Origin of the sequence: Pseudomonas sp. AM8 (assembly GCF_036346475.1) — a bacterium.
Lineage (GTDB): Bacteria > Pseudomonadota > Gammaproteobacteria > Pseudomonadales > Pseudomonadaceae > Aquipseudomonas > Aquipseudomonas marginalis.
In genome coordinates this window covers 57,672-288,357 of record NZ_JAOTNX010000012.1, presented here as the reverse complement: position 1 = coordinate 288,357, position 230,686 = coordinate 57,672, and the positions used below count along the sequence as shown (strand labels likewise).

The 230,686-nt window shown below is 59.2% G+C and carries 188 protein-coding genes and 8 pseudogenes (2 of these 196 only partly in view); 89 read left to right on the top strand and 107 right to left on the bottom strand.

What is annotated here, in order from left to right; genetic code table 11:
* Both V3W40_RS34905 and V3W40_RS26430 read right to left on the bottom strand, forming a co-directional pair.
* Positions 1 to 5, bottom strand: a pseudogene (locus V3W40_RS34905) (PAS domain-containing protein); its annotated part reaches 763 nt to the left of the window's first position; the annotation flags it as partial.
* Positions 6 to 129: 124 nt separating this feature from the next.
* Positions 130 to 618, bottom strand: a complete 489-nt coding sequence (locus V3W40_RS26430) for a winged helix-turn-helix transcriptional regulator (protein WP_065927563.1) — start codon at positions 616 to 618, stop codon at positions 130 to 132.
* Positions 619 to 725: 107 nt separating this feature from the next.
* On the opposite strand from V3W40_RS26430, the gene fabF reads away from it, so the two are divergent.
* The 3 genes from fabF to V3W40_RS26415 all read left to right on the top strand — a co-directional run bounded on the left by fabF (position 726) and on the right by V3W40_RS26415 (position 4,496).
* The gene (gene fabF, locus V3W40_RS26425) at positions 726 to 1,994 is read left to right on the top strand and encodes a beta-ketoacyl-ACP synthase II (RefSeq protein ID WP_330215932.1); all 1,269 of its coding nucleotides are present in this window, start codon (positions 726 to 728) and stop codon (positions 1,992 to 1,994) included.
* 71 nt (positions 1,995 to 2,065) lie between these two features.
* Entirely contained in the window at positions 2,066 to 2,446 is a 381-nt protein-coding gene (locus tag V3W40_RS26420) for a RidA family protein (protein WP_027605818.1), read from the top strand.
* A gap of 70 nt (positions 2,447 to 2,516) precedes the next feature.
* On the top strand, positions 2,517 to 4,496 hold the full coding sequence (locus V3W40_RS26415) for a peptidase U32 family protein (protein WP_330215931.1): 1,980 nt from the start codon (positions 2,517 to 2,519) through the stop codon (positions 4,494 to 4,496).
* Here V3W40_RS26415 and V3W40_RS26410 read toward each other — a convergent pair.
* Entirely contained in the window at positions 4,474 to 5,376 is a 903-nt protein-coding gene (locus V3W40_RS26410) for a DMT family transporter (protein WP_330215930.1), read from the bottom strand. The two genes, V3W40_RS26415 and V3W40_RS26410, sit on opposite strands and share 23 nt — an antisense overlap.
* A gap of 109 nt (positions 5,377 to 5,485) precedes the next feature.
* Between V3W40_RS26410 and V3W40_RS26405 the strand changes: the two genes are divergently transcribed.
* Positions 5,486 to 5,929, top strand: coding sequence for an Lrp/AsnC family transcriptional regulator (locus V3W40_RS26405; RefSeq protein ID WP_027605815.1), 444 nt, complete (start codon positions 5,486 to 5,488; stop codon positions 5,927 to 5,929).
* 312 nt (positions 5,930 to 6,241) lie between these two features.
* Here V3W40_RS26405 and xylB read toward each other — a convergent pair whose 3' ends face one another.
* The 6 genes from xylB to V3W40_RS26375 all read right to left on the bottom strand — a co-directional run bounded on the left by xylB (position 6,242) and on the right by V3W40_RS26375 (position 13,487).
* Entirely contained in the window at positions 6,242 to 7,702 is a 1,461-nt protein-coding gene (gene xylB, locus V3W40_RS26400; protein ID WP_330215929.1) for a xylulokinase, read from the bottom strand.
* A gap of 16 nt (positions 7,703 to 7,718) precedes the next feature.
* The gene (locus V3W40_RS26395; protein WP_330215928.1) at positions 7,719 to 8,711 is read right to left on the bottom strand and encodes a LacI family DNA-binding transcriptional regulator; all 993 of its coding nucleotides are present in this window, start codon (positions 8,709 to 8,711) and stop codon (positions 7,719 to 7,721) included.
* A gap of 21 nt (positions 8,712 to 8,732) precedes the next feature.
* Positions 8,733 to 9,665 (bottom strand): ABC transporter substrate-binding protein, encoded by a 933-nt coding sequence (locus tag V3W40_RS26390; protein ID WP_330215927.1) that lies wholly within the window; start codon positions 9,663 to 9,665, stop codon positions 8,733 to 8,735.
* A 34-nt stretch (positions 9,666 to 9,699) separates the two neighbouring features.
* Positions 9,700 to 10,677 (bottom strand): ABC transporter permease subunit, encoded by a 978-nt coding sequence (locus V3W40_RS26385; protein WP_027605811.1) that lies wholly within the window; start codon positions 10,675 to 10,677, stop codon positions 9,700 to 9,702.
* Positions 10,670 to 12,202, bottom strand: coding sequence for a sugar ABC transporter ATP-binding protein (locus V3W40_RS26380; protein ID WP_137211932.1), 1,533 nt, complete (start codon positions 12,200 to 12,202; stop codon positions 10,670 to 10,672). Before V3W40_RS26380 ends, V3W40_RS26385 begins: the two co-directional genes overlap by 8 nt.
* Positions 12,203 to 12,413: 211 nt before the next feature.
* Positions 12,414 to 13,487, bottom strand: coding sequence for an NAD(P)-dependent alcohol dehydrogenase (locus V3W40_RS26375; protein WP_145338115.1), 1,074 nt, complete (start codon positions 13,485 to 13,487; stop codon positions 12,414 to 12,416).
* Positions 13,488 to 13,707: 220 nt separating this feature from the next.
* Here V3W40_RS26375 and V3W40_RS26370 point away from each other — a divergent pair, with 220 nt between their 5' ends.
* The 5 genes from V3W40_RS26370 (at position 13,708) to V3W40_RS26350 (ending at position 18,883) form a co-directional block, all read left to right on the top strand.
* Positions 13,708 to 14,268 carry a GNAT family N-acetyltransferase gene (locus tag V3W40_RS26370; protein WP_330215926.1) on the top strand — a complete coding sequence of 187 codons (561 nt, stop codon included), beginning with the start codon at positions 13,708 to 13,710 and terminating at the stop codon, positions 14,266 to 14,268.
* A 203-nt stretch (positions 14,269 to 14,471) separates the two neighbouring features.
* Complete coding sequence (locus V3W40_RS26365) at positions 14,472 to 15,821, top strand: sensor histidine kinase (RefSeq protein WP_330215948.1); 1,350 nt, start codon at positions 14,472 to 14,474, stop codon at positions 15,819 to 15,821.
* Positions 15,806 to 16,192, top strand: a complete 387-nt coding sequence (locus V3W40_RS26360; RefSeq protein ID WP_330215925.1) for a response regulator — start codon at positions 15,806 to 15,808, stop codon at positions 16,190 to 16,192. The genes V3W40_RS26365 and V3W40_RS26360 overlap by 16 nt, the downstream gene beginning before the upstream one ends.
* A 9-nt stretch (positions 16,193 to 16,201) precedes the next feature.
* Positions 16,202 to 17,446, top strand: coding sequence for an EAL domain-containing response regulator (locus V3W40_RS26355; protein ID WP_330215924.1), 1,245 nt, complete (start codon positions 16,202 to 16,204; stop codon positions 17,444 to 17,446).
* Between the two features lie 84 nt (positions 17,447 to 17,530).
* Complete coding sequence (locus tag V3W40_RS26350; RefSeq protein ID WP_065946713.1) at positions 17,531 to 18,883, top strand: cation:proton antiporter; 1,353 nt, start codon at positions 17,531 to 17,533, stop codon at positions 18,881 to 18,883.
* Here the strand turns inward: V3W40_RS26350 and V3W40_RS26345 are convergent.
* The 3 genes from V3W40_RS26345 to V3W40_RS26335 all read right to left on the bottom strand — a co-directional run bounded on the left by V3W40_RS26345 (position 18,874) and on the right by V3W40_RS26335 (position 19,851).
* Positions 18,874 to 19,008: a hypothetical protein gene (locus V3W40_RS26345; protein ID WP_330215923.1), complete on the bottom strand. Its 135-nt coding sequence runs from the start codon at positions 19,006 to 19,008 to the stop codon at positions 18,874 to 18,876. The genes V3W40_RS26350 and V3W40_RS26345 overlap by 10 nt on opposite strands.
* Positions 19,009 to 19,019: 11 nt before the next feature.
* Positions 19,020 to 19,232: a hypothetical protein gene (locus tag V3W40_RS26340; RefSeq protein ID WP_065927576.1), complete on the bottom strand. Its 213-nt coding sequence runs from the start codon at positions 19,230 to 19,232 to the stop codon at positions 19,020 to 19,022.
* A gap of 73 nt (positions 19,233 to 19,305) precedes the next feature.
* Positions 19,306 to 19,851, bottom strand: a complete 546-nt coding sequence (locus V3W40_RS26335; RefSeq protein ID WP_027605795.1) for a hypothetical protein — start codon at positions 19,849 to 19,851, stop codon at positions 19,306 to 19,308.
* Positions 19,852 to 20,479: 628 nt separating this feature from the next.
* Here V3W40_RS26335 and V3W40_RS26330 point away from each other — a divergent pair.
* Together V3W40_RS26330 and V3W40_RS26325 are read left to right on the top strand one after the other, a co-directional pair.
* Positions 20,480 to 21,889, top strand: coding sequence for a circularly permuted type 2 ATP-grasp protein (locus V3W40_RS26330; protein WP_027605794.1), 1,410 nt, complete (start codon positions 20,480 to 20,482; stop codon positions 21,887 to 21,889).
* Positions 21,890 to 21,891: 2 nt separating this feature from the next.
* The gene (locus tag V3W40_RS26325; protein WP_027605793.1) at positions 21,892 to 22,842 is read left to right on the top strand and encodes an alpha-E domain-containing protein; all 951 of its coding nucleotides are present in this window, start codon (positions 21,892 to 21,894) and stop codon (positions 22,840 to 22,842) included.
* Positions 22,843 to 22,944: 102 nt separating this feature from the next.
* Here V3W40_RS26325 and V3W40_RS26320 read toward each other — a convergent pair whose 3' ends face one another.
* Entirely contained in the window at positions 22,945 to 25,647 is a 2,703-nt protein-coding gene (locus tag V3W40_RS26320) for a hypothetical protein (RefSeq protein WP_330215922.1), read from the bottom strand.
* A gap of 287 nt (positions 25,648 to 25,934) precedes the next feature.
* On the opposite strand from V3W40_RS26320, the gene V3W40_RS26315 reads away from it, so the two are divergent.
* From V3W40_RS26315 to V3W40_RS26305, 3 genes are all read left to right on the top strand, one after another.
* Positions 25,935 to 27,389 (top strand): hypothetical protein, encoded by a 1,455-nt coding sequence (locus V3W40_RS26315; RefSeq protein ID WP_330215921.1) that lies wholly within the window; start codon positions 25,935 to 25,937, stop codon positions 27,387 to 27,389.
* 138 nt (positions 27,390 to 27,527) lie between these two features.
* Positions 27,528 to 29,015, top strand: coding sequence for a hypothetical protein (locus V3W40_RS26310; protein WP_330215920.1), 1,488 nt, complete (start codon positions 27,528 to 27,530; stop codon positions 29,013 to 29,015).
* A gap of 49 nt (positions 29,016 to 29,064) precedes the next feature.
* Positions 29,065 to 31,284 (top strand): hypothetical protein, encoded by a 2,220-nt coding sequence (locus V3W40_RS26305; RefSeq protein WP_330215919.1) that lies wholly within the window; start codon positions 29,065 to 29,067, stop codon positions 31,282 to 31,284.
* Between the two features lie 102 nt (positions 31,285 to 31,386).
* On the opposite strand, the gene V3W40_RS26300 is transcribed toward V3W40_RS26305, so the two are convergent.
* From V3W40_RS26300 to V3W40_RS26290, 3 genes are all read right to left on the bottom strand, one after another.
* Positions 31,387 to 32,340 (bottom strand): alpha/beta fold hydrolase, encoded by a 954-nt coding sequence (locus tag V3W40_RS26300; protein ID WP_330215918.1) that lies wholly within the window; start codon positions 32,338 to 32,340, stop codon positions 31,387 to 31,389.
* An 81-nt stretch (positions 32,341 to 32,421) separates the two neighbouring features.
* Positions 32,422 to 34,674 (bottom strand): ATP-dependent DNA helicase, encoded by a 2,253-nt coding sequence (locus V3W40_RS26295; RefSeq protein ID WP_330215917.1) that lies wholly within the window; start codon positions 34,672 to 34,674, stop codon positions 32,422 to 32,424.
* Complete coding sequence (locus tag V3W40_RS26290) at positions 34,671 to 36,320, bottom strand: VRR-NUC domain-containing protein (protein ID WP_315872013.1); 1,650 nt, start codon at positions 36,318 to 36,320, stop codon at positions 34,671 to 34,673. Before V3W40_RS26290 ends, V3W40_RS26295 begins: the two co-directional genes overlap by 4 nt.
* Positions 36,321 to 36,505: 185 nt before the next feature.
* Here V3W40_RS26290 and V3W40_RS26285 point away from each other — a divergent pair, with 185 nt between their 5' ends.
* Positions 36,506 to 36,730, top strand: coding sequence for a YgdI/YgdR family lipoprotein (locus V3W40_RS26285; RefSeq protein ID WP_027605784.1), 225 nt, complete (start codon positions 36,506 to 36,508; stop codon positions 36,728 to 36,730).
* Between the two features lie 56 nt (positions 36,731 to 36,786).
* On the opposite strand, the gene V3W40_RS26280 is transcribed toward V3W40_RS26285, so the two are convergent.
* The 8 genes from V3W40_RS26280 to V3W40_RS26245 all read right to left on the bottom strand — a co-directional run bounded on the left by V3W40_RS26280 (position 36,787) and on the right by V3W40_RS26245 (position 47,509).
* Positions 36,787 to 38,211, bottom strand: a complete 1,425-nt coding sequence (locus tag V3W40_RS26280; protein ID WP_330215916.1) for a polyurethane esterase — start codon at positions 38,209 to 38,211, stop codon at positions 36,787 to 36,789.
* Between the two features lie 40 nt (positions 38,212 to 38,251).
* Complete coding sequence (locus V3W40_RS26275) at positions 38,252 to 39,589, bottom strand: TolC family outer membrane protein (protein ID WP_065927585.1); 1,338 nt, start codon at positions 39,587 to 39,589, stop codon at positions 38,252 to 38,254.
* 2 nt (positions 39,590 to 39,591) lie between these two features.
* Positions 39,592 to 40,884, bottom strand: coding sequence for an HlyD family type I secretion periplasmic adaptor subunit (locus V3W40_RS26270; protein ID WP_315872010.1), 1,293 nt, complete (start codon positions 40,882 to 40,884; stop codon positions 39,592 to 39,594).
* A gap of 97 nt (positions 40,885 to 40,981) precedes the next feature.
* Complete coding sequence (locus tag V3W40_RS26265) at positions 40,982 to 42,709, bottom strand: type I secretion system permease/ATPase (RefSeq protein WP_330215915.1); 1,728 nt, start codon at positions 42,707 to 42,709, stop codon at positions 40,982 to 40,984.
* A 103-nt stretch (positions 42,710 to 42,812) separates the two neighbouring features.
* Positions 42,813 to 43,181: an AprI/Inh family metalloprotease inhibitor gene (locus V3W40_RS26260; RefSeq protein WP_027605779.1), complete on the bottom strand. Its 369-nt coding sequence runs from the start codon at positions 43,179 to 43,181 to the stop codon at positions 42,813 to 42,815.
* A gap of 49 nt (positions 43,182 to 43,230) precedes the next feature.
* Entirely contained in the window at positions 43,231 to 44,664 is a 1,434-nt protein-coding gene (locus tag V3W40_RS26255) for a serralysin family metalloprotease (RefSeq protein ID WP_065927588.1), read from the bottom strand.
* Positions 44,665 to 45,031: 367 nt separating this feature from the next.
* Positions 45,032 to 46,135 (bottom strand): DmpA family aminopeptidase, encoded by a 1,104-nt coding sequence (locus tag V3W40_RS26250; protein ID WP_065946724.1) that lies wholly within the window; start codon positions 46,133 to 46,135, stop codon positions 45,032 to 45,034.
* A 9-nt stretch (positions 46,136 to 46,144) separates the two neighbouring features.
* Positions 46,145 to 47,509, bottom strand: a complete 1,365-nt coding sequence (locus V3W40_RS26245) for an APC family permease (RefSeq protein ID WP_137211915.1) — start codon at positions 47,507 to 47,509, stop codon at positions 46,145 to 46,147.
* 200 nt (positions 47,510 to 47,709) lie between these two features.
* Here V3W40_RS26245 and V3W40_RS26240 point away from each other — a divergent pair, with 200 nt between their 5' ends.
* Positions 47,710 to 48,495, top strand: a complete 786-nt coding sequence (locus V3W40_RS26240; RefSeq protein WP_065927591.1) for a helix-turn-helix transcriptional regulator — start codon at positions 47,710 to 47,712, stop codon at positions 48,493 to 48,495.
* A gap of 505 nt (positions 48,496 to 49,000) precedes the next feature.
* Here the strand turns inward: V3W40_RS26240 and V3W40_RS26235 are convergent.
* From V3W40_RS26235 to V3W40_RS26215, 5 genes are all read right to left on the bottom strand, one after another.
* Positions 49,001 to 49,459 carry an REP-associated tyrosine transposase gene (locus V3W40_RS26235; protein WP_092484123.1) on the bottom strand — a complete coding sequence of 153 codons (459 nt, stop codon included), beginning with the start codon at positions 49,457 to 49,459 and terminating at the stop codon, positions 49,001 to 49,003.
* 90 nt (positions 49,460 to 49,549) lie between these two features.
* Positions 49,550 to 50,629 carry a polyamine ABC transporter substrate-binding protein gene (locus V3W40_RS26230; RefSeq protein ID WP_065927592.1) on the bottom strand — a complete coding sequence of 360 codons (1,080 nt, stop codon included), beginning with the start codon at positions 50,627 to 50,629 and terminating at the stop codon, positions 49,550 to 49,552.
* A 60-nt stretch (positions 50,630 to 50,689) separates the two neighbouring features.
* Positions 50,690 to 51,031: a cupin domain-containing protein gene (locus tag V3W40_RS26225; protein ID WP_065927593.1), complete on the bottom strand. Its 342-nt coding sequence runs from the start codon at positions 51,029 to 51,031 to the stop codon at positions 50,690 to 50,692.
* Positions 51,032 to 51,058: 27 nt separating this feature from the next.
* On the bottom strand, positions 51,059 to 52,465 hold the full coding sequence (locus V3W40_RS26220) for an NAD(P)/FAD-dependent oxidoreductase (RefSeq protein ID WP_137211912.1): 1,407 nt from the start codon (positions 52,463 to 52,465) through the stop codon (positions 51,059 to 51,061).
* Positions 52,466 to 52,513: 48 nt separating this feature from the next.
* Entirely contained in the window at positions 52,514 to 53,323 is an 810-nt protein-coding gene (locus V3W40_RS26215; protein WP_065927595.1) for a helix-turn-helix transcriptional regulator, read from the bottom strand.
* A gap of 257 nt (positions 53,324 to 53,580) precedes the next feature.
* Between V3W40_RS26215 and V3W40_RS26210 the strand changes: the two genes are divergently transcribed.
* On the top strand, positions 53,581 to 53,853 hold the full coding sequence (locus tag V3W40_RS26210; protein WP_027605770.1) for a DUF1652 domain-containing protein: 273 nt from the start codon (positions 53,581 to 53,583) through the stop codon (positions 53,851 to 53,853).
* An 81-nt stretch (positions 53,854 to 53,934) separates the two neighbouring features.
* Here V3W40_RS26210 and V3W40_RS26205 read toward each other — a convergent pair whose 3' ends face one another.
* Positions 53,935 to 56,382, bottom strand: coding sequence for a UvrD-helicase domain-containing protein (locus tag V3W40_RS26205; RefSeq protein WP_330215914.1), 2,448 nt, complete (start codon positions 56,380 to 56,382; stop codon positions 53,935 to 53,937).
* A 219-nt stretch (positions 56,383 to 56,601) separates the two neighbouring features.
* Here V3W40_RS26205 and V3W40_RS26200 point away from each other — a divergent pair, with 219 nt between their 5' ends.
* Positions 56,602 to 57,297, top strand: a complete 696-nt coding sequence (locus V3W40_RS26200; RefSeq protein WP_330215913.1) for a pirin family protein — start codon at positions 56,602 to 56,604, stop codon at positions 57,295 to 57,297.
* A gap of 222 nt (positions 57,298 to 57,519) precedes the next feature.
* Here the strand turns inward: V3W40_RS26200 and pgm are convergent, their stop codons facing one another.
* From pgm to V3W40_RS26180, 4 genes are all read right to left on the bottom strand, one after another.
* Positions 57,520 to 59,163 (bottom strand): phosphoglucomutase (alpha-D-glucose-1,6-bisphosphate-dependent), encoded by a 1,644-nt coding sequence (gene pgm / locus V3W40_RS26195; RefSeq protein WP_330215912.1) that lies wholly within the window; start codon positions 59,161 to 59,163, stop codon positions 57,520 to 57,522.
* Positions 59,164 to 59,260: 97 nt separating this feature from the next.
* Positions 59,261 to 60,667, bottom strand: coding sequence for an aminotransferase-like domain-containing protein (locus V3W40_RS26190; protein ID WP_065927599.1), 1,407 nt, complete (start codon positions 60,665 to 60,667; stop codon positions 59,261 to 59,263).
* A complete protein-coding gene (locus V3W40_RS26185; RefSeq protein WP_330215911.1) occupies positions 60,664 to 62,082 on the bottom strand; it encodes a hypothetical protein in 1,419 nt (472 codons plus the stop codon). Before V3W40_RS26185 ends, V3W40_RS26190 begins: the two co-directional genes overlap by 4 nt.
* Before the next feature lie 704 nt (positions 62,083 to 62,786).
* Positions 62,787 to 63,809 (bottom strand): zinc-dependent alcohol dehydrogenase family protein, encoded by a 1,023-nt coding sequence (locus tag V3W40_RS26180; protein WP_330215910.1) that lies wholly within the window; start codon positions 63,807 to 63,809, stop codon positions 62,787 to 62,789.
* Between the two features lie 268 nt (positions 63,810 to 64,077).
* On the opposite strand from V3W40_RS26180, the gene V3W40_RS26175 reads away from it, so the two are divergent.
* From V3W40_RS26175 to V3W40_RS26165, 3 genes and pseudogenes are all read left to right on the top strand, one after another.
* Positions 64,078 to 64,992, top strand: a complete 915-nt coding sequence (locus tag V3W40_RS26175) for a LysR substrate-binding domain-containing protein (RefSeq protein WP_323146388.1) — start codon at positions 64,078 to 64,080, stop codon at positions 64,990 to 64,992.
* Between the two features lie 481 nt (positions 64,993 to 65,473).
* A pseudogene (locus V3W40_RS26170) lies at positions 65,474 to 65,838 on the top strand (transposase); the annotation flags it as partial.
* A gap of 217 nt (positions 65,839 to 66,055) precedes the next feature.
* Positions 66,056 to 66,274, top strand: a complete 219-nt coding sequence (locus V3W40_RS26165) for a hypothetical protein (RefSeq protein WP_330215909.1) — start codon at positions 66,056 to 66,058, stop codon at positions 66,272 to 66,274.
* Between the two features lie 31 nt (positions 66,275 to 66,305).
* Here V3W40_RS26165 and V3W40_RS26160 read toward each other — a convergent pair whose 3' ends face one another.
* Positions 66,306 to 67,223 (bottom strand): LysR family transcriptional regulator, encoded by a 918-nt coding sequence (locus V3W40_RS26160; protein WP_330215908.1) that lies wholly within the window; start codon positions 67,221 to 67,223, stop codon positions 66,306 to 66,308.
* A gap of 237 nt (positions 67,224 to 67,460) precedes the next feature.
* Here V3W40_RS26160 and V3W40_RS26155 point away from each other — a divergent pair, with 237 nt between their 5' ends.
* From V3W40_RS26155 to V3W40_RS26140, 4 genes are all read left to right on the top strand, one after another.
* A complete protein-coding gene (locus V3W40_RS26155) occupies positions 67,461 to 68,300 on the top strand; it encodes a pirin family protein (protein ID WP_330215907.1) in 840 nt (279 codons plus the stop codon).
* Between the two features lie 72 nt (positions 68,301 to 68,372).
* Positions 68,373 to 69,452, top strand: a complete 1,080-nt coding sequence (locus V3W40_RS26150) for an alkene reductase (protein ID WP_330215906.1) — start codon at positions 68,373 to 68,375, stop codon at positions 69,450 to 69,452.
* A gap of 245 nt (positions 69,453 to 69,697) precedes the next feature.
* Positions 69,698 to 70,486, top strand: coding sequence for an SDR family oxidoreductase (locus tag V3W40_RS26145; protein WP_330215905.1), 789 nt, complete (start codon positions 69,698 to 69,700; stop codon positions 70,484 to 70,486).
* A 198-nt stretch (positions 70,487 to 70,684) separates the two neighbouring features.
* Complete coding sequence (locus V3W40_RS26140) at positions 70,685 to 71,377, top strand: GntR family transcriptional regulator (RefSeq protein ID WP_330215904.1); 693 nt, start codon at positions 70,685 to 70,687, stop codon at positions 71,375 to 71,377.
* 65 nt (positions 71,378 to 71,442) lie between these two features.
* On the opposite strand, the gene V3W40_RS26135 is transcribed toward V3W40_RS26140, so the two are convergent.
* The 8 genes from V3W40_RS26135 to V3W40_RS26100 all read right to left on the bottom strand — a co-directional run bounded on the left by V3W40_RS26135 (position 71,443) and on the right by V3W40_RS26100 (position 81,321).
* A complete protein-coding gene (locus V3W40_RS26135) occupies positions 71,443 to 72,969 on the bottom strand; it encodes a UxaA family hydrolase (RefSeq protein WP_330215903.1) in 1,527 nt (508 codons plus the stop codon).
* The gene (locus V3W40_RS26130) at positions 72,966 to 74,336 is read right to left on the bottom strand and encodes an MFS transporter (protein ID WP_330215902.1); all 1,371 of its coding nucleotides are present in this window, start codon (positions 74,334 to 74,336) and stop codon (positions 72,966 to 72,968) included. Before V3W40_RS26130 ends, V3W40_RS26135 begins: the two co-directional genes overlap by 4 nt.
* A 111-nt stretch (positions 74,337 to 74,447) precedes the next feature.
* Entirely contained in the window at positions 74,448 to 75,374 is a 927-nt protein-coding gene (locus V3W40_RS26125) for a 3-keto-5-aminohexanoate cleavage protein (protein WP_007913166.1), read from the bottom strand.
* 50 nt (positions 75,375 to 75,424) lie between these two features.
* Positions 75,425 to 76,387 carry a 3-hydroxyacyl-CoA dehydrogenase gene (locus tag V3W40_RS26120; RefSeq protein ID WP_330215901.1) on the bottom strand — a complete coding sequence of 321 codons (963 nt, stop codon included), beginning with the start codon at positions 76,385 to 76,387 and terminating at the stop codon, positions 75,425 to 75,427.
* A 322-nt stretch (positions 76,388 to 76,709) separates the two neighbouring features.
* Positions 76,710 to 77,930 (bottom strand): alpha/beta fold hydrolase, encoded by a 1,221-nt coding sequence (locus tag V3W40_RS26115; RefSeq protein ID WP_330215900.1) that lies wholly within the window; start codon positions 77,928 to 77,930, stop codon positions 76,710 to 76,712.
* Positions 77,931 to 77,995: 65 nt separating this feature from the next.
* Entirely contained in the window at positions 77,996 to 79,384 is a 1,389-nt protein-coding gene (locus V3W40_RS26110; RefSeq protein ID WP_330215899.1) for an MFS transporter, read from the bottom strand.
* 390 nt (positions 79,385 to 79,774) lie between these two features.
* Positions 79,775 to 80,701, bottom strand: a complete 927-nt coding sequence (locus V3W40_RS26105; protein ID WP_007913178.1) for a LysR family transcriptional regulator — start codon at positions 80,699 to 80,701, stop codon at positions 79,775 to 79,777.
* Positions 80,702 to 80,784: 83 nt separating this feature from the next.
* Complete coding sequence (locus V3W40_RS26100; protein WP_007913179.1) at positions 80,785 to 81,321, bottom strand: 2,4'-dihydroxyacetophenone dioxygenase family protein; 537 nt, start codon at positions 81,319 to 81,321, stop codon at positions 80,785 to 80,787.
* Positions 81,322 to 81,673: 352 nt separating this feature from the next.
* Between V3W40_RS26100 and V3W40_RS26095 the strand changes: the two genes are divergently transcribed.
* Together V3W40_RS26095 and V3W40_RS26090 are read left to right on the top strand one after the other, a co-directional pair.
* On the top strand, positions 81,674 to 82,678 hold the full coding sequence (locus V3W40_RS26095; RefSeq protein ID WP_330215898.1) for an LLM class oxidoreductase: 1,005 nt from the start codon (positions 81,674 to 81,676) through the stop codon (positions 82,676 to 82,678).
* Positions 82,675 to 83,622, top strand: coding sequence for a nuclear transport factor 2 family protein (locus tag V3W40_RS26090; RefSeq protein ID WP_330215897.1), 948 nt, complete (start codon positions 82,675 to 82,677; stop codon positions 83,620 to 83,622). Before V3W40_RS26095 ends, V3W40_RS26090 begins: the two co-directional genes overlap by 4 nt.
* An 18-nt stretch (positions 83,623 to 83,640) precedes the next feature.
* Here V3W40_RS26090 and V3W40_RS26085 read toward each other — a convergent pair whose 3' ends face one another.
* From V3W40_RS26085 to V3W40_RS26065, 5 genes are all read right to left on the bottom strand, one after another.
* A complete protein-coding gene (locus V3W40_RS26085; RefSeq protein WP_330215896.1) occupies positions 83,641 to 84,657 on the bottom strand; it encodes a LacI family DNA-binding transcriptional regulator in 1,017 nt (338 codons plus the stop codon).
* A gap of 161 nt (positions 84,658 to 84,818) precedes the next feature.
* Positions 84,819 to 85,781 carry a cyclase family protein gene (locus V3W40_RS26080; RefSeq protein ID WP_027620510.1) on the bottom strand — a complete coding sequence of 321 codons (963 nt, stop codon included), beginning with the start codon at positions 85,779 to 85,781 and terminating at the stop codon, positions 84,819 to 84,821.
* 47 nt (positions 85,782 to 85,828) lie between these two features.
* On the bottom strand, positions 85,829 to 86,932 hold the full coding sequence (locus V3W40_RS26075; protein WP_330215895.1) for a glycerol dehydrogenase: 1,104 nt from the start codon (positions 86,930 to 86,932) through the stop codon (positions 85,829 to 85,831).
* Positions 86,933 to 86,995: 63 nt separating this feature from the next.
* Complete coding sequence (locus tag V3W40_RS26070; protein WP_330215894.1) at positions 86,996 to 87,766, bottom strand: SDR family oxidoreductase; 771 nt, start codon at positions 87,764 to 87,766, stop codon at positions 86,996 to 86,998.
* Positions 87,767 to 88,421: 655 nt separating this feature from the next.
* The gene (locus tag V3W40_RS26065; RefSeq protein ID WP_330215893.1) at positions 88,422 to 89,360 is read right to left on the bottom strand and encodes a LysR family transcriptional regulator; all 939 of its coding nucleotides are present in this window, start codon (positions 89,358 to 89,360) and stop codon (positions 88,422 to 88,424) included.
* Between the two features lie 121 nt (positions 89,361 to 89,481).
* On the opposite strand from V3W40_RS26065, the gene V3W40_RS26060 reads away from it, so the two are divergent.
* The 3 genes and pseudogenes from V3W40_RS26060 to V3W40_RS26050 all read left to right on the top strand — a co-directional run.
* Positions 89,482 to 90,408 carry an alpha/beta hydrolase gene (locus V3W40_RS26060; protein WP_330215892.1) on the top strand — a complete coding sequence of 309 codons (927 nt, stop codon included), beginning with the start codon at positions 89,482 to 89,484 and terminating at the stop codon, positions 90,406 to 90,408.
* 179 nt (positions 90,409 to 90,587) lie between these two features.
* A complete protein-coding gene (locus V3W40_RS26055; protein WP_330215891.1) occupies positions 90,588 to 91,760 on the top strand; it encodes an MFS transporter in 1,173 nt (390 codons plus the stop codon).
* 467 nt (positions 91,761 to 92,227) lie between these two features.
* A pseudogene (locus V3W40_RS26050) lies at positions 92,228 to 92,686 on the top strand (tyrosine-type recombinase/integrase); the annotation flags it as partial.
* 178 nt (positions 92,687 to 92,864) lie between these two features.
* On the opposite strand, the gene V3W40_RS26045 reads toward V3W40_RS26050, so the two are convergent.
* From V3W40_RS26045 to V3W40_RS26035, 3 genes are read right to left on the bottom strand one after another with little or no spacing between them, the layout of a single operon-like run.
* On the bottom strand, positions 92,865 to 94,100 hold the full coding sequence (locus V3W40_RS26045) for a nucleoside permease (protein WP_068933239.1): 1,236 nt from the start codon (positions 94,098 to 94,100) through the stop codon (positions 92,865 to 92,867).
* A 42-nt stretch (positions 94,101 to 94,142) separates the two neighbouring features.
* Positions 94,143 to 95,219 carry a sugar phosphate isomerase/epimerase family protein gene (locus V3W40_RS26040; RefSeq protein WP_177120897.1) on the bottom strand — a complete coding sequence of 359 codons (1,077 nt, stop codon included), beginning with the start codon at positions 95,217 to 95,219 and terminating at the stop codon, positions 94,143 to 94,145.
* The gene (locus V3W40_RS26035) at positions 95,216 to 96,382 is read right to left on the bottom strand and encodes a Gfo/Idh/MocA family protein (protein ID WP_068933242.1); all 1,167 of its coding nucleotides are present in this window, start codon (positions 96,380 to 96,382) and stop codon (positions 95,216 to 95,218) included. Before V3W40_RS26035 ends, V3W40_RS26040 begins: the two co-directional genes overlap by 4 nt.
* A 186-nt stretch (positions 96,383 to 96,568) precedes the next feature.
* On the opposite strand from V3W40_RS26035, the gene V3W40_RS26030 reads away from it, so the two are divergent.
* Entirely contained in the window at positions 96,569 to 97,567 is a 999-nt protein-coding gene (locus tag V3W40_RS26030; protein ID WP_068933389.1) for a LacI family DNA-binding transcriptional regulator, read from the top strand.
* Positions 97,568 to 97,796: 229 nt separating this feature from the next.
* Here V3W40_RS26030 and V3W40_RS26020 read toward each other — a convergent pair whose 3' ends face one another.
* Positions 97,797 to 98,723, bottom strand: a complete 927-nt coding sequence (locus V3W40_RS26020; RefSeq protein WP_177120895.1) for an AraC family transcriptional regulator — start codon at positions 98,721 to 98,723, stop codon at positions 97,797 to 97,799.
* 159 nt (positions 98,724 to 98,882) lie between these two features.
* On the opposite strand from V3W40_RS26020, the gene V3W40_RS26015 reads away from it, so the two are divergent.
* Both V3W40_RS26015 and V3W40_RS26010 read left to right on the top strand, forming a co-directional pair.
* Complete coding sequence (locus V3W40_RS26015; protein WP_068933244.1) at positions 98,883 to 99,932, top strand: NAD(P)-dependent alcohol dehydrogenase; 1,050 nt, start codon at positions 98,883 to 98,885, stop codon at positions 99,930 to 99,932.
* A gap of 157 nt (positions 99,933 to 100,089) precedes the next feature.
* Positions 100,090 to 100,910 (top strand): annotated as a pseudogene (locus V3W40_RS26010) (MFS transporter).
* A gap of 72 nt (positions 100,911 to 100,982) precedes the next feature.
* Here V3W40_RS26010 and V3W40_RS26005 read toward each other — a convergent pair.
* Both V3W40_RS26005 and V3W40_RS26000 read right to left on the bottom strand, forming a co-directional pair.
* Positions 100,983 to 101,726, bottom strand: coding sequence for an SDR family NAD(P)-dependent oxidoreductase (locus V3W40_RS26005; protein ID WP_330215890.1), 744 nt, complete (start codon positions 101,724 to 101,726; stop codon positions 100,983 to 100,985).
* 12 nt (positions 101,727 to 101,738) lie between these two features.
* Positions 101,739 to 102,146 (bottom strand): DoxX family protein, encoded by a 408-nt coding sequence (locus V3W40_RS26000; RefSeq protein WP_068933248.1) that lies wholly within the window; start codon positions 102,144 to 102,146, stop codon positions 101,739 to 101,741.
* A gap of 95 nt (positions 102,147 to 102,241) precedes the next feature.
* Between V3W40_RS26000 and V3W40_RS25995 the strand changes: the two genes are divergently transcribed.
* Positions 102,242 to 102,622, top strand: coding sequence for a winged helix-turn-helix transcriptional regulator (locus tag V3W40_RS25995; protein ID WP_177120893.1), 381 nt, complete (start codon positions 102,242 to 102,244; stop codon positions 102,620 to 102,622).
* A 229-nt stretch (positions 102,623 to 102,851) separates the two neighbouring features.
* Here V3W40_RS25995 and V3W40_RS25990 read toward each other — a convergent pair whose 3' ends face one another.
* Both V3W40_RS25990 and V3W40_RS25985 read right to left on the bottom strand, forming a co-directional pair.
* Positions 102,852 to 103,013 (bottom strand): SDR family NAD(P)-dependent oxidoreductase, encoded by a 162-nt coding sequence (locus V3W40_RS25990; protein ID WP_177120892.1) that lies wholly within the window; start codon positions 103,011 to 103,013, stop codon positions 102,852 to 102,854.
* A 99-nt stretch (positions 103,014 to 103,112) separates the two neighbouring features.
* Positions 103,113 to 104,111, bottom strand: a complete 999-nt coding sequence (locus V3W40_RS25985) for a zinc-dependent alcohol dehydrogenase family protein (RefSeq protein ID WP_068933249.1) — start codon at positions 104,109 to 104,111, stop codon at positions 103,113 to 103,115.
* A gap of 27 nt (positions 104,112 to 104,138) precedes the next feature.
* Between V3W40_RS25985 and V3W40_RS25980 the strand changes: the two genes are divergently transcribed.
* Entirely contained in the window at positions 104,139 to 105,143 is a 1,005-nt protein-coding gene (locus V3W40_RS25980; protein ID WP_177120890.1) for an AraC family transcriptional regulator, read from the top strand.
* Positions 105,144 to 105,973: 830 nt separating this feature from the next.
* Here the strand turns inward: V3W40_RS25980 and V3W40_RS25975 are convergent.
* Positions 105,974 to 106,453 (bottom strand): hypothetical protein, encoded by a 480-nt coding sequence (locus V3W40_RS25975; protein ID WP_330215889.1) that lies wholly within the window; start codon positions 106,451 to 106,453, stop codon positions 105,974 to 105,976.
* 251 nt (positions 106,454 to 106,704) lie between these two features.
* On the opposite strand from V3W40_RS25975, the gene V3W40_RS25970 reads away from it, so the two are divergent.
* Both V3W40_RS25970 and V3W40_RS25965 read left to right on the top strand, forming a co-directional pair.
* Positions 106,705 to 107,256, top strand: coding sequence for a restriction endonuclease (locus tag V3W40_RS25970; RefSeq protein WP_112196231.1), 552 nt, complete (start codon positions 106,705 to 106,707; stop codon positions 107,254 to 107,256).
* 491 nt (positions 107,257 to 107,747) lie between these two features.
* Positions 107,748 to 107,957, top strand: coding sequence for a hypothetical protein (locus V3W40_RS25965; protein ID WP_442962867.1), 210 nt, complete (start codon positions 107,748 to 107,750; stop codon positions 107,955 to 107,957).
* Between the two features lie 45 nt (positions 107,958 to 108,002).
* Here the strand turns inward: V3W40_RS25965 and V3W40_RS25960 are convergent, their stop codons facing one another.
* Entirely contained in the window at positions 108,003 to 108,620 is a 618-nt protein-coding gene (locus V3W40_RS25960) for a TetR/AcrR family transcriptional regulator (protein WP_122555235.1), read from the bottom strand.
* 132 nt (positions 108,621 to 108,752) lie between these two features.
* Here V3W40_RS25960 and V3W40_RS25955 point away from each other — a divergent pair, with 132 nt between their 5' ends.
* From V3W40_RS25955 to V3W40_RS25940, 4 genes are all read left to right on the top strand, one after another.
* On the top strand, positions 108,753 to 109,193 hold the full coding sequence (locus V3W40_RS25955; protein WP_122555234.1) for a hotdog fold domain-containing protein: 441 nt from the start codon (positions 108,753 to 108,755) through the stop codon (positions 109,191 to 109,193).
* Positions 109,194 to 109,431: 238 nt separating this feature from the next.
* Positions 109,432 to 109,734, top strand: a complete 303-nt coding sequence (locus tag V3W40_RS25950) for a hypothetical protein (protein WP_330215888.1) — start codon at positions 109,432 to 109,434, stop codon at positions 109,732 to 109,734.
* A 217-nt stretch (positions 109,735 to 109,951) separates the two neighbouring features.
* Complete coding sequence (locus tag V3W40_RS25945; RefSeq protein ID WP_330215887.1) at positions 109,952 to 110,242, top strand: type II toxin-antitoxin system ParD family antitoxin; 291 nt, start codon at positions 109,952 to 109,954, stop codon at positions 110,240 to 110,242.
* Between the two features lie 2 nt (positions 110,243 to 110,244).
* Positions 110,245 to 110,601: a type II toxin-antitoxin system RelE/ParE family toxin gene (locus tag V3W40_RS25940; RefSeq protein WP_330215886.1), complete on the top strand. Its 357-nt coding sequence runs from the start codon at positions 110,245 to 110,247 to the stop codon at positions 110,599 to 110,601.
* Between the two features lie 926 nt (positions 110,602 to 111,527).
* Here V3W40_RS25940 and V3W40_RS25935 read toward each other — a convergent pair.
* The 5 genes from V3W40_RS25935 to V3W40_RS25915 form a co-directional block, all read right to left on the bottom strand.
* Complete coding sequence (locus V3W40_RS25935; RefSeq protein ID WP_330215885.1) at positions 111,528 to 112,310, bottom strand: hypothetical protein; 783 nt, start codon at positions 112,308 to 112,310, stop codon at positions 111,528 to 111,530.
* An 80-nt stretch (positions 112,311 to 112,390) separates the two neighbouring features.
* On the bottom strand, positions 112,391 to 112,690 hold the full coding sequence (locus tag V3W40_RS25930) for a hypothetical protein (RefSeq protein WP_330215884.1): 300 nt from the start codon (positions 112,688 to 112,690) through the stop codon (positions 112,391 to 112,393).
* A 124-nt stretch (positions 112,691 to 112,814) separates the two neighbouring features.
* A complete protein-coding gene (locus V3W40_RS25925) occupies positions 112,815 to 114,467 on the bottom strand; it encodes a N,N-dimethylformamidase beta subunit family domain-containing protein (protein ID WP_330215883.1) in 1,653 nt (550 codons plus the stop codon).
* The gene (locus tag V3W40_RS25920) at positions 114,464 to 115,813 is read right to left on the bottom strand and encodes an MFS transporter (RefSeq protein WP_065927671.1); all 1,350 of its coding nucleotides are present in this window, start codon (positions 115,811 to 115,813) and stop codon (positions 114,464 to 114,466) included. The genes V3W40_RS25925 and V3W40_RS25920 overlap by 4 nt, the downstream gene beginning before the upstream one ends.
* 49 nt (positions 115,814 to 115,862) lie before the next feature.
* The gene (locus V3W40_RS25915) at positions 115,863 to 117,113 is read right to left on the bottom strand and encodes an MFS transporter (protein WP_330215882.1); all 1,251 of its coding nucleotides are present in this window, start codon (positions 117,111 to 117,113) and stop codon (positions 115,863 to 115,865) included.
* 102 nt (positions 117,114 to 117,215) lie between these two features.
* Between V3W40_RS25915 and V3W40_RS25910 the strand changes: the two genes are divergently transcribed.
* Positions 117,216 to 118,184, top strand: a complete 969-nt coding sequence (locus V3W40_RS25910; RefSeq protein ID WP_065927673.1) for an AraC family transcriptional regulator — start codon at positions 117,216 to 117,218, stop codon at positions 118,182 to 118,184.
* Between the two features lie 37 nt (positions 118,185 to 118,221).
* On the opposite strand, the gene V3W40_RS25905 is transcribed toward V3W40_RS25910, so the two are convergent.
* The 5 genes from V3W40_RS25905 to V3W40_RS25885 all read right to left on the bottom strand — a co-directional run bounded on the left by V3W40_RS25905 (position 118,222) and on the right by V3W40_RS25885 (position 125,197).
* The gene (locus V3W40_RS25905; protein WP_065948722.1) at positions 118,222 to 118,983 is read right to left on the bottom strand and encodes an SDR family oxidoreductase; all 762 of its coding nucleotides are present in this window, start codon (positions 118,981 to 118,983) and stop codon (positions 118,222 to 118,224) included.
* Positions 118,984 to 119,012: 29 nt separating this feature from the next.
* Positions 119,013 to 119,840 (bottom strand): DMT family transporter, encoded by an 828-nt coding sequence (locus V3W40_RS25900; protein ID WP_065927675.1) that lies wholly within the window; start codon positions 119,838 to 119,840, stop codon positions 119,013 to 119,015.
* Positions 119,841 to 119,914: 74 nt separating this feature from the next.
* Complete coding sequence (gcvA, locus tag V3W40_RS25895) at positions 119,915 to 120,820, bottom strand: transcriptional regulator GcvA (RefSeq protein ID WP_092485540.1); 906 nt, start codon at positions 120,818 to 120,820, stop codon at positions 119,915 to 119,917.
* A gap of 181 nt (positions 120,821 to 121,001) precedes the next feature.
* A complete protein-coding gene (locus tag V3W40_RS25890; RefSeq protein ID WP_330215881.1) occupies positions 121,002 to 124,091 on the bottom strand; it encodes an efflux RND transporter permease subunit in 3,090 nt (1,029 codons plus the stop codon).
* Positions 124,088 to 125,197 (bottom strand): efflux RND transporter periplasmic adaptor subunit, encoded by a 1,110-nt coding sequence (locus V3W40_RS25885; RefSeq protein WP_330215880.1) that lies wholly within the window; start codon positions 125,195 to 125,197, stop codon positions 124,088 to 124,090. Before V3W40_RS25885 ends, V3W40_RS25890 begins: the two co-directional genes overlap by 4 nt.
* Positions 125,198 to 125,497: 300 nt before the next feature.
* Between V3W40_RS25885 and V3W40_RS25880 the strand changes: the two genes are divergently transcribed.
* Together V3W40_RS25880 and V3W40_RS25875 are read left to right on the top strand one after the other, a co-directional pair.
* A complete protein-coding gene (locus tag V3W40_RS25880) occupies positions 125,498 to 126,955 on the top strand; it encodes an efflux transporter outer membrane subunit (protein ID WP_330215879.1) in 1,458 nt (485 codons plus the stop codon).
* Positions 126,956 to 126,994: 39 nt separating this feature from the next.
* Positions 126,995 to 127,780, top strand: a complete 786-nt coding sequence (locus V3W40_RS25875; RefSeq protein WP_330215878.1) for an SDR family NAD(P)-dependent oxidoreductase — start codon at positions 126,995 to 126,997, stop codon at positions 127,778 to 127,780.
* A 71-nt stretch (positions 127,781 to 127,851) separates the two neighbouring features.
* Here V3W40_RS25875 and V3W40_RS25870 read toward each other — a convergent pair whose 3' ends face one another.
* The 9 genes from V3W40_RS25870 to V3W40_RS25830 form a co-directional block, all read right to left on the bottom strand.
* On the bottom strand, positions 127,852 to 129,123 hold the full coding sequence (locus V3W40_RS25870; protein WP_137211798.1) for an OmpP1/FadL family transporter: 1,272 nt from the start codon (positions 129,121 to 129,123) through the stop codon (positions 127,852 to 127,854).
* Between the two features lie 387 nt (positions 129,124 to 129,510).
* Positions 129,511 to 130,131 carry a TetR/AcrR family transcriptional regulator gene (locus V3W40_RS25865; protein WP_137211797.1) on the bottom strand — a complete coding sequence of 207 codons (621 nt, stop codon included), beginning with the start codon at positions 130,129 to 130,131 and terminating at the stop codon, positions 129,511 to 129,513.
* A 417-nt stretch (positions 130,132 to 130,548) separates the two neighbouring features.
* Positions 130,549 to 131,322: a phosphate/phosphite/phosphonate ABC transporter substrate-binding protein gene (locus V3W40_RS25860; RefSeq protein ID WP_137211796.1), complete on the bottom strand. Its 774-nt coding sequence runs from the start codon at positions 131,320 to 131,322 to the stop codon at positions 130,549 to 130,551.
* 34 nt (positions 131,323 to 131,356) lie between these two features.
* Positions 131,357 to 132,685, bottom strand: a complete 1,329-nt coding sequence (locus V3W40_RS25855) for an LLM class flavin-dependent oxidoreductase (protein WP_330215877.1) — start codon at positions 132,683 to 132,685, stop codon at positions 131,357 to 131,359.
* A gap of 36 nt (positions 132,686 to 132,721) precedes the next feature.
* Positions 132,722 to 133,627 carry an ABC transporter substrate-binding protein gene (locus tag V3W40_RS25850; protein WP_290024039.1) on the bottom strand — a complete coding sequence of 302 codons (906 nt, stop codon included), beginning with the start codon at positions 133,625 to 133,627 and terminating at the stop codon, positions 132,722 to 132,724.
* A gap of 49 nt (positions 133,628 to 133,676) precedes the next feature.
* Positions 133,677 to 134,360 carry an ABC transporter permease gene (locus V3W40_RS25845; protein WP_330215876.1) on the bottom strand — a complete coding sequence of 228 codons (684 nt, stop codon included), beginning with the start codon at positions 134,358 to 134,360 and terminating at the stop codon, positions 133,677 to 133,679.
* Entirely contained in the window at positions 134,360 to 134,989 is a 630-nt protein-coding gene (locus tag V3W40_RS25840) for an ABC transporter permease (protein WP_330215875.1), read from the bottom strand. Before V3W40_RS25840 ends, V3W40_RS25845 begins: the two co-directional genes overlap by 1 nt.
* Positions 134,986 to 136,017: an ABC transporter ATP-binding protein gene (locus tag V3W40_RS25835; protein ID WP_330215874.1), complete on the bottom strand. Its 1,032-nt coding sequence runs from the start codon at positions 136,015 to 136,017 to the stop codon at positions 134,986 to 134,988. Before V3W40_RS25835 ends, V3W40_RS25840 begins: the two co-directional genes overlap by 4 nt.
* A 30-nt stretch (positions 136,018 to 136,047) precedes the next feature.
* Complete coding sequence (locus tag V3W40_RS25830) at positions 136,048 to 136,992, bottom strand: fatty acid desaturase (protein ID WP_330215873.1); 945 nt, start codon at positions 136,990 to 136,992, stop codon at positions 136,048 to 136,050.
* A gap of 109 nt (positions 136,993 to 137,101) precedes the next feature.
* Between V3W40_RS25830 and V3W40_RS25825 the strand changes: the two genes are divergently transcribed.
* The 4 genes from V3W40_RS25825 to glcF all read left to right on the top strand — a co-directional run bounded on the left by V3W40_RS25825 (position 137,102) and on the right by glcF (position 141,371).
* Positions 137,102 to 137,296, top strand: a complete 195-nt coding sequence (locus V3W40_RS25825) for a hypothetical protein (RefSeq protein ID WP_065948712.1) — start codon at positions 137,102 to 137,104, stop codon at positions 137,294 to 137,296.
* A gap of 236 nt (positions 137,297 to 137,532) precedes the next feature.
* Positions 137,533 to 139,032 (top strand): glycolate oxidase subunit GlcD, encoded by a 1,500-nt coding sequence (glcD, locus tag V3W40_RS25820; protein ID WP_330215872.1) that lies wholly within the window; start codon positions 137,533 to 137,535, stop codon positions 139,030 to 139,032.
* Positions 139,032 to 140,096, top strand: a complete 1,065-nt coding sequence (glcE, locus tag V3W40_RS25815; protein WP_330215871.1) for a glycolate oxidase subunit GlcE — start codon at positions 139,032 to 139,034, stop codon at positions 140,094 to 140,096. The genes glcD and glcE overlap by 1 nt, the downstream gene beginning before the upstream one ends.
* Positions 140,097 to 140,099: 3 nt before the next feature.
* Complete coding sequence (gene glcF / locus V3W40_RS25810) at positions 140,100 to 141,371, top strand: glycolate oxidase subunit GlcF (RefSeq protein ID WP_330215870.1); 1,272 nt, start codon at positions 140,100 to 140,102, stop codon at positions 141,369 to 141,371.
* 229 nt (positions 141,372 to 141,600) lie between these two features.
* Here the strand turns inward: glcF and V3W40_RS25805 are convergent, their stop codons facing one another.
* The 4 genes from V3W40_RS25805 to V3W40_RS25790 all read right to left on the bottom strand — a co-directional run bounded on the left by V3W40_RS25805 (position 141,601) and on the right by V3W40_RS25790 (position 146,635).
* A complete protein-coding gene (locus V3W40_RS25805; RefSeq protein ID WP_330215869.1) occupies positions 141,601 to 143,973 on the bottom strand; it encodes a hypothetical protein in 2,373 nt (790 codons plus the stop codon).
* Positions 143,974 to 144,034: 61 nt separating this feature from the next.
* Positions 144,035 to 144,784: an ABC transporter permease gene (locus tag V3W40_RS25800; RefSeq protein WP_065927692.1), complete on the bottom strand. Its 750-nt coding sequence runs from the start codon at positions 144,782 to 144,784 to the stop codon at positions 144,035 to 144,037.
* Between the two features lie 13 nt (positions 144,785 to 144,797).
* Entirely contained in the window at positions 144,798 to 145,799 is a 1,002-nt protein-coding gene (locus tag V3W40_RS25795) for an ABC transporter substrate-binding protein (RefSeq protein WP_065927693.1), read from the bottom strand.
* Positions 145,796 to 146,635, bottom strand: coding sequence for an ABC transporter ATP-binding protein (locus tag V3W40_RS25790; RefSeq protein ID WP_065927694.1), 840 nt, complete (start codon positions 146,633 to 146,635; stop codon positions 145,796 to 145,798). Before V3W40_RS25790 ends, V3W40_RS25795 begins: the two co-directional genes overlap by 4 nt.
* A gap of 136 nt (positions 146,636 to 146,771) precedes the next feature.
* Between V3W40_RS25790 and V3W40_RS25785 the strand changes: the two genes are divergently transcribed.
* A complete protein-coding gene (locus tag V3W40_RS25785; RefSeq protein WP_092484002.1) occupies positions 146,772 to 147,509 on the top strand; it encodes a GntR family transcriptional regulator in 738 nt (245 codons plus the stop codon).
* Between the two features lie 52 nt (positions 147,510 to 147,561).
* On the opposite strand, the gene V3W40_RS25780 is transcribed toward V3W40_RS25785, so the two are convergent.
* Both V3W40_RS25780 and V3W40_RS25775 read right to left on the bottom strand, forming a co-directional pair.
* The gene (locus V3W40_RS25780; protein ID WP_330215868.1) at positions 147,562 to 149,370 is read right to left on the bottom strand and encodes an ABC transporter ATP-binding protein; all 1,809 of its coding nucleotides are present in this window, start codon (positions 149,368 to 149,370) and stop codon (positions 147,562 to 147,564) included.
* Between the two features lie 223 nt (positions 149,371 to 149,593).
* A complete protein-coding gene (locus V3W40_RS25775) occupies positions 149,594 to 150,487 on the bottom strand; it encodes a DMT family transporter (protein ID WP_330215867.1) in 894 nt (297 codons plus the stop codon).
* Here V3W40_RS25775 and V3W40_RS25770 point away from each other — a divergent pair.
* The gene (locus V3W40_RS25770; protein WP_065927698.1) at positions 150,444 to 150,638 is read left to right on the top strand and encodes a hypothetical protein; all 195 of its coding nucleotides are present in this window, start codon (positions 150,444 to 150,446) and stop codon (positions 150,636 to 150,638) included. The genes V3W40_RS25775 and V3W40_RS25770 overlap by 44 nt on opposite strands.
* A 5-nt stretch (positions 150,639 to 150,643) precedes the next feature.
* Entirely contained in the window at positions 150,644 to 151,225 is a 582-nt protein-coding gene (locus V3W40_RS25765) for a helix-turn-helix domain-containing protein (protein ID WP_330215866.1), read from the top strand.
* A gap of 537 nt (positions 151,226 to 151,762) precedes the next feature.
* Here V3W40_RS25765 and V3W40_RS25760 read toward each other — a convergent pair.
* On the bottom strand, positions 151,763 to 152,698 hold the full coding sequence (locus V3W40_RS25760) for a helix-turn-helix domain-containing protein (protein WP_065941368.1): 936 nt from the start codon (positions 152,696 to 152,698) through the stop codon (positions 151,763 to 151,765).
* A gap of 241 nt (positions 152,699 to 152,939) precedes the next feature.
* On the opposite strand from V3W40_RS25760, the gene oxdA reads away from it, so the two are divergent.
* The 9 genes and pseudogenes from oxdA to V3W40_RS25720 all read left to right on the top strand — a co-directional run bounded on the left by oxdA (position 152,940) and on the right by V3W40_RS25720 (position 162,064).
* Positions 152,940 to 153,998 carry an aliphatic aldoxime dehydratase gene (oxdA, locus tag V3W40_RS25755; RefSeq protein WP_330215865.1) on the top strand — a complete coding sequence of 353 codons (1,059 nt, stop codon included), beginning with the start codon at positions 152,940 to 152,942 and terminating at the stop codon, positions 153,996 to 153,998.
* A gap of 277 nt (positions 153,999 to 154,275) precedes the next feature.
* Positions 154,276 to 155,790: an amidase gene (locus V3W40_RS25750; protein WP_065927702.1), complete on the top strand. Its 1,515-nt coding sequence runs from the start codon at positions 154,276 to 154,278 to the stop codon at positions 155,788 to 155,790.
* A gap of 84 nt (positions 155,791 to 155,874) precedes the next feature.
* A complete protein-coding gene (nthA, locus tag V3W40_RS25745) occupies positions 155,875 to 156,459 on the top strand; it encodes a nitrile hydratase subunit alpha (RefSeq protein WP_330215864.1) in 585 nt (194 codons plus the stop codon).
* Positions 156,460 to 156,499: 40 nt separating this feature from the next.
* Positions 156,500 to 157,162, top strand: coding sequence for a nitrile hydratase subunit beta (nthB, locus tag V3W40_RS25740; protein WP_330215863.1), 663 nt, complete (start codon positions 156,500 to 156,502; stop codon positions 157,160 to 157,162).
* Positions 157,159 to 158,418 (top strand): GTP-binding protein, encoded by a 1,260-nt coding sequence (locus tag V3W40_RS25735; RefSeq protein WP_330215862.1) that lies wholly within the window; start codon positions 157,159 to 157,161, stop codon positions 158,416 to 158,418. The genes nthB and V3W40_RS25735 overlap by 4 nt, the downstream gene beginning before the upstream one ends.
* Positions 158,419 to 158,437: 19 nt before the next feature.
* Positions 158,438 to 159,436 (top strand): annotated as a pseudogene (locus V3W40_RS25730) (PAS domain-containing protein); the annotation flags it as partial.
* Positions 159,437 to 159,706 (top strand): annotated as a pseudogene (locus V3W40_RS34900) (methyl-accepting chemotaxis protein); the annotation flags it as partial. It lies immediately after the preceding pseudogene.
* Between the two features lie 95 nt (positions 159,707 to 159,801).
* Positions 159,802 to 161,442, top strand: coding sequence for an AMP-binding protein (locus V3W40_RS25725; RefSeq protein WP_330215860.1), 1,641 nt, complete (start codon positions 159,802 to 159,804; stop codon positions 161,440 to 161,442).
* 58 nt (positions 161,443 to 161,500) lie between these two features.
* Positions 161,501 to 162,064, top strand: a complete 564-nt coding sequence (locus V3W40_RS25720) for a TetR/AcrR family transcriptional regulator (protein WP_065927797.1) — start codon at positions 161,501 to 161,503, stop codon at positions 162,062 to 162,064.
* An 86-nt stretch (positions 162,065 to 162,150) separates the two neighbouring features.
* On the opposite strand, the gene V3W40_RS25715 is transcribed toward V3W40_RS25720, so the two are convergent.
* From V3W40_RS25715 to V3W40_RS25655, 13 genes and pseudogenes are all read right to left on the bottom strand, one after another.
* The gene (locus V3W40_RS25715) at positions 162,151 to 163,221 is read right to left on the bottom strand and encodes a protein-glutamate methylesterase/protein-glutamine glutaminase (protein ID WP_065948701.1); all 1,071 of its coding nucleotides are present in this window, start codon (positions 163,219 to 163,221) and stop codon (positions 162,151 to 162,153) included.
* Between the two features lie 32 nt (positions 163,222 to 163,253).
* The gene (locus V3W40_RS25710) at positions 163,254 to 163,739 is read right to left on the bottom strand and encodes a chemotaxis protein CheD (RefSeq protein ID WP_330215859.1); all 486 of its coding nucleotides are present in this window, start codon (positions 163,737 to 163,739) and stop codon (positions 163,254 to 163,256) included.
* Positions 163,732 to 164,535, bottom strand: coding sequence for a CheR family methyltransferase (locus tag V3W40_RS25705; protein WP_027605691.1), 804 nt, complete (start codon positions 164,533 to 164,535; stop codon positions 163,732 to 163,734). Before V3W40_RS25705 ends, V3W40_RS25710 begins: the two co-directional genes overlap by 8 nt.
* A 21-nt stretch (positions 164,536 to 164,556) precedes the next feature.
* Positions 164,557 to 165,081, bottom strand: a complete 525-nt coding sequence (locus V3W40_RS25700; protein ID WP_141606344.1) for a chemotaxis protein CheW — start codon at positions 165,079 to 165,081, stop codon at positions 164,557 to 164,559.
* Positions 165,082 to 165,197: 116 nt separating this feature from the next.
* Positions 165,198 to 165,710, bottom strand: coding sequence for a chemotaxis protein CheW (locus tag V3W40_RS25695; protein ID WP_371856024.1), 513 nt, complete (start codon positions 165,708 to 165,710; stop codon positions 165,198 to 165,200).
* Positions 165,711 to 165,833: 123 nt separating this feature from the next.
* Positions 165,834 to 166,550 (bottom strand): annotated as a pseudogene (locus tag V3W40_RS25690) (methyl-accepting chemotaxis protein); the annotation flags it as partial.
* Between the two features lie 63 nt (positions 166,551 to 166,613).
* Positions 166,614 to 168,131: pseudogene (locus tag V3W40_RS25685) on the bottom strand (MCP four helix bundle domain-containing protein); the annotation flags it as partial.
* A gap of 23 nt (positions 168,132 to 168,154) precedes the next feature.
* Entirely contained in the window at positions 168,155 to 170,287 is a 2,133-nt protein-coding gene (locus tag V3W40_RS25680; protein ID WP_330215858.1) for a chemotaxis protein CheA, read from the bottom strand.
* A gap of 4 nt (positions 170,288 to 170,291) precedes the next feature.
* Positions 170,292 to 170,609 (bottom strand): STAS domain-containing protein, encoded by a 318-nt coding sequence (locus V3W40_RS25675; protein ID WP_065927713.1) that lies wholly within the window; start codon positions 170,607 to 170,609, stop codon positions 170,292 to 170,294.
* Between the two features lie 33 nt (positions 170,610 to 170,642).
* Positions 170,643 to 171,011: a response regulator gene (locus V3W40_RS25670; RefSeq protein WP_027605685.1), complete on the bottom strand. Its 369-nt coding sequence runs from the start codon at positions 171,009 to 171,011 to the stop codon at positions 170,643 to 170,645.
* A gap of 13 nt (positions 171,012 to 171,024) precedes the next feature.
* Positions 171,025 to 172,056, bottom strand: coding sequence for a methyl-accepting chemotaxis protein (locus V3W40_RS25665; protein ID WP_256098235.1), 1,032 nt, complete (start codon positions 172,054 to 172,056; stop codon positions 171,025 to 171,027).
* 316 nt (positions 172,057 to 172,372) lie between these two features.
* The gene (locus tag V3W40_RS25660; protein ID WP_065927714.1) at positions 172,373 to 173,002 is read right to left on the bottom strand and encodes a response regulator; all 630 of its coding nucleotides are present in this window, start codon (positions 173,000 to 173,002) and stop codon (positions 172,373 to 172,375) included.
* Entirely contained in the window at positions 173,002 to 175,875 is a 2,874-nt protein-coding gene (locus tag V3W40_RS25655; RefSeq protein ID WP_330215857.1) for a PAS domain-containing sensor histidine kinase, read from the bottom strand. The genes V3W40_RS25660 and V3W40_RS25655 overlap by 1 nt, the downstream gene beginning before the upstream one ends.
* A 527-nt stretch (positions 175,876 to 176,402) precedes the next feature.
* On the opposite strand from V3W40_RS25655, the gene V3W40_RS25650 reads away from it, so the two are divergent.
* From V3W40_RS25650 to V3W40_RS25630, 5 genes are read left to right on the top strand one after another with little or no spacing between them, the layout of a single operon-like run.
* The gene (locus V3W40_RS25650) at positions 176,403 to 178,835 is read left to right on the top strand and encodes a TonB-dependent receptor plug domain-containing protein (protein WP_065927716.1); all 2,433 of its coding nucleotides are present in this window, start codon (positions 176,403 to 176,405) and stop codon (positions 178,833 to 178,835) included.
* Positions 178,836 to 178,879: 44 nt separating this feature from the next.
* Positions 178,880 to 180,493, top strand: a complete 1,614-nt coding sequence (locus V3W40_RS25645) for an ABC transporter substrate-binding protein (RefSeq protein ID WP_330215947.1) — start codon at positions 178,880 to 178,882, stop codon at positions 180,491 to 180,493.
* The gene (locus V3W40_RS25640; protein WP_330215856.1) at positions 180,490 to 181,440 is read left to right on the top strand and encodes an ABC transporter permease; all 951 of its coding nucleotides are present in this window, start codon (positions 180,490 to 180,492) and stop codon (positions 181,438 to 181,440) included. The genes V3W40_RS25645 and V3W40_RS25640 overlap by 4 nt, the downstream gene beginning before the upstream one ends.
* A gap of 3 nt (positions 181,441 to 181,443) precedes the next feature.
* Positions 181,444 to 182,328, top strand: a complete 885-nt coding sequence (locus tag V3W40_RS25635) for an ABC transporter permease (RefSeq protein ID WP_330215855.1) — start codon at positions 181,444 to 181,446, stop codon at positions 182,326 to 182,328.
* Positions 182,325 to 183,956 (top strand): dipeptide ABC transporter ATP-binding protein, encoded by a 1,632-nt coding sequence (locus V3W40_RS25630; RefSeq protein ID WP_065927720.1) that lies wholly within the window; start codon positions 182,325 to 182,327, stop codon positions 183,954 to 183,956. The genes V3W40_RS25635 and V3W40_RS25630 overlap by 4 nt, the downstream gene beginning before the upstream one ends.
* Positions 183,957 to 183,959: 3 nt before the next feature.
* Here V3W40_RS25630 and V3W40_RS25625 read toward each other — a convergent pair whose 3' ends face one another.
* Positions 183,960 to 185,291, bottom strand: a complete 1,332-nt coding sequence (locus V3W40_RS25625; RefSeq protein WP_065927721.1) for an ABC transporter substrate-binding protein — start codon at positions 185,289 to 185,291, stop codon at positions 183,960 to 183,962.
* Between the two features lie 1,274 nt (positions 185,292 to 186,565).
* Positions 186,566 to 187,084 (bottom strand): SgcJ/EcaC family oxidoreductase, encoded by a 519-nt coding sequence (locus V3W40_RS25620; RefSeq protein WP_065927722.1) that lies wholly within the window; start codon positions 187,082 to 187,084, stop codon positions 186,566 to 186,568.
* A 164-nt stretch (positions 187,085 to 187,248) separates the two neighbouring features.
* Here V3W40_RS25620 and V3W40_RS25615 point away from each other — a divergent pair, with 164 nt between their 5' ends.
* Genes V3W40_RS25615 through V3W40_RS25600 form a run of 4 tightly spaced genes read left to right on the top strand, consistent with a single transcriptional unit; the run spans position 187,249 to position 191,909 of the window.
* Positions 187,249 to 188,427, top strand: a complete 1,179-nt coding sequence (locus V3W40_RS25615) for a sensor histidine kinase (RefSeq protein ID WP_330215854.1) — start codon at positions 187,249 to 187,251, stop codon at positions 188,425 to 188,427.
* Positions 188,424 to 189,077, top strand: a complete 654-nt coding sequence (locus V3W40_RS25610; RefSeq protein ID WP_092489094.1) for a response regulator — start codon at positions 188,424 to 188,426, stop codon at positions 189,075 to 189,077. The genes V3W40_RS25615 and V3W40_RS25610 overlap by 4 nt, the downstream gene beginning before the upstream one ends.
* Before the next feature lie 10 nt (positions 189,078 to 189,087).
* A complete protein-coding gene (locus V3W40_RS25605) occupies positions 189,088 to 191,403 on the top strand; it encodes an ATP-binding protein (RefSeq protein ID WP_137213043.1) in 2,316 nt (771 codons plus the stop codon).
* Entirely contained in the window at positions 191,400 to 191,909 is a 510-nt protein-coding gene (locus V3W40_RS25600; RefSeq protein ID WP_330215853.1) for a response regulator, read from the top strand. Before V3W40_RS25605 ends, V3W40_RS25600 begins: the two co-directional genes overlap by 4 nt.
* A gap of 18 nt (positions 191,910 to 191,927) precedes the next feature.
* Here V3W40_RS25600 and V3W40_RS25595 read toward each other — a convergent pair whose 3' ends face one another.
* From V3W40_RS25595 to V3W40_RS25585, 3 genes are all read right to left on the bottom strand, one after another.
* Entirely contained in the window at positions 191,928 to 192,491 is a 564-nt protein-coding gene (locus tag V3W40_RS25595; RefSeq protein WP_330215852.1) for a carboxymuconolactone decarboxylase family protein, read from the bottom strand.
* Between the two features lie 163 nt (positions 192,492 to 192,654).
* Positions 192,655 to 193,623, bottom strand: a complete 969-nt coding sequence (locus tag V3W40_RS25590) for an ABC transporter substrate-binding protein (protein ID WP_330215851.1) — start codon at positions 193,621 to 193,623, stop codon at positions 192,655 to 192,657.
* A 79-nt stretch (positions 193,624 to 193,702) separates the two neighbouring features.
* Positions 193,703 to 194,515, bottom strand: coding sequence for a phytanoyl-CoA dioxygenase family protein (locus tag V3W40_RS25585; protein ID WP_330215850.1), 813 nt, complete (start codon positions 194,513 to 194,515; stop codon positions 193,703 to 193,705).
* A 105-nt stretch (positions 194,516 to 194,620) separates the two neighbouring features.
* Here V3W40_RS25585 and V3W40_RS25580 point away from each other — a divergent pair, with 105 nt between their 5' ends.
* Together V3W40_RS25580 and V3W40_RS25575 are read left to right on the top strand one after the other, a co-directional pair.
* Positions 194,621 to 195,535, top strand: coding sequence for a LysR family transcriptional regulator (locus tag V3W40_RS25580; protein WP_330215849.1), 915 nt, complete (start codon positions 194,621 to 194,623; stop codon positions 195,533 to 195,535).
* Between the two features lie 119 nt (positions 195,536 to 195,654).
* Positions 195,655 to 196,182, top strand: a complete 528-nt coding sequence (locus tag V3W40_RS25575) for a sterol desaturase family protein (protein WP_330215848.1) — start codon at positions 195,655 to 195,657, stop codon at positions 196,180 to 196,182.
* Here the strand turns inward: V3W40_RS25575 and V3W40_RS25570 are convergent.
* Positions 196,146 to 197,477 carry an McrC family protein gene (locus V3W40_RS25570; RefSeq protein WP_074846622.1) on the bottom strand — a complete coding sequence of 444 codons (1,332 nt, stop codon included), beginning with the start codon at positions 197,475 to 197,477 and terminating at the stop codon, positions 196,146 to 196,148. The two genes, V3W40_RS25575 and V3W40_RS25570, sit on opposite strands and share 37 nt — an antisense overlap.
* A complete protein-coding gene (locus V3W40_RS25565; RefSeq protein ID WP_330215847.1) occupies positions 197,474 to 199,486 on the bottom strand; it encodes an McrB family protein in 2,013 nt (670 codons plus the stop codon). Before V3W40_RS25565 ends, V3W40_RS25570 begins: the two co-directional genes overlap by 4 nt.
* Before the next feature lie 262 nt (positions 199,487 to 199,748).
* Here V3W40_RS25565 and V3W40_RS25560 point away from each other — a divergent pair, with 262 nt between their 5' ends.
* The 14 genes from V3W40_RS25560 to V3W40_RS25495 all read left to right on the top strand — a co-directional run bounded on the left by V3W40_RS25560 (position 199,749) and on the right by V3W40_RS25495 (position 219,973).
* Entirely contained in the window at positions 199,749 to 201,116 is a 1,368-nt protein-coding gene (locus tag V3W40_RS25560) for a cytochrome C (protein WP_330215846.1), read from the top strand.
* A complete protein-coding gene (locus V3W40_RS25555; RefSeq protein WP_065927731.1) occupies positions 201,113 to 201,625 on the top strand; it encodes a sorbitol dehydrogenase in 513 nt (170 codons plus the stop codon). Before V3W40_RS25560 ends, V3W40_RS25555 begins: the two co-directional genes overlap by 4 nt.
* Positions 201,622 to 203,832 carry a GMC family oxidoreductase gene (locus V3W40_RS25550; RefSeq protein ID WP_330215845.1) on the top strand — a complete coding sequence of 737 codons (2,211 nt, stop codon included), beginning with the start codon at positions 201,622 to 201,624 and terminating at the stop codon, positions 203,830 to 203,832. Before V3W40_RS25555 ends, V3W40_RS25550 begins: the two co-directional genes overlap by 4 nt.
* 164 nt (positions 203,833 to 203,996) lie before the next feature.
* A complete protein-coding gene (locus tag V3W40_RS25545) occupies positions 203,997 to 206,294 on the top strand; it encodes an AAA family ATPase (RefSeq protein WP_074846607.1) in 2,298 nt (765 codons plus the stop codon).
* Positions 206,291 to 207,139 (top strand): HNH endonuclease, encoded by an 849-nt coding sequence (locus V3W40_RS25540; RefSeq protein ID WP_065927734.1) that lies wholly within the window; start codon positions 206,291 to 206,293, stop codon positions 207,137 to 207,139. The genes V3W40_RS25545 and V3W40_RS25540 overlap by 4 nt, the downstream gene beginning before the upstream one ends.
* Positions 207,140 to 207,396: 257 nt before the next feature.
* Positions 207,397 to 208,638: a multidrug efflux RND transporter periplasmic adaptor subunit MexE gene (gene mexE / locus V3W40_RS25535; RefSeq protein WP_065927800.1), complete on the top strand. Its 1,242-nt coding sequence runs from the start codon at positions 207,397 to 207,399 to the stop codon at positions 208,636 to 208,638.
* Between the two features lie 15 nt (positions 208,639 to 208,653).
* Positions 208,654 to 211,833: an efflux RND transporter permease subunit gene (locus V3W40_RS25530; RefSeq protein ID WP_330215844.1), complete on the top strand. Its 3,180-nt coding sequence runs from the start codon at positions 208,654 to 208,656 to the stop codon at positions 211,831 to 211,833.
* Complete coding sequence (locus tag V3W40_RS25525; protein WP_330215843.1) at positions 211,830 to 213,245, top strand: TolC family protein; 1,416 nt, start codon at positions 211,830 to 211,832, stop codon at positions 213,243 to 213,245. The genes V3W40_RS25530 and V3W40_RS25525 overlap by 4 nt, the downstream gene beginning before the upstream one ends.
* A gap of 427 nt (positions 213,246 to 213,672) precedes the next feature.
* The gene (locus V3W40_RS25520; RefSeq protein WP_330215842.1) at positions 213,673 to 213,813 is read left to right on the top strand and encodes a hypothetical protein; all 141 of its coding nucleotides are present in this window, start codon (positions 213,673 to 213,675) and stop codon (positions 213,811 to 213,813) included.
* A gap of 41 nt (positions 213,814 to 213,854) precedes the next feature.
* Entirely contained in the window at positions 213,855 to 214,796 is a 942-nt protein-coding gene (locus V3W40_RS25515; protein ID WP_330215841.1) for a cupin-like domain-containing protein, read from the top strand.
* Between the two features lie 251 nt (positions 214,797 to 215,047).
* Positions 215,048 to 216,277, top strand: coding sequence for a hypothetical protein (locus V3W40_RS25510; RefSeq protein ID WP_330215840.1), 1,230 nt, complete (start codon positions 215,048 to 215,050; stop codon positions 216,275 to 216,277).
* Positions 216,278 to 216,316: 39 nt separating this feature from the next.
* Positions 216,317 to 217,750 (top strand): hypothetical protein, encoded by a 1,434-nt coding sequence (locus V3W40_RS25505; RefSeq protein ID WP_330215839.1) that lies wholly within the window; start codon positions 216,317 to 216,319, stop codon positions 217,748 to 217,750.
* Positions 217,743 to 218,723 carry a HesA/MoeB/ThiF family protein gene (locus tag V3W40_RS25500; protein WP_330215838.1) on the top strand — a complete coding sequence of 327 codons (981 nt, stop codon included), beginning with the start codon at positions 217,743 to 217,745 and terminating at the stop codon, positions 218,721 to 218,723. Before V3W40_RS25505 ends, V3W40_RS25500 begins: the two co-directional genes overlap by 8 nt.
* Before the next feature lie 2 nt (positions 218,724 to 218,725).
* Positions 218,726 to 219,973, top strand: coding sequence for an MFS transporter (locus V3W40_RS25495; protein WP_330215837.1), 1,248 nt, complete (start codon positions 218,726 to 218,728; stop codon positions 219,971 to 219,973).
* 107 nt (positions 219,974 to 220,080) lie between these two features.
* On the opposite strand, the gene V3W40_RS25490 is transcribed toward V3W40_RS25495, so the two are convergent.
* Together V3W40_RS25490 and V3W40_RS25485 are read right to left on the bottom strand one after the other, a co-directional pair.
* The gene (locus V3W40_RS25490; RefSeq protein ID WP_330215836.1) at positions 220,081 to 223,905 is read right to left on the bottom strand and encodes a hypothetical protein; all 3,825 of its coding nucleotides are present in this window, start codon (positions 223,903 to 223,905) and stop codon (positions 220,081 to 220,083) included.
* 100 nt (positions 223,906 to 224,005) lie between these two features.
* Positions 224,006 to 225,022, bottom strand: coding sequence for an AraC family transcriptional regulator (locus V3W40_RS25485; protein ID WP_330215835.1), 1,017 nt, complete (start codon positions 225,020 to 225,022; stop codon positions 224,006 to 224,008).
* A gap of 168 nt (positions 225,023 to 225,190) precedes the next feature.
* On the opposite strand from V3W40_RS25485, the gene efeU reads away from it, so the two are divergent.
* The 4 genes from efeU to efeO (V3W40_RS25465) are packed head-to-tail and all read left to right on the top strand — an operon-like array spanning position 225,191 to position 229,412.
* Positions 225,191 to 226,036, top strand: coding sequence for an iron uptake transporter permease EfeU (gene efeU, locus V3W40_RS25480; protein WP_027607884.1), 846 nt, complete (start codon positions 225,191 to 225,193; stop codon positions 226,034 to 226,036).
* Positions 226,037 to 226,046: 10 nt separating this feature from the next.
* Entirely contained in the window at positions 226,047 to 227,249 is a 1,203-nt protein-coding gene (efeO, locus tag V3W40_RS25475) for an iron uptake system protein EfeO (RefSeq protein WP_027607885.1), read from the top strand.
* Positions 227,250 to 227,263: 14 nt separating this feature from the next.
* A complete protein-coding gene (efeB, locus tag V3W40_RS25470) occupies positions 227,264 to 228,568 on the top strand; it encodes an iron uptake transporter deferrochelatase/peroxidase subunit (protein ID WP_027607886.1) in 1,305 nt (434 codons plus the stop codon).
* Between the two features lie 25 nt (positions 228,569 to 228,593).
* Positions 228,594 to 229,412 carry an iron uptake system protein EfeO gene (gene efeO / locus V3W40_RS25465; protein WP_027607887.1) on the top strand — a complete coding sequence of 273 codons (819 nt, stop codon included), beginning with the start codon at positions 228,594 to 228,596 and terminating at the stop codon, positions 229,410 to 229,412.
* A 36-nt stretch (positions 229,413 to 229,448) separates the two neighbouring features.
* Here the strand turns inward: efeO (V3W40_RS25465) and V3W40_RS25460 are convergent, their stop codons facing one another.
* A protein-coding gene (locus V3W40_RS25460) for a hypothetical protein (protein WP_330215834.1) crosses the window boundary here: on the bottom strand, positions 229,449 to 230,686 show its final stretch. The gene runs 2,161 nt beyond the window's last position; only the last 1,238 of its 3,399 coding nucleotides appear in the window; its start codon lies beyond the right edge, outside the window; its stop codon occupies positions 229,449 to 229,451.

The following is a 230,686-nucleotide window of genomic DNA, read 5'->3' as shown; positions in this document are numbered from 1 at the left end:
AACATGACGAGCCCTCAGCCGTGCGGAAAAACCTGTGTCTTGACTCGCTATCGGCTGGGAAATACGCGACTTTAAGGGGCGCAGCAGGATTATTTTCTGGCGTCAAATTATTGCTTGAGCCCGCAGGATTCAAGGCTTTGCGGCAAGCGAAGCCAAGCGCTCCCGCATACCGGTACTGGCCGCCGGGCCGGCCTGCAACACACAGTCCTCCAACGGCACGATGTGTCCCTCTGCACTCGCCAACATCGGCTGCACCGGCCGCCCCGTGTCCCGCTCGACCAACTCGACACTGGTGCCTTCTTCGGCGTAATGCCGGTTGCCCCACGCCACCAGCGACATCAGCACCATGCGGAAATCCTCGCCCTTGGCGGTCGGCACATATTCATAGCGCGGCGGCCGCTCACTGTAGGCCCTGCGCTCCAGCATCCCCGCCTCCACCAACGCTGTCAGGCGGCGCGTGAGCATGTTCGGCGCGATGCCCAGGCTGCGCGAAAACTCATCGAAGCGGCGCAACCCCTGCAACGCGTCGCGCATGATCAGGATGCTCCACCACTCCCCTACCCGTTCGAGGCTGCGGGCGATGGGGCATTCGTCGCGGGTCAGGGACTTGCGTTGCATAAAGGTTCCTAGGGGCCGGTGCAAAGTTGTGTGACGCCATGTTACTTTCATCATGATAGTGACGTCCATAGAGTCTGAACCCTCAATGCAACCGGAGTCGATTGATCATGAGTAAACGTATCGTTGTGACAGGCATGGGTGCGCTGACACCGTTGGGCGCTGACGTGGAGTCAACCTGGAAACGCCTGTTGAACGGGCAGTCGGGCATTCGTCGCCTGCCTGAAGAACTGATCGGCGACCTGGCTATCAGCATCGGCGGCCAAGTGCAGAGCGTGCTGCAGGACCCTGAAGCCGGGTTCGATCCTGATCGCCTGCTGGCCGCAAAAGAGCAGCGCAAGATGGACCGTTTTATCCTGTTCGCACTGGCTGCGGCCGACGAAGCCCTGAAGCAGGCCGGCTGGGCACCGAACACCGTGGAGCAGCAGGAACGCACCGCCACCATCATCGCCTCGGGCGTCGGCGGTTTTCCGGCCATCGCCGAGGCGGTACGTACCACCGACAGCAAGGGGCCGCGACGCTTGTCGCCGTTCACCATTCCATCGTTCCTGAGCAACATGGCCGCCGGGCATGTGTCGATCAACTATGGCTTGAAAGGCCCGCTGGGAGCGCCGGTCACGGCCTGTGCGGCGGGGGTGCAGGCGATTGGCGACGCTGCGCGGATGATCCGTGCCGGTGAAGTGGACGTGGCGGTGTGCGGTGGCGCCGAAGCGGCGATCCACCGCGTCAGCCTGGGCGGCTTTGCGGCGGCGCGGGCGTTGTCCAGCGACTTCAACGACGCCCCCGAGCGCGCCTCGCGCCCGTTCGATCAGGCGCGTGACGGCTTTGTCATGGGCGAAGGCGCCGGCATCCTGGTCATCGAGGAACTGCAACACGCCCTGGCACGCGGTGCCCAGCCGATTGCCGAGCTGGTGGGCTATGGCACCAGTGCCGATGCCTACCACATGACCGCCGGCCCGGAAGACGGCGACGGTGCACGCCGGGCGATGACGCAGGCGTTGCGTCAGGCCGGGATCGAGGCGTCCGCGGTGCAGTACCTGAATGCCCACGCCACCTCGACGCCGGTGGGCGACAAGGGCGAATTGGCAGCCATCAGGACCGTATTCGGTGTCGGTGGCCACCTGGCGATCAGCTCGACCAAGTCCGCCACCGGCCATTTGCTGGGCGCCGCGGGCGGCATCGAGGCGATCTTCACCGTACTTGCCCTGCGCGATCAGGTCGCACCGGTGACCCTCAACCTGGAACACCCGGATGACCTGGCCGAGGGCCTGGACATGGTGCGTGGTGACGCGCGGCCGATGGCGATTGAATACGCGCTGTCTAACGGCTTCGGGTTTGGTGGCGTGAATGCCAGCGTGTTGTTCCGCCGCTGGGTATAAGCCAGCGGTTTGCCCCTGGGATTGTTTTCGGGGACCATGGCGCCTTCCGTTATTGCCAACAAGAGGCGCCCATGGCCAACCACGACCTGTCCTACACCCCCGATCCGGATGCCGACTCGATTTCTTCCGACGTTGTCGGTTTCAACGGCATCCTGGTCTCCACCCAGATCCCGACCCGCGCCGACGGCAGCCTGGAACTGGGTGACATCACCCTGCAAAGCGAATGCACCCTGCAAGCACTGAAAGTGGCCCTGGAAAAAGCCGGCAGCTCCATGGACCGGGTCATGCACCTAACCATTTATCTGACCGATATGGCCGACCGCGCCGCCTTCAATGAGGTCTACAAACGCTTCTTTGCCAAGCCCTGGCCCGTGCGCGCGGCGGTTGGCGTGGCTGCACTGGCGGTAGACGGCATGCGCGTGGAAGTCACCGCGATGGCCGCTCAAGCCTGAAGTAATGCCGGTCAGGCATTTCACAGCTACAATGCGCGCCTCAACCGTGACAAGCCTGACTAAAAAAACTATGTCCTTGCCCAAGCATCACCTGGAATTGCTCAGCCCTGCCCGCGATGTCGCCATCGCGCGCGAGGCCATCCTGCATGGCGCCGACGCCATCTACATTGGCGGCCCAAGCTTCGGCGCGCGCCATAACGCGTGCAACGAGGTGAGCGATATCGCCCAACTGGTGGAATTCGCCCGTCGTTACCACGCCCGCGTGTTCACGACTATCAACACCATCCTGCATGACAACGAACTCGAAGCCGCGCGCAAGCTGATCCATCAGCTCTACGACGCAGGTGTCGACGCGCTGATCGTGCAGGACCTGGGCGTGATGGAGCTGGATATCCCGCCCATCGAGCTGCACGCCAGTACCCAGACCGACATCCGCACCCTGGGCCGCGCCAAGTTCCTCGACCAGGCCGGGTTCTCGCAGTTGGTGTTGGCCCGCGAGCTGAACCTGCAGGAAATCCGCGCCATCGCCGACGAGACCGATGCCGCCATCGAGTTCTTTATCCACGGCGCCCTGTGCGTGGCGTTCTCCGGGCAGTGCAATATCTCCCACGCGCAAAATGGCCGCAGCGCCAACCGTGGCGACTGCTCCCAGGCGTGCCGCCTGCCGTATACCTTGAAAGACGACCAGGGCCGCGTCGTGGCCTTTGAAAAGCACCTGCTGTCGATGAAAGACAACAACCAGAGCGCCAACCTGCGCGCGCTGGTGGAAGCCGGCGTGCGTTCGTTCAAGATCGAAGGCCGCTACAAGGACATGGGCTATGTGAAGAACATCACCGCCTATTACCGCCAGCGCCTCGACGAAATCCTCGAAGACCGTCCGGACCTGGCCCGCGCGTCCAGCGGCCGTACCGCGCATTTCTTCCTGCCCGACCCGGAGAAAACCTTCCACCGTGGCAGCACCGACTACTTTGTCAGCGACCGCAAGATCGACATCGGCGCCTTCGACACCCCGACCTTCACCGGTTTGCCGGTGGGTATGGTGGAAAAAGCCGGCAAGCGTGACCTGCAAGTGATCACCCATGAGCCGCTGTCCAACGGCGACGGCCTCAATGTGCTGGTCAAGCGCGAAGTGGTGGGTTTCCGCGCCAACATCGCCGAGCCCAAGGGCGAGTTCGAGGAAGACGGTGAGAAGCGCTACCGCTACCGCGTCGAGCCGAATGAAATGCCGGCCGGCCTGCATCTGTTGCGCCCGAACCACCCGCTGAACCGCAACCTCGACCACAACTGGCAGCAGGCGTTGCTCAAGACCTCGGCCGAACGCCGTATCGGCCTGTCATGGGTCGCGCGTTTGCGTGAAGAGCAGTTGGACGTCACCGCGACCAGCGAAGAAGGCATCTGCGCCAGCGTCACCCTGCCCGGCCCGTTCGGCGTGGCCAACAAGCCGGAACAGGCGCTGGACACCCTGCGCGACCTGCTTGGCCAACTCGGTACCACCGAGTATCACGCCACCCGTATCGAACTGGATGCACCGCAGGCGCTCTTCATTCCCAACTCGCAGCTCAAGGCATTGCGCCGCGAAGTGATCGAAGCGTTGACCGCCGCCCGTGTTGCCGCCCACCCCCGTGGCGGGCGCAAGGCCGAGACCACGCCGCCGCCGGTGTACCCGGAAGCGCACCTGTCGTTCCTGGCCAATGTCTACAACCAGAAAGCCCGCGACTTCTACCACCGTCACGGGGTGAAGCTGATCGACGCAGCCTTTGAAGCCCATGAAGAGAAAGGCGAAGTGCCGGTGATGATCACCAAGCACTGCCTGCGTTTCTCCTTCAACCTGTGCCCTAAACAAGCCAAGGGTGTGACAGGGGTGAAGACCAAGGTCGCGCCGATGCAGTTGATTCATGGCGACGAAGTGCTGACGTTGAAGTTCGACTGCAAACCCTGCGAAATGCACGTGGTGGGCAAGATCAAGGGGCATATCCTTGGGTTGCCACAGCCGGGCAGTGTGGTGGAGCATTTCAACCCGGAAAATATCATCTTTCAGGGCACGCACTGACCCTGTGGGAGCGGGGCCACCACCAGCCCCGCTGCAACCCCGCCGCCGCCAGCAGGATCGCCGCCACACCCAGCCATTGCAGCCAACCCAGGCGATGCCCGAAGGCAATCCAATCGACGAAGATCGCCGCAATCGGGTAGATAAACGACAGTGCGCCGGTGATGGCGGTGGGCAGTTTCTGGATCGCGCCATACAGCAACACGTACATCAAGCCGGTGTGCACCACGCCGAGCGTGACCAATGCCGCCCAGGCGTTGGTGGTGGCAGGCAAGCTGTTCCAAGGCACCAAGGGCGCCAGTAACACTGCGCCGGTGGTCACCTGGATCAACGCCATCAAATGCGGTGGTACGTCCTTCAAACGCTTGATGATCAGTGCGGCAATCGCGTACAGCAATGCCGCGCCCAGTGCCAGGGCAATGCCTGCAAGGTAATCGTCGCCGGTTGGCTGATCGCCATGGGCCGTGACAATCGCCAGCATTCCCAGGAACGCCAGGCTCAGCCACGCCAGTTTCTGCACGGTGATCTTTTCCCCGAGGAGCAGCGCCGCCAGCATCACCAACATGAACGGCTGCACGTTGTACACCGCCGTACTGATGGCGATCGACGCACGGGAATAGGATTCGAACAGCAGCAACCAGTTGCCGACGATCGCTACGCCACTGAGCATTGCCAGGCCGGACGTGGCCCAACTGAGCAGGTCCAGGCGAAGGTAGCCGAGCAACGCGCACACCAGCAACAGGGTCAGGCCGCCGATCACGCAGCGCCAGAACACCACTTCGAGCACCGACACGCCGGACACCAGCACAAACCAGCCGATGGTGCCCGAGATCAGCATGGCGGCGATCATTTCCCACGAACCGCGACGGAGGGATGAACCCATGATTGATGCTCCTCAAGTGAGGCTCAATTATGGCAATCTGCTTGTGCGCGGCTCCAGTGACTAAAAAAGGCAAAATCCCGCAATCACCTTTTCTTATTAGGCGAACACCATGATTGACACGATCGACCAGCAACTGATCGCCGCTTTGATGGATGACTCGCGGTTATCCCTCAAGGCCCTGGCGGGCATCACCGGGCTGTCCTCGCCCAGTGTGGGCGAACGCCTGCGCCGCCTGGAAGAACGCGGCGTGCTGACCCACTACACCGTCGACATCGACCCCAGGCACTTCGGCTACCTGCTGCAAGCCATCGTGCGCATCCGCCCCCTGCCCGGCAAATTGCAGGAGGTGGAGCGGCAGATCCAGGCGATCCCGGAGTTCACCGAATGCGACAAGGTCACCGGCGAAGACTGCTTTATCGCACGCCTGCACGTGCGCACCATGGACCATCTCGACAGCCTGCTGGATCGGATCAATGCCTATGCCGAAACCAACACCGCCATCGTCAAGAAAACCCCGGTGAAGCGACGTTTGCCGCCGCTGACCAACGACTGAACCGTAACACACCGATTCCTGTGGAAAGTGGGCCTGGTGTGGTGAGCAGGCTTCCTGTGGCAGGCGGGCTTGTTGTGGTGAGGTGGCAAGCAGGCTTGTTGTGGTGAGCGGGCTTGCCCCGCGCTGGGGCGCGAAGCGGCCCCTAAACCTGACTACTCACTATGCCTGGATAAACGCGGTGCCTTTATTGGGGCTGCTTCGCAGCCCAGCGCGGGGCAAGCCCGCTCACCACAACAAGCTCACTCACCACAGCAAGCCCGTTCCCCACACAACAGGCCCGCTCACCATAACGGGCCCGCTCGCCACAGGAGCCTAGTCGTGAAGGGCCTTGGCGGCGGGCAGCAAACTTTGAAACTTGCGATAACGCGCCGCCAACACCGGCTGCTGCGTCAGGTCAGGTGTGTACCGGGCTTTGACCGGCATCCCCGCCGCGAGCAGCTCCGCCCCCTGCCCCATCGCCACAAACCCGAGCTTTGCCGCGCCAATACACGCGCTCAATTCACTGCCCTGCAAGGTGAAGATTTCCCGCTGCAGGATATTCGCCAGCAGCTGCGCCCAGTACTCACTGCGCGCACCGCCACCCACCAGGGCGCAGGCTCCCACGTCGGCGCCGGTCGATTGCACCGCGCGCAACGCATCGAGCAAACCGAAACCCACCCCTTCCATCACCGCGTAACCGAGCATCGCCGGTGTGCAGTCGTGGCCCAGGTTCATGAAGCCGCCGCGCAGCAAAGGATCGTTGTGGGGTGTGCGTTCGCCGGCCAGGTACGGCAGGAACAACGGCGTCTCCAAAGGCACGTGCTGCTCAATCGGCAATTGTGCCTGCACCTGCTCCAGCAACGTTTGCTCATCGGCCATACCCGTCAGCCGTGTGACCCAGCGCAGGCAACTGGCGCCGGCGAGCATGGCGCCCATGGTGTACCAGCGGTTGGGCAGCGCGTGGCAGAAGCTGTGCACTGCACTGGCCGGGTTGCCTGCAGCGTGATCGGTGATCGCAACAATGGCCGCGCTGGTGCCAAGGGTAATAAAGCCATCACCGGCATTGACCGCGCCGATGCCGACCGCCGCCACAGGGTTGTCACCGCCACCGCCGGCAATCACCACCTCAGCTGACAGGCCCAGTCCCGTGGCCGTCAACAACGCGCTCGCCGCACCACCCTCCACCAGCCTGGGCAATTGCCCGGGCGTAAGGCCTGTAGCGCGAACCATCGGGGTAAACCATGCCCGCCGCGCCACATCCAGCCACAACGTACCCGCCGCGTCGGACATCTCGCTGATGCGCTCGCCACTCAAACGCAAGCGCAGGTAATCCTTCGGCGACAGCACGCAATCAATCGCCTGGAACACCTCGGGCTCATGCCGTTGCAGCCACAGCAGTTTCGGCGCGGTCAGCCCGGCCATGGGCAGGCTGCCGGTGACGTCGGCGAAGCCGGGCCCCAGCTGTTCGGCTTCGGCCATTGCACGGGAGTCGTCCCACAGGATCGCCGAGTACAACACGCGGTTGTCCGCCCCCAGCAACACCGCGCCGTGCATCTGCCCCGACAGGCCGATACAGGCCACGCGGGTAAACGCCTCGTGTCCGCGCAGTTGCGCCAACGCCTGCAAGCAGGCTTGCCACCAATCTTCCGGCGCCTGTTCAGACCAGCCGCTGTGCCGGCGCGACACGCTCAAGCGCACGCCGGCATGGGCCAGCACCGCGCCCGTGGCGTCCATGAGGATGGCTTTGAGTTCCGACGTGCCCAGGTCAATGCCCAGGGAAACAGGACTGTTCATGCGTGTGTTATTCCCATCAATGACAGCCACAGGAGTTACGTAACTGCAGGGTCGGTGCCAGGCGCACGCTCTGGGGCGCTGCGTCAGGCGACGCCATGCGTTGCAGCAACAGGTCGACCGCGCGGGCGCCAAGGGCCTTGACCGGCTGTGCGATCAGGCTCAAGCGCGGCACGAAAAAATCCGCCCAGTCAAAATCATCAAACCCCACCAGGGCCATTTGTCTCGGCACTTCAAGCTGCGCGTCACGCAAGGCGTGCATCGCGCCGAGGGTCATCAGGTTATTGCCGGCCATGATCGCCGTGGGTGGCGAAGCCAGGCCCAGCAACTGCGCCGTGACCTGGCGCGCCGGTTCGGTGTTGGAGCCACCGTTGACCAGCAACTGCGGATCGAAGGCCAGCCCCGCCGCGTGCAACGCCGCGCAGTAACCCGCCACCCGCTCATCCGTAGTACTGAAACCCGTGCGCCCGGCGATAAAACCGATGCGGCGGTGCCCGTGCCCGATCAGGTGTTCAATCAGGGCCTGGGTGGCCTGGGCATTCTCCACCCCGACCTGGTCAAACTGCTCGCTCATCATGCGGTCCACCAGCACCGCCGGAATCTCGTTGGCGCGCATGTATTCCAGGGCCATCGAGCCGTTCGACGGCGCCAGCACAATACCGTCGACCCGCCGGTGATGCAGCGCCGTGACGACCCGCAGCTCCTGCTCCGGGTCGTCGTGGGTGTCGACAAACAGCATCATGTAGCCGTGCTTGGCGCACTCGGTTTCAATCGCGTGCACCGTCTCGCTGAAGTAATGGTTGGACAGCGCCGAGATCGCCACGCCAATCGTGTTGGTACTCGACCGCGCCAGCGAGCGTGCCAGGGTGTTGGGGATATACCCCAGCGCCTGGATCGCCCGCTGCACCGCCAGCACCGTGGCCGGGCTGACCTTGCGGGTGCCGTTCAACACGTGTGACACGGTCGACGTCGACACCCCCGCCCTGCTTGCCACGTCATCCATGGTCACCACGACGCTGTTCCTCTCACGCTATCAATGTTTACTCGACCAGCCGCTGTACGTACCGACGTTGTCGCGGGTGATCAGTTTTGGCGTGAGCAGGGTCACCGCTTCGGCCGGGGCCTTGTCGTTGAGCAGGTCATTGCCGACATTCACCGCCGTCTGCGCCATGGCCCACGGGTCCTGGCTGGCTGACGCCTGAATCTGGGTATCGGTCTTCAGCGCGTTCTCGATATCCGGCGCGCCATCCACCGAGGTAATGATAATGCCGCTGCGCTTGAGCTGCTTGGCCGCCAGGTCGCTGCCGATGGCTTGCGGGTCGTTGATCGCAAACAGGCCGTCGATTTTCGGGAAGCGCGTGAGGTAGCCCTGCATCACGTTCAGGCCGCCTTCGCGGGAGCCTTTGCCGTCCTGGTCGTCGGACAGCACCTTGATGTCCGGCGCGCCGGCCAATGCGGCTTTACAGCCTTTGACGCGGTCGGTCACGGCGGTGACTTGCGGGCCGTTCTGGATAATCACGTTGCCCTTGCCGGCAAGCTTGTCCACCAGGTATTGGCAGGCCAGCTTGCCGGCTTCGACGTTGTCGGTCTGCACGGTGGCATTCACGCCCTTGGCGTCCACATCCACCGCCACCACGACGATGCCGGCATCCCGGGCTTTCTTGATCGCCGAGGCCATGGCCGAAGGGTCGACGGCGTTGATCAGAATCAGGTCGACCTTGGACGAGATAAAGTTGTCGATCTGCGAGAACTGCTTGCTCAAGTCATAGTCGGCCGACACCGAGGTGACCTTGACGTTGGGGTTCAGCTCTTTGGCCCGGGCCGTGGCGCCATCGGCCAGGGTCACGAAATACGGGTTGCCGAGCGAGCCCATGCTGATGCCCAGGGCCTTGAGTTCGCGGGCCTCTACGGCTTGGGACATCAGGGCAGCCAAGGCGACGACGGGAAAGATGCGTTTAAGGTTCATGCGGGTCTCTCTTGTGATTGTTATGGGAGTGAAATCAGGTCCGCGCACCGGACTGGCGATAGCGATCCAGCGCGACCGCGCCGATGATCACAATGCCCTTGATGATGTATTGCCAGATGTCCGACACCCCCAGCAGCACCAGGCCGTTGGTGAGCACCGCGATAATCAGCGCGCCGATCAGCGTGCCGCCGATGGTGCCGACGCCGCCGGTAAAACTGGTACCGCCGAGGATCACCGCGGCAATCGCATCCAGCTCGTAGGATTGCCCCAGTTGCAGGCCGTTGGCGGCGAACAGGCGCGAGGCGCTCATCACCGCACCCAGACCGGCCAAGGCGCCGGACATGGCGTAGACGAACAGCAGCACCTTCCACACCTTGATCCCGGAGAGTCGCGCCGCTTCGGGGTTGCCGCCCACCGAATAGATCTGTACGCCCATCACCGTGCGGCGCAGGATGAACCACGACAGCGCCACCACCGCCACGGCGATCACCACCAGCCAGGGCACGCCGAGGATCGAGTCGTTGCCGATAAAGGCAAACGGCAGGTCGGGGTTGAACACGGTCTTGTCATCCGCCAGCAGACGCGCCAGGCCGCGCATGGCGGTGAGTGCGCCAAGGGTGACGATAAACGGCGGCAGGCGCATGAAGGCAATCAACCCACCGTTGACCAGGCCCAGCAGCAGGCCGAAGCCGATACCGGCCGCAATCCCGAACATGCCGAACTGCGGCGACATCGACGCCTGCAGCGCCACCACGGCCGACGCCGCCAGGATCGCGCCCACCGACAGGTCGATCCCCGCCGTGAGGATCACAAAGGTCATGCCCGCCGCCAGCACCACGTTGACCGAGGCCTGCTGGGTGATGATCGACAGGTTTTGCATGGTCAGGAAGTTCTCGCTGGCCAGGGCGAAGCCCACCAGCAACAAAATCAGCACCGGCAACATACCGACCGTGCGCATCAGTTCGCGGGCACGTTCGGCCTTGCCTGTTGTTGCAATCATCGAATCAGCCATGGGCAACCACCTGATCGCCACCAGTGGCGAGGTCAATAATACGTTCCTGGGAGATGACGTGACCGGAGGCCCCGCCGACTTCGGCCACCAACTGGCCTTCGCGCATGATCAGCACCCGGTCGCAGGTACCGATGATTTCCGGCAGCTCGCTGGAGATCACCACGATGCCCACGCCGGCCTGCGCCAGTTGATTGATGATGCGGTAGATCTCGGATTTGGAGCCGATGTCCACGCCGCGTGTGGGTTCGTCGAGGATCAGCACGTGCGGCTTGACCTCCAGCAGCCGCGCCAGCAAGACCTTCTGCTGGTTGCCGCCGGACAGCGTGCCGACATTGACCTTGCCCGACGCCACGCGAATCGACAGCGACTTGATCGCGTCATTCGAGCGTTGCGCGGCGTGAGCCCGGTCAAGTACGCCACCGGCACGGGCATCCGGCACACAGGCGCAGACGTTGATGTTGTCGGCCACGCTCATGTCCAGGAACAGGCCCTGGGCCTTGCGGTCTTCGGTGAGGTACACCACGCCGGCACGAATCGCATCCGCCGGGTTGCGCAGTTGGGTCACGGTCTTGCCCACCACTTCCAGGGTGCCGCTGGTGCGCGGATCGGCGGCGAAGATCAGCCGCGCCAACTCGGTGCGCCCTGCCCCGACCAGCCCCGCGATACCCAGCACTTCACCGGCATGCAGGTCGAAACTGCAATTACGCACGCGCTTGCCATCGGCCATGTCACGCACACGCATCACCACCGCACCGGGGTCGTAGGCGGCGTGTTCCTTCTTGTAGAAACCGGACAGATCGCGGCCCACCATCATCTTCACGAGGACTTCGGCCGACAGCGCGTCGCGGCTCAGTTCGCCGATGTATTGGCCGTCGCGCAGCACCGAGACACGGTCCGACAGTTCATAGATCTCGGCCATGCGATGACTGATGTAGATGATCGCCAGGCCCTGGCTGCGCAATTGCTTGATCAGCGCAAACAGGCGGTCGGTCTCGCGCGACGACAGCGGCGTGGTCGGTTCGTCCATCACCAGGATCCTGGCATGGGCGTGCAAGGCCCGGGCGATTTCCACCAGCTGACGCTCGGCAATCGACAGGCTGCTGACCTTAGTGGCCGGGGTGAATTCGGCGCCCAGACGCTGCAGCACTTCGACGCAACCGGCTTGCATGCCCTTGCGGTCGATGGTCCAGCCACGGCGCAGTTCGCGGCCCAGGTAGATGTTCTCGGCCACGCTCAGGTTCGGGCACAGGCTCAATTCCTGGTAGATCACGGCGATGCCGAGGGCTTTGGCGGTGGCGGGGGTAAAGGTGGCGACGGCCTGGCCGGCCATGCGGATTTCACCGCCGGGATCGGCCTGGTAAGCGCCGGAGAGGATTTTCATCAGGGTCGATTTGCCGGCGCCGTTCTCCCCCATCAAGGCGTGGATTTCGCCGGGGTAGACCTTCAGGCCGACATTCTTGAGCACGCGCAAACCGTTGAAGGTTTTGCTGATGCCCTGCATCTCGAGCAAGGGTTCAAGGCTCATCAATGAGCTCCTGGTTTTATTATTTTTGTCGTTCAGCCCCCTTTGATCAGAGCCGATTGCCACCGACTCTAATCAGATACATTTACTTACGCAAGCGCTTGCGCAGCCCGTTTGTCGCTAGAAGAAACGTTTCACCAAGCGCATAAAGTGCAATTTTTGCATTTTTAACGTTTTGGCAGCCTGCGCACCAGGGTGTTCTGCGCGCAGGCTTTCAAGGCGTAATCGCGACTTTCATCACCCCATCGCGCTGATGGGCAAACAGTTCGTAGGCCGCCTCGATGTCGTCGAGCTTGAAGCGGTGGGTCACCAGCGGCGACAGGTCCACCCCGCCGCTGGCGACCACCGCCATCAAGCGACGCATGCGTTCCTTGCCGCCGGGGCACAGGGTCGAGACGATGCTGTAATCCCCCAGGCCTGCGCCAAACGCGTCATAGGGGATGCGCAGGTCGCTGGAGTACACCCCAAGGCTGGACAAGCGGCCACCGGGACGCAGCACGCGCAAGGCCGATTCGAAGGTGCCTTGGGTGCCCAACGCCTCGATCGCCACATCCACGCCACGCCCGTCGGTCAGGGCCATGATCTGCTCGACCACGTTGCCTTGCTTGAAGTCGACGATATGGGTCGCGCCCAGGCCACGGGCGACGCCCATGCGTTCGCTGACGCCATCGACCCCAATGATCATCGACGCACCTTTGAGCCGTGCCCCCGCCACCGCGCACAAGCCGATCGGCCCGAGGGCAAACACCGCCACCGTGTCGCCAATGTTGACCTCACCACGCTCGGCACCGGAAAAGCCGGTGGACATGATGTCCGGGCACATCAGCACCTGCTCGTCACTCAGGCCATCGGGGATCGGGCACAAGTTGGCCAGCGCATCGGGCACCAGGACGTATTCGGCCTGGCAGCCGTCGAGGGTGTTGCCGAATTTCCAGCCGCCGGCGGCACGGAAACCATGGCGGGTGTCGGGGCCGTCCTGGGCGCCGCAGCCGCACAGGCAGGCATAGCTCTGCCCGCTGGGCGTGATCGCGCCGGCGATCACCCGTTGCCCTTCGACGAAGCCGCGCACCTGGGAGCCCAGCCGCTCGATGACGCCCACCGGCTCATGGCCCACCGTCAGCCCTTTGGCCACCGGGTACTCACCGCGCAGGATATGCACGTCGGTGCCGCAGATGGTCGTGGTGGTGATCCGCACCAGGGCGTCCAGCGGGCCGACTTCGGGGATCGGTTTGTCCTCGAGGACGATGCGGTTTTTCTCAACGAAGACAGCGGCTCTCATGGTTGCCATGGTGTGACCTCCTGCTGGGCATGTGGGGTGGGACCAGACTGCGCCGCGACGGCGGGCCGAACGTTGATCATGGTCAACCCTTTGCCGCTGCGCATGACCGAACGTCGCCTGCCCTGCCCGGCAGCCAGGCATCTTGATGCAGATCAATGGCGCCCCTGCTCCCAGGGGCATGATCGAACAAGGCACCGCTGCCCGATGCTGACCGCCAGGAGCCCACACCATGCCTATCGAAGCACGTAACCAGCAGGCCGCCCTCGCCTACGCAGCACTGCCGAAACCGTACTGGATCGATCAGCTCGACGATGGCCGCCATGTACTGGTGCGCCCTCTCGGCGCCGACGACCGTGAACGGGAATACAGCTTCATCAAGGGCCTGTCCCGTGAATCGCGGCACGCGCGCTTCCTGGGCGAAATCAACGAGCCCGGCAAGACCCTGATGGACCAATTGATGGATGTCGATAACCAGCAACGCCTGGCCTTTATCGCCCTGGTGCACGACAACGGCCAGTTGATCGAAATCGGCGTGGCCCGCTATGCAGAGGCCAGGACGGATGAATGCGAATGCGCGGTCACCGTGGCCGATGCCTGGCAGCACCTGGGCCTGGGGCGCCTTTTGATGCAGCACCTGATGACGGCGGCCCGCGCCAATGGCTTCAAACGCATGTACACGGTCGACGCGGCAACCAATGCGCCGTTGCGCGAGTTGAACCAGGCCTTGGGATTCCACAGCGTCATCGACCCGGATGACAGCACCCAGGTCATCAGCAGCGTGATGCTCTAAGCCGCGCCGCCCGGTAACAGGGCGGCCCGCCGCCCTGTGTCGGCGTACACTCGTTTGAGTGTATCCATACCGTAGTGCGGGCGGTATCTGCTATTGTCCGGGGACCTCATCTCCTCCTCATCGCGTCCACGCGATTTTCTGTGAGCATGCTCTGCGGCCCTGTCATCGACACGGCCGGGCCGATCTGCCTGGAAAACACCGCCATGGACAAACCCGTCACTGGACCACCGCTTGAAGCCCAATCACGGGCTGAAAAAATCGTCGAATTCAAACGCCAGAAAAACCTGCTGAAAACCGGTGCCCTGCAAGACGCAATCTTCAACAGCGCCTACTTCTCCAGCATCGCCACCGATGAAAAGGGCGTGATCCAGATCTTCAATGTCGGCGCCGAACGCATGCTCGGCTATGCCGCCGACGATGTCCTCAACCGCATTACCCCCGCCGACATCTCCGACCCCGCCGAACTGATCACCCGCGCCGCCGCCCTCAGCCTGGAGCTGGACACGCCGATCACGCCGGGCTTCGAAGCGCTGGTGTTCAAGGCGTCCCGCGGCATCGAGGATATTTACGAGCTGACCTATATTCGCAAGGACGGCAGCCGCCTGTCGGCCATGGTCTCGGTGACGGCGCTGCGCAACCGGCATGACACCATCATCGGTTACCTGCTGATCGGCACCGACAACACCGCACGCAAACAGGAAGAAGCCGAGCGTAAAGGCTTTGAGCGCGCGCTGGAGGAAAAGAACCTGGAGCTGGAACATGCCAGCCATATGAAGTCCGAGTTCCTCGCCACCATGTCCCACGAATTGCGCACACCATTGAATGCGGTGATCGGTTTTTCCGAGGCGTTGAAGGACGGGCTGGTGGGCGACATGAGTGAGACCCAGCGCGAATACATCGGCGACATCTTCACCAGCGGCCAGCACCTGTTGTCGCTGATCAACGACATTCTCGACCTGTCCAAGGTCGAAGCCGGGATGATGGACCTGGAGCTGGAAGCCGTGGAGCTGGAGGGCCTGCTGTCCAACAGCCTGTTGATCGTGCGCGAAAAAGCCGCCCTGCAACGCATCCAGTTGAAGCTCGAAAGCCAGGGCGACTTCGGCACACTGGCCCTGGACCTGCGCAAGACCAAGCAGATCATCTACAACCTGCTGGCCAATGCGGTGAAATTCAGCGCCCACGGCAGTACCGTGACCCTGGCGGTGCGCCAAGTGGCCCGCGCACAGGTCGGGCGAGTGCCCGGCGATTGGCCGATGCACGGGTTTGCCCTGCAACCCAGCGCCCACCAGCAGTTCCTCGAATTGAGCGTCAGTGACACCGGCATCGGTATTGCCGAGGACGATATGGGCAAGCTGTTCAAGGCCTTCAGCCAGATCGACAGCAGCCTGGCGCGCAAATTCGAAGGCACTGGCCTGGGGTTGGCAATGGTCAAGCAACTCACTGACCTGCATGGCGGCAGTGTTGCGGTGGCCAGCCGTGAAGGCCAGGGCGCTCGGTTTGTGGTGTGGCTGCCACTCCACCGGGGCACGGAGGCTGAATGGCCCATATCCTGATCGTCGAAGACAACCAGGCCAATATGCGCCTGGCCCGGCTGCTGCTGGTCAACGCCGGCCACACGGTGGTGTGGGCCGCCGACGCCGAGAGCGGCCTGACCCTGGCCCGCGAAGCCCAACCGGCGTTGATCCTGATGGACATCCAGCTGCCTGGCATGGATGGCCTGGCCGCTACCGCGCTGCTCAAGCAGGACCCGCACACCGCCCATATCCCGGTGATTGCCCTCACCGCCATGGCCATGAAGGAAGACCGTGAAAAGACCCGGTTGGCCGGTTGCGATGCCTACATCAGTAAGCCGCTGCGCTACAAAGAGCTGTACCAGGTGATCGACACGCTGTTGCAACACACCACCCTCGCCCCCCTCAGATGAGTCCTCTCCATGGCCAGCCAACCCGCAACGCTGTTGATCGTTGATGACGAACCCCAGGTTCGCAAGCTGCTGGAAACCCTGTTGCAACATGAGGGCTACCAGACCCTCACGGCGGCCAGCGGCGAGGAAGCCTTGCGACTGGTGGCCAAACAGCCACCTGACCTGATCCTGCTGGACATCATGATGCCAGGCATGGACGGCTACGAAGTGGCCAGCCAGCTCAAGGGCGACGCAGCCACGGCGAGTATTCCGATCATCATGCTGTCGGCCCTCAGCGAGTCAAGTGCACGGGTCAGTGGCCTGGAAACCGGTGCCGAAGAGTTCATCAGCAAGCCGGTGGAACGGGTCGAACTGTGGCTGCGGGTGCGCAACCTGCTGCGGCTCAAGAGCCATGGCGATCAACTCAAGCGCCATAGTCAGTTGCTTGAGCAGCAACTGCGCCAACATGCCGGTGACAGCACGCGCATGAACGTGCACGACCTGGCCCGCCAGGACCTGGAAAACGCCCTGCGCCAGGCCGTGGAGCACGATGAGTTCACCCTGCACTACCAGCCAAAAGTCGCTTTGGCCGACGGGCAGATCTGCGCCCTGGAGGCACTGCTGCGTTGGGAGCGCCCAGGCTACGGTGCGGTATCGCCGGCGGTGTTCGTGCCCGTCCTGGAAAGCCTGGGTTTGATCGTGGAGGTAGGGCGCTGGGTGATCCGCAGCGTGTGCCAGCAGATTGCGACGTGGCAGCGCAGCGCGATTGGCGCCGTCGAGGTGTCGGTGAACGTCTCCGGCCATCAGTTGATCGAGGGCGACCTGATTGCCGATATCGCGCGTATTCTCACTGAGACCGGCGTCGAACCCCATTGGCTGGAAGTGGAACTGACCGAAGGCTCGCTGATGGAGAATACCCAGCACACCATCGCCAGCCTGCAACGCCTGCACGCCATGGGCGTGAAGATCTCCATTGACGACTTCGGCACCGGCTATTCGAGCCTGGCCTACCTGCGACGCTTCCCCATCGACACGCTGAAGATCGACATTGCGTTTATCCGCGAGGTCACCAGCAACCCCCAGGATGCCGCGATCACCCGTACCATTATCGAGTTGGCCCATAGCCTGAACCTGCGGGTGGTGGCCGAAGGTGTGGAAACCCAGGCGCAATTGGCGTTCCTCAAGGAGGCCGGCTGCGATCAGATCCAGGGCTACCTGTTCAGCCGGCCGCTGCCTACTGAAGACTTGGAGCGCCTGCTGATCAATCGCCAATGAATTCAAGGCGACGCAATCACATTGAACCTGCAGTCAGCGACACGCCTCGAACGTGAATAGACCACGGCCCTGGACACCCTCCCGATGACTTTTATTCTATGGATGGCCGTCCTCGGTGCAGTGCTGCTGACCCTTGCCCTCACCTCCTCTTACCTGCGCTGGATGCCGGTGACCACCTCGGCGGTGTGCCTGTTGCTGGGCGTGGGCATCGGCCCCCTCGGCGTGGACCTGCTGCACCTGGACATCAAGCAATCTGCGCGCTGGATGGAGCACCTCACGGAAGTCGCGGTGCTGTTTTCACTGTTCGTCAGCGGGCTCAAACTGCGCCTGCCCCTGGGCCATCGCACCTGGCGCATCGCGTTCGGCATGGCCGGGCCGGTCATGCTGTTGACCATCCTCGGCAGCTGCCTGGCGCTGCATTACGTGTTTGAACTGTCGTGGGGGGTGTCGCTGCTGGTGGGTGCCATTCTCGCGCCGACCGACCCGGTGCTGGCGGGCCTAGTACAGGTCAATAATGCACAGGATTACGATGCGCTGCGCTTCGGTTTGTCCGGAGAAGCCGGGTTGAACGATGGTACGGCCTTTCCCTTTGTGATTTTTGCCTTGGTCTTCATGCAGCACGGCGGCTTTGACGGTGACTGGCTAGGCGGTTGGGCGTTGAAGAACCTGCTGTGGGCGGTGCCGGCAGGGCTGTTGATCGGTTACTGGATGGGCCGGGGCATTGGCCGCACAACCCTGTGGCTACGCGTCAACAACAGTGATAGTACGCTCTCCCCCAATGACTACCTGACCCTCGCCCTGATCGCCCTGGCCTACGTGGTGGCCGAAGCGGTGGGGGGTTACGGCTTTCTGTCCGTATTCGCCGCCGGGCTCGGGCTGCGTCAGGCAGAGTTCAGGTCAACCGGCAACTCCCACACGCCCTCGGAGCATTTGGCGCTGCCGGTGGTGGGTCATCTTGAGGTGGAACCGGAGCACGCTCTGCAAGGGGATGTGAGCGAGCTGGCCGAGACCCAGATCGCCGCCGGCGTAATGATGGGCGACATGCTCTCGTTCGGCAGCCTGGTGGAGCGCTCGATGGAAGTGTTCCTGGTCACGGTGCTCGGCATCGTGCTGGCCAGTCATTGGGATTGGCGGGCATTGCCGTTGGCGGCGTTGCTGTTCTGCGTGATTCGACCGGTCAGTGTGTTTGCAATGCCCTGGGGTCGCCTGGTCGATCGCCAGCAGCGCGGGCTGATGGGCTGGTTCGGGATTCGCGGAATCGGCAGCATCTACTACCTGTTCTACGCGCTCAACCATGGCCTTGTCGGCACCAGCAGCGCGGTGGCGGTGAACCTGACGTTGTCAGTGATCGCCTTGAGCATCGTCGTTCATGGCTTGAGTACCCAGCCGATGCTCGCGTGGTATGAACGACGTGCCCAGGCGAAAACTCAGTCCTGACGCTCGGTATTGCCCACATCCGTCGCGTCATCCAGATCATTGAGCGGTACTTCTGCATCATCCATCAGGGAACCCGGGTCTTCATTGCCCGGATCGTTGAGCTCTTCTTCCAGTTCTTTGGACATGACCGTCTCCTCTAACCGCCTTGGGTGTCGATATCGGCATCGGTTTCAGGCTTGGGCTCGCGCTCAGGCTTGAAGTCTGGACTGTAGTCGTTTTCCCTGGCCTTGGGGTCGGCGGCGGGTTTCGGGTCTTTCGGGGCATCGGCCGCCGTGCCTGGGGCCGGTTCGCCGCCGTCGATTGCCGGGTCGTTACGGTTGCTGGTCTGGGGGTCTTTGTCTGTGCTCATGGGTCACCTCTTTGGAAAAAACGCAGACTGCGTAAAGGTAAGGTCCCGTGCCGGCCGCTGAAGTTCCAACTGCTTAAGAGCCCGGGTTATCCACCTGGATATAAAACGCGTACGCCCCCAGCAACACCCAGAACACCATGAACAGCCACGGCGCACGCATGGAGAACAGCAGCGACTTGCGATAGCCCTTATGGGAGGACTCCATTTCGGAAAACAGCGGCGACTCATCGTAGGCCATGCCCATCACCGGCTCGCTGCGCAGCAGTTCGCTCTGCTTGTAGTGCCAGTGATCGATGATTTCGTACGCGGCGCGGATCCCCGGCCAGGCATTCAGGGAACTGAGTATGCCGAGCAGCGTCAGGAACACCGGCACCACCAGGGTGAACAACTTGCCCCACTCGGGGTTGAGGTTGCCCATGCCGGAGACAAAGGCAATCACCAGAAACGACTGCGCCGTCAGGTAGGCATCGGTGCGGTTGGCGAGGATGGTGGTTTCGTATTGGATTTCGCGACGGTAGAAGTCCAGGCGGTCCTTGGGCGAGCCAAAGATCTTGGCGTTGTGCTCGCTGTGGTCGGCCAGGTTCGCTTCCGGGGTGTCGGGTGAAATGATTCTGGGCACATCCGTGCTCCCTGCTGGGCTCAAACCCCTTAGAAGAATCGGGCTATGGCGAAGTTCAAGTTTGTTGTTGCACCATCGCGGTGCGCAAACCGCTCCCTTATGGTGAGCAGCCTTGTCATGGCCTGCTTTTTTTGTGGTGAGCGGGCTTGTTGTAGTGAGTGGGCTTACTGTGGTGAGTGGGCTTACTGTGGTGAGCGGGCTTGCCCCGCGTTGGAGTGCGAAGCGCTCCCAAGTTTTTTGGGGCCGCTGCGCAGCCCAACGCGGGGCAAGCCCGCTCACCACAGCGGTCCGGCTCCCCCCAGCAGTCCAGCTCACCACAACAGTCCCTCTCCCCCCAGCAGTCCAGCTCACCACAACAGTCCCACTCACCCCAGAAGCCTGGTAACCACAGAAGGCCCGCTCACCACAATGGGAAATCAGCGCGGGATGCCCATTCCGGCACACGCATTGCTTTATCCATTCATCTGCCCGAATACAGGAACATTCGTTACCCCCCGACCCAGAGCCGACCCCATAAGAAAGTAAGGACCAGGCCCGGTGGCACCATCAGCCACGGGCTCATAAAAAATGCGTTTTTTAAAGCGGCAGTGCCACCCCATGCGTCCCTCGGCACTGACAAGGTACTGGAATGGCTCGATCTTTCTTCGATGAAATGAATGACGCAAACGGCGTGTGCCGTGCGCACTATCAGGACTTCTCCCGCTGGCTGGCCAACACGCCGCCGGAATTGCTGGCCCAGCGTCGCCGCGAAGCCGATTTGCTGTTCCATCGCGCGGGAATCACCTTCACCCTTTATGGCGACGAGCAGGACACCGAGCGCCTGATCCCCTTCGACATCATCCCCCGCAGCATCCCCGCCAGCGAATGGAGCGTGATCGAACGCGGCTGTATCCAGCGGGTCAATGCGCTGAACATGTTCCTCGCCGACATCTACCACGACCAGCGCATCATCAAGGCCGGGATCATTCCGGCCGACCAGGTGCTGGGCAATGAGGGTTACCAGAAGGCAATGGTCGGCCTGGACCTGCACCGCGATATTTATTCCCACATCTCGGGGGTGGACCTGGTACGCGACGGCGATGGCACCTACTACGTCCTCGAAGACAACCTGCGCACCCCCAGCGGCGTGAGCTACATGCTCGAAGACCGCAAGATGATGATGCGCCTGTTCCCGGAAGTGTTCGCCAAGCAGCGTATCGCGCCGGTGGACCACTACCCCAACCTGCTGCTCAAGACCCTGAAAAGCGCCAGCCGCCTGGACAACCCCAACGTCGTGGTGCTGACGCCCGGGCGCTTCAACAGCGCGTTCTTCGAACATGCGTTCCTGGCCCGGGAAATGGGCGTGGAGCTGGTGGAAGGCGCCGACCTGTTCGTGCACGACCTCAAGGTGTTCATGCGCACCACCGACGGGCCCAAGGCGGTGGACGTGATCTACCGGCGTATCGACGACGCGTTCCTCGACCCGCAGGCGTTCAATCCCGAATCGATGCTCGGCGTGCCAGGGCTGGTCGCGGCCTACTGCGCCGGCAATGTGGTGCTGGCCAATGCCATCGGCACCGGCGTGGCGGACGACAAATCGATCTATCCCTATGTGCCGGCGATGATCAAGTTTTACCTGGATGAAGAGCCGATCCTGCAAAACGTGCCGACCTTCCAATGCCGCAAGCCCGATGAACTGTCCCACGTACTGGCCAACCTGGCCGAACTGGTGGTCAAGGAAACCCAGGGCTCCGGCGGCTACGGCATGCTGGTCGGCCCAGCGGCCACGGCGGCCGAGATCGAAGATTTCCGCCAACGCATCAAAGCCCGCCCCCATGCGTATATCGCCCAACCGACCCTGAGCCTGTCCACCTGCCCGACCTTTGTCGAAAACGGCATCGCGCCCCGGCATATCGACCTGCGGCCCTTTGTGCTCTCGGGCAAGGAAACCCGCCTGGTGCCGGGAGGCCTGACGCGGGTGGCATTGCGTGAGGGCTCGTTGATCGTCAACTCGTCGCAAGGCGGTGGAACCAAGGACACCTGGGTGGTGGAGGGCTGAGTATGTTGAGTAGAACCGCCGCAGATCTGTATTGGATGTCCCGTTACCTGGAACGCGCCGAGAACCTGGCGCGCATGCTCGAAGTCAGTTATTCGCTGTCGCTGATGCCCCAGGCCGGGCGTAGCGATGGCCTGGACGAACTGGCGATGTCGTTGCTCAGCAGCGGCACCCTGGACAGTTACCTGGAGCGCCATCAAACCCTGGATGCCGAGCGCATGCTGCACTTCTTCGCCCTCGACGAAGAAAACCCCGCCAGCATCTACAATTGCCTGCGCGCCGCGCGGGGCAATGCCCATGCGGTACGCGGGCGCATCACCGCCGACATGTGGGAAAACCTCAACGCCACCTGGCTGGAAATGCGCAGCATCGCCGCCGGCGGCCTGGCACGCCATGGCATCAGCCACTTCTGTGACTGGGTCAAGCAGCGTTCGCACCTGTTCCGCGGCGCGACCTCGGGGACCATCATGCGCAACGACGCCTATCGGTTCATTCGCCTGGGCACTTTTGTCGAACGCGCGGACAATACCCTGCGCCTGCTGGACGCGCGCTACGAGATGTTCGGCGAAGAGTCGGAAGAAGTCAGCGACCTGTCGGCACGCGGGTATTACCAGTGGAGCGCCCTGCTCCGCGCGTTGTCGTCGTTCGAGGCGTATACGGAGCTGTATCCGAATGCGCTGAATGCGCGGTCGGTGTCCGAGTTGCTGTTATTACGCAGTGACGTGCCGCGTTCGTTGCATGCGTGCATTGAAGAGTTGAGCCATATCCTTGCGGACCTGCCTGGCAGTTACGGGCGCACGGCGCAGCGGTTGGCAGCTGAGTTTGAGGCTCGGCTGCGGTATACGGGGATTGATGAGATTCTGGAGGATGGGTTGCATAGCCGTCTCACGGAATTCATCGAAACGGTGCGGGGGGTGGCGCGGGCGATCCACAGTTCTTACTTGGAGGTTGTTTGAGTGCGCTTGCTGACTGTATGTCGTACTTAGGATTCAGAGAAGGTGAAGCAGATTGATTCAACGTAACCTGCTTCGCCCTTCAACTGTATTACCTCGTAGACGTTATACCTTTACTCCAACGGCAGCCCCTCTGAAGCGACCGTCTTCAGTGCTTTGGCTGCCATCGGAAAATCTCAAGCAATAATAGCTGTTATCGCCAGACGCTCTATCACTAGACCAGTGAGCATCACTATCCAATGGCCATCTTGCCCCATAAGTATTATAAATTTCGCGTAACTGAGCCATGCTCGGCATACTTGCGCCTTCCCTTGCAAGCGCATTACGAACCTCCGCAAGAAAATCTCGAGCAAGTGGAATAACCGCAATAGCGTTGGTCACGGTCAATGTATAGCTTGCAGTTTGTTGCTTTTGATCTCGGACCGTTATCGTCGTAACACCTCTTCCGCTCACCTGGACAACACCTGTGGTGGAGTTCACAAACGCGGCGGCTGGATTGGAAGATGAATAGGAGTAACCCGGCTGTCCTCCTGTTGCCTGCCGTTGCATGGTCGTTCCGGCAGGCCAGGATGGAAGCGCATGTGAGTACCCTCGAATCACATACACCTTGCCAGCCAGCGTTGCTGGAGAAGTATCAAATACCAACGGGGGCGGAGCACTTTTGACGGTGTAAACCGTCCTCGGAAAACTTACCGCTCCAGCCTCATCCGCATTCGGGTCATACGCTACTTTAAAATCAATCCAGACCTGATGCCCATGTGGGCAGGTTCCCAACCAAGCTATCGGAGCTCCATATTCAAGCCCGTCAGCAGTGTGATGCTGTTGTCCCGTCCAGTAGACATAGGGGTTAGGATTTGCCCCGCCACAATGGTAAGTCAGCCAGATTTTCATTCCCGAGTACTGCAACGGCCAAGGCGCGATAGTGAGCTTGGCACCAGACGGTAACTGACTGACATCCAGCGTACCATCGTGAGCGATGCCATTGATCAATGGCCTTGGCAAGTTGGCCTGAAGAATTGGTGTCACCGTTACCGTTAACTTTGTTGATCCCCGCTTAACGCCCGCGCGCGTCAACTCGTATTCAATGGTGAAGGTCTTGTTGGCATTGCCAATGTTGGCCGCAATCGCCGTCTTGGGAATATCAAACGTCACCACACCACTGGTCAAACCGTTCTTCGCCGCAATAACCGGTGACCCCGCACCGGCAGTCCCTTCCATCGTGACCTTGATGCTGTCAGTGGTGTACATCGGCAAAAAACTGACTTTCAGCGTTGCACCATTTTGCGCATTCATCGGCGCAAGGGTCACCGAAACACCTGAGCCTGTGGCTTGGATCAATTCGGGAACAGGCATCTCATTCGGCAGGTGCACCTGATATAGCTGGCGCAGGGATTCCTGAGGCAGTTCATTGCCCCGTGTCACGCTGTAGAACACGTCGATAAAACGCCCGTCAAAACGCTTGAGCTCAGTGCCCGGCACATCGAACGTCATATCATCGCCGGGGGCAACCTGGCCCACGAGCCGTCCTGCCGTGTAATCGACGGTGCTGCCGGCGTCGCTGGCCAGGATGGTCACTTGTACCCTGTCTGTGCTAACCCAACTCGCCTGCACAGGGAAGCGGATCGTAATCAACGGCAAGCCTGGGTCCAGATCCTCTCCCAGGGCTTGGTCTACGGTCGGTGCCGGCCATCTGACAATCTCGCCGATCACCGTGAGATAACGGTTATGCGAGCGTTTGTCAGGCAAGCCAGCGCCTTTCAACTCGTAGTACACCACCGCACTGCCTTGGGCGATCGCACTGACCAAAGCGTTGCCGATATTGAAAAAGTAACCCTTGGCGCCTGACAGTGGCCGATCCTCAAAGTAATGCACCGAACTGCCCTGGGCACTTACCCCGTTCCAGTACAGAAAAACATGACTGTAGACACGAGCATCGGCCCCGCCGACGGTCAGGCCGATTTGTGCGTCCCGAGTGCCGAGTATTTCCAGATCGATTTCTCGGTCGGTCTCGGGTACTTGCACCCAGGGTGCGTCCAGGCGGTCGGTTGCCAGGTACACCGAAACCAGTGCCGTGCTCGACCAGGGCGCCCAGGGATCGGGGTAGTTGCCGGTCGGTCCGCGAACCTGGAACGCCACCGGCAGCAAGTCGCTGTCCCCGGCTTCCTTGATTGCATCCTCGTCGAGCATGCAGGTGATATCCCGCCCGACTTCGGCGGGCAGGATCAACCGCTCGATTCGCACCGAGCCCCAGACCAGGATAAGCAGGTCATAGGCGGCCATGTTCAGCCAATGCCTGACGATCACCTCCACACCCTGCCTGGCCCGATCCGCACTGACCCCACCAAGCCTTACATCATCCGGCAACTCAAATACCAGGCCTTGATTTCCGGGGGCGGGATTGGGGTCTTGTCCGCCCGGATGTTGCAGGTTGACCCTCAAACGCAAAGGCTGGGTTCGGGATTCGTTTCCGCTGCTGCGAATAACCCGGACGTACACCGGATCTGCCCACGGCTCGCGAATACTGTCATAGGGCACGGTGAAGGGAATGCGCGTCAGGTTCTGGTCGCCCTCACGGATCAGGTTGTACGCGACCGGATCACCGCCGCCCCAGAACAATTCGAAGAACGTTCCTTCAGGCGTACTGCTTGGTCGGTCGATATGCACGACCAGGGGTCTCAGGGTATGCGACACACCAATCCCCCCGTCGGCCTCCTCCAAATCTCCTGCAATCGGCGGTTGCATCAGCGGAATATCCACCGGGGGCAGCTCGGAGATTAGACTGGGAGGTTGAGCGCGATACTTGGCCATGCTGGTTTCCTCGGCATTCCCCTGCGCACTGGGCATGGGTTTGAGAGAAATCAGACCTCCAGCAGCAAGGTGTTGACTACTGTCAGAGTTAACAGGTGGCGACCAGTGGTCGTGCGATGAACTGAACGTCGAGCTCGGCACCGCGAATGTTTGATCCCCCAACACCACCTGTGAATTCTGACAGTAGCCAGCGCGAAACCAAGGGTATTTGATACCACCTGAGGCACGTAAACCGTTAACAACGCTACGCCTCCACCTTCAGGGACTTGTTCAGGAGAATAAAGAGCATGAGCACTGAAAGCGCCAATACTTCCCCTGGACAGCCCAGGCAGCTTCCTCGTCTGTCGATCCCAGGTATGACCCATAATGTAGACGGTTACGACGGAGGGATTCCCGACTGGCTGATGGTCTCCGGGCTGACTGTCCGAGTGGATAACAGTTGGGTTGCCAGTCCTGGCGACATCATCAATATCGTCATGATGCCAAGTATGACGTCCTTGGCGATGAAGCCGGTACGGGCGGGAGAGGAACAACACCACAGTTACTTTTTTTCCATTCCACGGGAAAAGCTGCCCGACGGAGAACTACGCCTGGGTTACGTGGTGAATTACAGAGGCAGCGACGACGACGAGGCATCCTATCCCCTGAGTATCTTGGTAAAAACCGACCTGCCGGCGGGCGAAGACCTGGATCAGCTTGAGCCGGGTCACTCGCAGCTCAAATACACACTCTCGGCCCTGGAAGTCTATCCGCCCGAGGCAGCCAAAGGCGTCAGCGTAATCGTTCAGCCTTATCCGAATATGCATCCAAGCGATCGCATCCACTTCCAATGGGGCAGCCTGAACGTCGTGCAGAAAGTTGCAGGCGTCGGCCAGGCGACCCTTATTGTGATTAATCACGCCCAGATGATTAAAGCCGGTGACAGTGATGGCCTGCTGGTGGGGTTTTACATAGTCGACCTCGTCGGCAACGCCTCAACACCAAGATCCAAGTACACCCGCGTAGTGGTGGCGCTCGACAATGCGCAACGGGAAGGCCCATTCATTCAGTCTGACGATCAGCCGGGTTATATCGACCTCGAAAGGCTAAATGGCGCCGACTTGAAGGTTGGCATGTACACCCCTGCGACCATCGGCAGGACGGGTGATTGGTATGTGATCACCTTCAAGGCCTACCCTCCGCTTGGAGGTGAGGTGGTGCACCGACGCATCGAAGTGATCACCAGGGCTGGCACCGCGACCTATCATGAAGTGCCCTACAGCAAAGTCCGTGCTGCGGCCGGAGGATGGGTGGCGATCAGCTATGAATTGATCCGGGCAGACGACTTGACCCCTTACGTTTCCAAGCAGACCTGCGCTGAAGTTGTGGGGTCGGTCATTCGATTGGAGGCGCCCTATTTCGAAAAATACCCTGAAGATACGGTGTTCATAGAAAACTCCCTCGTTGTGAATATCCCCTGGTACGCCTGGCGCAAACCGACAGATACCCTCACGTTGATCCTGCGTTACGTGAAGTCACTCAACGAAATCATCCTCTTCAGCGTGACGAAGCCGGTGGGATCGTTCTGGTCGGATGGACAGCCGGTTCAGTGGGCGCTCACCGGTACGGATCTTCACCCCTTCGCGGGCTACGCCCCCGATCTGTATTTCGTCTACGAGTCCGCGTCCGCCTCCATCAGGGCCCGCTCGGTGGATTTGAACGAGTCGCTGCGCCGTCAAGTGCAAATCCTGCAAGGTTCCTGACCGGGCGTGTTGCGCGCCGTCCGCCCGTCGCCACCTGTTAATTATGACAGTAGCCAAATCCTTCTTTAACGGCGTTTGATAGGTCCAAGCGCAGGAGCATTTCCTGTCAAGCGTGACAACTTTCTATTGGAGAAAGCCATGCCTACCAAGAACAGCAAGCCCGCCACGACCAAACCCAAGAAGGCCTCGCCGGTCAAACCCAAGTTTCTTGACACGCTGCGAGTCCCTGGGATGTCCCCTGCATTTGCGGGCTATGACGGTGGTATTCCGCTCTGGTTGCTGGCCAGAGGCCTGACCGTGTCGGTGGACAAGAATTGGCCCGCGAAACCCGGAGACAAGATTGAGGTGCTTTCTATAGTGGGGATGAAGGTACTTGCAGAGAAAACCCTGGAACCTGGAGAAGAAGCCCGCAGCAGCTTCTCCTTTGCCATTTCGGACAGCGACCTCCCCAATGGGGATCTGATACTGGGGTACAGGGTGTGGTACACCGGCGGCCCATCCAATGACCTCTCTTATCCGCTGACCCTGATGGTCAAGCGAACCCTCCCCGCCGGCGAGGATCAGAACCACATCACTCCCGGCCATTCCGAACTCAATTTCAAAATATCCGATACAGAGATCAGGGAAATTCAGGCCGGGCGAGGCGTGACCATAACCTTCGAGCCTTATCCAGATATGCATCCACTGGATCGCATTGAATGCCAGATTGGTAGTTATTTAGCCCCCTCTCAGCAGGTAACCGGTGTCGGTCAGCAGACCGAGATAAAACTCAACCGCGATCAGATTATCCAGATCGGTAACGGCACCAATCGATTGGTGAGTTTCCAGGTTGTCGACGCCGTTCGCAACGTATCCACCCCCCGCTCGCACAACATCCCGGTGCTCGTGGACGTGGGCAGCGCCAACTATGCCGCGCCTATCTTCGCAACCCAGAACTATCCAGGCTTGATCGACCTTGAGTCACTTAACGGCGGGCCTTTGCATATGCAGTTGTTCACTTATCCGTGGGAGGGCCCTGTTGGCTACACGTATTTTGTGTCTTACCAGGGCTACCCAAAGCTGGGAGGCAGGGTACTGCACGATCAATACATCCCCATCGTAGCGGCCGGCCGGCCTCATGATTTTTTCGTACCTCATGACAAAGTGCGTGCCGTGGCCGGTGGCAAAGTGGAGATCAGCTTTATCCTGTTCCAAGGGCTCAATATCGTGGGTTACTCAAAAATCGCCTCCGCCGCCGTGCAGGACGCGATCATCCGATTGCAGGCGCCTATTTTTTTGCGATACCCCTCCCATGTCGTCAACCCCATCCCCACCGGTGGCGCCGCCGTCGAAATTCCTTGGTACGCATGGCGCAGGCCCACTGACAAGATCATGTTGCTTATGCGTTACGTGATACCGGGCAGCCATGACCTGATCCTCTACGACGACCTATTTACCGTGGGGCAGGTGCCTGAAGGCGTGCCGATAAGACGCCTGATTCCCTATGAAGATCTCTTGAGGTTCGACGGCACCACCCCTGAACTCTATTACGTGTATGAGCCCGAAAATATTCTGGCGCGCAGCACATCGCTAAACGAATCGTTACGCCAGGAAGTACGGATTGGTGCGCCGGGCCGTGGGAGATGAAGCTGCTGCGGTTTCTATCAGCCACACCGCCCCTCTTGGAGGCCTGACCATGTCCCGTAAAACCAGAACCCCGGCCCGCCGTCCCCGCAATGACTATGACCTGGGCCCAGTGCTGATCAGCGGTATCGAACCCCCTCCCGAAGGGGATACCCAGTCTGACGGCGCACTGGGCGCACGACATGTGGAACATAATCTGGAGGTGCTGCTCCTGGCGTTCCCGGGGGTAGTGCTGGACACGGAGATCTACCTGATTTGGAACAACCCTGAAGCCCCGGTGGATTACCTCATCATCCAACCGGACAACCTGGGGAACCGGTTTTTCAGCCTGATGGTGAATAAAGAACAAATCCTGCCGGAGTGGGCCGAAGTCTATTGCCTGATCAAGCGCCCCAGCGGCAACCGGTCTAAAACCAAACCGTTGAAGCTCAGGGTGAAACGCAGTCGCCCGGGGTACCCTGATCCGAACCCGGACGCCGACGGTAACCAGGGCCTGGTGTTTTTTCTGCCTGCCGACCTGGAAGCCGGCAGCCACGTGGATATGGCCAGGGCAGATCGCGGTGTAGTGCTCGAGATCCAGCCCTGGGAAAATATGGCCGAGTGGGACACCTGCCGTATCGCCTGGGGCTCCACGCTCATCGAACACGTGGTGACGGCCAGTGAGGTGCGACGCCCATTTGAAATGTTAATTACCCCCGAGCAGATCAAAGAAAACCCTCACTACGTGAATATGCCGGTGGCCATGCAAATCAAGGATGTGGGCGGTAACTACCCCGCTGATCCCGACTCCAAATCGAACTGGTCGGAGATACAACGAGTAGAAGTCAACCTCGGGCTCCTGCGGCCACGGCCACCGTTCCTTATGCAAGCCGAAGAAACCGTTGAACTTGATGAGTTGGGTGATGCCGCACAAATCGTCCAGATATTCATCGATAACGACTTTTTCGAGCGCAACGACACAATTGCATTTGAATGGGAGGGCCGAGACACTTACAACTTGCCTTTTTTCCATGGCGAGGAGAGAGACGTCAACCGTGTCAACGCTATCGAAGACTTCAACGTGCCCAATGAAATCGTCAGAGCAATAACCGGCGGCACTGCAATTATGTACTACAACCTTTATAAGGCCAGAGATGATGTATGGTTGCCGTCAAGAAAAGTACGGGTAACGGTTAAGGGCGACGTCATCGAGTGGCCCGCACCAAGTATCGTAGAAGCACCAGACGGAGAATTGAATCCAAATTCAGATGCCACAATGAAGTATCGTGCACAACCTGGCTGGACCTCGGCCACAAAAATTCGAATTGTATGGGCCGCACACTCGGTTAATTTTTCTGAAGAGTTTGTCCTGGGACCTATTCCGGAAGACCGTGAGCTTTCATTTACCGTTCCGAATGCACAGGTCAGGCGCTTTAATACATTGCCTGTCGAAGTGTATTACGAACGCATCGATCAGTCGCCCCATCGGCAATCCCAACGTCTTCAGCTTCAAGTGGGCGAGCCCACAAGAACACTGCCAGCGGTGAGGGTTGACAGCGCTTCGGGTAACTATCTGGACCCCGATAATTTTGGCAGCCATTTGATGGTTACGCTGCCGCTGACCGACAGTCTGGGCGGCGATGCGATTAAGTTGGATTTGGATGGAGATGTCATTAGTACCTCCGTTCAGGTGACGTTAAATAATGACCAGGCAGGGGAAACACTGGAAATCCCTATCGCACGTAACTTCATCACTGGAAACCTGGATAGATCCATAAGGCTAAAATACAGTTTGGCCCGGGCCAATGTTCCCAGGCGATTTTCACCAATTCTCGCGTTGCGTATTCGTACGGGATTCGACCACATCACCGACTTTCACAATAGTAATTTAAACGGATGGGCGCCGGGACCAGCACTCAGCAACAGACAAGATATCGAGTTCAGAATATATGCAGAAAATACGGTTTTCCATAACTACACTTACCCCCCTGGCGACAAAGTCGGTGTTATTTTCAGTCAGACTTTTAATAATTTAAGACAGGGCGACCTGTACGAATTCAGTATAAAAGCCAGAAGATTTGACGGGCGCTTCGAACCCCCGTCACTCTCTCTAAGCACCTCTCAAGGATCACTTACAACTCCAGCAAAGCTTTTTGACCTGGTTAATTGGCTGACCTTATCAGGAACACTGACGGCCAATAGCGAAACACTGACGCTTTATATTAATAGCCATGTAATTACCAGCTATGGTAATGACTATGAAATTGACGATATTCGCTTCAGACGGGTCTAACAGACTTTATCTAATGTTGTTTTCTCTACTGGTGTGGAGACAAGACTAATGTCGTCGGCACCAGGGCTGAGAATGGCGAAAGCGATATGCGAGTCTTGACCATCAGTTAAGTGACCGGGCCTGCCCTAAAAACTCGAGCACCAGCGCATTGACCCGTTGCGCCTGCTCGTTCTGGATCCAGTGACCGCAGTTGGCCAGGCTATGCAGTTCAAGGTCAGGCACCCACTCAGGCATGCGCTTGAGCGTGTGGGCCTCAAACACCCCGACCGGATCGCGGTCGCCAATCAGGAACAAGGTCGGCTGCAACACCTGGCGGCCGGCGAGGAATTCGGTGCGCTGCCAGTTGCGTTCGAAATTGCGGTACCAGTTCAACGGGCCGCGAAAGCCCAGTTCAGCGAAGGTTTGCACGTACACGTCGAGGTCTTCCTGAGTACACCAGTGCGGCAATGCATCGGGCGTTGAAGTGCCCTCAAGCAACGTGGCGGTGGCCGGTTTCTGCTGTAGAAACACATCCTGGTCCTGCATGAACAGGCGCAAGGTGCGTTCGATATCGGCATCCAACTCCTGCTCGGCCACTCCCGGCTCCTGGAAATACAGGATGTAATTGAAACGGTCGGCATACAGCTCGCGCATGATGTCGATCACCGGCCGCCGAGCACGCCCGGCGAAAGGCACGGACATCGTGACCAACCGAGTGACGCGCTCCGGCTCGAGCAACGCCAGGTGCCAGGCCACCACGGCGCCCCAGTCATGGCCGACCATCACGACCTGTTCGTGCCCGAAATGGTCCATGGCCTGCTGGATATCGCCGCACAAGGTCATCACCTCGTAGTCGGCTATCTCGGCGGGTGCGCTGGATTGGCCGTAGCCGCGCATTTCAGGGGCAAATACCCGGTAGCCTGCGGCGGCCAGCGCGGGTATCTGTTCACGCCAGGAGTGCCAGCACTCGGGAAACCCATGGAGCAGCCAGATGGGGCGACCCTGTTCCGGCCCCGCGACATGCACCCATAGCTCAATACCGTTTACAGGGATCTTTTGCGTGGGCACTGGGCTCATGGGCGGGGCCTTTCCTGGAGGTTTTGCCTAGCCTGGGGGATCCGTTGTGCAAGAACCAGCATTATTGATGGCAGGAATAGCTCAATAAACCGTCCACCATTCCGGCAACAACTGGCGGACCCGCGCCTCCCCGAACCGATCATCCATCAACATCACCACGCCTCGGTCGTGCTGGCTGCGGATCACCCTCCCCGCCGCCTGCACGACCTTTTGGATGCCGGGGTACAGGTAGGTGTAGTCGTACCCTGCGCCAAAAATCGCCGCCATGCGCAGTTTTATCTGCTCGTTGACCGGGTTGAGTTGCGGCAATCCGAGGGTGGCGATAAATGCGCCGATCAAGCGTGTGCCCGGCAAGTCGATGCCTTCACCGAACGCGCCGCCCAGCACGGCAAAACCGACGCCTTGGCTGTGCTCGGTGAATTGATCGAGAAAGCCTTGGCGTTCAGCCTCGGCCATGCCCCGCGACTGTTGCCACAGCGGGATCCGCGGGTGTGTTTCGGCGAGCAGTTGCGCCACCTGTTGGAGGTAATCAAAGCTTGAGAAAAACGCCAGGTAGTTGCCCGGTTGCCGGGCGAACTGGCGGGCGATCAGCTCGACAATCGGCGCCAGCGAGGCTTGGCGATGCACGAAGCGGGTGGAAATGTCGCCGACGATGCGCACGTGCAGTTGTTCGGCCTTGAACGGCGACTCCACGTCGACCCAGGCCGTGTCCGCTGGCAGCCCCAGCAGGTCGGCGTAATAGTGGCGAGGGCTCAAGGTGGCGGAAAACAACACGCTGCTGCGGGCCGCCGTCAAGCGCGGCCGGATGAATTCGGCGGGTACCACGTTACGCAGGCACAGGGTCGAGCTGCTGCGTTTGCCGCCGAGCTGGCGCTTGCTGATGTCGAAGATGAAGTGCTCGTTGAACAGCTCGGCGACCTTGGTAAATTGTAGCGCTTCGAAGTAGAAGGCTTGCAGGTCACCGCTGAGGGCTTCGGGGTGGTCGTTGAAGTAATCACCCAGGGCGCTGGTGCACAGGTTCAGGGCCTGGAGCAGTTTGTCCGGCCTGGAGGCATAGGCTTGGTACGGCGCGACCTGGTCTTTGTGCAGGGCGTTCCATTCGCGGTTGAGGCGCTGCAGGGGTTTCTTCAGCGGCTCGGGCGCGGTGTCGCGCAGGATCTTCAGGCTGTACTGGTCGAGGCTCGCGCTGTACATCGAGCGCGCACGTTCCACCAGGTTGTGGGCTTCGTCCACCAGCACGGCAGCGCGCCATTGGTTGAGTTGGGCCAGGCCGAAGAGCATGGCGCCGAAGTCGAAATAGTAGTTGTAGTCGGCAACCACCAGGTCGGCCCAGCGTGCCATTTCCTGGCTCAGGTAATAGGGGCACACCCTGTGATCGAGGGCGACATTGCGCAGGTTGTGTTGGTCGAGCAGGCGGACCTTGGACGCGGCAAGGCGCGCGGCGGGCAAACGGTCGTAGAAGCCCTTGGCCAAGGGGCAGGCGTCGCCGTGACAGGCCTTGTCCAAGTGCTCGCAGGCCTTGTCCCGCGCCACCAGCTCGAGAACACGCAGGGGCAGGTCGCTGCTGGCATGCAGCACCTTGGCTGCATCGAGGGCGAGTTGGCGACCGGGGGTCTTGGCGGTGAGGAAAAACACCTTGTCCAGTTGCTGGGGCGCCAGGGCCTTGAGCAGCGGGAAGATCGTGCCGATGGTCTTGCCGATGCCCGTGGGGGCCTGGGCCATCAGGCAACGGCCGGTGCTGACGGCCTTGTACACCGACTCGGCCAGAGTGCGTTGGCCGGGGCGAAAATCGGCATGGGGGAAACCCAAGGTCTGCGCCGCAACGTCGCGCGCTTCACGGTGCTGCATTTCCTGGCGGGCCCAGCCGAGAAACAGTGCACATTGCTGATTGAAGAACGCTTGCAGCTCGTCCGCCTGGAAACGTTGATTGAGCAGGGTTTCGCCTTCGCCGACGATATCGAAATACACCAGCGCCACGTCGATATCCGTGAGGCCAAGCTTCTGGCACATCAACCAGCCGTACACCTTGGCCTGGGCCCAATGCAGTTGCCGGTGGTTGGCGGGCTGGGCAGCCAGGTCGCCTCGATAGGTCTTCACTTCTTCCAGGCGGTTGGCGTCCGGGTCATAGCCGTCTGCCCTGCCCCGCACCTTCAGTTGCTGGTAGTCGCCCTCGAGGGCCACTTCGTTCTGGTAGTGCGCGCTGCGTCGCGAAGCAACGGTGCGATGGCCCGCTATACCTTCCTGGGCGCTGGGCGACGGGGTAAAGCGCAGGTCCAGGTCGCCGACCTTGGCGGTGAACTCACACAGCGCCCGCACGGCTACGCTGTAGCTCAAGCGGGTTGCTCCGCCCAGCGTACGTAGCAGACGGTGACGGGCATCTGGTATTCACCGCAGAACTCCAGCCAACGCAGCTGGTTGTCCTGCAGGCGGTCGCCAGGGCCCTTGACCTCGATCATGCGATAGGTCTTCTGCGCCGGCCAGAACTGGATCAGGTCCGGCATGCCGGCGCGGTTGGCGCGGATATCCAGCAGCAACCGTTCGAACCAGTAGCGCAGGTGTTCGGCGGGCAGGCAGGCCAAGGCTTGTTCCAGCAGGTCTTCACTGAGCAGGTTCCAGAACACAAAGGGCGACTGGATCCCCCACTTATCGAGGTAGCGTTGGCGGATGGTGGTTGTGTAGCGCCCGTCCTGTAGTTGCGCAAAACACGCGTCAAACAGGGGGACGCGGCGCGCGTGGAAGTCTTCGCTGTGCAGGTCCGCCGGCCCACGCTGGAACGGGTGGAAAAACGCACCCGGCAGTGGTGCGAAGATCGCATCCCAGCACAGCAGGCCGAACAGCGAATTGATCAGGCCGTTCTCGACGTAGTGCACCGGTGCATCAGGTGCGCTCAGGTGGGCCTGGACACAGGATTCCACCGACATCAACGGCTCCGGCAGCGCAAGTTCCAGGTCCAGGCGCGTGACTTCACGGGATTTGAGCGTCGGCAGCCGGGGTTCGCCGAGCTTGCGGCGCAGGCGGGGCATGACGCGCAACAGGTGTTGCTGTTCGGCGGCACTTTCCGGTGCCTGTTGCGCGATGCTTGCCAGGGCCATGGCCTGGGCGTAATCCTCCTGGCGCTCCAGCACGCGAATCAGCCGCGCGCGGGCGCCGGGATAAGCGCAGGTGCGGTAGACCTGCTGCGCCAGGTCCAACTCGGCACTGCGCTCGCAATACTGGCCGAGCTGGAACAACAGCTTGGCCCGGCGCTTTTCCAGCCAGGGATTGTCGGTGTTCAGCGTGGCCACTTCAGCCAGCACCTGCGCCAGCGCCTCACCGCGTTCAAACGCCTGCTGGCATTGGTGCAGGAACAGAAAACCGTGCACGTCGGCGCGGCTGCGCAACCCCCGCGATTCGGCGCAGAACTCGACTTTTTCATAGGTGTAGATGCCCAGGTCCGCGAGGACAAACTCGGACCAGTCCTGGTGCAGGTTGCCGAAGAACATCAGCCGCAGGCGGTCGCATAACTCCATCACGGTGAGGCTGTACAGCGTGTCGGCCAGGTCCGGGCACCAGTCGGCGAAACGGCGCGTGTCGGTGAACTGCGCCGCCAACCCTTCCAGCCAATCGGCCTTCTTGCCCTTGGGCTGGTCGATCCAGGGTGCGAAGGTGCTGAGAATCTCGCCTTTTTGCAGCAAGGCGAATAATGCTTCAAATGCCAGAAGGTGGTTGTCGTCCACCCATCCCAATTCCCGCAGGGGCGCGGCAGCGGCATGGGGGCAACCGATCTCCACGTAGTGCAGCTTGCCCGCACGAAAATGCACGCCCTTGCGCATCACCATGCGCACCAAAAGCGCCTGGGAGGCTTGCGGCAACCTGTCGAATTGCTGAATGAAATGCTCTTCGTCAGGGTCGAGCAGATCGGCATAGCGTTGCCCCAGCCAATGCAGGACCTGGCGGAAGTTATGCAGGTAATAGAGCGGGTTTTCGAGGGGATTGGCCATGGTACGCATTGGTCGAATACTGGTTATGCATACAGAGTGCCGTCGTAAATGCGGTGTTGCAATCGGTAATAGATAAATGGCACACGCAACTTTTTGCATAAAAATGATCAGATGGGGAGTCGATGGCGTAACATTTGTCGCCCGCGTCCCTGGCGTGGGATTTTTCAGGGTTAAAGGTAAGGGTTATGAACATGAAGAATTTGGGGCTGCCACTGGTTGCACTCACTTTTCTGGTATTGGCCGGTTGCGCGACGCAAACCGTAGTGACACTGCAAAATGGCACGCAGTATTTGACCAAGGACTCTCCAAAAACCAAGACGGCCGACGGGTTTTATGAATTCACCGATATCGCCGGCAAGCGCATCCGCGTCAAAGCCGACGATGTGGCCACGGTGCGCAAGGAAGACTGATTTCCAGCGGCCCGCACTGATCAAATGTGGGAGAGGGCTTGCCCCCTCCCACCGTTTTAACCGATCACAATCCCCTCCCCCGACAAGCCAACCACCCCCACCAACGTCACCGAATCCGCGCCAAAACTGATCACCGTATCCCCGCCCACGACCTTGGCGTGATCACGGTAATCCGCACTCCCCTCAACGTCCCTGAACACCAGCTTGTCCGTCGCTTGATAGCCGATAATCCGGTCCTGGCCAAACTGCCCGCTGAACAAAAAGGTGTTATGCCCGCTGCTGTCGCGGATCGTGTCATTGCCCTTGCCGCCCTCCATAAAGTCCGCGCCCTTGCCGCCCTGGATCAGGTCATTGCCGTCACTGCCAATGATGTAGGTATCGCCCTTGTGCGGTTCGGCATTGCGGTTGAGGTCCTGCACCCAGGTGGTGGCGCGTGCCGGGTCGGACAGGTTGGCGACGATAATCGTCGAGTCGCGGCTCATCTGCCCATAGAATCCGGACTCGAGGATGCGCGTCATCCCATCGCCATAACCCGTAGGCAAATGGGAGATCCAGGTCGGCAGGTTGGTGATGGAAAACGGCAGCACATTCCACAGCGTCGAAGCGTAGTGGTCGTTAAAGCTGACGATATTGTCGGTGGTCGATTCATGGGGTTTGTCATGCACGCCCAACGATGACCAATTGAAGGATGATCCGTCCAGCGCACGGAATACCGGGTCGTTTTCGTAGCCGATATTAAGCACCTTGTCGCCAGCGCTCTGGGTCGGCGAGGCGTAGGCCAGGTAGTTGGCGTCCTGGAAGAAACCCGCCCATTTGCTGCTGCTCAAGTCGGCCATGCTGTTGACCGCCAGGCCGCCCAGGCTATGGCCGCTGACCACTACGTCGTGGCCGCTGAGGCCGTGGGCACTGGCGTAGTCGGCGACGTTCTTGAGCAGGCCGCCAAAGGCTTCACCGGCATAGTTCTTCGCGTAATCCTTGGGGCCCAACGCTGCGAGCAGATCGCTGACCAGATCGCCAATGGAGTCGCTGACCAGCGTTTCCCGAGGGCCCGACGTACCGCGAAAACCGATACCGATTTCCAGCAGCTTGCCGGCTTCATCGTACTTGCCCAGCACCTCGACCTGGGCTGTGGTGTAGCCGGCTTTTTCGCCGAAGAACGTGCCTCGGGCGTCGACCTTGCCGGTATAGCCCAGGGTGCTTGCGCTGATGGGCGTCCAACCGGCTTGTTGCACGGCCTCCAAGGCGGCTTTCTCCGAATCCGGGTTCCAGGGAATGCCGGGAATCACGCCCTGGGAATCCGTACTGCCCATCAGTGCACCGACCAGCGTGGCCGGCAAACCGAGCCCCAGGCCGTTGTGCTGGTAGCCCACGGCAAAGCCGTTATCCAGGTTGTGATAGGCGTACAGCGTGATCGCCATGGCATCGGCGAACAACGCTTTGGAGCCCTCGGCTCCGAGGTTTTTATAGTCGAACACACCCATGGTATTGCCTCTCTGTTGTTGGAATTGTCGAGAAAGCCAATTAATGCGGTGCCGGCCCGAACGCCTCATCCACCTTGGCCAGGTCGGTGTCGCGCAGGTTGCCGGCGTAGTAGTGCAATTTGGTCCAGGCCATCAGGTAGTCGTAACGCGCCTGGGCCAGGTCGCGCCGCGTGCTGTAGAGCTGTTGTTCGGCGTTCAGCGCATCGAGGTTGACCCGCTCGCCACCGAGGATGCTCTGCTGGGTCGACAGCACCAGTGCTTCTGCGGAGGTCAGGGCCTTTTGGTAAGCGCGCAGTTTGCTCACGCCAGACAGGCACGCGCTGAACTGCCGACGCAGTTCGATCAGGGTCTCGCGGGTCTTGCCTTCCAGCTCGTACTCGGCCTGTTCCATGGCGCGGCTGGCCTGGCGGGTGGACGCGGAGATGCCGCCACCGGCATACAACGGCAGGCTCACTTCGACGCCGATGGTGTTGGTGTCGTAGCGCTGGTTGTAGGTGTTGCCGCTGTCGGACTCCTGCTGGCGCGAACTGGCGTACGCAGTGACCTTGGGCAGGTGTCCGGCGCGGTTACGCTCCACTTCATAACGCGCGACTTCCAGGGCCTGGCGCTGGGACGCCAGCGTGGGGTTGTTGCTGATCGCCAGTTCATGCCAGGTGTCGTAGTTGGCCGGGGTCAGGGTGAACGCGGCGAAACCTTCGTTCAACGGGGCGAGGTCGTCGATGTTGACGCTTTGCACACCGATCAGCGCACCCAGTTCTCTAAGCGAGGCGTCCTGCTCGTCCAGCGCCTGGATCTCTTCGGCGGTGGCCAGCTCATAGCGCGACTCGGCTTCGAGGATATCGGTGCGGGTGCCCTCGCCCTGCTGGAACAGGTGCCGGTTCTGCTGGAACTGCTGCTCGAAGGCCTTCTTCTTGGCCCGTGCGATGTCGATCTGGTCCTGGGCAAACAGCGCCTGGGTGTAATAGCTCAGCACCCGCACCAGCAGCGCCTGGCTCTTGTCGCGAAAGCTTTCATCGGCGAACAGCGCCTGGGCCACGCCCTTGCGGTAGTTGGCGTAGGCCTCATAGTCGAACAGCGGCTGTTGCAGGCTGAAGGTCGAGCCGTAGCTGTTGTAGTTGCGGTCGTCGTGATAATTGCCGCCGCGCCCGTCGGGCAGGGTGGCCTGGGAGTTGTTGCGGCCCTTGTTGTAGTTGTACGACAGCTTGGGCAGCAAGCCGGCGCGGCCGATGGTGCGGTTTTCCAGGCCGGCGTCGCGCTCCTTGATCGCACCGAGAAACACCGGATCGTTACGCAAGGCCTGTTCGTATACATCGAACGGGCCCATGGCGGCCTGGGCGTTAATGCAGGTAAACAGCAAGGCGATGAACACAGCTTTCATGCTCATTCCTCGGTCAACGCGGAGCCGGCGCGGTCGAGCAGCGGCTTGAACAGGTAATTGAGCAACGAACGCTCGCCGGTGCGCACAAACATCTCGGCGGGCATGCCCGGCTTGATGACCAGGCCGTGGAGTGTCTCCAGTGCTGCCTCGCTGACGGTGGTGCGCAATACGTAATACGGCGCGCCGGTTTTTTCGTCGAGCATCTGGTCGGCGGAAATCAGGCTGACCTCCCCCGGCACACGCGGGGTGCGGCTCTGGTTGAAGGCGGTGAACAGGATATCCACCGGCAGGTGCGTGCCGACCTTGTCCACCAGGTGCACCGGCAAATGCCCTTCCACTTCCAGGCGCGTGCCCTGGGGCACGATTTCCAACAGGGTTTCACCGGAACGCACCACGGCGCCTTCGGTGTGCACGCTGAGGTTGACCGCAATGCCGTCAGCCGGTGCGTTGATCTCGCTGTGTTGCAGATCGAAGCCGGCCGAGGTGAGTTGCTGCTCGAGGGTCAGGCTGCGCAATTGCGCGTCGGCCAATTGGCTGCGCACGTCCTTCTGGTATTCCTCGCTGTGCTGCTGCAATTTCAGGCGCGATTCAAGGATGCCCTGCTCCACCCGGCCGCTCTCTCCGGTGTTCTGCGCCAGGTCCTGTTGCACCTGGGACAGCTGGCGTTGGTACTCCATCAGCCGGTTGCGCGGGATATAGCCGTTGTCGGCCAGGGGTTGCAGGTTGCTCAGTTGGTCGCGCAGGGACTGGGCCTGGGCGGTCAGGTCGCTGCGGGCGCGGCGCATGCCGTTGAGCTGTGCGGTGGCGCCCTCGATATTCGCGCGGATGCCTGCCTGTTCACGGGCAAAGGCTTCGCGACGGCTGCTGAACAATTGGCGCTGGCCTTCCAGGACCAACGCCAGTGCGGGATCGGGGTTGCTGCTCAGCTCGGCGGGAAAGGTGATAGCGGATTGATTGTCGCGCTCGCTCTGCCACCGCGCGACGCTGGCCCAGGCCATGCGGTACTGGGCCTGCAGGGACTGCACGTCGGCCTGATTCTGGGTCTGGTCGAGACGGAACAGCGGCTGGCCTTGCTTCACCAGCTCACCCTCCTTGACCAGGATCCGACTGACCACGCCGGGGCTGAAGGTTTGCACCGCCTTGCGTTTGCCCGACACCACCACCGTGCCCTGCACCGGGATGCCCTGGTCCAGGGGCGCCAGGCTGGCCCAGAGGAAAAAGCCACCGGCACCGACCACGGTCAGCAGCCAGCCCATGCGTACGAAAAATCGGGCGTCGTGTTGTTCATGAATCATGCTGACATCCTTACTGCTTGACGCAAAACCTGTAGGAGCGAGCTTGCTCGCGAAAAACTCAGCGTCACCGCGTGTATCCAATCAGGGCGCATCATCGTTAACGCCCTTCGCGAGCAAGCTCGCTCCTACCTTGGGGCGCTTGGTCACGGTGGCCGGACAACGCCCGCAGCACGTCCTGGCTCGGCCCGAATGCCTGCAAACGCCCTTCGTTGAGCACCAGCAATTTATCGGCCTGGGCCAAGGCCGAAGAACGATGGGTCACCAGCACCACACTGCTGCCCTGGGCCTTCATCTGCACAATGGCGCTGGCCAGCGCGGCTTCGCCGACGGTGTCGAGGTTGGAGTTGGGCTCGTCCAGGACGATCAAGCGCGGCCCGCCGTACAGCGCACGCGCCAGAGCTACGCGTTGTTTCTGGCCGCCGGACAGACCACCCCCGTTATCGCCGAGGACCGTGTCATAACCGTGGGGCAGGCGCAGGATCAATTCATGCACGCCGGCTTGCTGCGCAGCCCGCACCACCCGCTCGGGGTCGGCCTCGCGAAAACGTGCGATGTTGTCGGCGATGCTGCCACTGAACAGTTCAATGTCCTGGGGCAGATAGCCGATGTACGGGCCGAGGTCGTCGCGGTCCCAGCGGTGAATGTCCGCACCGTCCAGGCGCACGGTGCCGGCCAGGGTCGGCCACACGCCCACCAACACACGGGCCAGGGTGGATTTGCCGGAGCCCGAGGCGCCAAGCACGCCGAGCACTTCGCCGGCGCCGAGGCTGAAGCTGACCTGATGCAGGGTGGGCATGCGCCGCCCGGGCGGCCCCGCGCTGACCTGTTCGAAGCTGACCTGGCCCTGGGGTGCGGGCAATTTCATCTGCTCCACCTCCGGCGGAAACTCGCGCAGCAGTTCATCCAGCCGCTGGTAGGCCAGCTTGGCCGAACTCCATTGCTTCCAGACCGCAATCAACTGGTCGATGGGGCTGAGTACACGGCCCATCAGGATCGAGCCCGCGATCATCATCCCGGCGGTCATGTCGCCCTTGATCACCAGCAGCGCGCCCAGACCCAGCACCAGGGATTGCAGGCACAGGCGCAGGGATTTGCTCAACGAGGTGATCACCGAGCCGGTATCACTGGCTTTGTTCTGCAAACCCAGGAACTGCGCATGCACAGCAAACCAGCGGTGGCGCAACGCGCCGAGCATGCCCATGGCCTGGATGGTTTCGGCGTTGTGCAAATGACTGGTGGCCAGCTGCGTCGATTGCTGGGAGAAACCACTGGCCTCGCCCAATGGCTTCTTCGTCAGGTATTCGTTGAGGCACGCGAGGCCGATCAACAGCAGCGCGCCGGCGGTGGCCAACACCCCGAGCCAGACGTTGAAGAGAAAAATCACAAACAGGTAGATGGGAAACCACGGCGCATCGAAGAACGCGAACAGCGCCGGCCCGGTGATGAATTGGCGGATATGGGTCAAGTCACCCAGGGATTGCCCGGCATGCCCCTGGCCGCGTTGCAGGTTGCGTTCGAACGCGGCCTTGTACACGCGCAAGTTGAAACGCCGCTCCAACTGGCTGCCGATGCGGATCACGATAAAACTGCGGATGACTTCCAGCAGGCCAATAAACGCAAAGAAGCCCACGACCATCAGGGTCAACATCACCAGGGTGGTTTCATTCTGCGAGGAGAGCACGCGGTCATACACTTGCAGCATGTAGATCGACGGCACCAGCATCAACAGGTTAATCAGCGCGGTAAAACAACCGACGCTGATCAAGATGCTCTTGTATTCACCCAGCGCCTTGAATAAAGGCGCAACCGCATGGGGCCTGGCCATAGGTTCTGATCTTCCTTGAATCAAATTACGCGCATAAGTTTGCCGTCCTCCGCGATAGAGGCCGCTCAACTAATGAAATCGAGTTATAGGCTTATAACAACAACTAAGGCACTCGTTTTAATTCAACCACGGTGCCGGACTTCGTCCGCGCCTGATACTCGCCGTCTTTCTGACGATTCAAATGGGTGATCCCGCTGCCTTCGGCATTGAACAGCCAGATACCGTCGGGTGTGGGCGACCAGGTCAGGGGCTTGTCCCCCAGCCACTGCGCCACGCAGGCCACATCGCCGCCCAAAGCATTGGCCTGCTCGAGCAGGTCCAGTGCACACACCTGATCCTGCTGGTGCAACTGCCAATGCCCGGCCAGCTGGGCGCTGGTGGGTAAAACAAGACTGCTCGCCATTGCGTGGGCTCCTGCCGACACGAACATCACCTGCAATACGCAGGCGATCACATTGTAAAAACGCTGCATCTGTACGCTCCAGCCTGGAGACGCGGCGCTTGCGCGCCGCGCCCGTGCATCATGCCACGATGTCGCTGACCGCTGCCTGGCCGACGGTGGTGACGAGGAAATCCGCCACGCCGTGCCCGGAGAAGTCGACGGCCAGGGTGCCCAGGTTGGTGCCTGCCGCGTAGGTCAATACCGCATCGCCGGCATGCCCGGTAAAGGCATTGACGAAGGTCAGGCCGGCCCCTTTGGTGATGCCGCTGAGGTCGATCTTGTCGGAGCCCGAGGTGAAGTCAAAGATCTTGTCCGCCGCCCCTGGCTTGGAATCGGAACTGGCGCCGAACACAAACGTGTCGTTGCCCGCGCCGCCCCACAGTTGATCCGCGCCGCCGCCACCGTAGATGAGGTCGTTGCCGGCCCCACCCTTGATCACGTTGGCCGCGTTGTTGCCGATGATCAGGTCGTTGCCCGCACCGCCGAACGCGTTCTCGACGGTCACGCCCTTGGCGATGGAGACGTTGCCGACCAGGCCGCCAACGTCGGAGAACGAGGCCTCATTGAGGTTGATCTTCTGGTTCTGGGTGAAGCCGGAGAAGTCCAGGGTGTCATTGCCGCCACCGTCCCAGACCGAGAACACCAGCTTGTCGGCGTTGGACGTGGCGCTGAGGAAATCACGCCCGGTGTTGGAGTTGAACCCGTAGGTGGTGTCGCCGGCGCGGGTGTTGTAGTTGGCACCGTAGAGCTTCTGGATCGCGGCGATGTCGTCGATCAGCGGGCCAGAGGCATAGGCTTCTACCCCGCCTTTACTGAAGTTCTGGTTGGTGTTGCTCTCGCTCCAGTAACTCATGAGGCTGTAGCCGCGCGTGTCCTGTCCATAGGTCGCGTCGTTGTAGGTCGGGGCGCCTTCGCCGGCGTTGTAGTCGCCAGGGTGAGCCAGGCCCAGGGTGTGCCCGATTTCGTGGGTCAGGGTCTGCCGGCCGTAGTTGTTCAGGTCCGGGGTCTTGTTCGGCGTGTAGCTGTTGTTGGTCAGGTACCACGAGGTGCCGTCGTAGCCTGCACCGGTGCCGGGCAGGTAGGCGAAGGCTGCCGCGCCGTCCTGGCCGCTGCTGTAGTTGCCGAATGTCATGTGGCCGTCACCGCCGGTGGCTTTCTCGGTGAAGGTGACGTTGGCCACGTCCGACCAGGATTGCATGGCCAGGGCGGCCTGTGCTTTCTGCTGGGCGTTGAACTGGCTGAAGCCCGAGATACCATGTTTGTTCATGGTGCTCGAGGACGCCGAGGTCAGGAAGGTGTAGGTCAGGTCGATCTTGCCGTTGCCGTCAAAGTCCCGGTACGCGGCGCCGTCGCGCAGCAGCTGGGTGGCCGCCTGGTCAACGGTGTAGGAGGGTTTGCCATTGATCGTGAGATTGCCGCCACGGTCATACAGATGGCTGAAGCTATCGATTTGCGAGTAAGCGGTGCTGGCTTGCGCCGCCGACACGATAGCCTTGTCTTTTGCTTTTGACATAAACGTACTTCCTTGTTTGCAAATGCATCAGTCTTGGGTCGATAGGAATCCCGTGGGCGAGATCGTCCTATCACTCGCCTCTTTTGAAGGCGTCACGAAACTGACACAACTTGAAATCTTTCGTCTACATCTTTTCCAGCATGAAAATCGGGCAACAAACATGCATTCCAAGTTAGGCGCCGTATCTGTTGGGCAACGTTGCTGTTGTCCGACAAAAGACAGCGGAGGGTTATTTAAATATTAAATAGCGCTAAAGCCGCTCAAGTTGAACGGCGCACTTGATAATTGGATCCATTGTATTGTCACGGTGTCATTGGCGACATTAAACAGCCACTGTTTATATTTATATATCGGCGCTGGCCCTCCCTTATCGGGACGCGCGCCAGCCCGTGTCGTGCAATGCCCGTATCAACGTTTCGCCTTTCAAGCCCGGCACCTGTACGCCGTCGTCGGTCACCATGTCTTCGCCCGCCAGGATTGCGTTGATGATCGCCTCCTCCACCGCCTCCGCCGCAGCGCTGAACAGCGGGGATATATGATCGTTATTCACCATCTGCAAGGTGCTGCTCAACGGCAGGCCCTTGCGCGCGTAGTCCGCTGGCGGCAGTTCCTGGTTGCCAGTGGCGAAGGCCAGGAACAGGTCGCCGCTGGAATCCTCGGTGCCACCGCCGGTGCGCGCGATGCCTATAGACGCGCGTTGTGCCAGGCGCTGGCATTGGTGCGGCAGCAGGGGCGCATCCGTGGCGATGATCACCACGATCGAGCCCATGCCCGGCGTGCCTCGTTCGGCAAAGGGTGACGGCAGGTCCATCAAGCGGCGGCCCACCGGATAGCCGTCGACCCGCAGTTCCTGGCGCTTGCCATGGTTGGCCTGGACCAGCACGCCGACAGTCCAACCGCCCTGCTCTGCCGGCAAACGGCGCGAGGCGCTGCCGATACCGCCCTTGAATTCATGGCAGATCATCCCCGTCCCACCGCCCACCGCGCCTTCTTGCACGGGGCCGCGTTCGGCGCTGTCCAGCGCCTGGCGCACATGCTCGGGGGTGACGTGCTGGCCCCAGATATCGTTGAGCAGGCCGTCGTAGGTTTCCATCACCACCGGCATGCACCAGTACACCGCCGGGTCCGCCAGGCGCTCGCGCTCCAGGGCAATCAAGGTGTCGCGCACGATGCCGATGCTGTGGGTGTTGGTGATGGCCAGCGGCGTAGTCAACAGGCCCGCCTCGCTGATCCATTCCAGGCCAGTGGCGTCGCCATTGCCGTTCAGCACGTGATACCCGGCAAAGCACGGCTGCAACCGCGCTTCCCCGGCGCGGGGCTGGACCACGCTGACGCCAGTGCGCACCTGTTTACCGTCGACGCGGGTCTTGAGCGTACAGTGACCGACCCGAACCCCGGGAACGTCGGTGATGGCATTCAACTCGCCGGGTGTGCCCAGCCCCAGCGTGATGCCCAATTGACGTGCACGCATAACCACTCCTTACAATTTTTGAAAGGCCGGACTCGACCGGCCACTGATGCAATACAGAATCACCGACAGGGCCAGCAAGCCGATGATGATCATGATGTCGCGTACTGACGCCGCGTAGATCAAGGTCACCAGCAAGTAACCCGCGCCCAGTGCAGCCAGCAACGCCGGCAGCGGCCACAGCGGCATGCGATAGGGATGCTCGCGGTCGCGCAGCAGCACGCGGCTCATCAGCGCGCTCAACGCCACCACCAGGTACACCAATATGATCAGCAATACGCTGAACGAGGTGAGGTCGGTCAGGTTGGAGCTGAAGCTCAGCAACGCCGACGGGATCGCCAGGAACAGCGTGGCCAGCCAGGGTGAATCCCAGCGCGGATGAATGCGGGTAAACAGCTTGTTGATGGTAGGCGTCCACAATGCATCGCGCCCGCTGCTGAACACCACGCGGCCAATCTGGATAACGATGGCGACGATGGCGTTGAACACCGACAGGAAGATGCCCGCGCTGACCAGGCGCGACAGGGTTTCATTGCCATGACTGGTGAGCAGGTAGCCGATGGGGTCCGGGCTGCTGATCATCGCACTCAGTGACGGCGCGCCGATCAGCAGCGCCGTGATCGGCACCAGCTCGATCACCACCACCAGGCCCAGGGACCACAGCACCGCCTTGTGTACGCCCTTGCCCCCGCATTTCATGTCTTCGGCCAGCAACACGGCGGGGCCGTAACCGTTGTAGGAAAACAGGCCAATGCCTACCGCGCCGATCACCAGGGCCCAGGGCGCCAGGTGCAACACACCGTTTTCGACAATCTGGGGTTGAAACAGCACGCTGGCCGGCTGCACCGGGTTACCGAAGCCGATGCACACGATCACCAGCAACGCCGCGACTTCCAGCAGCAGGCAGGTCCCGGTGATCCAGGCGTTAAGCTTGATATTGAGGATGCCCAGGGCGTAGCTGCACACCACGATCACCAGGGCCACGGTTTGCGCGTCGAATCTGGTACCCAGGGCATTGTTGAGGTAGGTTGCGGCACCGGTGGCCAATACCGGCGGGATAAACAGCAGCATCACCAATACGGTCAGGAACGTCGCGTAGCCGGCCATGCCGCCGAACACGCGCTTGGCATACACATACTCGCCACCGGCGCTGTTATGGGCGCGGCCCAGTTCGGCGTAGCAAAACGCGAACATCAGCGCGAGCAGCCCTGCCATCACGAACGCCAGGAACACGCCGCTGCCAGCCTGCTGGATGGCAAAGGGCGCGATCACGAAAACGGAACTGGCGGGGGTCACAGCCGAAACGGTAATGGCCACCACATCGAAGACGCTCAGGGTGGGTTTCAGCACGCCGTCGGGCGTGGGGGAAGTGCTCATATCGTTATCCTCTGTCGTTGTTCTTGGTGTGAGGCAGAAACGAAAGGTCTGAAAGTGGCGGGATATGTTTCCCGCTGAATGATGCCAAAGGTAACCGTGGGGTTTATGCCAGCCAATTCCCCTATTGGCGTACTCCCCTTGACGGCACCCAGCAAAAGCCGAACCCTTGGGGCGATCTTTTGTTGGCGGGAGCTTGCTACATGAGCCTGTTTCGTGAAGTCGGCATGCACGCCGGCCTGGGCCGCACTGTTGCGCACATCGGCACCGAGCGTTTCTGGAAACAGCTGGTGCTGTTGTTGCACCAATGCGTACCCTTCGATAACGCGCTGGCGATCTTCTATCCCGTGGATGGTGCGCCCCAGGCACTGGAAGAGTACGACGCCCAGCCGAGCAGCAAGCCGGCGTCGATGCTGGTGTACCTCAATGGCCTGTATTTGCTCGATCCGTTTTTCCAGGCGTGTCGCGAGGGGTATGCCAGCGGCGTGTACCGGCTTGAGGAAGTGGCGCCGGACCATTTTCGCCAGAGCGAGTATTTCCTCAGCTACTTCCACGACAACGTGCTGGAAGACGAGGTGCAATTGATCCTGCAGTTGCCGGGCGCGGGGACGTTGTCGCTGTCACTGGGCATGCAGCGGCGATTCAGCGTTGAGGAGACCGGGTTGCTGACGACGCTGGCCGCCTGGGTGCTGCCGTTGATGCAGCAGCACTGGCAACAAAGCACCCGGCGCGCGCCGGCCATGGACAGCCAGATCCGGGATGCACTGAGCCAATTCGGTTGCGGTGTGCTCTCGGACCGCGAACTGGAAATCGCCCGCCTGGTACTGCGCGGATTCTCGTCCAAGGCCATGGCCGAGCGCCTGCATATCTCGCCGGACACGGTGAAGGTGCACCGCCGGCATCTGTACGCGAAGCTGGACATCTCGTCACAGCCGGAACTGTTTTCATTGTTTATCCAGTCGTTGGGGCATGACCTGGAAAACCCCTGACATCGGCGGTGTGCCCGACGCAGCCTCGCTTGCGCTCGGCAGCTGCTACGGAGGCGTGGGATGGCGCGTAGCAGCTGTCGAGCCCTGGCGAGGCTGCGTGAGGCCCTCACAATCGCCGCGAGAACGTGGAGGGTCAGTGATGTCGGCGATGTGCCCGACGCAGTCTCGCTTGCGCTCGGCAGCTGCTACGGGGGGCGTGGGATGGCGCGTAGCAGCTGTCGAGCCCTGGCGAGGCTGCGTGAGGCCCTCACAATCGCCGCGAGAACGTGGAGGGTCAGTGATGTCGGCGGTGTGCCCGACGCAGCCTCGCTTGCGCTCGGCAACTGCTACGGGGGGCGTGGGACGGCGCGTAGCAGCTGTCGAGCCCTGGCGAGGCGGCGTGAGGCCCTCATAATCGCCGCGAGAACGTGGAGGGTCAGTGATGTCGGCGGTGTGCCCGACGCAGCCTCGCTTGCGCTCGGCAGCTGCTACGGGTTTGCGCTGTATCTACGGGATACATGGGCTTTTAAAGCCACCAGACGTCCCACAGCGGGTAGTCGTGAACACGACTGACCAGCCCTGCACGAATGGGGTTACACACCACGTAACGAGCAAAATCTTTCAAGTCCGCTTCGCGCCGTACACCACGGTCATGATAGCCCTTTTGCCATAAACGCCCTTTACGACCTAGAGCGCCGTTAACCGTTAAGCTGCTGCGCGATTTAATTCGGCACATCAGTTCCGCCAATGTCCGCTCATGGAGTTGAACCAGCCAATGCATATGATCTGGCATGACCACAAAGGCCAGAGAGTTAACCCAATCATCTTCGTGGGCTTCTCGAAACTGCTTCACAACCAGGCGCCCGAGCCGCCAATCGTCGAAGATTGGTTCACGCCGGTTCACCACGGCGGTCAGCAAGTAAACGTCCCCTGCTTGTGACACTCTACCGATTCGCAAACGGCCTGATTTGTTCGAAGTGAGCATTCCTTGCCCCCGTTCTATTGAAAGGAGGCAAGGACACTACAGAAAAAAACAGCTAAACAGCGAACCCAAAAGGCGACGAGATATTACCCGTCAGCGGCCCATTCGAATGGTGTTCCACACCCGCGTGCGAATCCGGTCGATGTTCAGCGGCATCGCCTCCAGCGCGAATAACTTGCCCATCATTTCGTCGCTGGGGTAGATCTTGGTGTCCGCCTTGATCTCAGGGTCTACCAGGCTATCCGCTGCACGGTTGCCGTTGGCGTAGTGCACGGAGTTGGTGATGTCTGCCATCACCTGGGGCTCCAGCAGGTAGTTCATGAACGCGTAGCCGGCCTTTTCATCGGGCGCATCGGCGGGCATGGCCACCATGTCGAACCAGATGGCGGCGCCTTCCTTGGGAATCTGATAGCCGATCTTCACCCCATTCTTGGCCTCCTTGGCGCGGCTTTCGGCTTGCAGTACGTCGCCGGAGAAACCGACCGCCACGCAGATGTCGCCATTGGCCAGGTCGCCGGTGTATTTCGAGGAGTGGAAGTACGCCACATAGGGGCGCACTTTCATCAGCAGCGCCTCGGCCTTTTTGTAGTCTTCGGGTTTTTTACTGTGGGACGGCAGCCCCAGGTAGTTGAGGGCGATGGGCAGCAATTCCGGGCCGTTGTCGAGGATCGCTACCCCGCACTTGCTGAGCTTTTCCATGTACTCGGGCTTGAAGATCAGGTCCCAGGAATCCACCGGTGCGTTTTCCCCCAGTACCGCCTTGACCTTGTCGATGTTATAGCCGATGCCGGTACTGCCCCACAGGTACGGGAAGCCATGGGCATTACCCGGGTCGTTGTTTTCCAGGGCCTTGAGCAGTACGGGGTTGAGGTTTTTCCAGTTGGGCAACTGACTCTTGTCGAGCTTCTTCAGGGCGCCGCCCTGGATCTGCCGTGCCATGAAGTGGTTGGACGGAAACACCACGTCGTAGCCGGAGTTACCCGTCATCAGCTTGCCGTCGAGGGTTTCGTTACTGTCATACACGTCGTAGCTGAAACCGATGCCGGTTTGTTTCTGGAAATTCTTCGTTGTGTCCGGCGCGATATAGCTGGACCAGTTGTAGATCTTCACCGTCTCAGCGGCTTGGCTGATAGCGGCCACCCACATCAAGGGCAACAGGGCAATGGCTTTCATGGTTCGATTTCCTGGCGATTTTAGGGCTGTTTTTATGGCAGGCGATCAAGGATCAAAGCGTTACAAAATCAGTACGTAGGTTTTGCGCACGGTTGCCTGGATGTCCCAGATACCGGTGCTGTTGGCCGGCAACATCAGTGCGTCACCGGCTTGTATGTGAACGATTTCACCGTTGTCAGGGGTGAAGGTGCAGCGACCCTGGATAAAGTGGCAGAACTCCTGGGATGTGATCTGCCGACGCCAGCGGCCCGGGGTGCATTCCCAGATACCGGTCTCGACGCCGTCGCTGCGTTCAACGCTCAAGGTCGAGGCCACGGCGATCGGCTCGCCCAGGGGCACGGCCACCGGTGATGAGTCCGGCAGTTGGGCATGCAGCGCGTCTTTGAATTGAGTGATGCTCATGGGGTTTTCTCGTGTAGGTGAAACGGCTCAATGCATGAAACCTTCCATGAACCCGGCTATGCCGATCGCCAGCTTGCGGCGCCAAGGTGCTGTGTTGGGGTTGGCCAGCACCTGGTCTTCATGGACAAAACTGCGAATGATCGCGTTGTAGCCAAGCCAGCGGCATGGCTCCGGCTCCCAGGCCTTGAGCGCGTGCAGGCCACGCTCACGGATCACCCAGGGTTGGTGGATCAGCGGTGTGTCGCGACTGAGGATCAGGTCGGCCAAGGTGCGGCCGCCCAGGTTGGTGGCACCGACGCCCTCCCCGCCGTAACCACCGGCCAGGGCGATGCCGGTCTTGTGATCGCAGAGCATGTGCGGGCGGAAACGGCGCGACATGCCGAGGTTGCCACCCCAGGAATGGGTAATCCGCACCTTTTTCAGCTGTGGGAAGAGTTCGCCGAACAGGTAGCGGCGCAGTGCCACTTCGCTGTCAGTCAAATCAAAGTTGTGGCGCAATTTGCCGGCGAACTGGTAACCACCGCGGGCGCCGAACACCAGGCGGTTATCCACCGTACGCTGGCCATAGGTGACCTGGCGGCTGCTTTCGCCAAAGGCCTGGCCATGGCTCAGGCCGATTTCATCCCAGGTGCCGGCGGGCAGCGGTTCGGTGGCAACGATCAGGCTTTGCACCGGCAACTGGTATCGGCCGAGGGGCGGCAAGGTATTCGCATAACCCTCGACAGCCGGCACCACCCAGGCAGCGCGCACACGGGCCTTGGCGGTGCGCACAGTACCGGACTGCCAGTGGGTCACCGGCGTGTTTTCATAGATCGTCACGCCCATGCTCTCCAACACCCGCGCAAGACCGCGCACTAGCTTGGCCGGGTTGATCGTGGCGACATGGGGGGCATGGATACCGCCATAGGGCTTGGCGATGCGGATCTGTTCAGCCAACTGTCGAGGGCTCAGCCAGCGATAGTCGGCTTCGGTCAGGCCTTGGGCGTAGAGCTTGTCCAGGTAAGCGCGCAGGCTGCCTTCCTGCTCGGGGTAGCGTGCGGCGCAGTACAGCGCGCCGCCCTTGCGGTAGTCGCAGTCGATGCCTTCCCGGGCCAGCACTTGGGCCACTTCGTCGGGAATGCCATGCAGCAGGTCGAAGGAGGCGCGGCGCTGTTCAGGCGCAAGGCCGGCCAGCAGGCGGTCTTCGCCCAGCAGATTGCCCATCAGCCAGCCGCCGTTACGGCCCGAGGCGCCGAAGCCAGCGGTTTGCGCCTCGATAATCGCGATCTTCAACTCAGGCGCCTGGCGTTTCAGGTAGTAGGCGGTCCACAGCCCGGTGTAGCCGGCACCGATAATGGCCACATCGACGTCCAGGTCATGCTCAAGGGCCGGCCGCGCCGACAGCGGGTCGTCCAGTTGGTCCATCCATAAACTGATAGTGCGCCATGCCGGCATGCCAAGTTCCCCAACCACATTTCGATGGAGGGATCCTAGAACTGCGGGTTATTCGCTGTCTTGCGCGCGTGCACGCAGGGAAATTTGTTTGACGTAGGCCTTGGGCGACTGGCCGGTGTGCTGGCGGAAGGCGCTGTAGAACGCCGACAACGAATTGAAACCGGCGGCGAAGGCAAGGTCGTCGACCTTGATCGGTGGTTGCGCGGTATCCAGTGCGGCCAGCAGGTGCTGGAGCCGAGCCTGGTTGACGTAGCGGTAGAAGCTTTGCCCCAGCACCTGGTTGAGCAGGTAGGAAATCTGATTGCGGCTGTAGCCACACTCCTTGGCGACACGCTGCAGGTCCAGTTCCGGGTCCAGATAAGGCTGCCTGCACTCGAAGTACTGCTGCAAGTCATTGGCCATATGCCCCAATTGCTGGGGTGACAGGCCCAGGCGGCTGACGCTGGGGCGCTGGGCCTGGGAGGGTTGTTCATGCACCAATGACGCGTACTCGTTGACGCGCCAGATCAACCCATCGCGGACGGTGATGGCCTCGCTGGTACGGAATGACACCAGCCCCTGACCGCCGCGCAAGGTGATGCGGTACTGGATGAATGCCGTGTCGCCATCGGCACGGATGCGGTCGGTATGTTCAATGGCTTCGTCGGCTTCGCGGGGCATGCTGGCTTGCAGGTACTCACGCAGTTCGGCGTAACCGACCACACGGTTCTGGAAAAAGTCGTGGTACTGGATGTCCGGGTGGTAGTAGGACATCACGCCGTCAAGGTCGCGATGACGCCAGCACAGGTGGTGGCGCAACACCAGCTCACGCGTGGCGTGGGTGTTATGGCAATCATCGTCTGGCGCGATGTCGGGCATGGAAGGCTCTGAGGCGGGTAAACCTCGGAGATTGCCGAATTTTGCCACTGCCGACAATGGCCAATTGGAACTTCGCATTAGTGGCATTGTGCCCAATCGTGAGTAAGAGATGACCCACATCAAGTGAATGGCTGACAACCGCCGAACGGGGCAGAAAAAGTCACCTTGTACTTGCGAACGAATGCTATTTTTAGCTTCTACGACGCCACGACCAGTGACGGTCCTGGCCCCCTGCCGCGAGCTAAAGGAAGCGCTCAATGAACAAGGTGGGCAACATGAACAAAGTGACATTCCCCAACGCCTGCCAGCTGATGCGCTGGCATTTTCATCCGATGGGCTTCGAGGGCAGCATGGATGCGCCCGGCAGTATGGTCGCCCGCCTGTTCGACCGGGCCAGCGGCGAGACGCTGATTGCCATCGCCGGCATCCCCTGCGCCACCGTGATGAATGCTGCCGATGTGGAGCGGATTATCGAGGCGGTGGAGGATGAGTTGGAGTCGTTTGTGCCGCCGTTGTCGCTGAGGGCCTGATTCCGGTCCAGCCAGCAGAAAGAAGCTCAACTGTGGGAGGGGGCAAGCCTCCTCCCACGTTGGAATCGCATTTGTCCCCTACTAATGGCGCTGATCGTCGAAAAACGCTTTCCTGCCGTCGACCCGCTCCGAGGCTTTGGGCACATTCACCGCCTGGCCCTCGGTTTTTTCCACATACCAGTAGCAATGGCTCACGGCCCGGGTAATCCCGACGTAGGCCAGGCGCAGCACTTCGTCCTTTTGCGCAGTGTCGTAGGGTTCGCTGTCCCCGTCCTTGCCCAGGCCCGCCATGCGGTAGACCTGGTTCTTGTAGGGCGAGCTGGTCACATGCTGGCAATCACCGAGCAGGAACACCGCATCCGCCTGCAGGCCCTTGGCGCTGTGGTACGTCAGCTGCTTCAACCTGCGCGTCACTGCGGGCAAGCTAGAATCAACATTAACAATCGACTGAATATGCTCTTGGATCAGTAACTTATCGCTACTTTTTCGATACAGCATTAATATCGAATCACCCCGTTGATAATGCTCCAGCAGTTGCCGCCCCAACGCCGCATCGTCCCGTTCCAGTACCGTGACCGGCACCAAGGCTTTTGGCGTGCCGCTGGCCTTGGCCTTTTTCCCCGGGATGGCCGGTGCGGCGCGCACGATATGTTCGGCGGCGTCGATGATGTGCTGATGGCTGCGGTAGTTCTCGCCGAGCATGACGCGGGTAGTGCTCGGCGCCGGGAATTGCTGGTTGAATTCCATGAAGTACTTGGGCGAACTGCCGCGCCAGCCGTAGATCGACTGCCAGTCATCGCCCACGCACAGCAAGGACGAACGTTGCGCACCACGGCCCACATGCATCGCCGGCCCACGACTGCGGATTTCCCGCAGGCTCGCGCGTATCCACGAAACGATCTGGGGCGATACGTCCTGGAATTCGTCGATCATCAGGTGCGACATTGGCCGCAGCAGCGGATCGCTGAGGAGCTTGAGATTTTCCGGGGTGTTCTCGCCGAACAGCGAGAACATGCGGTTATAGGTCATGATCGGCGGTGATTGGTCGAGAAGGTGGTCTTCCAGGGCCTTCCAGAAAATGCTCAGGGCTTCAAAGAAGAAGCGGTCCGGGTCGTCCTTGGCGAAGCTCATCTGGCCGACGGCGGTCGGCACGTCCAGCCCCAGGTTCTCGATAAAGCCGGCGGCCATCACGAAACTGTCCAGCAGCGGCGCCGACGCCAGCTCACCCTTGACCTTGTAATCAAAGCCGGGACCCGCGCTGGCATCCCCGGCGAGGCTGCTTAAAAGACGCTTTGATGCATCATAACTATCCAGCCATATCAATGGTTTATGACAGAAAGCTTGAAATAAGGTGCGTTTTACCGCCCACTCTGCACGGACCGACAGCTTCGAATTCGGCCGGCTGACCTGGGGGTTTTCCCTGGGATCAAAGCCCAGCACTACCCACGCATCCAGCGCCGGGATATAGCCGTGGCAATGGAACTGCGCGCCATTGATTTCGAAGCGCTGGCGACTGGGCTCAATCCCCTTGATCGGCCAGGCGCCGGCACGAAACCACAGGTCCTCGATCACATCGCAGAGTTCTTCATCGCGCTTGGCCGCCAGTTCGGTCACCGCTATGCGCTTTTGTACATCCGGATGATCGCGCTCCAGTTCGCGCAGTTGCAGGCCGTGGCGTGCCAGCGGTGCAATCAGTTCACGAAACCGTGCATGTCGCCCCTGCAACTGGTGGTAGCAGGCATTCATCTGCTGGCGCTGGGCGTCGCTGATGCGCAGGTCGAACGGGTTGCTGTCAGCGTCTTCGAAACCGGCACTGAGGTTTTCAAACGCCTGCAGGCGTTCAAAACCCGGCAGGCTGCGGACCATCGGCAGGATGCGCGAGTGAAAGGTGCGTACCACCGCCTGGGCTTCTTTCATATCAATGGGTTGGCCCCACAGGGTGAGAATGTCCATGAGCTTGTTGATGAAGTCTTTGCGCGACTCACGGGTGAAGGTCACCACGGTCATCGAGCTCAATTCGAACCCCAGGTAATGGGTGAGCAGCAAAATACGCAGCACCAGCGAGGTGGATTTACCCGCGCCGGCACCGGCGATCACCGAGGTTGACGGCGTATCGCTGAAGATCATCTTCCATTGCGCCGCGCTCGGCTGGGCATGGGCCGGCAGCAACCGGGCCACATCAGCCTTGATGCGTTTCTTCACGTCGGCGGTCAAGGGTAGCCGCCAATCGTCGAACAGGCTGTCATCGACGCCGGGCGCGCGGTGCTCATCGGGACGGAAGTCGCGGATCAACAGGACTTGTCGGCCTTCCTCGATGCCATCGGCCTTGCCCTCGCGATAGCCATACTCCACGCCGGCCTCGTGACCACTGCGAAAACCATCGGCCTGCCCGTGCAACCAGGAAAACCGATGCTGTGCGCGCAAACGCGTCAGGCCATGGCCAAACAGGCGTGCGGCAAGGCGTTTGAGCAGCGGCATTTCCGCCAATGGGCGCAGTTCGGGGGGCAGATCAGGCTTGTGTTGCGGCACGCGGACTCCTGCGATGAGCTGGGTTTTGACAAGGGCACCATGGTCGCCGGAATCGGCGCTCAGTTCCAGCCAATTGCTTTACCGTCATGCAGTTAGGCGATGAAGTGAAAGTCAAAACGCCAGCAATCAATCTAATTCACCGATAGGAATCAGGCATTTTTTACGCTTTTTTTCGATCATGGGCTCACGGATCATAGGCGCCATCAACAGGAGACGATCATGCTTGAACTTCGACCTTTCAACGCCCTGGGCGGCGCCCACCATGGCTGGCTTGACGCCCATCACCACTTTTCATTTGCCGAATACCACGACCCCGAGCGTATGCATTGGGGCAACCTGCGGGTCTGGAACGACGACATCATCGCCCCCGGCACCGGCTTCCCGCAGCACGCCCATCGCGACATGGAGATCATTACCTATGTGCGTGAAGGCGCCATCAGCCACGCCGACAACCTGGGCAACAAGGGCCGCACCGAGGCCGGTGATGTGCAGGTGATGAGCGCAGGCACGGGGATCGCCCACAGCGAGTACAACCTGGAAGCCACGCCGACCAAGATCTTCCAGATCTGGATCATCCCGAACGAGGCCGGCCTGCCACCCTCCTGGGGCGCCAAGCCGTTTCCGAAAGGTGATCGCGAAGGGTTTGTGACCCTGGCCAGTGGCAAGGCCGGTGACAGCGAGAGCCTGCGCATCCGCGCGGATGCACGCCTGGTAGCGGCGAACCTGAAAGCCGGGGAAAGCGCGGAATACCGCTTGGACATTGGGCGTCGGGCTTATCTGGTACCGGCGAGCGGCGTGATTGAGGTCAACGGCTTGCGTGCGCACGCTCGAGACGGTGTGGCGGTTGAGGATGAGCAAGTGTTGCGGATAACGGCGGTTGAAGACAGCGAGATCGTGCTGGTCGATCTGGCCTGATCCAACGCTTTGGCCCAATAAACTATGGGAGAGGCTTGCCCTAATGCCAGTCAGTTAAGCGTACATCGCCTCCTGTAGGAGCGAGCTTGCTCGCGAAAAACGTCAACGATAACGCGTGCTTCCTGAATGAAAGCGGCGCCTGTGAGTTTTTCGCGAGCAAGCTCGCTCCTACAAAAAGCCTTAACTGACTGGCATTAAGGCTTGCCCCCTCCCATATTGGGGTTATTCCGAGATAGCGCCGTCTACCAGCACCTGCGCCTCTTCCACCAGCTGCTTGAGGTGGTCCTCGCCAATGAAGCTCTCGGCGTAGATCTTGTAGATGTCCTCGGTACCCGACGGCCGCGCGGCGAACCAGCCGTTTTCGGTCATCACCTTCAACCCGCCGATCGCCTGGTTATTGCCTGGCGCATGGCTGAGGATCTGCTGGATGCTTTCGCCTGCAAGCTCGGTGGAAGTCACCTGTTGCGGCGACAGCTTGCCCAGCAAGGCTTTTTGCGCCGGGGTGGCCTTGGCGTCGACACGAATGGCGAACGGCTCCCCCAAGGCATCGGTGAGACCACGGTAGATCTGGCTCGGGTCCTGGCCTTTGCGCGAGGTCATTTCCGCCGCCAGCAAGGCCGGGATCAGGCCGTCCTTGTCGGTGCTCCACACCGTGCCATCCTTGCGCAGGAACGACGCCCCGGCGCTTTCTTCGCCGCCAAAGCCCAATGAACCCTCGAACAGGCCATCGGCAAACCACTTGAAGCCCACAGGCACTTCATAGAGACGACGACCGATGCGCGCGGCCACGCGATCGATCAGGCCGCTGCTGACCACGGTCTTGCCCACGGCCGCATCGGCGCGCCAGTCTGGACGGTTCTGGAACAGGTAGTCGATGGACACCGCCAGGTAGTTGTTCGGCGCCAACAGGCCGCCGGACGGGGTCACGATGCCATGACGGTCGTGGTCCGGGTCGCAGGCGAAGGCCACGTCGAAGCGTTCCTTGAGACCGATCAGGCCTTGCATGGCGTAGCTGGAGGACGGGTCCATGCGGATCTGGCCGTCCCAGTCGACGCTCATGAAGCGGAACGTGGCGTCGACTTCAGTGTTCACCACCTCCAGGTTCAGTCGATAGTGCTCGGTAATCGCCGACCAGTAGCGCACCCCTGCTCCGCCCAGCGGGTCCACGCCCAGGCGCAGGCCGGCGCTGCGGATGGCGTCCATGTCGATCACGTTGATCAGGTCGGCCACGTAGCTGTTGAGGTAGTCATGGCGATGGGTGGTGTCGGCCTTGAGCGCCTGCGCATGGGTGATGCGCTTGACCCCCGCCAGTTTATTGGCCAGCAGCTCGTTGGCCTTGGCTTCGATCCACTTGGTGACGTGGGTATCGGCCGGGCCGCCGTTGGGCGGGTTGTACTTGTAGCCACCACTTTGCGGCGGGTTGTGGGACGGCGTGATAACGATGCCGTCGGCCAGGCCGCTGGTACGGCCACGGTTGTAGCAGATGATGGCGTGGGAAATTGCCGGGGTTGGCGTGTATTCATCGCCTTCGGCGAGCATCACGTGCACACCATTGGCGGCCAACACTTCCAGCGCGCTTGCACCGGCCGGGGTCGACAGTGCATGGGTATCCAGGCCAACGAACAGCGGGCCGTTGATGCCTTGGGCTTCGCGATACAGGCAGATGGCCTGGCTGATGGCAAGCACATGCCATTCGTTGAAGCTCAGTTCGAACGAGCTGCCACGGTGCCCGGAGGTACCAAAGGCTACGCGCTGGGTAGAGATCGCTGCATCAGGCTGGCCGGTGTAATAGGCCGTGACCAGTCGCGGGATATCCACCAGCAACTGGGCCGGCGCCGGCTTGCCCGCAAAAGGACTGATTGTCATGCATAAACCTCGGATAGAAGGATTCGGAAAAAATGCCAGTTTACTGAGAGTTGGACTGCTGCGCGATGGTATCGATCCTACATCGTTAAGAGAAATTTCACCCAGTCTGCGCCTGGCGCAACGCGTCGCTCAATGCTTCCAGGGCAATATCCAGATTGGGCTGCCCGTGGAAGGTGTGACTCACGCGCAGGTGCTGCTGGTGCAAGCCACTGACACTGAACAGCTCCCCGGGGGCGATCACCACTTGCCGTGCCAGCAGGCGCTGAAATGCCTGGCGCATGTCTACGGCCCGGGTGGAGGCCAGCCAGAACGCGGCACCGGCGGCCGGCATCCGATAAGTCACCTGGTCGCCCAAGTGCTGTTCCAGGCGCTGGCTCATGTGCGCCGCCTGCTCGCTCAAGCGTTGGCGCAGCGTGTGCAGGTGCTGGTCAATCCGCCCGCTTTGGTACAAACGGGCAATCGCGCGCTGACGGATCGACGATAAACGGAATGAGCGCAGCAGGAACTGACGCTGCAACTCATTGCTCATGCGCCGGCACAGCAGGTAGCCGTAGGGGGCTTCCGAGCCGAGCACTTTCTCGAACGAAGAAAACACGATCAGCCGCTCAGGGTTCACCCGTTCACGCAATGCGGTGTGGGGGGCTTCAAAACCTAGCTCGCCAAAGGTGTCGTTTTCAAGCAACCAACAACCGGACTGCTCCAGCAGGTGTGCCACGTCGAGACGCTCGTCGATTGACATGGCCACCCCGCTGGGCAGGCTGACGGAAGACGAGAGCAACACCAGATGCACAGGCTCATCACGCAACAGCTTCCCCAGCACAGTTCGATCCAGGCGACCCTCCAGCGTCCAGGGCAACTCGATGATGCGCACCCCGGCGTCCTGCAACAGGCGCAGGATCAACCAGTCGCAGGGCGACTCGACAATCACGGTGGTGCCCCGCAGGCCCAGCACTTCGATCAGGATGTCCAACACGCCGCGCAGGTCGGCGCCGATGTACACGTCGTCGGCATGCCAGCAGCGCGTGGGCGACGAGGTATAGCGCGCGGCCAGGGCTGCGCGTAATTCCCATACACCGCAGGGCTGGGACCAGGGCTGCAAATGCGACGGGTACTGGCGCACCAGTTCCCGCTCGAGCCGCAGCAGTGTTTCATCCAGGGAGCCCAGCAATGCCGGCTCGTCACCACTGAGTACCAGCATACCGGGGCGCCGGGCCGCCGCGTAGAGGCGATCAAGCAGGCCCCCGCCGGCCCACGCCAGCGGGTTTGCCGACATCGGCCAGGCGTAATAGCCGGATTTGGCCACCGAATACACCCTGCCCTCCTTCTCCAGCAGCGCATAGGCGTACTGGATCGTCGAAATGGACACGTTCAGGCGTCCGGCCAACTGCCGTAACGACGGCAGTTTTACCCGGGTGTCGGTACTGACCTCGTTGATCAGGCTGATCATGTAGCGATAGACCGCCTGATACGCGAAATCCGCCTGACGCTCGCCGCGCAGCGTCATCGCCCGAACAATGGCACGGCCTGCGCGGCGCCCTGGGCCGCAGCGGCGCGACACATGCCGTTTTCTCTGGGCAGCGGCCGTTTGCGGTACAGGTGCTGCAACAAGGGCATCGGCAAACCGCTGGTGTCCGTTACCCACTGCTGCAGCATTTCGGCGGAACCGTTGCCCTGGAGGACTTTGTGCAACTCAGGCAACGCCACCAGCATGCCCGGGTGACATTGGCGCAGATAACCTTCCAGTCGCTCTCCGTGATGAACAAAGGGTGAAAACAGCAGGCAGGTCAGCTGGGTCTCATCCAAGCCGAAGAACTCCTGGGCGTAGGTACTCCAGAGCATGCGCCCTTCGCGGGTCCCGGCCTGAACGAGCAAGTCGTCGGGCATGCGCAGACGGCGCATGTACCCGGCGGCCTGCTGGACAAAACCTTCGACGCCTTCCTCATAATCCAGCGCACGCAGGCATTCGGCCTGCAACCCACGTAGATGAGCCATCAGCAACGGATTGGAATAGGCCGGATGGCTGAAGTGAAAGCCCAGTGGATCGGGAGCGTAGGCCATGAACTCGGTCAGCAGGGAGGTCGACGCGATGTCGACATCTTCCAGCAGGTCGGCGATGCCGATGTAGGCCAAGTGACGATGCCCCGCCGTGCTGGGGTTATCACTGGCCACGTAATGCTCACCGAACACATCCTGGTAATAACCGGTGCTCCACTCGTCCATGTGGGCGAACAACGCGTTGAGCGACAGCGGATGGCCCTTGGGAACATGGACGCCTGCGCCCTGGGCGGTTTTCTTGAGCCAGGCAAGAAACTGACTCTGCCTACGCGGGGAGTCACCACTGACCAGCGCATGGATGCCGCCATTGCACGTGGTGACACGCTGGTAAAAATCACCGACGGCCAGGTAAGTGTCGTTGCACAGGGTGGCGCGGCAGTCCCCGGCACTCACATGGCCCACCATCAACATATTGCGCTGGCTGATCTTTCGCCCGATCGCTGAGGCCGGACGCTGGTGATTGAAGGGTTGTACCTCCTGGTTTTCCACCATCAACAACTCGACACGCGGGTCATCGTGGAGAAACAGCCGGCCGTAGCCGCGATTCAGGGTATCGAGCTGCCCCTCGGTCATGCCCGCGTGACGTAGCGTCGCGACCCTCAGTTGAAAGGTACGTGGCGCGCGACCGGCAATGGTCAGTTGAGCCGCTCGGAGCAGCGCCAGGGTATAGCTGCTGACTTCACCGCCACCATGGGCCACCAGTACCTTGAAGTCCCCCACCTGTTCCATCCCGCCTGCCGCGACAATGATTCGCTGGACCAGTAACTGGAGAGCGGTACGTCCCGCGCGATTGAAGTGCCCGATCAGACGTTGCAGAACTTGCTGGTAAACATGATTCATAGCCTGTTCGTGAATAGTGCTCATAGTTCTACTACCCGAGTTGAAATATCAGTTTCAAGCAACTGCTGACAGTGTTTGCTTGACCTATTTTGCGTGTAGGAAAATCGCGCCTCGCATTGTGCGCCGATGATTAGACACTAGCACCACGCAACAAAACGACAGGGATTGCCGGGAAGCATTTTTTACCCGTACAAGCGCATAACCTAATGAAAAAACTGGTAAAAATTTCTAAAAGGTTAGCCTTAGGAGTCTTCCGACAAGGTCCTACGCGTTTTTAACCAGTCTTTTAAAGAAGTGTCCGACAATAGGCTCAACCAACTTTTCCATTTGCATGGCCGGTACGCTTTATGAAAGTACCTGTCTTGCTGAGTACACCTGTGGGCCGCGTCGATAGTTCGAGCAACTATCAGCAGCCGAGTCATGGATTCAATCATTGCTCAGTCCTTGAGATGAAAGTGAAGGCGCAATTATCAGTGTTGGAATAATGATTAATAGATACAGAAGCGGGCCGAAAACCAGCTCAGATGAGCAACCGATGTCGCGTAAATGGCGCACACACAACAACGCCGCGCTGGGATTCAGGGCGGCGTCAGGGAGGAAGGTCCGGATTTGCGGGCTAAAGTGCCAGGTCGGCACCTTCTGGGGCGGGCGGGTTAAGCCCTGTCAAATGGCGCATTTGCCCCATTCACTCAGGCGTCGGAGCACTCATTTACGAATACTCCTACAGCTCAAACAGCCGCAACCTGCAACGCAACCCGTTCGCGACATGGGCATTCGTCCATATAACGGTGGGCTTCGACAAACTGATTGAACGGAAACACCGTGGTTTTCAGGGGCACGAGCACACGATCGGCGGTCAGTTGGTTGATGTCACGCAACGCACGCTGCAACGCCACCTGATCCTGGATGATGCCCAGCTCCGGTTTGCCGGTGAAGTTGCCGATACAGTGCACGAAGAACTGAATGTTCTTCTGGAACGCCGCGCACGCTGGGAACGGTGTCTGGTTACCGCCCTGCAAGCCATACAGCACCAGGCTGCCACGTGGCGCCAGCACATCACCGAGCAACGACATCTGCGGGCCACCCAAGCCATCGAACACCACATCGACGCCGCGGTTCTCGGTGAACTTGTTGATTTGCATCAGCAGGTCCTGTTCTTCGGTGACGATGACTTTTTCTGCGCCAAGAGAGAGCAGGTACTCGCGCTCTGCGCTGTCCTTGGTGGCAGCAATCACCCGCACACCCAGGGCCTTGCCCAGTTGCACAAACGAAGGGCCGGCGCAGTGGCTGGCGTCGGTCACCAGGGCAAACTGCCCGGGTTTGACCCGTGCCAGGTCCACATACGCAAAGTAGGCGATCAGCAACGGCGTGTAGTGCACGCTGGCTTCGATGGGGCTCAGGACGTCCGGATAGCGGGTCAGGGCCGAACGGGGCAGGACGATCTGCTCGCCATACACCGGGTAATCATTGGGGCTCTCGGCCGGAAAACTGGCCACCTTATCGCCCACTGCCAAGTCATCCACGCCCTCGCCCAAGGCTACGACCACCCCGGCCATCTCATGGCCAAGGCCGGATGGAAGGCGTGCGTGGGAAGACGCCAGGTTCTGGCGCCACAAAATGTCATACCAGCTGATGCCAATCGCCTCGACACGGACCTGCACTTCGCCCGGTGCGGGCTGCGCGGCTGCATGCTCTTCGCACTTGAGCACCTCGGCCGGACCAAACTTGTGAAAACGGATCGTGCGGGACATCGCAAACCTCGTCAAAGTAACCTCTATTGCCATGAACTCTATCTGGGCTTTCCGGCTAAGACCACCGGTCGCCGTTAATAGTCGACATGTCTGTCATTGATTCCGCATCTGAGGAATAGACCTCAAGTATCGTAGGAAAACTCAATTAGCCGGTGCAGAGTACCAGCCTTTCCCCGTAAGATTCATACCGGTCACGCGTCTGAATGGACCTTCAGGGCTCTTATATGGCCGCTCTCGTCAAGTAAAGCTGACTCTTCCAGGACACAAGATGAACCGTAACGACCTGCGTCGTGTCGACCTTAACCTCTTGATCGTATTCGAAACCTTGATGCATGAGCGCAGTGTGACCCGCGCTGCCGAGAAATTGTTCCTTGGCCAGCCGGCCATCAGCGCAGCGTTATCGCGCTTGCGCGGGCTGTTCGATGACCCGTTGTTCGTACGCACCGGGCGCAGCATGGAACCCTCGGCCCGCGCCGTGGAAATCTTCGCCCTGCTCTCCCCGGCCCTGGACTCGATTTCCACCGCCGTCAGCCGCGCCGCCGAGTTCGACCCGGCCACCAGCACCGCGGTGTTCCGCATCGGCCTGTCCGACGATGTCGAATTCGCCCTGCTGCCCCAACTGCTCAAACGTCTGCGCGCCGAAGCCCCCGGCATCGTACTGGTGGTGCGCCGCGTCAACTACATCCTGATGCCCGGCCTGCTCGCCTCCGGCGAAATTTCCATCGGCGTCAGCTACACCGCCGACCTGCCGGCCAACGCCAAGCGCAAAGTACTGCGCCGCAGCCTGCCGAAACTGCTGCGCGCCGACAGCGTGCCGGGCGCCCTGAGCCTCGACGACTTCTGCGCCCGCCCCCACGCCCTGGTGTCGTTCGCCGGCGACTTGAGCGGGTTTATCGATGAAGAGTTGGAAAAGCTCGACCGCAAGCGCCATGTGGTGCTCGCAGTACCGCAGTTCAACGGCCTGGGGACGTTGCTGGCAGGCACCGACATTGTTGCCATCGTGCCGGACTACGCGGCCGAAGCACTGACGGCCGCGGGAGGCTTGCGTGCAGAAGAACCGCCATTGCCGGTGCGCACGTTCGAATTGCACATGGCGTGGCGTGGGTCCCAGGACAATGATCCGGGGGAGCGGTGGTTGAGGTCGCGGATTCAGATGTTTTTTGGCGACCCTGAGAGTCTTTAGGTTTCGTCAGGCAGGCAGTTCGGCTAATCATTTCTGCCTTTCCACAAACCATGGAGCTCCATTCAGTTCCATTGGATTGCTACATTGGGGGCACATCTGAGGGCATGCTTTGGATGGTTTGAAAAGGATGCCCCAGCCTAAGGCCAAGTGGGCTATTGATGAGGATAGCTCCGACCGGACACTCTGCGATTCGATAGACCGGCCTGAAGCTTTCAGCGGAACGGTGGACACTGGAATCGATGAGCGAACAACCCCACCTCCGTACAGACTCGTATTCCGCCTAAGGAATTAATTGTTAAAAATTAATTAGTTAATTAGCATTGTCGCGTTAACTCTGTCCGAACAACTCAAAATCGGAGGGGCTGACACTTCCCATGCAAACCAGGAATCGAACTTCAACGGCAACGATGTGTTGAAAAAGTAGCTCCTCTATCTTGCCTGCGGCAAAATATCTGCATTGGCCTGCAGGGAAGCACGCAGCATGATGGGACAGCTATCGAGTGGGCAGGCTCGGCTGTTTTACTCGTTCAACCTCCAAGATCACATTCCCGCCAATCACCTTCTGCGCAGCATTGATCGGTGTCTCGATCTGAGCGACCTGCGCCATTACCTCGCCGATTTCTATAGCCCGATCGGCGTCCGTCGATTGATCCTGAACTGATGATCCGCATGCTGATCGTGGGCTATTGCTACGGCATTCGCTCAGAGCGGCGGTTGTGCGCAGAGGCCCATTTGAACCTGGCGTATCGCTGGTTCTGCCGGTTAAGCCTTGAAGATGAAGTCCCCAGCCACTCGACCTTTTCCAAAAATAGACATGGCCGTTTTCGGGACAGCGATCTCTTTCGCTGACTGTTCAATGAAGTGCTGCGTCGTTGCATGGACGCTGGCTTGGTCGAGCGATCAGGCATTTTTCGCCGTGTTCGACAAACTACGCGAGATGCGGTTGATACCCTAGGTCGTGCCAGAACCGATGGGCCATCCCCTTGCGGGTAGATTCAGGAAGAGATCGGGCAGGCGAGAGATCAGCTACTACCTACGCACCAGATCATCAAGGAAGACACCGATGCCGGATAGCTCTCAAGTGAATGTAGCCACAGCAGACGCCCTCACGCTGCAGCTACACAACCAGTACGCAATACGCGCAGCCAATGAAGAGGTGACAAAGTGGCTGCTTGATAACGGAGCGGAGAATGTAGCCGCTAACGCAATCGGGGCGATGGAGACGCTGGACAAGAATGCTCAAGGCATCACAGATGCCATCATGCGCCTGCGTCATTCTTAGGCATATCCCATACTCTTTACGGATGCATGGATCAGGAGAGAGCCGTTGCAGGAAATTCTTCTCCCTCCAGTTTCTCCATCACCAACCCAATGAATGCAGACACAGCTAAGGGCAAATGTTGCCGGCTGGGGTAAAGCACATGCAGGCCGTATCCGGTTCTATGGTACTGCGGCAGCACAGACACAAGGCGCCCCATCTGAAGATCAGACTTAGTCATGGCGGGCGGCAGCAAGGCAATACCTAGCCCAGCCAACGTCGCCTTGCGCAAAGCTTGGGCGGTGTTTCCATTGAAACGGCTAGTGACCCGCACCTCTTCCGCCGCATCGTTTGGCCCATGAAGAACCCAGGTGGTGAAGCCGCTAGGATGGCCAAAGCTCACGCAATCGTGTTTGACCAGATCTCCAAGCTCAATAGGAACGCCTCTGTTTTTAAGGTAATTCGGGCTGGCCACCAAACCTTCGTTACCAGCTCCAAGGAGCTGGCGACCGACGTATCCTGAGTCCTGCAACGCCCCACCTCGAAACGCAATGTCGATACGATCAGCGATCAAATCGGCGCGTGCATCACTCAGCACAAAGTCGACGTGTACCCGTGGATGCGCCTCGAGAAAATCGGCTACCCACTCCATAGGAAAGAAGTCGAAAAAATCAGCCATTGCCGCAATGCGCACGGTGCCACTCGGCTCTTGGTTTCCTGTCATCAGCTGCTCACCAGCGTCAATCAGTCCATCCACGGCTCCACAGCATCGCTCGTGAAAAGCCTCGCCAGACTGGGTGAGTGTGAGCTTGCGCGTGGAGCGCTGCAGCAGCCTTGTACCGAGTTGGGCCTCAAGCTGTTGAACCCGCCGGCTTAAGGTGTTTGAGGGCATTCCAAGCTGACGTGCTGCCTCAGCGAAACTACCGCTGCGCACCACGTTTACAAACAATGCGACGTCATTCAGATCGATCATCTTGCTGCCACCCACACCATAAATGGATCAGTTCAATCCAATTATGCCATCTAATAAAGCAATCAATAGACGCATATCCTTCAGTCATTGCTGCAGCTGACCTTCAGTTGCCGGATTCTCCTACGGGCTGACCGTCAAGGCTTTTCGGCATCACGAGTTAATCCACATCCAGTCCAGCCAGCCGGAACTCCGCTCGACGACATCGTCTGTCGGCAAGGGAGAACAAAGAGAAAGCATATGACCGCCACCGTAGTAGTTCGACCACGGGCCATTGCCCATCTTACTGAAGGAACCACACACGGCCCTATAACGAGGCTTATGAGTCCAGGTGATCTAGGAGAGCTGTTGAAGCCGTTTATTTTCCTGGACATTTTCAGCCTGAACGCCAGTGGTGGTAAGTCGAGTTTCGGCATGCATCCGCACTCAGGAATCGCAACGATTACCTTCATGACAAAAGGGGATGTCTCTTATGAGGACACCACTGGGGCGACCGGTTTACTGCTCGCGGGGGGTGTTGAGTGGATGCAGGCCGGCAATGGGGTGTGGCACGACGCTACGCTAGCAAGCGAGTCCGCAATACAGGGATTCCAGCTCTGGGTGGCATTGCCGCCGCCGCTTGAAAACGCTCCCGCGATGAGTACCTACCTTGATCCGTTGCAAGTTCCACAAATGGGCCCAGCACGGGTACTACTGGGACGTTACGGGGCAGCTCAAAGCCTGATCGAAGTACCGAGTGAAATGAACTATCTCGCCGTGAGTTTAAAAGACGGTGAGCACTGGCGTTACACCCCACCGTCCGGTCACAACATTGCCTGGCTCGCGGTTAGTTCAGGAAGTCTGGATGCAGGAGGGTTGGTCAATGTCGGCGAATTAGCTGTGTTCGAAGAGTCAGAGCACCACATCAACTTCATCGCGAAAGGCGATTGCTCTTTCGTGATGGGCTCGGCGGTAAAGCATCCGTACGACCTGGTAACAGGTAACTACTCGGTTCACACGAGCAAGGCAGCTCTGGCGCAGGGCGAAACGGAAATACAGCGGATTGGCACACGGCTGCGGCAGCAAGGACGGCTCAACTAGCGCCGCTCAACCCGGCGTGAAAATCATCTCGACGATAACTTTCCAACACCCCAAATCATACTGAGGCACGTCATGACAGCGAGCAATCTCAACCTTCTTTTGTCCCCCACCCGAATCGCCAACCTCCCCCTGAAAAATCACATGGTGATGGCGCCGCTGACGCGAAGCCGGGCGGGCCAAGGCGATGTTCCAACTTCCACAGTGGTCGAGTATTACCGTCAACGTGCAAGCGCCGGCCTCATCATTACTGAGGGTTCTCAGGTATCGGCTCAAGGCAAAGGCTATATGAGAACACCGGGCATTTTCACCAACGAGCAAATCGCCGGCTGGAAACACGTGACCGACGCCGTGCATGCAGAAGGCGGACGGATATTTCTCCAGCTCTGGCACGTTGGGCGCCTGTCACACTCTCTAGTACAGATCGATAATCAGCTGCCGGTAGCCCCCTCAGCGATCAAGGCTGATGGCGAGATCTACACGCCTGAAGGATTGAAGCCTTACGAATCACCACGGGCTCTGAGCCTGCATGAAATTCCTGGCGTGATCGCGGATTTTCGCCAAGGTGCTGAAAACGCGAAGCGTGCAGGTTTTGACGGTGTGGAAATACATGGTGCGAACGGTTACTTGATCGATCAGTTCCTGCGCGATGGCACCAACACCCGAACCGATTCATACGGCGGCTCTGCAGAAAATCGCGCTCGGTTTCTTAAGGAGGTTGTGGAGTCGGTCATCGAAGTATTCGGGGCTAGCCACGTGGGCGTTCGCCTGTCGCCGATTTTTAATTACTTCTCCATGAGCGACAGCGATCCCCAAGCGACATTCAACTATGCAGCAAAAATGCTCAGTCGCTACGGGCTAGCCTACATTCACGTAGTAGAAGTCGGTGCGGGTTCATTCGACTTCAGAGAACTAAAGCGTCGTTTCGCAGGCACCTACATCGCCAATGGCGGCTATGACGCGGAACGCGCAGAAACGTCGCTCAGAGAAGGAAATACTGATCTGGTGTCCTTTGGCACTGCGTTCCTAGCCAACCCGGATCTGGTAGAGCGATTCGAACAGGGTGTCGCATTGAATGACGCAGACCCGACCACCTTCTATCAGGGTGAGGAGCGAGGTTATACGGATTACCCGACCATGGCCCAGATTCGATAACGATGAAGTGCTGCGGGAAGCGCAGTCGCTGCCAGCTGCCTCTCGCAGATCAATCGGGCCGGCAGGTAGCAATGCTGAGCCGGAGTAGGAGTCTGCGCCCTCTCCGGTAATCACCTGCAAATCTGCGGCAAGCCTGTCTTGACAAACAAACTGTGATCACATATCACTTAATGAGGTTTTCTTGTCTACGCACTCCGTAGCCACGAAAGAACTCATGAACAAAAATAAGACAGGACGCATTAGCTATGAACGTGATGAAGCGGCTGACACCCTATACCGGATTGAGAGTTTTGATTTCCGGTGGAGCTGCAGGCATTGGCGAATCGATCGCGGCTGCATATCTCGAAATTGGGGCAAGAGTCCATGTATGCGATGTAAGTGAGCAGGCGATCGCACAATTTCGTGAGCGCTATCCAGAGGCTTTGGCCACATTGGCTGACGTCTCCGACTCTGCTCAAATTAAGCGAGTCTTCGAGATACAACAGGATTGGGTGGATGGGCTGGATGTACTTATCAACAATGCAGGGATAGCAGGGCCGACCGGCGGAATCGACAAAATTAGCGATGCCGAATGGGAACAGACAATAGACATCAATCTCAATGCGCAGTATCGCTTCGCTCATCATGCTGTCCCCCTCCTAACGAAGTCAGAACACGCACACATCATTCATATTTCATCGGTCGCGGGGCGCTTAGGCTATGCTTGGCGGACTCCATACGCCGCGACCAAGTGGGCCATCATTGGTCTTATGAAGTCATTGGCAGCCGAGTTGGGCGAAAAAGACATTCGAGTCAACGCTCTGCTGCCGGGCATCGTCGAGGGCCCGCGCCAGGATCGCGTCATCAGTGATCGCGCCAAACAGTTAGGCATTTCAGAGCCGGAGATGCGCCAACAAACATTGAAGAAAATCTCATTGCGCCGGATGACTCCACCCGAAGACGTGGCAGCAATGGCCTTATTTCTATGCTCTCCTGCTGCTAACAATGTGACAGGACAAGCGATCAGCATCGATGGCAATGTCGAGTATCTTTGATTAGTCAGACCTATACGTCTCGCTACCGACCTTGGTAGCGAGACGCTAATTGTGCGTGTGCTAGAGAGCTCGTTTCTCCCGAATTCCGTCATTTTCTATACCGGCACATCCGTGATCACAGTTGTCTCATTTTCCTATGCTGGCTGATCGAACCTGCCTATAATTCTCGCCATGAACCTATCCACACTCGTATCGCCCATGATCCGCCAGACCCTCAGTGCGGACGTTTATGCCCAGCTGCGCGATCTGCTGATAAGCGGACGCGTTATGCCTGGGGAAAAGCTCTCGCTCAGATCTATAGCGGATGCTCTTGGTGTTAGCGTCATGCCAGTGCGAGAAGCGGTTCATAGGTTGGTCGCTGAGCAAGCGCTTGAAATGGCGGCTAATCGATATATTCGCGTTCCTGTACTGACGGTCAGCCAATTCCGGGAAATCACCAGTATCCGGTTGAATCTGGAGGGGCAAGCTGCAGCTCGTGCTGCGGAGCTTGTTGATTCGCAAGCGCTGGCTGAGATTGAAAAGATACACGAGGCATTTTGCGCAGAGTTTGCAAAAGGCGCTCCCGATGAGTCACGGCTGATTACGCTGAACAAAGAATTGCATTTCGCAATTTATAATCAGGCGGACATGCCCATCCTGCTCCAGATAGTTGAGTCCCTGTGGCTGAGAATAGGGCCTATCATCAACTATGACCTACGATCTGGCACTGAGCGTGTGATTCAGCGAGTGCAAGCCAGTCATCACGCAGCGATGGTTGATGCTTTAAAGAAGGGTGACTCCGTTGCCGCCTGTGAATCACTGCAAGATGACATCAAAAGTGCTGCCGAGTTTATCCTGAATACAGGGGCGCTGATCGTTGCCGATGCGCACAAGCCTGTCGAAGCTGATTAATTCCACCAACATGTTTTAAAAAGAGGCGCCTGGTATCAGGGCGCCTCTTTTTTTTCGCTCGCTTATTACATTTGAGCGCCGATCATCCAAGGCACTGTTTCTTCATTGCCGACGCCCAACGCCTCGCTTTTAGATTTTTCTCCAGAAGCCACTCGTATGAGCATGTCGAAAATCTCTTTACCCTTCGACTCAAGGGTGGCATCGCCATCCATGACATCCCCGCAGTTGATGTCCATATCATCCTTCATGCGAGTGTACATTTTGGTATTCGTCGCAAGCTTGATCGAAGGAGCAGGTTTGGCGCCAAAGCACGAGCCGCGTCCGGTGGTGAACGCAACGAGGTTTGCGCCGCTGGCGATTTGGCCAGTGGCCCCCATCGGGTCGTAGCCAGGTGCATCCATAAACACCAAGCCTCGGACCGTGATTGGCTCGGCGTAACGGTACACCCCCATGAGTGCGGAGGAGCCACTTTTGGCAACTGCGCCTAGAGACTTTTCGAGAATGGTCGTCAGGCCGCCGGCCTTGTTACCAGGCGTGGGGTTGTTATCAATACTGCCTTTTTCGCGGTCTGCGTAGCTCTCCCACCATTTGATAAGGTCGACGATACCCTGGCCGACTTCACGGGTTGCAGCGCGACGAGTCAGCAGGTGTTCAGCGCCGTAGATCTCCGGCGTTTCGCTAAGGATGGCAGTTCCACCTTGCGCTACGAGCATATCGACAGCCACACCGAGGGCGGGGTTGGCCGTGATGCCCGAGTATCCGTCTGAACCGCCGCACTGGAGCGCCACGGTCAGGTGCCGCGCCGAGACTGGCTCGCGTCGGCACTCGTTGGCAACCGGCAGCATCGATTCCACGGCGGCAATGGCGGCGTCCGCTGCGTTGCGGGTTCCGCCAACGTCTTGGATGACCACGGGAGCGATAAGCTTGCCGGTCTCGATGCCCTGGGCCATGAACAGCGCGCCCATCTGATTGGCTTCACAGCCTAGGCCGATGACAACCACGCCAGCGAAGTTGGCGTGCTTGATGAACCCGCCTAGCGTGCGCCGCAGTTGGTTCACCCCCTCGCCATTGTGCTCTATGCAGCAACCGAAGCTGTGAGTGATCGGCACCACACCGTCCACGTTTGGGTAAGCATCCAGCACACCGTTTCGCGAGAAGTGTTCAACCACCATTTTGGTAACAGTGGAGGAGCAGTTCACCGTGCTCACTACACCAATGTAGTTTCGAGTTGCTACTCGCCCGTCAGCGCGGACGAAACCTTGGAATGTCACAGCAGAGGCTGCAGGCGACGCGACTTTGGCATCCTCGCCGAACGCGTAGTCTCGCTCGAACGTCGCCATCTCCAGATTGTGCGTATGCACGTAATCGCCTGGCTCAATGGGTTTAGTAGCAAAGCCAATGATCTGGCCATAACGCAGAACAGGATCACCTGGGTTTACGTGTGCAAGGGCGATTTTGTGCGCTGCGGGCACATCGGCGAGCACCACGATATTACCGAACTCCGTAACCACGGTTCCTTGAGGTATCGAAGCGCGTGCGATTGCAACATTGTCGTCAGGATGTAGTTTAAGTGCCAGGGATGTGCTCTTCATTTTGTCCTCGCATTATCAGTAATACACGGAGCAGCCTGGGGCAATACGATGTTGTCCCGCGTTTTTGTAGTAATCGTTTCTTGTGCCTGACGTAATTTCAAACTCAGGAATGCTGCGAGTGTTAAAAGAGCCGCTACAATAATGAGTCCATTCTTCGTGCTACCAGTAGTTTGTTCAACGAAGCCCAGAAGTGAAGGGCCGAAGAAACCACCAGTAATACCAAAGGTATTCACTAACGCCAGACCCGCCGCCATACCTGCTCCCGCCAGTCTTGAACTGGCAAAGAGGAATATCACAGGCTGAACAACGAAAAACATCGATGCAGTAAGAGTGAATCCTATTAGAGCTATCAATGGAGTGGTAAAGGCCGCGAGGGTCAATCCAGCCGACATCAGGAGCAGCCCACCGAACATTATTTTGCGTGAAATTTTTGGAGTAGTTGCATACTTTGGAAGAAACGCTGCCCCGAGTGCTGCTGCTATCCATGGGACTGAGTTTAATAATCCTATTTGTAACGATGACAAGCCTCCATACGTGCCAATGATGCCCGGCAAGAAGAAAATTACCGAATACACACTAACTTGGTGGAGGAAGTACACCGCGATAGCAAGCCAAATTTGAGGGATTTTAAGAACGCCCTTAAAAGAATGACCTACATTGCCGGAGGCGATTTCTTCATCATGTTCTTTCTTCAGAACTTTCTCTACTTCAGTGACTTGTTCCTTTGACAGCCAACTTGCCGTAGATGGGCCGTCCGGAAGCTTTCGCCAAATCACGACGGAAAATAGAACAGCTGGAATTCCCTCCAAGAAGAACAGCCACTGCCAGCCGTGCCAACCCCAGATTCCATCCATCTCTAACAGCAGCCCGCCAACCGGCCCGCTGATGATATTCGCGAGACAGACCCCGATTAGAAAATAGCCACTGGCTCGCGCCCTTTGCTCACGACCAAACCAATAGGTTAAATAGAGCATTACACCTGGGAATAATCCTGCTTCAGCTGCGCCCAGTAGCGCGCGGGCAATGTAAAACGTAGTCTCATCGGTAATGAAGGCCATACCGGCAGACAACAAACCCCAGGTGATCATGATCCTGGTGATCCAGAGTCGGGCACCTACCCGGTGCATGATCAGGTTACTGGGTACCTCCATGAGTGCATAGGTAAGGAAGAAGAGCCCTGCACCAAAACCGTATGCGGCAGCGGAAATACCCAAGTCTACTGCCATGTGTGTTTTGGCAAGTGAAATGTTAGTTCTGTCTAGAAAGCTTATAACGTAAGCAAAGATTAACATCGGCATTAGTTTGCGAAACATTAAAGCGTTCAGCGACTGTCCCTTTTGTGTTTTTGTATGGGTCGTAGCCAACATGGTTCATTTTCTCCTCATAAGGATAAGTTGCTAAGGCGCGGGTGTTGTGCCACGCCCTTTAATTATCAAGATATCCTCTAGATAGACTTTATGGGGGGTGAGTGCCCGCGCTTAGAAATTGACGTTATCGCCACCTTTGAGCTTCAGGATTTCCCTCGCGTCAGCAGGTGTCGCCACTTCAAGTGAAAGCCCTTCGAGAATTTTGCGCATACGCGAGACTTGATCTGCGTTGCTTTTTGCCAATTGGCCCGGCCCGTCCCAAAGCGAGTCTTCAAGACCCACACGCACGTGTCCTCCAAGCGTGGCTGATTGAGCACCAATGCTCATCTGCTGCTTTCCTGCTGGAAGAACCGACCACTGATAGTCATCTCCGAAGAGACGATCAGCTGTGCGACGCATATGCAGGACATCCTCAGGGTGACCGCCGATACCGCCCAAAATGCCGAAAACGGATTGGATCAAAAATGGAGGTTTGATGAGGCCGCGATCAATGAAATGTGCAGCGGTGTAGAGGTGCCCAATGTCATAGCATTCGATTTCAAAACGGGTACCGTTCTCACTGCATGACTCGAGGATGTGGGCTATGTCGGTAAATGTATTTTTGAAAATGCGGTCATGGCTGCCGGCGAGGTATGGTTCCTCCCAGGCGTGTTTGAACTCCTTAAACCGATTGAGCATTGGGTAAAGTCCCATGTTCATCGTGCCCATGTTCAGTGAGGCCACTTCCGGTTTGAACTGATGTGCTGGACGAAGTCGATCTTCAAGCGACATTGTCGGTGCGCCACCTGTAGTCAGGTTGATCACCACATCGCTAGCCTCTTTGATAGCCGGCAGAAACTGCTTAAACAGTTCCGGATCCTGAGAGGGGCTGCCATCAATCGGGTTACGAGCATGTAGGTGAACAATTGAGGCGCCAGCCTCAGCGGCACCAATCGCCGCTTCGGCAATTTGACCTGGTGTTACCGGTAGGTAACGGGACATGGAAGGTGTATGAATTGCGCCGGTGACCGCGCAAGTGATGATGACTTTACGAGCCATGGTGACCTCCTGGTTACTTTTATTTTGGTGTTCAGGATGAGGTGATGCCGTCAGGAATTTGGTGCTTGACGCTTGTGCGCAGCGAGAGCCATAAGGCGGCGGTCACGCCAAGCGGATCGCAATGCAATGCCTTCAAGTTCAAGTTTTTGGCGGCGCTCGTCATGTACTCGGGCGACTGCTGATTCCGACCAGTCGAAAGCATTTTCGGAATTGATCGTTTCGCGATTTTGCTGACCGTAGCGTTTGGCATAGTCAGATACGCCGGCAGGGGCGTTGAGATCGATGGTTTCGAAGGGCCCCATAAATGACCAGCGGAGGGCAAGTCCATCTTTGAGCACCCGATCAATATCCTCCGAGCTGGCAAAGCCTTCCTCATGCAATTTGAAGCATTCGTTGAGGACTGCGGCTTGGACTCGGTTCAACAAGAAGCCGTGGATCTCTCGGGATAGAACGACAGGGCTCTGCCCTGCCGCGGTGTAGATCTCATGCGCTCGAATCATCACTTCAGATTCTGTCCACGGCGCAGGGCATAGCTCCACAAGAGGAACTAAGTAAGGTGGGTTGGTAGGGTGTGCAACTACGCAGCGCCCCCTACCAGGTAGATCTTCAGTGAACTCGGAGGCCGGTAACCATGAAGTTGAACTGGCAAGAATCGCGTTCTTGGGTGCCAACACATCCATTCGACTGAAAATGTCGATTTTCGCCTCCACCGTTTCCCGAACGTTTTCCTGTACGAGCACCACATCACGTAGCGCATCAGCCAAATCGGGAACACACGTAATACGTGCAAGTACGGTGAGGGGCGCGTCATTGAGGAGATCAAATTCTGCGAGCTCGTTAAGTCTCGCTTCGATGTAGGCATGGCTGTTCTGCATTGTCTGCAGATCCATGTCGTGTAGGCGTACCGGATGTCCTGCTCGAGCAAAAACAATCGCCCAAGCTCTCCCAATCAGGCCTGCGCCAACGATTGCAATGGGGCCACGCTCGGTCGCAGATGGAGTTGTGCTTCGCATGATGTTCTCCAAATTTTGTATTTATGTTTAGGAGTAATCGTTTGAGCGGTTGGTGAACAATGCTGACGCTCAGATGTTCGCTCTGAGACAGATGCTATCCACTGTGATCACAGATCACAAGAAAATAATTCTGATTGTCTGACGATCGGCTATGGAAGGGATTCGAGGGTCGAGATAGCTCCCGCAACGGCCTGAGCCTCAGTGGGTCGGCGCGCTATAGGTTTTTGTGCGGAAATAGAAAAGGCTTTTTTCGGAATTGAACCTTCGCGTTAAATAAACGCAGAAAAGCCCGCCTGACGAGCGGGCTCCTCAGTCAGATCTTTCAGCCTGCGTGGCCGTGACCCGCTTCACGAAGGAAAGCGCGTACCGTGTCACAGAACTCCAATGGGTTCTCAGTCATTGGATAGTGGCCAGTACCTGCGAGCACGGCGATCTTACTGCCGGGAATGCGAGATGCTGTCTCCTCAACCTTCTCTTGGTACACCAACCAATCCGCGTCACCGCGCAGAAGTAAAACAGGCGCTTTGATCTTTCCAACTTGTTGCCGCTGATCAAAGTTCGCATAGCCTGTGAGGTCACCTTTCATCACCTGCGGCGTGGTGCGCGAGATCTGCCACACCACCTCCCTCGCACGATCTGGTGGAGTGCGATTGCCCGTCATCGAACGAGACCAGGCACCGATGATCTCTGGCCCATTCATGAGCAACATATCGAGGAAGAACTCGGAAACCGTCGGGGTAAAATCTGCCCCTTCAGCTGAAATGATCGCGCTGTACGCATCGGGCCGACGTGCCCCCAATTCCAACACCAGATTGCCACCCATCGAGCATCCCATGATGGCGGGTTTCTCAAGTCCCAAAGCCTCCATAAGGTGCTCATTGAACTCCGCATGGCGAGTGAGGCTGTGGAATGGGCCTGATTCGGGTAGCTCTGATTTGCTATGCCCGGGGGCGTCAATTGCAATGACGCGGAACTCATCTGAGAGGCCGTCCAGTACGTGCCTGTACATCAGAGAATCTTGTGATGCTGCGTGGAAGCAAACGAGTGGACGCCCCTCCCCTGATTCTTCGTAATAAACGCGAATTCCATCAACGGTAATGTACCGTCCTACCGTCTCTTTCCCCGACGGCTTAGGCCCGGGAGAGTACGAGACTGGTGGGTTATCATTAGCTTTCCCTACACGCTTCATTGCGTCGAACGCGCGGGCCATCACATCTACGTACTGCCATGCAGCAACCACGTTGCCCTCAAGCTCAAGTTTTCCCAATCCAGGGGACAACGCTTCAAACCAGTCGATCTTTCCGTCAAGAACGCGCTGCCACTCATCATCAGCACCAGACACGATGATGTCAGCGCCCAACGGGCTTCCTTCCGGGTAAACCGCAACGACTTTACCGGCGAGAACCGCTAGCGTTGAGAAACCTGTGCTGTGCTTGAATTGAATGCGCCCATCAAAATAGCGAGCAGCGGCAGTCCAGTCAGCATCACCGTTTAACTCGTCGGCGAATTGGCTCAACCATTTGGCATCATTAATAAGGGTCATGACTTTCTCCTAGCTTTAGCTATCCCCAAGGGGATTTTCTTGTAAGTGCAGGTACGATCGGTTCGTTACAAACCCATGTTGCAAGAAGACTTCGATACCAGCGCCTTGTCGTATTTAAGGAACCAGCCGGTAGTTTCACGGGTGAAGAAAATGGTGATGATGGCCGCCAGTACCATGAGGCCGGAGATAAAGTAGAGCGCGTAGTTGTAGCCCGCAGCCTGCTCAAAGCCACCACCTGCGCCGATGAACATCCCGATCACGAATGGCCCAAAGCCACCGGCGTAAATACCGACGTTGACGATTGAGCCCGCCAAGCCAGTCGTGCCTTGCTTCGCAGAGTCAAACGCAATGGCATACAGCAACGTGTAGGGCGCGTTCATCGCGAATCCAGCAAACAACTGAATCGCGATTAGCCAAGTCAGGCTGACGGATGAGTATTTAAAGAGGTACATGCCCACCGCAAGCCACGCGAAAACAAGCGCTAGGCAAAGTTTTCGGCCTGCACGGTCTGAAATCCATCCCCAAACGATCTGGCCGATACCACCGGTGATCGTGAAGAGCACCGAGTAAGCAGCTGCCTCTGCGAAGTTGTAATGGGCAACAAAAGCCAGGTACTGAGGTAGCCAGAAGCTAATGCCGAAGTAGCCAACGATTGCGAACATCGAGATAAGAGCGATAGCGGAGATGTTCGGATTTTTCATTGCAGACTTGAACGCGCCTTTGGGCACCTCCACCACACCCTGTACCGCTTCCATTGATGGAGGGGTCTCACCCACGGCTTGAGCGTGCCCAACGAAGGACTCGTAACGCTTCTTCGTACTGAACCACCAGTAGACCGAAAAGATGATGATCATCGGTACAGGGAACAGCAGGAACGCCAAGCGCCAATTCTCCGGGCCGTAAGCGTGGAGTAGTGCACTGATCGCCAAGCCACCGATCAATGTGCCCCAAGGGTATCCGGTGTGATGAAGTCCTAGGGCGAAACCACGGCGCTCCTTCGACCACCACTCAGACAAGGAGGTGACTTCGATGGCTTCGCCAGCGCCGCCAAATGCGTGAGACATCACCTGCAGCGCGACAAGCACTCCAAGCGAGCCAGTCAAGAAATTGAGGCCGGTCAGAAAGGTGAATAGCGTGTAAGCAATCACGATTGGCAGATGGCGGTATTTACGCATCCATCCCTGACCGCCTTTATCAGCCCAAATCATGCAAGGCACGGCTATCAAAGATGTAGCGATCGTGATGAACGCGGCAAGCAGTCCAGTCAGCTCAGCGCTTGTCTTGAACTCGCTGGTGATGGAGGGCAATACCATAAAGAACATCTGGCGGGAGTTGGCATCCATGGCATACACGAGCCACAAAAGAGCCATCGCGCCCCACGAGGCTGCACCTGCTCCTTTTGGCACACGATTGACCGCAGGTAATGCTTGGATTTTGTCTTGAGCAAATCCCATGGGGATATCTCCGGGTATTTATTTTTATTCTCCGGCTGAGGATCGGTGTTTTTGCACACATACGCCTCAACATCCGAGATGATCCAGCACTTGTCGTACTGTTCACCATGGACAGAGGTTATGGCTCAATTTCAGGGCTGAATATAGCTGGCAAAGCACACCTGCTGTGACCGCCAGGAACAGGTCAGTGGCACAAATGAGAGAGGTGCCAGCGAAGCATTTGGCTAAGTAATTACTGGGAAATGGGTCTCAATTTTTTGGGAGCTCTGTTGGGCACAGAGCAGGAGGTAAAATTACAGAGAGGTGGAGTATTGGCTCTCTTGTGCAGGAGCCAAAGTTGCACGCTTGCGCGGAGGAAAAGTGAAAGTAAGCGCGGGGCCGTAGTGGCTATCAAGTCGCTTCGGGTAGTCCTCTCACGACCTTCCATGGATGTGCTATCCATTTTTTTTGGAAAAACTCGATGAAAACTCGGATGCGGGGACTTAGATGTTTTCTATCCGAGTAGAGCAGGTAAATAGGCTCTAAGATCTCCGCTTTGTACTCGTCAAGCAGGAGCACCAGCGATCCGTCCTGAATGTCTTTTCCAATGTGGAAATCCGCAAGACGGACTATACCCGCACCTGATTTGGCCATGTCTCTTAGCAGCTCGCCCTGCGTAAAAGATCCCCGGGGCTTCACAGGGGTCGTTACACCAAGGCCATCTTGGATAAAGGCCCATTTGTTCCAAGGGCTGGCAAAACTGAAGTTAAAGCATCGATGATTCATCAGGTCTTGTGGCTGCTGCGGTGTTCCATACTTTTCCAGGTAGTCAGGTGAAGCACACAGCAACCATTCACATTCGCCTATCTTCTTTGCGATTCTGGAAGAGCTCGGAAGAATCCCGCTATGGATGGCTATGTCCAATCCCTGCTCGAACTGGTCAACGAACTGAGCGCCTAACTGAATCTCGACATCAAGACCGGGATAAGTGTCGAGGAATTCCGGCAACCAAGGCACGATCTGCTGCTTCGCAAAAGAGGTCATCGTGTGGATGCGAAGCGTGCCACTGACCCTTGAAGGAAGCCCTTCTGCCAGAGAGTCAGCTTCACTCATCGCCTCAACCACAGCTTTCGCACTGCGCAGATAAGCAGCCCCCTCCTCCGTCAGAGTGAGGACTCGGGAACCCCTCTGGAACAGTCGAACCCGAAGCCGATCCTCTAGCCGCGCTATCAATTTACTGATGGCCGACGGAGTCATCTCATGCGCCCTGGCGGCAGCAGAAAAACTTCCGCACTCTGTTGACCAGATGAAGGCTAGCATTTGGGAGTATTGATCCATTTCGGTACGCTCCTTACGCGACTGAATCTACCTGTTTATCTACACAAAAAACGCGCCGTAGCGCGTTCTTTTTTGAACCAAAATCAGCGAATGAACTGCTCGATATAATCGTCCGGCAAGCCCAAATTTTTGTAATGGCTGCGGGCAGCTTCCAGCTTAGTGAAAACGTCTTCATAGCCAACCGCGACACCCTGTGGGTCGACGTAAGTGTAGCCACCCTGAACGTGGAACCAAGTAATCATTTCTTCGACATCTTCAGGGACGAACAGAGTGTGAGTCTCCCCTGGCGGCTCGAATGCAAAGGAGCCTTCATCAGCAACCCAATCGTGTTCGAGGTAGTACCAACGCCCCTTCAACACGATCGCATGCACTGCACCTGAGTGGCGGTGACGAGACAAAACCCCGCTCTGCCGCACTCGGAGCAAGTTGATGTAGTACCCACCGCTAACGCTCAGCAGCAGTGGTTTGAAAGATACTGACTTGGTGACAGGCACCCAGAGATTATCGTCTTCGAGCCAAGTGGTCATAACGCCTGGATGCACCATGTCTGGAGACATGAAAGGCACCTGCGGCAAAGCATAAGGAATGGCAAGTTCATCAGGTTTAACGGGCGTATTCATTATAATTTCTCTCAACGTGTGACTGGCGAGCGAGCCAGGATTTCAATCGCTGAGTGAGAGTAGGTGATGCTCTCGCACAGGAGAATACTCAGAAATTCACACCATCTGTGACCACTCGTCACAGCGCGCAAGACTCATCCCGTTGAAGGCCGCGACTCATCTAAGGCACCTACTGCGGACGAGTTCAAGCGATTGACCCAGCAGATTTTTCATTGAGTGGATAGCGCCCACCAGTGGATCGCGCCCCATCAGAGGGGACACATTTTCCCCAATACCTTCACTACCATGCAGACCTGTTCATCTGAAAGCCGCCTACACAGTAGTAATCGGCTTGAAATAATGAGGTTTAGCAATGACTTCTCTCAGCCCTTCCCTTGAGCTCAGTCCCGAGCTTGCAGCTCATCCGGCCTATTCGCGAGTGTTCCAGCCCGAAGGCCTCACCTTCGGATACATTATGCCCTTGGAGGGCTATCCGAATTCATCGTTTCCCACGCTGCAGGATCATCAACGCCTTGCTCGCATCGCGGACGAGGCTGGATTCGCAAGTCTGTGGATGAGAGATGTGCCCTTCTATGACCCGAGCTTTGGTGATACTGGTCAAATGATCGACCCGTTTGTATATCTGGGATATCTGGCTGCCGTTACCAAAAACATTGCCTTGGGCACAACGGGCATCGTTCTTCCGTTACGTGAACCACTGATCGTCGCTAAGCAGTCCGTTTCGGTCGACCAGCTAACCGGCGGTCGTTTCTTGCTAGGGCTATCCAGCGGAGATCGCCCGATTGAATATCCAGCATTCGGGATTGATTTCGAAGCGAGAGAAGAACGATACCGGGAAGGCTTCGAGCTGATTAAGACAGTCACTGAAAACAGCTTCCCAAGCGTCTCAACCAAACTTTTCGGCCAGCTGGAAGGCTTGCTAGACATGGTACCCAAGCCAGTTGGCCCTCGACTCCCCATGATTGTCGTGGGCCGGGCCCGTCAGACGCTTGAGTGGATAGCCAATAATGCCGATGCCTGGATTTGGCATCTGAGCGACTTCAATCGTTTGCCCGGCCTCATCCGCGAGTTCCGTTCTGCCAGCCAGACCGGCAATGCAAAACCATACGGCTACGCGACATTTTTCGATCTGGCAAAGGATCCGAACACACCGCTGGAACGCGGCTACAACGGAATAAGGATCGGGCGTAATGCTCTCGTGGAGCTCTGGAAACGGCAACAGGATGAAGGTGTTTCACACGTCGCACTGAATATCAAACCTCTGCAGCGACCAGCCGCTGATGTCCTGGAGGAGATGGCTGAGTATGTCCTGCCACACTTTCCCATAGGCCAACCTGCTTCGCAGGTGACCCAGTGACCGGCTCAAGTGATCGCACCGACATTAAGGGCGTTATAGCCACCTTTCTGGAAGCCTGGGAGAGCGGTAATTGGGAATCTGCTGGGGATATATTCACTGACAATTGCCAGTTGGTGACAAGCCACATGTCCGCTCATGAGGGTGGACGCAAGATTGTCAGAGCTTTCCAGCAAGATCGTGCTAAGGCTGATGGCTTTTCAGTGAAGGCAACCAATCACTATGTGGGAGGTGGAGAAACCGACGCCACTTTCAGTTTCTACGTCTATGGCCATATCAGCAAAGCCACAAAGTCGGCCAAGCTCGGATTTGGAATGACTGTCACGGGCTCTCTGAAAAAGACAGCAGGCACCTGGCACCTCGACAGCGTGCTGATTGCCTTGAATTGGGTAACCGGCGACTACTCGCTTGCAACTCACTGGCAGCTTCCACCAGGTGACGACGGATGGAGGATTGGCGATCCCGCTCCGACCATCGTGAGCGAACTGAACGCGCCATGGCTTGCTTTCCCAAGCTCAACGCCTTCGGTACCCAGCGAGGAGTGTATTGCTGAAACCTACGCTCGTTACTCATGGGCGCTGGATCAGGCTGACATGCAGCTACTTGCCCATTGCTTTGCCAACGACGCCGCTGGTGACTTCCAACCGATGGGCCTTATTGAAGGGCGCCACGCGATCATCGGCTCCTTCAAAGAGTTTCGCAGGCCTTGGCCGTGGATGCAGCATTTCGCGGACGTGCTGGAGATCAAGTCCGACGAGGAAAAGGGTGTAGCGCAAATGATTGTCGGCAGAGTCATTCCTGGAAACTCACACACGCAAGATGGCACGCCTCTCTATGGCGCGCATTACCGAATGCGGCTTCGTCGCAAGCATGAGGGCTTCTGGCAACTGACCTGGAGCGAGTACCGCCCAGGCTGGTTCAATGCCAATGAAGCACCAAGAGTTTAGTCCCTTCCTGGAAACGCTCTAGGGCCGTGGCGCCGTACTATCTCGGACGACGAGTTCGATTTGTATGCGCTCACGGCGTGCAAGTGGGCGCCCCTCGATCAGCGCAACGATGTTGTTGGCGCTGCTGATACCAATTTTAGAAGTCGGCACCCTGACGGTCGTCAGGGCTGGCACGTAGGCAGCCGCGAACTCGATATCATCGAACCCGCTGACTGATAGTTCTTTGGGGACGTCGATCCCATTGGAGCGCGCTTCCGCCAACGCTCCGATACAGGTGAGGTCAGTGCTGCAGACAATGGCCGTAGGCTTGGGGTTAAGCTCCATAGCAATCCGCAGCCCGGCGCGCCCTCCCTCAATCGTGAATGGCTGCTCAATAATCCGTTCACTTGAAAGCTCTATCCCTGACTCGAGTAGCTGAGCGGTGATTCCTTTCAGACGGTATTTTGCCCGTTCGTTGTTAGAAACAACTCCACTGATCATGGCGATACTTTGATGACCAAGGCTAAGCAGGTGCTTGGCTATCAATCGACCACCCTCCTCATTGCTGAATCCCACGCAATGATGGTCGTGAGCACCATCTAGCGACCACATGAGAATGAATGGGCATTGGGCGGCAGCTAGTACTTCATAAATTTCAGGACTATGTTCAGTACCCACTAACAGTAGGCCTTCAACGCCCCGCTCAATCATGTTCCTTACGTTTACCAGTTCCTGCGCCTGGTCGTATTCATGGGAAGAAATGATTAAGTGATACCCAAGCTCCGTTAGCCTTAACTGAAGGGCCTGGACGGCTTCAGCGAACGCAGGGTTGTTAAAAGTAGGAAAAACGGCTCCGATGCTGTGCGTGCGCCTGGATGCCAAAGCACGCGCGGCCCCGTCTCGCACGTACCCGAGCTCTTGAACAGCTGCTTGTACTTTGGCCAGCGTTGCAGGTTTCACTAAGTGCGGGACAGCCAATGCTCTTGAAGCACTCCCCATCGAGACGCCCGCTAATTCAGCCACATCCTTGAGCTTCGGTTTCTCGATTTTTTTCATTGGAGATTCAGCATCCTCGATCATAGCGCGGAGACAGGACGATCAGAAGAACGACCTCGATTTGCGCAGAGGATGATAAGCCAATAGCCTGCCGTTCGGGAGCCGTTAATTGGAGGGAAAAACCTGAGAACAGCGTTTCTGCTGCCCCCAGGCAAAGACACTTATTTAATGACGATCGGATTCACAGGAGCTCCGGTTCCGCCAACGACCTTTAGAGGGGCTGCGGTGTAGAGAAACGTCCACTGACCGTCCTCAGCACAGTCCTCAGCGAGAGGATCAAGCTGAGCGATCTCAGTGAGAGTGATGCCCAAGTTCCTCATGAGTGCGTTGTGCAACGGCAACGCAACCCCTGATACGGGATCGACGGTGACTTCGTTAGCAATGGTGTCAGTGACAATGTTCGGAATTTCCATCTCCTGAAACCACTTCACCAGCTCAGGGCTGTAGGTCAGGCCTGGCTCGATAAAGTCTTTGTAGAACTCTTCTGGGTCGCGTTTATAAAACGAACCAATCCATCCAGTGCGGATGATGAGAATGTCGCGCTTGTTGATAGAGACGCCTTGAGCCCGGGCCGCAGCCATTAGATCCTCATGGTTGAAAGTTTCACCTGCATCCAGCACGTCTTTACCACGGTGGCGCGCTATGTCGATCAGAATGCCTCGGCCAACGATGCCTTTTTCACCCAATGGAGCAACGCTCGCCTTGGCCAGGGAGCCGATAGTGGTATCGGCACTGTAGCCATTCCAAATCTGATCGTCGTACCAGACATGCCCAAGGGCGTCGTACTGAGTTGACCCTTGAAGATGAAAAAACATCACGTCGTCGGCGAACTCGTAAGAGCCCGGAAAATGTGGGCCTTTGCCACAGTTGTAGTGACCACGATCCATGATATTCATGCGTTTTGACTGGGAGCGACCAGGCCAGACCGGGTCACCAGCAGGATCTGCCATGCGTACCTGCAAAGTAAATGTCTTGCCTTGCTTGACCTCTTTGACCCCTTGGAGAACTTCGATACCTGTAAGGTAGTTGAGTGAGCCTACCTCATCATCCGGGCCCCACTTACCCCAGTTCTTAGGGGAGTCTTTGAGCAAGTCATGAATATGCGGAACGGTCTTGTCTGTCATTTTCTGAGCCTCTTTTATTCTTGGATTAGCTGTGCTGCATTTAGCGGTTAGTTGAAACGTTCAAATCGTTGTCCCAGCTCGTCGGCACGAGCGAGTCCTCGGATGAGTCGTTCAGCCGTAAGGGCTGGCGCCATATTTTTCGCGTACACCGCACCCAGTGTTGCCTGGACGACAATGTCCAATTCCTCAGAGGTAAACGGAGACGCCTGGCCAAGGCCGTCGAGGGTGACGGGAAGATTCACATCATTCAGAAGCTGAGCGACCTCTAGGATCTCTGAGTCTGGGCGCTCTTCGACGGACATCTGCACCAGCGTCCCGAATGCGACAAGCTCACCATGCAGCATGGAAGTAATCGCAGGAATCGACGTAAGACCTCGCACAAGCGCATGGGCTAATGACAATCCGCCACTCTCAAACCCAACGCCACTGATAAGGACGGTTCCTTCAACAACCCGCTCGACATCATCATTAACCTCGTGCCGGCCTACTGCTTGGTAAGCGCTGTACCCGAAGGTCATAAGCGTCTTAAACACAGCCTCTGTTAGCAGCAATGCAGTGTTCAACGCTGGAGTACCAAATGAGTTATTGCCTCCGGCAGACTGACATTGTTGCGCCTCAAACTTTTTACTGATGGCGTCGCCGATGCCTGCGGCGAAAAACCTTGCAGGCGCACGGACAATCACTTCGGTGTCCACGACTACTGCAGAGGGGTTCATGTTCAGGTATTCGACACCAACGACCTTGTGCGCTTCGTCGTAAAGCACAATCAAACGGCTGGTTGGGGCGTCGCTGGAAGCAATGGTCGGGCATACGACAATGGGGACGTTAAGCTGAGCAGCCATCCCTTTAGCCGTGTCAATTGTCTTACCCCCGCCCAAAGCGATGATGGTGTCTGGCCTGTAATCTGCTGATCGCTCACAGAGAGACGCAATTGCAGCTTTAGTGCATTCACCAGGAAAAACGATACTGTTCGCCTCGAAGCCATGCTCTGACAATGCATTCCCTACCTCAGGCCACAGATGCCTCGAGACGAACTCGTCGCACAAGACCAAAGGGCGCGATTGCCCCATATCGGAAAGGATTCTGCCAAGCTGCTTTAACGCGCCTGGCCCTTGCTCGTATCGGCCAGGAAAACCCATTGTTCGAACCATGCCATCACCCGCTGCTGAAAAACTGTGAGATAAATCGTTACGCTGAACACGAGCCCGGATGAATCAGCGCATCAACCAGCCACCCGCCACATCCACAACTTGGCCCGTGATGAAGTCGCTGTCGCTTGAAGTCAAAAAGCATGCTGCTTTAGCTACCTCAAGTGGCGTTCCAAGACGGCCCAGCGGAGTCTCATCAACGACTGCCTGGTTCGCCTGCACAGAAACGGTTTTAAGAAGCGGCGTTTCGATGCGTCCCGGAGCCAGTGCGTTTGCAGTAATGCCATAGGGCCCGAGCTCGCCTGCCAGGTGACGGGTAAAACCGATAATCGCGGCTTTAGTAGCGCTGTAATGCGCCGCGACAATAGGCAAATAGGCGCTGCCGGCGACGGAAGACATGTTCACGATTCTTCCAAAGCCGCGCTCAACCATTCCCGGCGCGATTGCCCTAACCAGGTTGAACGAGCCAGTGAGGTTGATGCCGACGACCCTTTCCCATTCCAGAGGATCCATTTCCCAAATCGGTGCGGGTGCGCCCTGATGTTTGGGTGACACGCCTGCATTGTTGATCAAGGTGTCGATCGGGCCGAGCTGCTCACTAAGCTCAAGACAGGCTCGACTGCATTGAGCGAAATCTGATACGTCAGCTTTAGCCCAAGCCACCAAATGTCCGGCAGCACTGAGTTGCCGGGAAAGCTCGGAAACTGACTGTTCATCGAAATCTACCAAGGCAACACGCGCGCCCTCCCCGCAGTACAGCCGGGCAATTGAGGCACCGATGCCCCCTCCTGCCCCGGTAATGAGAACTGTGCGTCCTGAATGTCGAAGATCCGTCATGCCAAATTCCCCGCGCTGAAAAAACAGAAACAAGAGGCGGTGATGCTCAAACGCGTCCGATGCCGCACTGGCTGACCGAAAATTTCGGACTCATTTAGGCGGGTGGTTTTAGGAGATTTGCGTGGCGAAGCCAGTGCCCCCGTGCCGGAGCGGTCTGTGACTTTAGGTAAGAGAGTGGCGAGGGCAGCCTGCGTCGTTGACCGAGCGAAGGCTAATGATGCAGTCATCATTATGATCTCCAGACTTGCCTAGGAAAACGGCAAATATGAATCGTTTCATTCTCATAGCCTGCGGCCTTAAGCCAACAAAATCTATGATCTTTTAACGACTATATTTTTTGTATTTATTCTCGAAAGAGATATTTATGAAGCGCTTCATTTTTATTCGGATATTTGACCGCTGTCAAGCTGTCTGCACGGTCACTTCCCCCGCAAGGAGCGCCAGTAGCTCCTACGAAACGCAGTCATGAGCATCTGCGCCAATCATATTGAGGATGTGAAAAACACCGACGCACTAAGCCTCTGAGACACTGGCTCCTTCGGCAGATGCACGGAACACGGGCGCAGTGCCCACGCCTGGGAGTCGATGCTCAAGTGAGATGAATACGCGATGCATATGCTAGGTATCGACTAGACGAGCGGGCCTCGCTCACGGGTCAGGCAGAGTGAATGCCATCCGCAGAATGCTGCTCCCATGGTGGGCATGGTGACCAAGCCTCAACGAGCTTATCGATGAAGAGTCGAATTTTTGGAGATAGGTGCCGCTTGCTAGGGTAGATCACCCGAATAGGCTCTGCGGCCTCTGCATAGCCAGCGAGCAATTGAACAAGTTTGCCGCTCCTCAAATCGTCGTTCACCACATAGGAAGGAAGAGTCGCGATACCCAAGCCAGCTACTGCTGACTGGTGTAATGACTCAGCACTGTCCATCTGTAGCCTTCCACCATGAGTAACGGACACAGAGCTACCATTCACGCGAAAATTCCAAGGAAGCAATCTCCCACCGCTCACGAAATGCAGGCACTGGTGCTCGGATAAATCCTCCGGCGTTTTAGGCTCGGCGTGCTCAGCCAAATATTTGGGGGAAGCGCAGGTAATCATTTGTTGGTAGGCCACAGTGCGCGTTAACAACCGAGAATCTTCCTTCGGTGGCCCGATGCGCATGGCCAAATCAAATCCCTCATCGATCAGATCGACCAGCCTGTCAGAAAAGGTGATATCCACGCTCAGGGAGGGCCAATCCTTAAGGCAGCACTCAATGTGCTGAAGTACATGAAGTCTACCCAGCGCAACCGGCAGACTCATCCGCAGTCGCCCACTGGGTGTCGAACGACGAAACGCAAGGGCATCCTCCACGTCGTCCAGATCCTGAAGAACGCCCACGCAGCGCTCATACAGAACCTGGCCGTCATCCGTCATGCTTAAACTGCGCGTAGTGCGATTCAGTAAACGTACCTGTAAACGAGCCTCGAGCCTGACTATCGACTTCCCCACTGCAGAGCGCGTAAGGCCAAGCTGTTTTGCCGCCGCAGTGAAGCTTCCAGCGTTTACCGAGCTCACAAACGCGGCAATATCATTCAGGTTATGGAGTTCCATACGGCCTCGGTGGTCTCAACGTTCGGGCGGCTCAGCACCTGTTATGGGGAACCCTATTCCCCAATACTAAGCATAGTATCTCAATTAGCTAATCCACTCCCAACGATCAATTGAGGTCATTATGAACACTAAAGTCCAAGCAGCCGTCCAAACCTGGGCCAATAGCCTTAGCGATCTGGTACCCGTTCTTAAGGGAATCGATACCACCACAAAAATGAGCGACATCCGCGACTCTTACGCAAAAATGCTCGCGCAAAATCCAGCGCCAGCTGGCGTTAAATTCGAAGCAGTCGACATGGGTGGCGTACCCGGCACACTGGTTACTCCGGACGAGATCAAAACCGACGCGGTCGTGATGTACATCCATGGCGGCGCCTACATTGTAGGTCGTCCAGACGGCTATCACGGCATCGGCGGCAACTACGCGAAGATGCTCGGTGCTCGTGTGTACATGCCGGACTATCGCCTTGCCCCTGAGCACAAGTTCCCAGCCTCTATTGATGACACACTGCGCGCTTACGAGTGGCTGCTTGAGCAGAAAATTCCGGCTAACAAAATTGCGTTCTCTGGCGAGTCGGCTGGTGGCGCGATGGTTGTCAGCGTCATGGTTTCGGCTAAATCGAAAGGGCTTCCATTGCCTGCGGTTGGCTCCTCCATCTCACCATGGGCGAACCTTGAACACACCGGTGCTTCCATGAGCAACCGTGAAGGTCTGGATCCTCTGAACTCCAAGCCTGTCTTGGATATCCTCGCCAGAGCATTCCTAGGCGACACATTGGCCAATCATCCTCTGGCCTCACCTGTGTTCGCGGACGTCACCGGTCTTCCACCAATCTTGGTGCAGATCGGCGAGAACGAGCTGATGTTGAGTGATGCAATGCGCCTTGCAACTCACCTGGCTGATAACCGAGTTCGCGTGAACCTGGAAGTATGGCCTGCGATGTTCCACGCCTGGCACTTCTACGCCACCATGCTGCCAGAAGGTCAGCAGGCTATGGAGAGTTCCGTTCGGTTCATCGAGGCTGGCTTGGCCGACGCTAACCGCTAAAACGCAGGACAACCGCGATAGCTTTGTGGCTGTCGCGGTTTTGCTCATTCCTGTTTCTATAAAAGCTTCATCAGGCTATTCAGAGAGCCTGAGCAAGCGCCCTGCCCAGCCCCATAAATTTCACCAAACGCCCCTTCTTGGCAGGCCGTGTCCACTGAACTCAGAAGATGGTTTTTCCGATGACACCAGACCGCAGCACGATCAACCCAAGGGTCTATGCGCTGACCTTCACTGCATTTGTAATGCTCTCTTCTGAATTTATCGTCGCAGGTTTACTACCTGAAATTGCAACATCGCTGGCCATCACTATTGGGGCGGCGAGTGGGCTGGTGACAGCTTTTGCTTTAGGCATGGGCATCAGCGCGCCAATCATTGGTGTTCTAGCACACCGGGCCTCGAAACGATCCCTTCTCATCGCCGCGTGCGTGGCACTTGTTCTCGGGAATGGGATTTCCGCAGTCTTTAGCGACTACTACATCATCCTCATTGGTCGCGTACTAGGAGGAATCGGTGTTGCTATTTTCTGGACAAACGCCGCTTTGGCCGCGAAGTCACTGTCGCAAGGCCGCAATGAAAGCATGGCGATTGGTAGAGTCTTGGTAGGAATCTCGATCGCATCGGTCGTAGGCGTCCCGGTCGGCAAGCTCATCGCAGACGCCACCAATTGGCGGATGGCAATGTGGATGATGACAGCGCTGAGCAGTGTGGCGTTGCTAACCGTGTGGATTTGGGTGAGGCCTACTGAAGAATCGCGGCAGAAAGAAAACCTGCGCGACACCCTGCGTGTAGCCTTCAAGCCTGACGTCTCAATGACCTTGGTCAGTTCATGCTTGATGTTTGCTGGCGTTGCCTCGGTATTCAACTTCTTGGCTACCTTCCTGGAAAAGGAGACCGGCTTCGGTGAGATGAACGTCACACTGATCCTATGTCTCTACGGCGTCGCAGACATTGTGAGCAATTTGATCCTATCCAAACGTGTGAAAGATGATCTTGAGCCACTGTTCAGACGGGTCTTGGTGAGCATGGCCGTGGGCATGTGCGTCTTGTCAGTGTTTGGCAATCTCACATGGGCTGTCCCACTCGCCGTCATCATCGTTGCCAGCAGCCACGCCGGTGTCAGCCTGCTTATCGGAATAGACGTGCTAAAAAGGGCTGGGAACGCTGGTCAGTTGATCAACGCCATAAACGTATCAATGATAAATCTAGGCATCGGCATTGGTGCAGTCATCACTGGGTTGCTGGTAGATCGCGTGGGAGTTAGCAGCATAGGCTGGGTTGGCGCATGCTTCATTTCTTTGGCGCTGTGTGTTCGATGGAAAATTGAACGTAGCCACGAACAGTATGGTAGCTGAGTTGTAGACCGTTGCTTAACATTACCCTGCGCCTTAAAGGAACGCCGGCTAGCGCGGGACATTCCAGTTCGATACCCAAGCGTCACGGGCTCAGCGGGATGACTGCTGGAACTAACACTGCGGTAACGCACAAATGAAAAGGGCTCCATAGGGCCCTTTTTGTACTCAAACCTTAGTCACTTGGTGAGCCAGGACTCAACGGTGGTGGAACCGTGTTTAGCTTTGCAATCCTTCTGAATCGCCCCGGCTTATCTAGACACCTTGCAAGCTCAACGAAAGCGATTAGCCGCTACTCATCCTCATAGTGGAGAGACACACTGAAAGCCATCAAGTCCCCCATTGCATCACCGCCAGGGCGCGCACTCGCAATTGTTCGTGGATCGCATGCGAATGGGGGCAAAACTGGGGGCATAGTTGGTTTTTCTAAGCCTAGAAGCACCGTCCTAGAGCCAAGTCAAAATGTTTTTTGGGTCGGCGCCGATTGGCGTTATGTGGTGAGCAAGACCAAGCATCTGGACAAGAGCAAACACATCGTGCCGTTGCCTGAACAAGCCTTGGTTCTGTTACGCGAGCTACATAAAACTCGCGTGGTGGATGAAGAAGGCAAAGGCTGGGTGTTCGTCTCGCCGGTCTATCCGGGTCGCCCCATCAATCCGACCTCCATGCTCAAGTCCTTTCAGCGCATCTGGCCAGAGTACGACATCACTGCTCACGGCTTTCGCGCCACCTACCGGACCATCGCTCACGAGCACCTGGGTATTGACCCAATCGTGCTCGAACTCTCGCTATCTCACCGTATGCCAGGTGCGCTAGGGGCTGTGTATGCACGCGCTCAACTGCTAGTGCAACGCAGGGAGGCGGCTCAGCAGTGGGCGAACTACTTAGACCAGTTGCGGCAAAATGCTACGCGAGTAACGACAGATTGATGATACGACGGCAGAATAGGAAGGCCGCAGGCCATCGGACGGCAAGCGCCTGTACTTGTAACGGCAGCTGAGCCCTGGGCAAGGCAGGCGGGTGTTCACCCGGCCTTAATCGCCGCCGGATGCCACCCGCTCTACTATGACTAGCTTCCTCCTGCGCTGCGGCGTGAACCATAGCAGCTCAAATATTGGCGGAGTTCGGTTCTACCGCACGCGCATCGCGGAAGGCAAACAGAAACACCAGCACCACGCCCACGGAGAAAAAGGCAGGAAACAACCAGATGCTCTGCCATTGATGGCCCGCAGGGGTGGCGTAGTAATCGGAGACATGGCCAGCGACCCAGAAACCGATCAGCATGCCAAAGCCGTAGGTCGCCAGAGTGATCAGACCTTGGGCCGAGCTTCTGAAGCGCTCCGGGGTTTTCGCATCGGTATAGATCTGCCCGGACACAAAGAAAAAGTCGTAGCAGATGCCGTGCAGGGCAATACCAGTGAAGAGCATGAAGGCCAGGTCCGCGTTATTGCCGTAGGCGAACAACACGTAACGCAAGGCCCAGGCCAGCATGCCCATCAGCAACGCGATTTTGATGCCGAAGCGGTGAATGAAAAGCGGCAGCAAAAGCATGAACAGCACTTCGGAGACCTGCCCGATGGCCATCTTCGCCGTGGGGTTGGTCACGCCGATTTCCGCGAGGAACGGATTGGCATTCTGGTAATAGAACGCCAGCGGGATACAGATCAGAATCGATGCAATGAAGAACACCAGGTAGCTGCGATCTTTCAGCAGCCCCAAGGCATCCAGGCCAAGCATCTGCTTGAGGCCGCTGCGGCGCGTCTCGGACTTCAGCGGTGCGGTATTGGGCAGGGTAAAGCTGTACAGCCCCAGCACCAGCGACGCCAATGCGGCCATCAGGAAGGTGTTGCGCAAGCCACCGGACGCAATCGCTTCTTTCGAATCCCAGGCGAAGACAAAACTGATGACCACCCCGGCGACGATCCAGCCCACGGTACCCCACACCCGAATGCGCGAGAACTCCAGCGCCGGGTCGCGCATCTGTCGAAAGGCCACGGAGTTGACCAGTGCCAGGGTCGGCATGTAGATCATCATGTAGGCCAGCACGTAGGGATAGAACGCGGCAAAGTCCGGCGCGCGGTAGAGCTGATAGAGCAACACCGCGCCTATCAGGTGCAGCACCGCCAGGATGCGCTCGGCGTTAAAGAAACGATCTGCGATCAATCCAATCACGAACGGGGCGATGATCGCGCCCCAGGACTGGGTCGAGAACGCCATGCCAATCTGGCCGCCGCTGGCGCCCAATTGGCTGGACAGGAAAGTGCCCAGGGTGACGAACCAGCCACCCCAGATAAAGAACTGCAGAAACATCATGGCGCTCAAGCGCGCAGTCATCCACGTCATAACAGTCACCGTCTTATTGTTATTCAAAGAAACTGGTGAAACTCAGGCATTGGGCAAGCCCAATAAACGCCGGTTGGAAGCCGCATCACTGGCCACGCTGACAAAATCGTCAAAGGCCTTTTCGCTTCGGGTAATCATATGGTCGCGGATGAACCCCGCGCCTTCGGCGGCACCCTGGGCGGAGTCTTTCAGGCAGCACTCCCACTCCAACACGGCCCAGCCTGTGAACCCGTATTGGGTCAGCTTGCTGAAGATTGACTTGAAGTCGACCTGTCCATCGCCTAACGAACGGAACCGTCCAGGACGATCGACCCAGCCCTGATACCCGCCATAGACACCGGATCGCGCATCCGGTCGGAACTCCGCGTCCTTGACGTGGAACATGCGGATACGTGGGTAATAACGGTCGATAAAGCCCAGGTAGTCCATCTGCTGCAGCAGCAGGTGACTGGGGTCATAGAGGATGGCGGCACGGGGGTGATGATCGACCGCCTCGAGGAAACGCTCAAACGAGGCGCCGTCGTGCAGGTCCTCACCGGGGTGAATTTCGTAGCACAGGTCGACACCGGCCTCGTCAAAGCAGTCGAGGATCGGCAGCCAGCGCTTGGCCAGTTCGGCAAAACCTTGCTCTACCAAACCGGCGGGGCGTTGTGGCCAGGGGTACATATAAGGCCACAGCAAGGCCCCGGAAAAAGTTGCGTGGGCTGTCAGGCCCAGACGCTGGCTGGCCCGCGCCGCCAGCTTCAATTGCTCAATGGCCCACTCGGTGCGCGCCTGAGGTTGGCCGCGCAGATGGGCCGGGGCAAAGTCATCAAACAGCGCATCGAACGCCGGGTGCACCGCCACCAACTGCCCTTGCAGGTGGGTGGACAGCTCGCTGATTTCAACTCCGGCGCTGGCGCACACGGCCTTCAATTCATCGCAATAACTCTGACTTTCGGCAGCGCGCTCAAGGTCGATATAGCGCGCGCCGGAGGTCGGCAGTTGGATCGCTTTGTAGCCCTGGGACGCTGCCCATTGTGCGATATTGGCCAGGGTGTCGAACGGTGCTTCATCAGAGATGAACTGTGCCAGGAATATCCCGGGGCCACGCAGGCCTTGAGTTGTCTGTTGGGTCATAGGCTGCACTCCAAAGGTGTCCACTTGTCGTTACTGTTGTGACTGGCGATGGCTGCCTCGATAAACGCCATGCCACGCAGGCCCACCTTGATCCCGGGCACACCCGGCGCGGTATGGCCTTCAACCTTGCCGCGAATGGCCAGGGCAAAGTCGCCATACAGATTGGCCATTGCTTCTAGGTAGCCTTCGGGATGGCCGGCGGGCAAGCGCATGCGCTGGGTCGCCGCCTCGCACAGCCACGGCTGCCCGATGCCGGAGCGCAGTACACGCATCGGTTGATCCAACGAACGGTGAATCAGGCTAGCGGGTTGTTCCTGGCGCCATTCAAGGCCGCCTTTGTCGCCATAGACACGAATGCTCAACGGGTTTTCTTCCCCGGCGCAGACCTGACTGGCGATCAGCGCGCCACTGGCGCCCTGCTCCATCTTTAGCAGCATGGCGGCGTCGTCATCCAGCTGACGGCCTTCGATGTGCACGCCCAGGGTGGCGCACAAGTGGGTGACGGCTTGATCGGCCACGAACTCCGCCAGGGAAAAGGCATGGGTGCCGATATCGCCGATACAACCGCCCGACCCGGACAATTCCGGCTGCCCCCGCCACTCGGCCTGCTTGTTGCCCTGCCCGGCCACATCCTGGCTGAGCCAGCCTTGGGGATACTCCACCAGCACCTTGCGCACTGCGCCGATTACGCCGCTGCGTACCATTTCCCGCGCTTGCCAGACCATGGGGTAACCGAGGTAGGTGTGGGCCAGGCCATAGAGCCCGGCGCTGCTGTGCAAGCGAGCTTTCAACGCGTGCAGCTCAGCCAGGTTCAATGCCGCAGGCTTCTCGCTGAACACATGAAAACCGGCGGCCAGCGCCTCACTCGCCACTGGTGCGTGAAGATGATTGGGGGTGACGATCACCAACAGCTCCATGCGCTGCTCAGCGGGCAGTGCCTGCTCGGCCTCCAGCATCAACTGCCATGTGCTGTAGCAACGCGATTGCGTCAGGCCAAGCTGGCTGCCGGTGCGCTGATTGTTCTGCGCGTCGCGACTGAACGCACCGCACAGCAGCTCAAAACGCCCATCAAGGCCCGCCGCCTGACGGTGAGCCTGGGCGATAAAAGAACCTTCCCCCCCACCGACAAAGCCCATTCTTATTTTGGGTATCACTGTGTTCATCACTGGCCTTCTATGTCTTGTCCGGTTGAGCAACGGCGTGAAGCCGAAATGTAACCGGTTACATTTAAACCAAAAGCTATGCTCTCTTGCGCAGGCTGTCAAATACTCGAGGGATCTTTTAAGGATTTCAGCGCAGACGCACCTGCTGTAAGCTCGCCCGACGCAACGTTTGAAGATGAGGTGTTTTTGTCCAATATTCGTGAGGTCGCCCGGCTCGCCGGCGTCTCGGTGGCGACCGTATCGCGCACCTTGAAAACCCCCGATTGCGTGCGCGAGGCTACTCGGGACAAGGTCAACGCGGCCGTTGAACAAACCGGTTATCGCCCCAATCTCATGGCCGTGCAATTCCGCTCACGGCGCACCGGGAATCTGGTGATTCTGGTGCCGAAAATCGCCAACACCTTTTTTGCCCGCGTGATCAGCGGTGCCCAGCTGGCTGCCCAGGCTGCCGGTTACCGGCTGTTGCTGTGCGACACCCAAGGGCGCGAGGACATCGAGCGCGAGTTTTCCGAGCTGGTCTATGCCCATCAGGCCGATGGCGTGATCCAACTGCGCGCCTACGACCCCTTCCCGGCTGACGGCCTTGAAACCCCGCCCATGGTCAATGCCTGCGAAGTGATCCAGGGTGGGCGCCACCCCACCATCAGTCTCGACAACCACGCAGCCGCCAAGGCAATGACTGAGCACCTGATCAATTTGGGGCATCGCCGCATCGGCCTGATCAAGGGCCCTAAAAACAGCCCTTTGACCCAGGATCGGGTAGCGGGATACCAAGCTGCCCTGGACCAGGCGGGCATCCCCCGCGACCCAGCGATGATATGCCACGGCGACTTCAGCTTGCGCGCCGGCTACGACGGCGCCGCCATCCTGCTGACGATGCCCCAACGCCCAACAGCGTTATTTTGTGAGAGCGATGAGATGGCCATTGGCGCGCTCAAGCGCATCAAGGAAGCCGGCTTGCGTGTTCCCGAAGACATTTCGCTGGTGGGGTTCGACGATATCCCGTTGGCGCAGTACTGCGATCCACCACTGACGACGGTCGCCCAGCCCGCGGAAGGCTTCGGGCGCCGGGCTGTGGAGATGCTGATCGAAATGATCGAGGGAAAAACCACCCCGCATCTGCAGCCAGTGATACTGCCATTTGAACTGACGATACGGGAAAGCTCTGCCCCACCGTCGGCATAGGAAAAGAGGGGCCACGCCATTGAAGTTCAGTTGAGAACGGGCGCCAGCGAGCTGCTGCAGACACAAGTGAACAAGCGCACGTTCGGAAACTGCTCACTCAAAGCCTCAGCCTTGGGCTTGGGATACATGGGCCTGAGGCATGGCGACCGCCCGGCGACGAACACGCAAGCTGCCGTTGCGTTGATCCTGGACGGTTGACCGAGCGTCACCTTATTCGGTACCCCGAGGTTTACGCCCCTTGCCCTCGCAACAGCGAAATATCCAGCTTGGGAGCAACGCCAAACAGACGGCTGTATTCGCGACTGAACTGAGACGGGCTTTCGTATCCGACCTTGAACGCTGCACTGGATACGTCCTGATGCTCATTGAGCATTAACCGCTTTGCTTCATTCAGTCGCAGCCATTTCTGATACTGCAGTGGGCTCATTGCAGTGAGTTGGCGGAAGTGGTGGTGAAAGGTCGGCGTGCTCATCTGCACTCGAGCTGCAAGGTCATCGACGCGAAGTGCCAGGGTGTAATTCAACTTCAACCAATCGATGGCTTTGGCGATCCGATAGCCTTGGCCATCGACAGACGTTATTTGTCGAAGCCGGCTCGCCTGATCACTCTGTAAGAGCCGGTAGTGAATCTCGCGTTGGATCAAGGGGGCAAGAACAGGGATGGACTCCGGTTCTTCGAACAGTCCCAATAAACGCTCGAATGAGGCCAGCATCGCAGGAGTCAGCGCACCAATTCCCACGCCCTTCGCAATGGATCGATCACGGGTGGGTGGCAGGTCACTTTGCGCTATCAACTCGGCCAACATACGCAGATCAAGTTTCAGCGTAAGCCCCAGGCATGGCAGTTCCGGGCTTGCAGCCAGCACTTCTGAATTGGCAGGTAAATCCAATGAGGTGATCAGAAACCGCGAGGTGTCGTAGGGGTAGCCCTCGCCCCCAACCCACAGCTGTTTCTCACCTTGCACAACGAGGATAACGCTTGGCTCGACCATGCAAACGATGGGCGGCGCTGGATGTTCCCGCTTGAAGACACCCAGGCCCGTAATGGCCGTTGCGTAGTCACCTGGTTTCGAGATCAGCGTGCCGATAATCCCCGCAAGCTTTTCTTGTGGCGATATGAGTTGAGAATGCGTGTTGGAGTTTTTCGTAATATTCATCTTTTACCTCTTCACGGCACTCTAACTCGGCAGCTCCCGACAGTCCTGCAGAAAAACAGATACTCATACAATCAGGCAAGTAATCCAGCGTAATGCACTACAGAGAGCCTTTGCAGACCGGAAAAATGGTCATTCGACAAATCCATTGAGGTCTCTCCTATGCTTGTACAAGCCTATGGCGCTCACGCTGGCGACAAACCCCTTGAACCGATGCAGGTCAATCGCCGCGCGCCGGCCGCCCATGATGTGCAGATTGATATCGCTTTCTGTGGCATCTGCCATTCGGATTTGCATCAAGTGCGCGCCGAGTGGGCAGGCACGCAATTTCCGTGTGTACCTGGGCACGAAATTGTCGGTCGCGTTTCGGCGGTGGGCGCGCACGTAGTGGGTTTTAAAGTCGGCGACCTGGTCGGTGTCGGCTGCGTTGTTGACAGCTGCAAACACTGTGACGACTGTGACACCGGCCTGGAAAACTACTGCGATGAGATGGTCGGCACCTATAACTTCCCGACACCTGATGCACCTGGCTGGACGTTGGGCGGTTACTCGCAAAACATCGTAGTGCATGAGCGTTACGTCTTACGCATCCGCCACCCCGAGTCGCAGCTGGCTGCCGTCGCCCCGCTGCTGTGCGCCGGTATCACCACTTACTCGCCACTGCGTCACTGGAAAGCCGGCCCAGGCAAGAAAATCGGCGTGGTCGGCATCGGCGGGCTGGGTCACATGGGCATCAAGTTGGCCCACGCGATGGGTGCCCACGTTGTGGCATTCACCACCTCTGAATCCAAGCGAGAAGCGGCAAAGGCGTTAGGCGCCGATGAGGTCGTGGTATCGCGCAACCCCGAAGAAATGGCGCTACATGCCAAGAGTTTCGACTTCATCCTCAACACCGTCGCAGCCCCGCACGATCTTGACGCGTTTCTGGTGCTGCTCAAGCGCGATGGGGCTCTGACGCTGGTTGGCGCGCCCGCCTCGCCGCACCCATCGCCGAACGTATTCAACCTGATCATGAAGCGCCGAACGATCGCCGGCTCGATGATCGGAGGCATCCCAGAAACACAGGAGATGCTGGATTTCTGTGCCGAGCACAGCATCGTCGCCGACATCGAACTGGTTCGCGCAGACCAGATAAATGAATCCTACGAGCGAATGCTCAAAGGTGAGGTCAAGTATCGCTTCGTGATCGACAATGCCACTTTGGTTGATTGACCTTTACGACCGGATGAACCTCATTCCATTCACCAAGTTGACCTCAATCTTCAAAAGCAACCTGAAGTAGCCTGAACGGTGCCCTGGCCGGGCATCCGTTATCACACGCTGCCTCGTTCCCGGGGCCGCGACGCTTCGCCATTACAGGATTCAATCAATGATCCAACACACGCTCTCAGCCCCGCGAAAACCTGAACAATCATGGGGCGCCGTGTTCGCCACGTCGCTTGCCGCCTTCGTTCTGGTGGCATCGGAGTTCATGCCCGTCAGCCTGCTGACGCCGATTGCGGCCGATCTACATATCACCGAAGGGCAAGCGGGACAGGGCATTTCAGTCTCTGGGCTTTTTGCGCTGTTCGCCAGCCTCCTGACCGCTTCGGTGGCGGCGCGGGTCGACCGCAAGCCACTGCTGCTGTCCCTGACGGTGCTGATGATCGTTTCGGGAACCGTGGTCGCGTTCGCGCTGAACTACTGGGTGTTCATGGTCGGTCGCGCGCTGATCGGCGTGGCCATTGGTGGCTTCTGGTCATTATAGGCGGCAACCGCCATACGCCTGGTGCGGGAACCTTCCTGATTGAAGCACTCTTGAAAAATGGCCTGCATCGCACCCTCATTGTCATTCCGATATTGACGGTGGTGATCGCACTGGCACTCGTTTCGTTGGGCAGCTCTGTGGCCACCACAACCGTCTTGTTGGGTCTATGGGGTCTGGTTGCGACCGCGGCACCGGTGGGGTGGTGGACATGGCTGGCCAGAACATTTCCAAAGGATGCTGAAGCCGGAGGTGGCTTGATGGTGGCGATCATCCAACTGGCCATTGCATCCGGCGCAACCGTTGGAGGGCTGGTATTTGACTCGAATGGCTATCGAGCGACTTTCGAGCTGAGCGCCACGCTACTAGGCGTGGCGGCAGTTCTTGCCTTCCTGGCCGCACGCGCTGCCTCGCGAGAGCCAGTTGCATCGGAGAACATCGCTTGAAAAAACGCAAGACGCGCCAAGGCGAGTCTTGTGGTCTCAGTGGGTCAATCGGTTGCAGACTGGACGGTAAAATCAGCGTGCGCTGTCGATGATTTGGCCACCGTCAGGCGTCAGGCTATACCCCGTCAAAAATTGCCCATCCTTGCTGGCGAGAAACAGCACCACCGGCGCAATGTCCTCTTCGGGCGATCCATAACGGCCAAGTACGTTAGTGGGTGCAGGCACCTCGGCCGCAGTACCCCAAGTGTCTGCGACCGGCATGACATTATTCACCGTTATGTTGTCAGCGCCCCATTCCCTCGCCGCTGAACGAGTCAAGGCACGCACCGCTTCCTTCGCCATGCTGTAGGGGGCATAGCCCTGCATTCCTAGGACGCCGGCCAATGACGCAAAGTTGATAACTCTTCCCTCACCACTAGCTTTGAGGTGGGGGTAGCACGCCTGCATGGTTCGTAGATAGGCGATCGGCCCCATTTCCAAATTGCGTTGCAATTGCTCGGCTGACAGATCGAGAACCGATGAGAAGACGGCGGAGGGGTCGAAGGCATTGTTCACCAGGATGTCGATCCGGCCATATTCAGCAACGACCTGTTCAACGGCGCCTTTGATTTGATCTGGATCGGCGATATCACAGACTACGCCGAGGGCGATGCCGCCCGCTGCCTGGATCTCAGCGACGACACCCGCGACATTTTTAGCCGTCCGTGAAACAACGGCTACTTTCGCGCCCTCTCCTGCAAACAGCTGGGCAGTAGCGCGGCCAATACCACGGCCGGCGCCAGTGACGATGGCTACTTTTCCATTGAGTCGGGACATGTTGATCTCCAGTTATGTGGGGGTTACCAGATGTGCCGTTGTTACTTGCCCGTAGGGTGACTGCACGTCACGAACAGCGTTTTGAGTTAAGAAAGAAGCGATCAGCAACACGAGGCAAATAACCGCCGGCAAGGCTCCACCAGGCTTGCGGACATTGATATGCGCAAACGCTGAGAGCAGCAGGTGATAAAGCATGCCGGCGTAGGCCAGGTCGCTAAGCGACACATTGATCCGCAGCAGAATGGTGACGACCGCCAGGATCTTCACTGCAATGAGCATCGGCATCAGATCGGCGGGGTAGCCGAGGTCGGCGAGTGCTTCACGAACCCATTCCCTTTTAACCAGGTACAGAGTCGCCGAGGCCAGATACAACAACGACAGCAGTGTCGTACTGATCCAATAAATGTAGATTTCAATCATGGGGTTTTCCTAAGCAAGTATTAATGCGTCGACTTAGGTCAAAGATGTCGCCTAATATGAAAAGCTACAAGTAGGATGAAAAAGTGGTGCTTAGTATGGAAAACCAGACTATTGATGACGATGAGATCAATATGCACGAGGAAATGCGCCGTGCATTTGCGCTGCTCTCAGGCAAGTGGAAGCTGGAAATCATGTGGTTGTTGAACCAGCGAATCTATCGCTTTGGAGAACTTCGCAAGGCGATCAGCGGCATCACCCAGCACATGTTGACGGCACAACTTCGTGAGCTCGAAAACGATGGTCTGGTGTCGCGAACAGTCTTCGCGGAGGTGCCCCCGCGCGTCGAATATGAGATGACGGCCAAGGCCCGTGCGCTCGGGCCGACAATGGAGGCACTCGCGTTATGGTGGAGCGAGTACGGGAAAAGCGTGCCGGTGAAGCCAAGCTCGCGCGGTCGAAAACCTAAAAGCGTTTAAGCAGATGAAGCACGATGTCAGCGCCCTACTCATCTCAATGTTCTCTCAGCCGGAACGCCCCCGATTCCCGAAGATCGGAGTCTCGACAGACCGGGGGCTGAGCGAGTTGACGCGGATGTTCCGGTCCTTGAGGGTCCGTCGTCCAGCTTCGGTCAAAAGAGCGTGTCGCCGCCTTGGTTGCGGCATAGACCGAATGCAGCGGGGAGCCTTAGTTGTACGTACTGAGGCGTTAAGGACCACCGACCCCGGCGGCTGCTTCATCAAAGGAAGATTTAGTGCGGCCGATGATGACGCCCCTTGCGCCTTCTTGGGCGAACAACTTCGCTGAGGTAAGGCCGATGCCACTACCACCGCCGGTGACTAAAGCTACTTTGCCAGTAAGTTTTCCCATTTGATGTACTCCTTGCGGACACGGTGCGATAAGCGCGTCGCACCGGCACCGTTACGATTGCCTTCTGGGTGACACCTAAGGCTCTGGAAAGTTGATCTCTCAGCCTTCGTTGGTGATGACGACCTTGCCAAAGACGTTGCGCTTGCCGAAATGTTCGAACGCGGCTTTGCCGTCGTCGAAGGTGAAGCAGCTGTCGATCACAGGACGGATGCCATTCTGTGCGACAGCAGCGATCACGTCCTCCAGGTCTTGGCGGTTACCAGTCGCGATCGTCTGGAACCGCGCGAAGGTGAGAAACATGTCGAGGTAACCCGGCATCTCGCCCTCCGCCAGCACGCCGACCATCGACACCTGGCCGCTGAGCGCGACTGCCTTCAGCGACTGGGCAAAGGTGCCGGGGCCGCCAACCTCAACCACACGATCGACGCCGCGCCCGCCGGTGAGTGCCTTCGCCTGCTCGCCCCAATTGGGGTTTTCGGCATAGTTGATGACATGGTCGGCACCCAAGGCAAGCAGCCGCTCCGCCTTCTCGGGCGACGAGGTTGTCGCGATCACCTCGGCACCGCGCGCCTTGGCAAACTGGAGCGCAAACAGCGACACGCCGCCGGTTCCCTGGGTGAGCACGCGATGTTGCGGTCCGACTCCGGCGACTGCATTCCAGGCGGTGACTGCAGCGCACGGCAGCGTCGCGGCATCCTCGAAGCTGATCGAATCGGGAATAGCAACTAACTCGTTTTGATCAATCGTGCGGTACTCGGCCATCCAGCCATCTATTTGGGTGCCATATTGCGATGCGAACTCGCGAAACGGTCCAGCATACCAGCCAGGCATGAAGTTGTTTGTAACTCGGTCGCCGACCGCGAAACGGGTGACTCCCGAGCCGATTGCCTCGACAACACCGGCAGCGTCGGACAGCTGCACGCGCCCGTCTTCGAGGGGAAAAGGCGACCAGCCGTAAACGATTGTAAGGTCGCGGAAGTTGAGCGAGGTCGCCTTGATTTTAACTAGGACTTCACCCGGTCCTGGCCGGGGCGTGAGCTCCTCGCACAACTCCAAGCCGTCGATTGAACCGATGGTCTGCAAACGATAGATCTTCATATGTATCCTCCAAATTGTGGCAGGAGTATGGCGAAGCTTGACCGGACCATCTATTGCCTGGAGTATGCGTTTTTTAACCCATCGTCCGAGATCGTCATGCACCCCTTTGATTCCGTCCTCAGCGCTATGCAGCTGGAGAGTTCGTTATTTGTCAGGATGCGCGCTCATGCGCCCTGGGCGATCTCGTTCGACAGCGGTGGTCAGGCACGACTTGTCGTCGTCGCCAAGGGCCGAGGCTGGTTCACCCACGTAGGCCATTCGCCGGTCGTCGTCCAGGAAGGCGACTGCCTGATCATCAAGCAGGGGGTCACCGGAATATTGGGCGATACGCCGGACCGTGTCGCAGTTCCCTGCTGGCAGATCGCCGATCATGTGACTGGCGAGACAGTTTCCTTCGGCGGGGACGGCGAAGCGTGTGAGTTCTTCTCGACCTTGTTCACGTTCAACCACGCCGCAGGCGAGCCCTTGTCGGCGTTGTTGCCCGATGCCGTCCATATCGCGATGCCCAAGTCCGACGCGGGGCGAATGGTCTCGATCCTCGAACAGATCGGGGCGGAGGAGGCGCAGACATCGCTTGGCGGCTCCTATGTCGTGGGACGCCTACTAGACGTGCTGTTCATTCAGGCGATCCGAACCTGGGCCAGTTCCGAGGGCACCATGCCAGAGGGTTGGCTCGCTGGAATGAGCCATCGCCAATTGGCACAAACACTGCGGCGAATCCATGCCGATCTGGCGCACCCGTGGACGCTGGACCAGCTTGCCCGCAACACCGGGATGTCGCGCTCCACCTTCGCGGCATTGTTCAAGTCGATCGTCGGAGTGCCGCCGCTGACCTACATTGCCACGTGGCGCATTTATCGCGCCAAACTCATTCTCGCTGCCGGCCACTCCATCGCGGCTGCGGCGGAGCAGACGGGATACGGCAGCGACATCGCACTCAGCCGCGCTTTCAAAGCCGCGACCGGCGTGTCACCTGGACAATGGCGGCGCGAGCGGCAGAATTCCGGTAGGAGCCATCCCCCGATCAGATAAATTGGCGGCGCCGGGCTTAACTCGAGTTAAAGTTGACCTGCCTATGGTCGTGAGATAGTCGGCGGCGGCACGCTGGGCTGCCGCTCTGCGTTCGTTTTTGATGATCCTGCTGTACGGCGCAAGCCTGTAGCCGTGAGGAAAAGGACGACCGACACGACGTCGTCTTCCGGCGATCCGTGCCGTCCAAGCCTGTTCGTTGCCAGAAGGCTCAACACATCCCCGTGCATGCTTAAACGATGTTCCCGGTCCGTACAAGCAATGGAAAAGTAGCCATCATTATCTGCACCGACGCGGCATCGGGCGTACCACCGCAAAGTTGCTTGTCGTAGCATCAGCGCACCGCTGCCTGCATATACAGCAACGGGAATGCGGGGGCAGATAGTATTCCGGGTGGCAGCTCGCCCCGGCGGTATTCGTTAATATTATCTTACGGCTTCACGCAATCGGGTCACATGGATATCCATTGAATAGGGGCCGTTGGACGTCAGCAGACGGAGGTGCGGTTCCCAAACCACCTGCGCAGCGGCCGGATTGATCGACAGCAGCACGTTGTAGCCCGACGTCCTCAGCTCTTCGTCGAGATATTACGGCAACCGGGGCTTCTTGCCAGGGATCTTTGGCTAGTTGGGGTGAGTGCTATTAGCCCCCCAAATTTCGATACCGTGGTCAGCTTTGCACCGCGGAACGGATAGTCCGGGACTGCGCATGGACTGCTGCACTCGTCAATGTGCAAAGCCGCCGAGGCGATAGCAATCGTGGCATGGCAGATCAGAGACAGTACGACCTTGTGTTCGTAGGCGAGATTGATGATCTCCCCCAGCCATGACGAATCACGGAAGTCCACCATCGGCGCATGACCACCATGGGAAATGGATAAAATCAAAATCCGCAAGCGAAAGAGCGTCGTCGGGATCCCGGTGACGGTCAACTGCGCTCTGCACCGATAGGTAGTTCGCCTTCGCAGAGCCGGCGAGCGCCCGCTCGACCTCGCTGCAAAATGTGGCCACCTCGGGATCGGTATTAGGCAGTACCCGAGATATCGGAAGGTCACCGAGATAACGGGCGGCGAGGCGGAGTTCGGCATCCCGCGAGCCACTAGATCGGGACGGCAGCCTGCGGACGACTTCGGCGCGATCATCTGAGACATCCTTGGCATCGAAAGTAGAGCAGGCTAGTAGCACAGACGACAACGTCGACTTCCCCCTAGCGTTATCGGCATAAATTAGACTGACTTTCTGAAGCTCGACAGGTCGCTGAGCTGCTTTTTTCAGAACCCCGACGTTGTCGATGCTTATGATTTTCTCGAGCATGAGCTCACTCCGCTAAGCTGTCCGTACGCTTCAGCGAACCCCAAGCGCTAAGAGCTCGCGGGGCACCACTGACCTTGCTAGGCGAATTTAACTCATCCTAGTGAGTTTGAATGGCATAGGGCTATATTTCTTTTATGGAGGGCATGGCTCTCCTGTCATGCCAACCCAACACCTCAAGTTGCGCGCCGTCGCACTAAATTTACCCACTAGCCGCAAGCTGGACGGGCAATCTCTCAGTTTAAGGACGACAAATGTTTCCACCAATGGCGAACTCCTATCTCGAAATCACAGCCACTGAATTTGAGCGGTTGGTCAGGGACTGGATCCTCAAGCAAGGTGGTGAGCTGACCTCGCTAGAGGTGACTCATGACGCGAAGGTGGAGAGCTACGATTCAACCTACCAGATCGACGTACTAGCGAAATTCCAAGCCTTTGGAGGCGCCGAATTCAAGGTTCTGATTGAGTGCAAAAAATACCGTAGCGCAGTCGAACGAGAGTTGGTTCAAGTGCTGCACGACAAGGTCAGATCTGTGGGCGCTCATAAAGGAATGCTGTTCACCACATCAGGATTTCAATCAGGAGCGATCAAATATGCCAAAGCTCACGGTATTGCGCTGGTTTCGATTATCGACGGTGCAGCTACCTATGAAACCCGCTCGGCGTTTCCAGTCGCGGCACAGCGTCCGGCCTGGCTCAACCTTCCGAAATTTTCGCTCTGGCACGTTGGTGAAAACGAAGCAGGCAACATCTCGATGAAATCCTTGGGCCGTGCTGATACGGAAATCAACGAGATGTTCAGCTGAAGAGATGAGGCGGATTAGCGAGTGCTCTTTATTGCGAGGGTACAGATTCTCCGTGGGAGTAAATGTGGGAGTAATTTAGTAGGCATGAAAAAGCCCAACCTTTTCGGGTTGGGCTAAGTCATTGAAATATATGGTCGGGACGGAGTGATTCGAACACTCGACCCCTAGCACCCCATACAAGGGGTAGTTGGATATTGGCGCTTACAACGGCAGTGGCCAACAGGACGGTAAAGGTCGCAGCCTAATTCTCATCGCCGATATGTCCATCCGCTCCTGGCGGCCCATCGACGAGGCGTCGAAGCCGAAAACCAGGTCGGTGCAGAAGCCTGACGCGCACGAAGACATCGTCGCCATCGAGCGCACTAGCGAGTCGTTGCCGGTCCTCCCGCTGATAGGTACCGGGTTCTCGACACTCGTGAAACTGCTGCGTGTCAAGCATGACATTGTAGCCTCCCCCCCGCCCGGGCGGGTCAAGGCTTTCTCGGCCGACCTTGCCCACCCTGGGCTTCGTCGCCGGCTGCACCTTCAGCGAAAGCAAGTCGCGGTCGGAGTTGAACCTGCGCAATCACTACAGCTCGACAGGCCTGGTGTCCAACATCCAGCTGTACCGCGTTGGTGTAGTCAGCGTTCTCAGCAACCAGGCAAGCGCCAACAGCCCCAAGGCCCAAGACACAAAACAAACTCGACGCTACCCACCATGAAACCGAAGTTTGCAAAGCCCGACTGAACAGGGCAATGGCTGCTGATTATAATGCGACCAGTGAATTCCAGGCAGCTTTTGCAAGCAACACGCGATGGTGCTTTGGGCTTTTTTTAACCCTGCCTGAAAGCCAGGCGCGGGAGTAATTTTCTGCTGCACCCACGATCAGGGACGGTATCAGCTCCACCGGCAAGTGGCCGAAACAGGCCTTTAGATCTTCCCTCTCCATCCATTCCAACAGTTGTTGATTGCGCTTTTTGTTGCGTGAAATCAGTTCACCCTTGAACGGACCGCTCATAACGGCAAATCGACTCTGGAAAACAAAGCGGGCCCACTCTGGTTGTTCGTCGACCCAGTCAACGAAGCTGAACACTAACGCCGTTACGCCAGACTCAGCAGTATCAGCGTCTTCCAGATAGGCGCTCCGCAGTGACGCTTGGTCTTCAAGAGCTGCAAAGAAGAGAGCCGCAATAAGGCCATCCTTATTACCAAAATGGTGATAGATCGCACCCACGCTTGTCTCGCACGCAACACGGACGTGCTCAATTGTCGTGGCCTCAATCCCTAATTCGTTAAAGCTAATGAGTGCTTTCCGGAGAATGGTGCGTTTGAGATCACTGCGCCTTCCAGGGTATGTACGCTCGATCAGATCTGGTGATTGCATGGGAAAAACGCCAAATGAGCAGATTTTTAAGTTAGTCAGCCAAGCTATCAAAAGCACGTCTTGACGCGGCGACATTTTACAGAATAGTGTTCTACAACAGAACATTATTCTGTTTAATTCTGAGGATTTTCCATGAGCCAAGCTCTGAGCATGTTCAATAGTGTAGGTCCAGCCGCGTTCAGCAATCTAGCGTGTCAGATGGCACCTTATTTCAGTACTATCTCTCCGGAGATTTCCGAATTGAAACCAGGTCGCTCTGTGGTGAACGTGCCGTTTCGCAAGGAAATCACGAATCATCTTTCATCTGTTCACGCGATTGCTCTGTGCAATGCAGCAGAGTTGGCGGGGGGGATGATGACCGATGCTTCAATCCCTCCGGGGGGCAAATGGATTCCTAAAGGTATGACTGTGGAATACCTGGCCAAGGCAAAGTCGAGTATTCGTGCTGTTGCTGACGGCAGTGAAATTGACTGGGCTACTGGTGGGGATAAGATCGTTCCGGTCGACGTGTACGATGAAGCCGGCGTGAAGGTCTTCACGGCAAAAATTACAATGAACGTAAAATTAGGCTGAGTCGTAGTCAGTTTTTGCGTGAATCTAAATTCGTGTGACATCGAATAGCGCCGCTTATGTTCAAAAGGCCCCTACACTTGAAGCCAGTGTGGGGGCTTTTTTGTGGGCCGGTGAAAACCAGTCCCCCCTGCGCTGGTAGACCAACCCCCACAGCGGTGGTTTTACGCAGTGACCGCTAATTCGATCAGGAAGCGCCTTCCTGGCGTTATCCCTCACCTCAACAATAATGGGTGAAAGAATGAGCGTCGTATTCTCGCGCAATGGTGTCATCATGCCCGATCTGGTCCGCACCAAACTCGCCAACCACCTGGCACGCCTCGGCCGCGCAGCAGATGTGCATACCTTGGCATTGGCCCAAGAGCGCGCAGAAGGGTTTGTGGAGGGGGTGGAAGCCGCACGTGCGCTAACCCCCGCTACGATTGAGGGGTTGTTTATCGCCGTTGAAGACGCCGCCGCACGCCGCCGGCGGGAGCTGGCGCCAATGTTCGTGGCGCGCTTCAAACGATCGGCGAGAACGCCGGACACATCAAACAGGGCTTAGCCAAGCTGAAGGCAGAAGGCCCACACTAATCAAGCGGCTCCCGACATCCCGCGAGCATCCCCCTTTTTGGACTCTGCGCGCGTCAATGTTTGGCGCAACGGATGACTCCGTACGACCCAGTCCGTCAGATACACATCACAGAAGATGTGCAAGCGGGTGAATTGGCATAATATGCCAATGCTCGAAAGAATTTGTTTGCCGAAAGCTGGAGCTCATTATGGCGACGCGAAACGTTGTGCTAACCCCTCACCAGGAACAGGTTATCCAGGACCTGGTCCAGTCAGGCCGTTATCAAAATGCCAGCGAAGTAATGCGAGAAGGTTTGCGTTTACTGGAGCAGCGCGTCGCCGAAGACACCGCCAAAATTGAGGCACTGCGTCAGGCAACTTCGATCGGCATCATGGATCTTGAGCGTGGGCGCTTTACTCAGGTGAATGAAGGGGATCTGGAGCACTACCTCGAGGGCTTGAGCCTTGAGGCCACCCTCCCCGCGAAAGAGAAACACTGAGCATGCCGCAGTACCGGATTTCCAACGCGGCGCGCGCCGACATTGTCGACATCCTCAGGCTCTCCCAGACGCAGTTCGGCGATCAAGCACGCCAGCGCTACCAGGCGCTGATCCTCGCGGCGCTGCAAGCGCTTGCCGACACGCCTTATCGCATTGGCAGCCACGACCGCGATGAGCTTGCACCGGGCCTTCGCAGCTATCACCTCATCTATTCACGCCAGCAGGCCAAACACACCCATGGAACGGTCAAAAGCCCACGCCATATCGTGTTCTATCGTGTGGCAAACGACGACGTGATCGAGGTCGTCAGACTCCTCCATGACGCCATGGAAGTGCAGTTGCACTTGTCTAATGACTGATCAGCGATTCAGGACACAGACATGACTGGCCAGGAACAACGAAGGTGAGACGCTCCCTCTATCCCCCACTCTGCCAGCCAACTTATTTCATGACAGGTGCTGAAAGATAGCCCGGGCAACTTCGAATAAGGATATCGACTCATCGAACCACCAAGGATTTGCCGGATTCGGATTGGTCATCCGGTATACGGGGGTGCACTGAATGCCAGACATGGCCACCGAGGTCCGCGTCAGAAATCGCAAATCGCGATCGCTTGCACACTCAGCGCAACTGGGGGCATGAATGGGGGCATAAATCGATTTTTTCAAGCTGAAAGTACTGTCCTAGAGCCAAGTCAAAATGTTTTTTGGGGACCCCGAGAGTTTGTAAAAAAACTCTACCAGGCTCTATAAACGGATATAAAACATTAGGAACCCGACAAGCACGCTGCGACGCGGCCAACCACATCCCCCCGCTCAAGGCCAAGACCGCCAACTTCGAGGCACAGTTGCTCAATGAAGAGCGCACCTTCGAGTATGTCGCCAAGCAATGGCTAGCATTTAAGTCTGCCGAACGGGTGACCAAATCCATTACAGGGTCTAGTGGTGCGCTGAGTAACCTCATCTTGCCTGCTATCGGCAATAAACTGCATCGACACCTTGAACTCGATATTTAATACCTGGCGCAGCAGCCCAAAACCCCTCCGGCCTGCGACCACATACGCTTTGGGCCAAAACTTGTCGATAGGCCCCCTGCATCACGCGGCTAGGCCGGGAAACATCTGACTAGCCAGTGCCCACGCAGCTGCTCCGGATCTGTCGACGTGCGCCCTGACTGATAAATTGAATCCCACGCAAGGGAGCAAGTTGGAAATACCAGTCAACTCGCCAGGCGTGGCCATTTTGCAGCAATGCAAACTAAGGCCAAGTACGTGCCACGATCGCGGTCATTCCACATAACGCAGCCAAAGATGGGTCCGACCGGAGATCGCCTGGGCGACTGCGAGGTGGCGTGCTTGTAGGTATTCATCGCTAGTGTTGTAGAGCGCACAAATGTCTTTGGCAACCAGATTAGCCAGGGCCAGGTCAGGCGGCTCAGCACGAATGAAGCCGATGTAAGAGGCACCTACTCCTATCAGTTCATAACCATGCGCCAGTAAAAAATGATGCGCCACCGCAAAGTTCTTTGCAGGATCAAGATCTGAAGTGAAATAGCCGTTCGGAAAAGCCGCCAGTGCCTCGCACGACTGCTGAACGGGTACCAAGAGCGCTGAAAGGGGCTGATCTAGAAGAGAGACAGGGTCGTTCTGGTAAGCGATCCACTCCTGTAGGGCCTGCTCATCAAGCGTCAAGCCATGGGCGCAAGCATCTTCGAAAGAGGTGAATGCAACCAGGTTCATGAAATTGCGAAAGCACATTGCAAATTCCGCTTTCGTTGTCGGATAGCCAATGTATTCACCATTCTCAAAGCATTCCGGCGGTAATGCCGCGATGTCCTGCTCCGATGCATCGTCCATTCCTGAATTATTGCGCGCATGCCCCGAGGTGTAGCGGGCTTGGTGCAAGTCATCGAGCGAGAACAGAGGTTTAAAGCCTGGGTGCAACTCAGCAATCCTACGATGGGCTTCGGCCAGATCGTCAAAGCGGGTAATCCCGCTTACGCCGTACTCATCGCATGTACCTACAGACGGGTTCTCACGCATGCCATTACCGCGAAATTCGATATCCATAAACAGTGGTCTGCTCCGTCTTGTTACTGAAATAAGTGGGTAATCCCAAGGACCTCTCTGCCTGCCCAATACTCCTTTTACTATTGATGAGAGTCCGCCTCCTCAGCGGGATAAAACTCGCCAGCCTTCCCACTCTTTTTCAGCCGTTCACGCACCACTATCTCAACCCGGGCCACTGCGGCTTGATCATCAGGATTGACCAACTGCACGCACAGGCGTCGGACATTCTGATCGTGGGTGCCCTCGCTCATCATCTCGTGAGTGAAGACCTGCTCGCCACGCCATAGGCACAGTTGGGCATGAGTTGCGCCGAGCCATATCTCGTTGATTGATCCAAGGTCGGTAGTATCCAATTGATCCACGGTGATGGTCTTATCCATGGCGCTATACCTTACCAAATGAGTAGGTATAGATAGACTGACAGGCATTGACGGTCGTTCCAAACATCGGCAGGTCAACGGCGCCAACGGTGGTTAAGCACGCGGCGGACCTAGCTCTCAATAGTTACGTATTGCGCAGGAAACGCTCGAGCACATTGTTGGTGATCATCACTGTGTAGAAGTCTGCCTGCATGAGCCCATGCACCCATTCGCACGTGGCGGCGGTAAACACCTCGCCTCGACCTTTGTGGAAGTGCACCACCATGCCGGCCCCGCGGCTATGCAAATCGATGCTGGCGTCGCTGAGGTCGGGCGCCAGGATGGAAGCACGAAACCGCGCATCGCCATCGCCGAGCATGAATGAATAGGCATCCTCGGACCGGCCATGCTCGGCATTGGTCGCCCAGCCCATGGCGAGGATTTGCAATCCGCAGGGCGCCCCGTCTGTGTAGAGCGGTTCCGGAAGGCCGTCGACGAAGGTGTATTCCAGACCATCCACCTCATAGCCGAAGATGTTGGCTTCGTCCGCGAACATATCCGCGTAACCCAGGCCCGTCCCCAGGAACGCCCAGTGCTTGGGCCTGAAGACTGTGTAGCCGCGCGGGCTGCGCGGCGCCATGCCTCCAAAGCTGGCGTAAATCCCTCGCAGAGCATTCACCCCGAACGTCGTTGCCCCAGGGTGATTCACCCTCGGATCTTCCCAGGCCCCCGTTAGCCGATGAGGCTCGGTAGCGGCCACAGGATCGAGCGCACCGGCGTCGTACTTGTAGGCCACCTGCCGCCGGCCTTCATCCTCCAGGCGAATCTGCCACATGAAATTGCCGGCGAAGCGCGCGACCTTGCCGCCCTCCTCGACAAAGGCGTCGACATGGTCGCGCATTTCCCGCGTCCAGTACTCGTCGTGCCCGATGAAGACGGCGCAGGCGTAGCCCTCAAGCGCGTGGGGGTCGTGATGCAAATCGTCCTGGGTCACGATATGCACCGTATAACCTTGCTGCTCGGCCCAGACTACAAAAGGTCTCTCGAAGGAAGCCCACCCCGCCAGCGCGTAGTACTTGGCGTAGCCGTTAAGGGAGGCCCATTCGATGAACTCATAGCGCGCCGGCCCTGGCGTGCGGGGCCGGCTCGCGTTGACGCAACGTGGCGCGTCGGCCGGCAGCCACACCTGCCCTCGCGCCCAGGGGCGCTGTGCCGACAGCAACGGTGAGCGGCCACGTGGCGTGCCGGGATGAACGCCAAAGTAATGATTGGCTCCGCCCCAGTCGTTATAAGCAGCCCACGTCGAGGTGGCCGCAACGAGCACCAAGGCATCGGCACGCTTGCGCAGCGCCTTGACGATAAACAGATGATGCCCGAGGACGCTGTCGTCGCCGTCCCGCACTTCCACTATGTAGCCACCCTGCTCGGCATCCGCCGGAATTGACCATTGCATGAAGACAGGCCATTGGCAGCCATGCTCATAGGCACGTTCGGGTATGGGGTGGAATCGAGCCTCAAGGCTGTCGGTGGTATGCAGCGTGCGGGCGATGGCGCCATCACGATAGATCCGCAGCCGCACGTGCGGGCGGTTCGACGACAGATACAGGCAAACCGAATCACCCGGGCTATAGGCGCGGCGGTCCGAATAGCACCAGGCGGCCGCCGGGCCCGACTCGCAAGGGACTTCGACCCAGGTCTCGCGTGCGGCCTGACGTGGGCCCGAAGTCTGGCTGACGGTCACGTTGGCACCCGGGCGTTCGCCTCGCGCAGCGGCGTTTTTGAGGTCTGTGGAATTCATTGAGTCGTACTCCTTTGATCGGCTGATTCTGCAGCTCGACCAGCCAATGTATTTACGCTGACTCGAGCGCCAGGCGCCTTGATGTGCGCAAGGTCGATGCCCGCTGTTTCGTCGATAAGAAACCCTGCCAGGACGGTGACAACGCCCAACCCGATCACATAGCTGACGTACAGATAGCCAAGGTCGGCGCCGCTGAGATAGTTGTGTAGATAAGGGGCGGTGCCGCCAAAGATCGCCACTGAAACCGACGAGACCAAACCGACGCCCTGGGCCCGTGCCTGGGTCGGCACCTGCTCGGACAGCACAGCAGGGAAAATCGCCGCGATCAGCGACCAGGCGCCCAGCCCCAGCACCTGGGCCAGGAACAGCGTCCAGGGTTCAGTGGTCACCATTATCGAAAGGGGATAGGTCAGCACGATCACGCCCAGGCCCCAGGCAATAACCATGGGCCGGCGCCCTACCCGATCGGACACCATCCCGCAGACCGGCAACCAGCACACACAGAGGAGCTGCGCGAGCAGACTGGCCACATAGGCACCCGTGGCGTCCATGCCCTGGGCAATCGCCGTCGAAGCGCCAAACGTGACCCACGCGTAGTAAGTGACATTGGCGGCCGCAGCAAGCATGACGATGTTGCGCGCCACCCGTAGCATCTCCCCCCTGGACAGCTTGCGCGGCGGCCGCGCTTGCCCTTGCTGCTCTACGAACACATGAGATTCCTGCGCACCGCGGCGCAAAAACAGCGCGTAAATACCGAGCACTCCACCAATGGCGAAGCCGACCCGCCAGCCGTAGTCACCCATGGCCTGGGCCCCCAGCAGCCAGGTCAGCGTCGCCGCCACGGCCGTTGCCGCCATCACCCCGAGCGTCACCCCCACGTAGACGGAACTTGACCATAGGCCACGGTGCTTGCTTGGGGCGATCTCGGCGACATAGGTGTAGGACACCCCTGTCTCGCCACCATGGGCGAGCCCCTGCATCAGCCGGAAAAACAGCAGCGCGCCCGACGCATACAGGCCAATGCTCTGGTAGTCAGGGATAAGCGCGATGCCCAGGCTGCTGATCGCAAGCAGCAGCATGGTGAGCACCATGATGGTCCGGCGCCCCAGTCGGTCGCTCAGCCGGCCAAACAACCAGCCGCCGACAGGGCGTGCGACAAAGCCAACCGCAAACACCGCAAGGGTCGCGAGCATCGCCGAGCGCGCATCGGTCTTGTCGAACAGGTTGCTTGCCAGGTACACCGAAAAGGTGGCGTACAGGGTCCAGTCGAACCATTCGAGCGCATTGCCGATACCGGCTGCGCGCAACGATTTGAGGCGTCCTTGGTGAGACGTCGTATTGTTCATGGGGTATCTCCTGGTGACGAACGGGATCGAAGCGGTTTGGCAAACCGGATCAAAGGTGCAACGCGGGCTTGGGCTGACGTACGCCCTGGGCAGAAGGGACGCGGACACGCAGCGCAATCAGCAACGCGGCCAGCAGCATCAGTACGGCCGCCGCTACGAATACGCCTGCGCTGCCACCGACGCTGAACACTGCACCGCCAGCGGCAGCGCCCGTGGCGATGGCCGACTGCACAGAGGCCACTACCATCCCTCCGGCACTTTCCGCCTGGTCAGGTACCGCGCTGGCGACCCAGTTCGACCACGCCACCGGCACACCACCAAAGGCCAAGCCCCAGACCGCCAGCAGTAGCGCCTGCCCCGGCAACGAGGCCGGCAACAGCACCAACGCCAGGGCTGCAACGCCGACCAGCGCCGGCATCAACACCAGCGTGGCCAGCGGGTGGCGCTCCAGCAGCCTGCCGGCCAACAGCGTGCCGGCGAAGTTCGCCACGCCAAAACCCAGCAACATCAACGACAGCCCCTGCGGGCCGATGCCAGTCGTTCCTTCAAGGAATGGCCGAACATAAGTGAACATCGCAAAGTGGCCGCTGTGCACCAGCACACAACCGAACATCCCCATGGCGATGCCCGGGCGCTGCAATACCTCGAGCACAGTGCGCAGGCGTGCCGGCCGGCGCGGCGCCAGGCGCGGCAGCGTGAACGACTGGAAAGCCAGGGTCACCATGCCTACCGCCGCTGCGGCAAAGAACGCGCTGCGCCAGCCGTACAGCCCGCCAAGATAGCTGCCCAGCGGCACAGCCACGACCGTGCCGACGGCAATGCCGCTGAAAATGATCGACAGCGCCCGGGGCAACAACGCACTCGGCACCAAGCGCATCGCCACCGCCGCCGCCATGCTCCAGAACCCGCCAAGGGCAATGCCCAGCAAGATGCGCATCACCAACAGCACCGCGAAGCTGGAGGAAACGGCGACCAACAGATTGGAGGCGACCATCAACGTGGAAAAACCCAGCAGCACCCAGCGTCGGTCGATGCCGCGGGTCAGGCCTGGCACCAGCAAGCCAGCGAACAGCGCAACCACCGCTGTCACCGTCACCGCCTGGCCAGCCAACGCTTCGGACACCCCCAGATCGTTAGCCATCAGCGTCAACAAACTGGCCGGAAGGTACTCAGCGGTCAGTAATCCGAATACGCCCATTGCCAACGAAAATACTGCCATCCACGCGGGCGTCGCAGGCTCTACGTCCGCACCGACGCCGGAATGGCGGTCGGATACGGTGTTACATACACAGTCAGTCATTGCACGGATCTCCCAATCTTCATGGCGAGCCGAAGTCTAGGCGCGGGAAGCTGGATGATCTATGATCAAAAATCTCTACTTTTTGACTAAAACACCTGAATAATGCCAGCAGATCAATTTGCTCTTTCCTCGGACCTCATCAACGAGCTGTTGCGCGGCATGCGCCTGCGTGGCGTCGAATACCGGCGTATCCAGGCAGGTCCAACCTTTGGTTTGAGCTTCGCGGAAAAACCTGGGCACGCCTGGTTCCACTTCATTGCCGTGGGCAACGCAGTGCTGCGAATGGAGGACGGCAGCACCTACGCTTTATCTGCCGGCAACGCCGTGTTCATTTCCCACGGCGCGGCCCACCAACTGTTTTCCGATCCGGACGCACCTGTTCAAGACATCGACCGCCTGGACGGCGCGCCCTTAGGTGACACCGTCAGCGCGGTGGATACCGGAACCGATGCCAGCCCCACGCCGAGCACTATTTTGTTCAGTGGTTGCATGGAGTTCGAACTAGGCAGTATCCATGGCCTTGGCCGGCTGATGCCGGGACTGATGCTGATTGATGCCGGCGGCCAGCGTTACCCCGGACTGGTGCCGATCCTGACCACCATGGAGCGCGAGGTCAGCGCCGCGCGTATCGGCTTCGCCGGTATCCTCGCGCGGTTGGCCGACGTGGTGGCCGCCATGGTCGTTCGCGGGTGGGTGGAGTGCGCCTGCGGGAATGCCTCTGGCCTGGTCGCCGCCTTGCGCGATCCACGCTTGGCCGGTGCCCTGCTGGCGCTCCATCAACAACCGGGCCGCGACTGGACCGTTGCGCAGCTGGCCGAGCACTGCAATACCTCGCGTTCGGCCTTCGCGGACCGCTTTCAAGTGACGATTGGCATGACCCCGCTGCGCTACGTCACCGAACTGCGAATGCGGCTGGCAAGCCAGTGGCTGACGCTCGAAAGGCTGCCGATTGAAGAGGTGGCGCAGCGCTTGGGCTATACCTCCCAGGCCGCTTTCAGCCGCGCATTCAAGCGCATTACGGGCAAGACACCGGGTTTGAGTCGCAAGGTGAGGCCGCACGCTGTTACGTGAGGCCGAGCGCAGGTAGCCGATGATCCGAGCCTTTGACTCATTTACCCCCCGTTACGTCGAGGAATGTACCGGTAACGAAGGATGCCTCCGCGCTCGCCAGCCATAGAATCGCGCGCGCCACTTCCTCCGGCTGACCGCCCCGCCCCATGGGGATCGAGTCCTTGACACGATCCACCCGCCCCGGCTCACCGCCGCTGGCGTGCATGTCGGTATAGATATGTCCGGGGCGAATACAGTTAACGCGTATGCCTTCCCGGGCCACCTCCTTGGCAAACCCGATGGTGAAAGTCTCCAGCGCGCCCTTTGACGCCGCATAGTCGACGTACTCATTGGGGCTGCCGAGGCGTGCCGACGCCGAAGAGACATTGATCACCACCCCGCCTGGGCCGTTGTAGCGGTAAGACATGCGCTTAACCGCCTGCTGGGCACAGAGTATTGGCCCGATGGCATTGACCGCAAAGATGCGCTGCATCCGCTCGAAGCCGAGGGCCTCCAGGCGTGACTGAGGTGCGAGCATCCCGGCGTTATTGACCAGTACGTCGATGCGACCGAACGTGCGGTCGATGGCCGCGAACATATCGGCCACCTGTTGCGGGTCCGCACTGTCGGCCCGCATCGCCAACGCCCGGCGCCCCAATGCTTCTACATCCGCAACCACCGCCAGCGCTGCGGACTGGTTGGCAACGTAGCTGATCGCGACGTCATAACCTCTTTCGGCGGCCAGCCGGGCGGTTGCCGCCCCCACTCCACGACTTCCACCCGTGATTAGAATCAGCGGTGCCTGCGAGACATTGACCATTAAACATTGCTCCTGAGCCGTTGGCTGTATCAGCCGATGATGAGGGTGCCGCTGGCGATCACTACGCATGCCAGTATCCGGCGTGCGGTAAGCGTCTCGCCGAGGAACACATAGCCGATCAACGCCGCAAACAGCACGCTGGTTTCGCGCAATGCGGATACCGCGCCCAGTGGCGCTTCGTTCATGGCGTAAATGACCATTCCATAGGCGAGCAAAGAGACCAGCCCGCCGACCAACGCGGTCACTGTTCCAGGCCGGACGCGGAACAAGCTGCGGGTGTCGCGCAGGCCGATGTAGACCACCGGCATCAGCACGCCCCACAGCGCGCACATCCACACCGTGTAGGCAAGCGGCGCACCGGAGAGCCTGGCGCCGATGCCGTCGACCACGCTGTAGGCCGCGATAAAGCCGCCCGTTCCCAGCGCATAGGGCAGGCTGGGAACCGACAGACTGCGCCCTCTGAAGGCCAGCGAAATAATCCCGCCGGACACCAGCGCAATACCGAGCAACTCGCCAGGCGTGATGCTTTCCCCGGCAAACACGGCGGCACCCAAGGTGATCAGCACCGGCGACGATCCACGTGAAATCGGATAGATCTGCCCCAGGTCGCCGACGCGGTAGCTGCGCACCAGAAACAGGTTGTAGCCCACATGCAGCAACCCCGACAGCACCGCGTAGCCCCAGCTTTCAATCGCGGGGGGCACCATGAACGCTGCGGCGACGACACTGGCGATGGCGATGGCAATGCACATCACCGTCATGGACCACAGCCGGTCGGCGCCGCTACGCAGCAGCGCATTCCAGCTGGCATGCAGCAGCGCGGCGAAAAGCACGAGGAGGATGAGATGAGTAGGCATGCCCCACTGTAGGCAATCCGGCGCCGGGGCTAAAGCGAAGTCTCCTCAGCGCAGCATGAGCGGAGACTCATGACTCACTCATCCGGTCGCTGGACTTTCAGTGCCTCGCTGACCAGCCATTGGCGAAAGCTGGCGATGTGCGGCTGGGATTCGATGCCCTTGGGGCAGACAAAGTAGTAAGCCAATGGCGATGGAAGCGGCACATCAAACAGCCGCACCAAACGGCCATCGCTGATTTCGTTCTCGACATGCCCGCTGCGCACCAATGCAACGCCCTGGCCGAGCAAAGCCGCCTCGACCGTCATGTTGGTATCGCCAAACCTGACGCTTTCCTGGAGCGGCAAATAGGCCAACCCGACGGCTTGAAACCACACCTCCCACTTTGGCACCAACTCGGCGCCATCCCGAGTCAGGAGCGGGAAATGCAACAAGTCTGCCGGGCTTTGCGGCGTGCCAACGCGCCGCAGCAATTCGGGACTGGCCACGGGAAATACCTGCTCCCCAAACAGGAACTCCGAATGCAGGCCTGGGTAATTGCCCTTGCCGAGCCTGATCGCAACATCAGCCTGGCCGTGAGAGAAGTGGATGATTTTATCCGTGGTGTCCAGCGAGACCAGCAGCTCGGGATGCTGGCGAGACAGACGCGGCAAGCGTGGCAGCAGCCATTTGAGCGCAAAGGAATAGGTGGTGCTGACGCTGAGCCGAACCCGGCCCTTTTGCTCGCGCAGATCACCCAAAGTCGCCTCCAGGCTGATGAAAAACTCCCGCACGATGGGCGCCAGCGCAGCCCCCGCTGCCGTGAGGCGTAACGCCTTGCCACGTTCAAACAGCGGCAGCCCCCAAAGCGCCTCAAGGTGCTTGAGCTGGTGGCTGACCGCGCTTTGAGTCACATGCAGTTCCTGTGCGGCTGCAGTAAACGTCGGGTGGCGGGTGGCAACTTCAAAGGCGCGCAAGGTCGCGGTAGGCGGCAGGTCTCTCATCGGGGCAGGATCCAGCGAGTTATAGGAAAAGCGCATGCATGAACGTTAGCTCATGCAGCAGCTTACTTCACTGTACCCATTTGAATCCTCGTCCTTGTTCAATCCGCGCCTACAGAAGCAGCAGCTTTGGCGAGTTGACCGACGAGAGGACGCCGGCGCCCTCCCCTCGAACACCCTTTGTTCAGGCAGGTTGCACTGCTTGAGCCTTGCTCGCGTTGCCAGGGCGGATTTTGAACCAGATGGCGTACATCGCCGGCAGGAACACCAACGTCATGATGGTGCCGACCAAAGTACCGCCGATCAGTGTGTAGGCCAGCGTGCCCCAAAAAACAGAATGGGTCAGCGGGATGAATGCCAGGATGGCCGCCATCGCCGTCAGCAGTACCGGGCGAGCCCTCTGTACCGTGGCTTCGATGACGGCGTGAAAGGGATCCAGGCCTTCCTGGGCGTTGTGATGGATCTGCCCGATCAGAATCAGCGTGTTACGCATCAGGATGCCCGACAACGCGATCAACCCAACCAGGGCGTTGATACCAAACGGTTGATGAAATATCAGCAGCGTCGGCACCACGCCAATAAGTCCCAGCGGTGCGGTGAAAAACACCATGATCATTGCCGAGATCGAACGCACCTGGACGATGATGATCAGCAGCGTCAGCGCAATCATGATCGGAACCAGCGGCACTATCGCCTGGCCTGCCTTGCCCGACTCCTCGATTGCACCCGCTTGCTCGATCCGATAGCCGGCGGGGAGCGTGTCGATAATCGGCTGCAGTTGCTTGATGATCACACCCGATACATCAGGTGGTTGAAGGCCTTCGTCAATATCGCCACGCACGGTGATCGTCGGTGTACGGTCACGGCGCCTGAGGATCGGATCCTCCATGCGCACATCCACCTCTCCGACCTGGGACAGCGGGATCCGCTGGCCCGCGGCGCCCACCAATGTAAACCCTTCAATCCGCGCAGGGTCCAGACGTATATCGCCTGCGGCGCGCCCAACCACCTGCACTGAACGAATGTCTTCACGAACCGACGTGATCGGCACGCCCGTCAGCAGGAATTGCAACTGCTGGGCGACGGCGCTGGAGGTCAGTCCAACCGCCTGCAAGCGATCCTGATCCAGGCTGAAATGCAGAGTCGGCGCCAGAGGGCCCCAGTCGCTGTTGACCGTCCTCATCAACGGACTCGCTTGCATGACCGCTTGTACACGGCCCGCAATCTCGCGCAGCTTCGTCGGGTCAGGCCCCATTACCCTGTAGGCGACGGGATAGGGTGAATACGGCCCAAACACAATTTGAGTCGCCCTGACACGGGCCTCGGGGGCGAGCCCGGCAGCGACCGCCTCGCGAAAACGCAGCTTGAGGGTTTCACGTGCCTCCTGGCTGGACGTCAGCACCACGATTTTGGCGAATGACGGATCCGGCAGTTCTGGCGCCATCGCCAGGAAGAAACGCGGCGCGCCCTGCCCGATATAGGCCGTGACGATTTTTGCCTCTTCCTGCTTTTGCAGCCAGGCCTCGACCTTTTTCGCGGTGGCACTGGTCTGCTCGATGGAGGTTCCGTAGGGCATTTGCACCTCGACCATCACCTCGGGACGATCTGACGTCGGAAAGAACTGCTTCTTCACCAGGCCCATGCCCAGGACGGCCACGACAAACAGCGTGATAACCGTGCCAGCCACCAGCCACTTGAGTTCGATGACCCGGGTCAGGACCCGGCGGAAGCGGTTGTAGCGCGGGGTATTGTAGATAGCCGCATGCCCACCCTCTACCTGCTTGATGTCTGGCAGCAACTTCACGCCCAGGTAAGGGGTGAAAGCCACTGCGACAACCCAGGAAGCGATCAGAGCAATGCCCACGATCCAGAACATGTTGCTGGTGTACTCGCCGGCAGTGGACTGGGCGAAACCGTTTGGCATGAAGCCAACCGCCGTTACCAGTGTGCCAGAGAGCATCGGCGCAGCCGTATGACTCCAGGCATACGCGGAGGCTTTGATGCGGTCGTAGCCCTCCTCCATTTTCACGACCATCATTTCGATCGCGATGATCGCGTCATCTACCAGCAACCCGAGCGCCAGGATCAATGAACCGAGGGTAATACGGTCAAAGTTCTTTCCGGTGGCCGCCATCACCACAAACACGATCGCCAGTGTCAATGGCACGGCAGCTGCGACCACGACGCCTACACGCCAGCCCATGCTGAGAAAGCACACAAGCATCACCACGAGCAGCGCGACAAAAAACTTGACCATGAACTCGCCAACGGCCGAGTCGATGTTGACGGCTTGATCGGTCACCTTGGTCAGCGTCATGCCCAGTGGCATGCCTTCATTGATCTTGGTCGTCTCGGCGTCCAGCGCCTTGCCCAGGTCCAGGCCGTTCCAGCCTTCGCGCATGATGACCCCCAGCAGCAGGGCCTCTTCTCCATTACTGCGCACCAGAAAGGTTGCCGGGTCTTCATAGCCACGTTCGACAGTGGCCACGTCGGAGAGCTTGAGCGTGCGCCCCTGAACCACAATCGGCGTGTCACGAATCTTCTCCAGCTTGTCCAAGGCGCCGTCCAGGCGGAGGAAGACTTGCGGCCCATTTGTTTCAATCGAACCGGCGGGCGTGAGCACGTTCTGATTATTCAGCGCGGCAAAGATGTCCTGAGGCGCAATGCCCAGGGTGGCCAACCGATCATGGGAGAACGAAACAAATATTCGCTCGGCCTGCTCACCGATGATGTTGACCTTCTTCACGCCCGGCACATGCAACAGTTGCTGGCGCAACGACTCAGCATCACGCACCAGCAGCCGCTGCGGCTCGCCTTTGGCTTTGAGGGCGAACAGCGCAAACGTCACGTCCGAATATTCGTCGTTGACCAAGGGCCCGATTACACCCGCCGGTAGCTTGGTGGCTTCGTCGTCGAGCTTTTTGCGTGCCTGATAAAACTCTTCCTGCACCTGTGAGGGTGGCGTGCGGTCCAACAACGACACCATGGTGAAAGCGAGACCGGGCCGCGTATAGGTTTCCGAGCGGTCGTACCATTTCAATTCCTGCAGGCGTTTTTCAAGTGGCTCTGCGACCTGGTCCTGCATTTCCTGCGCAGTAGCCCCCGGCCAGGCAGTAATGACCGTCAACTGCTTGACCGTAAACGGTGGATCCTCCGCACGCCCCAGTTGGAAGAACGCCAGGGTGCCCGCAACCGCGATCAGAAAGATCAGGAATACCGTAATGGATCGCTCACGAACGGCGATCGCAGAAATATTAAAGCGGCCTTCGCTCATGGATGACTCCCGGCAACATGGGCGTCATCCTGCCGGGGCACTCTCACGTCCTCTCCATCGCGCAGCAGATGGGCGCCTAACGCGACGATCTGCTCACCGACCTTGAGATCGCCTGCCACGCGTGCGGCATCGTCGCTCAATCCCAGCACCTGAACAGGACGCCAGCTCACCTTTGCCGGCGAGCCTGCGATCACCCACACACCGGTGCCATTGCCTGGGTCATAAAGGGCTGCGATGGGGACTTGCAGCACCTGCCCGTGCGCGGCGCCCTCTGCGATCCGCAGCGTGACCGTCGAGCCTATCGGGGCATTGGCCAGCGCGCCCTCAAGCACATACCGCGCCTCGAACGTGCGCGTCACTGGGTCGGCAGAATCAGAAAGCAGCCTGAGCTTCGCTGTAACAGCCCCTGCGGTACTGCCGTAAAGCGTCGCTTGCGCGGTGGATCCGGCTGCAGGACGCAACGTCTCGGGCAGATGCACGATGGCTTCGCGCTGGCCTGCGCGGGCCAGTCGAACCACGGGCTGCCCCGGGCTGACGACTTGCCCGGGCTCTGCGAGTGTTTCCACCACGACACCGTCGGAATCCGCAAATAACACCGCGTAGCCGGAAGCGTTACGGGCGACATCGGCCTGGGCTTGTGCGGCGCTGAGCTGCGCCTTTGCGCTATCCGCTGCGGCCTTGACCTGGTCGTAGGCCGATGCAGAAACAGCCCCTGCGGCGACGAGGTCGCGATATCGCGCCTCGTCATCGGCGGTCTGCCTGGCGCGGGCCCTGGCGGCGGTGACCGACTCTTGCTGTGCTCGCGCCTGCAACCCCAGGTCGATAGGGTCAAGGCGCATAAGCGGCTGACCGCGTTTAACGCTCTGGCCGGTATCGACCAGCCGCTCGAGGATCTTGCCGGAGACCCGAAAACCAAGATCACCCTGCACGCGGGCCGCCACTACCCCCGTGAATGAACGTGACGTCTCTGAGGAGCCCTCAACCGTTCCGGGCCTTACCAGAGGAGCCTGCGTGCGCGGATCGTCAATGTTGGATGAGTCACCACACGCCGTCAGGACGAGAGGCAACAAGCAGGCTGCAATGGGGATGGGTCGGAGCCGGAGCATAGGTTCCCTTATTGAATAGAAAGAACAGGGATCATATATTCAGACTGGTGACTATTATTGTCAACGGTCACATTCGAGTTCTCCAATGGCGCAGAAGGATGCACCACCCCACTACGCGATCGCTCATGACCCCGTTACAACGAGGCTGGGTTGATGCAGGACTGCATATTCCAAAGCAGCACATGACGGGGTTGAACGATATTTTTCAGTCATACCTGAATTTAGCCCAGAGGCCTCAATTGACAGAGAGTGACCGTACAGTAATATGGTCACAAACAATGTTCGATTCAAGGAATCCCAATGCACTCCCTCCGCCCCGCTGCTTTTTTGATCAGCGCCAGCTTGATGACAGGTTGTGCGGTCGGTCCGGACTATCGCCGTCCGGACGCCCCGCTCCCGGACCGTTACCTGGGCCAGTCTTCTGTCGAGCAGAGACCAGGGGCGACGCCTGCCAGCCTCGTCATCTGGTGGGAGGGCTTCGGTGATCCACTGCTCGCCGACTTCGTCGCCAAGGCGCTTGAACAGAACCTTGATCTGGCGCAAGCCCAGGCGCGAGTCGCGCAGGCGCGGGCAGGACTAGGCGCCGCCAATGCCGCTTTATTGCCCTCGGGAAACATCAGCGGCCAGGCCGCCCGCGCCTACCAATCAGTCGAGACGCCACTCGGCCAGGTGCTGAACTCAACCCCTGGCTATGATCGCTATGGCAGTTCCTACGAGGCCGACCTCAATGCCAGCTGGGAAGTGGATGTCTTTGGCGGCCTGCGACGCGGACGCGAGGCGGCACTGGCCGAGTACCAAGCTTCCGAGGCAGGCGCCGCGGCCACACGATTGGCCATTGCCGCACAGACTGCGGATATCTACATCACTGTCCGCGGATTGCAGGCTCGGCTGGACATCGCGAATCGACAAGTCAAAACCCAGCAGGGGCTGCTGGAGAAAGTCCAATTGCTCTACAGCAAGGGACTTGCCGCCAGCCATGAGGTTCGTCAGACCGAGGGGGCTTTAGCACAGGTCCAAGCCACCGTACCGGTCCTGCAGACCGGTCTGGATGCGGCCATGAATTCACTCGATGTCATGCTCGGCACGCCACCCGGTACTCATCGCACGCAACTTGCCATGGTCGCAAGCATTCCGGCAGCGCCGCAGTTAAAGGCCATGGGAACGCCAGCCGACTTACTGCGCCGCAGGCCTGACCTCATAGTGGCCGAGCGCCGCCTTGCCGCCTCAAACGCACGCATCGGAGAGGCGATTGCCGAGTACTACCCGAAGTTCTCTCTGAGCGCATTACTGGGGAGTGCGACGGCTGTATCGGCAGGCAATCTTTTTTCCGGCGGCGCCAGTCAATCGTCGGGCGTACTGGGACTGCGCTGGAGACTCTTCGACTTTGGCCGCATTAACGCCCAAATCGATCAAGCCAAGGGACAGGAAGCCGAATCCCTGGCCGCTTACCGTCAGTCTGTGCTGCGCGCCACCGAGGATGTCGAGAACGCGCTCTCCTCACTGGTGAATCGGGACGCCCAAGCGACCACCCTTATTGGGGGCGAGACGTCTCTGACTCAAGCGCGCCAATCGTCGTTCACTGCTTATGAAAAAGGCACGGCAAGCTTGATTGACGTCCTGCACGCTGACGAGACCCTGCTTCAGGCTTCCGATGCTCGGGCGCAGGCACAAACCGAATCGGCACGCGCGGCAGTCGCCGCGTTCAGGGCGCTGGGCGGCGGCTGGCAGCCCTCGGATAGCCAACTGACGAGCCGATGACACGGGCGGTTTTCGAGATTCAAACAAGGGGTATGCAAGATGACAGTGAGAGAAAATTCATGGGTGCTGATTACTGGAGCGTCCAGCGGATTCGGCAAGGAATTTGCCCGACAGTACGCCGCAAAAGGGAAATCGCTGATTCTGGTGGCCCGCAGGCTGAACGAGCTTGAAGCACTCGCGGACGAATTGCGTAGTCGTTTCGACGTCGACGTGATGGTGCAGCAAGCAGATCTTTCATCAATAAATGTGATTATCGATCTGCATCGGCGCCTGCGTGACAGCAATACGGTGGTCGATGTCCTGATCAACAATGCGGGTTACGGCTTGCAGGGAGCATTCCTGGATGAGCCCCTGGAAAGCTCCCTGGCGATGATCGACCTGGACGTCGCCAGCCTGACCGCCATCACTCGTCTGTTTGCAGAGGATATGCGGGCCAGGCGCAAGGGGCATATCTTGATGACTGCCAGCCTGCTGTCCTACCAGGGCGTGAAGAATTTTGCGGTTTACTCTGCCGCCAAGGCTTACGTACTCAGATTCTCCGACGCCCTGCATCGTGAGCTCAAACAAGACGGTGTGGTGGTCACAGCGCTTTGTCCAGGCATGTCGGATACCGGGTTTGCAGCAAGTGCCAAACAAAAGATAACACCGGTCTTGAAGAGGGTCATGATGCAACCCGAGCCTGTAGTGCGTGCAGGGATACAAGCGTTGCACGCAGGCCGCATCAGCGTCGTGCCGGGCTTTGGCAACAAGGCTATTGCGGTCTTGACCTGGGCCACACCCCGTCGACTTCACCAGGGCCTGATGTCGCGCGTAATGGGTGTTTGAGCGGGCCAGGCAATGCCTCCGACGACGGATACCTGATTCACTAGGTATCCGCTCTCAGGCCACGCAGTGAGTCAGAATCGATAGCTGACAGAAGTGCCCAAACCGCTCGCGCTATTTTTATACTTCGAGCTGTAGGCGCCTCTTGAGGCGGATACGTCATTGACCTGCACGCTTTCCTCCCATAGGTAGGAATACGCCACATCGATCGTGACATTCTCTGCCGGCGTCCACCCTGCCCCGACACTGATGACTTTCCGGTCACCGGTAGGGATTCGCGGCCCACGGTTGACGTTGTTGGCGGGTGACTGGTCAACCGAGAAGCCGGCGCGAAGAACCCACTGATTGTTCAGCTTATACGCCGTGCCGATAGCGTGCGCCCACGTGTCGTGCCAATTCTGCTCCTCGGTAATACGACTCAGTGTTCCGCTCAACGCCGCAGGCAAGCCACTGTTTTCGAACACCAATTCCTTGAAGCGACTCCAGCGCGTCCACGTACTCCCCAGGTAGAGCGTCCAGTCACTGTTGAGTTGATGAGTCACGGAAAAATCGACTGATTCCGGGGTGTCCACATCCAAGGAAGCGTCATAGCTCGTACCGCTTACACCCAGCACACTGAAGATGCCGTCGGTGAGCTTGGTCTTGGCATCCAGCTGGTAGCTGACCTTGGAGTGATAGGTCAGACCCAACCGAGTTCGATCTGTCGCCTGCACTAGAATACCCGCGTTAAACCCAAGCGCCGTGTCATCGCCGGTGCTTTTGAGTTTTCCGTCATTGCGGCCCGGGCTGAGTGGATTGAGCACCATCCCGGAAAGCTCACCACTGATACGGTTGATGGTCGGTCCGAAACCGATCGAGACCTTGTCGTTGAACGCATAGCTGATGGTGGGCTGAAACGTAAGGGTCGTGACCTCACTTTTGTTGGCGTAGTAGCGGCCGGCGAACCCACTGCCATAATCGGTCATTAGCCCAAACGGCACATAGAAACCCACACCGAACGCCCAGTGCTCATCGATGGGTTTGACGTAGTAACCCATGGGCACTGTGGTGGTCGGCACCATGTCCCCGTCCTCCTGTCCCCCGAATGTGCTGCGCGTCTGGCTTATATTGGCCTTTGCGAAAAGCGTTGCCGCCCCGACGCTGGCCTGCTCTTTTTTCAAGCGAGACATACCGGCCGGATTACCGAAGACGGTACTCGCGTCTTCTGCAGATGAAGAACGGCCGGCAAATCCGGAGCCCATCCCACTGATGCTTTGTTCATTGAGAGCGAAACCGCTCGCGAACAATTGAGTCGACGAGAGGGCAACAGCAAGGCCAAGCGGGGTCCTGCGCAGTATTTTTTTCATTATTAGGACTCGATAGATCATCGGGATAAAGCGGTAGAGAGCGTCACGCTGAGCGCGGGCTACCGGGAGGGGCCGCAGCGCAGATTTACGAAGATCGTGCGCGCCACGGCGATTCCTCCAGGATAGGTACAGCATATTTATTCATGTGACCATTTATGTCAATCGTCACAAATTCAGCAAATGAACATGCATGGCTACGCGGCAAATGCTGCGCGGATAATCCACTCAGTTACGTAGTGAGGGTTGATACATGGCTGTGAATGTGGGGATCAGGCCCCGGATTGGAATTAATACCGCGCCCCGGAAAATGGTGTCCACCTGGATCGGTGTTCACCATCATCCAAGCGTTGATATCAGAGCAAAGTGATAGAGATGATTAACGCAGGCTCACGGCATCAAGCTACGCAGAATGAGATTGGAGGTGAGGACCGGAGCCAGCTCGACGAAGTCAAGGTTGTATTGCAAAAGCAACGGATTGACGAAAGGGCGCAGCGCAAGGTGGATCGAATCGACTGTTTCGTCCAAGGGTGTTTTGCGTTCAAATTCGCCGATCTCTCGGCCTTCACGCACAATCTGCACCACGAAGCCCCTGACCAAGGCATCATATTGCTGAGCGCAGGGCCAGTTCTCAGACGCTGCAAATGCGGCGATGTCATAGAGCTTTCGATCACTGAAGAACAAATTCACCCCGGTAGCGATCAGCGTTTTCACCAAACGTCGAAAACGTTCGGTCGGCGAAATGTCCTCTGCATTAATGGCCTGTTCTACGGCCGCGATGATTTCCGCCAGGCAATTGCCACAGATAGCCTCACCAATCGCCTGCTTGGAATCAAAAAACTTGTAGATGTACGCCTTGGAAAACCCGATCGCTTTCGCCAGGTCGGAAACCGTAGTTTTGCTATAGCCGTATTGACTGAAGTGCTGATTGGCCGCCGCGACGATCTGATTCCGGATCTCATGATCGGCAGGGCCACGGATGCTGGGGGAAGCTATGGATGTCTTGTTCATACGAGCTAGCTTACGCATCCGAAAAGCGCTTGACAACGAGTGACCAAATTATACTTTTGTCACAAGCTCGCAATGATCAGGGTTGGTTTCAGGTCAATTGTCTCTGCGCGGAGGGTCAAACACCTCCCCCAATCAGTTTTTTCGACGTGTTGTGCAAACGCCGTACCCCGCCATCGAACTCTCTAGCTCACTAACGGCGGCCTCCAAGCCAAGGGGCTTCAATCTGACCGGCCAAAAACACCCCGCGCCACCGAGCGTGGGCGTCTCCCCTGTCAATCCCTGTCAGCTGTTGCCGGACGCGTTTTCGATGCGGGTGCGCTTCCGTCGTTGCACGATCGCTACGGTATTTCCACCCAGGCTGTGTGCACGCAGATCAAGGGTTGGCCTTCGCATAGCAGGTGTTTGAGATGGGGCCGCTCAGGACGCTACAAACGAAAAGCCGCGACTGGCCGCACTGCGCTCATATTCCAGGAGACACTCATAGTCAGCCTCACTGGCGGGCAGGACTTCCTTGATCGCCAGGTCACGGGACACCTCAGGAAGCTGCTCCAAGGCTTCGTTCATTGCGTTCCTGATTGAAGCGGCGTCCTGACCAATCGAGGTGATGTAAGGCAGGCAGGGACTGCGCACACTTCGTGTCAAGATCCTGAGGCCTTCGATCTCGGCACTGTTATCTCTCGCAAGATAGTCGTAGGTGATGCTATCGATGGAAGCCAAATCACCCTCGCCTTCTCTAAGCCTTCGCAGGCTCTCCCTGTGGGATCCGGTGAAGGTGAGTTTCGAGAAGAAACCTCGGTCGCTGATCCCGGCCAGCGTGTGGCGAAATAAATTCATTCCAGAGTTGGAATCCGGGGCGTTGATCAGGCCATGGCGGCCCTGGAAACCCGCCAGGTCAGTCACGGCCGAATCAGCCCTGCAGAGCAGCACACTGCAATGGTCCCCTCCAGAGCCATGGGTAAGCTCATAGCTCGGGCGCCCTACCAGCTTTACCTTTCCCCGCAGCGACGTAACGAATGGATAGCCGCAGGTCTGGGATAACAACAGATCCGGGGAAAGCCAGTGCGCCGCGAGATCAACGATCTGTGTTTGCCCACGGCGCTCGCCGAGAATCGCCAGGATGCGCTCAAGCCAGGCATCCTGTGCGTGTAGAACCCTGGCGGGAGCGAGGTACATGGATAGATCGCTGGTCATATGACATCCATTCAGAGGGTGCTATTGATACTGCTCACAGCAGGAAACGGTTGGCCGGCGTCTTCAAGCCCAAGCGATCCCTCAGTGTCCCGGGCTCATATTCCTGGCGGAACACCCCTCGGGCTTGGAGCAGAGGCACCACGCCACGGGTGAAGGTTTCGAAGTCAGTGGGCAAAAACGGAAACATGAGGTTGTAGCCATCGACGGCATTCGACTCGTATAACGCTGAAAGCTTGTCGGCAATATGCTCCGCCGTTCCGATCAACAGCCAGGTGCTGGAGCTCTTGACCAACCGGCGCCCTATCTCGCGGATGGACAGGGAAGTGTCGTACTGCTTGAGCAGGGCCAGCTCGGTTCGAATGCCATCAAACTCGGACTCATCCGGCAACGCTGGCAACGGACCGTCCGGCGATAGTCCTGTCAGGTCCAGGCGGGTGTAGCTGGAGACCAGGTCAATCGCCACCGCATCGATAATCAGGCTGTCCTCCAGGTGCCGACGTCGTTCCTCCTCAGTCTCATCCCCGAGCACCACCGGCAGCACGCCGGTGATGATTTTCAGATCACTGGCGTGCCTGCCCTTCAACTCGAGTCGACGATTCAAATCGGCCCTGTACGCCAGTCCCTCCTCGACCGAATTGATAAAGCAGAAGTGTACGTCCCCATGGGCGGCGGCCAGGTTTTTGCCGGCTTCAGAAGACCCCGCCTGCGCAAGGACCGGATGGCCCTGGGGTGGACGCGGCACGTTAAGCGGCCCACGTACGCTGAAATGTGCGCCTTTGTGATTGATCGGGTGGATTTTCGAGGGGTCGGCAAAGTAGCCGGTCCCCTTGTCAAATTCAAGCGCGCCCTCCTCCCAGGAGTCCCAAAGCTGCTTGACGACCTGGATGAATTCCTCGGCCCGCTGATAACGATCACCGTGTTTCGTCACGCCTGACAATCCGAAATTCGAAGCCTCTTCTTCCAGCCAGGACGTCACGATATTCCAACTGGCTCGCCCTGCGCTGAGGTAGTCCAGCGAAGCAAAATAGCGCGCAAGGTTGAAGGGCTCGTTATAGGACGTCGAAGCCGTGCCCATCAGCCCGATATGCTCGGTAACCGCAGCCAGTGCGGACAACAACGTAATCGGTTCAAGGCGGGCGTTGGCATAGTGCCTCAACCCGCTGGCCACGGAGTCCCAGACTGCGACGTGATCCGCGACAAAAACCGCATCAAACTTCGCCGCCTCCGCCGCCTGCACGAGTTTTACGTAGTAACCCAGCGTCAATATCTCTTGGGTCGGTGCCAGCGGGTGGCGCCAGGAAAAACGATGATCGCCCTGGGGATTAAAAAAGAACAAATTCAAAATCATACTTTTATTCGACATAACGCCTCCGCGACCTTACCCACGTCGCATTGATTTTCACTGGGCCGTCTTGACGGTATGTTCGGCGACCCACTGCGCCGCGACTTTCGCGGGGTCCTTGTGATCGATATCAACCAGGCGATTGAGTTGCTTGAGGTCGTCATCGGTCAGTTTTGCAGAGACCTCGTTGAGCACCTGGGTGACTTCCGGGGTCAGCAACGCCTTGCGACCCAGTGGGGTGATGTTTTGCAGGGGCTGTTGGTGCTTGTCGTCCTCGAGGACAACCCAAGGCTCTTTCGCCAGGATGCCTTGCGTGGAGACCACCGTGGCCACGTCGATAGCGCCGGAATTCAACGCCAGCCGCGACAAGGGCCCGCCCATGTCCAGCGACTTGATGCTCTTGAAGTTGATGCCGTAGACCGCCTTCAACCCGGGCAGGCCTAACGCAGCTGTGGCAACTTCGGGAGGCCCGCCCAGGGTGAAATCACCCGATACGGGCGCCAGGTCGGACAAGGTGCGCAGGTTGTACTTTTCTGCGGTCTTTTTGGTGACAGCCCAGGCGGTAATGGAGCCTGCGGACGAAGGCTCAAGCAGCTGGAGGTCCGCCGGCAACTTCTGTTGCAAAGCGCTGAGGATCTCCTTTTGGCTGGTCAGGGCGGTCTTGTCGTCATAGAAACTCAACAGTGACCCCAGGTATTCGGGTACGACGTCTATATCGCCGTTTTCCAGGGCCTGGGCGATGATCTGGCGGTTGCCCAGATTGAGTCGGGTCTTGACGTCTATCCCTTGATTTTTCAAGGCTGACGCATAGATGTTGGCGAGAATCGTCTGCTCGGAAAAATTGGCCCCTCCAATGGTGATGGACTGAGCGCTGGCAAACGCGCTGCCCACCAGCAAGCCTAACCCCAGCAACAATGAAACCGCGTGCGCTGAGCGAGCCTTCGAACGTTGTTTGTTTTTCATGTGGGTTTGCACCTCTGCAGAGTTAATACACACTTTCAAATGCCTCAGGTCATGTAGCGCTTAGTTCGATTTTCCCCGCGCGCCATTTTCTAACCATGAATGTTTCTATCATTGAACAAACCCACTCACTGACAATCGCCAGTGCCGACACCATCAGTGCGCCGCCAATAATTTGCGGCGTATCATTTCGGCCCAGTCCATCAATAAGAAACCTGCCCAGCCCGCCGAAGCCTGCATACGCGGCGATGGTGGCCGTGGCGATAAGTTGCACCAGGGCTGATCGGAACCCTGAAAAGATCAGCGGAAAAGCCAGCGGCAACTCGAGCTGAAAAAACATCTGCCCTCTGCGCATGCCCATCGATCTGGCAGCCTGCTTCAGAGATGAATCCACCTGATCGATGCCAACATAGGTATTGGTTAATATCGGCGGGATGCTCATGGTCACCAACGCGATAATCACCGTGCTGGCTTCATAGCCAATGAGCATGATTGCAAGTATCACAATGCCCAGGGACGGTAATGCTCGCCCAATATTGAACAGCCCTATTGCCACCTGCGCGCCTTTGCGGTAGTTAGCCAACAATACGCCAAGCGGCAACGCTATTGCGCAAGCAATAACCAGGCTCAAGGACACATAATAAATATGCTCTGCCAGCCGAGCCAGTATGCCGTTTTCACCCAACCAATTATCCGGAAGAGAAAACCAAAGGTAGACACCCGCGATCATGTTCATCAGCGCACCCAAGGCACCAGCCATTTATTGATTGAATAAAACAGAAAATCAAAACATAACGCCAACATCACGGTCAGGACCAGGCTGACTGCCACAGGTGTAGTGAAACTTTGAGCCAGCCCGGTAATGAACAGCTGGCCCAGTCCACCTTGTCCAATCAAGGCAGTAACCGTCACCAGCCCCACCAACGTGACGGAGGTTGTTCGTAAGCCCGCCAATAACGCAGGCAACGCCAGTGGAAGTTCAACCCCGAGGAATCTCTGCATGCGCGTATACCCGAGCGCGCGGGCTTCCTCCAATACGTCAGCAGGGTTACTCGCAAGCCCCGCCAAGGTGTTCTGCAACACAATAAGCAAGGAATACAGGCTCAAACCAATGACCGCCGTGGTCTTGGATAACCCGGTAAAAGGCATTATCAAAATAAACAGTGCCAGGGACGGAATGGTAAAGAGTATGCCGCAGACATAAATCATCGGCCGCGCCAATCCTGGCTGCCACAACGTCAAGAGCACCATTGCACCCGCTAACAGCATCCCTATACACAGGCCCAGGATCACCAGTTGAATATGATCGACTAACAGCTGGCCGATCTGCTGCCAGTTTTCAACGATCCAGGACCAGTCAATCATTGCGCACTTCCGAAGCGGCGTTCATTGAGTGCGCTGTGAAGGCTGGCAATCGACAGGCAACCTTCGTAACTGCCGGCCTCGTCCACGCGAACAACCACACCCATAGGAGCCGTTAGCATCTTAACTAGGGCGTGATGCAACGAGTCGTGACTCGACACTGTTGTCAGCTCCGGAACAGGCATGTCCGAGTCACTGACCCACTTCAACGGGTTGGACTTGTCATCCAGTAGAAGTTTGAATTCACAACTGACCTCATCCACCGGAAGATCAGAAACCTTCATCAGCGAAAGTCTTTTTAACAGCGGATCTTTGCCGATAAAGTTCTTCACAAACTCGCTGGCAGGATGGGCAAGGATGTTGTGAGGGGTATCGAACTGAACAAGTTTTCCTTCGCCCTCGAAGATGGCAATCCGATCACCAATCTTGATGGCCTCCTCCATATCATGGGTCACCAGGATAATGGTTTTATGCAAACGTCTCTGAAGCGCAACCAGTTCATCCTGCAGTCGCTCGCGTATCACCGGATCAAGCGCGGCAAAGGGTTCGTCCATCAATACAACCGGTGGGTCCGAGGCCAATGCCCTTGCCAGGGCGACACGACTTTGCTGCCCGCCCGACAGCTGATTAGGGTAGCGGTCCAGAAATTCCGGCTGAAGCCCAACCAGGGAGATGAGTTCGCTCACGCGCTGGCGGATTTTATGTTTGCTCCAGCCGAGCAGCCGTGGGACTGCGCCAATATTTTCGGCAACCGTCTGGTGAGGAAATAAGGCGGCGCTCTGCATCATGAAACCAATGCCGCGGCGTAGCGTAACGACGTCAAGTTCATCGGTCGCCACGCCGTTGACACAGATGCGGCCACTGTCCTGGGTATCCAGCCGGTTGATCATGCGCAAAATGGTGGTTTTGCCGCAGCCACTCGGCCCGACAAATAAACAGATCTCACCCTCCCGGACGTGAAGCGTTAAATCGCTCACGGCCATTCGCGGGCTGCCTTTATGAGTTTTCTTGATGGCTTCAAAACGTATCATTTTCCGACGCCCACATTAGCTTGCCTAGTGTTAGTGCTCAGCAGGATGGCGAGGACAATCCACGGGACTGACCAGATGTTTCTGCAATAACTGGAAGTAGCCATGAATGACATAGCCATTGTTTCGCGCGATCCATTGTTCACGCCTGGCTCTATACACCCTGGGTAAGTAAAACCAGGGCAAACCGGGAAGATCGTGATGAACCAGGTGAAGATTGAGGTTGAGAAACAGCCAACTCAACAGCCCCGACGATTCATTGATAACCGTGCGGTGTTCCGGATACGTTGACGGACGATGTTCGTAAAACGACCTGATCATGGCAATCGACAAAGCCGGCAACGAAACCAGGAATAAGTACTGTATGGCACTGATGGCGCTGTATTCCTCAACCAAAGCCAGCACTACGCCAACACTGAGTAGATGCGCGGCCCACATCCGCCAAGCGATTCGACCGGTATGAAACAGCCCTCTGATTTCGCTACCCACAAGGGCCGTCACCGCCAATGGCGCGCCCATAAGCAAGCGACCGCCCAAGGTCTTGTTTACCCACAACAACGTTCTGATATACCGAGGCGAGCGCAACCAAAAAGCACCGTTTACATAACGACTTTCCGGATCTTGCCCGGGTACCGTCAGCACTTCGTCGTTGTGATGTGCCAAATGGGTGTCCCTGTAAATGTCGTAGGGGTACCACACGGCAAATGGCAGAAATCCCAAGGCCTTGTTTATGGCGGGCCAACGGGTTGGATGACCATGGATAAGCTCATGCTGAATCGACATCCACAGCACAACCAGTGGCACCAGCAGGACAAGGCTGAATACTTCGCCAAGTACTTGCCCATAAAAAACAATAAACGCCCAGGCCAGATAAAACCCGACTAACAAAAGCCAGGTGGGCCATTCGGTTTTACTGGTCAGGGTAGTGCTCAGCTTGACGATTTCCGCTCGATGAGCGTCATCCAAATAGTTTGGCATTGTTGTCAGTCGCGATAGAACGTGCTAGGAACGGGCGCCCAATCACTCACACTTCAAGCTGCAACCCATAAACCGGGATTACCTGAAGATGATTGGCTGGACTAACGGTATGGAAGTGCCCCACAACGACGATTCACATGGCGTAGAGAAGAAACGCCAAGCCTTCGCTGATTGCACTGCAGGCTTCGCTGTTGGCCTGACAAGGGAGAGGTTTGCCGGTAACGGATGGAACGGCAATGGAGGAAAAAGGACGGGTGCTGATATTGTCGGCGTGAGAAATCGCGACATGGGCGCCGTCATGTGACAGAGCCTCAAGGCTGATTTGGAAGATTCGGGCGCCGGCCATAGTCGTACCATAACAATAGGATTGAACATATCCGGCGGTCCGGTGACAGCAAGGTAGCATGATGACTAATACGATCAAGGACTATATTTTATTATGCTTATTCCTAAAATGAATAAGTGATCCAGGCGAATGATGCAAGCCAGCTGCATCGGAACAGACCTCGAATAAAAACAACGGAGGGTTGCCTACCGACTATGAACATTCTCTACGATGAACGCGTCGACGGCGTCCTGCCTGACGTCGACAAACAGGCACTCCTGCACGCCCTGCAGACTCGCTTGCCTGACCTGGAAATCCTGCACCAGCGCGAAGCGCTCAAGCCGTACGAATGCGACGGACTCTCGGCTTATCGCACCACGCCCATGCTGGTAGTGCTGCCGCGCCACATCGATCAGGTCCAGGGCGTGCTTCGAGTCTGCCATGAGCGGCGTGTACCGGTGGTGGCTCGCGGCGCGGGCACCGGGTTGTCCGGCGGTGCGCTACCGCTGGAAAAAGGCGTGCTGCTGGTGATGGCGCGCTTCAACAACATTCTGCACATCGACCCCGCCGCCCGCACCGCCCGGGTTCAGCCGGGGGTACGCAACCTGGCGATTTCCCAGGCGGCTGCGCCGTTTGGCTTGTATTACGCGCCTGACCCTTCCTCGCAGATCGCCTGTTCCATCGGCGGTAACGTGGCGGAAAACGCCGGTGGCGTGCATTGCCTGAAGTACGGGCTGACCGTGCACAACCTGCTCAAGGTCGACATCCTGACCGTCGACGGCGAACACGTGAGCCTGGGTTCCCAGGCCCTCGACTCTCCGGGTTTCGATCTGCTGGCATTGTTCACCGGCTCCGAAGGCATGCTCGGGGTGATCACCGAGGTCACGGTCAAGCTGCTGCCCAAACCACAAACCGCCAAAGTGCTGCTGGCCGCCTTCGATTGCGTCGAAAAGGCTGGCCGTGCGGTGGGCGACATCATTGCCGCCGGCATCATCCCGGGCGGCCTGGAGATGATGGACAACCTGGCCATTCGCGCCGCCGAAGACTTCATTCACGCCGGCTACCCGGTGGACGCCGAAGCGATTCTGTTGTGTGAACTCGATGGCGTGGAAGCCGACGTCCACGACGACTGCCACCGCGTGCGCCAGGTGCTGGAACAGGCCGACGCCACCGAAGTGCGCCAGGCTCGGGATGAGGCCGAACGCGTGGGTTTCTGGGCCGGGCGCAAGAATGCGTTTCCGGCGGTGGGCCGCCTCTCACCGGATTATTACTGCATGGACGGGACGATCCCGCGTCGCGAACTGCCTGGGGTGCTGCACGCTATCGCGGCGTTATCCAGCGAGTACGGCCTGCGGGTGGCGAATGTTTTCCACGCCGGCGACGGCAACATGCACCCGCTGATCCTGTTCGATGCCAATCAACCGGGCGAACTCGACCGCGCCGAAGCCCTGGGCGGCAAGATCCTCGAATTGTGTGTGAAGGTCGGCGGCAGCATTACCGGTGAACACGGTGTGGGCCGCGAGAAGATCAATCAGATGTGTGCCCAGTTCAATAGCGATGAGCTGACCGTGTTCCACGCCGTCAAAGCCGCCTTCGACCCCGGCGGATTGCTCAACCCCGGCAAGAACATCCCGACGTTGCATCGATGCGCCGAGTTTGGCGCCATGCACGTTCATCTGGGTCAGATGCCCTTCCCCGACCTGGAGCGTTTCTGATGCGCAGCGGACACCCTATCGACGCCAGCGCAGCGCTGCTGGAGCAGGTCAACCAGGCGCTGAACGACGCCACGCCGCTGCGTATCCAGGGCTCCAACAGCAAGGCGTTCCTCGGCCGCGCAGTCACCGGGGAAGTCCTCGACACCCGCGCCCACCGGGGCATCGTCAGCTACGACCCGACGGAACTGGTGATCACCGCCCGTTGCGGCACGCCATTGGCGGAGTTGGCAGAAGTGCTGGACGCCGCGCAACAGATGCTGCCTTGCGAACCACCCTCCTTCGGTGAGCACGCCACCGTCGGCGGCATGATTGCCTGCGGACTCTCGGGGCCGCGGCGTCCCTGGTCAGGATCGGTCCGCGACTTTGTCCTCGGGACGCGGGTCATCACCGGACAGGGTAAGCATTTGCGCTTCGGCGGCGAGGTGATGAAGAACGTCGCCGGCTACGATCTGTCGCGCTTGATGGCCGGCAGTTACGGCGCGCTTGGGGTGGTGACCGAAGTGTCCCTCAAGGTCCTGCCCAAACCACGGCAAACCTTGAGTATCAGCCTGGAAATGGACACCGACCGTGCCTTGCTGCGCCTGGCGGAATGGGGGCAGCAACCGCTGCCGATCAGCGCCGCGTGTCACGATGGCCAGCGCCTGCACCTACGGCTCGAAGGGGGTGAAGGCTCGGTGGCGGCGGCCCATGAGCGCTTGGGCGGCGAGTTGCTGGACGCGACCTACTGGCAAGACCTGAACGAACACCGGTTGGTTTTTTTCGATGAGGATCAGCCCCTTTGGCGCCTGTCCTTGCCGCACAACACACCCCGATTGTCGCTGCCAGGTACCCAATTGATCGACTGGGGTGGCGCCCAGCGCTGGCTCAAATCCGACGCCGACGCGAGCGTCATTCGCGCGGTGGTCGAAAAAGCCGGCGGGCATGGGACCTGCTACCACCCGGGCCTGATCGACAGTCCCTTCCAACCGCTGCCCGACACGTTGATGCGCTACCACCGGAACCTGAAGCAGCAACTCGATCCACGGGGCATCTTCAACCCCGGTCGCCTGTACGCGGAGCTTTGAACCATGCAGACCACCTTGAGCGAAGACGCCCGCCGACTGCCTCGCGCCGAAGAAGCCGAAAGCATCCTGCGTAGTTGCGTGCACTGCGGTTTTTGCAATGCCACCTGCCCGACCTATCAACTGCTGGGCGATGAACTGGATGGCCCGAGGGGGCGTATCTACCTGATCAAGCAGGTGCTCGAAGGCAATGAAGTCACGCGCAAGACCCAGGAGCATCTGGACCGTTGCCTGTCTTGCCGTAACTGCGAAACCACCTGCCCCTCCGGCGTCGACTATCACAACTTGCTCGACATCGGCCGGGCGGTGGTCGACGCGGCAGTGCAACGCCCGCTCAGTCAGCGTTTGCTGCGCGAAGGGTTGCGCAGCGTCGTTCCGAATCCCGCGCTGTTCAACCTGCTGATCGGCAGTGGCCAGCTATTTCGAGCTTTATTGCCCAACACCTTGCAGGCCAAGTTGCCTCGCCGCGTCTACCCGCCCAAACCGCGCCCGACCACGCGCCACTCCCGCCGGGTATTGATGCTTGAGGGCTGCGTGCAACCGCACCTGTCACCCAATACCAACGCCGCCACGGCGCGGGTGCTGGATCGCCTGGGGATCAGCGTCATATCCACCCCCGAGGCAGGCTGCTGCGGTGCCGTGGACTATCACCTTGACGCTCAGGCGATGGGCCTTGAGCGCGCCCGGCGCAACATCGATGCATGGTGGCCGAGCATTGAAAACGGGGTCGAGGCGATTGTGCAAACCGCCAGCGGCTGCGGTGCCTTTATCAAGGATTACGGCCACCTGCTCAGCACCGACCCGGCGTATGCCGACAAGGCGCACAGGGTCAGTGCCCTGGCCAGGGACCTGGTTGAAGTGCTGCGCGGCGAGCCACTGGATAAGCTCGGTGTACACAGCGACCAGCGCCTGGCGTTCCACTGCCCCTGCACCTTGCAGCACGCGCAAAAACTCGGCGGCGCCGTTGAAACCCTGCTGACAAGCCTGGGCTTCAACCTGACCGCGGTTCCCGACGGCCACCTGTGCTGCGGCTCGGCGGGCACCTATTCGCTGACCCAGCCCGAATTGTCGCGGCAACTGCGCGATAACAAGCTGAATGCGTTGGAAAGCGGCCACCCCGACGTCATCGTCACCGCCAATATTGGCTGCCAGTCCCACCTCGACGGCGCAGGACGCACCCCGGTCAGGCACTGGATCGAACTGGTCGAGGCCGCGTTGCCCTCATCAGGTACTGCAGAATCCTTGCGGCTGCACGCACCGAAGCCCACAGCAATCTAGCCGGGGCGCAATGCCTGGATTGAATCGGCCTCCTGTGGCGAGCGGGCTTGCCCCGCGTTGGGGTGCGAAGCAGCCCCTGATGAAGACGAATGCGGTGTATCAGGCACGCCTCTGCGCCTGGTTTTGGGGCTGCTGCGCAGCCCAACGCGGGGCAAGCCCGCTCGCCACAACAAGCCCGCTCGCCACAGGGTTCTTTGCGCGCTCTCGAACGGGTTCGAACACGGCGGCCTTAAGCAAGCGTGAGGAACAGCGCCGAGGTCCAGACCCGGGACTGGTCGCGTTGACGCGCGCAGATGAACAATGGATGCTCGCGACCCGCTTGCAGATTGAGTGGTGCCAGCTCGATCTGCCCCTGCAGTTCACGGGGCAGCGCTTCGGCGGTGGTCCTTTCCAGGGAGACTTTCAGTTCAGCCCCGGGCAGCTCTTCGATCACCTGGGATTGCGCCAGCAGTTCTTCGCCGGACAGTTCCATCAGCACCGTCGGTGCATGCACGTAGGGCTGCGGTTCGGATGGATCGCCGACCTTGATGTAGTTGTCGATGCGGCTGCGGACCTGCAACCTCGCGCCGGCCAATTGCGACAGGTCGATTTCGATGCTGTCGGTGTCGCCGTTGGTGTCGGTGCGAAAGGCCAGGGTCGTGGCGTCCTTGCGCCATACGGTTTGCTCCGGATGATCGAGGCCCAGGGCGCGAAAACCATTGATGACCGCGCCCGTCACCCGGATTTCGCCGGTCCAGTACGCGCCGCGATAACGGTCCTTGATGCGTGCGCCGCCCAGGCGCAGCCGGATGCGTTGGGCGGAAAACCCCAGCTCCTGATGCAGGTTGCGCGACCAGATCAGTTTATCGCCGTCGAACAGGTCCACCTGCTCCCAGCCCGCCTCACCCAGCAATCGATAGTCCAGGGTGGCATTCGAATCGGCCGTGAAGACCTCGCCCATGAAATGCTGGCCCTGGCGCAGGCTGGCAAACGCACGCTCGCCCGTCGTGGCAAAGGTGCGACGGGCGCGAAGGGCCTTGCCGACACTCGAACGATCGAAAGACTCGGCAATCACACCGGTCAGCCCGCCGCGAGAGCCAAACACCGCCGTGGCCGGAACCCCGCCGCCGCAACGGCCTTGATGCTCATCACTGTTCGCCGCGGCGCCGACCCGATAGCCACGCTGAAGGGCTTCGGCGTAGACCCAATGGAACTGGCCCCAGGCAGAGCCGACTTCGATCAAGCGTTCCAGCTCCGGATGGTGCCAGTCGAGGTTGCAACGGCGCCCGCCGACATGGGGCATCATCAGGTGACCTTCCGGGTCTTTTGCGTAGGCCGCGTACAATTCGTCCACCGGCCAGGCCCCCGGTTTGATGGTGCCCGCAGTGAACTCGTTCCACTCGAACGAGCGCACCAGGCGCCCTTGGTTATCGAACGGAAACTCGGGCTTGCGATCATGCAGGAACACCACGTTGCGGTCGCCGCCCGCGCAGGAGTTGCCGCACCACTCGGTGCCGGGGTAGCAGACGAAGCGGCCGGGCTCGTTGAGTTCGTGAATCAGCTTCACCGCCTGATCCCAGCGTTGCTCGGTGATATTGAAGTCGTTGGCGGTGTAGCCGAGCACATCGAGGCCGGCGACATCGCGGCCATAGCTGAGGTTGTAGAGCGTGTCGTTGGTGCCCACGGTGTCATCGGAGTGCACATGCAGGTCGGCGTACAGCGGGCGCAATGCGCTGCCGGCCGGGTCAACCGTGACAAACGCCTGGGCGCCACGCACGCCGGGCGCCTGCACCTCGGCGGACAAACGCCACTCGCCCACCGCCCCGAGGTCAAACCCCTCGAGCCGCACCGTCGCCCACCCTTCATTGGCCAGGGTAAACGCTTGCTGGCGCTCGCCGCCTTCCGGATCAACCAGGGTCAGCACCCCGTTGAGCGGCAGGTTGCGGCACGTGTTGCCCCAGGCATCGTCGACCCGCAGCAGCACATCGAACGCCTCACCGGCGCTGATCAGGCGCGGCACAATCAGCTGCACACGCTGCGCCGGTCCCGGCACGATGTTCAGCAACGGATCGCCTGGCACCTCGGCAAATTTCGAGCTGCCCAAGGGGTCGATAAACAGCCGGAAACGGAAGTCTTTCTCGACGAAACTCTGCACCCGCGTGCCCGCCCCGCCCTGGCGACGGTCGCCCAGGCGAATAGTGATCTTGTCGCCGGGATTCAGGTAGCCGTCGATGATGTCGATGATGATCGCTTTCTGGAACGGCCGTTCGTGGCCCTTCTGGTCGAAGCGCACTTTCAGGTGCTGCACGGTGGCCTGGCTCTGCCCGGGGACCAACTCGCCCGCCTGGTACTCGGCGCTGACGTAGTTGGGACCGGCCGGGTTCGAGGTCTGGAACAGTGCCCAATCGGAGTAGAACTTGAACGCCAGTTTCAACCAGGCGCCATCCGCCAGGCCGCTGCCGCCGACCTCGTAGACCAGGGTGATTTCATCCCATTGCCCGGCAATCAGCGTGTCTCGGTCACAGTCGATGCTACCGAGGAACGGGCGTTTCTTGTTGCGCTCGTAGAGGCCTTGGGGGGCGATGTAATGCCCGGCTTCGCGGGGATCGAATACGTTACTCACATGACACCTCGTGCAGTGGTCCACTGAAGGTTTGAAAGGGTTCGAAAGCAAAGGACGATGCTTACTGCACGCGCCATTTCTGGTAGTGGCGCTCGATGCGCCGGAACACAAAACTCTCCATCAGCCAGGCAATCAGGCCGATCAGCACGATGCCCAGCAGCACCTGGCTGCTGTTGCCGATCTGCCCGCCGGTGGAGACCATCCAGCCGATGCCCTGGGAGGCGCCGATCATTTCTGCGGCGACCAGTGCCCGCCAGCCCTGGCTGAAACCGATGCGCAAGGCCGCCGTCACGAAGGGCAATGAGGCCGGCAGGTAAACGTGGGCCAGCAATTGCCAGGGGTTGGCGCCCAAGGTGCGCGCCGCGCGGACTTCGCCACCGCGAATGCTCTGTACGCCTTCCTGGATGGTCACCGCCATGGGGAACATCGCGGCAATGAAAATCACCAGCACAATGGAGACATAACCCAGGCCGAAAATGATCATGATCAGCGGCGCCCAGGCTATCGGCGGGATCGCCATGAACAGGCTGTTGAGCGGCGAGATGAAATCGCGAAAGCGCGAAGACAAGCCGCCGGCCGTGCCCAGCACGATCGCGACAAGCACCGCCGCACAGAAGCCGCCGACTTCCTCCAGGACGCTCGCCCTGAGGTGCTGCCACAGCGAACTGTCGCTGAGCCAACGCAGCGCTTCGCGCGCCACATCCCAGGGCTGCGGCAGGATGTAGGTGGGAAAGCGGCTGGCCAGGGCCATCCAGATCAACAGCAGGAATGGCAGCGAAGCCCATCCCCAATTCGGTTTTGGCAAGGACATGACAGGCTCAGACTCAGCGCGAGGCTTTTTCCAGGTAGGCGGTATCCACGATCTGCTCGGTCTTGAGCGTCGTGTCGATAAAGCCCAGGTCGTGGGAGTAATTCATCAGGCGCTGGATGAATTGGATATCCGCAGGCTGCAAGTCCGCCGACCAGCCCAATCGCGTGCGCGCCTGGGCGACGATGGCCTCCGGGGCAATGGTCTTGCCGTCAGGACCCTGAACCGCTTCAAGCTTGAACGCCTCGGCGATGATGCGATTCGACTCGTCGGGATGCTCGTTGAGGAACGCGATGGCCTTGCGGTGCGCACGCAGCAGCTTGACCACGTCGTCCGGTCGTTCCTGCAAGGTTTTGGGCAGCGCGATCACCACGTACCACGGGTAGTTCGGCAGTGCCTGGTTGACGTCGAGCAGAATCCGGCTCGACCCGCGCAGCAACGATTGGCTGACAAAGGGTTCCCAGGAAAACGCCGCGTCGACGATGCCGCGCTCCAGCGCCGCGTTCATGTTGCCGGGTGGCATGTCGATGATGTCGAGGTCCTTGTCCGGGTTGAGACCGGCCTTTTCTTTCAGCACATAGCCGCGCAACAGCACGTCCATGCCACTGCCCTTCTTGACCCCGGCAAGCTTTTTGCCCTTGAGCTGCTCCAGGCTATTGATCGGGCTTTTTGCATCGACAATCACCGCCGCCTGGCCGTAATTGACCTTGGCCAGAATCCGGCTTTGCAAACCTCGGGAAAACCATTGGTACACCGGCGGCGTGCCCACATAGGCCACGTCCAGCTCATTGGCGGCCAGCGCCTGCTGGATCACCGGGCCATCGCCCAAGGCCTTGAGGTCAACATTCAAGCCTTCCTCGCGGTAGTAACCCTGCTTGTCGGCGATCAGCGCCGGGGCGTTGGCCATGGCGAACACATACCCCACACGCAGGGGTTTCTCTTCAGCGGCCACGGCACCTGTGCTGCTTGCCAAGGCGGCAACAGACAAGGAAAGAGCAAGCAGCGAACGTTTGATCATGGGGTTAACTCGGGTTGGCGGGTGGGGTTAGCGATGGCTTCGGCCGCGCCCATGACCTGGGAAATGCGCTCCATCAGCTCATTGCGGTAATCGAGAAAGGCCGGCAGGCGACGGGTTTTCAGGTTGGAACGCGGGCGCGGCAAATGAATATCCAGTTCGCTATGGATACCGCCGGGGGCGATGTTGAGCACGATGACCCGGTCGGCCAGGAACACCGCTTCGTCGATGTCGTGGGTAATGAACAGCACCGTCTGACCCAGCTCGGCCCAGATCCGCAGCGTCTCTTCATTCATGCTGTTGCGGCTGATGGCGTCCAGCGCGGCGAAGGGTTCGTCCATCAGCAATACGCTGGGCTCCAATGCCAAGGTCCTGGCCAGGGAGACGCGCTGCTGCATGCCGCCCGACAACTGATGGGGCAAGCGCTGTGCCGCGTTCTCCAGGCCGACCAGGCGCAAATACTGCAACGCCTGGGCACGCTGTTGCGCCTCACTGAGCTGCGCCGTCATCCGCAGGCCGAAACGCACGTTTTCCAGCGCGCTCAACCAGGGAAACAGCTGCGGCGCCTGAAACACATACCCCAACTCCGAGCGCTCAGGGCGCACGGCGGTCTGGTTGATGCTGATCCGGCCGCTCTGGGGTTGCTGAAAGCCCGACAACAGATTCAGCAGCGTGGTTTTCCCGCAGCCGGACGGCCCGAGGATCGCGACGAATTCGCCCGGCTTGGCGTTCAGGCTGAACGCGTTGAACACCCGATGGCCGTTGGGGTAGCTGAAACTGATGTGATCGACCGTCAGGGCGTCGGCTTGCGTTGGTGCGTAAGGCAAGGAGTCGGGCATGGCAAGTATCGTCAGGTCGTTTACAATGGGAATGCCTGACATAATACGTATTAATACAAGTTGTCCCAATAACCTATTTTTATAACCTTAGAAGTGAAGGCGCACCGCCCCACTCCGAGGCCCCTGGAAGCCGACCGTGTCCACGTCCATTCTGCGCGACAGCACCACCTCGCTCTACGAACAGATCGCCCATCGTTTGCTGGAAGAGATTCAGCGTGGCGATTTCGAACCCACCGGCAAATTGCCGTCAGAAGCCGAACTGGGCGAACGCTTTGGCGTGAGTCGCGTCACGGTGCGCCTGGCAGTGGGCAAGCTCAGCGACGACGGCGTGGTGGAGCGCAAGCAAGGCAAGGGCACGTTCGTCGCCGCGAAGCAGGTTCGGCATGGCCTGGATGCGTTGCGCAGTTTCCATGAAGCCTTGTTATTGCAAGGGCTCAAACCGAGCATGCAGGTGATCAGCCACACGCTGCAGCCCGTTCCGGAAGCCTTGATGGCGTTGTTTGAAGGCGCCCACGATTGCCTGCTGCTGGAGCGCCTGCATTTCGTGGATGACGAACCTATCGCCCTGGGCCGCAGCCATCTACCGGCCGAGTTGGCCGGCGTGGTCTGGACGGACGTCGAGCATCAACCGATCTACTCGATCCTGGAATCGATCACCGGCCAGGCCGTCACCCGTGCCGACCTGGCCATCCGTGCGCAAGCAGCCGATGCAAGCCTGGCCAGCGCCCTGCACGTCAAACGCGGTGCCGCGTTGCTGGTGATGGAACGCAGCTCTTACTTTGCCGACGGCCGTTGCTGCGACCGCACCACCTTCTTTATCCGGCCGGAACGCTATGCGTTTGTCCTCAGCGGCGTATTCAAATCTGCCAAATAGCGATCTGTACAGGTCATTTGGAGGGATCGGCAGATACGCGGCGCTGGGTTTCCTAGCGATAGCCCCGCGCCTGAACGTCGAACAGCTCGGCATAACGTCCACCCGCAGCCATCAGCTGGTTATGGCTGCCCTCCTCCAGAATCTGCCCGCGTTCCAACACAATAATGTGATCCGCACTGCGCACACTGGAAAACCGGTGGGAAATCAACAGGGTCATGCGACCCCTGGCATGCTCGCGGAAGTGCTCGAACACCGCCGCCTCAGCCCCGGCATCCAGCGCGGCAGTGGGTTCATCGAGGATCAGCAGATCGGCATCCTGACGCATGTATGCCCGCGACAAGGCCACTTTCTGCCACTGCCCCCCGGACAGTTCCTGGCCTCCGAACCAGCGTCCTAGCTGGGTTGAATAGGTATGGCTCAAGCGCTCGATAAATTCCGCCGCCACGCCTTGAGTGGCAGCGCTGCGCCAGCGGGCCTGGTCGTCCAGGGCCTCGACGTCCCCCACGCCGAGGTTTTCGCCGACGCTCATCTGGTAGCGGATGTAGTCCTGGAAAATAACGCCGATGCGCTGGCGCAGGGTGTGTTCGTCCCACTCCTGCAGGTCGCTGCCATCGAGCATGATGCGGCCTTCATCCGGGGTATACAGACGGGTCAGCAGTTTGATCAGGCTGGTCTTGCCGGAACCATTTTCCCCCACCAGGGCCAGGCTTTTCCCCGGTGCCAGGTGCAGGCTGATATTGCGCAGCGCGGCGGATCCGGCGCCTGGGTAGGTGAACCCCACCTGCTCGCAGCGCAGGCCATCGCCAGGGCGCGCGCCCTCGGTGAGCCGGCCGCGCGGGGTGATCACGGGGGTTTCAAGGTATTCATACAGGTCCGAGAGGAACAGGCTGTCGTCGTACAGCCCGGCAATGGCGCTGAGGCTGGCGGTGATTGCGGCCTGCCCCTGCTTGAACAGCACGATGTACATGGTCATCTGCCCCAGGCTTGTCTGGCCACGCACGGTGTCGAGTACCACCCAGGCGTAGGCCAGGTAAAACGCTGCGGTGCCCAGCAGGCCCAATGCGAAACCCCAGGCGTCGCGGCGCAGCGTCAATTGGCGGTCCTCGGTATACAAACGCTGGGCGTTGTCGCGATAGCGCTGGAGGAACAGCGGTGCCAGGCCAAACAGCTTGACCTCCTTGGCATGGGACTCGTGGGAGAGCAAGGATTCCAGGTAGTTCTGCCGGCGCGTCTCCGGTGCACGCCGGTGGAACAGACGGAACGCATTGCCGGAAAAATGCGTCTCGGCGAAGAACACCGGCAACGCACCGACCACCAGAATCAACAGGGCCCACGGCGAAAAGTGCACCAGCAGGACAGCAAAGCTGACCAGCGAAATGAGGTTCTGCACCAACCCCAGTCCTTTGGTCACCAGGCTCAGCGGGCGCGTCGAAGCCCCCTGGCGCACACGCACCAGCTTGTCGTAGAACTCGGCGTCTTCAAATTGCAGCAGCGAAAGGGTCTGGGCTTTCTCCAGGACCATCAGGTTGACCTTCACGCCCAGCTTCACCCGCAACAGCGACTGCTGCATCGACAGCGCCCGTTGCGCCGCCGCCAACAAAGCCAGCACACCGGCCTCGGCCAGCACGTAGCGCATCACCGGCCACACGGGGGCCTGGCTGCCGGCCGCATGAACCTGCATGGCGTGGACCACGCCATCAACGATGCGCTGCCCAATCCAGGCCGCCAGTGCGGGCAGCAGTCCGGCGACAATCGTCGCCAGCAACAGCCCCGTGAACAGTGGCCGCGAGGTTTCCCACACCAGTCCCAGTGCCCTGCGCGCCTGGGTCGAAAACGCGCTCAATCGATTGAACAGCACCATGAATGGCACGGACTCCTTGAGGGGGGCGAAATCAGGCCGGACGGCCGAGAGTCATGGATATGGGCAGGTCACTGCGCCACTCGCTCCCGGATCCAGGCGCGCCCCGGATTATGACAGGCCGTGACGCCAGAACAACGCGCATTCATCGATGTTCTTCCCAGGCGCGTCGTCGCCAGTGGTTGGCGTGACGTCTTTTGACTCGATGGCGGTTAGGCGCCCGACCTTAGGTCACGTCCTGACGCCCCGCGCGGCCCAGCGACCAGCCAAAATTCATGCCCGCCGCCGCCAGCAGGATCGCGCCTGCGCCCATCACCTGCAGAGCGCTGAGGGGATGGGCGAAGGCTACCCAGTCGACCAGGATGGCGACAATCGGATAGATGAACGACAGTGCCCCGACCAGTGCCGTGGGGATTTTCTGGATGGCGCTGTACAACAGGGTCGACATCAGCCCGGTATGGACCACGCCGATAATGATCAGGTAAGTCCAGGCGCCCTTGAGCGTTTCGCCCCCAGTGAAGTCCACGAACGGTGCCAGCACCAGCACGCCGACCACCATCTGGATCAGCACGATCAGGTGCGCGGTCAAATCCTTGAGACGCTTGGTGATCGCCGCCGCCACGGCATAGAAGAAGGCTGAAGCCAGGGCCAGGCAGACACCCAGCACGTAGTCGGCACCGGTGGCCTGCCCACGGCCCTTGGCGGACACGATCAGCATCAGCCCGGCGAAGGCCAACAGCAGCCAGCCGACCTTGGCGATGCTGAGGCGTTCGGCAAAAAACAGCACACCCAGGCCAACCAGCATGAACGGCTGAACGTGGTAGACCACCGTGGCAATGGCAATGGAGGAATGGGTGTAGGCACCGAACAGCAGCACCCAGTTGAGGACCAGCGCCACCCCGCCCAGGCACACCAGAAGAAATTGCCGGGCAGTAATCCGGGAGCGACGCAGCACCCCAAGCGCCAGGCACGCGACCAGCATCGCCAGGGCGCCGAACAGGCAACGCCAGAACACCACCGCCTCCGGCCTCTGCCCCGACATGACGACGAACCAGCCGACTGTGCCGGAGATGACCATGGCCGAGATCATTTCGAGCGTCCCACGGGTTTGCGACTTCATCACTCACGGCTTCCTTGCTATCGACATCGCCATGGCCCAAGCCACCGTTCGCGGGGAAATAGGCTGGCAAATACAACTTTATAATGAACGTATGGCCGATATACTGAACATGGTTCCCAAGAGCGTCAACCCATTTAAGGATGGTTTATAAAACAAATGACCCTTATAACGAACAACCTGCCGGAAAATAATCTGAGTCGAATCGATCTGCTGGCGCTGTCAATCAAGCGCGAGCGCCTGGCCGCCGGGCTTTCCTTGACCGAGCTGGCGAAGCGCGCCGGGGTAGCGAAGTCGACCTTGTCTCAATTGGAGTCGGGTATCGGTAACCCCAGCATCGAAACCTTGTGGTCGCTGGCGATGGCCATGGGCTTGCAAGTCACCCGGTTCTTCGAACAACCCCGGCAGGCCCTGCGGGTGATTCGCGCCAACGAGGGCATGACCGCCTATGCCGAGACGGCCCATTACGCAGCGACCCTGCTTGCCGATTGCCCGGCCGGCGTACAGCGCGACATCTACCGACTCAAGGTGCAGCCCGGCGAAGTTCGTTTGTCTCAGCCTCACCCGCAGGGCACCGTAGAGCATGTGGTGCTGTGCAGTGGCAGTGCACGTATCGGCCCGGCGAGTGGCCCGGTGTTGCTCAACGCCGGCGACTACATCAGCTACCTGGCGAATGTGCCGCATGTGTTCGAGGCACTTGAGGCGGACACCACGGCGGTGATGGTGATCGAGCATTCCTGAGGTGGGAGCACCCTGACGCCTGTCAAATCCGTAGCTGCCGAGCCCTGGCGAGGCGGCGTCGGCCGCGACTCGAGCTTGAATCGGCAGCGCGCCCGACGCAGCCTCGCTTGCGCTCGGCAGCTGCTACGGGGGGCCTTGATGGGGTTGGTATTCGTAGCAGCTGTCGAGCCCCGGCGAGGCTGCGTTGGCCGCGACTCGGGCTTGAATCGGCAGTGCGCCCAACGCAGCCTCGCTTGCGCTCGGCAGCTGCTACGGGGGGCCTTGATGGGGGTTGTATAAGACGGTATCTACGGGGGGTAAGTCCGTGAGGTGGATTGGTTTTCGTAGCAGCTGTCGAGCCCCGGCGAGGCTGCGTTGGCCGCGACTCGGGCTTGAATCGGCAGTGCGCCTGACGCAGCCTCGCTTGCGCTCGGCAGCTGCTACGGGGGGCAAGTCCGTGAGGTGGGCAGGGGGATCGCTAGCAACTTAACCCTTTTATCTCGTCAATTTTATCGAGCAGGACGCTAATAACCCCCGCCTTTTTTTTGGGGGGCCCCGTCAGTTGCGCGTCAAGAGCGTGTGCGGCGCAACCCCAAACGCCTTGCGAAAAGCATGACTGAAGTGGGAGAAATCGGAAAAACCGAAGTCCAGTGCGGCTTGGGAAACGCTGCGCACCTGGCCGCACTCGATAGCCGCGCGACTGGCATTCAGCCGTTCTTTCCAGATCTCCGCGACCGGGCTTTTCTGATGACGGGCGAATGCACGGGTCACCGTGCGGGTGGACACGTGGTGGGCTTGGGCGATCAGTTCGATCGACAGTTCTCGCTCGCTCAGGTGGTGCTGGATGTAGGTCATTATCCGCGCATACAGATCCAGCTCCTGGTGAGTGGTCTTCAGATCCTGGAGTTCCAGGCTGATCGCGAGCAGGTCGATTATCGTGTTGGAGTAACGATTGCAAATGCCTCCATCCTCCAGAAGCACGGGAGTGTTCGCCATCTGGCGCAGCATCTCGCGCAGCGGCACCACGCCGGGGCGGCGGTCATCCAGCACCATTGCGGTGCATTCCGCCACACGCGGCAACCGCTCAGTCAGCAACTGCCGAGGGATGCGCATCAAGTGGTTTTCGCTCCCCCCCAGGCTGAATCGGAACGGCCGGGTTGCGTCATAAAGGAACAAATTACCCGCACCCAGTGTGGCCTTGCGCCCCTCTTGCTCAAGTTCGCCATACCCATTGAGGGTGAAGCCCAGCCACAGGTCGTCTGCGGGGCCACTGCGTAAATGCCGCTCGGAACGGACCCAATGGTGCAGCGGGGACGACAGCCTGGAGACATCCAACGCCCCTACGCCGGAGACCTGGAGCGTTCCGTTGAAATCGCTCTGGGTCGAGGGTTTGCTGTCAGCCATAAGACAATGGCGACACACCACTTCTTTCCAGTAATCGAAGCGACGCGGTTGCGAAACGGCAAGGGTGGAATAGTGATTGTTCTGAGCCATGGCACTCACCTTAATGCAACGACTTGAAGCAGCGACACGCTGCCGGTCGATCTTGGAAAGCAAAATTCAGACCACGCCCAGCCCCCTTTATCGCGCCTGAGCCCTGGCATCGGGCATCTGTCTTTTCCAACCAAACGGTTGTCCTGGCGAACAAAGCGAGGCGGTTCGTACCTGCCTGACTATGACCTCACAGCCTGTCCAGCCCGCTACGCCTGAACCTGAAAAAAACAAGGAGCCGCCCATGGAATCTGCGATCGACAAACACCTTAGATGCCCACGGACGTTGTCCCGCCGGGTGCCCGAGGACTACCAGCCGCCCTTCCCTATGTGGGTCGGCCGCGCTGGCGAACAATTGAAGCAGGTAGCGATGGCTTACCTGGGCGTGCAGTTTCGCGGTGAGGCGCAGCGTGAGCGTGCCCTTAAGGCCATGCGCGACATCGTTGGCAGCTTCAGCCTGCCCGACGGCCCGCAGACCCACGACTTGACCCATCACACGGACAACAGTGGCTACGACAACCTGATGATCGTCGGCTACTGGAAGGACGCCGCAGCCTATTGCCGCTGGCTGCGATCACCGCCCGTCAATGACTGGTGGGCATCGCCGGATCGCCTGAACGACGGCCTGGGTTATTTTCGCGAAATCACCGCGCCGCGTGCCGAGCAGTTCGAAACCCTCTATGCGTTCCAGACGCAGTTGCCGGGGGTGGGCGCGATCATGGACACCACCAGCGGCGAGATCGAAGAGCACGGTTACTGGGGCTCGATGCGCGATCGTTTCCCGGCGTCCCAGACCGACTGGATGAGCCCCACGGGCGAACTGAAGGTGATGCAGGGAGACCCGGCCAAAGGTGGCCGTGTCATCGTCATGGGCCATGACAACATCGCGCTGATTCGCTCCGGCCAGGATTGGGCTGACGCCGAGGCTGACGAGCGTTCACTGTACCTCGACGAAATCTTGCCGACATTGCAGGACGGCATGGATTTCCTGCGCGATAACGGAGCCCCCCTGGGCTGCTACAGCAATCGATTCGTGCGCAATATCGACCTCGACGGCAACTTCCTCGACATGAGCTACAACATCGGCCACTGGCGCTCGGTCGAGAAACTGGAACGCTGGGCGGAATCCCATCCCACCCACCTGCGCATCTTTGTCACCTTCTTCCGCGTGGCGGCCGGCCTGGTGAAGTTGCGGCTGTACCACGAAGTGTCGGTCTCGGACGCCAGGAGCCAGCTGTTCGAGTACATCAACTGCCACCCGCAGACCGGCATGTTGCGTGATGCAGGTGTCGCGCAAAGCTGACACCCGGCACCGCCCCATTCGTCCCGATTATTTTTTGGCCCTCATCTCTAGCGCATGGGGTCGGGGCCACTTTTTGACAGGCATCTGACCATGAAGTGGCACCGGGCTGAGCTGTCCTGTTCAGCCAAGCGAGTGTCCTGTTCAACCAAGCCGCAGTGGCAAAAGAGGCCTAATTTGTTCTCCATTACGACCCGGAATGATCCGACCCCGAAAGTGCTGGAAGTGTTTGAACAGCCTCAAGTCTTCCCGCCGATCATCGATGAAATCAAGGAAAATCATGGCCATTATTCGACCCACGCTTGATCAACTGCAGGACCTCGCCACCCAGTTGCACATGCAGCTGACGCCGGAGCAGGCTGCGCAGTACCTGGACCTGATGCAACCGAGTTTCGACGCGTACGACCTGGTCGATGAGCTGCCTGATTTCGTTCCGCCCGTACGCTACGAACGCAGTTCGGGCTATCGACCCTCGGACAAGGAAAACCCGTTGAACGCCTGGTACTACCGGGCTGAAGTGAACGGGGCCCGGGAGGGCCTGCTGGCCGGCAAAACCGTCGCGCTGAAAGACAACATCGCCCTGGCAGGCGTGCCGCTCATGAACGGCGCCGCGCCGCTGGCCGGTTTCGTGCCTTCATTCGACGCCACCGTGGTCACGCGCCTGCTGGATGCCGGGGCGACGATCCTGGGCAAGGCCACCTGTGAACATTACTGTTTGTCCGGCGGCAGTCACACCTCTGACCCAGCCCCCGTGCACAACCCCCATCGTCACGGTTACGCCGCCGGTGGATCTTCCTCGGGCAGTGCAGCGTTGGTCGCGGCCGGAGAGGTGGACATGGCCGTTGGCGGTGATCAAGGCGGGTCCATCCGAATCCCGTCATCCTTCTGCGGCACCTACGGCATGAAGCCGACCCACGGCCTGGTGCCCTACTCCGGGGTCATGGCGATTGAAGCCACGATCGATCATGTCGGCCCCATTACCGCCAACGTGCGCGACAACGCGCTGATGCTGCAAGCCATGGCCGGCGCGGATGGGCTTGACCCGCGCCAGGCTGCGCCGCAAGTCGACGACTATCACAGCTACCTGTCGAGGGGCGTGCGCGGGCTCAAAATCGGTGTGTTGCAAGAGGGCTTCGCACTGGCCAACCAGGACCCTCGCGTCGCCGAGAAAGTGCGTGACGCCATCGCCCGTCTCGAGGCGTTGGGCGCACAGGTCGAGGCGGTGTCCGTTCCCGAGCACAACCTGGCGGGCTCGTTGTGGCACCCCATCGGCTGCGAAGGCTTGACCATGCAGATGATGCATGGCAACGGCGCGGGCTTTAACTGGAAAGGCCTCTACGATGTCGGCCTGCTGGACAAACAGGTCGGCTGGCGCGAGCAGGCCGACCAATTGTCCGCGTCGCTCAAGCTGTGCATGTTCGTCGGCCAATACGGGCTGAACCACTACAACGGACGTTATTACGCCAAGGCGCAAAACCTCGCGCGCTTCGCCCGGCAGGGCTATGACAAGGCGCTGCAGACCTACGACCTGCTGGTGATGCCGACTACGCCGATCATTGCCCAACCTCACCCACCGGCGGATTGCTCGATCACTGAGTACGTGGCGCGCGCGCTGGAAATGATCGGCAACACCGCGCCACAGGACATCACCGGGCATCCCGCCCTGTCGATTCCGTGCGGGCGGGTAGACGGCCTGCCCGTCGGGCTGATGCTCGTCGCCAGACACTATGCCGAAGGCACCCTTTACCAGGCTGCGGCGGCGTTTGAAGCATCCGTGGACTGGCGCACGCTCTGAGCCGTCTACGGGCGCCACCGGCGCCCGTAGAACAATAAGAAATCCAATGACTTTACCACCGTGTTGACTGATAGGAGTGACCCCATGAGTACAGCTACTTCAACGCCCGGCGAAAGAGCCTGGGCATTGTTTCAAGTCCTCAAGAGCAAGGAACTCATCCCGGAGGGCTATGTCGAGCAGCTCACGCAATTGATGGAGCACGGCTGGAGCCCCGAGAACGGCGCCCGTGTGGTGGCCAAGGCGTGGGTCGACCCACAGTTCCGGGCACTGTTGCTCAAGGACGGCACGGCGGCCTGTGCCCAGTTCGGCTACACCGGCCCCCAGGGCGAATACATCGTCGCCCTGGAGGACACGCCGACGCTGAAGAACGTGATTGTCTGCAGCCTGTGCTCCTGCACCAACTGGCCGGTCCTCGGCCTGCCACCGGAGTGGTACAAGGGTTTCGAGTTCCGCGCACGCCTGGTCCGGGAGGGGCGCACGGTACTGCGCGAGCTGGGGACGGAGTTGCCCCGGGACATGGTGGTCAAGGTCTGGGACACCAGCGCCGAAAGCCGCTACCTGGTCGTGCCGGTCAGGCCTGAAGGCTCAGCACACATGAGCGAAGAGCAGCTTCGAACGCTGGTGACCAAAGACGTGCTGATCGGCGTCGCCCTGCCCCGCGTGGGCTGAAAACAACACCTCATCATCGTTCACTCCCGGAGTTTTGATTATGGATGGCTTTCACGATCTCGGCGGTTTCCAAGGCTTTGGAAAAGTCCCCCACACCATCAACAGCCTGAGCTACAAACAGGTGTTCAAGCAGGACTGGGAGCATCTGGCCTACAGCTTGATGTTCATCGGTGCCGACCACTTGAAAAAGTTCAGCGTGGACGAAGTGCGTCACGCCGTCGAACGCCTGGATGTGCGCCAGCATGTCGGCACCCAGTACTACGAACGCTACGTCATCGCGACCGCCACCCTGCTGGTCGAAACCGGCGTGATCACCCAGGCGGAGCTTGATCAGGCCTTGGGCTCCCACTTCAAGCTGGCGAATCCCGCCCATGCCGAGGGCCGCCCGGCGATCACGGGGCGGCCGCCCTTCGAGGTGGGGGATCGGGTGGTGGTGCGAGACGAATATGTGGCTGGGCACATCCGCATGCCCGCCTACGTGCGCGGCAAGGAAGGCGTGGTCCTGCACCGCACGTCAGAGAAATGGCCGTTCCCCGACGCGATTGGGCATGGCGATGTAAGCGCCGCCCATCAACCCACCTACCACGTCGAGTTCGCCGTGAAAGACCTGTGGGGAGATGCGGCCGATGAAGGTTTTGTGGTGGTCGACCTGTTCGAAAGCTACCTGGACAAGGCCGCCGGCGCGCACGCGGTGAACCCATGACAGACGGCGCCCAGGCAAGCCGACTGCCGGTGACGGTCCTTTCGGGCTTCCTCGGCGCCGGCAAAACCACCCTGCTCAACCACATCCTGCGCAATCGCGAAGGCCTGCGCGTGGCCGTCATCGTCAATGACATGAGCGAAGTCAATATCGATGCCGAAGAAGTGCAGCGCGATGTCGCGCTGCACCGTGGTCGCGATGAGCTGATCGAGATGAGCAACGGTTGTATCTGCTGCACCCTGCGCGCCGATTTGCTGGAACAGATCAGTATGCTCGCACGCCAGCAGCGTTTCGATTACCTGCTGATTGAATCCACGGGGATCTCCGAGCCGATGCCGGTCGCGGAGACGTTCGCCTTCCTTGACGCTGATGGCTTCAGCCTCAGCGAACTGGCGCGCCTGGACACCTTGGTGACGGTGGTCGATGGCAGTCGTTTCCAGGAACTGCTCGAATCGCCGCACACCGTTGACCGCGACGACGCCACGCCAGACGCACCCAAGCGCCACCTGGCCGATCTGCTGATCGAACAGGTGGAGTACGCCAACGTCATTCTCGTCAACAAGCTGGACCTCATCGATGCTGCGCAATACCAGGCCGTGCAGGCGATCCTCACGGGGCTTAACCCGACGGCGCGGATCATGCCGATGGCCCACGGTAACATCCCATCAGCCAGCCTGCTCGGCACCCATCTGTTTGATTTACCCAGCCTTGCCGCGTCGCCGGGCTGGATGCGGAAAATGGAGGCAGCAGACGCGCCGGCCTCCGAGTCGGACACCTATGGCGTGACGTCCTGGGTGTACCGTGAGCGCGCGCCTTTCCACCCGCAACGGTTGCTCGACTTTCTCCAGCAGCCCTGGTGCAACGGGCGGTTGCTGCGCAGCAAAGGTTACTTCTGGCTCGCCAGCCGCCACCTGGAAACCGGCCTGCTGGTGCAAAGCGGCAAGCGGTTCCAGTGGGACTATGTCGGGCGCTGGTGGAACTTCATCGAGCCGTCGCAATGGCCCCGGGACGAATACCGGCTGCAGGGCATCAGGGCCAAATGGGACAGCGTGGTCGGCGACTGCCGGCAGGAGTTGGTGTTTATCGGCCAGGGACTCGACACCGACGCGTTACAGCGCGAGCTCGACCACTGCCTGCTGAGCGCGCCGGAAATCGCCGCCGGCCCACTGGCCTGGCAAGCGCTGCCGGGGGCGACAGCCTTTGACCAACAGGCCCTTGCCCGCATACCCACACAGCCCATGGCGATTGACCCCATTTGATCCGAGATAGAGGTGCCCCATGCTCTTTTTCAGCCGAACCAGCCGCTGGGTATTGGCTCCGCTTGCCGACAGACTGGATGAGCCTGACCAGGCGAGTACACCGCTGTCGTCGAGCAACCCGTTATTGCGTCGCATCCTGGCGGGCGTAGAGACATTGCTGCAAGAGCGGCGAGCCCTGAAAGCACAGACACACGCGCTGGCATTGGAAGCCACCCAACTGGCCGAGCACCTGGCCCGCCGCGACGCGCTTTTACAGGAGCAGGAGGCGCGCTGGGCACTTATCGCTCAAGGCGCAGGTGAGCTGTTTTGGGAACTGCAACCGGCAGGTGTTGCTGCACCCGCACCGGAGTGGGCCATGAGGTGGACAGGGTCCGCGTCGATCCCGACCCAAGGTATTGATCAACTTGGCCGCTGGAACGAGCACCTGCACGCGACGGACCGGCAACGCCTTCTCGACGCGCTGGCCCGGCACCTGAGTGATCGCAGCGGGCGAACGCCCTTTGCGCTGGACGTACGCATGGCCCTTGCATCAGACGGTGACTATCGTTGGCGCAGGATCAGCGGTGTGGCGCGCCGGGATGCGCAAGGCGTACCGGTCGCCATCGGCGGAAGCCTGCGTGACATTCATGAACAGCGCCTGCACGAAGAGTCACTCGAACTGGCGGCCACACGCTTCGAGATTTCCCGTGAAATGCTCCATGACGGGCTCTGGGACATAGAGGTGGTGGCGGGTGATCCGGCGAACCCGAACAACACCATCTGGTGGTCTTCGCAAATGCGGCGACTGCTGGGGTACACCACGGTTGAGGAATTTCCCAACACATTGGAAAGCTGGACCTCACGCTTGCATCCAGACGACAGCGCACGGGCAATCGCGGCGTTTGTCGCCCACGTCGAAGACCGCAGCGGAAAAACACCCTTTGATGTCGATTATCGGCTCAAGCACAGCAGTGGCAATTACCGCTGGTTTCGCGGCCGTGGGCAAACGCGACGCGCAGAGGACGGTTCCCCGCAAAGGGTGGTGGGCGCCATCACCGATATCCATGCCCACCATGAAGAAAACAGCATGCGTGAGGCTCAGGAACACCAGCACCGAGTAATGCAGGAGACCCTGCGCAAGCTGACGCACATTGTCGCCACCATCCAGGGCATCGCCAGCCAGACTAACCTGTTGGCCTTGAACGCCGCCATTGAAGCCGCCCGCGCTGGCGAAGCCGGACGCGGGTTCGCGGTGGTCGCCGATGAAGTTCGCAAGCTGGCGACCCGCACCAGCCAGGCGACCCAGCAAGCGGCCGACATGATGGACAGCTAGCGCCACGGGCCGAGTCGTGAGCAGCGCAACTATTGGCCGTACAAACCCAACAATAAGAACCAGGTGTCGTTATGCGTGATTATCAAGCTGTGGCCACATCCTTCAATTACCAACAGACCGCCGAACTGGCTTTGCAAGGCGACCTGACTGCCCTGAATGCCTGCGTCGAATGCTGCGACCGGCACGCCCACGACGACGCCGTGGCGTTGTATTGCGAAGCGCAGGATGGCAGCGCCGCCCAATACACATTCAGCCAATTGCAGGCCAGCGCCGCCCGCTTCGGCCATTTTTTGCGCGAGCAAGGGGTAAAACCGGGCGACCGCGTTGCCGGCCTGATGCCGCGCACGGTTGAACTGCTGATTGCCATCTTGGGGACCTGGCGGGTGGGCGCGGTCTATCAACCGCTCTTCACCGCATTCGGTCCCAAGGCGATCGAGCAACGATTGGGCTGCTCCAACGCGCGCTGGATCGTGACGGATGCGCAGAACCGTCCCAAGCTGGATGAGATCGGCAACTGCCCAAGCGTGATCGTAACCGGCGAGGGCCCGCAGAACCCCAGCGATTATCCGTTCTGGAGCATCCTGGACGGCCAAGACGTCGAGTGCGAACCGGTACTGCGGGACGCCAGCGCGCCATTCCTGCTGATGTGCACATCGGGTACCACGGGGCCGGCCAAGCCTCTGGAAGTGCCGTTGCGCGCCATTCTCGCCTTCAAGGGTTATATGCGCGACTCCATTGGCCTGCAGCAAGACGACCGGTTCTGGAACCTGGCCGATCCCGGCTGGGCCTATGGCCTGTATTACGCGGTGACCGGCCCGCTGGCCTGTGGTCATGCCACGCTGTTCTACAACGGCCCTTTCACGGTGGAAAGTACCTGCCGAGTCATTGCCAAGTACGCCATCAGCAATCTGGCCGGCTCCCCAACGGCCTATCGCCTGCTGATCGCCGAGGGGGCAGCGTTCGCCGACGCCGTGCGCGGTCGCCTGCGTGCCGTCAGCAGTGCCGGCGAGCCGCTCAACCCACACGTGATCCGCTGGTTTGCCGAGCAGCTCGGCGTGACCATTCACGATCATTACGGCCAGACGGAAATCGGCATGGTGTTGTGCAATCACCATGGTTTGCGTCACCCGGTCCGTGAGGGCTCGGCGGGTTATGCGGTGCCCGGCTACCGCATCGTCGTGCTGGACGAGGCGCATCGGGAATTGCCAGCGGGTCAACCGGGCGTCCTGGCGGTGGATCGCGAGCGCTCGCCCCTGTGCTGGTTCGATGGCTACCTGGGTATGCCCACCCGGGCCTTTGTGGGGCGCTATTACCTGAGCGGCGACAGTGTGGAGCTGAATGACGACGGCAGTATCAGCTTCGTCGGCCGCAATGATGATGTGATCACGACGTCCGGCTACCGCGTCGGGCCGTTCGACGTCGAGAGCGCGCTGATCGAACACCCCGCGGTGATCGAAGCGGCGGTGATCGGCAAACCTGACCCGCAACGCACCGAGCTGATCAAAGCCTTTGTCGTGCTCGACAGCCAGTACCAGCCCAGCGCCGAGCTGGCCGAAGTACTGCGCCTGCATGTACGGCAGCGCCTGGCTGCCCATGCCTATCCCCGGGAAGTGGAGTTCGTCGAGCAACTCCCCAAGACCCCCAGCGGCAAGTTGCAGCGCTTTATCCTGCGCAATCAGGAAATTGCCCGGCAGCAGGCGCCCGGGACATGAACGCGTGGCCGGTGTGCCGGAGCGCCAGGCGTGTGCGCAATCCGAGGCACGGCGTGTGCTGAACCGATCAGACTTCCAGCGCAAAGCCTCGGAGTTATTCAAGGAGCGCAGTTTCAACCAGGTCAGCATGCGTGAACTCGCCGCGCATGTCGGTATAAGCCCGGGGGCGATCTATCACCATGTGGAAAGCAAAGAGGCGCTGCTTTACGAACTGCTGATGGAGCTGTATCAAACCCTGTTGTCCCAGGTGCACGGCATCAAGAATCGCGGATTGGCACCCGATCAACGCCTGGCCCAACTGATCGACTGTCACCTTCAATTGCATGAACACATGACCGGTCACTTCAAGCTGGCGGTCATGGACGCCAATTGCCTGGGCGACTCGATGCAGGCAAGCGTCCAGCAACTGCGGCGTGCCTATGAGTCGGAAATAATGGATCTGATCGGCCAGGCAGGCCATCCACCGGGCGGGCCGTTGCGCGAGGGTGCGCTCACGGCCATTTTGCCCATGCTGAACAGTCTACCCACCTGGTTAAGCCCGATGCTCGATAACGCTCAACGTCGAACCATTACGAAGACCATTGCCTGTGCGGTGTTACAGGCTATTGATTCCCTGCCCTGAGCCCACCATGCCCCATACTGAAACGCCAGCCGGGCCCGGAACGGATTGCCGGAACGCCTCATCAATCAGCACAGAACCCCGAACCGTCAGCGGCGCTGATGCATGGAGTGCAGAATCGCCGCCGATATCTGCTCAAGGGGCAACTCACGCTCCACGGCCCCCAGTTTGAACGCCTCCTTGGGCATGCCATACACCACGCAGGACTCTTCGTCCTGGCCCAGGGTGCGGGCGCCGTTGTCGTGCATTTCCTTCAGGCCCCGGGCGCCGTCGTCGCCCATCCCCGTCATGATGATCCCCAGCGCGTTACTCCCGGCACTGCGGGCCACCGAACGAAACAGTACATCAACGGAAGGTCGATGCCGGCTGACCGGAGGTCCGTCGACAATTTCCACCTGGTATTGGGCACCGCTGCGCTTGAGCACCATGTGCCGACCACCAGGGGCAATCAGCGCACAACCGGGGATAACCCGATCACCATTCTTCGCCTCCCTGACCTCGATCTCGCACAATCGATTGAGGCGCTCGGCAAACGCGGCGGTGAAGTGTTCGGGCATGTGCTGCACGATGACGATGCCCGGGCAGACCCTGGGCAAGGCGGTCAATACCAATTCCAGGGCTTGGGTGCCGCCCGTGGACGTACCAATGGCGACAATGTTCTCGGTGGTGCGCGCCATTGCCTGGGCGCCCGCCGGCAATATGACGTCAGCCGTCAGCCTGGCGGGAGCGCGCTCGCTGGAAGGCACCATGCGTTTCATATTGGCCCGCGCGGCGGCCTTGACGGCCCCCGCCAATTCATCGGCACTGTCGGTCAGAAACTGGCGCAGGTTGAGTTGTGGCTTGGTCACAATGCTGACCGCGCCGGCCGCCAGCGCCTGCATGGTGGTGGCCGCACCCTTTTCGGTCAGCGTGGAGCAGATGACCACGGGCGTGGGATGTTCGGCCATCAACTTCTTGAGGAACGTGATGCCATCCATCCGTGGCATCTCCACGTCCAACACAATCACATCCGGCCATTGCTTGTTCATTTTGTCCATGGCGAACACCGGGTCTGCCGCCGCGCCGATAACCTCGATAGCGGGGTCTTGCCCCAGGGTCGCCGTCAGCACCTGACGCACCACGGCGGAATCATCAATGATCAGCACTTTGATAAGGCTCATGTCGCACGCTCTCCATGAGGGCTGCTGGGGGTTCACTTCAAGGCCAGGTAGTTGAGTTCGATTTCGCCGTTGGCCAGATCGAACACAATCGTCCGATAACCCACGCCTTCCACATGGAAGTGTTGACACCGCAACTGATGCAGGTCGAGCAGGCGCATGGCCTGTTCGACATTGCGCTGGCCGACGTAATCATTGTCCGAGCGCACAAGCCCGGGAAACATGTTCCCACCGCCGAATACGCTGATCCTGAACTCCGTCGGCAGGGCCTTGATCAACTGTATTCGAGCGAGCAACAGTTCAAAGGCTTCGTTGCCGTAGCGACCATCCAGGACGCCCTGTTTGGTCACGGCGCGCTGTGGCAGCAGGTAGTGACACATGCCCCCCAGCAAGCGCCGGGGATGCCAGAACACCAATGCAACACACGATCCCAGCACCGTACGCAGGCGAATCGCACCCGAGCCGAAAAACCACTCGCCGGGATTCAGGAACACCTCGTTGGGCGGTCGACTGTCAGGCATGCGGCCTCCGGTAGATGGAAGGCTTGACCAGTCGCAGCTGATCGGTGATGCCGTTGAGGCTCTCCGAATGGCTGACCAGAAAGTACCCGCCCGGCTTGAGGTGACTGACCAGGCGCTTGACCACCTGCACTTTGGTGTCGTTGTCAAAATAGATCATCACATTGCGCAGGAAGATCACATCGAACATCCCCAGTTTCGGCAGCGGGTTATTCAGATTGATCGACTGGAAATCGATCTTCGCCGCCAGCGCCGGGTCGACCATGAAACAACCGTGGTTGGCGCCCACGCCCTTGAGGCAATACTTGTTCAACAGCGCCTCGGGGATGCCGCGTATGCCGTCGAGGGGATAACGCCCAAGGCGGGCTTTTTCCAATACCCGGCTGCTGATGTCCGACGCGACAATCTCCCAGGGCCGGCCGGCGAGGTTGTCTGCCAGCACCATTGCCAAGGTATAGGGTTCTTCGCCGGTCGAGCAGGCGCCACTCCATATGCGCAACGGCCCGCTGCCCCGCAGCTCGGGCAACGCTACATCGCGCAGGAAATCAAAATGCTTGGGCTCACGGAAAAAGTAGGTCTCGTTGGTAGTAAGCATGTCCACCGCTACCTGCAACTCCACGCTGTCCTTCATCAGCACCTTGTAGTAAGCGCCGTAGGTATTGAGCTTGAACACCTGCAGTCGCTTGGCCAGGCGAGCGCTCACCAACTGTTTCTTGGCATCGGACAGGCTGATGCCGGCGATTTGATAAATGAGGTCACGAAACTGCACGAACTCGGCGTCAGAGAGGATCACGTTCATCAGGACATTCCCCCAGCCTGTTCAGGCGATCGAAGGTAGCGAAGACTCAAGGTTGGCCAGCGCATCGACCTGTTCCAGGGACAACACGCGACCGATGTCCAGCAACAGCACGAAACCGCTCTCCAGTTTGCCGATGCCCAGTAAAAAGTCGGCCCTGACATCGGTGCCGAAATTCACCGACGGCTCGATGTCCTGGTCGGCGATTTCCAGGACCTCGCTGACCGCATCGACAATGATGCCCACCGGCTTGCGCTGGGCATTGGCCTGTACCTCAAGGATCACAAAGCAGGTCCTTGGGGTCTGCACCGTGCGTTCGCCGCGAAAGCGCACCCCCAGGTCGAGCACGGGCACCGCCGCGCCGCGCAGGTTAATCACCCCGCGTATGCTGGGAGGCAGCAACGGCACGCTGGTGATCGGCCCGTATTCGATGATTTCCCGGACGTTGAGCGTGCCCACGGCGAACATCTCCTCCCCCAGCACAAAGGTGAGGTACTGGCTCGGGCTCGAGACGCTGGCATTGCCTGGACTGTCGATGGGTGGGGCCATGATTCACCTCGGGTCAAATACGTTTTCGTCTTCATCAGGGGCGCTCCGCACCCCGGCGCGGGACAAGCCCGCTCACCACAACAGCTCTATCCGCCGGGGGTTCAGCGTTGAGATACCTAGACAGAGATCAGGCCGGCTATCTCATCGACACACAGCACATGCTCGATCTGCAGGAGCGTGACGAACTCGCCTCGCACCTTGGTCATCCCCCCGATGAAGTCGGTGCGAATGTGATTGCCGAACGCCGGAGCGGGCTTGATATCGATCTCGAGTATCTCGATCACTTCGCTGACCGAGTCCACCACCACCCCCAGGACCTGGGATTCGCCCTCCTTCGCCGCCTCAAGGATGACGATGCAGGTGCGACTGCCCAGTACCGTCGTGCCCTTGCCGAAACGCGCCTTGAGGTCCACGACCGGCACCACCGAGCCGCGCAGGTTGATAACCCCCCGCAGGAATTCCGGCATCATCGGTACGCTGGTCACCTGGTTGTATTCGATGATTTCACGAACGCTCAGGGTATTGACCGCGTACATCTCCTCGGCCGCCAGGAAGGTCAGGTACTGCAAGGGTTCATCCACTGGCGACGCAGCTTCGACAGCGCCCTGCATGCCCGCTGAGGTGCCCATGGGTCAACTCCCGAAGCGGACGAAACCGCCGTCCGAGGAGCGACTGTCCAGGTCCTGGGTGGACATGGCTCGGCTGATCTGGGGCATCGAGACATTGCGCCCGGCACGTTTGCTTTGCACGGTGAAAAACCCCATGAGTTCCTGCAACTGCTCGGCCTGGCCACTCATTTCCTCGGCCGTCGCCGCCAGTTCCTCGGAGGCCGACGCGTTTTGCTGGGTCAGTTGGCTCATCTGCGACATCGCGCTGTTGATTTGTTCGGAACCGATGGATTGTTCTTCCGAGGCAGCCGCAATTTCCTGCACCAGGTCGGAGGTCTTGGCAATCGACGGCACAATCTCGTCCAGCAGGTTGCCCGCCCGTTCGGCCAGGGCCACGCTGTTCTTGGCCACTTCACTGATTTCCTGTGCGGCAATCTGGCTGCGTTCCGCCAGTTTGCGCACTTCGGCCGCGACCACCGCAAAGCCTTTGCCGTGCTCGCCGGCCCGTGCCGCTTCGATCGCCGCGTTGAGCGCCAGCAAGTTGGTCTGGTAGGCAATGGAATCGACGATGCCGATTTTTTCGGCGATGGTTTTCATCGCCGCCACGGTGTCCTTCACGGCTCGACCGCCTTCCGACGCTTCCTTGTTGGCTTTGCCCGCCATGCCGTCGGTGACCTTGGCATTTTCGGTGTTCTGGGAAATGGACGCCGACATTTGCTCCATCGACGCCGAGGTCTGTTCGACCGATGCCGCTTGCTCGGAAGCCGACTGGGCCATGCTTTGGGCGGTGGCGGAGATCTCTTCCGAAGCGCTCGACAGCGAGTCCGCCGAGCCGCGCACTTCGCCGATGATTTCCGAGAGTTTTTCCACGGTGCCATTGACCGAGTGCTTCAGCTCCAGGAACTTGCCCTGGTAGTCGCCGGTAATGCTGCGGGTCAGGTCGCCGGCGGCCATCGCCGACAGCACCTCCATGGCCTCGGTGATCGGTACGATGATCGCGTCCAGAGAACCGTTGATACCGAGGATGATGCGGCGGAAATCGCCCTGGTGCCGGGCGGCGTCAGGGCGGGTGTCCAGCTTGCCGATCAGCGCACTGTCGCTGATCTCGCTGGTATCTTCCACAAGGGCCAGGATATTGGCGCGCAGTTGCTCGACGTTTTCATTGATGAAGGCTTTCTTGCCGGGGAAACGCTCCAGAGGCGCGGACAAATCCCCTTCGCCGAACGCGCGAATACAGGCCATGGCCTTTTTCTTCACGTTGATATGGCCGTTGACCATGTCATTGATGCCCTGGCCGATATCCCGGTACGAGCCCGAGAAGCCCTCGACATCGATCATCACGTCAATGTCACCTTTTTCATGCTCGCTGGACATGTGCTGCATTTGATTGATCAGCGCCAGGATGTTGGTGCGCAACAGCTCAATGTTGTCGTTGATAAAGGCTTTTTTGCCGGGGAATTGTTCCAGGGGCGCAGACAGATCACCGTTACCGAAGGCGCGTATGCAGGCCATGGCTTTTTTCTTCACTGCGATGTGGCCGTTGACCATATCGTTGATGCCCTGGGCCATGGAGCGGTAACTGCCATGAAAACGGCCGGCATCGATCTGTGCATCGATCTCGCCCTTGTCGTGTTCACTGGACATACGGTCCATCTCCACGATCAATTCATGCAGGTTCGCGCCCAACTGCTGCATGCTCGCCATCAGGCTGGTGGTGTCTCCCGCCTTGAGCGTTGCCTTGGCATTCAACTCGCCGGCCGATAGACGTGCCGCATAGGCTTGCACCACGGTAGGTTCCGCCCCGAGCCGGCGCATCAGATTGCGCCCCAGCAAGACACCGATCAGCAGGGTAGCCACCAGGGTCAGGCCGCTCACCAGCAGGATGAGGGTGCGTGCGTTCTTCTCGGTGGTGGTGGCAAGCACCTGGCCCTTGCGCCCCAGTTCCAGGTTGTATTCACGCAGCTCGCCGATCGCCGTGAGCACGGCGGTCTGCAGGGGCTGGCTCGTCTCGATCAATGCACGGGCCGAGGCCTGGTCACCGTCATCGATGAGCTTGTCGAAGTGCGTCTGCAACGCCGCAAACTCAGCCAAGTGGCCGCGCAGTTGTTTCAACAACGCCGTATCGTGCTCGTCGGAGGTCAACTCGGCCTGATAGCGATCCAGGGCTTTGCCTACGGCACTGAAATCCTGCGCCACGCTGGCCGCGTAAGCCGGCACGCTGGTTTTGTCGGTCTCGTTCAAGCGTTGCCATTGCAAGGCGTGCAGGTCGGTGAAGGCCGCGGCGGCGCGGTCGATCTCCAGCAGGCTGGGCACCGTGTTGACGTTGGCATAGCTGGCGCTCGTATTGATTTCACCGGCCAGGTACAGGCTGGTGCCACCCAACACGCAGACACCCAGCATGGCTGTGAAAACCAGCAACATGATATTTCTAATAACAGTCATGGCGAGGCACTCCTGATGACGCTTCAATGAGTCGATAAAGGGCTTGGGATCGAACGATGTGGGGTTTCCTTGGCAACCTGTCCTAGCAAATTCGGGATATCCAGGATCAGCGCAACGGCTCCACTTCCGAGGATGGTGAACCCGCCCAGCCCATGGGCATCACCAAACACTTTGCCCAGTGGCTTGATCACGGTTTGGAACTCCCCCTGCAGGCGATCGACCACCAGGCCGGCACGCAAGCCTGCGTATTGCACGACGACCACGTTTTCCCGGTTGCCTCCAGGCTCTTGCACATCAAACATGTCGCGTAGCCGCAGGATTGGCAGCACCTCGCCCCGCAGGTCCAGGTAGCCGGTTTCGGTGCCCCGCTGAGGGGCCAGCTCGATACACTCCTCCACCATGTTCAGCGGAATCACGTAAGAAGCCTTGCCCACCCCGATCAGGAAACCGTCAATGATCGCCAGCGTCAGCGGCAGGCGGATGCGCACCGTGGTGCCCTGCCCGACTTCGCTCTCGAGGCTGACGCTGCCGCGTAACGCCGTGATATTGCGCTTCACGACGTCCATGCCTACGCCACGCCCGGACAGGTTGCTGACCTGGTCGGCCGTGGAGAATCCCGGCTCGAAGATCAAATTCAGAATGTCTTTGTCCGACGGCTGCTGGCCCTCTCCCACCAAACCACGCTCACGGGCCTTGGCCAGGATCTTGTCCTTGGCCAGGCCACCGCCGTCGTCGGACACCTCGATCACGATGCTGCCGGATTCGTGATAGGCATTCAGGCGTACCGTGCCCTGGGCCGGCTTGCCCCGCTGGAGGCGCGTCGACGCAGGCTCGATGCCGTGGTCCATGGCATTGCGCACCAAATGGGTCAGCGGGTCGCCAATGCGTTCGACGACGGTCTTGTCCAGCTCGGTCTCACCGCCGCCGATGTGCAGCACGATGTTCTTGCCCAACTCTTTTGAGACGTCCCGCACCACCCGCTGAAACCGCGTGAAGGTTGCGCCGATCTGCACCATGCGCAGGGTCAGCGCCGAGTCGCGTACTTCCTCGACCAGCCGCGATAACAGGCTGGTGGATTCGATCATCTCGCCAATCCCACTGCGTACCGCCACCAGGTTGGCGCCGGCACCGGCAATGATCAGCTCGCCGACCAGGTTGATCAGTTGGTCCAGCTTGGCGGCATCGACCCGAATCAGGTTGCCTTCGTTACTCGCCGCGCTTTTGCCGGCCTTGACCGGCGGCGTTGTCGAATCCTGGACATCAGGCTCGCTGCGCGTTTCGACCGGTGCCTGCTCGGCGTCCTGGGTCACGAGCAAGGCCTGGGCCTCGGTCAGTGTGCCGCAACGCACCAGCAGCTCGATCAGCGCGGCGTTGTCTTCCGGCAACTCGTCGAGATGGGTCCGACACGCCTGCACCGTGGCATTCGGCGCAAGGATGCGAACCAGCGCGTCCTCGCGGACAAAATCAAAGGCGCCGTCGATGACCTCCAGGGACGCGTCGCTGGCCAGTGCGAGTTCAAACCCGAGGTAGTTGGTTTCCGGGTCCATGGCGGTCATGGGCGGCAACCCATCGAACAAGGTAACGGTGTGCAGCAAACGCCCCAGCGTGCTCAGATAACGCAGGAACGCCAAGGGGTCCATGCCATTGCGCAACACATCCGGGCCAAAGCGCAGCGACAAATGCCAATGGCCGGGACTGGCGCCTGGCTCATCCGCCGGCGCCGGCGCTTGAAGGGCCGGCGCCGGGGTCGAGACCGCCGCGTCCAGATACAGCGACAGCCGCTCAATGATAGATTGGCCCTGAGCCCGCACCGGTTCGTCCAGGCGATCCAGGTTGCCGTCCTCGGCCAGCAGGTCGATCAATTGGCCGATATGGTCACGGGCGTCGAGGAACAACGCACTCAACGCCTCGTCGACGCGCACTTCCAGGCTGCGCACCCGGTCCAGCACGCTTTCGGCGACATGGGTGAACTCAACGATTGGCATCAAGCCAAACAGGCCGGCCGAACCTTTAATGGTGTGGGCCACACGGAACAGGCCGTTGATGGTGTCCAGGTCCTGGGGCGACTTCTCGATCTGCAGCAGCGCATCTTCCATTTGCAACAGAAGCTCGCGACTTTCGGCAATGAACGTCTGCAGCACGTCATCCATGTTCATACGCTTACGCTCCGACCGACTGGGTGAAACTCGCATTGGTGAAGTAGTCGTCAAGGCCGCTGAGGCGAAAGGCTTCGCTCACCGTCGAACTGGGGTTGCTCAGCAACAGCTGGGTGCCCTCCTTGAGAGACTCGCGCTTGATGAGGATCAACAGCTGCAAACCGGCACTGTCGAGTTCATCGACACTGGACAGGTCCAACTCGACTTCATGGGCCAGGGGAAACAACGACAACAGCACGTCCTTTTGCTCGGCAGCCGTGTAGATCGTCAAGGGGCCCTCCATGACCTGGATTCGACGTAGCATCGGGACGGAGCTTTTCATGCAAACCTCCTGGCCAGCGGTCGCTGGTCATCGCTATGGCAGGATCAACTTGGAGACGGCAGTCAGCATTTGCGCAGGCTGGAAGGGCTTGACCATCCAGGCCTTGGCACCGGAAGCCTGGCCTTGCTGCTTCATCGCATCGCTGGCTTCGGTGGTCAGCATGATGACCGGCGTAAACTTGTAGGCCGGCAACAGCTTGGCGGCCTTGACGAAACTGAGGCCATCCATGTTGGGCATGTTCACGTCGCTGACAATCAGGTGGATTTTGCGGCCGTCCAGTTTGCTCAGGGCGTCTTTGCCATCACAGCCTTCGATCACGTCGTAACCGGCGCCTTTGAGGGTGATGCTCACCACCTGGCGGATGGAGGCCGAGTCGTCGACGATCAGAATGGTTTTGCTCATCGGAAAAACTCCTCTAGAAAAACGTGATTTCGTTGGCAGCGGCCTGGGCAGGCGCTTTACCGCCATGAATGGCGTGCTGCTCCGGCATGGTGTAGGCCGTTGACAGCTCCTGCAGCCAACGGTCACTGCTCATTGGCGCCAGGGACTGTCCGCTGAGGCTCGACTCATGACGTTCGTCCAACTGCTGCTGCAACTTGTCGAGGTCGCGGGTAATCAAGGTCAACATCTGGCTGACGCGGTCCTGGAACTGCAGGGCAACCAGCACCTGGGCAATCTCGTCGGCGACGTTGGCGCTCTGCTGCTGCAGGTCATGGCTGTTGCGCACAATGGTCTGGGCGGTTGCGCGAAAATGTTCGATAACCTCCGACACCACGCGCTCCGAATCGGCGAGGGTCAGGGTGTCTTGTTCGGCGTGGTGGCGGGACATCTGCACCGTACGGGCGATGGCGGCGTTGACGGTGATCACGGTTTCGCTGATCTTGCGCCCGGTCTCGCCGGACATGCTCGACAACTTGCGCACTTCATCGGCGACCACCGCAAACCCTCGCCCCGCCTCCCCGGCTCGCGCAGCTTCGATAGCCGCGTTGAGGGCAAGCAGGTTGGTTTGACTGGCGATGTCGCCGACAAACTTGGCCATCTGCTGAAGCTGCTCGGTGAAGCCCGAGAGTTGCATGACTTCCTTGAGCTCATTCTCCTTATTGGTGAGCGCGGCGCGCAGCGCCACGACGATGGAGTTGAGGTCGGCCTGGCCCACCTCCAGCAAGTCGACCAATTGTTGCGAAGCGTCCTGGCCGCCATTGCTGGAGACGCTGTGGCTGATGTTGGATGACAGCGCGCCAAAACGCTCGCTGAGGCTGAGAATCGAGGTTTCACTGATCGAACGCGCCGCTTCTATCTGCCGCGACCAGATCGGCAGCACGCTGACGCACACCTGTGCCAGGCCGTTATCGACGGCCAGCGTCGGAGCAATGGATGCCGGTTGATCGAGCTGCTGTTGCAGGCCACGCCATTGCGCCCGGCACCTGCTGTTTGCCCACAGGCCCATGCCGATACACAACGTAAACAAGGCGCCACCAGCGGCCAGCGACACCATGCTGAAGCGCTCGCTCCAGGCAATCGCAAGCCCGCCCAGCAGACCCGCGAACGCAACCGGAAACAGGGTCAAAGCAGCGGAAGGGGGTGGTGTCGGTGCGCTCACGGTTTGTCTCCCTGTCAAGGCATGTCGTCACGACCTGACCGGTCATTCGACTGCTTGAAAGAGATACTGGCCCGATAATGGCACTGCCACCATCGGAGCATCCCTATTCTGGGGTAGGGATCCTGGAAAACCGCCTAGGAAAATCCCTACCCCCGTACACGCTTCACGAAATACCCAGGGTCATGGCGAAGCGCACAATGTCTGCGGTGGAGGAAAACCCCATTTTTTCCATCAGCCGGGTCTTGTGGGTGCTGACCGTCTTGTTACTGATGACCAACTGCTCGGCGATCTGGTTGACGCTCATACCGTGCGCCAGCAGGCGCAGGATCTGGAACTCGCGATCGGACAAACTCTCGACAAAGGTCTGCTGCTTCAAGCCACTGCTTTGCAGCGCGATCTGTTCCGCCAGCCCGGGGTCCAGGTAGCGTTGGCCACTGACCACTCGACGCATCGCGACCAACAGGGTTTCGGGATCGCGGTCCTTGGTCAGGTAGCCAAGTGCACCGGCGCGTAATGCCCGTTGCGCGATATGGATTTCGTTATGCATGCTCAACACCAGAATCGGCAGTTTCGGGTATTGGGTATGCAGGCGCGCAATCAGAATCTCGCCGCTGATACCCGGCATATTCATGTCGAGCAGCAACAGGTCGATCTCGACTTGGCGCAACAGTTCGATCAGTTGCGTACCACTCTCGGCTTCGGCCACCACCTGCACGTCGGCGACCAGCGAGAATAGTTGCTTGAGCCCTTCGCGCATGATGGTGTGGTCATCGGCGATCAGCATGCGAATCATCAATACCTATCCTTGTGCATCGGAATGAACGCCTGGACCGTAGTGCCCTGCCCAGGATGACTGAAAATGATCACTTTGCCGCCCAGCATCAGGCCGCGCTCACGCATGCCGGCCAAGCCCAGGGTCTGGCGGCCGACGGCATCGGGGTCAAAGCCCTTGCCGTTATCCTGGACCTCGAGCACCCAGTGCGTCTCCTGCGGGCTCAGGGTGACGCTGACCTGCGTCGCTTGGGCATAACGCGCGATATTGGTCAGCGATTCCTGCACGATGCGAAACGCTGCGGTCACGTGGGTATCCGGAAGGGTCAGGGGAATCAGCGGCAGGTTCAACGCACAGGGAACCTGGGTCAGGGTGACGAATTCGGCTGTCAGCCATTCAAGACCGGACACCAGCCCCAGGTTCAGCGCGGAGGGGCGCAGGCTCGTGGACACATTGCGCACGACCTGGATGGTCTTGTCGGTCAGCCCCATCAAGCGCTCGACCTGAGGGGTGAGCTCAGGCGTATCGGCGCCGAACTGAAACCTCAGCAACGAGATGCCCATGCGCAGCGCCGTCAGGTGCTGGCCCAGTTCGTCATGGATCTCCCTGGCAATCAGTTTGCGCTCCTCTTCCCGCGCCGTTTCCCGGCGGGTCGACAGGTCGCGTAATTGTGCGTTGGAATTGGCCAGGCGCCGCTCCGCCGCGCGCAGCTTGGAAATATCGCGCCCGACGGCCAGCACGCTGACAACGCGCTGGCCGTCGACCTCGGGAACAAAGTGGATCAACACCACCTTGGGCGCGGTTTTCAAACCCGACAATAAGAACTCCTGTTCCGTGGCTTTATTCTGGCGAATCACCTGGGCCACCAATTCTCGAAAAAGCTGGGACTGGGCGTTCAGGGGCACCACTTCATCCATGGGCATGCCCATCAGTTCCGGCCAGGCCCCGCCCACCCATTTTCGCAACTGCGCATTGACGTAAAGCACCTCCCCGAGAACACTCAAGCGAGCGACGGCGTCCGGGCTGTTTTCCACCAGGGCGTTGATGTCGTGCTGGCGTTCCAGTTCTTTCTGTCGGGCCCGGGTCAAATGGGTCACATCACGACCGATCACCAAGACCCGCGGGCCCAAGCTGCCCGAGTCGGCGACTGGCACCAGGGTAAAGTGCAGGTTGCGCACTTCGTTGCGCAGCACCATGCCCTCCTCTGACTCCACCACCCGTTCGGCGGCCCTGCATTGGTCATGAAGGGCCTGGATTTTTTCCGCGTTGAGCCGGCCAAATATCGACGCCAGCGCCTCGCCAATAACCTCGCCATGGGGTTTCCCAAGTACCTGCAACAGGGCCGGATTGACCTCGACACAGCGCAGCTCACCCCGTGGCGCTGCTTCCAGCAGGCACAACATGTCCAGGGTATGGTCGAAAATATCCCGGTAGCGGCGCTCGCGCTCCCTGAGCAAGGATTCGGAGCGCCAGCGTTCAATGGCAATCGCGGCAATGTGGCAGGTCTGGCGCACGCGCTGCAGGTCGCTCTCATCCAGCGCAGAGCCGGGCGAGCGCGACAACGCGAAAGCCCCAAGGGTCTGCCCCTGATTGTCGAGGATGGGCTCGTACCAGCAGGCGGAAGAAGGCTTGGATACCGACGAATCGAGGCTTTGCGGTTCAGCAAGCACTACGCCACAGGAACAGTGAGGCAAGGCCAGTTGAAGATAGCTCACCAGCAACCCCAGGGTTTCGTCCAGTGAGGCGCCCGTGGCCATTGTTTCGAAGATGCGCAGACGTGCGTCCTCAAGCACTTGCTGTTTGCGCAACTCAGTGATGTCGTGGGCCAGTGCCAGCACGCCTGTCACCTCACCGGATGGGCTGCGTTCAGCCATCAGGCTGACGACACAACTCACCGCTTCACCACCGGGGCCGGCCGGCCAACTGTTGAGGAATTGAGCGGTCTCGCCTGTGGATGCCACATGACGCAGATGGTCGAGGTAATCGCCGGGCTGCTCCCTGGGGCTGGCGCCTATGGCCTCGTCATAAGACATGCCGGTCAAGAGCAGGAACGTCGGGTTGACGTACGTACGCAACAGGTTGCGATCGTAGCGAACAATAATGTTGGGGGAATTCTCCGCCAGGGTGAGGAATTTCAGCTCGCTGCCCAGCAAGGTTTCGCGAAGCTGCCAGTTCTCGGTGATGTCTTCCAGTTGGGAGACAAAACAGATCGGCTGCCCCTGGTCGTCCCGCACCAGCCCCACGGTCAGGCGCACCCAGACAACCTGGCCGTCGTGGTGGATGTAGCGTTTATGCAAGGTAGCGCCCTGCCGTGCACCGCCCTTCAACTCTTCTATCAGCTGCTTGCCCACTTCGCGGTCTTCGGGGTGGGTCAAGGCCATGAACGTGGTGTTTTGCAGCTGTGCCTCGCTGTAGCCAAGCAGCCTGCAAATGACGCTATTGGCCCTCAGCCAACGACCGTCCAGTGACACGAGGGCCAAGCCAGTGCCGGAGGAATCGAAAATGGCTTCAAGGGGGATCTCGGAGAAGCGCTCGCTGTGGGAATGCGCGGTTGGGGGCCCAGGCAGGGGAAGGATTTCAACAATAAAATAGTCGTCGCGCCACGGTGTCATCGACAGGTTCAACCGGCCGGACTGCCTCGCGGTCGCCTCGAAACACACCCGGGATTGCCCATCGGCCTTTTCCAGCGCCGCATAAAAAAGCTGGCTGTCCTGCGGGCGCAGCAAGGAGAGAAACTCGGTGTTTGCCTCAGGAGAGACGCCGTTCTGACACTGCAACGTTGAAAACGCAGGGTTGCCCAACACGACCCGTGCAGATCGATCCAGGACCACAACCGCACCCGACAGGCAGGCAAATACGCCTTTAAGGGTTTGCAGCACTTCCTTGACTGCCATTACCGCTCCTGCATACGTCCACGCTTACGATGAAGACCCCACCGTAAATACTTCAAAAGTTGTTGCTGGTTCGGCCCATAAAAGCCTGGGTATCTGGCGAAGCCGGTAACCGAACCAGTCAATTGAATGTATGCCCAACGGGTGCCCACAAAAACAACACCCTATGGATAGCGTTGCCCGGCACTTGATGGAGACTATCGTAGTCTCATTTACGGCCGGCGCCAGCCAGACTAAAGATTTACGTTCAGCCGCAGGGAATCCTCACGCCGACCTCAGGCATGCCACCCCACGTCGATGTTTTGGATGTCGAACACTCAACCCACGCCAAGGCCCTGCACATAATAAAAATAGATGATCTTATAAATTTACAAGATAACAATATCTAATAATTAGCTTATTCCAAAAAAGACTTTCCCCACAGTTTTTTATAGGGATATCTTCATTCCACACACCGACCCCATGCCTGGCGGAGGACGTACCCCCGATCACCAGGAGCCTTCAGCAGGCTTACATGGACCCTTCCCGACATGCCAGACATCGCCGCCCCCCTACCCCGCAGAAGATTCCACCTGTCACTGCTGACCAGTTCCCTGCTGCTGGCCGGCGCGCCCTCCTTCGCCGAAGCCGCCGCCGACGAGGCCAAGCTCGATACGGTGACCGTGATCTCCACCGGTTTGCGTGGCCAGCAACGCACCGTGGCCGACAGCCCGGCACCGATTGACGTGATCAACAGCGAACAGTTGCTCAAGACCGGGCGCGCCGAGTTGTCCGAGGCGATTGCCAAGCTGCTGCCGTCGTTCAACTTCGGCACCAATATCGCCGGCTACAACTCGGTGACGCGTCCGCTGAGCAACCGCAGCCTCGGCCCGGCCTATACCCTGGTGCTGGTCAACGGCAAACGCCGGCACAACGGCGCCACCGGCCAGCGCGGGTCGATCGACAACAGCGGCGCCAATGCGGTGGACATCGACCTGATCCCGGTCAGTTCGGTGGACCACATCGAGGTGCTTAAAGACAGCGCGGCGGCCCAGTACGGTTCCGATGCCGTGGCCGGGGTGATCAATATCATCCTCAAGACCGGCAACAGCGGCGGGCATCTGGAAACCAGCTACGGCCAGTTGTTTTCCGGCCAGGGTGAGACGATCAAGGTGGCCGGCGACCAGGGTTTCAAGCTGGGCGACGGCGGCTTTTTCCACCTCTCCGCCGACGCCCGCAAACGCGGCGAGGCCGCGTGGAACGACAAGGCCGACAGCAGCGTACGCGCCTTCAACGACCCGGCCAGGGAAGCGGCCTGGGACCGCGTGGCAATCAAGAACGGCGACCCCGACCTGAAGGCCTTCAACCTCGCCTACAACACCGAACTGCCCCTGGAAGACCTGACGCTCTACTCGTTCTCAACCTACGGCGAGCGCGATGCCGAGGCCGCCAACTACTTCCGCCTGCCGACCGGCCGGGCCGCCGTGCCCGAGGTGTTCCCCGACGGCTACTACCCGCTGAACAACATCAAGGACCGCGACTACCAACTGCTGTTCGGCGGCAAGGGCCAGGCGGCCGAGTGGAACTGGGACCTGAGCACCACCTACGGACGCAACAACGTCCACCATTCCAGCGACCTGAATATCAACCCGTCCCTGGGCACCGCCTCGCCGACCAGGTTCGACAACCTGGCGACCTTTCGCTTCGAGCAGTGGGTGAACAACCTGGACGTCACCCGCCGCTACGACAGCCTGTTCAACCTGACCTCGCCGGTGCAAGTGTCGGCCGGCCTGGAGCATCGCTGGGAACATTTCAGCACCTTCGCCGGTGACCCCGAAGCCTATATCACCGGCACCTACCCGGCGGCATCGGGCGCACAGGCGGCGGTGACGATTCGCCCGGAGGATGAAGTCAGCCTGATCCGCAACAACTACGCCGGCTACCTGGACCTGGGCTTCGACCTGACCGAACGCTGGTTTCTCGACGTCGCCGGGCGCATCGAACATTACGATGACGACTCGGGCAACACCTTCGGCCTCAAAGTGAATTCGCGCTACGAGTTGACCGACAGCGTCGCCGTGCGCGGCACCGTCGGCACCGGCTTCCGGGCGCCATCCCTGACCCAGATCGGCTACACCGTGGCCGACAACCGGGTGGCCGTCGACGTGAACGGCAACGTGGTGCCCGCCGTGACCCGCCTGACCCCGTCGGGCAGCAACCTGGCCAAGGCCTTGGGTGGCGATGACCTCAAGCCGGAAAAGTCACGCAACCTTGGGCTGGGCTTGACCTGGCAGCCGGCACCGCGCACCAGCATCACCGCCGACGCTTACCTGATCGACATCGACGACCGCATCGCCCTGACCAGCAATATCTACGATCAGGGCAACGGCGTGATCAACGGCATCCTCACCGCCCAAGGCGTGCCCTCGGGGACCTGGGTCAACTACTACACCAACGCCTTCGATACCCGCACCCGTGGCCTGGACGTGGTCGCCGACCACACCACGCCGCTGGATGCCTGGGGCGATGTGCGCTGGAGCCTGGGCTTCAACTGGAACAAGACCACTATCGAAGGCACACGGGACACCCCGAGTGCGCTGGCCAACTCCGGCGTCACCCTGGTGGGCCGCGACCGCGAAGGCGATCTCACGCAAGCCTCGCCCAAGACCAAATGGATCCTGGGCGCCAACTGGAAGGTCGAGGACCTCGCAGTGAACCTGCAAACCAGCCGCTACGGTGCGGTCAAGACCCTGGCGGTAAACCCCTCCGGCGACCGCAGCTTCGGTGCGAAATGGATCACCGACCTGGACGTCAGCTACACCTTCGTCGACCAGATCACCGTCAGCATCGGCGGCACCAACATCTTCGACGTGCGCCCCGACCGGCACGCCGTCTACAGCAACCTGGGCCTGGCGCCCTACGGTAACCCGCCGTTCTACCCCGGCGGTGGCTACTGGTACACCAAGCTGGCCTACGACTTCTAAGCCAATCGCCATACGAGGGCATCCCATTGAACACCTCCAACTTGATGAGCCGTCTATTGGCCCCTTGCGTCCTGATGTTGAGCCTGGCCGCCTGCTCACCTGCGGGCAGTGACAGCCAGGCCGGCAAGACCCTGAACATCGCCTTCTTTGGCGACAACACCATCCTGGTCAGCATTGATCCGTTCCAGGTCTACTGGCTCGAACACCGGGTGCTGCTGCGCAATATCGCCGAATCCCTCACCGACCAGGACCCGCAGACCGGCAGGATCATTCCCTGGCTGGCGAAAAGCTGGGAAGTCAGTGACGACGCGTTGACCTACACCTTCCACCTGCGCGACAACGTCACCTTCAGCAACGGCGAACGCTTCGATGCCAAGGCCGTGAAAACCGCGTTTGACAGCAACAAGGCACTGGCGACCGAGCTGCCGGCCACCTTCGGCGCGACGTACCTGGCAGGCTTTGATCACGCCGAAGTGGTCGATGACTTGACCGTCAAGCTGGTGCTCGCCAAACCCAATGCGGGCTTCCTGCAGGCGACCTCCACGACCAACCTGGCCATCCTCGCGCCGGCCTCCTACGCGCTGAGCGTCAAGGAACGCTCACTCGGCAAGATCATCGGCACCGGCCCGTTCGTATTGGCCAGCTACACCCCGGAAGTCGGCGCGCACCTGACCAAGCGCAAGGGTTACGCCTGGGCGTCGGCCAATATGAAAAACCAGGGCGAAGCGCACCTGGATGCGGTGGACGTCACCTACATCCCCGAGGAAAGCGTGCGTAACGGCCTGTTCCTGCAAGGCAAGGCCGACATCCTGTGGCCCCGCAACCCGTTCTCGGAAGTCGACCTGAAACTGTTCCAATCCAAGGGCGCCACCATCCAGAGCCGCTCGCTGCCGGGGCCCTCCCTGAACCTGTTGCCCAACACCCGTGGCGGTCGCGTATTGGCCGATAAACAGGTGCGTCTCGCCGTGCAGAAAGCCATCGACCGCAAGAGCTACGCGAGTACCGTCTACAACGACGAGTTCGCGGTGGTAGACGGCATCTTTGATGTGACCACGCCTTACTTCAAGAGCCAGGGCGCCAAGCTCGCCTATGACCCGGTGGGCGCCGAGCGCCTGTTGGACGCTGCCGGCTGGGCCAAAGGCGCAGACGGCTATCGGCAGAAGGACGGTAAGCGCCTGAGCCTGAACTACAACGTCATGCAGGCCGAGACCGCCGGCGATGTGCTGCTGCAGGACCAACTGCGCAAAGTCGGCATTGAGGTAAAACTCAGCGTGGTAACGCGTGCCGAATGGGTCGCCAACAACTCCGCCGGCAACTACGACCTGACGATCAGCTACATGACCCGCGCCGATCCGATCATCCTGCAAACCATCCTTGATCCACGTACTGCCAACAGCTCAACCGTAGCGACGAACATCTTTGAGCCGCAGGTGCTTGAGCGCGCCAAGGGCCTGTTTGACGCCGGCATCACCGCCACCCAAAGCGCTCAAAGGGCGACAGCCTACGGCGACCTGCAGGACCTGCTGATCGACGAAGGCTCGGCGTTCCCGGTGTATGAGCGCGTGTGGCAGGCCGCGACGTCGCCCAAGGTGAAAAACTTCCGCTGGACCGCCGAAGGCTTCGCCCTGCTGGGCGATATCGAGGTCGGCACGCCATGAGCCGCTACCTGATAGGCCGGGTCGGCCAGGCGCTGCTGGTGCTATGGGGGGCCTATAGCATCACCTACTTCATCCTCTATCTGCTGCCGGGCGATACCTTGTCGATCATGCTCAGCGCGTCCGGCATGGAAGCCGACGCCCTGTCGGTGGAAGACCTGGCCAAGGCGCGCGTCTACTACGGCTTGGACAAAGGCCTGTTCGAGCAATATATCGACCTGCTGCTGGGGGCATTGCGCGGGGACTTCGGGCAGTCGCTGTCGCTCAATCGCCCGGTGGCCGAATTGCTCGCCGAGCGTCTTCCCCAGACCCTTTCCCTGGCCGGCCTGGCGATTGTGCTCTCGCTGCTCGGCGGTATCGGCCTGGCTTACCTCACCGCGTATATCCGCTGGCAACCGTTGAAAAAGGCACTCGCGCGCTTGCCGTCCCTGGGCTTTTCGGTGCCGGTGTTCTGGATGGGGTTGCTGTTGATCCAGGTGTTTGCGTTTGGCCTGGGTTGGTTTCCCGCCACCGGCAGCCGTGGGGTTGAAAGCCTGGTGCTGCCGGCGATCACCCTGGCGATTCCCAGCGCAGCGGTGTACGCCCAGGTGCTGCAACGCAGCTTCCAGGGCGTGTGGAAAGAGGTCTATATCGTCACTGCGTACGCCAAGGGCTTGAGCCGGGGCCAGGTGCAGGCGCGCCACGGGTTCAGGAACGCCGCGCTGCCGATCCTCACCCTGATCGGCCTGCAGGTGGGTAACACCGTGTCCGGCGCGGTGCTGGTGGAAACCATCTTCGCCCGCTCCGGTATCGGCCGCCTGGCCCAGGAAGCGGTGCTGCGCCAGGACATTCCGGTGGTGCTGGCCATCGTCGCGGTTTCGGCGGCGGCATTTGTCCTGGTGAACCTGCTGGTGGACCTGCTTTATCCCTGGCTCGACCCGCGCATCTCCCACACGCCCAAGGTGTCCTAGACCATGACGACGCTTACCCGGAAACTGATCCGCAGCGAAACACTCTGGCGTCGCCGCAGCCCGTGGCAACGCGCGACGGCGACACTCCTGCCATTGCTGCGCCGCCCAGGGTTCAGCCTGGCGGTGCTGGTGGTGCTGTTCTCCCTGGTCGCCGCCATGACGCCGCAACTGCTGAGCAGCTTCGACCCTTACGCCACCGCGCCCGCCGCCAAACTCAGCGCCCCCAACCTGACCCACTGGTTCGGCACCGATGAGCTGGGCCGCGACCTGTTCACCCGCGTGGTCTACGGCGCCAGCCTGTCAGTGCTGGCCGCCTCCCTGGCGGTCGGCATCGCCCTGGTGGGCGGGTTGGGGCTGGGCATTTTGTCCGGGTTTGCCGGTGGCCGTATCGATGCCCTGATCATGCGCTTTGTCGATGTGCTGCTGGCCCTGCCCGGCCTGTTGCTGGCCCTGGCGATTGTCACGGCCATTGGCTTCGGTACGGTACCCGTGGCGATTGCCGTGGGCATTGGCATCATTCCCGGCTTTGCCCGCACCACCCGTGCCGAAGTGCTGCGGGTGAAAACCCTGCCCTATGTCGAAGCCGCTCGCCTGGGCGGTGCCAGTTGGGGCCGCACGTTGTTGCGGCACATCCTGCCCAACGCCTGGGGCCCGGTAGCCGTGCTGGCGACCCTGGATTTCGGCGCCGCGATCCTCGCCACCGCAGGCTTGAGTTTTCTCGGTTTCGGCGCCGCCCCACCGGCGGCGGAATGGGGCACCTTGATCGCCAACGGCCGCCACTTCCTGATCACTGCTCCGTGGGTGTCCTTGTTGCCTGACCTGTTCCTGGTGGCCGTGGTGTTCAGCCTCAACCATATCGCCCGCACGTTCGAGGAGATCCAGCGATGAGCACCCAGCCGCTTTTAATCGATGTGCGCCAACTGAGTGTCGACTACCGTTCCGGCGGCCAGCTCAATCCGGCGGTGCGCAGCCTGTCGTTTTCACTCACCCAGGGCGAGACCGTGGCGATTGTCGGCGAGTCCGGCTCGGGCAAATCCACCCTGGCTAACGCCATCCTAGGCCTGCTGCCCGAGAATGCGCAGATCGGCGCCGGTGAACTGTGGGTGGATGGCCACAACCTGACCCACGCCAGCGAACGGCAGAAACGCAAGCTGCGTGGGCGCACCATCGGCCTGGTGCCCCAGGACCCGATGGTCAGCCTCAACCCCACATTGCGCATCGGCCAGCAAATCGCCGAGGCGCTGGTACTCGCCAAGGGCAAACGCTACCCCGCTGTCGACGCCGACATTGTCGAGCTGCTGCAACAGGTGGGCATCGACAAGCCGGTACTTCGCGCACGCCAGTATCCCCATGAACTCTCCGGCGGCATGCGCCAGCGCGTGCTGATCGCCATCGCCCTGGCCGGCAACCCGCGCCTGATCATCGCCGACGAGCCCACCAGCGCCCTCGACGTGACCGTGCAGCGCAAGATCCTCGACCACTTGCAGCGCCTGGTCAGTGAACGCGGCATTTCCCTGCTGATCATCACCCATGACCTGGGCGTGGCGCTCGACCGTGCCGACCGCATCCTGGTGATGCAACAGGGTGAAGTGGTAGAGCAAGGTCCGCCACGGCAGATCCTCGCGCACCCCAGCCACGACTACACCCGCGCGCTGATCGCCGCCGCACCCGCCTTCGCCAGGCGGCGTGAACCGTTGCTCAACCTCGACCTGGGACGTGAGCCGATCCTGAGCCTGCACAACGTCGGCAAGACGTTTGCCCTGCCCAAGGTCAAGGGCGAGCCCTCGACCTTCGTGGCCCTGGAGGATCTGAGCCTGGAGGTCTACCCCGGCCAAACCCTGGCCATCGTCGGCGAGTCCGGCTCGGGCAAGAGCACCGCGCTGCGTATCGCCCTGGGCCTGGAAAAGCCGACCCAGGGCCGGGTGCGGTTCGAGCAGCAAGACGTCACCGACCTGAGCTGGCGCGACTTCCGCCCGTTGCGCCAACGCCTGCAACTGGTGCAACAAAACCCCTTCGCGGCGCTGGACCCGCGCTTCACGGTATTCGACAGCATTGTGGAGCCGCTGGTGTCGTTTGGCTTGCTCAAGGGCGCCGCCCTGGAGCAGGCAGCGCGGGCGTTGATCAGCCGCGTGCACCTGCCGGTGAGCTTTCTGGATCGTCTGCCCCGTGAACTGTCGGGTGGGCAGTGCCAACGGGTCGCCATCGCCAGGGCCTTGGCGTTGAAACCCGACCTGCTGTTGCTGGATGAACCGGTCAGCGCCCTCGACGTGTCGGTGCAGGCGCGCATCCTCGACCTGCTGGAAGAGCTGCAACGGGAGATGGGCATTGCCTATGTGCTGGTGTCCCACGACTTGTCAGTGGTGGCCAACTTCGCCCATGAGGTGCTGGTGCTGCGCAATGGCCGCGTGGTTGAGCAAGGCTCGGTCGCGCAGATCTTCAACCAGCCGGCCAGCGACTACACCCGCGAACTGATTGCCGCCATCCCTGGCCGGCAACTTACGGCAAGCGCCGCCTGAGGTTTACTGTGCCGAGCAATCACGCGCCACGATGCCCTTCTCCTGGGCATACGCGGCGGACTTGGCTTCGATCAACGGACGCAAGGTGGCGCGATCGGCCTGCAGCCAGTCGGTCACCAGCACCCATTTTTGCCCATCCCACTGCTGCACCCGGGCGGAGCCGCCACCTTCGTGGTCGGCGCAGGACAGCTTCAACGGTGCCAGCAGACCTTCGAAGCCCATGGCCTTGAGGCGCGCGGCGTCGATGTCCAGGTGCTCGAACGCCCAGCGGGTTTCCTCGCCGTTCAGCGCGCGGTTGCCGAATTTGGCCTGGCCGGTGCGCAGCGCTTCGACGGCAATCGCGGCGTTGATCAGGCCGATGTTGTAGTAGACCTTGCCGAAGTAGCTGGGGTCCTTGAGGTTGCTCTTGCCGGGATCGAGGATGAACTGCCTGAGCTTTTTATGGATGTCGAAACTGTCGCCACCGGGGAACGGCGCCAACGCCTGGTAGCCTTTAGCGGCGGTGCCGGCGGGTATCACGTCGGCTTCGGAGCCGGCCCAGACATCACCGATCAGGCGGTCCACGGGGATGCCAAAGCGCACGGCGGTCTTGATGCCGACGGGGGTGGACACGCCCCAGGTGCGCAGGAACACCCAGTCCGGGTTGATCTGCCGCACCTGGCGCCACTGGGTCGACTGCTCGTTGCCGGGGTCGGCCACGGGGATCTGGATGTTCTCGAACCCGTATTTTTGCGCCAGCAATTGCATGGCTGCCTGGGTTTCGCGGCCGTAGGCGGAGTCGTGATAGACGGTGACGATCTTCTTGCCCTTGAGCTTGTCCAGGCCGCCTTCGCGCTGGGCGATGTAGTTGATGCCCACCGACGCCTGGCCGTAGTAGTTAAGCAACAACGGGAACGCGTAGGGAAACACGCGGCCATCGGTGGATTCGGTACGCCCGCCGGCGCCATCGATCAGCGGGATGTGGTCAATGGCGGCACGGTCCATCAGCGCATAGGAGGCCGGTGTGCTGTGGGTGAAGAAGAACCCGGTGGGTGCGCCGTCGAGACCGGCTTTGTAGCGCTCATAGCATTCGATGATGCGGTCGGTCTTCCACTCGGTCTCGCACTCCTGCCAGACCAGCTTGACGCCGTTCACGCCGCCTTCGACTTCGTTGATGTAGCGGAAGTAATCAATCTCCCCCGCCCACCACGGAATGCCGCTGGAAGCGTAGGCGCCGACCCGGTAGGTGGCCAGCGGGATGAACTGTTGATCGTTGGCGGCCTGGGCAACCGGCCCGCCCAAGGCGCCGAGTGCCAGCAGGCTGGCGATGACTGTGCGATGCAAGACGTTGTGCATGGGTGTGGTTTCTTATGAAAGGTGAGGTTTCCCTCCCGTTGTCGGGTCAGCGCCAATCGGGTCACAACACAATTCATGCCAAGCCTGGAAGCCCTCAAATTCGAGGGTTGGCGCTGTACCGGTCACCCTTCACGACCAGGACAATCGAACACTTTATTGAACCGCTGTTGCGCTACCAACACTGCGCTCGGTCGTCAGGGTTGACCTGCAACTGAAAAACCTCACCAACCGCTACTACGGGTACGCCTGGTATGGCCCGGACGGCGCCAAAGCGTCGCTGCACTCACCGGGTGACGGGTACACCGAGCCTGGGCGAGGAGCCGAGTGGTGAGGGTGGTTGCTTCCGTGGCGGCCTTCGGGCCGACCATGCGCTGGAGTTGGAATGAGTACATATCCGTTGCTGCGGTAACGGCCACTTAGGGTTCCGCTCTTACAGCGGGTCACTTTGGAAAAGCCCCAAAGTCCACCAAAGGGCTCTTGCCCCAACGCTCGGCACCTCGCCTAGGCTCGGTGTGCCCGAACGAAGGCTTGAATCCGTGGGCCGCCGTCATGGGCCATCCTTGGCCCAGGACGGCTAACCCGGCGTCCTGCCGGGTTACCCACGGATTCAAGCCTGCGTTCGGCCAGCGTGTTTAACGGGGCGCCTGAGATCAAGATCAAAAGCCAGAGCCAGAGCCAGAGCCAGAGCCAGAGCCAGAGCAGATCAAAAGATTGCTGACTTCGTCAGCGATTAAGGAAGTAGAAGCCACACCGCGTACGCTTCAAAGATCAGGTCGGCTTTAAGGCCGCCTCGCTTTGTTTTTGATCTGGGATCGCCCCGTCAAACACGCTGGCCGAACGCAGGCTTTGGAGCGTGGGTAACCCGGCAGGACGCCGGGTTAGCCGCACTGGGCCAAGGATGGCCCATTGCGGCGGCCCACGCTCCAAAGCCGGAGTGAGGGCACACCGAGCCTAGGCGAGGTGCCGAGTGTTGGGGCGAAGCGTTTTTGGTTACTTTTGGCGCTCTTCCAAAAGTGACCCGCTGTAAGAGCGGAACCATAGGTGGTCGTGACCGCAGCAACGGATATGTACTCGGTCAAAGCCAACGACATGGTCGGCCCGAAGGCCGCCACGGAAGCAAACCACAGACCTCTGAAAGTTGTGTAGTGGACTTGTTCCCTCGCAGGGCATCAGTTGGATAGGCGCCGGATCCCGAGCCGTCACAGCAACAATCTCCCAGCCCCAACAAAAAAATGCCCACCCCCGCCAAGGGATGGGCATTTTCCCTCCAACCATTACTGCTTAGCGTGCTTGGCCTGTACTTCAGGCATCGCCGAAGAATGATGGTTAAGAATTTTCCACTGGCCACCCACCTGCTCATAGACGAAGGTGTAGCGCGCCTGCACCTGACGCACCTTGCCATCCGACTCGGTCAGGGTGAAGGTGTAGACGCCACTGTCCATGGCCACGTTGCTGCCCAACTGGCGGATCTCGCGGTAGTTGATCTGGCCCACCGGCTTGAGCGCCAGGAAGTGGTCGAAGTAGTCGGTGATCTGCTCCGGCGTCGTGCGCACCTGGTTGGAAACGGTCGGCTGCAACACAGCGCCCGGCGCGTAGAGGTCGACCACGGATTTCGCGTTGCCGGTCTGCAGGGCGCTGTTCCAGCGGTCGAATAAACCGGCAATCTCGCGGTCTTTGACATTGGCCGGCGCCTGGGCGACTTCACGGTAGACATACGGGGCCGTCTCGGCGGCATGAACAAACGGTACGCTCAGGGCAAACATCAGGGCGATCGGGGCGATATCGAATTTCATTGCATTACTCCAGTGGTCGTCGTTGAGGCCACTTTGCCAACCTGCCCGCCAGCCGCCATCGGCCAACCGGAGGTATTTACCTATGCCATTTGGCAGATAGCGCCCAAGGGGTCCGACCATGTCTAATAGATCCCCCTCGCGCCCGCAGCAATGGAGCATCAACCATGCATGACACGCCCCATGATCCCGGCAGCGCCCTGGCCATGCGCGCGCACTTTCGCCAATCGCAAAGTCGTACGGCGCGCCTGCGCCTGTTGGTGGATACCGGCCAGGAATTGCGCCAACTGGCCCCCGACGCCATGCGCGAACGCGTGCTCGCGCGGGCCTGCGCGTTTCTGGCCATGGACCACGGGCTGCTGCAGGAGTGGGACGCCGAGGGCATCGCCTATACCAGCGCCCGCCATGGCAACCCGTCGCGCTTGGGCAGCCTGGCCGCCCTCGCCGACCGCAGCCTGCGCACGGCGTGCTGGCAGGAGCGTCCATCCGAGGACGTGCCCAGCGTCTTGCAAGTGCCGTTGCGCGCCGGTGACGGCGATGCCTTTGGTGTACTGGTGCTGGGCAATAGCGTCAGCCTGCGGGCGCCGGAGCACGAAGACAGCGAGTCCCTGCAACTGCTCGCCACATTACTGGCCGCCCACCTGGAAAACGACCGGCTGCTGAGCACACTCAAGCTGCGCGACAAAACCCTGTCCGACCTGGTCAACCGCTTGCTCCGCGCCCAGGAAGACGAACGCAAACGCGTCGCCTACGACCTCCACGATGGCCTGGCGCAAACCCTGGCGGGCCTGCACCAGCGGCTGCAAGGCTTTGCCGGGCGCTGCCCGCCGCTGCCGGAGGCATTGGCCGCCGACCTGGAGGCGATTCTTACCCTGGCCCAACACTCGGTTGGCGAGGGCCGGCAACTGATTGCGGGCCTGCGTCCCACGGTGCTGGATGATTTCGGCTTGTTCAAAGCCCTCGATAAGGAGGCCGACCGCCTGCGTGACGCCGGCATCAACGTGGTGTGGCAGGCGCACTGTGAGACGCGCTTACCCAGCCAGGTGGAAATCGCCTTGTTCCGGATCGGCCAGGAAGCCATCAACAATGTGCTCAAGCATGCGCGCGCAAGCCAAGTGCAACTGGCCCTGGCGCTGCACGACGGCCAGGCGTCCCTGCGGCTGGACGACAATGGCCGAGGCTTCAAGGCAGAGCCATCAACGGATGACGCCCAGCATCTGGGCCTCGCCACCATGCAGGAGCGCGCCAGCCTGTTGGGCGGCAGCTTCACCTGCGTCAGCACCGTCGATGGCGGTACCCGGCTGCACGCCCGCGTGCCTGCGCACTTGATTGGAGTCCCGCAATGACCCACGTCCTGCGCCTGGTGCTGGCGGACGACCATGAAGTCACGCGCACCGGTTTCGTCTCCCTGCTGGCCGGCCACCCGCAGTTCGAGGTGGTCGGCCAGGCCGGCGATGGCCTGCAAGCGGTGGAGCTGTGTGAGCAACTGCTGCCGGATATTGTCATCCTCGACATTCGCATGCCCGGGCTCAATGGCCTGGGCGCCGCACGCTTGCTGCAACAACGCCTGCCGGCGGTGAAGGTGGTGATGTTCACCATGGACGACAGCCCCGAGTACCTGGAGGCGGCCATGAATGCCGGTGCGGTGGGCTACCTGCTTAAAGACGCCAGCCGTGCCGAGGTGATCCAGGCACTGCAACACGTGGCCGCCGGTGGCGAGGCGCTCAACACGGCGGTCAGCGCCCGGCTGTTGCGGCGCATGACCGAACGCCAGGCCAGCGGTGCCGCCCCCGGCGAACCGCTCACCCCACGGGAACGCCAGGTCCTCGGCTTGGTCGCCAACGGCATGAGCAACCGCGCCATCGGCGAACACCTGGGCATTACCACCGGCACGGCCAAGGCCCATGTCGAGCGGGTGATCGGCAAGCTCGGCGCGGCTGACCGTACCCAGGCCGCCGTGCGGGGCATCGCCTTGGGCCTGGTGACACCCACATGAGGCGGCCCAAATGAGAAAGCGTTGGGCCGACCTGCCGCTGCGCGGCAAGGCGCTGGTGGTGATTTCACTGCCACTGGTGGTGCTGTTGCTGTCCCTGGTGCTGATCTACACCACGGAACGCCAGACCGCCCGCGCCGAAGAGGATGTGCGCCGGGTTTTACGCGTGCAAGGCGATATCCAGGCCGTGCATACCCTGCTCGCGGAAGCCGCCGCCAGTGTGCGCGGTTACCTGCTCACCCGCCGCGAAGACTTCCTGCCCAGCTACCTGAACGCCAAGCCCCAGATCGAGTCGGCCCTGCGCCGACTGGACCGCAACGTACGCGATCAACGGGTGCGCGAGCAGCTCAGCGCGATCAAGCCGCTGATCGACGGCAAGGTCGACGGGCTGGAGGAAATGCTCAAGGACAGCGACGCCACACCGGAGTCCATCAGTGCCATCCTGATCAGCAACAAGCACATCCTCGATGCCCTGCGCCAGCACATCAGCACCATGCTCACCCTTGAGGCGTCGTTGCTGGCCGAGCGCAGCGCCGCCGCCTCCGAAACCCGCCAACGCTTGTTGCTGTCGACCTGGCTGGCGGCGATCTGCGGCTTGTTCGGGGCGATTGTCGCGGTGCTGTTTCTGTCCAAGGGCATTGTCGCCCGGGTGCAGAATGTGCAGCGCAATGCCCAACGCCTGGCCCTGGGCTCGCCGCTGCTGCCACAGCCGCCGGAAAAAGACGAAATCGGCCAGTTGGGCACCAGCCTGGTGGAGGCCGGACTGTTGCTGGCCGAACGCGAACGCGCCTTGCGCGACAACGAAGAACGCTTGCGGCTGATCATCGATGGGGTCAAGGACTACGGGATCTTCGCCCTCGACACGGCGGGCCATGTCACCAGTTGGAACAACGGCGCCGAGCGGATCAAGGGCTATACCGAACAAGAGATAATCGGCCAGCATTTCTCGCTGTTCTACCTGCCCCAGGAATGCCCGCAGCACCCGGACATGGCGTTGCGCGAGGCCACCCGCAACGGTGATTACACCGAAGAAGGCTGGCGCTGCCGCAAGGACGGCACGCGGTTCTGGGCCAGCGTGGTGATCACGGCGCAATACGACGGCACCGGCGCCCTGCGCGGTTTTTCCAAGATCACCCGCGACATCACCGACCGCCGCGCGGCGGAGATCGCCCTGCGCACCGCCCGCGAGGAAGCCGAACGCGCCAGCCGCGCCAAAAGCCAATTCCTGTCGCGCATGAGCCACGAACTGCGGACCCCGCTCAACTCGATCCTGGGCTTTGCGCAACTGCTGGACATGGACGCGCCCAAGGCGCAAAAGGCCGATGTCGGTCATATTCTGCGCGCCGGCCAGCACCTGCTCACGCTGATTAATGAAGTGCTGGACATCGCCAAGATCGAGGCCGGAAGCCTGGCGTTGAATATCGTGCCGATCCCGCTTGCGGGCACCTTGCAAGAGGCGCTGACGCTGGTGTCGCCCATGGCCGCCGACGCAGGCGTGCAGTTGCGGCCGCTGCCGGCACTGGCGGCGGATACGGGCATCGTTGCCGACCGCCAGCGCCTGACCCAGGTGCTGCTGAACCTGCTGTCCAATGCGATCAAATACAACCGGCGCGATGGCCAGGTGAGCCTTGAGGTCGATATCCGTGGACAACGAGTCAGCGTGGCTGTGTGCGATACCGGCAACGGCATCGCAGCCGATCATATGGGGCAACTGTTCAAGCCTTTCGAACGCCTGGGGGCCGACCCGAATGTGGAAGGCAGCGGCCTGGGCCTGGCACTGAGTAAAAGCCTGCTGGAGAACATGGACGGCCGACTCAAGGTGCAGAGCCAGCCCGGCGTCGGCTCGCGCTTCACCCTGGAACTGCCCTTCGTGCGCGTGGCCCACGCCCAGAGTATTGCCACGCCCGGCATCGACACCGAATTGAAGCGCCCTGCTCCCGTCGTCAGCACCTTCGAGGGCAAGGTGTTGTGCATCGAGGACAACCTCTCCAGCCTGGCGCTGATCGAAACCCTGCTGCAACGTCGGCCCGGCATACGCCTGCTGTCGAGCATGCAAGGCCAACTGGGCCTGGACCTCGCCGCGCAGCATGCGCCACAGCTGATTCTGCTGGATGTGTCGCTGCCGGACATCAATGGTTTGAAGGTGCTGCAACGCCTGCGTCAGTCACCGATCACCCGCGAAACACCGGTGCTGATGATCACCGCCGACGCCAGCGACCTTACCCGCCAGACCTTGCAGGAAGCAGGCGCCACCGCGGTATTGAACAAACCGATCAACGTGCCGGCGTTTCTCGCCCACCTCGACCAAGCTTTTCCGGAGCCCGCGTGAACCTCGACCTGCGTATTCTGATCATCGACGACCAACGCCCGAACCTCGACCTGGTGGAGCAACTGCTGGCGCGCGAAGGGCTGACCAACGTGCTGAGCAGCACCCAGCCGCTGCGCACCCTGGAGTTGTTCAACAGCTTCGAGCCGGACCTGGTGATCCTCGACCTGCACATGCCGGAGTTCGACGGCTTTGCGGTGCTGGAGCAACTCAACCGGCGCATCCCCCAGGGTGAATACCTGCCGATCCTGGTACTCACTGCCGACGCGACCCGCGACACGCGCCTGCGTGCCCTGGCCCTGGGCGCCCGGGACTTCATCAGCAAACCCCTGGACGCGCTGGAAACCATGCTGCGGGTATGGAACCTGCTGGAAACCCGGGTGCTGTACAAGACCTTGCGGACGCTGGTGCCGGCGGATCAGATTGAGTTGTTGCAGCGGCGCGGTGCTACCCCCACGCCCGGCAACGTCGAAGCGGCGCCGGCGTCAACCGCGATACGACGCTGCTAGCGCCCGCGGGTTCGGTTTTCAAGGTTCGGCAAATGGCAGCGGGGTATCGGTATCACGGCGAACGGCAAACACATTCAGGGTCATCGCCACCAGGGCGTAATAACCGAAGACCCCGACCAATTCGACCACGGCGGGCTCCCCGAACACTTGGATCGCCTGCGCATACAGCGCGTCGTCGATTCGACGCGTCTCGTACAACGTCTTGCCTAACCGATAGACCAGTTGCTCGTCCTCACGCGTAAAGACCGGAACTGCCCGCTCACGCAACGCCTCGATCACCGCATCAGCCACCCCCGCCGAACGTGCGATAGGCTCATGAATCTGCCACTCCGCCTGGGACTGCCACCACGCGGCAGTGAACAGGATCGCAAGTTCGCTCAGGCGCAGTTCGAGCCGAGTGCCATACCGACAGAACGCCCCCAGGCGCTGCGCATGATTGGCCAGTTCCGGGCTTTGAATCCACGCCAGGAATGGGCCGTCCAGGTTCCCGCGTGGTCCCGCAAGAATGTCCTTGAGCACTGCGCGCTGAGCGTCGTCCATGGTCGCTTCAGTCAATTCGCTGAGCCGCGATTGAATCGTCATGCGCTATTTCCTCAGAGGCTTTTCAATGTGCTGTTCACCGCACACAGGAGTTTGTCGGTTATCTCATCCAAGTGACAGTCCTCGAGAATGAACGGCGGCGCCAGCAAGCTCATTGATTAATCTCTTTTACTCATGAAGCAAGGCATCCTTGCCCTGGAACGACCTACAACGTCGCTTCGATCTTCTTCGCCGCCGCTTCACTCACCCAGCCATGCCAGATCTCCGGGTGCTGCTGGAAGAACAGCTTGGCCAGCTTGGGAGAGTCGATGTGCTCCTTGGTCATCCGCGCCAGGTTCTGGTTGAGCAGGTCAATCGGCAGGTTGACCTTTTCCAGCACCGCCACCAGCTCCGGTGCCTGTTCATGGAACGCTTTGGACAAGCCGACCTGAATGCTGATCTTCTTGTCCACGCCCGGTTTTTCTTCCAACTTGACCAGGTCGACCTGCCCCATCAGCGGCGTCGGCGTCCAGTAGTAGAACAGGATCGGTTCACCGCGCTTGTAGCTCGACAACACCGCCGCATCCAACGCCGGGCCGGTGCCTGGGCGAAAGTTGGTGTAGCTGGCTTCAAGACCATAGTTCTTGAGCATCTCGCTGTTTTCCAGCTCGCACGTCCAGCCCGCCGGGCAGTTGTAGAAGCGGCCCTTGCCGGGTTCTTCCGGGTCCTTGAACAGTTGGGCGTACTGCGCCAGATCGGCAATCTTCTTCAGCTCGGGGGCCTTGGCTTTCAGCCCGCGCTTGGCATCCCCCTCCACCAGGTAACGCGGCACGTACCAGCCTTCGGTGGCGCCTACGATGGGGGCGCCGACGCCCACCACCTTGCCGCTGGCCGCCGCCTTGTTCCACACCTCACTGCGCCCGATCCACTCCTCGGCCAGCACCTGGATGTCGTTGCTGCCCAGCGCGCTCTCCATGGTGATGGAGTTACCCGGCAAGGTGTCGACCGCGCAGCCATAGCCATCCTTGAGCAGGGTTTGCAGCACATCGGTCAGCAGCATCGCGCTTTCCCAGTTCAGGCCGGCGAACTTCACCGGTTTGCCGGATTCGCACCATCCGGCAGCCTGGGTCGTGGCGCTGCCCGCTAACAGCCCGCAAGAAAGTAGCCATGCCATCACGTTTTTATTCATCTTCATCATCGATGCACCTATGCAGTGAAAGGGTCAGATCAGGGATGGGCAGATGTCAGCGAAATTACGCTCTAAAAGTTATGCGTCAACCAGCTTTATGGATCGTTGGAAACCAGTCTTCGCGCAAGCGCTGGCCGGTTTGCATGGCGTGGCCTGGGTAAGGTGGGGACGTACGCCCCGGACGTTCGAGGTAGCGCACATCATCCCCGAGCCAGCGCAACGAAAGTACCCGTCGACGCTGCGCGGAGCCATTGCCACGGGCGCCGTGTACCGTGCGAAAGTCGAACAGCACCGCGTCACCCGGTTGCATTTCCCATTCCAACACCGGCATGCCCTCCTCCGCGTCCGGGTCCGGTGCGTCGCGGTAGTCATCCGCGCCTTGATAGAAGTCGCTCTGGTCGGCCCAGCGCACTGGCCGGATGCCTTTTTCCCAGCGATGAGAACCGGGCAGCAGCCGCAGGGTTGATTCGCGCACCGGGTCCACGGGAATCCAAAAACTCACGGACTGGCTGCCCTCGACGAAGTAGTACGGGATGTCCTGGTGCCAGGGCGTGGCTTTTTGCGTGCCGGGTTCCTTGACCAGCACATGGTCATGAAAAAACTGCGCGGTGCGCGACTGCATCACCTGCGCGGCAATCACGGCGGCGGGCGACTGCTCGATGATCGCGCGAAATTCGGGGATGCGTTGCCAGTTGCAATAGTCGTCGAAAAAACCGCCGGACTGCCCGCCCTGCTCGATGTAGCGGCTTGCGTACACGCCAGGCTCCGCGAGGTTGCGCTCGATGCCCGCAGCGATCTGTGCGGTCCAATCGCTGAAGATGCCTCGCAGGCACACCGCGCCATCGCGCTGGAAGGCGTCGATGTCTTTTTGGTCAACGGTGTATGAGCTATGGGTCATGGCCGGGTACTCCCTTAACAAAATGAAAGTTGTGCAGGGCCAATATTCCATGACGACCAAATAAGATAAAATAATAAGTCTTGATGTATCACCAAAGAAAAACCTATGAACTTCACCTTGCGGCAATTGCGCTATGCCCTGGCGGCGGCCAAGCACGGCAACCTCACCCTGGCGGCTGAAGAGTTGCACGTTTCCCAACCGTCCATCTCCACGGCGATCACCGAGCTGGAAGGCCTTTACGGGCAACCGCTGTTCGTTCGCCAGCGCGGGCTGGGCGTGTCGTTGACGCCGTTTGGGCGCACCGTCATGGCCCAGGCCAAGCGCGTGCTCGCCGAGGCGCGAACGTTCGCGGACATCGGCAGCCAAGCCGATGATTTTGCCGGGGATCTGGTGCTGGGCTGTTACGCGGACCTCGCGCCGTATTGCTTGCCGCAAATCCTCAAGCGCCTGCAGCAGGCTTCGCCACGGGTCAGGGTGGATATGCGCGAAGGCGGGTTTGAATACCTGGGCAAACGGCTTGGTGAAGGGACCCTGGAACTGGCCTTGACCTACGACCTGGGCTTGCCGGCCAACATGGAGCGCGTCGAACTCTGCCAACTGACCGCTCACGCCCTGCTGGCGGCAGATCATCCGCTCGCGGCAGAAAAGCAGGTGGACATGGTCGCGCTCAGTGCCTGCAACCTGGTGGTGATGGACCAGATCCACAGCTGGCAGCATATCCTCGACCTGTTCAACGCTTTTGGCCTGGTGCCCGCCAGCGTGCAGCCCACCCATAGTTTCGAATTCCAGCGCAGCCTGGTCGCCAATGGTTTCGGCGCGGCGCTCACCTACACCCGCCCCTTCGGCGACCACAGCTACGACGGCCAGCCGCTGGTGTGCCGGCCGATCAAACAGCAGCTGCCTGCGCAACGTATCGTGCTGGCCTACGATCAGCGCTACCCGTTGACACCGCCCGCCGAGGCATTCAAGGCACACGCGTTGGCGTGGTTCTCACAGCGACAACCGTTTGCGACGTTTTGACGATGTGACGCAACACTCATCCTGTCACCGGTGCCCACACTGCCAGTTGTGTGCAGAAGCGCGAAAGCTGACACTCGCGCCTCCATTCATCCATCGCGCACTACAGGGATATTCCGCACATGGCTGCTTCAAATAAATGGCTGATGTCGTCAGTCGCTTATTACCTCGACTTTTTTACCGTTCCGCTGTTCGTCGCCCTTGCCCTTTACCTCGCGCCGTTTGACCTTACCCTCGCCCTTGCCGGCCTGCTGGCCTGGACCTTGGTGGAGTATTCGGCGCACCGTTTCCTGTTCCATTCGCTGTATCGCCGCGAGCATTGGACCCACCACATCGACGTGCTGGCCTACATCGGCGTGTCCAGTTGGAAAACCAGCTCGACCTTCGCCGTGCTGTTGCTGCTCGCCTGGTCCACCGGCCTCATCTCGGCCTTTATCGGCGCCGTAGCGGGCTATTTCGTCTACATCTCGCTGCATTACGTGATGCACCGCCCCCAGCACTGGGCCTATGGATTTATTCCGGGGCTGGTGGCCAATCACGACCTGCATCACCGCAAAGGCATCGAGAAGAACTTCGGTGTGTCTTCGCCGCTGTGGGACCATGTGTTTCGCACTTATATTCGGGTTGAGGCGGATGCAGAGCCGGCCTGAGCCCCCTCAGTGCTGATAAATCTCCCCAGGGGGGATGCCTCGGGGAGCAGCAATTTACTGCGCTCAAGGCAAAACGGCAGGATCCAGAGTTTCAAGCCCTCGGCGCTCTTGAAATCGAAAACGGGCAAGGGTTCGCAGAACGACTCTGTCCATGGATAGATCAGAACGGCGTGCCCTGTGTCCTTCAAGTAGAGGTGGGCGTACGCATGGAGCTGGTAAAAGTCGGCCTGGCTGAGCTTGTACTTCTCGAAACGGTTGCCTTTGGCGCGATCCAATAACTTCCATTTGGTGTCGAGCACCATTCGCGGCTGCGTGCCCTCTTGAACCAGCAGGTCGGGCTTCAGGCGGAACCAGTTCTCGTCCTTGTGCACCACCAGGTGCTCGCGGCTGACCTGGGTTTTCAGGCCAAAGCCGTCCTCCAACTGGCGCGCCAGATGCTTCGCCACATAGGCCTCAAAAACCGCCTCCATCGGAAACAACAACGACGGCACGTGATGCTGGCCGGCGCCCGGTACGGGGCTATTGCCCTGCAGGATGAGCCGCGCCCATTCAAGGGCAGGTTCGTAATATGCCATGCCCCGGTCCAGCCGGATGCGTTTGAAGTCCTGCGCCACATCGGTGGGCAGCGGCACATCAGCGAAAACAAAACACAACTCGCGCGCCAGACGCTGATTGGCGGGCGCGCTGCACATACCCAGTGCTTTGCGCAGGGCCGCATGAATCAGGCGATTTTCAGCACGGTCCGGAGTGAACTCATCGTGCTCGGTAAAGAACCGGTCGCGCCGCACCAGATTCTCCGAGAGGTGACGCGCCATCACCAGCTTGCCGCGCAGGCTGGATAAGTTGGCTTGCCGGGCGGTGTAATCACTGCGCAGCCCTTTCCTGACGACATGCCTGACCGTCTCGAGAAACTGTTGCAGGAACACCTCGAGTAGCGGCATTCGGTCAGCCTGAAGATCGGCATTCAGCGTCTTGAGGTGACGAAAACCGCGCAGGCACTTGAGCATCTCGATCAGTTTCCGGCGCGCCAGGGACGCTGATGTTTCGCTGCCGATCTTGGGCAGGATCTCGATCTGGAAACCGCAAGGTGCACGCAGGACGCCCACATAGCTGGTCACCTGGATAACGCGCTGCCCTCGGCGGCTGGTCAGTCTGAGCCAGGCAGGTGCGTGCTCGTCGGCTTTCAGGCATTGCTCTTCCAGCCAGGCAAATACGCGCCCGGGGATTACCGTTGCGCTCACCCCGTCGCCAGACTCCACCAGCCTGCCGTACTCAAAGATCTGTACGGCACTCATTCGGCGACAGGCTTGAATAGCGTCGAATAGATACCGATGTACGCTTGCGGTGTGTTGAAGGTGTCAGCATTCAGGCTATAGCGTGGCCGTAGCGCATACTCGTCCCACTCATCACTCGAACCAAACAGGTTCGTGGCCCCTCTGCCCGACTCAACATCGCGTACAAACTGGAGCTCAGGCGCTTTCTTTTGGTTGTCGCCCAGTACCAGCCTTATTTTCTGCCAATCGTCGAAAAAGTACTCCTCCAGCAGCGGGATGATCCGGGTTCTGAAAAGCGTGGCCAACGCCCCGAAACGCTGCTCCGAGGACATGCCTTTCAATGGCGTGAAATAGGCATGCCCGATGGTGTGCTCACGGTCATACAACGCTTCGATGCGCATGTTCAGGGCGGTCAACAGTTGTTCCAGGTCAATCTGGTGATCGCCCTTGGACACCGTGACACCCTTCAATACACGGGGATCCGGCATCAGTTCGATGAACTCGAAGCGGCGGCGCAAGGCGGTATCGACCAGCGCCAACGAACGGTCGGCGGTGTTCATCGTGCCGATCACGTCGACGTTCAAAGGCACGCTGAACGGCTTGCCTGAATAGGGCAGCGTCAGTGTCACCGAATTGACCTCACCTTCACGCTTGTCGAGTTCGATCAAGGTGATCAGTTCGCCGAAAATCTTGCTGATGTTGCCTCGGTTGATTTCGTCGATCACCATCGCGTACTGATGCGCAGGGTCCTTCCTGGCCCGCTCGCACAGGCGCAAGAAAGCACCCGGTTTAATCTCATAACGAACGTCGCCGGTGGTGGTCGCATCCGCATGAGCAGCGGTGCTGTCGAAAATCACCGGACGCAGCCCTTCGACAAATTCTTCGTAGCCGTAAGACTGGTGGAAGGTAACGAATTCGAAGCGTTGCGAAGGGTAGTCGGCCTCGAGCAGACGTTGCAAGGTCCAGGTTTTGCCCGTGCCGGGCGGGCCGAAATAGATTTGATTGCGGGTGATGATATTGGCCTCAGACAGCGCACTGTCACCCAGCAATACGTCCTCTTCCATGGCGACAACCTCTTCGATGCGGTACTGATCCGGCCAATAGCCAATGCGGCTGGAACGCTGGCCTCGTTTTGCCGAAACGCCCTGTTTCTGCGCATTGGCCGCTTCAACCAATGCCACCAGTTCAGGGCTCAACTTCTGGTTCAGCGGCACGGCATCCAGGCCGTCAAACGCCAACCATCGGACTTCGACACAATCAAAGCGCACAAACAGTGCCCCCATCGTCGATCCCCGAATGGCGCTTTTTTCTTTCCCGCCGAATACCAACTGCGTGTTGGTGGCTTTCGTGGCCCACCAGTCAAAACCCAACCCATGAACCGCGATGGCAAGACGCACAAACAACTGCGTCATTTCGCTGCTCCACTTTGGCTGCCGTTCTCTGAAATCCTTGCAGCACTGAAAATGCTGCAACAGTTGCGCAGCGTTCGGCGTTGTAATCAAACCCAGTTGTTCGGCCACTTGGTTGTACCCGATTGGGAAATGGTTGATGGCGTGTGCGCTCCACTCGATGATTCCCGAGAGGCCTATCGCCAGGCCTTCTTCGGCCGACATGAGCGCAACAATCGGCGAGTCGTGGTAAGGCCCACGGATTTCGTCGTAGCGCCTGCGCAGGGAGGCATCGTCGAGTTTAGCGTCGACCAGATCGATCTTGACGAAGAAACCGTCAACGGCGTCGATGCCTACGGTGTAGGCCAGCTCCAGGGGAGCATCCGCGTACGGATAGATACGCGACCAGTTGTAGGCCACGAACTTTCTGTTCCACTGGTCTATGGGTCGGCGAATGGTTTTAGTGGTGCCTTGGGGGAAGAGACGCTCCTGTAAAGTCTCAGCCCACCGCTTGGTGATGTCATAGGCGTTGCGCAGTTGGCTGTAAGCGTCGCGATGGGTGGTATCGGTCTTGTCGAAGACCTTTTCGTGCCATTCGCTCAGGCATGCGAATTGGTCATGGGTAAAGTTGGTGGGTACCACGTGCTGAAATTCCTTCCCTTGAAAGTAATTTCATACTGCCATCAGTGCTTAAGACTTGGATAGTAGCGAGGTCAAAATGTTTACGGAAAGTCGCGCGTCTGCTCCACAGCCTGCTTGGCGATTGTTTTTATTACAAACAAATCTAGCCGCCCATACACCTGCGCCGCCAACCTTATCTACGCTCTAGCCCGTGCCAGGAGGCGCATTGAAGAGTCCATGACGGACCCACTGTCTCCCGGCGCCTGATGCCTAGGAGATACCGATGAGAATGGAAACCCATCGCCCCCGGCCCGGGTTCGGCTGTGCGCTGTTTGGCGCGTTGCTGAGCCCCCTGGTCGTCGCGGCCCCCACGTTGTCTACGCAAATACCCTTCGATGTCACGGCGACCCCGCCCTTTTCCCTGTCCAGCCTGCAAGCCAACTTCGATGAAATGTCGTGGCAGACGTTCATCGCGCTGAACTGGCCGGCCCTGGACACGGGTCAACCCAACAGCGCTGTGCAGATCGGCCAGCAGGACGCGGCCACCGTGTGGGAAAGCTATAAGGAGAGCTATCAGATATTCCTGGCCCAAGGGAAGAAGCCGCTGCCCTTTCATGCGCCCGCCAGCGTGCCGAAAGCCTGTGAAGGCAAGGGTTCCGGGCGCTTGCTGCAACAGATGGGCAAGGTTCCGGATGTGCTCGACGAGTTTATCCAGCCGTTTGAAAGCGGCCCCCTGGTGGACCAGAGCGGCGTGTACACGCGCAATGAAATCGTGGTCAACCAAGCCATGTTCGACGGCATCGTCAACAACGGCCTCTACAGCATCCAGGGCCAACAGGCGTTTTTTGCCGCCAGCCCGACCAATGCCGTGGCGTTCAGTTGCGGTAACCCGAGCACCAGTGAGGTGGGTTCGCTGATGGTCAAGGCCGCGTGGAAGGTGTTGGACGGCAACGACAATCCCGCCAGCTTCCATAGTGTCGATGCCCTGGTGTATACGCCGGGCAACAGCGACCCGAGCAAGGGGCCGGTGGTGGCCGAGTCCTGCGTGGCCGAGCCGGTCGGGCTGGTGGGCCTGCATATCGTGCACAAGACCACCAGCGCGCCGCAGTGGGTGTGGTCGACCTTCGAACACGTCGACAATGTGCCGGAAAAGACCACGCCGCCCGCCGAGCGCAAAGGCCCGTACCTGTTCTACAACGCCAGCAGCCAGGCCGAGGTCAACCAGCCGCCGCCCCGGCCATGGAACCCGGCGGTGAAGGCCACGCCCTCGCAGATCGTGCGCGAGATACCGTTGACGGATGAAACCAAGGCCCTCAACACCACCTACCAGACCCTGCTGCGCACGGTGAATCCCAACAGTGTATGGGCCAACTATCAGCTGATCAGCACCCAGTGGCCGACGCTCAGCGGCCAGCCGCCGTGCCAGATCTCCGCAACCCGGCCGCTGGGCAACCCGGCACCCTCGTTCCTCGCCAATGCCACGCTGGAGACCTATATCCAGGGCACCGTACCCCAGGCGTCGTCCAGTTGCATCGCCTGTCACGGCAATGCCGCCACCCACGTGACCCAGTCGCCGCGCACCAGCTTCGCGGACTTCACCTACCTGCTCGAACGCGCCCAATCCACCGGTGTGACAAGGAGTCAGCCATGAGTACCGACCTGGACAATTTCACTGGCCTGAGCGTGGTGCTCACCGGCATCGATCAGGAACTGCTGGCGCCGTCGGTAGACCCCATCGGCCTGCCCAGCACCTTTCTCAACTTCATCGGCCCGCGTGTCGGGCAAAGCGTGCTCAGCGCCCTGCTGGCCCAGTACGCCACGCTGGCGGCCGAGCAGGCGACACCGCAGCAAATCGGCACAGCGATCCTGATGCAGAACGGCCAACCGGCACCGACGCAAACCGCCCAGGTGGCACGCGCGATCATGAAGCTCTGGCTGCTGGGCGTGTGGTACCAGCCGTATACCCAGGGCGCGTTCCCGCTCGGCGAGCAAACCGTGGTGAGTGACGAGGCCTACACCCAGAGCTGGGCGTGGAGTATTGCCCAGGCCCATCCCATGGGCTACAGCGAGTTCTTCTTCGGCTACTGGAACAGCCCGCCGCCCAGCCTGGAAGACTTCACCGGGGTTAACGCCAGCACGCAGCCAGGAGCATCGTCATGAGTAGCGAACAAGCAGATGTGGTGATTGTCGGTGCGGGCCTTGCGGGCAGCCTCATTGCCTATCAATTGGGCCTGGCCGGGGTGCAAGTGCTGGTGCTGGAATCGGGGCCGGAGATCCCGCCCAATCGCAACCAGTACCTGGAGCGTTTCTATACCGCGACGTTGAAGACGCCCGAATCACCCTACCCGCCGGTGAGCACCTTGAGCCCGCTGCGCAAGCCGGCCGAACAGAACGCACCGCGCGCGACCATCGCCGACCTGATCAACGGCTGGAACAACCCCGACATCAGCTACCTGGTACAAAAAGGCCCGCTGCCGTTCACCAGTACCTATGAGCGCGTGGGCGGCGGCACCACCTGGCATTGGGTCGCCACCTGCCTGCGCATGCTGCCGAATGATTTCCGGATGAAATCCCTGTACGGCGTGGGGGTGGACTGGCCGATCAGCTACAACGACCTGCAAAGCGCCTATTGCCGTGCCGAAGCGGAGATCGGTGTGGCGGCGAACGTGGCCGACCAGGCGTACCTGGGCATCACCTTCCCGGCCAACTATGAATACCCGATGACCAGCATCCCGCTGTCGCTGGTCGATGGCAGCTTCGTCAGCGCGGTGCAGGGCCAGTCGTTCGAGGGCCTGCCCTTGGTGGTCAGCCCGACGCCGGCCGGGCGCAACTCGCAGCCGTATGCCGGGCGACGGGTGTGCGCGGGTAACACCAACTGCACGCCGATCTGCCCGATCCAGGCCAAGTACGATGCCACGGTGACCATGAACAACGCGCTCAACACCGGCAATGTGCGGGTGCTGTACAAGACCGTGGCGAGCAAGGTCACCGTGGGGGCGGACAACAGCATCAGCGGTATCGAGTTCATCCAGTACCAGCTTGGTGACGGACCACCGACCGGCACCGGCGTTGCGGTGGGGCAACGTTATGTGATCGCCGCCCATGCCATCGAGACGCCCAAGTTGCTGCTCAATTCCACCAGCAGCGCCTGGCCCAACGGCGTGGCCAACAGCAGCGGCCAGGTCGGGCGCAGCCTGGCGGACCACCCGATCTACCTGGCCTGGGGCCTGATGCCCGAGGGCAAGACGGTGTTCCCGTATCGCGGCCCGGTGTCCACCTCCGGCATCGAAAGCCTGCGCGACGGCGCGTTCCGCAGCCAGCGCGCGGCCTGGCGGATCGAGATCGGCAACGAGGGCTTCAACTGGCCGATCGGCGATCCCTACACCACCGTCGCCGACCTGATTGATGGCACCAACATCAGCAAGACCAACCCGCTGCCAAACACACCGGGCGCGCCCCAGGTGCTGTTCGGCACGGCGCTGGTGCAACAGCTGAACAACCTGCTCACGCGGCAATTTCGGATAGGCTTCCTGGTGGAGCAAGTGGAGGAAGATCCCAATAACGCCAACTGCTATATCGTGCCTTCCAGCCAATACAAGGACCGCCTGGGCATCCCGCGCCCGGAAATCCACTACGACCTGTCCGACTACACCAAGGAAGGCTTCAAACAGGCGCGGATCCTGGCCAGCCATGTCATCACCGAACTGCTCGGGGCTACCGAACTGACTGCCGACATCCCGCCTGGGGTGTTCACCTACCAAGGGCAATCCTATTCGTTCCAGGGTGCCGGGCATTTGATGGGCACCTACCGCATGGGGGACGACCCCAAGACCTCGGTGGTGGACAAGACCCAACGCAGTTGGGACCACAACAACCTGTTCCTGGTGGGTGATGGCGTGTTCCCCACCACCGGCACCTCCAACCCAAGCCTGACCATCGCCGCGCTGTCGATCCAGGCCGGCGACACCCTGTGCAACGAGCTCAAGGCCGCGACAGTACAGGTGCAGGCCAACCAGCCATGGCAAGGCACTGGCGTGCAGATCAGCGGCCCGAGCCCGCGCCTGGTGCGGTATGTCAGCAGCAAGTGGCTGGCCAGCCCGGTGGGCGGCATGGTCGATGGCAACGGCAGCCCCGGGCTGATCGCCAAGGCGGGCTACACCTTGCCGGGAGCCAATGAGGGCGCGCTGATTGGCCGTGTGAGCAGCAGCGGGACACCGTTTCTGGTGGGTGACCTGGCGGAGATTCCGGCGGGGCAGACCGGGGAATTGCAGCTGTGCATCAACGATGATCTGGAGGGGCGTTATGGCATTGGGTTGGGGGATAACCAGGGGGCGCTGACGGTGCAGGTGGGGTTCGGTACCACGTAGGGTCCTGGGCTGCGGGGAAAACCCGCAGCCCATTTTTTTTAGGTGGCTGGCAGACAGTCGAAAATGGCTACTCGCCACTACTTGAATCGATAGGTAAACTTCAAACCCATGCACCTCGGGGGCGGTCCCCGGTCTCTAATGTCATAGGAAACAGGTGGACATTCATGGAAGAAAGTCATATCTGGCTCGGCGAGCTATTAGCACGCGCACAGGCCAGTCAGCTTCAGAGCGAGATGACGGACGCTCAATTCCAGCAGGTTTTGCTCTATGTCCTCGCCGTGCAAATCGTGGACTGGGACAGCCCTAAATGGGTCAAGGAGCGGGAGACTAAGTACTGGGTCTACCACGACACCATTCAGGCCTGCGTGCACATGCTGATGGAGCACTGTGGCCTCGCCGAAAAAATCACTGCATGCGACGAACAGACCTACGAACAGCTATCAGTGCTGTTGGATGAGGTCACGGAGCAACTGGACGGAGAAGAGTGCCTCAACCTGTTCGACGCACTTTTTTATTTTCTTGCCACCCAAGCCCGTTTCGACCGCCGCCATGCCCAGATCAGCGGAGCACTCGCCACCGGCTTGGCGCGCGATGAAGGGCTGATCGACCTGGAGCCCTATAGTGGCGAAGCCTTCGTCAAGCATTTCGACCTCCATCAGGGCCGGTTTGCATACTTGCTTGTTGAAGGTAGCGCGGCCCTACACCACTTGACCCGACTCAGACTGATCGTGCAAGGCGTCAATGCCGAACTGATCCAAGGTCTGCCGAATGACTTCAAACGTGAGGGCCTGTCACTGCTGGATAACCCGGTCTACTTGAAACAGCCCTTCGTCTCACTGTTACAACGGACCGAAGAAGGCACGTTAACGGGGCGAACACTGATGGTGTTCACGCCTGGCCGGACCCCAACCCCCGCCTCCCTGGATAAACTCAAGCAACACCTGTCCAGCAATGACCTGCTTGAAGCCGTGTTCGATTTCACGAGCTATAACGACGCTGGCAACGCCACCCGCTACTACGCCTGGTTGTTGAATAGCCAAAAATCCCAGGCAGACAGAACGTTGTGCATCGACACACGCAAATTGCTGTCTGGGATTCGGGGGGTCAGCGCAGAAGAGCTCGCCTACTTCTCAGCAGCGATTTACCAGATATGGAGGTCAGATGGAGCGTTGCGCTTTAGCCAATACCCTGAGTCGAAGCTGCTGGGTTCACTCAAAGGGCTGTTTGCCCAATGGTTCGACACTGGGTATGAGGATGTCGACGGCGTTTGCGTAGAATTGGACACCAAGGATGTGCTCAGGACCCGCATCGGCGGGACTCGGGTTCCGCCCGTTGATCGAGTACGGGAAATTTCACTGCTCGACCGGCGCCCGCTGGAGCACCTGCTCGCGCAACCAGGCAGCGTATCTTCCTGCACCTACGTCATCGGTAACAATGGTGCCGGCAAAAGCCTGTTGTTGGCTTCTCTGGTTGACCACCTGCAGCAACAGTCCACCGCCAGTGTGGCCATTGTGGTCGGGCCGATTGACCGTTTTCCCTTGGGCAATCGCGAGAAGTATCCTCATTATCGCTACCTGGGCGACCGGACGAGTACCGGGTATTCATCGCAAACCATCGAGCGCAAGTTGATCGACCTGTTGGTCGAAACGGTCGAGATACCTGAGCGCCTGGCGTTGCTGGAAAACCTGCTTGAGCGCATGGGCCTCAAACAGCGCCTGTACCTTGCGCCCAATGGTGCATTCAACGAACTGCTGCGACCACTCGACCTGGCCGCCCAAGTCATTCCCCTTGCCCTCGCGGTCAGTGAACATGTTTCCCTCAAGGGACTGAGTCTCGCATTGAGTCGCCAAGGCCATTCCAACCTGCTGAAATTCACCGACCTCAGCTCCGGCGAACAACAGGTGCTGCTCTTGTTCGCCAAAATCATGGCAAGCGCCGGCCCCGGCAAAGTGCTGCTGATCGATGAGCCAGAAGTGAGCCTGCATGTCGGTTGGCAGCAGTTGCTGCCGAGCCTGTTCAGCCTGATGGCAGAACGTCTGCAAACCCGGTTCGTGATTGCCACCCATTCACCGACGCTGGTTGCCAATGCCAAGGACAACCTGAGCCATTGTTTTATGGCCAAGGACAATCAACTGACAGAAATTGCGCCTGAACAGCGCCACTCAGTAGAGACCATCCTGCTCAAGGGCTTCGAGACCTACACCCCGCACAACCGGGAAGTCGCCGAGCGCTGCGCGGCGCTTGTGACAGAGGCGATTCGAGCAACCAACCGGGGCCAGGCGGGTAAGTATGCCCAACAACATGAAGACCTCAGGAAAGCACTGGAATACATGACAACCATCATGAAGACCTCCGGTGACGCCGAAGACAAGCGCTACCAACAGGACCTGCAACTCATCGACCACGCGAGTCTTGCCATCACCGAAACCTTTGCCCTTGCGCAACAGGCGTTGCCAGCATGACCCGCCCCACCGGCGAGCCGAAGGCAGCGCTCCCCTACAGCGAACAGCGCAAGTTTCTGCACGCATTGCGCAAGGGGGCAAAAGCTTTTGATAAAACTATCTGGGGCAAGCTGGGCGACCCTGCCAAAGCCGACTGTGCGGCGCTCAAAAAACGCTTGCGCGTAGCGCTGAAAAGCCGCCAGGAGCCCAGGTGTTGTTACTGCAAGCGCTGGTTGCTTAACCATGCGAGTGCAGCACCCATCGAACACGTGCTGTCACGCGACACCTATCCTCAATTCGCCTTGCATCCGCGCAACCTGGCGATTGCGTGTGTCGATTGCAATTCGGTCAAGGGCAAGGCCGACTGGGGCAAGTTCCCTGGCGCCCCGGCGCTTTACCCCACGGCAGACGTCATGACCTTCTTTCATCCCCGTCACCATCGCTACGATGAACATATCCGCTTCATCCGTATGGAAACCAATCGCCAGGAGTTCGTCAGCTATCACGGCCTCACGCCCCAAGGACAACACCTGTGCACCCAATTACTCAGCGCTGTGGTCGGTAAGCGCAGCCTTAAGCGCAGCTACCCCGCGCTGGCGGGCTGGCAACGCACCATCGACGACTTGGATGCCCAGGGCGACTCAACAGACCGCCCAGAACTGCAAGCCTTTCGCCATGCCATGGAAATAACGATTGCCGAACGGCTGAACGACGGCGGCAAGGCCAGCGCACTGTGGGTGGTTCCAGATGACGCCACCAAAGATGCTGCACCTAAAACATCGGGCCGCAAACACACTCGGTCACGCAAACAGCAACTCGCTCATGATCCCATTCGCGCTATCCAGGAACAGCTTGCATTCGACTGATCGCGCAGACGTCAAGCTACACCGCAATCTGGATATGTAGCCTCAACACAAAGGACCTGAGAGGTTCGTTACACACGCAACAACAGTCCTTTGTCATCACGCCCATTGATAGCCCCCTAACGAAACCCCCATGCTAGAGGGCTAACCCCGCGCTTATATCATTCCGAATGATAGTTACCTTTGCTTCATTCGATTCGTGACATACCGCCTCGCCGCGCATGATCCGCCCATCTCAAATACATTGGCGGATGCACCTCATGGAACAGTCACTCAAACATTTGCGCTTCCCCCTGGCGATCCTGGCCGTGGTGGTGATGAGCGCGTGCGGCAAGACCCCGGAACAAGCGGCCGCCATGCCACCGGCAAAAGTCAGCGTGGCCAAGGTGCTTGAGCAGCCGGTCAACGAGTGGGATGAATTCACCGGTCGCCTGGAAGCGCCCGAAACCGTACAGATTCGTCCACGGGTCTCTGGCCAGATTGACCAAGTCGCTTTCACCGAAGGCGCTTTGGTCAAGAAAGGCGACCTGCTGTTCCAGATCGACCCGCGTCCGTTCCAGGCCGAAGTGCGCCGCCTGGAAGCCCAACTGGCTCAAACCAAAGCCGCCGCCACCCGCAGCGACAACGAAGCCCAGCGCGGCGAACGCCTGCGCCAGAGCAATGCGATCTCCGCCGAACTGGCCGACTCGCGCACCACCGCCGCCCAGGAAGCCCGCGCCGCCGTCGCCGGGATCCAGGCGCAGTTGGACCTGGCCAAGCTGAACCTGAGCTTCACCCGCGTGACCTCGCCGATCAGCGGCCGCGTCAGCCGTGCCGAAATCACCGCCGGCAACCTGGTGACCGCCGACGTCACCGCGCTGACCAGCGTGGTCTCCACCGACAAGGTCTACGCCTACTTCGACGCCGATGAACGTGTGTACCTCAAGTACACCGAACTCGCTCGTCAAGGCCGCCGTGGCGCGACCACCCCGGTGTACCTGGGCCTGTCGAATGAAACCGGCAACCCGCACCTGGGCCAGATGAACTTCGTCGACAACCAGGTCAACCCGGCCACCGGCACCATCCGTGGGCGCGCCGTGTTCGATAACAGCAAGGGCGAATACACCCCTGGCCTGTATGCACGCCTGAAGCTGGTCGGCAGCGGCACCTACTCCGCCGTGCTGATCAACGACGAGGCCGTCGGCACCGACCTGGGCAAGAAGTTCGTGCTGGTGATGGAAGGCGACAAGCCGGCGTATCGCGCAGTGGAACTGGGGCCGAAGATCGAAGGCCTGCGCATCGTGCGCAGCGGCCTGAACAAGGACGACACCATTATCGTCAAGGGCCTGCAACGCGCACGCCCCGGCTCGCCGGTCGCCCCGGAAACCATCCCGATGGCCAGCAAGGAAACCCTCGCCGCCTTGGCCCAACAACGACAAGCGCTTGAAGCCAGCAACCTGGAGCAAGTGGCGCCGGAAAAAACCGCGCCCAAGCTCGCAGCCGTTGCGTCTCCACGCGGTTAAGGGATACGACTCAAGATGAATTTTTCCAAGTTCTTCATTTCACGGCCGATCTTCGCAGCGGTGCTGTCGCTGCTGATCCTGATCGCCGGTGCGATCTCGCTGTTCCAGTTGCCGATCAGCGAATACCCGGAGGTGGTGCCGCCGACCGTGGTGGTGCGCGCCAACTTCCCGGGCGCCAACCCCAAGGTCATCGGTGAAACCGTGGCCGCGCCGCTGGAGCAAGCCATCACCGGCGTCGAGGGCATGCTGTACATGTCCTCGCAATCGACGGCCGACGGCAAGCTGACCCTGACCATCACCTTCGCCCTGGGTACCGACCTGGACAATGCGCAGGTGCAGGTGCAAAACCGGGTGACACGGACTCAGCCAAAACTGCCTGAGGAAGTGACGCGCATCGGTATCACCGTGGACAAGGCCTCCCCCGACCTGACCATGGTGGTGCACTTGACCTCCCCGGATCAGCGCTACGACATGCTGTACCTGTCCAACTACGCGATCCTCAATATCAAGGATGAGCTGGCCCGCCTGGGCGGCGTCGGCGACGTGCAGCTGTTCGGCATGGGCGACTACTCTCTGCGTGTATGGCTGGATCCGAACAAGACCGCCTCGCGCAACCTGACCGCGACCGACGTGGTCACCGCGATCCGCGAGCAGAACCGCCAGGTGGCAGCCGGTGCCCTGGGCGCCCAGCCTGCACCGTCTGACACCAGCTTCCAGTTATCGGTGAATACCCAGGGTCGCCTGGTCACCGAGGAAGAGTTCGAAAACATTGTGATCCGCGCCGGCGCCAACGGTGAAATCACGCGCCTCAGGGACATTGCCCGGGTCGAGTTGGGGTCGAGCCAATACGCGCTGCGCTCGCTGATCGATAACCAGCCGGCCGTCGCGATTCCGATTTTCCAACGCCCCGGCTCCAATGCCATCGACATCTCCAACGATGTGCGCAGCAAGATGGCCGAGCTGAAAAAGAGCTTCCCGGCCGGCATGGATTACCGCATCGCCTATGACCCGACGATCTTTGTGCGCGGCTCCATCGAAGCGGTGGTGCACACCCTGTTCGAAGCGCTGATCCTCGTGGTGCTGGTGGTGATCCTGTTCCTGCAGACCTGGCGCGCCTCGATCATTCCGTTGGTGGCGGTGCCGGTCTCGTTGATCGGGACCTTTGCGGTGATGCACCTGTTCGGCTTCTCGCTCAACGCGCTGTCGCTGTTCGGATTGGTACTGGCCATCGGCATCGTGGTGGACGACGCCATCGTGGTGGTGGAGAACGTCGAACGTAATATCGAGCTGGGCCTGGAGCCGTTCCCGGCGACTGAAAAAGCCATGAGCGAAGTGACCGGCCCGATCATCGCCACCGCGCTGGTGCTGTGTGCGGTGTTCATTCCAGCGGCGTTTATCAGTGGCTTGACCGGGCAGTTCTACAAACAGTTCGCCTTGACCATTGCGATCTCGACGGTGATCTCGGCGTTTAACTCGCTGACCCTGTCCCCTGCCCTGGCCGCCGTGTTGCTGCGCGGTCACGACGCACCGAAGGATCGTTTCTCGAAGGTCCTCGACAAGCTCCTCGGTGGCTGGCTGTTCCGTCCCTTCAACCGCTTTTTCGAAAAGTCCAGCCATGGCTACGTGAGTACCGTACGCCGGGTGATTCGCGGCACGGGCATTGCCCTGTTCGTGTACGCCGGCCTGATGGTGCTGACCTTCTTCGGGTTTGCCCACACCCCGACCGGCTTCGTACCGGCGCAGGATAAGCAATACCTGGTGGCCTTCGCCCAACTGCCCGACGCTGCGAGCCTGGACCGCACCGAAAACGTGATGAAGCGCATGTCGGAGATCGCCCTGAAACAGCCCGGCGTGGAAAGCGCGATTGCCTTCCCTGGCCTGTCGATCAACGGGTTCACCAACAGCCCGAACAGCGGCATCGTGTTTGTGACCTTGAAGCCGTTCGATGAGCGTAAAGACGCGAGCATGTCCGCCGGTGCGATTGCCGGTGCGCTGAACGGCCAATACGCCAACATCGAAGAAGCCTACATGGCGATCTTCCCACCGCCGCCGGTACAAGGCCTGGGCACGATCGGCGGGTTCCGCCTGCAGATCGAAGACCGTGGCAACCTCGGCTATGACGAGCTGTACAAAGAAGTGCAGAACGTCATCACCAAGAGCCGTGGCGTGCCCGAGTTGTTCGGCCTGTTCACCAGCTACACGGTCAACGTGCCCCAGGTCGATGCCGCCATCGACCGCGAAAAGGCCAAGACCCACGGCGTGGCGATCAGCGACATCTTCGACACCCTGCAGGTCTACCTGGGTTCGCTGTATGCCAACGACTTCAACCGCTTCGGGCGTACCTACCAGGTCAACGTGCAGGCTGAACAACAGTTCCGCCAGGACGCCGACCAGATCGGCCAGCTGAAAGTACGCAACAACAAGGGCGAGATGATCCCGCTGGCGACCTTTATCAAGGTCAGCGACACCTCGGGGCCGGACCGCGTGATGCACTACAACGGCTTTATCACCGCCGAGATCAACGGCAACGCGGCACCGGGCTACAGCTCCGGCCAGGCCCAGGCGGCGATTGAAAAACTGTTGAAGGATGAACTGCCCAACGGCATGACCTACGAGTGGACCGACCTGACCTATCAGCAAATCCTCTCGGGCAACACTGCGCTGTTCGTGTTCCCGCTCTGCGTACTGCTGGCGTTCCTGGTACTCGCCGCCCAATACGAAAGCTGGAGCCTGCCGCTGGCGGTGATCCTGATCGTCCCGATGACGCTGCTGTCGGCCATTACCGGGGTAATCATCTCCGGTAGCGACAACAACATCTTCACCCAGATCGGCCTGATCGTACTGGTGGGCCTGGCGTGCAAGAACGCGATTCTGATCGTCGAGTTCGCCAAGGACAAACAGCAGGAAGGCCTCGACCCGCTCGCTGCGGTACTGGAAGCCTGCCGCCTGCGTCTGCGGCCGATCCTGATGACCTCGTTCGCCTTCATCATGGGTGTGGTGCCACTGGTGTTGTCCAGCGGTGCCGGTGCCGAGATGCGTCATGCCATGGGCGTGGCGGTGTTCTCCGGGATGATCGGGGTGACCTTCTTCGGCCTGTTGCTGACACCAGTGTTCTACGTACTGATCCGTCGCTATGTGGAGCGCAGCGAAGCGCGCAAAGCGGCCAAGGCCTTGAAGCTGGAGACACAGCAATGAGTGTGAAAGTATTCCTGCCGAGCTTGCTGGTCCTGGCGCTGAGCGCCTGTGCCGTGGGCCCGGACTACAAGACCCAGACCCCGGAGGCGGCGAACATCACCGCCGCCGCGGATGCCAAGCAGTATGACCACGCCAAGTTCGAAGGCGTCTGGTGGCAGCAGTTCGACGACCCGACCCTCAACCAGTTGGTCACGCAATCGCTGCAAGGTAACCGTGATCTGCGCGTGGCGTTTGCCCGTCTGCGTGCTGCCCGTGCAATCCGCGATGACGCCAGCAATGACGCCATGCCGACCATTACCAGCCGCGTCAGCAGCGACCAGGGCAAGGGCCAGATCCCGGGCCAGACCACCCGCCGGGTCAAGACCGAGCGTTACGACCTGGGCCTGGACATGGCCTGGGAACTGGACCTGTTCGGGCGCATCCAGCGCAACCTGGAAGCCACCGACGCCGACCAGCAAGCCGCCGAGGCCGACCTGTACCAACTGCAAGTCACCCTGATTGCCGAACTGGTGGACGCCTACGGCCAACTGCGCGGCGCGCAACTGCGTGAACGCATCGCCCTCGACAACCTGAAGAACCAGCAGGACTCGCGCACCATCACCGTCAGCCTGCGCGACGCCGGTGTGGGTGACCAACTCGACGTGGAGCGCGCCGACGCACGCCTCGCCGCAGTGGAAGCCAGCGTGCCGCAACTGCAGGCCGAACAGGTGCGTGAGCGCAACCGCATCGCCACCCTCCTCGGCCAGCGTCCCGACAAGCTGACCGTGGACCTGAGCCCGAAAGACCTGCCGGCGATTGCCAAGGCGTTGCCGATCGGCGACCCGGGGCAACTGCTGCAACGGCGCCCGGACATCCTCAGCGCCGAACGCAAACTGGCCGCCGCCACCGCGCGTATCGGCGTAGCCAAGGCCGACCTGTTCCCACGGGTCAGCCTCAGCGGCTTCCTCGGCTTCACCGCCGGGCGCGGTTCGCAGATCGGTTCATCCGCCGCGAATGCCTGGGCCCTTGGCCCGAGCATCACCTGGGCCGCCTTCGACCTGGGCAGCGTCCGCGCCCGCCTGCGGGGTGCAGACGCCGAAGCCGACGGCGCCCTGGCAAGCTACGAGCAACAAGTGCTGCTGGCGCTGGAAGAGTCCGAGAATGCCTTCAGCGATTACGGCAAGCGTCAGCAACGCCTGGTCTCGCTGATCCGCCAAAGCGAATCCAGCCGCGCCGCCGCCGACCTCGCCGCGATCCGCTACCGCGAAGGCACCGTGGACTTCCTCGTCCTGCTCGACGCGCAACGCGAACGCCTGGCCGCCGAAGACTCCCAGGCCCAGGCCGAAGTGGACCTGTATCGCGGGATTGTGGCGATCTACAAGGCGCTGGGAGGTGGCTGGAAGCCAGACACCGTCGTGGCGACTGCCAAGTAACGTAAAGAGCTCCTTTGGTTGGTCGCATCCAGCCAATTTTTAGCCCCGTGGCCTATTTGGTCATGGGGCTTTTTTTGTTTGGAGCGTCCTAAAATGTTGAAAGTTACTTCTGTAAGCGAAACAAGAAGTCCTTCGTAGGTCACTTCCTAATACCGCGCTGCGCCTGGCAATCAGGAGTACATGCTTTTTATTGCGGCTGCCATTTCTTCTATTATCGAAGCACTGATACATAAAATCGCAATGTGTGCATTTGCGTTATACCGGCAAGATGGTCTTTACTCTAGGAGTCGCTGATTAGTTCAGAGATTTCGCGGATCCTCACCGACAAATCAGGCTATCCCGCGTGGTTCTGGACCGAAATATAATCAGCGACCGTTTAATCTAAGCTTGACACTACCTTACCGATTAACCAATGAGAGAATATAAAATGAAAAATGAAGATATGATTGAATACACTCTAGAGTCAGACAATGCTTTCGCCGCCAAGAATGAAAGTGAAGACGTCTCTTTCTTCATGGACGCGGCAGATGATGAATTAATGCTTCAGGCTGTTTTTAGCCGCTGTTAATAGTTCGCTAGGACTACTACAAGAAAGGTCATTCATTATGAGTGACCTTTTTAAAAACAACAGCAACCCATAAAGCAAGGATTATCCCCTTGTCAAATAAAAATATAATTCATCTTGAGAGCATTAATGCTAGCGATTCCATAGCATTCCAAAAGAACTATCTCATGAATGAAAAGCCAGTCATTATAAAAGGAATGGGCAAGGATTGGCCTGCAATTAGACGTTGGTCCGCTACTTTTTTTAAAAACACCTATGGGCACATTAAAGTGCCTGTCTGCTACTACAAGACAAAACAGCAAGAGCGCTACAGAGACCAAGTTAAAATACCTCTAAAGGAATATATATGCTTAGCAGAAAAAAACAACCACATCGACAGTAACGTCGAGTTACCATATTTGGGCGGATGGATCTATTACGAAGAGTTCCCTGAGCTTTTAGATGATATAGATATGATGCTGCCTTGTTTTCCTGATAACTGGCTATACAAACTGCCACCTTCAATCTCAATACCACCGACAAACTTAATCATCGGATATAAAAATGTATCAAGTCCACTCCATACAGATTCATTTTTCGTTAATTCTGTATTAACCATGATTGTGGGTGAAAAAAAAGCACGCATGGTTTCGCCATCCCATACATTTGCAGTTTCAAATGGACAAGATTTATTTAACCCCGAAATTGCTAAGCAAGTGCTCAAGCAAGGTGCAGATATTTTTGAAGGTACAATATCGGAAGGTGATGCATTTTATATCCCGCCTGGGTGGTGGCATAACGTAATCAACTGCGGCTTCACTATCGCCGTACAAAACTTACATGTAGACACTTATAGATTTCCACTTTTTGAACAGCAAATACGCGGATTAGTTTTACCCATATTAACTAAAATCGAAAATTTAGGAAGGGAGGCCAGAGAAGAACTATTCAAAGCAGAAAAAGCACTTCCCCCCCCCTTTATCTCATCAGATTGGAGGTTTTATTGAACATGAAAAAAACTATATTATGCGTCTTAAAGATTCAGCAAAAAGGTCTGAAGATTTTCTAAGCAGCTATTATTTAAATAACTCTAGCAGCTAAATAAAAAATCACTCACAAAGCTTAAATCAACAAAACATTGATTATATATTTTTTGCACATATTTTTTCAAAAAAAAAAAACACACACAACTAAAGCCGAAGAAAAATTAAAATTTAATATCCCTATAAAACTGGCACCGAGAAACCAAGGAGGCTTTATGGAGGAGAACAATAAGTTAATTAGAATTGCTGTGGATGCAGCTCCTGGATCATTGAGGTCTCCTCGTAACTATGGAGCTCTACAGTTAGCAAGTTTGGGAGCGCTACCTCCACGAGCACCATTGTCTACACCACTCCCAAACGTGAGCATAGAGGGCGGCTGTGATATAAATGTTAGAGATGAGGGGCATACATATACTCTTTCACCCAGAGTCAATAGTAGCTGTAAAGATAATATTTCAGGGAAAGACTATGTGAACGGGCTTAATTTCCTAGCTAGTCATGATGTTATTGTCCGCCATCTAATCATGACTAAAGCAAAGTTAGGATTAACACAAGATGGCAGTGCCATTATCAGATTCCAGGAAAAAGTTCCAGCGTTTGAAGGGTTGCTATCATCCCCTGCCTGGATACCGTTCCGTGGTGATAAATGGCCGGGAGCACGGCAAATTCGTGAAATTTCCCCTAATCGCTGGGAGGCCTTTTGCCCCTACAATAGAACCCCCTCTATTCTTATAGAAGTTGTTCGTAACGCTGAAGAAAATGTCATTCTTTACGAAAAAGGAATTATTAATCAAACTGCAGACACCGCGACCCCATTTAACTCAACCCCATCAGCAAATGGACAGCGTATCATTAAAAAAACCTCTCTTAGAGGTATTCTTGTTTTTTCAGGTGAGCTTGGCGGAGATGACAAAAGATCACTTCGAATAGAAATAAAAAATATTTTAAAAAATACCAACTGCGGAGAACATGTAGGTTGGGCAAAAGCATCGACACCCTCTGATGATCCAGCGCCACTAAAAAATTTAATAACTCTAGATTGGTCTCCTATAGCATCGAGAAACGGTCTTATTCTAGCATTTCCCGATTATTACCCTAACGCTACAGTTGCTTGGTCTATTGCGACGACACTTCATAAATACGGTATACCTTGCACTCCCGTTTCTGACAGTTATTCAAATCCTAAAGTTAAAGCCGCTATGCGACTAATGATCGTTTCAGGCCCAACCGATGATGCTTGGAGTAGATACGCGTCATTAATATTATGTCCCGCCTGGCGAAGCGAATCAAAAGCCCAAAGACTATATGTAAGCATATTAAAATCATCTGTATTTAACAGTACACACAAAAAATTGCTCGATGACTTATTAGACGATTTATGTCCAAGCGTGATGATTGGTGCCATTCCAAGTATCTGCTTGAGCAATGTTGATTTTAAAAATTAATATGCCTGCCGAGGCCAACAAGTTAACGTGAGTCGCGTTATGAATATAATACACACAAAAGTAGACCTACATATCCCCCCGCTAAATAGCTCGAGCAAAGTTTGTAAAGATATAATCAAAACTTTTGGCCTCTCTGAAGAAGGGTGGATGGAGTCATTATCAAATTTAGATATTCCTGCAGATGGAATTATTCTAATAACGGGCGCAAGCGGAGTAGGTAAAAGCTTGCTATTAAAAAATATATCCCAGCATTTTCCAACAACAAGAAAAACCCCAACTCACATTGACGAAGATAAATCTATCGCAGAAATTATTTCTTATGAAGATGCAGGGGAAGTCATTCGTTATCTTTCAAAATTTGGGTTGGGAGAACCACGTATTCTTATTGGTACTTTCTCTCAACTATCTGATGGACAAAAAGAACGCTTCCTTATTGCTTCAGCTTTACTCCAAGGAATAGGGCCACTTATCCTTGACGAGTTCACTACACGATTAGACAGACGTACAGCCCAGATTGTCGCTATAAATTTAGGGAAAATTCTTCGCTCCAATAAACAAAGTGCTTTCATTGCAAGTTGTCACGATGACATCGTCGATTTTTTAAAGCCAGATGTCCACATTGAGCTTCACTCAAATGGAAAACATTGTGTTCTTAATAAAAAAATAAAAAGCACCAGCATATTAGAAAGCCTAGAAATAGAAATTAAAAAAGGCACTATAGACGACTACAAAAAACTTTCTCGTTATCATTATGAAAATGACAACCCGAATGATATTAATACATTAGCCCCTCTAGTTGATCATGTTGTCGCCGCTTACTCTAAAGGAGAGCTGATTGGTGTTAATCTATGTATTCGTCCATGGCCAAAAGCATTTGAGATATTTCCTGAGTTCTCAGAAATAAATAAATATATATTGCAATCATTTCGCGTTATTGTACATCCACAGTTTCGTGGCATTGGACTAACTAAGGCACTAGATGTAATTCCCAATACAAATACAAAAATACTATTATCGTGGTCTGCCTTCTCTTCATATTACTCCTTCCCTATTCTTGCAAGCTATCAGCGATTAAATAGCCCATTTGAAATAATGAGTCACGAAGAGACCTTGCTTCAAACATTTGTTGAACCACGACAAAAAAACAAAGAAAAACCGCTTCACCTAATTACGGAGTGCAGCCAACTTTTGCAAGAGCTCACAAATGAAGAAAAAGAAAAATTGAAGACACTAATTGTAAATGCCGCAAGTGAAAAAAGTTTGCGTCTAACTCTCTTCCAAAGAAAAATATCTGGCTTGGATACCTCCGCTGAATCCATTAACTTTATTAGGTCTATCTTTCTAAAACTTTACTCAAAATCCAGTAGTACTGTTTTACCCATGCTGTTAGCTGAAACCGTTTATAGACCGATGGCTATGTTTTTTAAACACACAGGCGATGCGAATATAACAGAGGACTCCTCCCTTGCTTAAAAAAGAGAACCGATGGGTATTGCGTGGCGATGTTGTCGTTCTTAGCGAAGGCAATCAACTAAAATTTGTCGCAGAGAACGGCATAAAAAGCATCAAGGCACATAATCCCAACATCACTAAACTACTCCATCTACTTAGTACAACAGGAGTCGCGCTGGAGTTCGATAAGAGTCTAGAAGGAAATTTTCTTCAAGAACTAATGACTGCTAATCTCATTCATACTGCCCCTCCTTATGGGTTGACTCCGTTACAGAATATACAATGGTCGTGGAATGAAGCTGTTGCACCAAACCAAGAAATGAGTCAACAGCTAAAAAAATCATCAATAGTAGTTGTTGGATGCGGCGGCACCGGATCTTTAGTTGCACAAAGCCTTGCAGGTTCAGGTGTAGGTTCTTTTGTTTTGATTGATTTTGACAAAGTACAAATGAACAATCTTAATCGTCAATTTGTTTTTAGCGCACAAGATATCGGTCAATATAAGGCCAATATACTTGCCAAGCAGCTAAGAGAGAATCAAAAAGTAGTAAATGCCAAACCTGTTATATCCGAGATAACATCCAGCACACAGCTAGCAAAGTTAGCTGCGGGAGCGGATTTAATAATCTGTTGTGCTGATGAACCTAAGGGAGCCATTCAGAGTTACGTTGCTAACGCAGCAGTAAAAGCAGGGACGTCAGCGCTGTTCGGTGCCGTTGGTATTAACAACGGTATACTTGGACCGCTTCTCAAAGATATATCTTCATTTCAAAACTATCTACGCTGGATTGGAGAGATACACAGAGTTTGTGAGCAAATAATTATTCCTGCACGTTTTCCATCCAATGGAATCACAAACTCGATTATTGCCAATCTTATAGCCTGGGAAGCTTTTCAATATTTGGCAAAAATTGGCCCTTCAAAAGTAGATGCATGCATCTTAAACTTAAACTTCAAATCTTTCGAACTTACAAAAAAACAGGTATTTAAATAAAAATGGACGCTTCTAAATTTCCAAATAATAAAAACGACAACCTATATTACTCTTTATCAATCTTTATGAACCTTGATGTCCAAAGAAGCCTGTTTGTACTTTATCTGCTGCAACTTGGAATCACACAAGGAGAAATAGGCATTCTTCAATCTTTTTTATTCTTTTCTTCCGTAGCGTTAGAAATCCCATCTGGTTTGCTCGCAGATCGATATGGTCGTAAATGTTCTCTCATACTCGGCTTTTTAGGGCTATTTATAAGCGGCATTGGATTTCTGCTATTTTCCTCCTTTATTCCTTTCGCCATAATATTTTGTCTGTTCGGCGCCAGCATTGCCATGGGCTCCGGTTCGGACAGGGCATTACTGTATGATAACTTACTGGCCCAGCATCGCGCCGAAGAGTATCCTAAAATACTCTCACGCGCCCGTGCCATTGGTGCGATTTCATTAGGCTTATCTATGCTGCTTGGTGGCGTATTACAAGACACATGGTCTTGGAACAGTGTTTATATTTTTTTTGCGGCATCAAAGCTCATTGGAGCTGTTGTTGTGACATTCATTCCCGAAATGAAGCTCCCGGCGTTCTCACTGAATTTGAATAAAAAAAGTCACAAAATTAATGAAAAAACGGAGGGACATCTCACCTCGCTGATTAATTTTTTTCGGTCTAAAAAAGGCGCATTTCTTATACCTTTGTTTATTGGATATGCTTTATTCGAGCTTTCAACGATCCCCTTGTTCATCTATGGCCAACCCTTTTTTTCCATGCAGGGTTTAGAGGTACCTATCATCGCTGGCATTTATGCTGCTGTTGAAGCCCTGTCGGCATTAATGTTCATGGCTGCTGGCTTTTTTTGTTCTCGTTTTTCTCTCGGCATAATTGCTTTCTCTACCACCCTTATTGCCACCTTTCTTCTTTTCATTCTTTCATTGAATATCGGTACAACCACTTCGGTCGCAAGCTTCCTTCTAATCATGTCGCTCCCTGCCATATATGAAACCTCATACGAAACCTATATTCATGACAATATTGAGTCACACATCCGAGCATCGTGCCTATCTGTTGCGAACCTGGTTAACTCAGTTATTATCGGCATCTCCTATACTGTTTTCGGCGGTTTGTTGGATGCATATGGTTTTTCGGTGACGTTGATCATCGTTGCAGTCTCCTGTTTTGTTGGTTTATTGGGTGTAAGTACAACATTGCTGTCAAGTGGGCAAAAAGACCATTTAAAAAAACAAGAAGCTTGAATCGTCCCAGGTTTTCCACGGGGCCGTCGAGTCGTTGAACTATCGTGGTTTTAAATGGCAAATTTCAGCCAAGCCGTTGCTTCCCCAAGTGCATTCAAACATGCGCTTCAGTGCCACTTGAACACCTCTTGAACGACATCGCTGACAGACCGTGGAGCGTGAGGCCCGTGCCTCCCAGGCCGGGGGACCCGCTCCAGCACCTGGACGATTTTGCCCGTCTGATCATGGCGTACCAGTACAAAACGCGGCAAGGGAGCGCTGCTGACTGCACGCTTGCGAATAATCCTGACGGGCAAGTGTTCGGTAATGACACCACCTGTGGCCTTGGCCTTGTCAAGCGCCTGTTGAATCGCTTTCACATTTTCCTCGTACAACGGCCGGTTGTTTTTAGCCTGGTCCAGCAACGCAATGCCGAACAGGGTCGAGTCGGCGTTATGCGCCTGGGGCGCCTTGGCGAACAAGCTCAAGGTCGCCTCCTGCACCTCGTCACCCAAGTGGCGAAAATGTGTGGGGTCCGTGGTGTTCCCCAGGTTGAGCAGGTCTGCAATGTCCTCGCGTCCGCCTTTGATCGCGCCGGAATAGACATAATCCTCATCACCGGGAAAACCATGGGCCTGCTCGTGGATCAGGGTGTTGGCCAGGGCTTCGTCGCTGTTCCCCATGTAACGGTAATAGTCCGTGGCGCCGTCCACATTCACTTCAATGTATTTTTCCCGGAGGTTGCCCGCCTTGTAGCGACTATAGGACGACGGCAGGAGCTGGGCCTGCCACTCCGTGCCTTCGTTTTCGAGGAAGTTGATGTTGGAAAGATCCAGCTTGTCCAAATCCACTTTCATCGTGCGCTGCTTGCGCGTAAAGGCCGCCAAGGCTTCCTCGGAATCCGCGCCGAAGAAGGTTTTGCACACGAATTTGAGGTCTTTCTCGAACTGAGGATCGGACAACGCGCTCAAGGCACCATTGAGTCGCTCCCGGGCAATGGGCAGTGCTCGCTCAATGGCTTGACGGCTTTGCTCAAGGAGGGGTGTCGGGGCGGTCTCCAGAGTGGGTAGTTGAGCCGGGGCGTGCGGACGCGGTTGCTCACCGTCGACGGAAGGCCTGCGCATTTTCCGGGGACGTTCAATGGCAAAAGGCGGCGCGCCCAGTTGCTCCTTCATCGCGGTCTTCCAGGTCGCACGGAGCTCCCCCAGCGGCCTGCCAAGACGAAAAACAGGGCGGCTGCTCAACCATTCGTAGCCTGCCTGTAAGGGCTGCTCCAAACCCGCAACAGGATTGAACAGGTTATTGCTCAGCGCACCAAACGCTCTGGTGGCCGCCGACATCTTGGACAAGGCAGTCTCTGCCCGACTGACAGCCTGCGCCCCTTCCACAACCTCGCCAGCGACCACGGAGCCGATCATCACGGCGTCGAGCGCACAGCCGGTGAGCGCGCCCAGCTCGGTCTTCACGCGCCCGGAGGCGATGTCGTCGTAGCATCCCTTGAACGGAATAAGCAGGTCTTCAATGGTCTTGACCGCTTCCTGCGTGCGCGCCTCGAAACGCTCACGCGGCGTCGTGCCCATGGCGGAGTCCAGGAGTTCCTGGCGATTGAGCACCAGGTCATGGCGCCGTACATAGGCGGCAAAATCCCTGGTTTTCTGCGAAAAGTATCCGCCGTCTGCCAATGATCCGCGCCCGCTGCCGGCCGGCAGGGTTTCGCGCAAGGCGCGTATCTGTACCTCGGACTCCCCGGCCCCATGGCCGTCCGCGTGGGATTTCAGTTTCGTCACCCACACACGGGGCACCTGCGCTTCGCCTCGGGCCAGTGCCTTGAGGAAATCGGGACGCTCGAAGTACTCGCCCCTCAAGGGCCAAAACTCAAAACATTTCGCATTGTCACCCTGTCCCGCCTGGACGATAAAACCATAGCGCCCCTTTACCCGCTCCGTTTGTTCCGCCGCATCGCTGATGGCCTTTCCTTCGGCGGTGATGGACTCGCCCTCGACCCGGTAAAACGTCAGTTCTTCTCGCTCAAGCAGCTGTCGGTCCTGATAGGGCATTTTGCTGAACAGTTCCTTGAGACGTGTGGTGATGGCTGAGGTGAACGTGTCGCCCCCCGACTTTACCGAACGGTCGAGCATGTCTTTGGTAAACCGAAGCCGATTAAAACCCGCCTGCAGGTCGGCGAGCTCTCCGCCCGTTTCTGCCGTAGTCCCGCCAAAGGGACCGTTGGCCACTTTTTGCGCATACTCACCGTTCTTCAACGCCCCCATCATATGCAGGTCGATCAAGCTCAATTCATGGGAGGGATCAGCCATGAAAAAAGGCATCGGATAGGTATCTCTCTGCACGGGCTTATCCAAGTCTCGCCCTGGGAACACCGCCTTGAGGTCCGCCTGGGCCAAGGCTCTGCGCGTCACGGGAGGGGTCTGCAGGACCGCAGTGGCCTTTTGCGTGGTCTGGATATAGTCCTTGTATTTGCCCGCGCTCTTGCGCAGATCTTCCACGGTGTAACGGTCATCGGCACGGCCCGCGATCACGCCATTGAGCACGCCCCAATCCAGCAACGGATCTGCCTCGGCCGCCTGGAACAACGGCACCAGTGGGGGTGCCGGAGGCTGGAGAGCCGCGCGCTCCAGCACTTGAGCATAGGTCAGGGTCCGACTCGATCCTGGCGCGAGGGCTTCAAGCAGGGCAACGGTTTTCCTCAACACCAGCCAGGCGGGAGAACCGATATGCACGGTGTCGGGGATATCCCGCACCAGAAACTCCGGCGCGACAGTCGCCAGGAATAGATGGCTGACAACCTCCACGGCGTCCGGACTCACGCCTTTGTTCTGCACCAGGTGCATGTGCAGGTCTTTGCTGGCATCGGCCATCTTGAGCCCGGCATTTTGCAGCGAGTACAGGTCATACCCCGCCACGTGATTTCTCTGCTGCCCCAGGTGGGGATCAATACGCAACAGATGGGCGGTGACCTGCAACTGATTGAGCTGCTGTTTGCGCAAACCATCGTGGGGAGCGTTCAGCCCTTCCAGCAAACGGTGCTGGCGGTACACATTGAGATTCTTCTGGCTGCGTAACCGCCCAAGGATGTGCGCATCGACATCACCGGAAAGAGGCTGCTGTTTATCCAGCCACTGCGGGCCGACGAAGCGTTCAAAGGACCCAACCAGCGTTTGGCGGTCTTGCTGGCTCAGTTTCAGCGGCGAGTCCAGCGCCAGCCAGGGCCCGGTATAGTTGCCCATCGGCGGGCTGGAGGGAAGCGGATGGCGCTGCCAGCCAATCAGGTTGCGAATGACCTTGGCCGAGCGCGGGACATCCTGCCCGTCGGCGTTGGGTAGCGTCACGCGCAGCATCTGCAATGCATCGACTTCGCCCGTGGAATGGAGGATATGTCCGGTGGTTTGCGCCATGTCCAACAGCGTGTCGAAGCGTTTCTTCAAGCCTGGCCGGGCGGATACAGGCTCGCTCAAATCGATCCAGCGCCCTGCACTGTCCAATACCTCCAAGCGTCCATCGAAGATGCGTAGATGGGCGGTCTGGCTGTCGATTCCATATTTTTCCCAGGCCGCCTGCATGCCTGGACGATTTGCCAAAGCGGCCAGGGCCTTGCGCCCACGCTGTACATCGGTCGCCAGCGTGGATCTCGTGACGCTTGAAAAGCGGATCTCCGCGAGGTCGATAGTGTCCTGATCCGCCTTGCCCTGCACGTGGCGCTCCAAGGCAGCGATCCAGCGTTCCTTATTTCTGGCTTCCAGTATCGCCGTGTCGAGCAGGGCTTGCGAAAAATCGCTGATGCCCTGCAATTGGCCGGGGATGTGATGAACCAGCGTCGAAGGGCGCAGCAAAGGCTCCGGACGGATGACCTCTGGGGAACTATCTGGCTGAATCCCGGTGGCCGTGGATGGAAAACCCACTGCAACGGGTTCAGGCGTAGCAACGACCTTGGACATCAGGAGAACTCGCTTTCACGATTGAAGAGTGTCTACCCTGCCCCGGAAAACGAATGGATGGGATCGGAAAAGTCCTGGCCGCCAGCAGCCTGTGCGCGACTCAACGAGGTTCCCCCAGGATCAAACTGCGGTAATGCCCAGGATTGGACCCCACCCACTTGCGAAACGCCTTATAAAACGAACTGGTATCGGCAAACCCCAACCGCGCCGCGATCTCGGCAAAGCTGATCTGCGGTTCGGCCAGCCACACAATCGCCAACTCCTTGCGCACGCTGTCCTTGAGCCCCTGGTAGCTCTGCCCTTCTTCCGCCAGGCGGCGGCGCAGCGTGGAAGCGGAGATACACAGCGTGGCCGCAAGGCCCTCGGTCTCAGGCCAGGTGTCGGGAGGCATTTGCCGCAGGTCGTGCTTGATGCGTGTAGCCAGGCTGTCGGGGTTGCGGTATTTGACCAGGATGTTGGCCGGCGCATGGCCGAGGAAGCGCTTGAGTTCTTCCGGGCTGCGCTTGATCGGCAGGTCGAGGCAGTCGGCGGAGAAGATCATCCGCGTGCGTGGCCGATCAAAACGCAGGTTGTCGGAAAACATCACCTGGTAGTCATCGCAAAAGTCCGGCTGCGGGCAGCGCAGTTCGATGGCCAGGATCGGGATGCGCCGGCCTGCCAGCCAGCAGGCGACGCCGTGCACGATCATCCAGTAGGTGAAATAGGTGAATGCGCGCTTGGGCGCTGGCTCGGGTTCTTGCAACACAATTTCCGCCAGGCTCTGTTGGCGCACCAGCTGGGCTGGCAGGTGTTCCAGCATCAGCGAGAGGAACCCCAGGCCGGTTTGCAGGCCCGCTGCCAGGCTGGGCTGTGCAATGGCGGCGCGACAAAGGAACTCGAGGCTACCGGACTTGAGCTTGCGCGGGTCCATGCCGAAGAACTCATCGTCCATGCGCCTGGCCAGCAGACGCCACAAACGGGCGTAGGCGGTGGCCGGAACGCGGGCCACGGCCTGTTCCAGCAATGCCGGATCGATCCCGACCTTGCTCAGGGCTTCGACGGTGGCCGGCCCCGGTGCGCAGCTCTGCAACAAGGCTTCGCGCACGAGATGGATGGAGATGGTGTCTTTTTCCGACATGGGAGGTTGGGCAATCCGGCGGCACTCGAGATGCCGTGCATCATAAGGTGGGTTGCGATTCGCCACCACCGTTCAGCCATTGTTCAGCAAACGTCAAGTTTTCCTGTTTAGCAATGAGTATCATTATGTTACAACTTAGCTTCCTACCTACTTAAGCTGCGGTGCCCGATGCTTGTTCCCTTTTTAATCATGCTGCGCGAAGGCATTGAAGCGGCGCTGATCGTCGGCATCATCGCCAGTTACCTGCAACAAACCGGCCGCGGCCAGTGGATGCCCGCCGTATGGATCGGCGTGTTCCTCGCCGCGGCCCTGGCCTTGCTGGTGGGCGGTGGCCTGGAACTGGTCAGTGCCGAGTTTCCGCAGAAGCAGCAGGAATTGTTCGAGGGCATCGTCGGCCTGGTCGCCGTGGGCATCCTCAGCTCCATGGTGTTCTGGATGCGCAAGGTCGCGCGCTCCATCAAGCATTCGCTGCACGCCTCCCTTGACCAGGCGTTGACCGGTTCCAAACACCAGGTCACGGCGCTGATCCTCATGGTGTTCTTTGCCGTCGCTCGTGAAGGCCTGGAAACCGTGTTCTTCCTGCTGGCTGTGTTCCAACAGAGCGAAGGCCCAGGCGCACCGATTGGCGCCCTGCTCGGCCTGGTCCTGGCGATCATCGTCGGCTTCCTGATCTACACCGGCAGCATGCGCCTGAACCTCGGTGCGTTTTTCCGCTGGACCGGCCTGTTCATCCTCGTGGTCGCCGCCGGCATCCTCGCCAATTCGGTGCAAGCCCTGCATGAAGCGGGCGTGTGGAACCACTGGCAGACCGTGCTGTTCGATTTCAGCGCCGAGCTGCCGATGGACAGCCCGCTCGGTTCGGTACTGGCCGGCATGTTCGGCTACCAGGAAGCGCCGACCGTCAGCACCCTGGGCGCCTATCTGATGTATCTGGTGGTGGCGCTGGTGATGTTTTTCCTGCCCGCGGCACCGCCCAAGCCTGCCGCCAGCCCTTCTTCCGTTTCCAGCCAGTAAGGACCGTCTCTTGTCCAACCCAACGCCTCAACCCGCTTCGCCCCCCCGCGCCCTGCGCTGGGCGGTAGCCGGCTCGGTGGTCGTGATGATCGCCGCCGGTGGCCTGTTCTATTACGCCTCGCAGCTGGCGGCCAGCAAGCGCCAGACCAACCACGATGAAATCGCCGTGACCATCCATGGTCATGCCTGCGAGCCCAATGCACTGACGGTGCCGGCCGGCCGTGCGAGCTTTCGCATCATCAACCGCTCTGACCGGGCGGTGGAGTGGGAAATCCTCGACGGCGTGCTGGTGGTCGAAGAGCGCGAAAACATCGCCCCCGGCCTGAGCCAGGTGATCAACGCCAACCTGCTGCCAGGCGACTATGCGATCACGTGCGGCCTGCTGAGCAACCCGCGCGGCACCCTGCATGTGACGCCAACCGCAGAATCCGACGCCCAGGCCAAGGCCAAGCCGTCGATGGTGGCGTTTATCGGCCCGCTGTCGGAGTTTCGCGTGTACCTGAGCAGCCAGGGCAGTGCCCTGGTCAAGGCCGTGACCGCCCTGCAACAGGCGATCGACGCCGGTGACCTGGCCCAGGCGCAAGCGCTGTACGTGCCGGCCCGTGAGGCTTACCAACGTCTGGCCCCGGCCTCGCAGCGCCTGGCCGAGCTGGACAACGCCATCAACGCCCGGGCCGATTACTTTGAAAAACGTGAGCAAGACCCGGCCTTCAGCGGCTTCCATCGCCTCGAATACAGCCTGTTCCAGCAACGCAGCCTTGATGGCCTGGGGCCGATTGCGCAGCGCCTGGTCACCGATGTCACCCGCCTCAAACAGCAGTTGCTGGCGCAGTCGCTGCCGCCGGAACAACTGGTGAGCATCGTGGTGCGCAACCTCAACAGCCTGGCGGATGTACGCGCCATCAGCGGTGAAGAAGAGCGCTACAGCCATGTCGACCTGAATGGTTTCGCCGCCAACCTGGAAGCCGCGCACAAGGTGGTCGAACTGATGCGTCCGCTGCTGACCAAGTCCGCCGCCGACCTGCTGCCGACAGTCGACAGCGCCCTCGCCGCCTTCGATGCCGAGCTCCAGGGCTTCAAGCTCGACAAAGGCTACGCCACGTATGACAGCGTTACCGCCGATCAGCGCAAGCAGATCGCCGACAAGGCCAAGGCTCTGGCCGCCGCACTCGATGGAATCGACCCCGCCCTTGGCCTTTCCGGCCTGCAGTGAAGACGACCGCACACATGAGTGATTCAGAACAGTTTTCAGCACAACGTCGCCGTGTCCTCCTGGGCATGGCCGCCACCGGTGCCGCCATCGCCGGCAGCACCCTGACCTGCCCGGCCATGGCGGCCGCCGCCGAGCAAGTCACCACCGCACCGCGCAGCGACAAGACCCAGGACCACCACGATTTTTTCGGCCAGCACCAGAGCGGCATCGTCACCCCACGCCCGGCCTGCGGCATGCTCGTGGCGTTCGATGTCCTGGCCAGCGACCGCGAAGACCTGGAGCGCCTGTTCCGCACCTTGAACGAGCGCATCGGCTTCCTGATGACCGGCGGCACCGTACCCCAGGTCGACCCGAAGCTGCCGCCCACCGATTCCGGCATCCTCGGCCCGGTGGTCACGCCGGATAACCTGACCATCACCGTGTCCGTCGGCGCATCGTTGTTCGATGAGCGCTTCGGTCTGGCCGCCGTCAAACCCAAGCGCCTGATCCGCATGGTGGGCTTCCCTAACGATGCGCTGGAACCGGCGCAGTGCCACGGCGACCTGAGCCTGCAATTCAGCTCCAACACCCCGGACACCAATATCCACGCCCTGCGCGACATCGTGAAGAACCTGCCCGACCTGCTGCTGGTGCGCTGGAAGCAGGAAGGCAGCGTGCCGCCCCAGGCACCGGCCAAGCCCGGCGAACCGGCACAAAGCGCGCGCAACTTCCTGGGTTTCCGCGACGGCTCGGCCAACCCGAACTCCAACGACAACAAGGCCATGGACCAGATTGTGTGGGTCCAACCCGGCAGCGACGAACCCAGCTGGGCGGCCCATGGCAGCTATCAGGCGGTGCGCATCATCCGCAACTTCGTTGAGCGCTGGGACCGCACGCCGCTGCAGGAGCAGGAAAGCATCATCGGCCGCGTGAAGACCAGCGGCGCCCCCATGGATGGCCAGAAAGAATCCCAGGTGCCCGACTACAGCAAGGACCCGGAAGGCAAGCTGACCAAGCTCGATGCCCATATCCGCCTGGCCAACCCGCGCACCCCTCAGACCCAGGCCAACCTGATCCTGCGTCGGCCGTTCAACTACTCCAACGGCGTCAATAAAAACGGTCAGCTGGACATGGGGCTGTTGTTCATCTGCTACCAGGCTGATCTGGAGAAAGGCTTTATCAGCGTGCAAACCCGGCTCAACGGCGAACCCCTGGAGGAATACCTCAAGCCGGTCGGCGGCGGGTATTTCTTCACCTTGCCGGGGGTCACGGGGCCCAAGGATTTCATCGGGCGCACGCTGCTCGCTGCAACGCCTTTTCAAACCACTGCCCACACCTAAAACAAACCAGAGCGGAACACGTCCCATGAAGAAGTCGACTATCGCGTTGTCGTTGTTAATGACCCTTTCGCCGCTGGCAGCGTTTGCCGCTACCGCGCCGTTGGACCTGGTAGGCCCGGTGTCGGACTACAAGATCTACGTCACCGAAGAAATCGGCGAACTGGTCACCCAGACCCAGGCGTTCACCGACGCCATCAACCAAGGCGACCTGGCCACCGCCAAGAAGCTCTACGCGCCGACCCGTGTGCACTATGAGTCCATCGAGCCGATCGCCGAGCTGTTCAGCGACCTGGATGCATCGATTGACTCCCGGGTCGATGACCACGAAAAAGGCGTGACCGCCGAAGACTTCACCGGTTTCCACCGCATCGAGTACGCGCTGTTCTCCCAGAACACCACCAAAGGCCTGGAAGCCCTGACGGCCAAGCTCAACACTGACGTCAACGACCTGAAAACCCGTGTCGACGGCCTGACCTTCCCGCCGGAGAAAGTCGTCGGCGGGGCCGCTGCGTTGCTGGAAGAAGTTGCCGCCACCAAGATCTCCGGTGAAGAAGACCGCTACAGCCACACCGACCTGTATGACTTCCAGGGCAACATCGACGGTGCGAAGAAAATCGTCGACCTGTTCCGTGGCCAGATCGAGAAACAGGACAAGGCTTTCCTGGCCAAGGTCGACAAGAACTTCGCCAGCGTGGACAAGATCCTGGCCAAGTACAAGACCAAGGACGGCGGCTTCCAGACCTATGACAAGGTCAAGGAAAACGACCGCAAGGCGCTGGTGGGCCCGGTCAACACCCTGGCCGAAGACCTGTCGACCCTGCGCGGCAAGCTGGGCCTGAACTGATACGACCTCCCGCGCCTGGCGCGGGAGGTCGTCGGCTCAACGGGTTGGCTCGAAGCCGTTCAGTGGCGTGCCGAAAGGCGCGCCGCTGCGCGGGTCAATCGCATACCAGCGGCCGTTGTATGGCGTGGCGTGCATGTCGACCTCCCGATAACGCCCCGCCTTGCCCGCTGTCGGTGTCACCACGGGCGCCTCCGCGCCGCTCGCCTGCCCGGCTGCAACCAGCAGATACGCACGCAATTTCTCCTCGGCGGTCACCAGGTGTGGGACCGTCTTGCCCCACTTCATTGCCCCACCCGCCAGCAACGCCGGCAGTTTTACCAGTCCCTTGGTCGCGGCATTGATCATCTGCGGGTAACCATCCAGCGGGTTCAGCGCCGCACTGGTAAACAAACCGGACTGCTTGATGAAGTCAAATGCTCGATCGCTGAAACTCGCTCCAGCTTTCACCTGGGGCACTGCAATCGCCGATGGCTTGAGTCGTGTAACAAGCTGGGTCAGGCGGCTGGGCACCAGGGCCCTGGCAGAGCGGATCAGCGCCCGGGCCTGGCTACCCGCACCAATGGCCACGCCGACTACATCCAGTGCCAGGTTGGTCAGACCTGCGCTGATATTGCCTTGTTTGAACTCCTGATACGCCCCCACGAACGGCACGAACCCCAATAGAAAGGCATGATCGCGTGCCCGCGCCTCACGATGCTTCTCCAGCGGCAGTGACTCGCTTGCGCGTTGCAACATGCTTTCGGTGGGCTCGTAAAAGTTGTCCTGGGCGATCCTGTTGACGATGCTCGCTGTTTTTCGCGAACTGTAGGTGTCCGGGACGAACGATTCCGGCGTATGGCTGAGAGGTAATTCTCGCGCAGCAAATGCGCCGCCCAACGCCGACACGATCACCGCCTGGAACGCTGGGTTGGGATCAGGATGGGAGCCGTTGGCATAGGCGTCCAAATCAAGGTTCATCTGCGCGCCGCGCACCACCGGTAAATACACCAGGCCGTGGGGTGATGGAAAACCCTCGCGGTGAATGACGCCGTCGAGCTCCATCGCGTCGGGTAGATCCGTACGCTTGATGATCTTGCCGTTGGCGAACACCTCGAAATGCACGACCGTGGGTCCATGCTCAACGCGCATCAGGGTGCCGTGGCGCGCCCTGCTGGCGTCTTTGAGTGCGTCGGTCTCCTTGGCCTGGATCTCCCCGGTTTCCCGGCGCAAGGTGAAAAGTTCGACCTTGCCCAGTTCAAGCAACTTGCGATCCTCCAGAGGCAACTCGGCAAACA

What these genes read in the sequence shown, in the direction of transcription:
- V3W40_RS26430 (WP_065927563.1), bottom strand. Translation starts at nt 618, where the DNA reads ATGCAACGCAAGTCCCTGACCCGCGACGAATGCCCCATCGCCCGCAGC.
- fabF (WP_330215932.1), top strand. Translation starts at nt 726, where the DNA reads ATGAGTAAACGTATCGTTGTGACAGGCATGGGTGCGCTGACACCGTTG.
- V3W40_RS26420 (WP_027605818.1), top strand. Translation starts at nt 2,066, where the DNA reads ATGGCCAACCACGACCTGTCCTACACCCCCGATCCGGATGCCGACTCG.
- V3W40_RS26415 (WP_330215931.1), top strand. Translation starts at nt 2,517, where the DNA reads ATGTCCTTGCCCAAGCATCACCTGGAATTGCTCAGCCCTGCCCGCGAT.
- V3W40_RS26410 (WP_330215930.1), bottom strand. Translation starts at nt 5,376, where the DNA reads ATGGGTTCATCCCTCCGTCGCGGTTCGTGGGAAATGATCGCCGCCATG.
- V3W40_RS26405 (WP_027605815.1), top strand. Translation starts at nt 5,486, where the DNA reads ATGATTGACACGATCGACCAGCAACTGATCGCCGCTTTGATGGATGAC.
- xylB (WP_330215929.1), bottom strand. Translation starts at nt 7,702, where the DNA reads ATGAACAGTCCTGTTTCCCTGGGCATTGACCTGGGCACGTCGGAACTC.
- V3W40_RS26390 (WP_330215927.1), bottom strand. Translation starts at nt 9,665, where the DNA reads ATGAACCTTAAACGCATCTTTCCCGTCGTCGCCTTGGCTGCCCTGATG.
- V3W40_RS26385 (WP_027605811.1), bottom strand. Translation starts at nt 10,677, where the DNA reads ATGGCTGATTCGATGATTGCAACAACAGGCAAGGCCGAACGTGCCCGC.
- V3W40_RS26380 (WP_137211932.1), bottom strand. Translation starts at nt 12,202, where the DNA reads ATGAGCCTTGAACCCTTGCTCGAGATGCAGGGCATCAGCAAAACCTTC.
- V3W40_RS26375 (WP_145338115.1), bottom strand. Translation starts at nt 13,487, where the DNA reads ATGGCAACCATGAGAGCCGCTGTCTTCGTTGAGAAAAACCGCATCGTC.
- V3W40_RS26370 (WP_330215926.1), top strand. Translation starts at nt 13,708, where the DNA reads ATGCCTATCGAAGCACGTAACCAGCAGGCCGCCCTCGCCTACGCAGCA.
- V3W40_RS26365 (WP_330215948.1), top strand. Translation starts at nt 14,472, where the DNA reads ATGGACAAACCCGTCACTGGACCACCGCTTGAAGCCCAATCACGGGCT.
- V3W40_RS26360 (WP_330215925.1), top strand. Translation starts at nt 15,806, where the DNA reads ATGGCCCATATCCTGATCGTCGAAGACAACCAGGCCAATATGCGCCTG.
- V3W40_RS26355 (WP_330215924.1), top strand. Translation starts at nt 16,202, where the DNA reads ATGGCCAGCCAACCCGCAACGCTGTTGATCGTTGATGACGAACCCCAG.
- V3W40_RS26350 (WP_065946713.1), top strand. Translation starts at nt 17,531, where the DNA reads ATGACTTTTATTCTATGGATGGCCGTCCTCGGTGCAGTGCTGCTGACC.
- V3W40_RS26345 (WP_330215923.1), bottom strand. Translation starts at nt 19,008, where the DNA reads ATGTCCAAAGAACTGGAAGAAGAGCTCAACGATCCGGGCAATGAAGAC.
- V3W40_RS26340 (WP_065927576.1), bottom strand. Translation starts at nt 19,232, where the DNA reads ATGAGCACAGACAAAGACCCCCAGACCAGCAACCGTAACGACCCGGCA.
- V3W40_RS26330 (WP_027605794.1), top strand. Translation starts at nt 20,480, where the DNA reads ATGGCTCGATCTTTCTTCGATGAAATGAATGACGCAAACGGCGTGTGC.
- V3W40_RS26325 (WP_027605793.1), top strand. Translation starts at nt 21,892, where the DNA reads ATGTTGAGTAGAACCGCCGCAGATCTGTATTGGATGTCCCGTTACCTG.
- V3W40_RS26320 (WP_330215922.1), bottom strand. Translation starts at nt 25,647, where the DNA reads ATGGCCAAGTATCGCGCTCAACCTCCCAGTCTAATCTCCGAGCTGCCC.
- V3W40_RS26315 (WP_330215921.1), top strand. Translation starts at nt 25,935, where the DNA reads ATGAGCACTGAAAGCGCCAATACTTCCCCTGGACAGCCCAGGCAGCTT.
- V3W40_RS26310 (WP_330215920.1), top strand. Translation starts at nt 27,528, where the DNA reads ATGCCTACCAAGAACAGCAAGCCCGCCACGACCAAACCCAAGAAGGCC.
- V3W40_RS26305 (WP_330215919.1), top strand. Translation starts at nt 29,065, where the DNA reads ATGTCCCGTAAAACCAGAACCCCGGCCCGCCGTCCCCGCAATGACTAT.
- V3W40_RS26300 (WP_330215918.1), bottom strand. Translation starts at nt 32,340, where the DNA reads ATGAGCCCAGTGCCCACGCAAAAGATCCCTGTAAACGGTATTGAGCTA.
- V3W40_RS26290 (WP_315872013.1), bottom strand. Translation starts at nt 36,320, where the DNA reads ATGGCCAATCCCCTCGAAAACCCGCTCTATTACCTGCATAACTTCCGC.
- V3W40_RS26285 (WP_027605784.1), top strand. Translation starts at nt 36,506, where the DNA reads ATGAACATGAAGAATTTGGGGCTGCCACTGGTTGCACTCACTTTTCTG.
- V3W40_RS26280 (WP_330215916.1), bottom strand. Translation starts at nt 38,211, where the DNA reads ATGGGTGTGTTCGACTATAAAAACCTCGGAGCCGAGGGCTCCAAAGCG.
- V3W40_RS26275 (WP_065927585.1), bottom strand. Translation starts at nt 39,589, where the DNA reads ATGAAAGCTGTGTTCATCGCCTTGCTGTTTACCTGCATTAACGCCCAG.
- V3W40_RS26270 (WP_315872010.1), bottom strand. Translation starts at nt 40,884, where the DNA reads ATGATTCATGAACAACACGACGCCCGATTTTTCGTACGCATGGGCTGG.
- V3W40_RS26265 (WP_330215915.1), bottom strand. Translation starts at nt 42,709, where the DNA reads ATGGCCAGGCCCCATGCGGTTGCGCCTTTATTCAAGGCGCTGGGTGAA.
- V3W40_RS26260 (WP_027605779.1), bottom strand. Translation starts at nt 43,181, where the DNA reads ATGCAGCGTTTTTACAATGTGATCGCCTGCGTATTGCAGGTGATGTTC.
- V3W40_RS26255 (WP_065927588.1), bottom strand. Translation starts at nt 44,664, where the DNA reads ATGTCAAAAGCAAAAGACAAGGCTATCGTGTCGGCGGCGCAAGCCAGC.
- V3W40_RS26250 (WP_065946724.1), bottom strand. Translation starts at nt 46,135, where the DNA reads ATGCGTGCACGTCAATTGGGCATCACGCTGGGGCTGGGCACACCCGGC.
- V3W40_RS26245 (WP_137211915.1), bottom strand. Translation starts at nt 47,509, where the DNA reads ATGAGCACTTCCCCCACGCCCGACGGCGTGCTGAAACCCACCCTGAGC.
- V3W40_RS26240 (WP_065927591.1), top strand. Translation starts at nt 47,710, where the DNA reads ATGAGCCTGTTTCGTGAAGTCGGCATGCACGCCGGCCTGGGCCGCACT.
- V3W40_RS26235 (WP_092484123.1), bottom strand. Translation starts at nt 49,459, where the DNA reads ATGCTCACTTCGAACAAATCAGGCCGTTTGCGAATCGGTAGAGTGTCA.
- V3W40_RS26230 (WP_065927592.1), bottom strand. Translation starts at nt 50,629, where the DNA reads ATGAAAGCCATTGCCCTGTTGCCCTTGATGTGGGTGGCCGCTATCAGC.
- V3W40_RS26225 (WP_065927593.1), bottom strand. Translation starts at nt 51,031, where the DNA reads ATGAGCATCACTCAATTCAAAGACGCGCTGCATGCCCAACTGCCGGAC.
- V3W40_RS26220 (WP_137211912.1), bottom strand. Translation starts at nt 52,465, where the DNA reads ATGCCGGCATGGCGCACTATCAGTTTATGGATGGACCAACTGGACGAC.
- V3W40_RS26215 (WP_065927595.1), bottom strand. Translation starts at nt 53,323, where the DNA reads ATGCCCGACATCGCGCCAGACGATGATTGCCATAACACCCACGCCACG.
- V3W40_RS26210 (WP_027605770.1), top strand. Translation starts at nt 53,581, where the DNA reads ATGAACAAGGTGGGCAACATGAACAAAGTGACATTCCCCAACGCCTGC.
- V3W40_RS26200 (WP_330215913.1), top strand. Translation starts at nt 56,602, where the DNA reads ATGCTTGAACTTCGACCTTTCAACGCCCTGGGCGGCGCCCACCATGGC.
- pgm (WP_330215912.1), bottom strand. Translation starts at nt 59,163, where the DNA reads ATGACAATCAGTCCTTTTGCGGGCAAGCCGGCGCCGGCCCAGTTGCTG.
- V3W40_RS26190 (WP_065927599.1), bottom strand. Translation starts at nt 60,667, where the DNA reads ATGACGCTGCGCGGCGAGCGTCAGGCGGATTTCGCGTATCAGGCGGTC.
- V3W40_RS26185 (WP_330215911.1), bottom strand. Translation starts at nt 62,082, where the DNA reads ATGAGCACTATTCACGAACAGGCTATGAATCATGTTTACCAGCAAGTT.
- V3W40_RS26180 (WP_330215910.1), bottom strand. Translation starts at nt 63,809, where the DNA reads ATGTCCCGCACGATCCGTTTTCACAAGTTTGGTCCGGCCGAGGTGCTC.
- V3W40_RS26175 (WP_323146388.1), top strand. Translation starts at nt 64,078, where the DNA reads ATGAACCGTAACGACCTGCGTCGTGTCGACCTTAACCTCTTGATCGTA.
- V3W40_RS26165 (WP_330215909.1), top strand. Translation starts at nt 66,056, where the DNA reads ATGCCGGATAGCTCTCAAGTGAATGTAGCCACAGCAGACGCCCTCACG.
- V3W40_RS26160 (WP_330215908.1), bottom strand. Translation starts at nt 67,223, where the DNA reads ATGATCGATCTGAATGACGTCGCATTGTTTGTAAACGTGGTGCGCAGC.
- V3W40_RS26155 (WP_330215907.1), top strand. Translation starts at nt 67,461, where the DNA reads ATGACCGCCACCGTAGTAGTTCGACCACGGGCCATTGCCCATCTTACT.
- V3W40_RS26150 (WP_330215906.1), top strand. Translation starts at nt 68,373, where the DNA reads ATGACAGCGAGCAATCTCAACCTTCTTTTGTCCCCCACCCGAATCGCC.
- V3W40_RS26145 (WP_330215905.1), top strand. Translation starts at nt 69,698, where the DNA reads ATGAACGTGATGAAGCGGCTGACACCCTATACCGGATTGAGAGTTTTG.
- V3W40_RS26140 (WP_330215904.1), top strand. Translation starts at nt 70,685, where the DNA reads ATGATCCGCCAGACCCTCAGTGCGGACGTTTATGCCCAGCTGCGCGAT.
- V3W40_RS26135 (WP_330215903.1), bottom strand. Translation starts at nt 72,969, where the DNA reads ATGAAGAGCACATCCCTGGCACTTAAACTACATCCTGACGACAATGTT.
- V3W40_RS26130 (WP_330215902.1), bottom strand. Translation starts at nt 74,336, where the DNA reads ATGTTGGCTACGACCCATACAAAAACACAAAAGGGACAGTCGCTGAAC.
- V3W40_RS26125 (WP_007913166.1), bottom strand. Translation starts at nt 75,374, where the DNA reads ATGGCTCGTAAAGTCATCATCACTTGCGCGGTCACCGGCGCAATTCAT.
- V3W40_RS26120 (WP_330215901.1), bottom strand. Translation starts at nt 76,387, where the DNA reads ATGCGAAGCACAACTCCATCTGCGACCGAGCGTGGCCCCATTGCAATC.
- V3W40_RS26115 (WP_330215900.1), bottom strand. Translation starts at nt 77,930, where the DNA reads ATGACCCTTATTAATGATGCCAAATGGTTGAGCCAATTCGCCGACGAG.
- V3W40_RS26110 (WP_330215899.1), bottom strand. Translation starts at nt 79,384, where the DNA reads ATGGGATTTGCTCAAGACAAAATCCAAGCATTACCTGCGGTCAATCGT.
- V3W40_RS26105 (WP_007913178.1), bottom strand. Translation starts at nt 80,701, where the DNA reads ATGGATCAATACTCCCAAATGCTAGCCTTCATCTGGTCAACAGAGTGC.
- V3W40_RS26100 (WP_007913179.1), bottom strand. Translation starts at nt 81,321, where the DNA reads ATGAATACGCCCGTTAAACCTGATGAACTTGCCATTCCTTATGCTTTG.
- V3W40_RS26095 (WP_330215898.1), top strand. Translation starts at nt 81,674, where the DNA reads ATGACTTCTCTCAGCCCTTCCCTTGAGCTCAGTCCCGAGCTTGCAGCT.
- V3W40_RS26085 (WP_330215896.1), bottom strand. Translation starts at nt 84,657, where the DNA reads ATGAAAAAAATCGAGAAACCGAAGCTCAAGGATGTGGCTGAATTAGCG.
- V3W40_RS26080 (WP_027620510.1), bottom strand. Translation starts at nt 85,781, where the DNA reads ATGACAGACAAGACCGTTCCGCATATTCATGACTTGCTCAAAGACTCC.
- V3W40_RS26075 (WP_330215895.1), bottom strand. Translation starts at nt 86,932, where the DNA reads ATGGTTCGAACAATGGGTTTTCCTGGCCGATACGAGCAAGGGCCAGGC.
- V3W40_RS26070 (WP_330215894.1), bottom strand. Translation starts at nt 87,766, where the DNA reads ATGACGGATCTTCGACATTCAGGACGCACAGTTCTCATTACCGGGGCA.
- V3W40_RS26065 (WP_330215893.1), bottom strand. Translation starts at nt 89,360, where the DNA reads ATGGAACTCCATAACCTGAATGATATTGCCGCGTTTGTGAGCTCGGTA.
- V3W40_RS26060 (WP_330215892.1), top strand. Translation starts at nt 89,482, where the DNA reads ATGAACACTAAAGTCCAAGCAGCCGTCCAAACCTGGGCCAATAGCCTT.
- V3W40_RS26055 (WP_330215891.1), top strand. Translation starts at nt 90,588, where the DNA reads ATGACACCAGACCGCAGCACGATCAACCCAAGGGTCTATGCGCTGACC.
- V3W40_RS26045 (WP_068933239.1), bottom strand. Translation starts at nt 94,100, where the DNA reads ATGACGTGGATGACTGCGCGCTTGAGCGCCATGATGTTTCTGCAGTTC.
- V3W40_RS26040 (WP_177120897.1), bottom strand. Translation starts at nt 95,219, where the DNA reads ATGACCCAACAGACAACTCAAGGCCTGCGTGGCCCCGGGATATTCCTG.
- V3W40_RS26035 (WP_068933242.1), bottom strand. Translation starts at nt 96,382, where the DNA reads ATGAACACAGTGATACCCAAAATAAGAATGGGCTTTGTCGGTGGGGGG.
- V3W40_RS26020 (WP_177120895.1), bottom strand. Translation starts at nt 98,723, where the DNA reads ATGAATATTACGAAAAACTCCAACACGCATTCTCAACTCATATCGCCA.
- V3W40_RS26015 (WP_068933244.1), top strand. Translation starts at nt 98,883, where the DNA reads ATGCTTGTACAAGCCTATGGCGCTCACGCTGGCGACAAACCCCTTGAA.
- V3W40_RS26005 (WP_330215890.1), bottom strand. Translation starts at nt 101,726, where the DNA reads ATGTCCCGACTCAATGGAAAAGTAGCCATCGTCACTGGCGCCGGCCGT.
- V3W40_RS26000 (WP_068933248.1), bottom strand. Translation starts at nt 102,146, where the DNA reads ATGATTGAAATCTACATTTATTGGATCAGTACGACACTGCTGTCGTTG.
- V3W40_RS25995 (WP_177120893.1), top strand. Translation starts at nt 102,242, where the DNA reads ATGGAAAACCAGACTATTGATGACGATGAGATCAATATGCACGAGGAA.
- V3W40_RS25990 (WP_177120892.1), bottom strand. Translation starts at nt 103,013, where the DNA reads ATGGGAAAACTTACTGGCAAAGTAGCTTTAGTCACCGGCGGTGGTAGT.
- V3W40_RS25985 (WP_068933249.1), bottom strand. Translation starts at nt 104,111, where the DNA reads ATGAAGATCTATCGTTTGCAGACCATCGGTTCAATCGACGGCTTGGAG.
- V3W40_RS25980 (WP_177120890.1), top strand. Translation starts at nt 104,139, where the DNA reads ATGGCGAAGCTTGACCGGACCATCTATTGCCTGGAGTATGCGTTTTTT.
- V3W40_RS25975 (WP_330215889.1), bottom strand. Translation starts at nt 106,453, where the DNA reads ATGCTCGAGAAAATCATAAGCATCGACAACGTCGGGGTTCTGAAAAAA.
- V3W40_RS25970 (WP_112196231.1), top strand. Translation starts at nt 106,705, where the DNA reads ATGTTTCCACCAATGGCGAACTCCTATCTCGAAATCACAGCCACTGAA.
- V3W40_RS25960 (WP_122555235.1), bottom strand. Translation starts at nt 108,620, where the DNA reads ATGCAATCACCAGATCTGATCGAGCGTACATACCCTGGAAGGCGCAGT.
- V3W40_RS25955 (WP_122555234.1), top strand. Translation starts at nt 108,753, where the DNA reads ATGAGCCAAGCTCTGAGCATGTTCAATAGTGTAGGTCCAGCCGCGTTC.
- V3W40_RS25950 (WP_330215888.1), top strand. Translation starts at nt 109,432, where the DNA reads ATGAGCGTCGTATTCTCGCGCAATGGTGTCATCATGCCCGATCTGGTC.
- V3W40_RS25945 (WP_330215887.1), top strand. Translation starts at nt 109,952, where the DNA reads ATGGCGACGCGAAACGTTGTGCTAACCCCTCACCAGGAACAGGTTATC.
- V3W40_RS25940 (WP_330215886.1), top strand. Translation starts at nt 110,245, where the DNA reads ATGCCGCAGTACCGGATTTCCAACGCGGCGCGCGCCGACATTGTCGAC.
- V3W40_RS25935 (WP_330215885.1), bottom strand. Translation starts at nt 112,310, where the DNA reads ATGGATATCGAATTTCGCGGTAATGGCATGCGTGAGAACCCGTCTGTA.
- V3W40_RS25930 (WP_330215884.1), bottom strand. Translation starts at nt 112,690, where the DNA reads ATGGATAAGACCATCACCGTGGATCAATTGGATACTACCGACCTTGGA.
- V3W40_RS25925 (WP_330215883.1), bottom strand. Translation starts at nt 114,467, where the DNA reads ATGAATTCCACAGACCTCAAAAACGCCGCTGCGCGAGGCGAACGCCCG.
- V3W40_RS25920 (WP_065927671.1), bottom strand. Translation starts at nt 115,813, where the DNA reads ATGAACAATACGACGTCTCACCAAGGACGCCTCAAATCGTTGCGCGCA.
- V3W40_RS25915 (WP_330215882.1), bottom strand. Translation starts at nt 117,113, where the DNA reads ATGACTGACTGTGTATGTAACACCGTATCCGACCGCCATTCCGGCGTC.
- V3W40_RS25910 (WP_065927673.1), top strand. Translation starts at nt 117,216, where the DNA reads ATGCCAGCAGATCAATTTGCTCTTTCCTCGGACCTCATCAACGAGCTG.
- V3W40_RS25905 (WP_065948722.1), bottom strand. Translation starts at nt 118,983, where the DNA reads ATGGTCAATGTCTCGCAGGCACCGCTGATTCTAATCACGGGTGGAAGT.
- V3W40_RS25900 (WP_065927675.1), bottom strand. Translation starts at nt 119,840, where the DNA reads ATGCCTACTCATCTCATCCTCCTCGTGCTTTTCGCCGCGCTGCTGCAT.
- gcvA (WP_092485540.1), bottom strand. Translation starts at nt 120,820, where the DNA reads ATGAGAGACCTGCCGCCTACCGCGACCTTGCGCGCCTTTGAAGTTGCC.
- V3W40_RS25890 (WP_330215881.1), bottom strand. Translation starts at nt 124,091, where the DNA reads ATGAGCGAAGGCCGCTTTAATATTTCTGCGATCGCCGTTCGTGAGCGA.
- V3W40_RS25885 (WP_330215880.1), bottom strand. Translation starts at nt 125,197, where the DNA reads ATGCTCCGGCTCCGACCCATCCCCATTGCAGCCTGCTTGTTGCCTCTC.
- V3W40_RS25880 (WP_330215879.1), top strand. Translation starts at nt 125,498, where the DNA reads ATGCACTCCCTCCGCCCCGCTGCTTTTTTGATCAGCGCCAGCTTGATG.
- V3W40_RS25875 (WP_330215878.1), top strand. Translation starts at nt 126,995, where the DNA reads ATGACAGTGAGAGAAAATTCATGGGTGCTGATTACTGGAGCGTCCAGC.
- V3W40_RS25870 (WP_137211798.1), bottom strand. Translation starts at nt 129,123, where the DNA reads ATGAAAAAAATACTGCGCAGGACCCCGCTTGGCCTTGCTGTTGCCCTC.
- V3W40_RS25865 (WP_137211797.1), bottom strand. Translation starts at nt 130,131, where the DNA reads ATGAACAAGACATCCATAGCTTCCCCCAGCATCCGTGGCCCTGCCGAT.
- V3W40_RS25860 (WP_137211796.1), bottom strand. Translation starts at nt 131,322, where the DNA reads ATGACCAGCGATCTATCCATGTACCTCGCTCCCGCCAGGGTTCTACAC.
- V3W40_RS25855 (WP_330215877.1), bottom strand. Translation starts at nt 132,685, where the DNA reads ATGTCGAATAAAAGTATGATTTTGAATTTGTTCTTTTTTAATCCCCAG.
- V3W40_RS25850 (WP_290024039.1), bottom strand. Translation starts at nt 133,627, where the DNA reads ATGAAAAACAAACAACGTTCGAAGGCTCGCTCAGCGCACGCGGTTTCA.
- V3W40_RS25845 (WP_330215876.1), bottom strand. Translation starts at nt 134,360, where the DNA reads ATGAACATGATCGCGGGTGTCTACCTTTGGTTTTCTCTTCCGGATAAT.
- V3W40_RS25840 (WP_330215875.1), bottom strand. Translation starts at nt 134,989, where the DNA reads ATGATTGACTGGTCCTGGATCGTTGAAAACTGGCAGCAGATCGGCCAG.
- V3W40_RS25835 (WP_330215874.1), bottom strand. Translation starts at nt 136,017, where the DNA reads ATGATACGTTTTGAAGCCATCAAGAAAACTCATAAAGGCAGCCCGCGA.
- V3W40_RS25830 (WP_330215873.1), bottom strand. Translation starts at nt 136,992, where the DNA reads ATGCCAAACTATTTGGATGACGCTCATCGAGCGGAAATCGTCAAGCTG.
- V3W40_RS25825 (WP_065948712.1), top strand. Translation starts at nt 137,102, where the DNA reads ATGGAAGTGCCCCACAACGACGATTCACATGGCGTAGAGAAGAAACGC.
- glcD (WP_330215872.1), top strand. Translation starts at nt 137,533, where the DNA reads ATGAACATTCTCTACGATGAACGCGTCGACGGCGTCCTGCCTGACGTC.
- glcE (WP_330215871.1), top strand. Translation starts at nt 139,032, where the DNA reads ATGCGCAGCGGACACCCTATCGACGCCAGCGCAGCGCTGCTGGAGCAG.
- glcF (WP_330215870.1), top strand. Translation starts at nt 140,100, where the DNA reads ATGCAGACCACCTTGAGCGAAGACGCCCGCCGACTGCCTCGCGCCGAA.
- V3W40_RS25800 (WP_065927692.1), bottom strand. Translation starts at nt 144,784, where the DNA reads ATGTCCTTGCCAAAACCGAATTGGGGATGGGCTTCGCTGCCATTCCTG.
- V3W40_RS25795 (WP_065927693.1), bottom strand. Translation starts at nt 145,799, where the DNA reads ATGATCAAACGTTCGCTGCTTGCTCTTTCCTTGTCTGTTGCCGCCTTG.
- V3W40_RS25790 (WP_065927694.1), bottom strand. Translation starts at nt 146,635, where the DNA reads ATGCCCGACTCCTTGCCTTACGCACCAACGCAAGCCGACGCCCTGACG.
- V3W40_RS25780 (WP_330215868.1), bottom strand. Translation starts at nt 149,370, where the DNA reads ATGGTGCTGTTCAATCGATTGAGCGCGTTTTCGACCCAGGCGCGCAGG.
- V3W40_RS25770 (WP_065927698.1), top strand. Translation starts at nt 150,444, where the DNA reads ATGGCCGAGATCATTTCGAGCGTCCCACGGGTTTGCGACTTCATCACT.
- V3W40_RS25775 (WP_330215867.1), bottom strand. Translation starts at nt 150,487, where the DNA reads ATGAAGTCGCAAACCCGTGGGACGCTCGAAATGATCTCGGCCATGGTC.
- V3W40_RS25765 (WP_330215866.1), top strand. Translation starts at nt 150,644, where the DNA reads ATGACCCTTATAACGAACAACCTGCCGGAAAATAATCTGAGTCGAATC.
- V3W40_RS25760 (WP_065941368.1), bottom strand. Translation starts at nt 152,698, where the DNA reads ATGGCTCAGAACAATCACTATTCCACCCTTGCCGTTTCGCAACCGCGT.
- oxdA (WP_330215865.1), top strand. Translation starts at nt 152,940, where the DNA reads ATGGAATCTGCGATCGACAAACACCTTAGATGCCCACGGACGTTGTCC.
- V3W40_RS25750 (WP_065927702.1), top strand. Translation starts at nt 154,276, where the DNA reads ATGGCCATTATTCGACCCACGCTTGATCAACTGCAGGACCTCGCCACC.
- nthA (WP_330215864.1), top strand. Translation starts at nt 155,875, where the DNA reads ATGAGTACAGCTACTTCAACGCCCGGCGAAAGAGCCTGGGCATTGTTT.
- nthB (WP_330215863.1), top strand. Translation starts at nt 156,500, where the DNA reads ATGGATGGCTTTCACGATCTCGGCGGTTTCCAAGGCTTTGGAAAAGTC.
- V3W40_RS25735 (WP_330215862.1), top strand. Translation starts at nt 157,159, where the DNA reads ATGACAGACGGCGCCCAGGCAAGCCGACTGCCGGTGACGGTCCTTTCG.
- V3W40_RS25725 (WP_330215860.1), top strand. Translation starts at nt 159,802, where the DNA reads ATGCGTGATTATCAAGCTGTGGCCACATCCTTCAATTACCAACAGACC.
- V3W40_RS25715 (WP_065948701.1), bottom strand. Translation starts at nt 163,221, where the DNA reads ATGAGCCTTATCAAAGTGCTGATCATTGATGATTCCGCCGTGGTGCGT.
- V3W40_RS25710 (WP_330215859.1), bottom strand. Translation starts at nt 163,739, where the DNA reads ATGCCTGACAGTCGACCGCCCAACGAGGTGTTCCTGAATCCCGGCGAG.
- V3W40_RS25705 (WP_027605691.1), bottom strand. Translation starts at nt 164,535, where the DNA reads ATGAACGTGATCCTCTCTGACGCCGAGTTCGTGCAGTTTCGTGACCTC.
- V3W40_RS25700 (WP_141606344.1), bottom strand. Translation starts at nt 165,081, where the DNA reads ATGGCCCCACCCATCGACAGTCCAGGCAATGCCAGCGTCTCGAGCCCG.
- V3W40_RS25695 (WP_371856024.1), bottom strand. Translation starts at nt 165,710, where the DNA reads ATGGGCACCTCAGCGGGCATGCAGGGCGCTGTCGAAGCTGCGTCGCCA.
- V3W40_RS25680 (WP_330215858.1), bottom strand. Translation starts at nt 170,287, where the DNA reads ATGAACATGGATGACGTGCTGCAGACGTTCATTGCCGAAAGTCGCGAG.
- V3W40_RS25675 (WP_065927713.1), bottom strand. Translation starts at nt 170,609, where the DNA reads ATGAAAAGCTCCGTCCCGATGCTACGTCGAATCCAGGTCATGGAGGGC.
- V3W40_RS25670 (WP_027605685.1), bottom strand. Translation starts at nt 171,011, where the DNA reads ATGAGCAAAACCATTCTGATCGTCGACGACTCGGCCTCCATCCGCCAG.
- V3W40_RS25665 (WP_256098235.1), bottom strand. Translation starts at nt 172,056, where the DNA reads ATGGGCCTGTGGGCAAACAGCAGGTGCCGGGCGCAATGGCGTGGCCTG.
- V3W40_RS25660 (WP_065927714.1), bottom strand. Translation starts at nt 173,002, where the DNA reads ATGATTCGCATGCTGATCGCCGATGACCACACCATCATGCGCGAAGGG.
- V3W40_RS25655 (WP_330215857.1), bottom strand. Translation starts at nt 175,875, where the DNA reads ATGGCAGTCAAGGAAGTGCTGCAAACCCTTAAAGGCGTATTTGCCTGC.
- V3W40_RS25650 (WP_065927716.1), top strand. Translation starts at nt 176,403, where the DNA reads ATGCCAGACATCGCCGCCCCCCTACCCCGCAGAAGATTCCACCTGTCA.
- V3W40_RS25645 (WP_330215947.1), top strand. Translation starts at nt 178,880, where the DNA reads ATGAGCCGTCTATTGGCCCCTTGCGTCCTGATGTTGAGCCTGGCCGCC.
- V3W40_RS25640 (WP_330215856.1), top strand. Translation starts at nt 180,490, where the DNA reads ATGAGCCGCTACCTGATAGGCCGGGTCGGCCAGGCGCTGCTGGTGCTA.
- V3W40_RS25635 (WP_330215855.1), top strand. Translation starts at nt 181,444, where the DNA reads ATGACGACGCTTACCCGGAAACTGATCCGCAGCGAAACACTCTGGCGT.
- V3W40_RS25630 (WP_065927720.1), top strand. Translation starts at nt 182,325, where the DNA reads ATGAGCACCCAGCCGCTTTTAATCGATGTGCGCCAACTGAGTGTCGAC.
- V3W40_RS25625 (WP_065927721.1), bottom strand. Translation starts at nt 185,291, where the DNA reads ATGCACAACGTCTTGCATCGCACAGTCATCGCCAGCCTGCTGGCACTC.
- V3W40_RS25620 (WP_065927722.1), bottom strand. Translation starts at nt 187,084, where the DNA reads ATGAAATTCGATATCGCCCCGATCGCCCTGATGTTTGCCCTGAGCGTA.
- V3W40_RS25615 (WP_330215854.1), top strand. Translation starts at nt 187,249, where the DNA reads ATGCATGACACGCCCCATGATCCCGGCAGCGCCCTGGCCATGCGCGCG.
- V3W40_RS25610 (WP_092489094.1), top strand. Translation starts at nt 188,424, where the DNA reads ATGACCCACGTCCTGCGCCTGGTGCTGGCGGACGACCATGAAGTCACG.
- V3W40_RS25605 (WP_137213043.1), top strand. Translation starts at nt 189,088, where the DNA reads ATGAGAAAGCGTTGGGCCGACCTGCCGCTGCGCGGCAAGGCGCTGGTG.
- V3W40_RS25595 (WP_330215852.1), bottom strand. Translation starts at nt 192,491, where the DNA reads ATGACGATTCAATCGCGGCTCAGCGAATTGACTGAAGCGACCATGGAC.
- V3W40_RS25590 (WP_330215851.1), bottom strand. Translation starts at nt 193,623, where the DNA reads ATGAAGATGAATAAAAACGTGATGGCATGGCTACTTTCTTGCGGGCTG.
- V3W40_RS25585 (WP_330215850.1), bottom strand. Translation starts at nt 194,515, where the DNA reads ATGACCCATAGCTCATACACCGTTGACCAAAAAGACATCGACGCCTTC.
- V3W40_RS25580 (WP_330215849.1), top strand. Translation starts at nt 194,621, where the DNA reads ATGAACTTCACCTTGCGGCAATTGCGCTATGCCCTGGCGGCGGCCAAG.
- V3W40_RS25575 (WP_330215848.1), top strand. Translation starts at nt 195,655, where the DNA reads ATGGCTGCTTCAAATAAATGGCTGATGTCGTCAGTCGCTTATTACCTC.
- V3W40_RS25570 (WP_074846622.1), bottom strand. Translation starts at nt 197,477, where the DNA reads ATGAGTGCCGTACAGATCTTTGAGTACGGCAGGCTGGTGGAGTCTGGC.
- V3W40_RS25560 (WP_330215846.1), top strand. Translation starts at nt 199,749, where the DNA reads ATGAGAATGGAAACCCATCGCCCCCGGCCCGGGTTCGGCTGTGCGCTG.
- V3W40_RS25555 (WP_065927731.1), top strand. Translation starts at nt 201,113, where the DNA reads ATGAGTACCGACCTGGACAATTTCACTGGCCTGAGCGTGGTGCTCACC.
- V3W40_RS25550 (WP_330215845.1), top strand. Translation starts at nt 201,622, where the DNA reads ATGAGTAGCGAACAAGCAGATGTGGTGATTGTCGGTGCGGGCCTTGCG.
- V3W40_RS25545 (WP_074846607.1), top strand. Translation starts at nt 203,997, where the DNA reads ATGGAAGAAAGTCATATCTGGCTCGGCGAGCTATTAGCACGCGCACAG.
- V3W40_RS25540 (WP_065927734.1), top strand. Translation starts at nt 206,291, where the DNA reads ATGACCCGCCCCACCGGCGAGCCGAAGGCAGCGCTCCCCTACAGCGAA.
- mexE (WP_065927800.1), top strand. Translation starts at nt 207,397, where the DNA reads ATGGAACAGTCACTCAAACATTTGCGCTTCCCCCTGGCGATCCTGGCC.
- V3W40_RS25530 (WP_330215844.1), top strand. Translation starts at nt 208,654, where the DNA reads ATGAATTTTTCCAAGTTCTTCATTTCACGGCCGATCTTCGCAGCGGTG.
- V3W40_RS25525 (WP_330215843.1), top strand. Translation starts at nt 211,830, where the DNA reads ATGAGTGTGAAAGTATTCCTGCCGAGCTTGCTGGTCCTGGCGCTGAGC.
- V3W40_RS25520 (WP_330215842.1), top strand. Translation starts at nt 213,673, where the DNA reads ATGAAAAATGAAGATATGATTGAATACACTCTAGAGTCAGACAATGCT.
- V3W40_RS25510 (WP_330215840.1), top strand. Translation starts at nt 215,048, where the DNA reads ATGGAGGAGAACAATAAGTTAATTAGAATTGCTGTGGATGCAGCTCCT.
- V3W40_RS25505 (WP_330215839.1), top strand. Translation starts at nt 216,317, where the DNA reads ATGAATATAATACACACAAAAGTAGACCTACATATCCCCCCGCTAAAT.
- V3W40_RS25495 (WP_330215837.1), top strand. Translation starts at nt 218,726, where the DNA reads ATGGACGCTTCTAAATTTCCAAATAATAAAAACGACAACCTATATTAC.
- V3W40_RS25490 (WP_330215836.1), bottom strand. Translation starts at nt 223,905, where the DNA reads ATGTCCAAGGTCGTTGCTACGCCTGAACCCGTTGCAGTGGGTTTTCCA.
- V3W40_RS25485 (WP_330215835.1), bottom strand. Translation starts at nt 225,022, where the DNA reads ATGTCGGAAAAAGACACCATCTCCATCCATCTCGTGCGCGAAGCCTTG.
- efeU (WP_027607884.1), top strand. Translation starts at nt 225,191, where the DNA reads ATGCTTGTTCCCTTTTTAATCATGCTGCGCGAAGGCATTGAAGCGGCG.
- efeB (WP_027607886.1), top strand. Translation starts at nt 227,264, where the DNA reads ATGAGTGATTCAGAACAGTTTTCAGCACAACGTCGCCGTGTCCTCCTG.
- efeO (WP_027607887.1), top strand. Translation starts at nt 228,594, where the DNA reads ATGAAGAAGTCGACTATCGCGTTGTCGTTGTTAATGACCCTTTCGCCG.